Annotated in this window: 143 protein-coding genes, 7 tRNA genes, 1 other RNA gene and 3 riboswitches; of the genes, 132 read left to right on the forward strand and 19 right to left on the reverse strand. The window is 51.2% G+C overall.

Annotation, left to right across the window (positions count from 1 at the left end):
- Nucleotides 1–263: 263 nt before the first annotated feature.
- The gene (locus tag T320_RS13000) at nt 264–725 is read right to left on the reverse strand and encodes a nitrous oxide-stimulated promoter family protein (RefSeq protein ID WP_026760034.1); all 462 of its coding nucleotides are present in this window, start codon (nt 723–725) and stop codon (nt 264–266) included.
- Between the two features lie 193 nt (nt 726–918).
- On the opposite strand from T320_RS13000, the gene T320_RS14745 reads away from it, so the two are divergent.
- The 14 genes from T320_RS14745 to T320_RS13065 all read left to right on the forward strand — a co-directional run bounded on the left by T320_RS14745 (nt 919) and on the right by T320_RS13065 (nt 16743).
- Nucleotides 919–1083 (forward strand): hypothetical protein, encoded by a 165-nt coding sequence (locus T320_RS14745; protein ID WP_155266701.1) that lies wholly within the window; start codon nt 919–921, stop codon nt 1081–1083.
- 37 nt (nt 1084–1120) lie between these two features.
- Nucleotides 1121–2398 (forward strand): sensor histidine kinase, encoded by a 1278-nt coding sequence (locus tag T320_RS13005; protein WP_037356760.1) that lies wholly within the window; start codon nt 1121–1123, stop codon nt 2396–2398.
- Complete coding sequence (locus T320_RS13010) at nt 2395–3858, forward strand: aminotransferase class I/II-fold pyridoxal phosphate-dependent enzyme (RefSeq protein WP_037356763.1); 1464 nt, start codon at nt 2395–2397, stop codon at nt 3856–3858. The genes T320_RS13005 and T320_RS13010 overlap by 4 nt, the downstream gene beginning before the upstream one ends.
- Nucleotides 3855–4529, forward strand: coding sequence for a dTMP kinase (locus T320_RS13015; RefSeq protein WP_026760036.1), 675 nt, complete (start codon nt 3855–3857; stop codon nt 4527–4529). The genes T320_RS13010 and T320_RS13015 overlap by 4 nt, the downstream gene beginning before the upstream one ends.
- 10 nt (nt 4530–4539) lie before the next feature.
- Nucleotides 4540–5097: a ribonuclease M5 gene (gene rnmV, locus T320_RS13020; protein ID WP_026760037.1), complete on the forward strand. Its 558-nt coding sequence runs from the start codon at nt 4540–4542 to the stop codon at nt 5095–5097.
- Nucleotides 5094–5957, forward strand: coding sequence for a 16S rRNA (adenine(1518)-N(6)/adenine(1519)-N(6))-dimethyltransferase RsmA (gene rsmA, locus T320_RS13025; protein WP_037356766.1), 864 nt, complete (start codon nt 5094–5096; stop codon nt 5955–5957). The genes rnmV and rsmA overlap by 4 nt, the downstream gene beginning before the upstream one ends.
- Before the next feature lie 134 nt (nt 5958–6091).
- A complete protein-coding gene (locus tag T320_RS13030) occupies nt 6092–7594 on the forward strand; it encodes a Na+/H+ antiporter NhaC family protein (protein WP_037356769.1) in 1503 nt (500 codons plus the stop codon).
- A 119-nt stretch (nt 7595–7713) separates the two neighbouring features.
- Nucleotides 7714–7899, forward strand: a riboswitch (cobalamin riboswitch).
- 185 nt (nt 7900–8084) lie between these two features.
- The gene (locus T320_RS13035) at nt 8085–10259 is read left to right on the forward strand and encodes a methylmalonyl-CoA mutase family protein (protein ID WP_037356773.1); all 2175 of its coding nucleotides are present in this window, start codon (nt 8085–8087) and stop codon (nt 10257–10259) included.
- Complete coding sequence (scpA, locus tag T320_RS13040; RefSeq protein ID WP_026760041.1) at nt 10259–12460, forward strand: methylmalonyl-CoA mutase; 2202 nt, start codon at nt 10259–10261, stop codon at nt 12458–12460. Before T320_RS13035 ends, scpA begins: the two co-directional genes overlap by 1 nt.
- A 43-nt stretch (nt 12461–12503) precedes the next feature.
- Nucleotides 12504–13697 carry a methylmalonyl Co-A mutase-associated GTPase MeaB gene (gene meaB, locus T320_RS13045; protein ID WP_037357035.1) on the forward strand — a complete coding sequence of 398 codons (1194 nt, stop codon included), beginning with the start codon at nt 12504–12506 and terminating at the stop codon, nt 13695–13697.
- Nucleotides 13694–14266: a peptide-methionine (S)-S-oxide reductase gene (locus T320_RS13050; RefSeq protein ID WP_037356778.1), complete on the forward strand. Its 573-nt coding sequence runs from the start codon at nt 13694–13696 to the stop codon at nt 14264–14266. The genes meaB and T320_RS13050 overlap by 4 nt, the downstream gene beginning before the upstream one ends.
- Before the next feature lie 222 nt (nt 14267–14488).
- Nucleotides 14489–15748, forward strand: coding sequence for a [FeFe] hydrogenase, group A (locus T320_RS13055; protein ID WP_037356781.1), 1260 nt, complete (start codon nt 14489–14491; stop codon nt 15746–15748).
- Nucleotides 15749–15758: 10 nt separating this feature from the next.
- Nucleotides 15759–16067, forward strand: a complete 309-nt coding sequence (locus tag T320_RS13060) for an iron hydrogenase small subunit (RefSeq protein ID WP_026760046.1) — start codon at nt 15759–15761, stop codon at nt 16065–16067.
- 16 nt (nt 16068–16083) lie between these two features.
- A complete protein-coding gene (locus tag T320_RS13065; protein ID WP_037356784.1) occupies nt 16084–16743 on the forward strand; it encodes a cytochrome b/b6 domain-containing protein in 660 nt (219 codons plus the stop codon).
- 59 nt (nt 16744–16802) lie between these two features.
- Here T320_RS13065 and hydG read toward each other — a convergent pair whose 3' ends face one another.
- Entirely contained in the window at nt 16803–18218 is a 1416-nt protein-coding gene (gene hydG / locus T320_RS13070) for a [FeFe] hydrogenase H-cluster radical SAM maturase HydG (RefSeq protein ID WP_037356787.1), read from the reverse strand.
- Between the two features lie 383 nt (nt 18219–18601).
- Between hydG and T320_RS13075 the strand changes: the two genes are divergently transcribed.
- The 9 genes from T320_RS13075 (at nt 18602) to T320_RS13115 (ending at nt 30289) form a co-directional block, all read left to right on the forward strand.
- The gene (locus tag T320_RS13075) at nt 18602–19543 is read left to right on the forward strand and encodes an ABC transporter permease (RefSeq protein WP_026760049.1); all 942 of its coding nucleotides are present in this window, start codon (nt 18602–18604) and stop codon (nt 19541–19543) included.
- Nucleotides 19540–20397 carry a nickel transporter permease gene (gene nikC / locus T320_RS13080; RefSeq protein ID WP_037356790.1) on the forward strand — a complete coding sequence of 286 codons (858 nt, stop codon included), beginning with the start codon at nt 19540–19542 and terminating at the stop codon, nt 20395–20397. Before T320_RS13075 ends, nikC begins: the two co-directional genes overlap by 4 nt.
- 11 nt (nt 20398–20408) lie before the next feature.
- Nucleotides 20409–21227, forward strand: a complete 819-nt coding sequence (locus T320_RS13085; RefSeq protein ID WP_026760051.1) for an ABC transporter ATP-binding protein — start codon at nt 20409–20411, stop codon at nt 21225–21227.
- Nucleotides 21196–21954 carry an ABC transporter ATP-binding protein gene (locus T320_RS13090; RefSeq protein ID WP_026760052.1) on the forward strand — a complete coding sequence of 253 codons (759 nt, stop codon included), beginning with the start codon at nt 21196–21198 and terminating at the stop codon, nt 21952–21954. The genes T320_RS13085 and T320_RS13090 overlap by 32 nt, the downstream gene beginning before the upstream one ends.
- Before the next feature lie 46 nt (nt 21955–22000).
- A complete protein-coding gene (locus T320_RS13095) occupies nt 22001–23551 on the forward strand; it encodes an ABC transporter substrate-binding protein (protein ID WP_037356793.1) in 1551 nt (516 codons plus the stop codon).
- A 125-nt stretch (nt 23552–23676) separates the two neighbouring features.
- Nucleotides 23677–24996, forward strand: a complete 1320-nt coding sequence (locus tag T320_RS13100; protein WP_037356796.1) for an LCP family protein — start codon at nt 23677–23679, stop codon at nt 24994–24996.
- 157 nt (nt 24997–25153) lie between these two features.
- The gene (locus tag T320_RS13105; RefSeq protein ID WP_037357038.1) at nt 25154–27106 is read left to right on the forward strand and encodes an ABC-F family ATP-binding cassette domain-containing protein; all 1953 of its coding nucleotides are present in this window, start codon (nt 25154–25156) and stop codon (nt 27104–27106) included.
- A gap of 29 nt (nt 27107–27135) precedes the next feature.
- A complete protein-coding gene (locus T320_RS13110; protein WP_081824844.1) occupies nt 27136–29355 on the forward strand; it encodes an SF1B family DNA helicase RecD2 in 2220 nt (739 codons plus the stop codon).
- Nucleotides 29348–30289 carry a DMT family transporter gene (locus tag T320_RS13115; RefSeq protein ID WP_051598504.1) on the forward strand — a complete coding sequence of 314 codons (942 nt, stop codon included), beginning with the start codon at nt 29348–29350 and terminating at the stop codon, nt 30287–30289. The genes T320_RS13110 and T320_RS13115 overlap by 8 nt, the downstream gene beginning before the upstream one ends.
- 31 nt (nt 30290–30320) lie before the next feature.
- Here the strand turns inward: T320_RS13115 and T320_RS13120 are convergent, their stop codons facing one another.
- A complete protein-coding gene (locus T320_RS13120; RefSeq protein ID WP_026760058.1) occupies nt 30321–30665 on the reverse strand; it encodes a cupin domain-containing protein in 345 nt (114 codons plus the stop codon).
- Nucleotides 30666–30709: 44 nt separating this feature from the next.
- Nucleotides 30710–31969: a glucosaminidase domain-containing protein gene (locus T320_RS13125; protein ID WP_037356800.1), complete on the reverse strand. Its 1260-nt coding sequence runs from the start codon at nt 31967–31969 to the stop codon at nt 30710–30712.
- 254 nt (nt 31970–32223) lie between these two features.
- On the opposite strand from T320_RS13125, the gene T320_RS13130 reads away from it, so the two are divergent.
- The 6 genes from T320_RS13130 (at nt 32224) to T320_RS13155 (ending at nt 37492) form a co-directional block, all read left to right on the forward strand.
- On the forward strand, nt 32224–33999 hold the full coding sequence (locus T320_RS13130; protein WP_037356803.1) for a methyl-accepting chemotaxis protein: 1776 nt from the start codon (nt 32224–32226) through the stop codon (nt 33997–33999).
- Between the two features lie 116 nt (nt 34000–34115).
- Nucleotides 34116–35027 carry a serine O-acetyltransferase gene (locus T320_RS13135; RefSeq protein ID WP_037356806.1) on the forward strand — a complete coding sequence of 304 codons (912 nt, stop codon included), beginning with the start codon at nt 34116–34118 and terminating at the stop codon, nt 35025–35027.
- A 158-nt stretch (nt 35028–35185) separates the two neighbouring features.
- On the forward strand, nt 35186–35809 hold the full coding sequence (dhaL, locus tag T320_RS13140) for a dihydroxyacetone kinase subunit DhaL (RefSeq protein WP_026760061.1): 624 nt from the start codon (nt 35186–35188) through the stop codon (nt 35807–35809).
- A gap of 35 nt (nt 35810–35844) precedes the next feature.
- The gene (gene gltX / locus T320_RS13145; protein ID WP_026760062.1) at nt 35845–37299 is read left to right on the forward strand and encodes a glutamate--tRNA ligase; all 1455 of its coding nucleotides are present in this window, start codon (nt 35845–35847) and stop codon (nt 37297–37299) included.
- Nucleotides 37300–37339: 40 nt separating this feature from the next.
- Nucleotides 37340–37414, forward strand: a tRNA-Glu gene (locus tag T320_RS13150).
- A gap of 3 nt (nt 37415–37417) precedes the next feature.
- A tRNA-Glu gene (locus T320_RS13155) sits at nt 37418–37492 on the forward strand.
- A 686-nt stretch (nt 37493–38178) separates the two neighbouring features.
- Here the strand turns inward: T320_RS13155 and T320_RS13160 are convergent.
- Entirely contained in the window at nt 38179–39132 is a 954-nt protein-coding gene (locus T320_RS13160; protein WP_037356813.1) for an AEC family transporter, read from the reverse strand.
- Nucleotides 39133–39261: 129 nt separating this feature from the next.
- On the opposite strand from T320_RS13160, the gene T320_RS13165 reads away from it, so the two are divergent.
- From T320_RS13165 to T320_RS13215, 11 genes are all read left to right on the forward strand, one after another.
- The gene (locus tag T320_RS13165) at nt 39262–40206 is read left to right on the forward strand and encodes a class I SAM-dependent methyltransferase (protein ID WP_037356815.1); all 945 of its coding nucleotides are present in this window, start codon (nt 39262–39264) and stop codon (nt 40204–40206) included.
- The gene (locus tag T320_RS13170; protein ID WP_037356817.1) at nt 40199–40891 is read left to right on the forward strand and encodes a glycosyltransferase family protein; all 693 of its coding nucleotides are present in this window, start codon (nt 40199–40201) and stop codon (nt 40889–40891) included. Before T320_RS13165 ends, T320_RS13170 begins: the two co-directional genes overlap by 8 nt.
- Before the next feature lie 2 nt (nt 40892–40893).
- Nucleotides 40894–41985 (forward strand): flagellin lysine-N-methylase, encoded by a 1092-nt coding sequence (fliB, locus tag T320_RS13175; protein WP_037356819.1) that lies wholly within the window; start codon nt 40894–40896, stop codon nt 41983–41985.
- A gap of 76 nt (nt 41986–42061) precedes the next feature.
- Nucleotides 42062–43780, forward strand: coding sequence for an O-linked N-acetylglucosamine transferase, SPINDLY family protein (locus T320_RS13180; protein WP_037356821.1), 1719 nt, complete (start codon nt 42062–42064; stop codon nt 43778–43780).
- A gap of 144 nt (nt 43781–43924) precedes the next feature.
- Nucleotides 43925–44215: a zinc-ribbon domain containing protein gene (locus T320_RS13185; protein WP_026760067.1), complete on the forward strand. Its 291-nt coding sequence runs from the start codon at nt 43925–43927 to the stop codon at nt 44213–44215.
- Between the two features lie 130 nt (nt 44216–44345).
- Nucleotides 44346–45125, forward strand: coding sequence for a basic amino acid ABC transporter substrate-binding protein (locus T320_RS13190; RefSeq protein ID WP_037356825.1), 780 nt, complete (start codon nt 44346–44348; stop codon nt 45123–45125).
- A 114-nt stretch (nt 45126–45239) separates the two neighbouring features.
- Nucleotides 45240–45905 carry an amino acid ABC transporter permease gene (locus T320_RS13195; RefSeq protein ID WP_026760069.1) on the forward strand — a complete coding sequence of 222 codons (666 nt, stop codon included), beginning with the start codon at nt 45240–45242 and terminating at the stop codon, nt 45903–45905.
- Nucleotides 45892–46611 carry an amino acid ABC transporter ATP-binding protein gene (locus T320_RS13200; protein WP_026760070.1) on the forward strand — a complete coding sequence of 240 codons (720 nt, stop codon included), beginning with the start codon at nt 45892–45894 and terminating at the stop codon, nt 46609–46611. Before T320_RS13195 ends, T320_RS13200 begins: the two co-directional genes overlap by 14 nt.
- 129 nt (nt 46612–46740) lie before the next feature.
- Nucleotides 46741–46941, forward strand: coding sequence for a cold shock domain-containing protein (locus T320_RS13205; protein WP_026760071.1), 201 nt, complete (start codon nt 46741–46743; stop codon nt 46939–46941).
- 175 nt (nt 46942–47116) lie between these two features.
- Nucleotides 47117–47659: a ribosome hibernation-promoting factor, HPF/YfiA family gene (hpf, locus tag T320_RS13210; RefSeq protein WP_026760072.1), complete on the forward strand. Its 543-nt coding sequence runs from the start codon at nt 47117–47119 to the stop codon at nt 47657–47659.
- Nucleotides 47660–47852: 193 nt separating this feature from the next.
- Complete coding sequence (locus T320_RS13215) at nt 47853–49832, forward strand: methyl-accepting chemotaxis protein (RefSeq protein ID WP_037356829.1); 1980 nt, start codon at nt 47853–47855, stop codon at nt 49830–49832.
- Nucleotides 49833–49912: 80 nt separating this feature from the next.
- Here T320_RS13215 and T320_RS14310 read toward each other — a convergent pair whose 3' ends face one another.
- Nucleotides 49913–50989 carry a CheB methylesterase domain-containing protein gene (locus tag T320_RS14310; RefSeq protein WP_197019440.1) on the reverse strand — a complete coding sequence of 359 codons (1077 nt, stop codon included), beginning with the start codon at nt 50987–50989 and terminating at the stop codon, nt 49913–49915.
- Nucleotides 50990–51197: 208 nt separating this feature from the next.
- Nucleotides 51198–51300: riboswitch (purine riboswitch) on the forward strand.
- Nucleotides 51301–51372: 72 nt separating this feature from the next.
- Between T320_RS14310 and T320_RS13225 the strand changes: the two genes are divergently transcribed.
- The 10 genes from T320_RS13225 to T320_RS13270 all read left to right on the forward strand — a co-directional run bounded on the left by T320_RS13225 (nt 51373) and on the right by T320_RS13270 (nt 59621).
- A complete protein-coding gene (locus T320_RS13225) occupies nt 51373–52704 on the forward strand; it encodes an NCS2 family permease (protein WP_026760074.1) in 1332 nt (443 codons plus the stop codon).
- A 131-nt stretch (nt 52705–52835) separates the two neighbouring features.
- On the forward strand, nt 52836–53579 hold the full coding sequence (locus T320_RS13230; RefSeq protein ID WP_037356835.1) for a methylenetetrahydrofolate reductase: 744 nt from the start codon (nt 52836–52838) through the stop codon (nt 53577–53579).
- Nucleotides 53580–53609: 30 nt separating this feature from the next.
- Nucleotides 53610–54452: a sulfide/dihydroorotate dehydrogenase-like FAD/NAD-binding protein gene (locus tag T320_RS13235; RefSeq protein ID WP_026760076.1), complete on the forward strand. Its 843-nt coding sequence runs from the start codon at nt 53610–53612 to the stop codon at nt 54450–54452.
- Nucleotides 54453–54455: 3 nt separating this feature from the next.
- Nucleotides 54456–55856 (forward strand): NADPH-dependent glutamate synthase, encoded by a 1401-nt coding sequence (gltA, locus tag T320_RS13240; RefSeq protein WP_037356838.1) that lies wholly within the window; start codon nt 54456–54458, stop codon nt 55854–55856.
- A gap of 116 nt (nt 55857–55972) precedes the next feature.
- A complete protein-coding gene (locus T320_RS13245) occupies nt 55973–56548 on the forward strand; it encodes a 3'-5' exonuclease (protein WP_081824845.1) in 576 nt (191 codons plus the stop codon).
- Nucleotides 56545–57042, forward strand: a complete 498-nt coding sequence (locus T320_RS13250) for a 2-thiouracil desulfurase family protein (protein WP_037356842.1) — start codon at nt 56545–56547, stop codon at nt 57040–57042. Before T320_RS13245 ends, T320_RS13250 begins: the two co-directional genes overlap by 4 nt.
- 371 nt (nt 57043–57413) lie before the next feature.
- Nucleotides 57414–58652 carry a J domain-containing protein gene (locus tag T320_RS14125; protein ID WP_051608831.1) on the forward strand — a complete coding sequence of 413 codons (1239 nt, stop codon included), beginning with the start codon at nt 57414–57416 and terminating at the stop codon, nt 58650–58652.
- Nucleotides 58653–58688: 36 nt separating this feature from the next.
- Entirely contained in the window at nt 58689–59168 is a 480-nt protein-coding gene (locus T320_RS13260; RefSeq protein WP_037356845.1) for a DUF3990 domain-containing protein, read from the forward strand.
- On the forward strand, nt 59165–59410 hold the full coding sequence (locus T320_RS13265) for a hypothetical protein (protein ID WP_026760081.1): 246 nt from the start codon (nt 59165–59167) through the stop codon (nt 59408–59410). The genes T320_RS13260 and T320_RS13265 overlap by 4 nt, the downstream gene beginning before the upstream one ends.
- A gap of 1 nt (nt 59411) precedes the next feature.
- Nucleotides 59412–59621 carry a DUF3791 domain-containing protein gene (locus T320_RS13270; RefSeq protein WP_037356848.1) on the forward strand — a complete coding sequence of 70 codons (210 nt, stop codon included), beginning with the start codon at nt 59412–59414 and terminating at the stop codon, nt 59619–59621.
- 14 nt (nt 59622–59635) lie between these two features.
- On the opposite strand, the gene T320_RS13275 is transcribed toward T320_RS13270, so the two are convergent.
- Complete coding sequence (locus T320_RS13275) at nt 59636–60394, reverse strand: DeoR/GlpR family DNA-binding transcription regulator (protein WP_037356850.1); 759 nt, start codon at nt 60392–60394, stop codon at nt 59636–59638.
- Nucleotides 60395–60568: 174 nt separating this feature from the next.
- Between T320_RS13275 and T320_RS13280 the strand changes: the two genes are divergently transcribed.
- The 8 genes from T320_RS13280 (at nt 60569) to T320_RS13315 (ending at nt 66191) form a co-directional block, all read left to right on the forward strand.
- On the forward strand, nt 60569–61405 hold the full coding sequence (locus T320_RS13280; protein WP_231465907.1) for an HAD family hydrolase: 837 nt from the start codon (nt 60569–60571) through the stop codon (nt 61403–61405).
- Between the two features lie 99 nt (nt 61406–61504).
- Nucleotides 61505–61580 (forward strand) — tRNA-Asn (locus tag T320_RS13285).
- Between the two features lies 1 nt (nt 61581).
- Nucleotides 61582–61656, forward strand: a tRNA-Glu gene (locus tag T320_RS13290).
- Between the two features lie 4 nt (nt 61657–61660).
- Nucleotides 61661–61736 (forward strand) — tRNA-Val (locus tag T320_RS13295).
- Between the two features lie 60 nt (nt 61737–61796).
- The gene (locus T320_RS13300) at nt 61797–62315 is read left to right on the forward strand and encodes a transcription repressor NadR (protein ID WP_026760085.1); all 519 of its coding nucleotides are present in this window, start codon (nt 61797–61799) and stop codon (nt 62313–62315) included.
- Nucleotides 62316–62382: 67 nt separating this feature from the next.
- Nucleotides 62383–63201: an HD domain-containing protein gene (locus T320_RS13305; RefSeq protein WP_037356856.1), complete on the forward strand. Its 819-nt coding sequence runs from the start codon at nt 62383–62385 to the stop codon at nt 63199–63201.
- Entirely contained in the window at nt 63201–64877 is a 1677-nt protein-coding gene (locus tag T320_RS13310) for a glutamine--tRNA ligase/YqeY domain fusion protein (RefSeq protein WP_037356859.1), read from the forward strand. The genes T320_RS13305 and T320_RS13310 overlap by 1 nt, the downstream gene beginning before the upstream one ends.
- A 45-nt stretch (nt 64878–64922) precedes the next feature.
- The gene (locus T320_RS13315; RefSeq protein WP_037356862.1) at nt 64923–66191 is read left to right on the forward strand and encodes an ArsB/NhaD family transporter; all 1269 of its coding nucleotides are present in this window, start codon (nt 64923–64925) and stop codon (nt 66189–66191) included.
- A 93-nt stretch (nt 66192–66284) separates the two neighbouring features.
- Here T320_RS13315 and T320_RS14750 read toward each other — a convergent pair whose 3' ends face one another.
- A complete protein-coding gene (locus tag T320_RS14750) occupies nt 66285–66461 on the reverse strand; it encodes a hypothetical protein (RefSeq protein WP_156032859.1) in 177 nt (58 codons plus the stop codon).
- Between the two features lie 104 nt (nt 66462–66565).
- Here T320_RS14750 and T320_RS13320 point away from each other — a divergent pair, with 104 nt between their 5' ends.
- The 9 genes from T320_RS13320 (at nt 66566) to T320_RS14130 (ending at nt 80401) form a co-directional block, all read left to right on the forward strand.
- Entirely contained in the window at nt 66566–67750 is a 1185-nt protein-coding gene (locus tag T320_RS13320) for an efflux RND transporter periplasmic adaptor subunit (RefSeq protein WP_037356866.1), read from the forward strand.
- A 103-nt stretch (nt 67751–67853) separates the two neighbouring features.
- Complete coding sequence (locus T320_RS13325; RefSeq protein WP_026760090.1) at nt 67854–68813, forward strand: HlyD family efflux transporter periplasmic adaptor subunit; 960 nt, start codon at nt 67854–67856, stop codon at nt 68811–68813.
- Nucleotides 68795–71014 (forward strand): NHLP family bacteriocin export ABC transporter peptidase/permease/ATPase subunit, encoded by a 2220-nt coding sequence (locus tag T320_RS13330; protein ID WP_197019441.1) that lies wholly within the window; start codon nt 68795–68797, stop codon nt 71012–71014. The genes T320_RS13325 and T320_RS13330 overlap by 19 nt, the downstream gene beginning before the upstream one ends.
- 28 nt (nt 71015–71042) lie before the next feature.
- The gene (locus tag T320_RS13335; protein WP_051608835.1) at nt 71043–73757 is read left to right on the forward strand and encodes an NHLP bacteriocin export ABC transporter permease/ATPase subunit; all 2715 of its coding nucleotides are present in this window, start codon (nt 71043–71045) and stop codon (nt 73755–73757) included.
- A 9-nt stretch (nt 73758–73766) separates the two neighbouring features.
- Nucleotides 73767–74312, forward strand: a complete 546-nt coding sequence (locus tag T320_RS13340; RefSeq protein WP_051608837.1) for an RNA polymerase sigma factor — start codon at nt 73767–73769, stop codon at nt 74310–74312.
- A gap of 171 nt (nt 74313–74483) precedes the next feature.
- A complete protein-coding gene (locus tag T320_RS13345) occupies nt 74484–74903 on the forward strand; it encodes a hypothetical protein (RefSeq protein ID WP_156032861.1) in 420 nt (139 codons plus the stop codon).
- Nucleotides 74904–75342: 439 nt separating this feature from the next.
- Nucleotides 75343–75419: transfer RNA gene (locus tag T320_RS13350), tRNA-Pro, on the forward strand.
- A 72-nt stretch (nt 75420–75491) separates the two neighbouring features.
- On the forward strand, nt 75492–77048 hold the full coding sequence (locus T320_RS13355) for an ABC-F family ATP-binding cassette domain-containing protein (RefSeq protein WP_037356872.1): 1557 nt from the start codon (nt 75492–75494) through the stop codon (nt 77046–77048).
- A 173-nt stretch (nt 77049–77221) separates the two neighbouring features.
- Entirely contained in the window at nt 77222–80401 is a 3180-nt protein-coding gene (locus T320_RS14130; RefSeq protein WP_197019442.1) for an ATP-binding protein, read from the forward strand.
- Between the two features lie 60 nt (nt 80402–80461).
- Here T320_RS14130 and T320_RS13365 read toward each other — a convergent pair whose 3' ends face one another.
- On the reverse strand, nt 80462–81007 hold the full coding sequence (locus T320_RS13365; protein WP_026760095.1) for an NADH peroxidase: 546 nt from the start codon (nt 81005–81007) through the stop codon (nt 80462–80464).
- Nucleotides 81008–81312: 305 nt separating this feature from the next.
- On the opposite strand from T320_RS13365, the gene tsaE reads away from it, so the two are divergent.
- From tsaE to T320_RS13410, 9 genes are all read left to right on the forward strand, one after another.
- Complete coding sequence (tsaE, locus tag T320_RS13370; protein WP_026760096.1) at nt 81313–81795, forward strand: tRNA (adenosine(37)-N6)-threonylcarbamoyltransferase complex ATPase subunit type 1 TsaE; 483 nt, start codon at nt 81313–81315, stop codon at nt 81793–81795.
- Nucleotides 81776–82510, forward strand: coding sequence for a tRNA (adenosine(37)-N6)-threonylcarbamoyltransferase complex dimerization subunit type 1 TsaB (gene tsaB, locus T320_RS13375; protein WP_037356875.1), 735 nt, complete (start codon nt 81776–81778; stop codon nt 82508–82510). The genes tsaE and tsaB overlap by 20 nt, the downstream gene beginning before the upstream one ends.
- 21 nt (nt 82511–82531) lie before the next feature.
- Nucleotides 82532–83008 carry a ribosomal protein S18-alanine N-acetyltransferase gene (gene rimI / locus T320_RS13380; RefSeq protein ID WP_051608842.1) on the forward strand — a complete coding sequence of 159 codons (477 nt, stop codon included), beginning with the start codon at nt 82532–82534 and terminating at the stop codon, nt 83006–83008.
- A 28-nt stretch (nt 83009–83036) separates the two neighbouring features.
- The gene (gene tsaD, locus T320_RS13385) at nt 83037–84068 is read left to right on the forward strand and encodes a tRNA (adenosine(37)-N6)-threonylcarbamoyltransferase complex transferase subunit TsaD (RefSeq protein ID WP_026760099.1); all 1032 of its coding nucleotides are present in this window, start codon (nt 83037–83039) and stop codon (nt 84066–84068) included.
- Nucleotides 84069–84386: 318 nt separating this feature from the next.
- The gene (locus T320_RS13390) at nt 84387–85814 is read left to right on the forward strand and encodes a sensor histidine kinase (protein ID WP_037356878.1); all 1428 of its coding nucleotides are present in this window, start codon (nt 84387–84389) and stop codon (nt 85812–85814) included.
- Between the two features lie 3 nt (nt 85815–85817).
- On the forward strand, nt 85818–86411 hold the full coding sequence (locus tag T320_RS13395; RefSeq protein WP_037356881.1) for an ANTAR domain-containing response regulator: 594 nt from the start codon (nt 85818–85820) through the stop codon (nt 86409–86411).
- A 289-nt stretch (nt 86412–86700) separates the two neighbouring features.
- Complete coding sequence (locus T320_RS13400; protein WP_037356883.1) at nt 86701–88806, forward strand: BglG family transcription antiterminator; 2106 nt, start codon at nt 86701–86703, stop codon at nt 88804–88806.
- Between the two features lie 3 nt (nt 88807–88809).
- Complete coding sequence (locus T320_RS13405) at nt 88810–90708, forward strand: PTS mannitol transporter subunit IICBA (RefSeq protein WP_037356886.1); 1899 nt, start codon at nt 88810–88812, stop codon at nt 90706–90708.
- A gap of 92 nt (nt 90709–90800) precedes the next feature.
- A complete protein-coding gene (locus T320_RS13410; protein WP_037356889.1) occupies nt 90801–91946 on the forward strand; it encodes a mannitol-1-phosphate 5-dehydrogenase in 1146 nt (381 codons plus the stop codon).
- A 111-nt stretch (nt 91947–92057) separates the two neighbouring features.
- On the opposite strand, the gene T320_RS13415 is transcribed toward T320_RS13410, so the two are convergent.
- Nucleotides 92058–94178 carry a cyclic nucleotide-binding domain-containing protein gene (locus tag T320_RS13415; RefSeq protein ID WP_037356892.1) on the reverse strand — a complete coding sequence of 707 codons (2121 nt, stop codon included), beginning with the start codon at nt 94176–94178 and terminating at the stop codon, nt 92058–92060.
- A 385-nt stretch (nt 94179–94563) separates the two neighbouring features.
- On the opposite strand from T320_RS13415, the gene glyQ reads away from it, so the two are divergent.
- From glyQ to nagA, 27 genes are all read left to right on the forward strand, one after another.
- Nucleotides 94564–95445 (forward strand): glycine--tRNA ligase subunit alpha, encoded by an 882-nt coding sequence (glyQ, locus tag T320_RS13420; RefSeq protein ID WP_026760105.1) that lies wholly within the window; start codon nt 94564–94566, stop codon nt 95443–95445.
- Entirely contained in the window at nt 95445–97496 is a 2052-nt protein-coding gene (gene glyS / locus T320_RS13425; RefSeq protein ID WP_037356895.1) for a glycine--tRNA ligase subunit beta, read from the forward strand. Before glyQ ends, glyS begins: the two co-directional genes overlap by 1 nt.
- A 205-nt stretch (nt 97497–97701) precedes the next feature.
- Nucleotides 97702–98949 carry a serine/threonine transporter SstT gene (gene sstT, locus T320_RS13430; protein ID WP_037356898.1) on the forward strand — a complete coding sequence of 416 codons (1248 nt, stop codon included), beginning with the start codon at nt 97702–97704 and terminating at the stop codon, nt 98947–98949.
- Between the two features lie 259 nt (nt 98950–99208).
- Nucleotides 99209–99769 (forward strand): hypothetical protein, encoded by a 561-nt coding sequence (locus tag T320_RS13435; RefSeq protein ID WP_197019444.1) that lies wholly within the window; start codon nt 99209–99211, stop codon nt 99767–99769.
- Nucleotide 99770: 1 nt separating this feature from the next.
- Nucleotides 99771–101099 (forward strand): secretin N-terminal domain-containing protein, encoded by a 1329-nt coding sequence (locus T320_RS13440; RefSeq protein ID WP_037356904.1) that lies wholly within the window; start codon nt 99771–99773, stop codon nt 101097–101099.
- Between the two features lie 35 nt (nt 101100–101134).
- Nucleotides 101135–101806, forward strand: a complete 672-nt coding sequence (locus T320_RS13445) for a response regulator (protein WP_037356907.1) — start codon at nt 101135–101137, stop codon at nt 101804–101806.
- A 157-nt stretch (nt 101807–101963) separates the two neighbouring features.
- Nucleotides 101964–102626, forward strand: a complete 663-nt coding sequence (locus T320_RS13450) for a precorrin-2 dehydrogenase/sirohydrochlorin ferrochelatase family protein (protein WP_037356909.1) — start codon at nt 101964–101966, stop codon at nt 102624–102626.
- Complete coding sequence (gene hemA, locus T320_RS13455; protein WP_037356912.1) at nt 102580–103899, forward strand: glutamyl-tRNA reductase; 1320 nt, start codon at nt 102580–102582, stop codon at nt 103897–103899. The genes T320_RS13450 and hemA overlap by 47 nt, the downstream gene beginning before the upstream one ends.
- Complete coding sequence (hemC, locus tag T320_RS13460) at nt 103859–104800, forward strand: hydroxymethylbilane synthase (protein WP_037356915.1); 942 nt, start codon at nt 103859–103861, stop codon at nt 104798–104800. The genes hemA and hemC overlap by 41 nt, the downstream gene beginning before the upstream one ends.
- 21 nt (nt 104801–104821) lie before the next feature.
- Complete coding sequence (gene cobA, locus T320_RS13465) at nt 104822–106330, forward strand: uroporphyrinogen-III C-methyltransferase (protein WP_037356917.1); 1509 nt, start codon at nt 104822–104824, stop codon at nt 106328–106330.
- 17 nt (nt 106331–106347) lie between these two features.
- Nucleotides 106348–107334: a porphobilinogen synthase gene (gene hemB / locus T320_RS13470; RefSeq protein WP_026766797.1), complete on the forward strand. Its 987-nt coding sequence runs from the start codon at nt 106348–106350 to the stop codon at nt 107332–107334.
- A complete protein-coding gene (hemL, locus tag T320_RS13475; RefSeq protein ID WP_037356919.1) occupies nt 107327–108646 on the forward strand; it encodes a glutamate-1-semialdehyde 2,1-aminomutase in 1320 nt (439 codons plus the stop codon). Before hemB ends, hemL begins: the two co-directional genes overlap by 8 nt.
- Before the next feature lie 228 nt (nt 108647–108874).
- Complete coding sequence (locus T320_RS13480) at nt 108875–109279, forward strand: hypothetical protein (RefSeq protein WP_037356921.1); 405 nt, start codon at nt 108875–108877, stop codon at nt 109277–109279.
- A 22-nt stretch (nt 109280–109301) separates the two neighbouring features.
- Nucleotides 109302–110177: a hypothetical protein gene (locus T320_RS13485; protein ID WP_037356923.1), complete on the forward strand. Its 876-nt coding sequence runs from the start codon at nt 109302–109304 to the stop codon at nt 110175–110177.
- 304 nt (nt 110178–110481) lie between these two features.
- On the forward strand, nt 110482–111228 hold the full coding sequence (locus tag T320_RS13490) for a DUF6994 family protein (RefSeq protein ID WP_037356925.1): 747 nt from the start codon (nt 110482–110484) through the stop codon (nt 111226–111228).
- A gap of 33 nt (nt 111229–111261) precedes the next feature.
- Nucleotides 111262–112017: a hypothetical protein gene (locus T320_RS13495; protein WP_037356928.1), complete on the forward strand. Its 756-nt coding sequence runs from the start codon at nt 111262–111264 to the stop codon at nt 112015–112017.
- Nucleotides 112018–112191: 174 nt separating this feature from the next.
- Nucleotides 112192–113160, forward strand: coding sequence for an alpha/beta hydrolase (locus T320_RS13500; protein WP_037356930.1), 969 nt, complete (start codon nt 112192–112194; stop codon nt 113158–113160).
- A gap of 13 nt (nt 113161–113173) precedes the next feature.
- On the forward strand, nt 113174–113617 hold the full coding sequence (gene dtd, locus T320_RS13505) for a D-aminoacyl-tRNA deacylase (protein ID WP_026760127.1): 444 nt from the start codon (nt 113174–113176) through the stop codon (nt 113615–113617).
- Entirely contained in the window at nt 113617–114858 is a 1242-nt protein-coding gene (locus T320_RS13510) for an aminopeptidase (protein ID WP_037356932.1), read from the forward strand. Before dtd ends, T320_RS13510 begins: the two co-directional genes overlap by 1 nt.
- Nucleotides 114852–115490: a hypothetical protein gene (locus tag T320_RS13515; RefSeq protein WP_037356933.1), complete on the forward strand. Its 639-nt coding sequence runs from the start codon at nt 114852–114854 to the stop codon at nt 115488–115490. Before T320_RS13510 ends, T320_RS13515 begins: the two co-directional genes overlap by 7 nt.
- A complete protein-coding gene (locus tag T320_RS13520; protein WP_037356936.1) occupies nt 115487–116386 on the forward strand; it encodes a YitT family protein in 900 nt (299 codons plus the stop codon). Before T320_RS13515 ends, T320_RS13520 begins: the two co-directional genes overlap by 4 nt.
- A gap of 34 nt (nt 116387–116420) precedes the next feature.
- Nucleotides 116421–116987, forward strand: coding sequence for a peptidylprolyl isomerase (locus tag T320_RS13525; protein WP_037356939.1), 567 nt, complete (start codon nt 116421–116423; stop codon nt 116985–116987).
- Nucleotides 116977–117243 (forward strand): GIY-YIG nuclease family protein, encoded by a 267-nt coding sequence (locus tag T320_RS13530; protein WP_037356942.1) that lies wholly within the window; start codon nt 116977–116979, stop codon nt 117241–117243. The genes T320_RS13525 and T320_RS13530 overlap by 11 nt, the downstream gene beginning before the upstream one ends.
- Nucleotides 117244–117247: 4 nt before the next feature.
- A complete protein-coding gene (locus T320_RS13535; protein WP_197019445.1) occupies nt 117248–118099 on the forward strand; it encodes an undecaprenyl-diphosphate phosphatase in 852 nt (283 codons plus the stop codon).
- Nucleotides 118100–118812: 713 nt separating this feature from the next.
- The gene (gene pth, locus T320_RS13540; RefSeq protein WP_037356945.1) at nt 118813–119448 is read left to right on the forward strand and encodes an aminoacyl-tRNA hydrolase; all 636 of its coding nucleotides are present in this window, start codon (nt 118813–118815) and stop codon (nt 119446–119448) included.
- Nucleotides 119435–120682, forward strand: a complete 1248-nt coding sequence (locus T320_RS13545) for a radical SAM family protein (protein ID WP_037356948.1) — start codon at nt 119435–119437, stop codon at nt 120680–120682. Before pth ends, T320_RS13545 begins: the two co-directional genes overlap by 14 nt.
- A 27-nt stretch (nt 120683–120709) precedes the next feature.
- Nucleotides 120710–121864, forward strand: a complete 1155-nt coding sequence (nagA, locus tag T320_RS13550; RefSeq protein WP_037356951.1) for an N-acetylglucosamine-6-phosphate deacetylase — start codon at nt 120710–120712, stop codon at nt 121862–121864.
- Between the two features lie 239 nt (nt 121865–122103).
- On the opposite strand, the gene T320_RS13555 is transcribed toward nagA, so the two are convergent.
- The gene (locus T320_RS13555) at nt 122104–122847 is read right to left on the reverse strand and encodes a Fic family protein (RefSeq protein ID WP_037356954.1); all 744 of its coding nucleotides are present in this window, start codon (nt 122845–122847) and stop codon (nt 122104–122106) included.
- A 167-nt stretch (nt 122848–123014) separates the two neighbouring features.
- Between T320_RS13555 and T320_RS13560 the strand changes: the two genes are divergently transcribed.
- From T320_RS13560 to T320_RS13600, 9 genes are all read left to right on the forward strand, one after another.
- Nucleotides 123015–124235, forward strand: a complete 1221-nt coding sequence (locus T320_RS13560; RefSeq protein ID WP_037356957.1) for a PAS domain-containing protein — start codon at nt 123015–123017, stop codon at nt 124233–124235.
- 121 nt (nt 124236–124356) lie between these two features.
- Complete coding sequence (locus T320_RS13565; RefSeq protein ID WP_026760139.1) at nt 124357–124803, forward strand: Hsp20 family protein; 447 nt, start codon at nt 124357–124359, stop codon at nt 124801–124803.
- A 204-nt stretch (nt 124804–125007) separates the two neighbouring features.
- Nucleotides 125008–125796 carry a CheR family methyltransferase gene (locus T320_RS13570; protein WP_026760140.1) on the forward strand — a complete coding sequence of 263 codons (789 nt, stop codon included), beginning with the start codon at nt 125008–125010 and terminating at the stop codon, nt 125794–125796.
- A gap of 35 nt (nt 125797–125831) precedes the next feature.
- Complete coding sequence (locus T320_RS13575) at nt 125832–126809, forward strand: phenylacetate--CoA ligase family protein (RefSeq protein WP_037356962.1); 978 nt, start codon at nt 125832–125834, stop codon at nt 126807–126809.
- Nucleotides 126810–126863: 54 nt separating this feature from the next.
- Nucleotides 126864–130454: a helicase-exonuclease AddAB subunit AddB gene (addB, locus tag T320_RS13580; protein ID WP_037356965.1), complete on the forward strand. Its 3591-nt coding sequence runs from the start codon at nt 126864–126866 to the stop codon at nt 130452–130454.
- A complete protein-coding gene (gene addA / locus T320_RS13585; protein ID WP_037356968.1) occupies nt 130420–134343 on the forward strand; it encodes a helicase-exonuclease AddAB subunit AddA in 3924 nt (1307 codons plus the stop codon). The genes addB and addA overlap by 35 nt, the downstream gene beginning before the upstream one ends.
- 12 nt (nt 134344–134355) lie before the next feature.
- Entirely contained in the window at nt 134356–135141 is a 786-nt protein-coding gene (locus T320_RS13590) for a ZIP family metal transporter (RefSeq protein WP_081824848.1), read from the forward strand.
- Nucleotides 135142–135159: 18 nt separating this feature from the next.
- A complete protein-coding gene (locus tag T320_RS13595; protein ID WP_037356974.1) occupies nt 135160–136194 on the forward strand; it encodes a virulence RhuM family protein in 1035 nt (344 codons plus the stop codon).
- A 113-nt stretch (nt 136195–136307) separates the two neighbouring features.
- Nucleotides 136308–137336: a restriction endonuclease gene (locus tag T320_RS13600; RefSeq protein ID WP_231465908.1), complete on the forward strand. Its 1029-nt coding sequence runs from the start codon at nt 136308–136310 to the stop codon at nt 137334–137336.
- 68 nt (nt 137337–137404) lie between these two features.
- Here T320_RS13600 and T320_RS13605 read toward each other — a convergent pair whose 3' ends face one another.
- From T320_RS13605 to ssrA, 3 genes are all read right to left on the reverse strand, one after another.
- Nucleotides 137405–139054, reverse strand: coding sequence for an RNA-binding domain-containing protein (locus tag T320_RS13605; protein WP_037356977.1), 1650 nt, complete (start codon nt 139052–139054; stop codon nt 137405–137407).
- Nucleotides 139055–139187: 133 nt separating this feature from the next.
- Nucleotides 139188–139451 (reverse strand): hypothetical protein, encoded by a 264-nt coding sequence (locus tag T320_RS13610; protein WP_037356980.1) that lies wholly within the window; start codon nt 139449–139451, stop codon nt 139188–139190.
- Nucleotides 139452–139627: 176 nt separating this feature from the next.
- Nucleotides 139628–139967, reverse strand: a transfer-messenger RNA (tmRNA) gene (gene ssrA, locus T320_RS14315).
- A gap of 173 nt (nt 139968–140140) precedes the next feature.
- Here ssrA and T320_RS13615 point away from each other — a divergent pair.
- Both T320_RS13615 and T320_RS13620 read left to right on the forward strand, forming a co-directional pair.
- A complete protein-coding gene (locus tag T320_RS13615; RefSeq protein WP_037356984.1) occupies nt 140141–142126 on the forward strand; it encodes a methyl-accepting chemotaxis protein in 1986 nt (661 codons plus the stop codon).
- A 242-nt stretch (nt 142127–142368) separates the two neighbouring features.
- Entirely contained in the window at nt 142369–143322 is a 954-nt protein-coding gene (locus T320_RS13620; protein WP_026760149.1) for a magnesium transporter CorA family protein, read from the forward strand.
- A gap of 23 nt (nt 143323–143345) precedes the next feature.
- Here the strand turns inward: T320_RS13620 and T320_RS13625 are convergent, their stop codons facing one another.
- Nucleotides 143346–144413 (reverse strand): AbrB family transcriptional regulator, encoded by a 1068-nt coding sequence (locus tag T320_RS13625; protein ID WP_231465909.1) that lies wholly within the window; start codon nt 144411–144413, stop codon nt 143346–143348.
- 128 nt (nt 144414–144541) lie between these two features.
- On the opposite strand from T320_RS13625, the gene T320_RS13630 reads away from it, so the two are divergent.
- A complete protein-coding gene (locus T320_RS13630; RefSeq protein ID WP_037356990.1) occupies nt 144542–145159 on the forward strand; it encodes a DedA family protein in 618 nt (205 codons plus the stop codon).
- 72 nt (nt 145160–145231) lie between these two features.
- On the opposite strand, the gene T320_RS13635 is transcribed toward T320_RS13630, so the two are convergent.
- Nucleotides 145232–146182 (reverse strand): Rpn family recombination-promoting nuclease/putative transposase, encoded by a 951-nt coding sequence (locus T320_RS13635; RefSeq protein WP_072024024.1) that lies wholly within the window; start codon nt 146180–146182, stop codon nt 145232–145234.
- Nucleotides 146183–146453: 271 nt separating this feature from the next.
- Here T320_RS13635 and T320_RS13640 point away from each other — a divergent pair, with 271 nt between their 5' ends.
- From T320_RS13640 to T320_RS13655, 4 genes are read left to right on the forward strand one after another with little or no spacing between them, the layout of a single operon-like run.
- Nucleotides 146454–147611 carry a hypothetical protein gene (locus tag T320_RS13640; protein ID WP_037356993.1) on the forward strand — a complete coding sequence of 386 codons (1158 nt, stop codon included), beginning with the start codon at nt 146454–146456 and terminating at the stop codon, nt 147609–147611.
- A 30-nt stretch (nt 147612–147641) separates the two neighbouring features.
- The gene (locus T320_RS13645; protein WP_037356996.1) at nt 147642–148259 is read left to right on the forward strand and encodes a TerB family tellurite resistance protein; all 618 of its coding nucleotides are present in this window, start codon (nt 147642–147644) and stop codon (nt 148257–148259) included.
- A complete protein-coding gene (locus T320_RS13650; protein ID WP_037356999.1) occupies nt 148260–148868 on the forward strand; it encodes a hypothetical protein in 609 nt (202 codons plus the stop codon). It begins immediately after the preceding gene.
- The gene (locus T320_RS13655) at nt 148861–149085 is read left to right on the forward strand and encodes a type II toxin-antitoxin system HicB family antitoxin (RefSeq protein WP_197019446.1); all 225 of its coding nucleotides are present in this window, start codon (nt 148861–148863) and stop codon (nt 149083–149085) included. Before T320_RS13650 ends, T320_RS13655 begins: the two co-directional genes overlap by 8 nt.
- Nucleotides 149086–149140: 55 nt before the next feature.
- Here the strand turns inward: T320_RS13655 and thiW are convergent, their stop codons facing one another.
- The 3 genes from thiW to T320_RS13670 all read right to left on the reverse strand — a co-directional run bounded on the left by thiW (nt 149141) and on the right by T320_RS13670 (nt 151404).
- Complete coding sequence (gene thiW / locus T320_RS13660; protein WP_369793454.1) at nt 149141–149662, reverse strand: energy coupling factor transporter S component ThiW; 522 nt, start codon at nt 149660–149662, stop codon at nt 149141–149143.
- A 50-nt stretch (nt 149663–149712) separates the two neighbouring features.
- Nucleotides 149713–149820: riboswitch (TPP riboswitch) on the reverse strand.
- Nucleotides 149821–149854: 34 nt separating this feature from the next.
- A tRNA-Gln gene (locus tag T320_RS13665) sits at nt 149855–149930 on the reverse strand.
- A gap of 70 nt (nt 149931–150000) precedes the next feature.
- Nucleotides 150001–151404 carry an MATE family efflux transporter gene (locus T320_RS13670; protein ID WP_051608847.1) on the reverse strand — a complete coding sequence of 468 codons (1404 nt, stop codon included), beginning with the start codon at nt 151402–151404 and terminating at the stop codon, nt 150001–150003.
- A 105-nt stretch (nt 151405–151509) separates the two neighbouring features.
- Here T320_RS13670 and T320_RS13675 point away from each other — a divergent pair, with 105 nt between their 5' ends.
- The 13 genes from T320_RS13675 to T320_RS13735 all read left to right on the forward strand — a co-directional run.
- Entirely contained in the window at nt 151510–152361 is an 852-nt protein-coding gene (locus T320_RS13675) for a MerR family transcriptional regulator (protein ID WP_037357005.1), read from the forward strand.
- A gap of 121 nt (nt 152362–152482) precedes the next feature.
- A complete protein-coding gene (locus tag T320_RS13680; protein WP_037357008.1) occupies nt 152483–153178 on the forward strand; it encodes a DUF2225 domain-containing protein in 696 nt (231 codons plus the stop codon).
- Nucleotides 153175–153861: a hypothetical protein gene (locus tag T320_RS13685; RefSeq protein WP_026760158.1), complete on the forward strand. Its 687-nt coding sequence runs from the start codon at nt 153175–153177 to the stop codon at nt 153859–153861. Before T320_RS13680 ends, T320_RS13685 begins: the two co-directional genes overlap by 4 nt.
- A gap of 85 nt (nt 153862–153946) precedes the next feature.
- Nucleotides 153947–155524 (forward strand): DUF4127 family protein, encoded by a 1578-nt coding sequence (locus tag T320_RS13690; RefSeq protein ID WP_051608854.1) that lies wholly within the window; start codon nt 153947–153949, stop codon nt 155522–155524.
- A gap of 260 nt (nt 155525–155784) precedes the next feature.
- Complete coding sequence (locus T320_RS13695; protein WP_037357015.1) at nt 155785–157044, forward strand: NAD(P)/FAD-dependent oxidoreductase; 1260 nt, start codon at nt 155785–155787, stop codon at nt 157042–157044.
- A gap of 85 nt (nt 157045–157129) precedes the next feature.
- Entirely contained in the window at nt 157130–157504 is a 375-nt protein-coding gene (locus T320_RS13700; protein WP_037357017.1) for a RidA family protein, read from the forward strand.
- Between the two features lie 103 nt (nt 157505–157607).
- Nucleotides 157608–158990 carry a TrkH family potassium uptake protein gene (locus tag T320_RS13705; protein WP_037357020.1) on the forward strand — a complete coding sequence of 461 codons (1383 nt, stop codon included), beginning with the start codon at nt 157608–157610 and terminating at the stop codon, nt 158988–158990.
- A 13-nt stretch (nt 158991–159003) separates the two neighbouring features.
- Entirely contained in the window at nt 159004–159660 is a 657-nt protein-coding gene (locus T320_RS13710) for a potassium channel family protein (RefSeq protein WP_037357076.1), read from the forward strand.
- Nucleotides 159661–159774: 114 nt separating this feature from the next.
- Complete coding sequence (gene hrcA, locus T320_RS13715; RefSeq protein WP_037357023.1) at nt 159775–160818, forward strand: heat-inducible transcriptional repressor HrcA; 1044 nt, start codon at nt 159775–159777, stop codon at nt 160816–160818.
- Nucleotides 160819–160879: 61 nt separating this feature from the next.
- Complete coding sequence (gene grpE / locus T320_RS13720) at nt 160880–161485, forward strand: nucleotide exchange factor GrpE (protein ID WP_177166173.1); 606 nt, start codon at nt 160880–160882, stop codon at nt 161483–161485.
- Between the two features lie 31 nt (nt 161486–161516).
- Complete coding sequence (gene dnaK, locus T320_RS13725; protein ID WP_037357026.1) at nt 161517–163379, forward strand: molecular chaperone DnaK; 1863 nt, start codon at nt 161517–161519, stop codon at nt 163377–163379.
- Nucleotides 163380–163443: 64 nt separating this feature from the next.
- On the forward strand, nt 163444–164610 hold the full coding sequence (dnaJ, locus tag T320_RS13730) for a molecular chaperone DnaJ (RefSeq protein WP_026760167.1): 1167 nt from the start codon (nt 163444–163446) through the stop codon (nt 164608–164610).
- 140 nt (nt 164611–164750) lie between these two features.
- A partial coding sequence (locus T320_RS13735; RefSeq protein ID WP_037357029.1) for a transposase occupies nt 164751–165012 on the forward strand: 262 nt, incomplete at its 3' end.

Here is a 165012-nt window from a genome sequence, read left to right on the forward strand (position 1 = left end):
GACGGGAAAGCATTACCAGCCACCGGGCTTGTTTTGTACATTACATTTATATGCTAAGACGCAAGCGTCAAACGCTACGAAAAATCATTGCCAATCTCCTGCGCTTAGTGTGATTGATTTTGCGCAACTTTCAATTCGTGCCAAAAGAAAGGCGGGCGGGGAAGGCGGTTGCTTTCGGCAGTGTTAGACAAGCCTGTATAAGCAGCCGAAAGTAATTGCCTTCCCCGCCCGCCGGCGGATTGCATCGAACTCTAAGCGAAATCTTATTTCTTTTCCTTGCGTTCCTTGGCGCGTTTCTTAGCAGCCTCTGCCTTGGCCTTGACTTTATCGTCAATCTTCTTGGCCTGCTGGAACTTGGCGTAATCCACGCCCATGCTGGCCAGTTTGTGCTTGATGGTCATCATGGGGTGGGACAGGAACATGCGCTTCTGACTGCCGTTCATGATAGCCATGAATTCCTGCGACTGTTTGGCACCCAGGCATTCTGCAGCTCTATCGCAGCGGTCGCAAATGGGCTTGGTGATGCCGTAGGGGCAGCGGCTCATTTTGGTCAGTACCGTGGCCAAAAGTGCCGTGCACTTGGGGCAGAGTTTATCGCCCTTGGTATCGTGGTGGCTGTGGCAGTAAACGCCGAAGGTCTTTTTGATGTTGGCCTTTTCCTTCGGAATATTGTTTTTGATTTCTACCGGCTTGCGCTTGGGCAGAAAACGCGAAAAAATGCTCATTCTCGTATCACCTTTCGATTATGGATATATAATACACCCTTCTATTTTAATGGCATTTTAAGATAAAAGCAAGGGTATAGGACGAATGAACTCTTGACCTGTGGTTGTTTTTTAGTATAATTTAAGATGTAGGATTGTATATTACACAGAATTGAGGGTGGAGAAAATAGGATTCATAAAGACACATGGAAAATTGATTACCAATATATTAGTGGTACTTTTAGTGGTGGCAGCAGTATATACCAAGCTGCAGGAAAACGGTATGGATTCCCTGTTCAAACTGACGGATTTGTACATTCTGGCAGGGGGCATTTTAGGCTTATTGCTGCTTCGTTTTATCGGTCAGCGTCGGAAATAACAGCCGCTAGAGGTACGGCGGTGTCAAGGAGGCCAACATGGCAGACCAGCAGAGTGGGAGCCTCCCCCCGGATATGGGGGGGCTGCAGGCACAGTCCCTGAAGAAAATTTTAAGCAACACAATCAGTACCATTGAGGACAACAAGTCACAGATTTTTGAAATCTATGAGACTGCCCGCTCGGAAGTGGAAAGCAGCCGCAAGTTGCTGGAGGATTTGCGGGAGCAGACCCGGCAGACCATTGAGCGGGTGGACGGACTCTCCAAACAGGAACAGCAGGAAAAGCAGAAGCTGGTCAAGGTCAGCAGCAATTTCCAGGATTATTCCGAGGAGAAGGTGCGCGAATGCTATGAGTCTGTAAAGAATGTGCAGGTGTCTCTGGGCGTAGAGCGGGAGAAGGAAGCAAATCTCCGCGCTCAACGTGATAAATTGGAGCTGCGCTTGCGGAATCTGCAGACCATGCTGGCTCAGGCTGAGCATCTGGCATTGGCTGTGGGGTCGGTGTTGTCCTATCTAAGCACCCAGGTAAACGGCGTCATTTGGAAAATTGAGGCGGTACAGAAAGAAAAATTTGTGGGCGCACGTATCATCAAAGCCCAGGAAGAGGAGCGTTACCGCATCTCCCGGGAAATGCATGATGGTCCGGCACAGGATTTGGCCAATATCATTTTCCAGACCTCCATTGCCGAAAAATTGGTGGATTATGACCCGGATGAGGCCAAGCGTACCCTGCAGGAAATGCGTCAGCAGATGCGGGATTGCTTAGGCAGTGTGCGGGAAGTCATCTTTGATATGCGTCCCATGGCTTTGGATGATTTGGGACTGGTGGCGGCACTCAATCAACTGATTGGCCGTCTGGCTTCACGCGGAACTTTGGCCATTGATTTTTCCATGGATGGCAAGGTTTACGAACTGCCTAAACATGTGGAAATTGCCATCTTCCGCATTGTGCAGGAGGCCCTGAATAATATCTACCACCATGCAGATGTCAAACAGGCCAAAGTGCGCCTGCTCTATTCACCAGCGGCTGTTTCGGCGCTGATTGAAGACAACGGCAAGGGCTTTGACCCGGATGCCAAGGACGAAGTTCAGAATGCGGATGAGGACACGGAGGACGTGGTAGAGACCAACCACCATTTCGGTCTTATGGGCATGCAGGAGCGGGCCAAAATCATCGGGGCAGAACTCAACATTACCTCGGCGATAGGAGAAGGCACGCGGGTGCATCTGCGGGTGCCCTTGCATGAACCTGTGCAGGAAGCCAAGGATGTAAAGGTGGTCAAGACGCCAGCAAAGAAAAAAGGCAAAGGCAGATGACAGATACGAAGAACGAATTTCGAGCGCCGGTGGCGGAGGCTATGAAGGCCTACGCGGGAGACGGCGCTCTCGCATTTCATACACCGGGGCATAAGCAGGGGCTGGGAGCACATCCGCTCCTGCAGGAACTCATCACCCCGCAGGGGCTGCGTGAAGAAGTTTCTCTGATGGAGGAACTCGATGACCTTCACGAACCCACCATGTGCATAAAAGAAGCCCAGGAACTTGCGGCAGCGCTCTATGGAGCCGATGCCGCTTATTTCATGATTAACGGTACCAGCGGGGCCATTCATGCCATGATTATGGGCTGCTTAAAGCCCGGCGACAAGGTACTACTGCCGCGCAATGCGCACCGCTCCATGATTGGGGGGCTGATTCTGGCAGGAGTGAGCCCTGTCTTTATTCAGCCCCGCATTGACAAGAAGCTGGGCATTCCCATGGGCCTGCAGCTGGCAGATATCGTGGCGGCGGCAGACGAACATCCCGAGGCCAAGGCCCTGCTGCTGGTCTATCCCACTTATTATGGGGTGACTATTGACTTGTCAAAAGTGGCCGATTTCGTCCATAGCCGCAGGATGCTCCTGCTGGTGGACGAGGCCCATGGCCCCCATCTGAAGTTCAGCGACAGGTTGCCCCTGCAGGCTTTGGATGCCGGAGCGGATATGGCGGCCCAGAGCACCCATAAAATTTTGGGCTCCATGACACAGACTTCCATCCTGCTGGCCCGAAAAGACCGCATTGATTTGGAACGGGTGCGCTGTGCGGCAAGTCTGCTGCAGTCCACCAGCCCCAATCAGCTGCTGCTGGCCTCGCTGGACATTGCGCGGCTGCAGATGGCAGAGCAGGGCGAGGAATTGGTGAACCGAGCCGTAACGCTCGCGGAAAAACTGCGGCAGGCGGTCAATGCGATTCCGGGGCTCTGGAGCTTCGGTGCAGATTATCTGCCTGCTGGCGAATCGCTCGACCTGACCAAGGTCACCGTGAGCGTCCGCGGCTTGGGCATTACCGGCGTGCAGGCAGAGTCCATCCTGCGCCATACGTATAAGATACAGTGCGAGCTTTCCGATGCTTACAATCTGCTCTTTATCATTTCCTATGCGGATACGGAAGCGCAGGTGAAGATTTTGGTGGAAGCCCTGCAGGGATTGGCAGCGCAGTTCGCAGATGCTGATGAATTGACCCTGCCGGTGGAAATCCCACCGGTGCCTGCTGTGGGCATCCGTCCCCGCGAGGCCTTTTTCGGCGGGCGGGAGACGGTGGACTTTGAAGAGGCGGCGGGCTTAATTGCCGCCGAGCAGATTATGTTCTATCCGCCGGGGATTCCCATTCTGGCACCGGGGGATGAGATTGAGCCCGAGGCCCTTTACTATATTCGCACCATGCAGCGGCTGGGGTTGAAAGTTGTGGGCCCTGCAGACAGTACACTGCAAACCATTCAAGTTGTGAGGGATAACCGATGAAAGGTAAACTGATTATTATAGAAGCAGGGGACGGCAGCGGCAAGGCCACCCAGACCAAGGCGCTCTACGACCATTTGCAGGCAGACGGGCATAGGGTGCACCGCATTGAGTTCCCCGATTATAAAGATGATTCTTCGGCGCTCGTGCGCATGTACTTAGGTGGAGCATTTGGGGAAAAGGCGGCAGATGTAAATGCTTATGCCGCATCCACCTTCTTTGCGGTAGACCGGTTCGCTTCCTACCAGCGCAAATGGCGGGATTACTACGAAGCCGGGGACATCATTCTGGCTGACCGCTATACCACGAGCAACATGGTGCATCAGGCGGTCAAACTCACGGATAAGACCGAGCGGGAAAATTTTTTGGACTGGCTTTGGGATTTTGAGTTCACCAAGATGGGCCTGCCTGTGCCGGATAAGGTGATTTTCCTCGATATGGCTCCGGAAGTGGCGGATAAACTCATTGCTGCTCGAGCTGAGGAAACGGCAACCAAGAAGGATATTCACGAGCGGGATACGGATTATCTGCACCGCTGTCACAATGCTTATCTGGAACTGGCAGATAAGTATAAATGGGATAAGGTTATCTGTAACGAAGGAAATAATCCACGGAAAATCGAAGATATCCACAGAGATGTGTATAAACTTGTGGATAAGTTACTAAAAGAGTAAGGAGTTTTCAATGATAAAGGAAGTTTTGGTGGTGGAAGGCAAGATGGACGTGGTGGCCATCGACAAGGCTGTGGAAGCTGACTGCATCATCACCGAAGGATTCAATCTGAAAAAACAGGCCCTCAAGAATATTGAGCAGGCCTATAAGAAACGCGGCATCATCATTTTGACGGACCCGGATTCGGCTGGCGAGCGGATTCGCTCGTATCTGACCAAGCGGTTCCCAAATGCCAAGCACGCCTTTGTGCCTGTGGAGGATGCCACGGATAATGACGATATCGGCATTGAACAGGCCAAGCCCGATGCCATTCGCAAGGCGCTGGAAAAAGTTCGCACCATGGACTGGGAGCCTACCAACAATTTCAGCGGTGCGGATTTGATTGTCAATGACCTGTCCGGCGCCAATGCTGCCGCCAGCCGCCGGGCAAAACTCGGAGCCAAGTTAGGTTTGGGCTTTGCCAATGCCAAGACCTTTTTGAAGCGGCTCAATCATTACGGCGTGACCCGGGAAGAATTTGACAAAGCCGTAGCGGAACTGAATGCAGAAGAAGCGGAGGAAAATAAATGAGTGATAAAGCCATACAGCCGAAGATTGCCAGCCGGGAGGTAACCACCCATATCCTCAAGGCGTTCGGACTGCGCATGAGCAAGAAGCTGGGCCAGAACTTTTTGATTGACGGCAGCATCGTGCAGGGTATTGTGGATGCGGCGCAGATTGCAGAAGGCGACCGAGTGCTGGAAATCGGCCCCGGCATTGGCACGCTGACTCAGGGCCTGGCTGAAGCTGGTGCTGATGTCACGGCAGTGGAGCTCGATAAGAAACTGCCAGCTGTTCTTGCCGAAACTCTCAAGGGTTACGACAATGTACGCATTGTGCCGGGGGATATCCTAAAGGTCAACATTCCGGAAATCATGGGCGATAAGCCCTTCAAGGTAGCGGCCAACCTGCCCTATTACATCACGACGCCGATTCTGATGGCGCTGTTGGAACGCCATCTGCCCATCACCCATATGGTGACCATGGTGCAGAAGGAAGTGGCCTTGCGCATGGTGGCCAAACCCGGCGGCAAGGACTACGGCGCCTTGTCGGTAGCCGTGCAGTATTACACCGACCCGGAAATCGTATTGGACGTGCCGCCCCGTTCCTTCATCCCTGCTCCAGAAGTGGACAGCGTGGTTATCGCCTGCAAGGTGCGAGAAACGCCTGCGGTACAGGTGCAGGATGAAAAGATGTTCTTCCGCGTGGTGAAGGCCGCCTTCGGCCAGCGCCGCAAGACTCTGGCCAACGCGCTTAAAGGCGGCGGACTGCCCAAAGAACAGGTTCGCGACGCCATGGAACGCGCGGGTATTGACCCGACGCGGCGGGGAGAAACGCTTTCCCTGAATGAATTTGCACAGCTTGCTGATGCATTTAGTGATTTAGCTTAGCATAGCGATGTAAACGAATAAACTTGCAAAAAATGCCTATCTGCTCTTGCTACTATGCAAAAAATGTTATACAATTAGGTTCGTGTATTGTATTAGGAAAAAATAAGCTAATTATAGCAGAAAGCAGGTAGGTTATGGCTGAATCGATTTGGTCCATCCTGCCGCCAGTTATCACCATTTTACTGGCTTTGTGGACAAAGGAAGTCTACATGTCCCTGATTATCGGTATCTTCTCGGGTGCCATGCTCTTTACGGGGGGCAACTTCTTGGAATCCACGCTGACCATGTTTAAGGTTATGGCGGACAAGGTGGGCGGCAATGTCAACATCTTGGTATTTTTGGTAATCTTAGGTATTTTAGTGGCGGCAATTACCCGCAGCGGTGCTACCAGCGCCTATGGTGACTGGGCAGCCCGCACGATTAAGGGCAAGCGTCAGGCTTCTCTCATTACGGCGCTTTTGGGGTTGGTCATTTTTATTGATGATTACTTCAACTGCCTGACTGTAGGTACGGTTATGCGCCCGGTGACGGATAAATTTAAGATATCCCGCGCAAAGCTGGCCTACATCATCGATGCTATGGCAGCACCTATCTGCATTATTGCGCCGGTGTCGAGCTGGGCGGCGGCTGTTGGTTCTTCTCTGCCGGAAGGCTCGGAGATTGATGGGTTCTCCCTCTTTATCCAGACGATTCCCTTCAATCTCTATGCCTGGCTGACGCTTATCTTCCTGTTCTTCATCATTTGGACGGGCAAGGACTTCGGCGCGATGGCGCATGACGTTAAGCGCAGCAATGAAAATTTTGAGATTCCCAAGGAATATCAGGGAAATGGCGAAGTACACAAAGACCAGCAGGGCAATGGCCAGATTATTGACCTGATTCTGCCGCTTCTGGTGCTGATTGCGGCCTGCGTTTACGGCATGCTCTACACCGGCGGAATTCACGAGGGCAAGAGCATTGCCGAGGCGTTTGCGGACTGTGATTCTTCCAAGTCTTTGGTACTGGGTTCCTTTATTGCCTTTGTCTTTACGGGCCTTTTATACCTGCCTCGCAAGGTCATTTCCTTCAATGCCTTCTGTGACAGTTTCGGCTGGGGCTTCAAGGCAATGACGCCGGCTATCTTCATTCTGTGTCTGGCTTGGACGCTTTCGGGCATTTGCAGTGATAAGTATCTGAACCTGGGCGGCTTTGTCGGTGGCATCGTCAGCGCGAATGCGACGCTTATCATGCTGCTGCCGCCGATTTTCTTCCTCGTGGCCATTGGTCTGGCTTTTGCGACCGGCACGAGCTGGGGAACTTTTGGTATTTTGATTCCCATTGCGGTAGCTGTCGTAGGTGCTGACCCGCAGATGCTGACCATCTGTGTGGCCGCTATCCTCTCCGGTGCTGTGGGCGGTGACCATGCTTCGCCGATTTCCGATACCACGATATTGGCTTCGGCCGGTGCCCAGTGCGACCATTTAGACCATGTGAGCACCCAGCTGCCTTACGTGATGACGGTAGCCGCCTGCTCGCTTATCGGCTATGTGGTGGACGGCTTTACCGGCAATGGCTGGATGGGCTTAGGTGCGGCGCTGGCATGCCTGCTCGTAGCGATGACGGTTATTTCCAGTAAAGTAAAATCATTAGATAAATAATGTGTCAGATAGCAGTGAATCTTGTCGTTCACTGCTATTTTTTTGTGGGCAGAAAAATGGAGTCATTGACAGAGTTTCTTGACAAATTTAATAATTTGTATTAATATTGGCATTAGATTTGAATATATTTGGGAACAGGTGTCCTACGGACTTAATAGGGAATCCGGTATAAGCCGGAGCGGTCCCGCCACTGTAAGGTGGAGTCCTGCATCATTTTGTCACTGGGGTAGATAAGCGTACCTTGGGAAGGCGATGCAGGATGATGAAACCGAGCCAGGAGAACTGCCTGTTCTGACATCACCGTGACTCTGATTTCAGAGTTGTGCCTGCGAGCGATGGGTAGGGGATTGAATCTAGCGTGGGGTATTCAGATACCGGCGGTTTTTTACCGTGGGTCTGTTTGGCACGATTATTAGACGGCAATCTTTTTGCATTCGCGAAAAGGTTGCCGTTTTTTGTGTGTTTACCCCGAAAAAGAGGAGGCTGTGCTATGAGTAACGAAACCGGTGGCGAGCTGGACCTGCAGGCCATTTTGAAAAAGGCCGAACAGCAGACAGACTTTCCCGATGTTCCCTTGGACGAGTTTACCCCGCCCACTTATGAGGAGTGGAAGGAAGCCTGTATCGCCCTCTTGAAGGGAGCCCCCTTCGAGAAGAAAATGTACACCAAAACTTATGAGGGCATCACCTTCGACCCTATGTATTTCCGTAGGGACACAGAAGACATCCTGCCCAAGGATTCTTTCCCCGGCATGGATGATTTCCTGCGCGGGGCCCAGCCCAGCGGTTATTTGGGTAAGCCCTGGGGCATAGCGCAGGTTTGTGATGAAACCATGCCTGCTGAGAACAATGAACTCCTGCGCCATGAACAGGAGAAAGGTTCCACCATCTATCATATCAAGCTGGACAGCGCGAGTTTGAAGGCGCAGGATGTGCGCACGGCAGCAGCCCCTGGGGATGAGGGCGTGTCAGTGACCACGCTGGATGATATGCACACCCTGCTGAATGGCTTGAAGCTGGATAAATATCCGCTGTATCTCTATGCCGGTGAGTCGGCACTTCCCATGTTGTCGCTGTTTGCCGGTGCCCTCAAAGCCTCTGGCCAGGATTTGGCGAAGGTACGGGGCATCGTTGGCGCTGACCCCTTGGGGGAATTGACGGCTGTTGGCAAAAACAGCAAGGCCGTTTCGAGTCTCTATGATGAAATAGCCAAATGTGCGCAGTGGGCCGTGAAGAATGCACCGGGTCTGAAGACTGTCTTTGTGCGCAGTGATGTGTACAGCCGGGGCGGGGCCAATGATGTGCAGGAGTCGGCCTATACGCTGGCCACGGCGGTAGCCTATCTCAGGGCCATGCTGGAACGCGGCCTGACCATTGAGGAGGCTGCAGGTCAGATTATGTTCGGCTTCTCCATGGGCGCCAACTTCTTCCTGCAGATTGCCAAACTGCGTGCTCTGCGTCCGCTTTGGGCACAGATTGTCGAGGCCTTCGGCGGCAGCAAGGATGCCCAGCGCATGCATATCCATGCGAGACCGGCGCTGTTCTTCAAGACCGTCTATGACCCGTATGTCAATATGCTCCGCAATACCACGGAGATTTTTTCCGGTGTCGTGGGCGGTGTAGATTCCTTTGAAAGTTCGCCTTTTGATGAACCCATCCGCAAGGGGGATGAATTCTCCCGCCGTATTGCGCGGAACGTGCAGATTATTCTGCAGGAGGAATTCGGCCTGCTGCAGCCCATTGACCCTGCAGGCGGTTCCTGGGCAGTAGAAACGCTCACGAAGCAGATGAAGGAAAAAATCTGGGCAGAGTTCCAGGTTATCGAGGGCAAGGGCGGCATGCTCGCCGCTTTGCAGGAAGGTTATCCGCAGAGCGAGATTGCTGCCATCCTCGCCTCCCGCTTCAAGGCTTCGGAAACCCGCAAGGACCGCATTGTAGGCAACAATATGTATCCGAATATGACGGAAACTTTGCTCGACCCGCGGCCTGAGGATGTGGAAGAGAACAAGAAACAGCGCAGGGCACAGGTAGAGGAATACCTGGCGGATATGGATGAGGCCTTTAAGGCGGAAAAACTTACTGCGCTGAAAACTGCTATGAGTGTGGAAACAGCTATAGAAGCGGCACAGGCCGGGGCAACCACGGCAGAAATTGCTGCTGCCTTTGCCGCAGCGGCCAGTGAGGAAGTAACGGCCATTGCACCGCATCGCTGGAGTGAACGCTTTGAAGCCCTGCGCAAGACGACGGAGGATTACAAGGCTGAGCACAATGACAATGTTAAAATCTTCCTGGCCAATATGGGGCCCATTCCGCAGCATAAGGCCAGAGCGGATTTCACCACGGGATTCCTGCAGGTTGGCGCATTTGAAGTGCTGACCAATAACGGCTTCCCCACGGTGGATGAAGCCGCGAAAGCCGCCAAGGAATCCGGGGCGGATGCGGTGGTTATCTGCTCCACGGATGCAACTTATCCCGAAATCGTGCCGGAGCTGGCACCGAAACTTCATGAGGCACTGCCCAATGCTACGGTCTTCCTGGCTGGGGCAGCACCGAAAGAATTGCTGGATACTTACAATGAAGCAGGCATTGATGAATATATTTCCGTCAAGGCCAACTGCTATAAAATCCTGCAGCTCCTGCAGCAGAAGAAAGGGATGATTGCATAATGGGAACTTACCAGAATCCTGATTTTACCAATATGAGTCTGCGGGAACCAACGGGAGCCGATGTGAAGGAGTGGGAAAAACTCTTTTCCGCACAGGCTGGAGCAGACTTTGATGCCTATACCCGCCGCACGATGGAACATATTCCCGTAAAGCCGCTGTACAACCATGACGAATACGACCATATGAACCATCTGGACTTTGCCAGCGGGATTCCGCCGTGCCTGCGTGGGCCGTATTCCACCATGTACGTGTTCCGTCCTTGGACGGTGCGCCAGTACGCCGGTTTCTCCACGGCGGAAGAATCCAATGCGTTTTACCGCCGCAATTTGGCCGCTGGTCAGAAGGGCCTGTCCATCGCCTTTGACCTGCCGACGCACCGCGGCTATGATGCGGATAATCCCCGCGTGGTCGGTGACGTAGGTAAGGCCGGCGTGTCGGTCTGCTCCATGCTCGATATGAACATTCTGTTCTCGGGGATTCCCCTTGACCAGATGTCCGTATCCATGACCATGAACGGTGCAGTGCTGCCGATTCTCGCCTTCTTTATCCAGTCCGGTGTCGAACAGGGCGTGGATAAGAAAATCATGGCGGGCACGATTCAGAACGATATTCTGAAAGAGTTCATGGTGCGTAACACCTATATCTATCCGCCGGAAATGTCCATGCGTATCATCGGCGATATCTTCGAGTATACGACGAAGTACATGCCGAAGTTCAACAGCATTTCCATTTCCGGTTACCATATGCAGGAAGCCGGGGCACCTGCCGATATCGAATTGGGTTATACGCTGGCCGATGGTCTGGAGTATATCCGCACCGGTATCAATGCCGGCCTGCCGGTGGATGCTTTTGCCAAGCGTCTGTCCTTCTTCTGGGCGATTGGCAAGAACTACTTTATGGAAGTGGCCAAGATGCGGGCGGCCCGTGTGCTCTGGGCGAAAATCGTCAAGTCCTTTGGCGCCAAGGAACCCAAGTCCATGGCCCTCAGAACGCATTGCCAGACTTCGGGCTGGTCGCTTACGGCGCAGGACCCGTTCAACAACATTTCCCGTACGGCCATGGAAGCCATGGGCGCGGCACTCGGTCATACCCAGTCCCTGCATACCAACGCGCTGGATGAAGCCATTGCCCTGCCGACTGACTTCTCGGCCCGCATTGCGCGCAATACGCAGCTCTATATTCAGGATGAAACCAAGGTCTGCAAGATTATTGACCCCTGGGGTGGTTCCTACTATGTGGAAGCCCTCACCAACGAAATCATCCGTCGTGCCTGGGCGCATATTCAGGAAGTCGAGGCCTTGGGCGGCATGGCCAAGGCAATTTCCACCGGCCTGCCCAAGATGCGTATCGAGGAAGCGGCAGCCCGCCGTCAGGCACAAATCGACTCGGGCAACGAAACGATTGTGGGCCTGAACAAGTACCGCCTCGAAAAGGAAGACCCGCTGGAAATCCTCGCCATCGACAACACCGCTGTGCGCAATGCGCAGGTGGAACGCCTCGAAAAACTGCGGCGTGAACGCAATGAGGATGATGTGCGCCGGGCGCTTGAAGCGATTACGAAGGCTGCAGACAGCCGCGACAACGGCAACCTCTTGGAATGTGCCGTGGAGGCGGCAAGAGTACGCGCTTCTCTGGGCGAAATCTCCGACGCTGTGGAAAAGGTTTCTGGCCGCTATCAGGCGGTTATTCATACCATTTCGGGAGTTTACTCCTCCGAGTTTACCGACAAGACCGAGCTGGATAAGGCCCGGGCTATGGCTGATGAGTTCGAGGAACTCACGGGCCGCCGTCCCCGTATCTTCGTGGCGAAGATGGGACAGGATGGCCACGACCGCGGCCAGAAAGTTATTGCTTCGTCGTTTGCGGACATGGGCTGGGACGTTGATGTGGGCCCGCTCTTCCAGACGCCGGAGGAAACGGCGCAGGATGCTGTCGATAACGATGTGCACATGGTGGGCTTCAGTTCACTGGCGGCGGGGCATAACACCCTCCTGCCCCAGCTGGTGGACGAATTGAAGAAATTAGGCCGTGAGGATATCATGGTCTGCATCGGTGGCGTTATCCCTGTGCAGGACTATGACAACCTCTATCAGCATGGGGCAGTGGCTATCTTTGCTCCGGGCACCAATATCCCGGAGGCGGGCATTAAGCTCTTGACGCTGTTGATTGACCGGGCTAAGGAGGAACTGGCCGAAGAATAAAGATAAGCCTTCCCCTATGGGGAAGGCTTACAAGGAGGCAATGATGGAACAAAAGTATACGACATCAAAGCCAAGCTGGGTGCCGGAGGAAAAAAACGATAAATTTGCCTGCTCGGTCATGGGCGGCATTGAAGGCATCAAGGACACGACCGTGGGCAATATCAATCCCGCCCTGCAAAGCGGGAAGATGAAGCCCAAGAAGCGGCTCGTCATGTCCGAAGATGACTATGTGGACGGAGTCTTAAAAGGGGATAGAATGACTTTGTCCCGGGCCATTACCTTGATTGAAAGCAACAGTCCCCGCCACTTTGCCAAGGCCCAGCGGGTGCTGCAGCGGCTTTTGCCCCATACGGGGCATGCCTTGCGCATTGGCATTACCGGCGTACCGGGGGCAGGCAAAAGCACTATGATTGAGGCCTTCGGCAATATGCTCTGCGATGCCGGGCATAAAGTTGCGGTGCTGACCGTTGACCCGACAAGTTCTGTAACGAAAGGCTCCATACTGGGGGATAAGACCCGGATGGGGACATTGTCCCGGCGGCGGGAGGCCTTTATCCGGCCTTCCCCTGCGGGGGGAACGCTGGGGGGCGTTGCCCGCAAGAGCCGGGAAACCATGCTGATGTGCGAGGCGGCAGGTTATGATGTCATCATCATTGAGACCGTTGGGGTGGGCCAGTCAGAAACCACCGTGCGGTCGATGGTGGACTTCTTCCTGCTCGTGGTGCTCACCGGTGCCGGAGATGAATTACAGGGAATCAAAAAGGGAATCATGGAACTGGCCGATGCCATTGTGGTCAACAAGGCCGATGGGGATAATCTGGTCAAGGCCAAGGTGTCGCGGGGGCAGTATGAGCGGATGCTCGAATACATCCGCCCGGCAACCCCCGGCTGGCCCACCCATGCTTATATGTGTTCGGCGATGGAAAAGACAGGCCTTAAGGAACTCTGGGAAGTCATCAAGGGCTTTCGGGAGAACACGCAAAAGAGCGGTGTCTGGAATAAGCGCCGGGATAGCCAGCTGCTCGACTGGATGCACAGCATGATTGACGAGCATCTGCACAATCTCTTCTTTGAAGACCCGGTGATTACAGGCCGCATGCCTGAGGTCAGGGGCGCGGTGCTGGATGGCACTATTTCGCCGACGCAGGCCGTGGCCGAACTTGTGAAGCTCTTTGATGTGGAGCGGGCGGCCCATCGGCAGGTGGATATCTTCCATCCCGAACAGGAAAAGGGGTGAGTGTCGTATATACAAAGAAAATCTATTTTTCCGGCGGGGACTTCCATGAACTGCAGGAAGTATTTGCCCATGTACCGGGAGTGGTGTCAACCTGCACAGGTTATATCAATGGGGACAGGGATACAACCTACGCAGATGTTGCTGCGGGTGAAGTCAAAGCCTATATGGGCGTGGAAGTCACCTACAATCCCAAGAAGATGGATATTTCGCAGCTGCTGGATTTGCTCTTTGGCGTGGTGAATCCCTATGTGCCCGATGGTCAGGGAAAGGCCCGTGGGGAGATGTACCGGGGGGGAGTTTTCTACGCCTCAGCCGAAGATGAACCGCAGGTGCAGCTGCATCTGAACTTTATTGCGAATCGCGGTAAAGCGCCCGTTGTGGGCAATGCCGGACTGACGGTGAATGATCCCAACAGCAATCCCAAGCTGGCGCGAAAATTATGTGCCATAGCGGCACCCTTGGAAAACTTTCAGCCAGCAGAGGCTGAACATCAGGATTACCTTGCACGTCATCCTGAGGCAGAGACTTATATTGATTTTGACAAATTGCGGGCCTATGTGAAATTTTGACAGACAGACTGGTACAGATTGATTTGGTATTTTGCTGTTGAAATGAATTGGCAACAGCCTATGAAAATCGATGTATTTTCATAGGCTGTTTTTTGTTGAAAAAATATGTAGTTTATATCCCCCTGGGGAGCTTGTGAGAATATTCGATTTTTTTTAGAATAGACTAAAGGAAATGATGTGATTATGGGTTGATATTTTCAGAGACAGGGAGGTAAGGGAATTATGCCAAAATCCTATCAGGAGAATGAATTATCCAGCATTATCAGGATTGATGAGTCGAAATGCAAGGGCTGTGACACCTGCAAGTCGTTTTGTCCGACTGATGCTATTGATGGGCCTTATGGAGCGAATCACCGTATCAACAGCGAACGCTGCCTGCAATGCGGGCAGTGTCTGGTGAATTGTCCCTTTGGTGCCATTGAGGACACTGCAGATGTGGTCGATCAGGTGATTGAGAAACTGCAGGACGGCAGGACAACGGTGGTGGCAACGGTAGCACCAGCGGTGCGTGTGGCGTTGGGCGAAGAGTTTGGGATGGAACCGGGGAAATTGATAACCGAGCAGATGTATGGCGCGCTGAAACAGGCGGGCTTCAAAATAATGGACGTCAATTTTGCTGCGGATAACACCATCTTGGAGGAGGGTACGGAACTCATCCACAAAATACAGAAATATGTGCTGCAGAAACCGGTAACTGAGGAATTGGGGCCGCTGCCCCAGTTTACTTCCTGCTGTCCGGCTTGGGTGCGTTATATGGAGCTATACCATCCGGACTTGCGCCAGCATCTCTCGTCGGCTAAATCGCCGCAAGGGATGGCAGGGCCGGTGGCGAAAATCTACGGTGCCAAAGAAATCTGGAAGGTTGAGCCCGAACAGATTTTCTGTGTGGGTGTCTATCCGTGTACGGCAAAGAAATTGGAAGCTTCACGGCCTGAATTTACCGCGGCGGCTGATTATTGGAAGAAACAGGGGCATACAGCAACTTATCAGGATACAGATGTGGTGCTGACGACCAGAGATTTGGCGAGACTGCTTAAGAAGCTGGATATTGATGTCCGCAATGTACAGCCTGCCGAGGAAAAAGACAATCCCTTGGCAGAATATACCGGAGCCGGAACGATTTTTGGTGCTACGGGCGGTGTAATGGAGGCCGCGCTGCGAACGGCTTACTTTGTACTGACAGGGCAGGAACTGGCCGACCTTTCGTATAAGCCTGTGCGTGGTTTGGCTGAAGTGAAATCAGCGGAAATTCCGTTGAAGCTCAAGGACGGCGGACAAGAAATCACCTTGAAGATAGCGGTCGTTCATGGAACAAAAAATGTGGAACCCCTGCTAGCAGAAATCAAAGCTGGGAAATCACCATATCATTTCATCGAAGTCATGAACTGTCCGGGTGGCTGTGTGAATGGTGGAGGCCAGCCCATAAATCCGATGGGAACATCATGGACGGGCAAGTTTAAGGCAATTTTGCCGTGGTCGTAGGAGGTGCACCATGAAAAAATATTCCTATGAAGAAAAAGGTGTAAAGATCAGCCGCCGGGAATTTTTAGGCTTTGTGGGGATCGTGAGCGCTTTCCTTTGGACTGGTGTTTATACGATGACCGATTTAATCGTTGACCGGACGAAATACATCAAAATGCGTACGGCGGGCCTTTATCAGGATGATGAGAAGCAGGCGAAACGTCAGAGCCATAACAATCAAAGCCTGTTGAATATGTACAAGAGCCTTAACTTCCAGCCCATGAGCCCGCTGGCCGAAGAGTTGTTCCATACCCATTATATCGATCGCAGCATCTTGTAAGAAAGGCGGGAGAAAGATGAAAAAATTCAAAGGAAATGAGCGTATCCTGCATCATAAATTGCCGACACGATTATTTCACTGGTGTCTGGTGCTCAGCTTTTTGCCCGCAGGTTTTACCGGATTAATCCTTTTTTTCCGCCCCTTGGGGGATGCTGGCATGAATCTGGCGATGCAGGTACATATTGTCGGTGGTATGGTTTTATTTATCGCCTGTACGTTGTTCTTTTTGCTTTGCCCCGGGCGGGTGATTTCTTTTTGGCGGGAGATTACCACGTGGACGGATGATGATTATGCCTGGATGAAAATTTCCGGTGGCTATATTCATAAGTTCCTGCTATTGGAATATGAGGTTCCTCCCATGAATAAACTCAACTCCGGGCAAAAAATGATGGGGGTCATGGTGCTGGTAGGGACGATTTTGCTGATCTTGACGGGTTTGGTGCTCTATATCGCCCTGCCGTTGGTGCCCAAGGAAATTGCCTTTTATGCTGACCGTATCCATTTGGTGGTCGGTATCTTCTTGTTTATGTGCGTTGTGGGAGGACATATTCCGTTGGGAATTTATAACTGGCCGGAGTTCTGCAGTATGTTTGGCGATGGAACCATCAATGCCCAGCATGCTCAGGAACATCATCCACTCTGGACGAAGCATGAAATCAAGGAGACAAAAAAATAAATTCAGAATGACGAAAACAGGCATAGCGAAGAATTTGCTCTTCGCTATGCCTGTCTTTTTTAGAAACGGAAATCCCGTTCGCCCTGTTCGATTTGCTGTAAATGCTTTTGTAATGTTTTTTGGGCAGCAGGATTGCTTACCTGGGGAATGTTTTTGGTGATGAGTTTTTCGCCGGCAGCTTTTGTTTCCGGGGATGCGTAATCTTCAAGATATTCTTTCAGCGTCATCAGTGCATTGGGCAGACAGCAGTTTTGAATCTGCTTGGCCTTGCAAAGGGCCATGAACCGGTCACCGGTGCGGCCTTCCCGATAGCAGGCTGTACAGAAGGAGGGAATGTAGTCCATATCAATCAGCCACTTCATCACCTCATCCAGCGAACGGGTATCGGATACGTCAAATTGCACGGTGTCTTCGGGGCGTGTTTCCTGCGTGTAACCGCCTACAGAGGTACGGGAGCCGCCGGAAATTTGGGAAATACCCAGATGAAGAACCCGTTCACGGGATTTTTGTGACTCGCGGGTGGAAACAATCATGCCTGTATAGGGTACGGCAATCCGGATGCAGGCGACGATTTTGGCGAAGGTGTCATCGTCAATGGCATTGCTGAAGGTGTTTACATCAATATCTTCAGCGGGGCATATTCGCGGTACGGAAATCGTATGCGGCCCTATGCCGAATTTGGCTTCCAGATGCTCTGCGTGCATTAAGAGACCGGTGTATTCGTAGCGGTATTTATCCAAGCCAAAGAGAACGCCCAGCCCTACATCATCAATGCCGCCTTCCATGGCACGGTCCATAGCTTCCGTATGGTAGGCATAATCGTGTTTGGGGCCAGTGGGATGAAGTACCTCATAGGAGTCCTTATGATAGGTTTCCTGAAAGAGGATATAGGTGCCAATGCCAGCTTCGTGCAGGCGGCGGTAATTTTCTACGGTGGTTGCGGCAATGTTCACATTGACACGGCGGATGGCGCCGTTTTTATGTTTGACGGAATAAATGGTATGAATGCAGTCGAGGACGTATTCGATGGGGTTATTTACCGGGTCTTCACCGGCTTCGATAGCCAGCCGTTTGTGACCCATATCCTGTAAAGCAATGACTTCATCGCGGACCTGCTCCTGGGTAAGTTTTACCCGGGGAATATTTTTATTGATGCCATGATAGGGGCAGTAGATACAGCCGTTGATACAGTAGTTGGAGAGGTAAAGCGGGGCGAAAAGAACAATGCGGTTGCCGTAGAATTCTTTTTTTATTTCTTCCGCCAGGTGATAAATTTCCTCGTTTTTTTCGGGAATATCGCAGGCCAGAAGTACGGAGGCTTCCCGATGATTCAAGCCTTTGCATTCACGCGCTTTGGACAGAATGGCATCGATAAGTTCCACATCATTTTTATGCTGGTCGGCATAAGCAAGTGAGGCGAGAATTTCTTCGTGATTGATGAATTCATCTGCTTTACTGGACTTGGGATTATACATACTATCGATCTCCTTTATACCAATATGAAATAAGACGCCGGGCATAGCAAGGAGACTGCTGCGCGACGTCTTATTTTATTGCAGAGGACAAACGGGCTGTTGTTTTCTGCATAGGATGCTTTCCTCATTCAACCGAGCCACCGAAGGAAGAGGAAAAGCTATTTAATAATCTATTATAAAAATTTTATGGAAGGCTCACAAGCTCCCTGGGGGGATATAATTTCAAAAAAATGAAAATTATATTTTCTCTGATAAAAAGAAGGGGATATGATATACCTGGTATTCCGATAAAATGTTCTGCATATCCCCCTGGGGGGCTTATGTTTCCGAGAAAAATCTTGTATCATAAAATATTATAGAGAAGAGGGAGGTCTTAGCAAGGCATGAATTACGCGGTAAAACGCTTTATCCAGCTGATACCGATTTTGTTTGGCATTACGTTTTTATCGTTTTTGCTGATGTATCTGGCGGGCAGTGATGCGGTGACAGAGATGTATACTAACCGCGGCGTGGAAGTGGCGCAGGAAATCATTGACGAGAAGAAGGCGGCTTTGGGGCTGAACCTGCCATTTTTTCAGCAGTATATCAACTGGCTTTGGGGCATGCTGCATGGCAATATGGGCGTTAGCTATGTGACCGGTGAGGATGTGCTGCTGGCTTTTATGAAAAAACTGCCGGCAACCTTATTGTTGACGGCGCTTTCCATTGCCCTGACGGTCATGATTTCCCTGCCCTGTGGAATACTGGCGGCGGTTCGTCATGATAAAATCGCGGATATTGTGCTGCGTTTCGGCAGTTTCCTGGGTAATGCTATGCCGAACTTCTTTGTGGGGATGCTCTTGATGGAGTTTTTGGGCATTCAGCTGGGCGTGCTGCCGGTCATTTCCAGCGGTACGGATTTTCGGAGCGCCATTATGCCTACCCTGACTTTAGCGATTGCCATGTCGGCCAAATATCTGCGGCAGGTGCGCAGCGCGGTGCTGGATGAACTCAATAAGGATTACGTGCTTGGGGCGAAGGCTCGGGGCATAAGCAATCAGGTGATTCTCTGGAAAAACGTGATGAAGGCTTCGATGCTTACGATTATGACCTTGCTCGCGCTGTCTATCGGCAGTCTCCTGGGGGGCACGGCGATTATCGAAAGCATCTTTATGTGGGACGGGGTAGGCAAACTGGCCGTGGATGCCATCAACATGCGGGACTATCCCATCATTCAGGCCTATGTCATGTGGATGGCCATTATCTATGTTCTGGTGAATCTGGTGGCAGACATTATATACCACCATCTTGACCCGCGTATCCGTCTGGGGGTGAATGCCAAATGAGTCAGGCAATAGCCCCGACCATCCGGGTACAGAATGTACGTCAAAATCGCTTGCAGCGCAAGCTCTGGTTCTTTGGCGGGTTGGCCATTCTATTAATTCTTGCCTCCTTTTTCAGCGACTATCTCTGCCCTTATGACCCTTATCTGCAGGATATGTCAATGACTAAGGCAGCGCCTTCGGCAGAACACTTGCTTGGCACGGACCGTTATGGCCGGGATATGTTATCAAGGGTCATTGCCGGCAGCAAGACCAGTATCTTTTCCACCTTGCTGCTCGTGAGCTTTATTGCGGTCTTTGGCAGCATTATCGGCATTATCTGTGCCTGGGCGGGAAAATGGGTGGACACGCTGCTCATGCGCCTGTCCGATATGTTTTTGGCTTTCCCGGGGTTGGTATTTGCTTTGGCGGTGGCAGCTGTTTTAGGGGGCGGCGTTCATAATGCCATCTTTGCCCTGGCGGCCATCAGTTGGCCGAAATATGCACGCCTGGCCCGCAGCCAGACCTTGGCTTTGCAGTCATCGACCTTCATGCAGGCTGCAAAAATGGCGGGCAGCGGTACCTGCAAGATTATCCGCAAACATGTACTGCCCAATATCGCCGGGCCAATTCTGGTGACGGCCATGCTGGATATCGGTACGATGATGATGGAGCTGGCGGGACTCTCATTCCTTGGTTTGGGGGCTAAGCCGCCCATTCCGGAATGGGGCAGCATGATGAGCGATACCCGCAATCTTTTGCCCACGCAGCCTTGGGTGACGCTATCCCCGGGCTTTGCGATTTTCTTCTCGGTGATGATTTTCAATCTGCTGGGGGACACCGTGCGCGATTATCTTGATCCGAAAAATAGAAAGTAACAGGAGATAATATGTCAGAAATTATCCGTTATGAACATGTGGACATCAGCTACAATGGGGAACTGGCTGTCCACGATATCAGTTTTTCCCTCGGTGCAGGGGAGATTTTGGGCATCGTCGGGGAAAGTGGCAGCGGCAAGTCCACGCTGATTAAGGCTGCTTTGGGGATGCTTGGCCGGGATGGGCTGGTGACGCGTGGCGATATTTACTACAAGGGACTCGACCTGCCGGATATCAGCGACAAGGAAATGCAGAAAATCTGCGGTACGGAAATCGGCATGATTTTTCAGATGGCAGGCAATTCTTTCTGCCCCATCCGTACCGTAGGTGCGCAGATTAAGGAAATGATGGCGGCTCATGGAAATGAGAACGCTGCGGCCGTAAAGGCAGAAGCCTGTGCGCTCTTTACGAAGTTTGGCTTTAGTGAGCCGGAGCGCATCTGGGACAGCTATCCCTTTGAATTGTCCGGGGGGATGCAGCAGCGTGTCGGCGTGGCGGCCGCCATGCTCCTAAAGCCGAAGCTTCTCTTGGCCGACGAACCCACTTCGGCACTCGATGTTACCGTGCAGAAGCAGGTCATTGAGGAAATGCTTTTGGCGCGGAAACTCTTTGGTACGGCTATTATCCTTGTGACCCATAATATCGGTGTCGTTCGGGCTATGGCAGACAAGATGCTGGTGCTTCATCAAGGGGAAATGATGGAGTATGGCAAGGCGGGGGAGATATTGGCAAATCCCCAGTCGCCCTATACGCAAAAACTTTTGGCGGCGATGCCAAGGCTAAGGAGGCGGGCAGCGGATGGATACGATACTGCAAACTGCGCATCTTAAAAAAGTCTTTCCTCGCAAGGATGGGGAAGATATTGTGGCGGTGGATGATGTTACCTTCTCCCTGAAAAAAGGTGAGAAGCTGGCCATTATCGGGGAAAGCGGCAGCGGTAAGACCACCGTAGCCCGCATGATTGCCCATTTGCTGGAACCAACGGCAGGTCAGGTTATGCTGGCCGGAGAGGACATCACGAATGCCGGTGGCGCGAAGCTCAAAGAGGTCTATACCAGAATGCAGATGGTCTTTCAAAATCCCGTGGACAGTTTTGACCCGCGTTGCACATTAGGGGATGGCATCAGCGAGAGCCTGCTGAACCACGGCAAAAGCAAACGGCAGGCAGCAGAGATGACGAAAAATCTGCTGGCGCTCTGCGGTCTGGGAGAGGAATTTGCTCAGCGATATCCGCATGAAGTCAGCGGCGGCCAGTGCCAGCGGGCGGCTATTGCCCGGGCCTTGGCTATTGAGCCGGAACTGGTCATTCTCGACGAAGCGACCTCGGCGCTTGATGTGACGGTGCAGGCAGAGGTCTTGGATTTGCTGAACCGCCTGCAGGAAGACCGGGGCATTGCCTATCTCTTTATCTGTCACGATATTGCGCTCGTGCAGGATTTTTGCGACCGGGTAATCGTGATGCACGAAGGCAAAATTGTGGAGGAAGGCATCCCAGACGAGATTATCAACAATCCTCAGCAAGCATATACCAAAAAGCTGATTGACAGCGTTTTGTAACGGAGGCAGTAGAATTTTTTTACATAAAGGAAGGAGATTTTGACAAATGAAATGGAAAAAATTAATGGCATTGGCATTGGGGGCAGTCCTGAGTGCCGGCGTGCTTACAGGCTGCGGCACGGATACAGCCAGCAAGACTGGTGAAAAGGCGCTGACCATTGGTGATACGACCTTTAACAGTTCCAATGAGGAGCCGGATGTAAATCCGCATAACACCTATGCGGGCTGGGCCTGCATCCGTTATGGTATTGGTGAAACGCTGATTAAGTACAGCGATAATATGGAGATTCAGCCCTGGCTAGCGGTCAAATGGGAGAATGTGGACGAGCTTACCTGGAAGTTCACTTTGCGTGATGGTGTGAAATTCTCCAGCGGCCGTGTGCTGGATGCCGCAGCCGTCAAGCAATGCTTTGAGCATCTGATTGCCAATAATAAGCGGGCGGCACAGGATTTGAAGATTGCCTCCATGGAAGCCAATGGGCAGGAGCTTATCATCAAGACCACGGAACCGAAACCGGCGCTCCTCAACTACCTCGGCGACCCGTATGGCTGCATCATTGATGTGGATGCTGGCTTTGAAAAAGGCATTGTGGCCGGTACTGGCCCGTACATTGCCACGGATATCAAGACGGATGACCATCTGGTACTCAAGAAGAATGAAAACTATTGGGGCGGCACGCCGAAGCTCGACAAGATTACCATCCGCACGATTACGGACGGCAATACGCTCGCCAATGCCCTGCAGTCCGGTGAAGTGCAGGCCGCTTACGGCATGGCTTATGAAAGCTATCCGCTGTTCCGCAATGACAAGTATAATATCTCGCAGATTTCTACTTCCCGCTGCTTCTTTGGGAAGATGAACTTCGACCCGGATTCGGTGTGCGCTGACCCGGCTGTGCGTCAGGCTATTTCCATGGGCATTGACAAGGAAAACTTCGTGGCCAAACTTTTGGATGGCAACGGCTTCCCGGCTAACGGTGTGTTCCCCGCAGGCCCAGCTTTCGGCGGCGATAAGGTAAAAGCCGAAAAGTTTGACCCGGAAGGCGCCAAGAAGGTACTCGAAGCTGCTGGCTGGGTCGATACGGATGGTGATGGCATCCGCGAGAAGAACGGCAAAAAGCTCGTCCTCAAGTGGCTGACCTATCCGAGCCGTCAGGAACTGCCGCTGCTGGCAGAATCCGCCCAGGCAACTTTGAAGGACATCGGCATGCAGGTGGAAGTCAACTGCACCGCGGACAACAATCAGGCAGTCAAGGATGTGAAGGGCTGGGATATCTACGCCATGGCCAATGTGCAGGCGCCCACCGGTGACCCCGAATACTGGTTCACGGTGTTTGCCACCGGGAATGCCACCAAGAATCAGGGCAAGTACCAGAGCGCCAAACTGGATGCTTTGGAAGCACAGCTGAGCCGCGAATTTGACCCCGCTAAGCGTGCGCAGCTGGCCCTGCAGATGCAGCAGGTCGTACTCGATGACCATGCCTTTGTCTTCTGCTCCTTCCTCAAGATGAGCATGATTTCCAAGGCCAATGTGAAAAACTACACCTCCCATGCCTGCGATTACTATCAGGTAACGGCAGATTTGGATGTGGAATAAAAGATGGCACTTTGAGCAGGAAGCCCGCGCCTTTTGGCGCGGGCATTTTCTTTACATTAAAGGCCATCTTTGCTATACTTATGGGGTTGAATTTCGACCTATATATTAATGAGGAGCAAAGAATCATGCGGCAGAAGCGCAGACGTAAGCGCAGTTATAAAAGAGTCAAGTGGATATTGGGGATTATGCTGACCGTGCTGGTGGCAGTGGCTGGCATAATGGCGGCCAATCATTCCCGCAACGATGGCGGTCTGGTGAACAGCGATGGCGAACCGGTGAAAAGCGACCAGATTACCCATGTGATGCTGTTGGGCGTTGACCGCCGTGAGGGGGATGTGGGCCGCAGCGATACCATGATGGTGGCGGCCTTTGACCAGGAAAAGGAAAAAGCGTCCCTGCTCTCTGTGCCCCGTGATACGCGGGTGCAGATTGAGGGCAATGATTACGAGAAAATCAATCATGCCTATGCCTATGGCGGTCATAAGATGAGCCAGGAGGCCGTGGAAAAACTGCTGGGCACAAAGATTGACCATTATATCATCATCGATACCAAAGCCTTTGAACGGATTATTGATGCGCTTGACGGCGTGGACATCAACGTAGAAAAGCGCATGTACTACGAAGACCCTTGGGATGATGACGGCGGCCTCGTGATTGACCTCTATCCTGGCGAGCAACATATGAATGGCAAAAAGGCCATCCAGTATGTGCGCTATCGTGATGGCGAGGGAGATATCGGCCGCATTGGCCGCCAGCAGAAGTTTATGAAGGCGGTGCTGGCCAAGGTCATTTCGCCCTCGGTGCTGCCTAAGCTGCCGAAACTGGTGGAAGAAGTAAAGTCCGCCATTCAGACGGATATGAGTCTGACGGAGCTCGTGGAGTTTGCGGGCAAGCTGAAGTCTGTTCACGACAACGGCCTGTCGGCGCAGATGGTGCCGGGGCAGCCTGCTTACATCAAAGATGTGAGCTATTGGATTCCCGATATTACGGATTTACGCTCGTTGATGGCTGAGCAGCTGGGCCTCGAACTCAGCGAAGGGGAAAAGCAGAGAGCCCAGGCTGATGAAGACGCCTATATGAAGACTCTGCCCAGCGGTATGCAGCTGCTGGCTAAGTCTAAGACCTCTGGTCAGGTGGTGGAAGGAACGGCGGAGAAGCCGGAAGAAAAGAGCAAGCCCATGAAGCCGGAGGAAATTTCCGTGATGGTCATTAACGACAGCGGCATTAACGGTGCCGCTGCGGAAGTGGCACAGATTCTTCAGCGGAAGGGCTTTGTGATTTCCGGTGTGGAAACGGGCAAGACCAGCTCCCGTACCCAGACCACCATCACAACTTCCACCCGCAATACGGACGTGTTCTACGGCATGCCCTTTGCCTGCGTGATTATGGACGGCGGCAGTTCCAATCAGGCCGTGGTGCATATTGGATTGGATTATAAAAAATAGAAGTCCCTGGAGGATAGGAATGAAAGCCTTCCCCTCTGGGGAAGGTGGCAGCCGCAGGCTGACGGATGAGGTTGCAGGTATATTGCCTTTGAACCTCATCCGCCCCTGTGGGGCACCTTCCCCAGGGGGGAAGGCTAGTATAGAGGAGAATGTAAACTTGGGTATATTGAAAGTTAATGGCCTCAAGAAGGCCTTTGGCATAGATGAACTCTTCCATGATGTGAATTTTGAAGTGCGGGGCGGCGATAAGGTCGGTCTGGTCGGCGCCAACGGTGCCGGTAAGACCACCCTGATGAAGATTCTCATGGGGGAGGAAGAAGCTGACGGTGGCTCGGTGCAGCTTGACCCGGCCGAAACCATCGGCTATGTGCAGCAGCAGGCAGACTTTGGTGAAGGCACGCTCTATGATGAGTTCCGCCGTGCCTTTGACGATATCATTGAGCTCGGCGAGCGCAAGCGTTCGTTGGAAAAGCGCATTGCTGCAGGTGAAGAAGAACTTTTGGACACCTATGGCAAGGTCGTGGAGCGTTTTGAACAGTTAAACGGTTATGAGTTTGACAGCCGGATTAAGAAAGTGGCCTATGGGCTGGGCTTTACGGATGATGACTTCCAAAAGGATGTCGAACATTTCTCCGGCGGTCAGAAGACGCGTATCTGTCTGGCCAAGGCTTTGCTTCGCGAGCCAGACTTCCTCTTTTTGGACGAGCCGACCAACCATCTTGACATCGGGATGATTGAGTGGCTCGAAGGTTTTCTGCGCACCTACCGTGGCGGTGTGCTCATAATCTCCCATGACCGCTATTTCCTCGACAAGGTGGCTACGCGCATGGTGGAATTGGAGGCGAACACCGTCACCAGTTACGAGGGCAATTACACCTACTTTATGCGGGTCAAGACGGCCCGGCGCGAGGCGCTCAAATCTGCTTACGAAAAACAGCAGGAACATATCAAAAAGACGGAGGAATACATCCGTAAGTACAAGGCAGGCATCAAGTCCAAGCAGGCCAGGGGACGGCAGAGTCAGCTCAACCGCCTGGAGCGCATTGTACTGCCGCCGGAGGCTGCCAGCTTCAATTACTTTGCCTTCCATAAGCCGCCTGAATGTGCACAGCGTGTGGCAGAACTGGAAGAAGTCACCTTTGGCTATGGCAGTGAACCGGTATTTAAGGACTTGTCCCTCTTGATTCGCAATGGTGACGGCGTGGCGCTCGTTGGCCCGAACGGTGCGGGCAAGACCACCCTGCTCAAAGTCCTCGTAGGCGAGCTGGAAGCTGCCAAAGGCCGGATAAAAATTGGCAGCCGGGTAAAGATTGGCTATTTCTCCCAGCAGCATGAGACGCTTCACATGGATATGACGGTGCTCGACGAAATCATCTATACCTATGGTGTGGACGAAGAACAGGCCCGCCGTTATCTGGGCGCGTTCCTGTTTCACGGGGACGAAGTTTTGCGCAAGATTGGCGACCTCTCCGGCGGCGAGCAGTCCCGCGTGGCTTTTTTGAAGCTGATGCTTACGGGTGCCAACTTCCTTATTCTGGACGAACCGACCAACCATCTGGATATTCCCGCCAGAGAAGCGGTGGAAGAAGCCTTGATGGCTTATCCCGGCACGTTCCTCGCGGTTTCCCATGACCGTTACTTCCTCGACAAGGTGGCTAACTGCACCTTGGAACTCGATAAGGGCCAGCTTACGGAATACAGCGGCAATTACAGCTATTATCTGATGAAGAAGGAAGCTGAGCGGGAGGCCGAGGAAGAAGAACGGCTGGAAGCAGAAGCTGCTGCCCAAAAGGAAGCGGCTAAGAAGGCTGCCGTGAAACCTGCGGAAGCACAGAAGGCGGCTGAGGAAAAAGCTGCCGCTAAAGAGCGGGCAGAAGTTGGCAAGATTCAGAGCATGAGCGATGCCAAGCGCACGGAGATGATTCAGCGGGCTGAGGCGGAAATCGCCATGGCCGAAGCGGAGTTAAAGGGACTGGAGTTTCAGATGAATCAGCCGGATGTTCAGGCTGACCCTGCGGAAAGTCAGCGCATTGCCGAAGAATACGCCGCCAAAGAGCAGGAGATTGAAGAACGCTATGCCAAGTGGGAAAGGTTAGTGGCCAGCGAATAAATTGCTTTACAGAAGGAGGGAGTAAAGTTATGGCTAACAACAACGAACAGATGGCGCTGGGCTTTGCCCCGGGAACTGTACAGGAAGAACTCGAAGGTCTGGTGGACAGCATTATCTTTGCCAGCGAGGATGGCAAGTTTGCGGTGTTCCGTCTGCAGCCAACCGGACAGAACAGCCGGGTCAGCGTGACCGTCAGCAGTGAACCGCCCTTGGTGGGGCAGCAGGTCCATCTGACGGGGAGCTGGGTCACCCATCCCCGTTTCGGTCAGCAATTTAAGGCCGTAAGCATCCGTCTGGAAGCGCCTACCAGTGTGGAGGGCATTGAACGCTTCCTGGCTTCCGGTGTCATTGATGGCATTGGCCCTGCCATGGCCAAACGTCTGGTGGCTAAGTTCGGTGCGGACACCTTGGATGTGATTGAGCAGAAGCCCAAGTTGTTGGAAACGGTGGAGGGCATTGGCAAAAAGACCGCAGAAAAAATCGTAGCCTCCTATACTGCGCAATCGGAGCTGCGGGAAATCATGCTCTGGCTCGAAAGTCATAATGTTTCGGGTGCTCTTGCGGCGCGGATTTTCAAGAAGTACAGTTCCTTTGCCTTGGATGTATTGGAAAATCATCCCTATAAGCTGGCGCAGGAGGTGGAGGGCATTGGCTTTGCCACCGCGGATGCCATTGCCGCCAGCCTCGGCCTGGCAGGGGATGACGAAAACCGCGTGGCGGCCGGTATTGACTACGCCCTGCAGCAGATTTCCACCAATGGGCACTGCTGTATTCCCGAACAGCCCCTGATTGAACGTACTGCCAAACTCCTGCGGGTAGACCAATTGCGCGTGGGCGAGGTACTCAAAAAACAGCTCAAGCTCCAACGCTTAGCCGTGGAATCCGTCGGCGGAACGACGCTTATCTATTCGCCCTATCTCTATCGGGCCGAGAAAAAAGTTGCCCGCAAGCTCCTATATCTGCAGCGTTATGCCGATGTGCTCAACGTGGAAAATCCTGAGGGGCTGGTGGCGCACTGGGAGGAAATGACAGGGCTTGATTTGGCCAAGGCACAAAAAGAAGCCATGGTTGCGGCGCTGACGCATGGCATTCTGGTGCTCACGGGTGGCCCCGGTACAGGCAAGACCACCGTAGTGCGCGGCATGATTGATATGCTGGAAATGGCTGGCCTCGAAATCCTGTTGGGGGCGCCCACAGGACGCGCCGCTAAGCGTTTGGCGGAAGCCACGGGCCGCAAGACCATGACGGTGCACCGCATGCTCGAAGCACAGGGAGGACGGCAGGATGATGGCTCCTCCATGTTTGCCAAGGACGCAGACGAGCAGTTAGAGGCCGATGCCATCATCCTCGATGAGGTGTCCATGATGGATATCGTGCTTATGCAACATTTTTTGGACGCTGTGCCCGATGGCTGTCATGTAATTCTCGTGGGCGACGTGGACCAGCTGCCCGCCGTAGGTCCCGGCTCGGTGCTCAAGGACATTCTGCGCTCCGAGGCCATTCCTTCGGTACGCCTGACGGAAGTTTACCGTCAGGATGAAGAGAGCACCATCGTCCTCAATGCCCATGCCATTAATGCCGGCCGTCTGCCCATCTGCAAGCCGGCGGGAGATTTTCAGTTCTGGGAAATTGCTGACCCTGCTGAGGTGGCGAAAAATATCGTGCGCCTCTGCGTGGAAGTCCTGCCAAAGCAGGGATGGAATCCCCTGACGGATGTGCAGGTGCTCTCGCCTATGCACCGGCAGGAATGCGGCGTGGAAAATCTCAACAAGCTATTGCAGGCAGCGCTTAATCCGCCTGCCGCGTATAAGGCGGAGTACAAGAACAGCATCCGTACCTTCCGCCTGCATGACAAGGTCATGCAGACCAAGAACAACTACACGAAAATGGTCTTTAACGGAGATATCGGTTTTATCACCGCTGTGGAGGCCGACCACCTCACGGTAAAATTCAGCGAGGATTTAGAGGTGGATTACGAGAAGAATGAGCTGGTAGAACTGCAGCTGGCCTATGCCATGAGTGTGCATAAGAGTCAGGGCAGTGAGTATCCCGTCATTATCCTGCCCTTAACGGCTGGCCATTACATCATGCTGCAGAGAAATCTGCTCTATACTGCCGTAACCCGGGCCAGCAAGCAGGTGATTCTCCTGGGCACGAAGGCGGCTCTCAATACCGCCGTGGAGAATGACCGCACCCGCAAGCGTTATACTCTGCTTGCCGAACGGCTGGCTGGAGCGCTGAATGAATAAAGACAGCTCTAAGAAGAAAGCGGGAATAAGCTTGAAGGAACGGAATAAAGGACTCTTAATGGTGTGCCTGGGCGCTTCTATGTGGGGCGGCAGCGGCGTAGCCGGACAGTATCTGCTGCAGGATTGCGGCTTTTCTACGGAATGGCTGGTGGTGTCACGGATGCTGCTGGCCGGCGTGATTTTTTTGGCGGCAGATATCTGCCTTTATAAAGAAAACATTTTCTGCGTTTGGACAGACAGGAAAGATGCCAAGGAGATTCTGCTCTTTTCTATTTTGGGGATGCTGGCGGTGCAATATACTTATTTTGCCTGTATCAAAGAGGGAAATGCGGCGGCTGCGGCGGTGTTGCAGTACCTGATGCCCATCATCATCGTGGGATATACGGCCATTACTGTCCGCCGCTTTCCGCAGTATCTGGAAATTCTGTGCGCGGCCATGGCTGTGGGCGGGACGATTCTGCTGGTTACCCATGGCAGTCTGGACTCCCTGGCCATCAGTCCGTTGGCTCTGTTTTGGGGGCTGGCTTCGGCTGTGGCGGCGGCCTTTTATACCATGCAGCCCAAGCGGCTGATTCGCAAATGGCGTCCCACGCTGGTGGTGGGCTGGGGGATGCTCTTGGGAGGTCTAGCACTGTCGGGTATCTGTCCTCCTTGGCAGTTTTCCGGCAGCTGGAATGATATGGCTGCGCTTATCTATGCTTATATTATTGTATTTGGCACTGTGGTGGCCTTTGGCTGTTACTTAGGCAGTATAAAATACATTCAGCCAGCGGAAGCGGGAATGCTGGGCTCTCTGGAACCGCTGGCGGCCATAATCTTTTCCATGATGTTTCTGGGGGCCAGCTTTGGCTTGATGGATGTGCTCGGGACAGCGCTTATTCTGGGCACGGTGTTCCTGCTGGCTCGCCGAAAGGATGGAGAACAACAAAAATGAGGCCTCTTTCGAGGCCTCATTTTTGTTGTTATTATTTCTTGATAATCAAAGCCATAAACACCAAATCCTCGGTCTTGGAGGGGTTGGCGATGCCGTGTTTTTCGCCGTCGGGGCAGAAGGTGGTGCTACCTGCGCCGATGGTTACTTCTTTGCCATTGTCGTTGTAGAGGGCCGTGCCGGAGAGAATGTGGTAAGTCTCCGTGTTGCCGTGATGTTCATGCACGCCGATGGAGCAGAGGGGCGGGATGATAACCTTGGCGTACATATCGCACTTGCCGTCGAGTTCTTCCGGCGTCAAGAGTTTTACGATGGTGATGGTGCCATTGCCATCTGCCTTGTTGGTTGCCTGAATGGGATTCGGTTCAATAAAAGCCATGTTAAAGTCTCCTTTGATAGTTGTTTCTTTTCATTATACCTTTTTTATTTCAAACATGCCATGATAATAAACTGATTGGCCAGCACATTCATGTTGGCAGAGTTTATTTTACCGGCGGCGGCAAAGTCTTCCCAGGCTTTGTCGTATTTTTTTTGCCCGATATGGCAAAGGCCGATAAGATTCTGAGCGTCGGCAGAGCGTTCTTCGATTTTTAAGAGCTTCTGCAGGTCAGAGAGGGCGCCGTCATAGTCCTTGCTTTGGTAGCGGAGCAGGGCGCGGTTGTACCAGGCCCGATTATTGTTGGGCTGCAGGGTGAGCAGTTCATCATAGGCCTTGCGTGCAGCCTTTTTGTCGCCGAGCTTTTCGGCAGTGATGGCCAGATTGAAGAGAGCTTCATCGGATTGGGGCTTGAACTTATGGGCAGCGGCAAAATCGGCTTGGGCGTTCTTAAAATCATCCCGGTTGTAGTAGACAATACCACGGTAAATCAGGTTGGCAGCTTCATCCGGAGCCTTGCTGACTTTTTTCTGGGCGGCCTGTAAGGAGGCAGAGGAACCGTCAGGGACTTGGGCTTCGCGCCAGAGCATCAGGATTTCCTGACCGTAATTTTTTCCTGGAACAGCCCAGTTGCCGTTGAGTTTCGTCCAGGTCAGCACCTTGCCGTGAAGGTCGGGACGATTCTGTACCACATGCTGATAGCGAGGGTCAACCAGTGCCTGCACTGGCGGTTTGTACTTGGCGTAGGCCAGCAGGTGCTGGATATGGGCACGGACGCCAAGTTGGGGCGTGGCAAAGCTATGGCCGGGTTCATGGTTTCCTGTGGCACCTAAGCCGCAGAAATTATTTTGCTGGGGGGACACATCACCGCCATAGGCAAAAAAGCCGGTTTCCTTCAAAGCCTGACAAAGAGCCACATCAGGACGGACACCTTCGGCGCCGGCTTCCTGATAGTAGTAGTTTACGATTTCTTCCACGGAGCAGTTGAGCTTCGGTGTGGTATTGCGCTGTTTGATGAAGGCAATCATCTGCTCCTGGCTGGCTTCGGCAGTTCCCATAATGGTGATGGATTCGGGATTTTCGTCTACGGCCATCATGGGCTCATCAAAGGCCGGTGCACAGCGGAAATGCACGGAGGAAATAGCCCGTTTATTGATTTCGCCGGGCATTTTGTCGGGGAAGGAAGGACGCCCCGCGATGGTGCGCTGAGACACAGGCGTATCCTTTACCGCTGCGGCACAGCCGGTAATCGGCAGCAGCAGGCAGCCCATGGTTAGAACAGGAACGAACGCGCGAACAAAACGCATGATGAAAACCTCCTCAATTCAGTTAAGTCTAGCTATAGTATACCACAGGATTTTACCGAGAGGCAGGGATAAATCTGAAAGATGGCGGTTATAATTGACGGACAGCAAAATGTACATGCAGGATGTGGAGAATTTGTATCGGCAAATTATGTTGAAACGAGAATAATTTTTGCAGGAATGGATAAGAATGTGTCGAATATTCACACTAGAAATAGCGGATAAAATGATTGTGAGGAGGATTTGGAGGGATAGAAATGTCACTAAAGGGACGCATGGTGATTATGGTAATTGGCATCGCAGTATTGACTACGATTTGCGTAAGTGCGGCATTTATCATGAATCTCAAAGCTGAATCGGAGCGTCAGGTTGCTTCGGTGCGGCAGACGATGACGGCAGATGTGGAGCGGGAACTGAAAATCGAAACGGAGACCGCCATCTCCATTATCAAGCAGGTCTATGACCGTCAGCAAAAGGGTGAGCTCACCGAAGAACAGGCCCAAAAGCAGGCCGCAGATTTGGTGCGCAACCTGCGCTATGATGATGGCAAAGGCTACTTCTGGGTGGACACATTTGATGGGGTCAATGTGGTGCTTCTGGGCCGTGATACGGAAGGAAAATCCCGTATCAATTTGACTGACCCGTCCGGCAAGCAGTTCATCAAGGAAATGATTGAAAATGGCCGCAAGCAAGGCGGCGGCTATACGGATTTGATGTTCGCTAAACCAAATGAGACTACGCCGCTGCCCAAGCGGAATTACACCACAACCTTTGAGCCTTATAAATGGGTGCTGGGCACGGGCGTCTGGATTGACTATATCGACAGCCGCATTGCTGAAGAACAGGCAGCTGCTGACGAGGCATTCAAAGCCACGCTGATTAACACGGTCATCGTCAATATCGTTCTGCTGGCTATCTTCTCCGGTTTGGGGATGCTGGCAGCAAAATCAATTGTGGGTCCCCTGCATATTGTCACCGACCGTCTGGGCGTTATGGCGACGGGTGACTTGCGGGAAGATAATTCACTGGAAGAGGTTTTCCATCGTACCGATGAAATCGGTGAGATGAGCCGAGCCTTGCACAAGGTGCAGACGGAGGTCAGCACCATGATGCGGCAGATTATCGAGTCGAGCCAGCAGGTAGCAGCTTCCTGCCAGCAGCTCACCAACAGTTCCGAGCAGTCCGCTGAAGTCAGCGGCTCCGTGGCAGACAGTATCGTCAACGTGGCCGGTGCTTGCAGCGAGCAGTTCACGGAAGTGGAAAATGCCAGCACCAATATCGAAAGTCTCTCCCAGAGCATGGAGCGGTTCAAGGTAACCATTGAACATGCCGGTCAGGTGGTCGCTGATGCCAAGGGCCAGGCTGACAGCGGGGAAAAGGCAGTAACCGGTGCCGTGAAGCAGATGGAACTCATTGAGCAGTCCGTCAGCCAGTCCGCGCAGGTTATTGAAGAACTGGGCCGCGAATCCGATAAGATTGGCGCCATTGTAGATGCCATCTCGGAAATTGCTGAACAGACGAACCTCTTGGCACTGAATGCGGCGATTGAAGCTGCCCGTGCCGGTGAACATGGCCGGGGCTTCGCGGTAGTAGCCGATGAAGTAAGAAAGCTGGCCGAACAGTCCAGTTCCTCGGCAGGAGAAATCTCCAGCCTGATTGGTTCCATTCAGGATAAAGCCCGCAATGCCGTATCCGTTATGCAGGATGGCGTATCGCAGGTGCAGAATGGTGTGGGTGCCGTTAATGGAGCAGGCAGCAGCTTCAAGGATATTGCCGTCATGGTTGAGCAGGTAGTGGATGAAACCAACGAAATGGAACGCACGGTGGCAAGCCTGGCCAACAATACCAGCACCATTGCGGAAGCCATCAACAAGATTAGTGAAATGAGCCGCAATGTGGCATCCGAAGCAGAAACCGTATCGGCAGCTACTGAGGAGCAGACAGCTACCATGAATGAGATTGCCAGTGCCAGCCGCCGCCTTACGGAAATGGCGGAAGGCATGGAAACTTCTGTAGAGCGCTTCAAGATTTAACTGTCTTGACAGGAAAAAATTGCAATGCTAACATAATAGCAAGATAACAGTGATGGTTTCGGCAGAATTTATTCTGCCGAAACCATCTTCGTGTATTACGTTAGAAGGAGAACTCTATGCAGGACATAATTGGTCAGGATATCAAGAGCATTACGCAGGACATATTAGCCGATTACGATAAAAAACGTCATATCGACAAACTGGATGTATTCAATCAGCCGGATACCAAGGTCATCTATGAATTGATTGGGGAGCTCACGCGAGTGGCCTATCCCGGTTATGTCAAAGACCCGCATTACCGCATCTATGATATCCGTAACAATTTGTCGATGGTGATTGAGGATATCGCCTTTCGTCTCAACAAGCAGATTGCCATTGCCCTGCGTTATGGCATGAAGCTCGACGAGGAGACACTGGATGCAACCCGGACGGAAGCACAGCGTATTACGCTGGCTTTTCTGCGGCAGATTCCCCAGATTCGCGAATTTTTGGCTACGGATGTGGAGGCGCTCTTTGATGGTGACCCGGCGGCGGAAAGTGCCGATGAAATCATTTTTGCTTATCCCGGCCTCTATGCGGTGACGGTGTTCCGCTTTGCCCATGAGCTCTACAAACTCAACGTGCCAGTGATTCCCCGCATTATGACGGAACTGGCGCACAGCAAGACGGGCATTGACATCAATCCGGGCGCAACCATTGGTAAGTATTTTATGATTGACCATGGCACGGGCATCGTTATCGGCGAGACCACGGAAATCGGCGAGCATGTGAAAATTTATCAGGGCGTTACCTTGGGGGCCCTTTCGACCTCGGGGGGGCGGAAACTCTTCAACAAGAAGCGCCATCCGACCATTGAGGACAATGTGACCATTTACTCCGGGGCATCTATCTTAGGCGGCGATACGGTGATTGGCAAAGGCTCGGTCATCGGCGGCAATGTGTTCCTGACCCATTCGGTTCCGCCGGAAACGAAAGTCAGCGTCAAGAATCAGGAATTGCGCTACAATATGGGAAGCTGTGATTTATAACGTGTTTTTCCTTCATTCCTATATTTCTGTCAATTCACACTTGCGCTTTGAACTGTGCGTGTTATAATGGATAGGTATGTTTTTCCCCATAGACTCATTGTTTCCCCATCAATGAGTTTTTTCGTTTTTTACTTTACTGCAAAGCAAGGAGTTTTGAAATGTCGAGAATTAAAGACGCTTTTGATGCCGTAGCTGCGGCCATCATTGCCCAGAAGGATTATCTGTCGGATATTGATGCCAAGGCCGGTGACGGTGACCATGGCTTCAATATGGCCCGCGGTTTTCGGGCTGCCCAGGAAAAAGTGGACGAGATGGACGATACCAGCCTGCCAGGCCCGGTGCTGATTAAAATCGGCAAGGCGCTGATTCAGAATGTAGGCGGCGCTGCAGGCCCGCTTTATGGTGCAGCTTTCGTCAAGGCTGGTGAGGCATGTGATGAAGAAACCCGCATGAACATCAAGAGCTTTGAAAAACTTTTGGCAGCTGCCATTGAAGCGATTCAGTCCCGTGGCCGTGCCGAACAGGGCGACAAGACCATCTTGGATGCTCTGATTCCCATTCATGACTGCTTCCTGCCGGAAAATGTGGAAGACAAGAATCTCTTTGAGGTTCTGCAGGAAGCCTCCAAAGCCGCTGGTGACGGCGTAAATTACACCAAGGAAATCCCCGCGAAAAAAGGCCGCGCCAGCCTCGTAGGCGAGCGCAGCATCGGCGTGGAAGACCCCGGTGCTGTCAGCACGATGCTGATGTACCGTGCCTTGTATCAGTTCTTGAAACGCTAAGCGTTTTTATTGTAAGTTTTTAGGAGGAAATTTCATTGAGTCAGAAGGTTCGTACCCGTTTTGCTCCGAGCCCTACGGGTTATATGCATATTGGTAATCTGCGCACGGCGCTTTACGGTTATCTCTACGCCAAAGCACAGAAGGGTGATTTTATCCTGCGTATTGAGGATACCGACCGTACGCGTTATGTGGCCGATGCGGTGGATTTCATCAACCGCACGCTCGAAATGGCGCATATTGTGCCGGATGAAGGCCCCGATATCGGCGGTGACTGCGGCCCCTATGTGCAGAGTGAGCGCATGGACATCTACAAGAAGTACGCCGAAGAACTGGTAAAGACCGGTCATGCTTATTACTGTTTCTGCGACCCGGACGAAGACCATTCTGCCGGTGAGTTCGGCGGCTATGACCGCACCTGCCGCGATTTGAATGCTGCAGTAATCGAAGAACATCTGAAAAATGGCGACCCGTATGTCATCCGTCAGAAGATGCCGCTCGATGGTTCGACCACGTTCTTTGATGTGCTCCATGGCAATATCACCATTCCGAACTCCGAATTGGAAGACCAGGTGCTCTTAAAGCGTGATGGCATGCCGACTTATAACTTTGCCAACGTAATCGATGACCATCTGATGGGTATCAGCCATATCATGCGCGGTGCTGAGTTCATCACGTCCACGCCGAAGTACATCCTGCTCTATGAAGCATATGGCTGGGAAGTGCCGACCTTCATTCATCTGGCACCGGTTATGGGTAAGAATGAAGACGGTTCTGTATCCAAGCTGTCCAAGCGTCATGGAGCAACGAGTTTTGACGATTTGGTGAAGCTGGGCTATCTGCCGGAAGCCATCACGAACTATGTGGCACTTCTGGGCTGGAACCCCAAGACCACTAATCAGGAAATCTTCTCCATGGAAGAACTCATTGCGCACTTTGAACTGGATGGTCTGTCCAAGTCCCCGGCTGTGTTCGACTATGATAAGCTGGGCTGGATTAATGGCGAATACTTCAAGGCCATGAGCGACGAAGAATTTGCTAAGCGCGCCCATGACTTTGTGGAGGACCTGCCGGATTATCTCGAAAAGAACTGGCAGATGGTGGCCGCACTCCTGAAGACTCGCGTACAGCGCTTCAGCGATGTCAAAGACGAAATTGACTTCCTCGTGGAGATGCCGGCGTTTGATGCTGACCTCTACAACAACAAGCGCAACAAGGTAAATCCGGAAAAGGCCGCTGAACTCATGCCGAAACTCGTGGAACTCTTGGAAGGTGTAAGCGAAGCAGACTGGCACAACGACAGCCTTTACGCTAAACTCGAAGAATACATTGCTGCCCAGGAACTCAAGAAGGGCCTCGTGATGTGGGTACTGCGTATCGGTGTAGCCGGTAAGTCTGTAACGCCGGGCGGCGCTACGGAAATCCTGTCCGTGCTGGGCAAGGAAAATTCTCTGGCGCGTCTGCAAAAAAGCCTTGCCAACCTTACGGCGTAGTGCTATAATAATTTGAGTCAGCAACAATAGCGTTGCTTTTGGCGCCTTCGTCAAGCGGTTAAGACACTGGCCTCTCACGCCAGGTTCACGGGTTCGAATCCCGTAGGCGTCACCAATCGGCACCTTCGTCAAGCGGTTAAGACACCGGCCTCTCACGCCGGGTTCACGGGTTCGAATCCCGTAGGTGTCACCATATAAAAATACAGGAGCTATGAATTTTCATAGCTCCTTTTTTGTGTAAATGGCAGTTTGTTGGGGCGTTCGTGGTAAAGGTATCTTGTTCATACGTAGTTTGAGGCCGGACGGGGGAGTAATTTTTCTGTTTTCCGCTAAACGACCCCTTCGTAAAGTACAGCTGTCCAGTTATTCGCGCCGGGCAGGCCAACGGCGCTGCTTTCAGCGTATTTGCTTAGCTGGGGAATACATGGGGCCGGCCTTCACTTCGTTCAGGCAGTCGCTCCCTACAGAAAAATCACTCCCCCGTCCGACCCAAGCTACGGCCAATACAATTGTCACGAACTCGTTGCTCCCGTTACAAGAACATCGATGTGCTTGTTACTTGTTTCCACGAAAATTACGTTTTATAGGGACGTCGCTTAGGGCGGAGGTGGTGATGCTTTTCGCCGTGGAACGACTGTCCGAACGCAGTGAGGACTGGCCCACAAACGGCACAGTCTAAACATTGAGCTGAACATACGCGCCGCCGGTCTTGCCCGGCGCAGGTAACTAAAAAGTCCATACATTTGCTTGTGGGTCATTTAGTGCAACGGCGAAAAGTATTACCACCTCTGCCAAAACTAAGCTGTAACAAAAATATTTCAGCACGCACTAACATACTGCAACTTATATGTGTGGATGTTCCTTTTCAATAGTAGTTGCTTAGTGCAAACAGAGGAACAGCAGTGGGAAGATTAGCAGGAGGTAAGCGGCTGTGGTGATGACGAAGGAAGAAACGGTTATATCGTAATTGAGTTTGTAGATTTTGGCGGCCAGCACCGCGTTGATGGCGGTGGGACAGAAGGTCAGAATGATGAGGGTTCCCCGCAGGATGGGGTCGCTTACTACAAGATAGGTCAAGATGATAAAGAGGGCCGGGGTGATGACGAAGCGCAGCAATGTCAGGGTGCGTACTGTTCGGGCATATTCCCGGACTTTGCCGAAATCGATTAAGAACCCCACTGGCAGCATGGCAATCCAGGCGCCGATATGGACGAGGCTTTGGAAGATGGTGCCCAGTTCCTGGGGGCGTTCCACGCCGTTGGCATTGAGCAGCAGGCCGGTGGCCATACCCAAAAGGCTTAACTGGTTGATGGAAAAGAACATTTCCCGGAAGCTGTGGCCGGGGCTGGACTTGCGGACTGAGGAAGTATGCTTCAGATAATAGTACTGAGCCATGGGAAATACCACGACGCAGAGCAGAAAATTCTGGGTGGTGCCGATGAGTTGGGAATAGGCGTAGCCCTGCTCGTTGTAGAGGATAAAGGCACAGACCCCGCCCAGGGTGCCAAGATTGGCGAGCATGGCGCTGGCAATAAAGGCGCCTCTGTCCAACAGATTTTCAATGCGCCGGGCAAAGAGGACATAGCCGATAGCTCCTGGCAGCAGTACCAGCATCATGCCAAACAGGGGCACGAGCAGCAGGTTCCAAGACAGGGGGAGTACCCAGAAACTCAGCAAGGAGAGTGTGGTGTACACGCAGATAACGTTGAAGCGGATGACTTTGTTGATGGTATTATCGGAAATCCAATGGCGATGGTGCATAAAATACCCCACCACCAAGGGCATGATTAAATCCGTTACAACATAGAGAATTCGCAGGGAAGCGCCGTCCAAAAAATCACTCCTTAAATTTATAGCTGAAAATTATAAAGTTATCCTATCACCTTTTGTGCGGACTGTAAATGGCATGGGGGCAGGAAAATATGTTATAATTATAGAATGTAAATTGGGGAGGTGGATGATGTGTCGGAAAAAATCAAGCCGGAATTGTTGCAATTCTTACAACCGGGCGAATTATCCTTGAAGATTCTGGTGGTGGAAAGCCTCTGTTATCTGCCGGATTTACGCCGGATGTTTCCCTGCGCTAAGCTCTATGCGGTGACCGCTGATACGGATGCCATGCTGGACTATCAGGGTCTTTCCGTGGAATTTACGGAGGTTAATTATCTGGACGCACCACTGCCTTACCCTAAGGAATTTTTTGATTACATCATTTCGGATTTGACTTTGGAACAGGCCGGACATCCCCAGGACATTGCGGCAGGATTTTCCCGCTTTCTCAAGGAGACGGGGAGTTTTCTCACCAGTTTCCGCAATATCCGTCATTGGTCGCAGCTTACGGATTTGCTCGCAGGCCACTACTACAATGTGGTGGCGCGGCTCTTTGCCCGGCAGGAATTTGAGCGCTTGCTCTACGCTTCCTATTATAAGATGGTCTTTATGGAACCGCAGAAGCGTCCCGCGGATGAAAAGACCTTGCAGAAGCTTTTGGCAGCGGGCTTTGACAACGAAGGGGACGATATCAATACGGAATTCTATCTGGTGCGGGCAGACAGGTCCATGCCGGAAATGGCGCTCTTGAAGTCCATGTACAGTAAAGCGGAACGGCGGCAGCTGTCAACATATCTGCATCGTATTGAATACGGCGTGGAGCCGGAGCAAAACTGCCGGGAGTTTTGGCAGTTCTATCGTAAGACTGGTTTGTTTGCCGATTATACGGCGGCGTTTATCAAGCAGGCGGTATTCCATCCGAAAAAATTTTATCGTGAACTGCTGGCACATTCGCCAGCGGAGCGGTATGAAATTGGCCAGATGCTTCAAGGGGCAAGGAACAACGTGACCAGTGAGGAAGAAGCTGCTTATTTGCAGGAACTTTGGCAGGAATGGCAGGGGATGCAGAATGAATAATCAAGTGGATGAACAGAAGATTGCCTTTATCACCTGTGTCAACAGTGAGGACTGGTACAGTGAGTGCCGTCTTTATTTGGAGAGCCTGCAGATACCTGAGGGCATGACGGCAGAGTTTATTCCAGTCCGAGGAGCAGATTCCATGTGCGCGGGGTATAATGCGGGGATGGCCCGCACGGATGCCAAATACAAGGTCTATCTTCATCAGGATACGCTGGTGGTCAATAAACATCTCGTGGCGGATTTACTGCATATTTTTGCGGATAAAACGGTTGGGGCTGTGGGCGTTATCGGCTGCCGCAGTCTGCCGCTTAGCGGGGTATGGTGGGATGGCCTGCGCACCTATGGCCGGGTGCTCCATGCTTGTGAACCGGAAAGTGTGGTGGATTCCCACTGCCGGGAGCCGGAAGGGGCGTATCAGGAAGTGGAAGCCGTGGACGGCCTATTTATTGCGACCCAGTATGATGTAAAATGGCGGGAGGATATCTTCACCGGCTGGCATCTTTACGATACATCTCTGTGCAAGGAGATGCAGCGGGCTGGTTACAAAGTGGTGGTGCCTAATCAGGAGGCGGATTTCTGGTGCATCCACTGCCCCAAGGAGAAGCCTCTGGCCTATGAGTACAAGGGCTACCAAAAAGCATTTATCCGGGAGTACGGCAAAGAACTCAACCCCGAGGTGTGAGCATGATGAACGCGGCAGAATATACTTGTATTGAACCTGGTTATGTAGAAAAATTTTTTTGTGATGGCAGCAAGTGCGGTGGCTCTATTTGCTGTTATGGCTGGCAGCAGCTTTTGGATGAGGCGGCTTTGGCCCGCTATCGTTCCGTCAAAGGAACGGAAGGAGAGCGGATAAGAGCAGGGCTGGTCTATCTGGAAGAAGCCGATGGCTATGGCCTCCGCCATGAGGATAATCACTGCGTCTTTCTGCGGGATGACGGCCTTTGTGGTTTGCAGAAAAAATACGGGGCGGAGATGCTGACGGATGTCTGCGCAGAATATCCTCGCAAGACGCGCCTATTTCCTAACAACATTGTTGAGCGGGCACTTTGCGTGACCTGCCCTGTGGCGGCAGATTTGATTTTGCAGAATGAGGAACCTGTATCGCTTATACAGCGGCAGATAAAGTCCACCCGCGGCAACTACTTTCAGCCCGCAGGTGATACAGAGGTTTTGGAGCAGCTGCGCTTTTTTGATTGGCAGGCACGGGGAATTGAAATCCTGCTGAGCCGTAATCTTTCCCTGCCGCAGCGTTTGCACAAGCTGTTGATGGAGCTGGCTGCGGCTGATGCAAGTTTGCCTTGGGGACAGGATACGGATGGTGTTATCTGGGAATCATGGGCACCGGCACAGCAGGCGCGTTTTTTCCGTTTTTTTGTGGCAGGGATTGAGGACCATACGGAGGAGACGGCAGCATATCTGGCTGGAATTGCAGCGTGGGAACAGGCTGGTTTTATGACAGCAGCGGAAGCCCAAAAACTTTTGGCGGAAAAAGTCTGGCAGCCCTATGGCCTGATGCTGGAAAATTATCTGGTCAATGAGTGGTTCAAGGAGCTTTACCCCTGTGCTGTTTTGGGAACCTTTGCTTATAACGGCCTTTATTTTGTGGTACAATGGGAAATGTGGCAGTTTTTGCTCGTGCTTGTTTTGCGGGATGGACAAGCTGATATCCGCAGGACGATAAAGGAGACCGCCTGCTGGCTGGCCTCCCGGCTCAATCATTACACAGAGGCCCGCAATGTGCTGATGGAGCTTTTGCGGTCAAATAAAGGATAAGCGGGCAGTGACGTAGAATAAGTAGAAGCGACGGTTTTTAGGGATTTTCGATAAATTTTTGGGAGTTAGTCTGTTTATGGAGCATGAAACGTTAAATTGGCTGAATCTGGCCGATAAGTTTGCGAGTGATGGTGACCCGAAGGGCATGCGGGCCTGCGCACGGGAACTTTGGAATATTGATGCGGAGAGCATGGACGGGGCAGCGGTAATGGCTGAAGCGGCCCTTTATACCGGCGACCACGAGGAAGCCCATGCGCTCTTGGATGAAATCCTGCGCAAGAAGCCCCAGCATCTGCGGGGGCGTTTGGTGGCAGCAGGTCTTGCTGCCGTGGAATTCCGTCTCGACGAGGAAATTCCGGAACTGAATAAACTGGTCAATGAACTGGAACGGAAACTCTGGGCGCTGACTCCTGATGAACCCTATTACAAAATCGTCATTTACCTTTTACAAAAAGCCCGAGCCTGGCTAGCGGATGCTTATTATTTGGCTGCTGAGCCGGATAAAGCGGCGGCCTTGATGCTGGCCCATAGCAAAAATGGGGCTTCTGATGAAGAGAAGGCCTCATCTTACAGCAAGTTCCTCTTCATGCGCAATTATCGGGAACTGGGCGCATTGGAGGGCAAGGAACTGGCAGAAAAATACGGCCCCATGCTGAATGTCACGCCCTATCTTCATGATAATGCGCAGAAACTTCCCGGCAAGAAACTCCGTATCGGTTATCTTTCGCCGGATTTCCGTCAGCATGCGGTGGCTAATTTTGTAGCGCCGCTGCTCAAGAATTTCGATGGCAGTCGGTTCAGTGTCTATGCTTATTCCACGGGACAACGGGATGAGGTAACGAAGCGGCTGATGGCTTCGCCGGTGACCTGGCGGGATTTGCGCGGACGCAGCCCCAGGACGGCGGCGCGGCTCATTGCCGAAGACCAGATTGATATTCTGGTGGATTTATCCGGTCACAGCAACAACAACTGCCTGCCCATTATGGCCTTGCGCCCTGCACCGGTGCAGGTGGCAGGTATCGGCTATATGAATACCACGGGGCTTTCCACCATTGATTACTTCCTGTCGGATGAGGTCTGTCTGCCTGCCGGTGAACAGGCAGCTCAGGGCTTTACGGAAAAAATCCTGCGCCTGCCGCATTCCCATCTTTGCTATGTGCCGGGTGCGGTGCGGGAGATTCCGCCAGCGGGCACAGAAGCGCCCTGCCTCAAAAATGGTTTCGTGACCTTTGGTTCGTTTAATAATTTAGCGAAGGTCACGGATGAAACCTTACTCTTATGGCGGGGAATTCTGGACCAGGTGCATAGCTCCAAGCTGGTGCTGAAGGGCAAGATTTGCAGCATTGATTCCGGCCGGGCTATCCTGCGGGACAGATTGAAGCGGTTGAGTTTTGATTTGGCCCGGGTGGAAATGCGGCCTTACAGCCCTGACTATATGGAACAGTACCGGGATATTGATATCGCTCTGGATACCATGCCCTACAATGGTGGACTGACCACCTGCGAAGCTCTGTTCATGGGCGTGCCGGTCGTGAGCATCCGCGGGCGCCGCCATGGTTCTCGTTTTGGCGCATCCATTCTGGTGAATGCCGGGGTCAAAGAGCTCGTGGTAGAAAATGACATCAATTATGTGCGCCGAGCCGTGCAGCTGGGCAACAGTCCGGAACTTATCGGTGCATATCACTCGGGACTCAGGGCAAATCTCTTGAAATCTCCGCTGATGGATGTCAAAAATTATATGCGCGAGCTTGAAAGTGGATATTGTGCGATATGGCAAAATTTTTGCACAATATAAAAAACACTTGCATTTTTGAACTAAACAATATATAATAATAGGCATGGACGTTCTTTTTCTCGGCGTAATCTACGGAAAAACTAGGGGACTCAGGGATACAGGGACATCTAAATATTATTTCTTTTTAGGTAAGGGGATTATCGTATGGCTTTTGAAGACAAAACACTGGTATGCAAAGAATGTGGGAAGGAATTTACGTTCACCGCTGGTGAGCAGGAATTCTACGCTGAGAAGGGGTTTGAAAACGAACCGGCACGTTGCCGCGATTGCCGTGACAAACGTCGTCGTAGCCGTGATGGCGGTGAAGCCCGTCAGATGTTCAAGGTAGTTTGCGCTGAATGCGGCAAGGAAACGGAAGTTCCGTTCGAACCGAAGAACGATCGTCCGGTATACTGCCGTGACTGCTTTAACAAAAAAAGAGGCGAAGCAATGTAATCATTAACACTTGCAGTTTTTCTGTAGTGTGTTATACTTACATTGTGCGTGACGAGTGGAGTTTGAGCGAAACGCTCAAACTCCATTTTTGTTACATTGTAAAAAATTAATTTGAGAGTGGGGTTTTTCTATGAAGATGAAAAAAGTGTTATCCCTCCTGGCAGCAGGTGCATTTGCTGTCTTTGCTATGGCGGGCTGCGGCAATAGCGGTGCTCCTGCCGCTGATAAGCAGGCCAAGGTTCTGAAGGTTGGTTCTTCCATCGACTTCCCGCCGTTTGAATTCCAGGATGAAACCCAGAAGGAATATCAGGGCTTTGATATGGACCTCATCCGTGCCATCGGCAAGGAAATGGGCCGTGAAGTGGAAATCCAGAATTTGGGCTTTGATGGCCTGATTCCGGCGCTGCAGGGCAAGAGCATCGATGTGGCTATCTCCGGTATGACCATCAACGATGAACGCAAGGCAAATGTCCTGTTCTCTGACCCGTATTATCAGTCCGGTCTGACCATGGTGGTTCGTCAGGACGAAGAAGCCATCAAGAAGTTTGCTGACCTCAAGGGTAAGAAGGTAGCTGTACAGATTGGTACCACCAGTGCTGCAGAAGTTAAGAAGCTCGAAGGTGTGACGGTTACGGAACTCAACACCCCGGCTGACTGCTTCATGGAACTCAAGGCCAAAGGCGTGGATGCCGTCGTAAATGACCGTCCGGTAAATGATTACTTCATCACCAAGAATGCTGCACAGGGCGTCAAGGTGCTGGACGAAAAACTGACGGCTGAAGATTACGGCATTGCCATCAATAAGGACAATGCAGAACTGCAGAAGGAAATTAACGCTGCGTTCAAGAAGCTCAAAGAAAACGGCGAATACGACAAGATTTTCGCAAAATGGTTCGGCGAGAAAAAATAATAGTTTTTCCCATAGCCTTCCCTTTCGGGAAGGCTATTTTACAGGTTGACACTCTTAAAATATTGCTCTATAATTATACATGATTTATGAATAAATATAAGTAGGGTGAAAGATATGGATTTTAATTTTGACTTGGTTGTACAGTCCTTTCCCTTGCTCCTGTTGGGAGCGGGGATAACCATCAAGATAACGGCACTGTCTGTGGCCGTGGGTATTATTATCGGCCTCTTTATGGGCATTGCCCGCATTGGCCGTATCCGGATTTTCCGCTGGATTGCGGCGGTGTATGTGGATTTCTTCCGCGGGACGCCGCTGCTCGTACAGATTTTCCTCGTATACTTCGCTCTGCCCTTGATGACAGGACAGAGAAGTGACCCCTATGTGGCAGCCATCAGCGCCTGTGGTTTGAACTCTGGCGCCTATGTGGCGGAGATTTTCCGTTCGGGGATTCAGTCCATTGACAAGGGGCAGATGGAAGCGGGACGTTCGCTGGGTATGACCTGGGTGCAGACCATGCGTTACATTGTTGTGCCGCAGGCCTTTAAGCGGGTTATTCCTCAGCTGGGCAATGAATTTATCGCCCTCCTCAAAGATTCTTCGCTGGTATCGGTTATCGGCTTTGAGGAACTGACCCGCCGCGGCCAGCTCATCATTGCCAAGACCTATGCGTCGGTGGAAATCTGGACTTGCGTAGCCATCATTTACCTGATTATGACGCTGACTATTTCCCGCTTTGTGGCATTCTTGGAGTGGAGGTTTGCAAAAGATGATCGTCATTGAAAATTTACATAAGGCCTTTGGCAAGGTGGAAGTCCTCAAAGGTGTCAATCTCCATATCAAACCGAAGGAAGTCGTGGCGCTTATCGGCCCGTCCGGTTCCGGCAAGAGCACCTTGCTGCGCTGCATGAACTATCTGGAAGAGCCCACCAGCGGCAAGGTGACGGTGGACGGCACACCGCTCGACGGGGAAACCAATATCAATAAAGTACGGGAAGAAGTCGGCATGGTGTTCCAGCGCTTTAATCTGTTCCCGCATATGACGGCACTGGAAAATATTATGCTGGCGCCCATGAAGGTCAAAAAAATCAGCCAGGCTGAGGCGAAGAAGAAAGCCGAGGAACTATTGGCACGGGTTGGCTTGGCAGATAAAGCCAATAATTATCCCAGTCAGCTTTCCGGCGGTCAGCAGCAGCGTGTGGCCATTGCCCGTGCGCTGGCTATGGAGCCCAAGGTCATGCTCTTTGATGAGCCGACTTCAGCTCTTGACCCGGAAATGGTCGGCGAAGTTCTGGATGTTATGCGCTCCCTGGCTAAGGAAGGCATGACCATGGCCATTGTGACGCACGAAATGGGCTTTGCCCGGGAAGTGGCCGACCGGGTTCTCTTCATTGACGGTGGCGGCATCTTAGAACAGGGTACACCGGAAGAACTCTTTGCACATCCTCAGCAGGAACGTACCAAGAGCTTCCTCTCCAAAGTGTTGTAAAAGTGTAAAAGGGTAAAACTGTATACACATATAAGAAAAGATTGACAATTCAATAACTAACAATTATAATTGTTATTGGGTCGTCAAAGAATTGTAGGCGACAGGTTTTAAGCAACAGGAGGAATCTCAATGGTTGGTAAAGTTAAATGGTTCAGCGCTGAAAAAGGTTATGGCTTCATTGCCCGCGAGGATGGGGACGATGTATTCGTACATTTTTCCGCTATCAATGACGAAGGCTTCAAGACTCTGAACGAAGGTCAGGAAGTTGAATTTGACATCGTGGAAGGTGCCCGCGGTCCGCAGGCTTCCAATGTCAGCAAAACGGCATAATTAATTTTATAGCGAATTAAGCCTTCCCAAACGGGAGGGCTTTTTTATATTTTCTTTACAATAAAAGAAGGGTTTTGCATACAAGCGGCGAATACTGTATATAAAACCAAATAAGTTGTTGCTAGTTAATCCGCAGGCAACGTCCTGTGGCAGTATAAGAAAGGGGATGTGTCATATGGCAACATTCACTGTAAGAGGCAAGAACATCGAGATCACTCCTTCCCTGCGCGAGTATGTGGAAAAACGCGTAGGCAAAGTCACCAAGTATTTCGAAAACGTTGGTGATATTTCGGTTCTCTTAACCGTATCGAAGGGGCGTCACATCGTCGAGGTTACGGTGCCCGTACAGAATGGCATTTTGCTTCGCGGCGAAGAGGCCACGATGGATATGTACACGTCAATTGACTTAGTGGTGGAAAAACTGGAGCGCCAGATTCATAAACAGAAAACGAAACTGGCTCGCCGTTTCCGTGGCGGTGGCTTCAAGGCCGAAGCCCTCAAGACGCCTCCTGTTGAAGGGCCGGCAGATGATGAGGAATATCAGGTAGTGAAGACCAAACGCTTCGTGGTAAAACCCATGGACGTACAGGAAGCCATCATGCAGATGAATCTCCTGAACCACAACTTCTTCGTCTTCCGCAACTCCCAGACGGAAGATGTGCAGGTGGTCTACAAGCGCACCGATGGAAATTACGGGCTGATTGAGTCCGGGAACTGAGCATTTACAGGGCTGTGAGCAAAATGAGCAATCGTTTTGCTCACAGTTTTTTTTATTTTTGTGCGTTCTGCATCGCTTATTTTTAGAAAATTTTTAGTCTTTGAAAGGATTTGCGAATTGAGCGTAGAAGTATTAAGGCACGGGAAATTGTGATTTGAGAAAATCCAATATAAGGAAGAGAGGATGGTCATGTATGGGGATTAAACAAAAATTCGCGGTACTAGCCGGAATTATCGGTGTGTTATTGGCGGTGGTTTCCATTATTGGCTTTTACACAGCGGATAGCAATCTGGAGAAGGCTGTGGAGCAGGAATTAACCGCTACCATGGGAGATGCAGCTTCCCAGATGGATGGCTGGCTGCAGGCAAAAGGGACATCCGCCCAGTATGCGGCAGATTTGCTGACGGAGTTCAATGGGGACGAAACCCGAACCAAGAGCATTGCTTCTTTGGCTATCGGTGCTTCGGATAAAGAAATCCTCGACCTCAATGTGGGCATGGAGGATGGCTATTTTGCTTCCTACCGTACACAGAACAAGAGCACAGGGACGCTTGATCCGCGTACTCGTCCTTGGTATAACGATGCGAAGAAGGCTGGCAAGATGGTCTTTACCGATCCCTATGTAGACAAGAATACGGGGAAACTGGTGGTTTCAGCGGTGGCGCCTTTCAAGGCTAACGGCCAGTTTGCAGGAGCCATCTGTACGGATATTGACCTGGCTGTAGTGGATGCGCAAGTGGATAAGCTGAAATACCATGGCGAAGCCGGTATGGCAGCTGTTGCGGATAAGACGGGTATGATTCTGGGAATTGGTACAGATGAGGCTATTGGCTCCAAGTTCCAGGATTTGCCAGGAATTGGCAGTCATTTTGAAGAAATGCTGAAAGCTGGCAAGGGTGTATTTGTCTTTGACAGTCCTCGGGATGGCAAAATGATTTGTGGCTATACCGTGGTACCTAGCACGGGCTGGCTCTTTGCCATGAGCGTCCCCTATGATTATGTATTTGCCGCTGTCAGCAGCTTGAAGATTGTCTATGCCGTGTTGACCTTGGTAGGTTTGGCGTTGGTACTGGTGGTTTGCTTTGCCTTTGCGGGCCGCATTACCAATCCGATTGTGGCGCTGGAAGCTAATGCCCGGGAACTGGCCAATGGCAATCTGTCCCAGAAGAATCTGGAGGTTACTTCCCGCGATGAAATCGGCTCTTTGACGCAGGCCTTTAATACCATGAGTGACAATCTGCGTAACCTTATCCGGCAGATGGCCACGACTTCTGAACAGGTGGCTGCATCTTCTGAAGAACTTACGGCCAATGCCCAGCAGTCGGCGGATGCATCCGTGCATGTAGCCGAAACGGTTGGGGATGTTGTGGGCAATGTGGCCCAGCAGCTCAGTGATATCGGCAGTGCCAAGGAAAGCGTGGATGGCGTTTATCATGATATTGCGGAAATGTCCGCCAAGGCTAAGCATGTAACGACCGCTTCCAACCAGACGGCAGAAGCTGCCAAGAAGGGCGCCGATTTGATGGAAGAAGCCATCAAGAAGATGGGCGCTATCGAGCAGAGTGTACTTTCTTCCTCGGAAGTTGTCAGGACGCTGGGCGAAAGCTCGCAGCAGATTGGCCAGATTGTGGAGGCTATTTCCTCCATTGCTCAGCAGACGAACCTCCTCTCCCTCAATGCAGCCATTGAAGCAGCCCGTGCCGGTGAGCAGGGGCGCGGCTTTGCAGTAGTAGCAGAAGAAGTCCGCAAGTTGGCGGCTGAATCGCAGGAGTCGGCAGAACAGATTAAAGAACGCATTGCTTCCATTCAGAATGAAACGGCTCGGGCTGTGGAATCCATGCAGAGCGGTACCGAAGAAGTGACTTTGGGAACCAAGGCCATCCGGGATGTAGGCGAGCAGTTCGAAGACATTATGAGTAAGGTGGATTCCATCAATGTGCAGATGGAAGAAATCAATGGTGCAGTATCGCAGGTTTCCACTGGTGCCGAGCAGATTGTGACGGCAGTGGATGCCATTGACAGCGTGAGCAACAAGACTTCCGACAGCATGCAGACCATTTCCTCGGCAACAGAAGAACAGTCTGCATCGAACGAAGAGATTGCAGCCGCTTCACAGGCGTTGGCTAATCTGGCGAACAAGATGCAGGAGGCTGTCGGCAAGTTCCGGCTTTAAGAAATTCATAGGCACAATAAAGGAAGGCGGTGACCATGCGGTCACCGCCTTTAGTGTACGTTTTATTGATTTTTGACAAGTCAACGGACGAGTTTATAAATGGCCTGCGGGATGCTGGCAAGGGGCAGCTGCTGCTGTACGGCGCCCAGTTCAAAAGCGGATTTTGGCATGCCGTAGACAACGGAACTGGCGGCATCCTGTCCGATGGTGGGCGAACCCAGCTGGCGCATTTTGAGCAGGCCGGCAGCACCGTCTTTGCCGATGCCGGTAAGGATGATGCCCATGGCATGGTTCCCTGCCACATCTGCCACGCTGTCGAAGAGCACATCTACCGATGGGCAGACGCTGTGTACCGGCGGCCCAGGCTTGCATTCGAGCATATAGCGGGTGCCCATGCGGGAGATGGTCATATGCTTGGCTCCTGGCGCAATGTAGACATGATTGGGCAGTACCACATCCCCGCTGACCGCTTCCTTTACGGAGAGTTCACATTCCGTGTTCAGACGCTCGGCAAAGAGGCGGGAGAACATGGGTGGAATGTGCTGAACGATGACGATGCCCGGCAGAGGCGGCTGCAGCTGGGTGAGAATTGACGATAAGGCTTCTGTTCCGCCAGTAGAGGCGCCGATGGCAATGAGGTCAATCTGCGCCGCGTTGGGAGGTGGTGTTATGCTGCTGGTAATGGGGCAGGGCATTGGTTTCGGTGGTGCTGGCGGCTGTGCAGGCTTGGAGGCCTGCCAGATTTCCTTGGTCACTACAGCACCGCTGCCTATGTCAGACGGCCGGTTATTGGAACGGTCTGCTTTCCCTTGAGAAACCAGCAGGGCACTGACCAGCTGCTCAAAGAAGGGCTCCATGGGCTGGCCCGTGGAAGGTTTTTTTAGGTACTGGACAGCTCCCAGAAATTGGGCTGCCCTTTGGCCGCTTTCCAAGATTCCATAAGTCACAACGGGGGCCGCGGGAAAGGTTTTAATCAGCAGAGGCAGAAACTTTTCCTGTTTTACCAATAAGGAAGATAAGGCAAAGTTCAGCACAATGATGGTGGGTTTGAAAACAGCCAGTTTGCTCAGTGCCTCAGCAGGCTGGCCGGCACGTTCCACCAGACTTCCGGCGGGCAGCCTTTTGGTCAGCTCCTGCAATAAGGTATTCTGAAACATTATGGAGTTGTCAATGACGAATACCCTCAAATTATGCATAAGCTCCTCCAAGTCAGGCTTACGTACTTACAGCTATTACTTTATTATATCATTGTAACATAAAATCCTGCTCGCAGGTAGCAGAATCTGGATGTGAAGCGATTTTTTGCTGGCAACTTTCTATGGTTGCCAATTTTCTAACAAATTGACATATGTCCTGAACTTTGCTATGCTAGTACCGTTAATTTCTTGTATAAGCCCGCTGATAGGGTGCGGGCGTTTCTACAGGCAGCCGTAAACTGTCACAGTCTACAAGAAGAAGCAGGGAGTTTTTGGCTTCTTTTTTCTTGACTGGTGCAGAGTTTTTGTTTGACCTGTGGAGAAAGAGGAGGCTATTATTTTTTATGCAAGCACAAGCAAGTCAGTCTTTCCTGGAGCGCTTCTTTAAGCTCTCGGAAAAGGGAACCACGGTACGCACGGAAGTCATCGCTGGTTTCACCACCTTTATCGCCTTGGCCTACATCATGTTCGTCAATCCGAACATTCTGGCCGATGCCGGTGTGCCCAAGGAAGCGGCCATTGCTTCCACCATTTGGATTGCAGCGCTGTCCACACTTATGATGGGCGTATTCGCCAACTATCCGGTAGCCTTGGCACCGGGCATGGGCTTAAATGCGTTTTTTGCTTATTATGTCTGCGGCGTTTTAGGCCTGCATTGGACGGTTGCTCTGGGCGCCGTTTTCTTCTCTGGTTTGCTGTTTTTAATCCTGACCATCAGCCATGTGCGTCAGGCCATCATCAACGCTGTGCCGCAGAATCTGCGCGTGGCTATCGGCGTGGGTATCGGCCTGTTTATCGCCTTTATCGGTCTTAAGGGCACGGGACTCATCGTCAGTGACCCGGCCACGTTCATCACGCTGGGCAGTGTAACGAAGCCGGAAACGGCCATGTCTCTGTTCGGCCTCGTACTCACCGGCGTATTGATGGCCCGTGATGTGCAGGGCTCCATTCTTATCGGTATCATTGCCACCACGGTTCTTTCTATGGTGCTGGGCTACTCCCCGGTACCGGCAAGTTTTGCTGATGTAGTCAGCACCAGCCTGCCCCATATGGGGGAAACCTTCGGCAAGCTCGACATCATGGGGGCTTGGAACTACGGTATCCTGTCCATTATCTTCACCTTTACGGTAGTGGAACTCTTCGATAACATGGGTACGCTGATTGGCCTGACCGCCAAAGCCAAGCTCGTGAAAGAAAATGGCGAGATTGAAAACCTCGACCGCGCGCTGAACACCGATGCTGTGGGTACGATTTTCTCCGCAGTATTCGGTACTTCCACGGTAACTTCCTACATTGAAAGTGCCGCTGGTATCGCTGCTGGCGGTAAGACGGGCCTGACGGCTGTAACGGTAGCTGTGCTGTTTTTGGTATCGCTGCTGTTTGCCCCGCTGATTGGTCTGGTGCCGGGTTACGCAACGGCTCCGCCGCTTATCCTCGTTGGTGCGCTGATGATGTCTGAAGTGGGCAAGGTAAACTTCGCCGACTTCACCGACGGCCTGCCCGCCTTCCTGACCATCATCATGATGCCCATGACTTCTTCCATCGCTAACGGTTTTGCCTTCGGTTTCATCAGCTATGCTTTCATGAAATCCCTGTCCGGCAAGGCCAAGGAAGTCAGCCCCATCATGTGGCTGGTAAGCATTGCCTTTATGGTGAATCTCTTTATGCGTTCTTAATGGCAGTAACAGAGCCCTCCCGGGAAAGGGGAGGGCTTTTTCTTTGCCCTTGCAATTTCATAAAAAAGACATTACAATAGTATTCATGCAGCTTATGCTTTACAAATTAACAGATAGTCTGGAGGCAGCCTATGAAACGAGTATCCGTGGAGCTGATTCCCCGTGACGAGGAGACTTTGCGCGGCGAGTTACAGCTTTTGAAGCAGTATGAGGGCAAGATTGATGTCATCAATATCCCCGATTTACTGCGGTTTGACACCCGCAGCTGGGAAGGTTCGGCAATTGCCCAGGAGTATTTTGCCATGTCCATGCCTCATATCCGCGCCATGGATATCGACTTGGACAAGGAACTGCCCATGAAGGATTATCTGCGGGAAAAGGGCATCAAGGAAGTGCTGGTGGTGCAGGGCGACCCGCCGCAGCGCATGACCCATGAGGTTTATCCGACGGAATCCACGGACGTCATCCGCAAGTTCCGCGAGGAAATGCCGGAAGTGAAGGTCTATGCGGGCATTGACCAGTACAGAAGTTCCATGCGCCATGAGCTTTACCGTACCCGCCGCAAGGTGCAGGCCGGGGCCGCAGGTTTCTTCACGCAGCCGTTCTTCGACATGCGGCTGCTTTCCATCTACATGGATATGCTCGATGGCCTTGATGTGTACTGGGGCGTATCGCCGGTGGTTACGGCGGCTTCGCAGAGCTATTGGGAGCGCAAGAACAACGTCATTTTCCCGAAGCACTTTGCGCCGACCTTGGAGTGGAGTGTGGATTTCTCCCGTCAGGTCATGGAAATGGCGGACAAGAAGGATGCCAATGTGTATCTGATGCCCATTAAGACCAATCTGGAAGAGTATTTAGCAGGTGTATTAGCCTGATTTTATTGTGTGTATTTAGGAGAGTGAATCATGTTTAAGATTCTGAAAAAGGAAGAGCTGTCTCCCAGCGTCTTCTCCATGGATATCGAAGCCCCGCGTGTGGCCAAGAAATGTCTGGCTGGCCAGTTCATCATTCTGCGGGTGGACGAGGAAGGTGAGAGAATTCCTCTGACCATTGCGAACTTTGACCGCGAAAAAGGCATCATCAACATCGTATTCCAGGTAATCGGTGCCTCCACGATGGCGCTGGCTGCAAAAGAAGCCGGTGACAGCATTGTGGATTTTGCCGGTCCTTTGGGACAGCCGTCCGAAATCAAGAAGTTTGATGGCACGGTTGTTGTCGTAGGCGGTGGTATCGGTGTGGCACCGACGTTCCCGATTGCCCGTGCGATGAAGGAAGCAGGCAACAAGGTTATCGCCATCATGGGGGCCAAGACCAAGGACATCCTGATTATGGAAAAGGAAATGTCCGAGGTAACGGATGAAATCCTGATTACGACTGACGATGGTTCCCGTGGCATCAAGGGCTTTGTCACCTATGCCGTGCAGGAACTTGTGAACCGCGGCGAAAAGATTGCCCAGATTACGGCTATCGGCCCGGTCATCATGATGAAGAGCGTGGCCGATGCTACGCGTGAGCTTGGCATTCCGACGGTGGTCAGCCTGAACCCCATCATGGTAGACGGCACGGGTATGTGCGGCGGCTGCCGTGTAACCGTAGGCGACGAAACGAAGTTTGCCTGCGTAGATGGCCCGGAATTTGATGCACACAAGGTAGATTTCCCCGAACTCATGAGCCGCCAGCGCATGTACCGCGATATGGAGGCTGAGGAAAAGGACCATATTTGCCGCATTGGTTTGGGGAGGAAATAAACGATGGCTTTGTCTTTGAAGAAACATGAAATGCCGGTGCAGGACCCCAAGGTTCGCGCCCATAACTTTGATGAAGTAGCTTTGGGCTACGATGAGGAAACGGCAGTAGCCGAAGCGGAACGCTGCCTGCACTGCAAAGTGCCCCAGTGCCGCAAGGGATGCCCGGTGTCCGTAGATATTCCGGAATTTATCGGCAAGATTAAAGAGCGCGATTTTGACGGCGCCATTGAAAAAATCAAGGAAGCCAACGCGCTGCCCGCTGTCTGTGGCCGTGTTTGCCCGCAGGAAAACCAGTGCGAAAAATACTGCGTATTGGCCAAGAAGGGCGAATCCGTCGGCATTGGCCGTTTGGAGCGCTATGTAGCAGACCGCTATATGGCCAAGAATGAAGAAGTAAAGCCCATTGAATACGCCGAAGATGCACAGAAGGTAGCCGTGATCGGCTCCGGCCCCTCCGGCTTGTCCTGTGCCGGCGATTTGGCCAAGAAGGGTTACAAGGTAACGGTATTTGAGGCCCTGCACAAGGCGGGCGGCGTGCTGTCCTACGGCATTCCTGAATTCCGTCTGCCGAAAGATGATGTCGTGAAGAAGGAAATCGACAACATCGCCAAACTCGGCGTGAAGTTTGAACTCAACTCCGTAGCCGGCCGCCTGTTCACGGTGGACGAGCTCATGGAAGAAGAAGGCTTTGATGCGGTATTCATCGGCACGGGTGCTGGTCTGCCGCGTTTCCAGGGCATTCCGGGCGAAAGCCTCAGCGGCGTTTATTCTGCCAATGAATTCCTGACGCGCTGCAACCTCATGAAGGCGTACAAGTTCCCGGAATACGCTACGCCGATTAAGATTGGCAAGAAGGTCGCCGTTATCGGCGGCGGCAACGTGGCTATGGATGCTGCCCGCACGGCGCTGCGTCTGGGCGCGGAAAAGGTCTATATCGTCTATCGCCGCAGCGAGGCAGAACTGCCTGCCCGTAAGGAAGAAGTGGAACATGCCAAAGAGGAAGGCATTGAATTTAAGCTCCTCAACAACCCGGTGGAAATTCTTGGGGATGAAAACGGCTGGGTGAGTGGCATGCGCTGCATCAAGATGGAACTCGGTGAGCCTGATGAATCCGGCCGCCGCCGCCCGGTAGCTGTGGCTGGTTCTGAGTTTGATTTGGATGTGGAAACGGTTATCGTATCCATCGGTACCGGCCCCAATCCGATTATTTCCCAGACCACGCCGGGCCTTGACACGACGAAGCGCGGCAATATCGCTGCTGACGAGGAAACTGGGGCAACGTCCAAACCGGGCGTATTTGCCGGCGGCGATATCGTAACGGGTGCCGCTACGGTAATTCTCGCCATGGGCGCAGGCCGCAAGGCAGCTGCTGCTATTGACGAATATCTGAAAAGCAAGCGCTAAGCGGTAATTGAATAAATAATGGGGAATCCACCTGGGCCTACGCTCAGGTGGATTTGTCCGTTTGTAATTCGATTGATGAAAGTTATATAAGCAAGAAAAGAAGGAACGATTGATTTATGATGAACTTTGCGGCCATTGACTTTGAAACGGCCACGGGCTGCCGTAACTCAGCCTGCAGTGTGGCGGTGACGGCGGTGGAAGATGGCAGAATGAAGGATGTATACTACTCGCTGATTCAGCCGCCCATGAATAAGTACAATTACTTCAATATACAGATTCATGGCATTACGCCGAACGACACAAAAAATGCGCCGACCTTTGCCGAAATCTGGCCGGAACTTAAAAGCCATCTCGAAGGGAAAATCGTGGTGGCGCATAATGCAAAATTTGATATGGGTGTTTTAAGTGCGTGTCTTGCAGATGAAGGCCTGCCGACACCGGATTTTGCCTACTGCGATACGGTGGCTATCGCCCGCAAGGCATGGCCGTTTTTGGAGAATCACAAGCTGGATACCGTGGGCACGCATCTGCATATTGATTTCCATCATCATAATGCCATGGATGATGCCCGCACCTGTGCCGCAATTCCTTTGGCTGCCGGACAGGAATTAAAAGAGGATTCTTTGGAGTCCTTGGCGAAGAAATTGGGTATAAATATGTGTGTGTTTGGGAGAAAGGGGTATCGAAGATGATTTTGGTCAGTGCCTGCTTGCTGGGTCATAAGGTTAAATTCAGCGGGGGTGCCAACACCCATGAGCTGTTGTTAAAATACAATGAACGGGGTCGCTTTATCGCCGTATGTCCCGAATGTTTCGCCATGCTGCCCTGCCCAAGGCCCGCCATGGAGATTCAGGGCGGTACGGGCAAGAAAGTCCTCGCGGGCAAAGCGCGGGCTATGGACGAAAACGGCATGGATACCACCCAGTACCTGCTGACGGGTGCCGACAAGGTGCTCAAAATCGCCGAAGCCTATAATGCGAAAGTCGCCATTCTCAAAGAAGGCAGCCCCTCCTGCGGCGTCAAGAAAATCCATAGCGGCAACTTCGACGGCAAAAAAGTCAAAGGCCAGGGAGTAACCACGGCGCTCCTGCAGAAACACGGTATTACGGTTTATTCTGAAAAAGATATGACCGTAGGACGGCTCGAAGAACTCATCGCTGAAGATGTCAAGCGGGATAGAATATAATTACCATGACTGGGGGGCGTGACAAAAGGCGCAGGGCAGGCGGGGATACCTGTCTTTCGCAATGCCGGGGAGCTGAACAGATTTTTTGCCCTTAATTAAGTATCGTTGAAAGTCAAAACTCGCTACGCTCAAACAGTAGACTTTCAACGATAGAACAGCGGTATGGCAAAAAATCCGTTCTTAACGCTCTCCGCCAACGCTTCAGCCAGCTATCCCCGCCTGCCCTGCTTGGTTTTCCACACATAAAATATCTTTAATACTCTGAGCGGAATAACTATAGGGAATGAAAATTGTTCATTGGTAAGACGCAAAGTGGTGGATGATGTTGTTAAGTCTATGTAACAGTAATGTGAAAGGCGAGGTGTGGGGGAATGATAAAGGATTATTATGAGATATTGGAAGTTCACCCAAAGGCATCACAGGAAGTAATTAAGCGAGCTTATCAAACTTTAGCGAAAAAATATCATCCAGACACAACCGTATTAGATTATCATACGGCAAATGCAAAGATGCAGGAGTTAAATGAAGCGTATCAAGTTTTGTCAAATGTAGATAAACGTAAGAAGTATGATGTGGAACTAGAGGTTGTTAGAAGACAAAACGGCAAAGACAGTGTAAAGTCTTACGAGCAGGATAGTGGGAAAGAAAATATAAAGCAAACGGTATATGAGATTTGTACCAATACAATAGAACGTATAGAGAAGAGTATTAATTATTTAGATGGATATGGAAAAACAAACAAGGCTGTAAGCGATGGTATTGCAAGACAATTTGAAAGTACAATAGCAAAATATTTGACGCATATAAAAGATAACAAGGGGGATACACAAATCCTAGCAACGAATGTGGGGATAGCTTATTGGAAGATAGCTATTGCGTATTCGTGGAGTGATGATTGGGAAAATGCATATAATTATGTGTGTAAGGCTGCTAAATATATACCAGAATCAGCAGCAGTATATATAGATTTTGTTAAATCTTTTGAGCGAATAAAAGAATCTCGCCGAAAGGCTCAGAAAAGAGAGTTTTTTAGTTTTATCAAAAGAGGGTTGGCGGTATTAGGATGCATTTTCATTTTGTTTTATATATTTAGAGATAGTAATCCACCAACAAATCCACAGCCAGTGGCGGAAACAGAGAAAACAAAAGAGACAACAAGTGAAGAAAAAGCAAAGAAGAAACCTGTTCCTCCACCGAGCTACACTCCGAAACCAAAACAAAATGTTATAACAGGCTATGTACAAGAAGAAAAACAGTTAAATTATGATGGTATATGTAGACTGACAATAGATAATACAAGAAATGATTATCCGGTTTATGTTCGCGTATGGTATTTAGATGTTAAGGAACCTTATCCTGTTAGAGCATTTAATATAGGTAAGGGAAGTAAATTTACAGCGGAAGAATTGACACCGGGGAACTATGAAGTTAGGTATAGGACGCTTTATGAAGATGATTCTATTCCGAAGGATGGCTCGAAGTCACAACCTTTTGAATTGGTACAGATAGAAGATGACGATGGTATTAGGTATAGTGATGTGAAATTGACATTGTATAAAGTTAGCAATGGCAATACCAAAACAACACCGATACCAGGAGATGAAGTATAACCGTTATGCAGTAAAGTTTAAGGATGTGCGTAAGAAGTGTTATTATATCATGGAAGCAATATTGTAGTTCGTGAACCTAAGATATTGAAATCGCAAAGATATTTAGATTTTGGCGCAGGCTTTTATATGACCAGTGACTTTGAGCAGGCACGGAAGTGGGCGGTTAGGACGAGTGCTCGTCGTGAGGAAGGCGTAGCAACGATATCTGTTTTTGAAATTAGCGATGATTATGTGGATAGAGTGAAGGTACTGGCTTTTGTCAGACCGGATAGAGATTGGCTGCGGTATATAACGGCTCACCGCACTGGAAATCCACCTGCGGATGATTATGATATGGTGGTTGGGCCTGTGGCCAATGACCAAGCTATCCGCACGGTCAACAATTATTTGAAGGGTTATTTTCCTGAAGATGTGGCGATTAAACTGTTATTGCCACAGAAGTTAAAAGACCAATATCTGTTTCGTACAGAGAAAGCGTTGGATTTATTGGTCTTTAAGGAGGCGAAGCAGTTATGAAGCGGCTCGACCCCGATATTTTGGATTATTACAATGAAGCTGTGGTCAATATGCTGGTGGAGAAGTATGGCTATAGCTATATGGAGGCATTGCAGAAGTTTGTGCAATCCAAGACCCATGAAATGTTGGAAAATGAGGCTTGCGGCATGACGGATTTTGGTGCCGGAGCAATTTTGGAAATCTGGGAAGCAGAGCAGATTACTGGTGACCCACGCAAGTCTGTATATATTCGAGGTGAGTGATATGCCGGAGGAAATGAAATTTTTCATGTACCTGCTGGAATTCTATGCGGCCTATAAGAATCGCAAGACTGGTGAAGTTTTGGCTGAATGGGACAGCAAAGGACTGACCAAGAAGATATATGACAATTATTGGGTGTATCATACAGAAGCTATTGAGAATGCCTATGCTGATATTGATAACCTGTTGAATACTGGCAAACATGCCTGGTGATTTCAAAGGTTCCGTTACACCTGCACGATTTCTACGCCCTGCTTTTGGGCGGCGGTTAGGAAGTCTTTATCGGCCTGCTTATCGGTGACCAGCATGTCGATGTCTTTGAGGGCGCAGACCTGTATGAAGGACAGGTGATGGATTTTCGTATGGTCAAAGACTACGACTTTTTTGTTGGCGCGTTCTAACAGGGCGAGCTTTACGGCTTGATCGTCGAAGTCCGGGGACATGATGCCGCTGGCGTCGATGGAGCAGATGCCCAGGAAGGCGATGTCGATGCGGAAGTTTTTTATCATGCGGCAGGTCAGGTCACCAAAAAATCCATGCGGGGAACTGCGGTAGAAACCGGGCATGGCGATGAGCTGCAGTTTGTCATTGACAGAGAGAATATTGTGAATCGGCAATGAGTGGGAGAGTACCGCGATATTTTGCCGATTTTTTAATTCCTCGGCGATTTCGATATTGGTCGAGCCAGTGTCGAGGTAAATGGCGTTGCCTTCCTTAATGAGTCCAGCGCAGAATTCGGCAATGGCATTCTTCTCCTTGGTCATGCGCAATGAACGGGCGCTGACGTTAGCCAGGGCGGCGGTGCCTTCATTGAGGACAGCACCGCCATGAACGAGTGTGACGATATTCATATCGGCCAGCCGGTGTAAATCCCGGCGGATGGTCATATCGGAAACTGCGAGCCGTTGGGCCAGTTCGCGGACATAGACGGCTTTAGCCTCCTGCAATTCCTGCAGGAGAAAGTTACGGCGTTCACGGGAATTCATAATTACCTCCATATTTGACATGTCAAAATGTTTGTTTTCTGTTATGTTAACGATTATAACATGATAATCGCACAAAAGATGCGAAAAACTGTGAAAAACACACAGAAAACGAACAGAAATATCTTGTAGTGCTTTGGAGCACTGGCTATAATGAAAGCAACAACAGGGACTGACATGGGGAAAGAGGTAATGATGATGACGGATTGCAGAACGAAAATCGTTTTTTCGGATATTGATGGCACTTTATTGACAAGTCAACATAAGGTGACATGTCAAAGCAAGGTGGCTGTGCAGAAACTGGCGCAGAAGGATATTCCTTTCGTGCTGGTGTCGGCGCGGATGCCGGCGGCCATTTATCCCATTACGGATGAGCTGGACGTGAAGATGCCCATAATCAGTTATAGCGGAGCTTTGGTCTTAGACAGGGAAGGCAAGACATTGGCCAGCACCAAGATGGAGAAAATGCTCACGCGGCAGCTGCTGCAGGAACTGGCGGAGAAATTTCCCCAGATTACGGCCAACTTCTATACGGATAATAAGTGGTATGTAAAAGACAGGACGGACAAGCGGGTGCAGCGGGAAATGGATATTACCTCGGCCACAGCCGAGAATGCAGATTTTGCGAAGCTGCTGGACGAGGGTATTTATCCCCACAAGATTCTCCTGATGGCTGAACCGGAGGACTGCGTGGCGGCAGAAAATTATTTCCGGGAAAATTATCCTGCGTTTCAGGTCGTGCGTTCCTCATCCATTTTGCTCGAAATCATGTCCGGCTGCGTCTCCAAAGCGGGGGGAATTGCCGTGCTGTTAAAGCATTACGGCCTGACGGTGGAGGAGGCCCTTTCCTTTGGCGACAGCTACAACGACATTCCCATGCTGGAATACACGGGGCAAAGCGTGGCCATGGGCAATGCTCCGGATGTGGTGAAAGAAGCGGCCAAAGATGTGACGCTGACGAGTGACGAAGATGGCATCAGCGCCTATCTGAATGGCTATTTTGAGAGGTTCTAAAAAAATCCTAAAAAAAAATAAATTTTTTTCAAAAAAGGGGTTGCAATCTCTGAAAAGATGTCGTATAATAATTTTCGTTGGTGAGACACACCACGGCATTCCCCGATAGTTCAGCCGGTAGAACGGTGGACTGTTAATCCATATGTCGCAGGTTCGAATCCTGCTCGGGGAGCCATGGCGCGTTGGTCAAGTGGTTAAGACACCGCCCTTTCACGGCGGCTTCATGGGTTCGAATCCCATACGCGTCACCATTTCGGGCGATTAGCTCAGCTGGGAGAGCGCCTGCCTTACAAGCAGGATGTCAGCAGTTCGATCCTGTTATCGCCCACCATTTGAAATTTAAGCTGCCGCAAGGCAGCTTTTTTTGTTATCCAAAAAGGAGGGGATTTCTATGACCACAGAGGAACGGCGGGCGGAAGTCCTGCGCCGTTTGCAGGCAGCCACTTCGCCCCTGACCGGTACGCGCCTTTCCCGGGAACTCGGCGTCAGCCGTCAGATTATCGTCGGAGATGTAAGCATTCTGCGGGCGGAGGGCGCAAAGATTTTTGCGACTCCCCGGGGGTATATCCTGCCCGAGGATGAACCAAGTCAGAAAAAGATTACACTCGTCTGTCAGCATTCTGCAGAGGATATGGAAGCGGAGCTCAATGCCATCGTGGATAATGGCGGTGCTGTGTTGGATGTAATTGTGGAGCATCCGGTCTATGGCCCGATTAAGAGCGATTTGTTTCTGGAGAGCCGCCGGGATGTCAAGAATTTCCTCACCAAGATGAAAAAGTGCCAGGCCAATCCGCTGCTCGTCGTGACTGGAGGGATTCACATTCATACGGTGCGGGTGCCGGATGAGGAAGCGCTGGCCGATATCCGGCGGGAATTGCAGGCTTTGGGGATTTTGGTAAATATTGCGTGAGAAGTGCCTTCGTAGTATAATAAACTGTACTTTGTTATGAAGCAGAATTGTAAAGAAGGCTGTAATATTGAAAGAATTACTGAAGAAAATGCACGCCTGGATGGATGGCTACATGAATCAATTCGTCACCGATGACGAAGAGGTCATGCAGGGCATCCGCATCAAGATGAATCATACAGGCTACGTCACGGCCATTGCCCGCGAATTGGCACAGCATTTAGCGCTCAGTGAGCACGATGTGCAGCTGGCGGAAATCATGGGCCTGTTCCATGATGTGGGCCGTTTCCGGCAGTACAGCATCTACAAGACCTTTAACGATGCCCAGTCGGAAGACCACGCGGATTTGGGACTCAAGGTATTGGCCGAGGAAATGCCCTATATGGCGGATTTATCGGCGGAAGATGCCGAACTGGTTCGCTATGCCATAAAGTATCATAATAAGAAGGAAATTCCTGCCGAGGCGGCAGGACGGAAGCTTCTGTTTGCCAAGCTGCTGCGGGATGCGGATAAATTGGATATCTATCGGGTGCTGCTGCCTTATCTGGACCCCGAGAAGGCAGACGATGCGCCTAAATTTATTCGTTCCGATGCCGGTCAGTTCATCAGCCCGGATTTTATCGAGGCTTTTAAGAACGGCGAGCAGGCGGATTACCGTCAGCTGCGGACGCATGGCGACCGCAAGCTGGTGCGCCTGCTTTGGGTTTATGATGTAAACTTTGCCTGGACGCTTCAAAAGATGGTGGAACGTGGTTATATCCAGACGGTTATCGACCATCTGCCGGAGCAGGAAGGTGTCGATATCGGCGTGAAGCGCCTGTGGAAATATATAGAAGAGAAATGTGCAGCACCGGATGATGTGTCTGCGTATATAAAGGAGAGAATGTAATGGCAGAAAACACGACAATCGCCACGAACTTTGTGCAGAATGCGATTGAGGAAGACCAGAAGAACGGTAAGTACACCGAGGGAATCCATACCCGTTTTCCACCGGAACCAAATGGTTATCTGCATATCGGCCACGCCAAGTCCATTTGCCTGAACTTTGGTCTGGCTGAGTACAACCATGGTCTGTGCAATCTGCGTTTTGATGATACCAATCCCACCAAGGAAGACACGGAATATGTGGACTCCATTCAGGAGGATATCCGCTGGCTGGGCTTTTCCTGGCAGAACCGCATGTACTATGCTTCTGACTACTTCGATAAGCTTTACGATTATGCCGTGGAGCTCATCAAGAAGGGCCTGGCTTACGTTGACGATTTGACGGCTGAGGAAATCAAGGAATACCGCGGCACGCTGACGGAACCGGGCAAGGAAAGCCCGTACCGCAACCGCAGTGTGGAGGAAAACCTCGACCTGTTCGCCCGCATGAAGGCCGGCGAATTTGCCGATGGGGAAAAGGTACTCCGTGCCAAAATCGACATGGCTTCGCCGAACATGGTTATGCGCGACACGGTTATCTACCGCATTGCCCATGCCCATCATCACCGCACGGGCGACAAGTGGTGCATCTATCCGATGTACGACTTTGCCCATCCGCTGTCCGATGCCATTGAGGGCATTACGCACTCCGTCTGCACGCTTGAATTTGAGGAACATCGTCCGTTCTATGACTGGCTGCTCGAAAATCTCGGCTTTGACGCCAACACCCGTCCGCGCCAGATTGAGTTTGCCCGCCTGAACCTCACGAATACCGTGACCAGCAAGCGCAAGCTGCGCCAGCTCGTGGAAGAAGGCCATGTGCGCGGTTGGGATGACCCGCGTATGCCGACCATTTCCGGCCTGCGCCGCCGTGGTTTTACGCCGGCTGCCCTGCGCAAGTTCTGCGAGGAAATCGGCGTGGCCAAGGGCAACAGCCTCGTCGATGTGGCGATGCTCGAATCCTGTGTGCGCTCGGACCTAAACGAAAACGCTGACCGCATTATGGCAGTGCTACGTCCGCTGAAGGTCATTATCACCAATTACCCCGAGGATAAGGAAGAATGGCTGCTGGGGGACAATAACCCCATGCATGGCGGTCATCGCTTTATTCCGTTCTCCCGTGAACTTTACATCGAACAGGAAGACTTTATGGAAGAAGCGCCCAAGAAGTTCTTCCGTCTGAAACCGGGCGGAGAAGTCCGCTTGAAGCACGCCTATATCATCAAATGCGATGAGGTCATCAAGGATGAGGCTGGCAATGTGGTGGAACTGCACTGCACGGCAGACCTCGAATCCAAGACCGGTGGTGCTACGGCCAGCCGCAAGATTAAGGGCACCATCCATTGGGTAGCTGCCAAGACGGCTGTGCCTGCCGAAGTACGGCTCTATGATTATTTGCTGGAAACCGATGAAAACGGGAACCTGCCCGCTGACTTTATCGGTGCACTCAATAAAAATTCCTTGGAAGTTATCGATAACGCCTGGGTAGAACCCAGCGTGAAGCTCCAGGCCGCAGGCAAGCATTATCAGTTCCTGCGCACGGGTTACTTCGTAATCGATACGGATACCACGCCGGATAAGCTGGTGTTCAACCGGGTGGTTGGACTCCGTGACAGCTGGGCCAAGGAAAAGAACAAATAATCTACTCGTCAAGAAAGAAGTGAACGTACTTTGGAAAGCAGCACAATGATTGCTATTGTTATCTTTGTGGCGGCCTATGCCTTGATTATTTCCGAGAAGGTACACCGCACCATCGTGGGTATCTTCGGTGCCATGCTGATGATTCTCTTTGGCATCATCAACCAGGAAACCGCCATTCACCACATTGACTTTAATACATTGGGCCTTCTCATGGGCATGATGATTATCGTCAATATTACCAGTGAGACAGGACTTTTTAACTTCCTGGCTATCTGGGCTGCAAAAAAGGTCAAGGCAAGGCCTGTGGCCCTGCTCGTAGCACTCTCGGCCATTACGGCTGTGTGCTCGGCCCTGCTCGATAATGTGACCACGGTGCTTTTGACAGTGCCCATCACCTTCAGCATTACTTCCCAGCTCAAAGTGGATGTAAAGCCTTACCTGATGGCACAGATTATCTCCTCCAATATCGGCGGCACGGCCACCCTTATCGGTGACCCGCCAAACATCATGATTGGCAGCGCCGTGGGCTTGAGCTTTATGGACTTCATTCAGAACATGACGCTGGTATCGGTTGCTATCTTCATCGTCGTGCAGGGCGTGCTTGTAGCACTCTACGGCAGCAAGCTCAAGACCACGCCGGAATTGCAGGACAAGGTAATGCGCCTCAACGCCAAGAGTCAGATTGCCGACAAGGCGCTGCTGAAAAAATGTCTGGCGGTTATCTTCATTACCATTACGCTGTTTACCCTGCATGGTGCTCTGGGACTGGAAACGGCAACGGCGGCTCTGACTGGTGCAGGCCTCCTGTTGCTCATCACCTATACCCGCAATGAAGCCATGATTGCCAAGGTCCTTTCCAAGGTGGAATGGCTGGCTATCTTCTTCTTTGCCGGTCTGTTCGTTCTGGTCGGTGCGCTGGTGGAAACGGGCGTTATCAAGGCCATGGCAGCTGAAGCTCTGACGATTACCAACGGCAATGTGCCCATGACGGCCATGCTGATTCTCTGGATGAGTGCCTTTGCTTCTGCCTTTATCGATAACATTCCCTTTGTGGCTACGTTGATTCCTCTGATTCAGGATATGGGCCAGATGGGCCTTTCAAATCTGGAACCCATGTGGTGGAGCCTGGCCTTGGGGGCCTGCCTGGGAGGAAATGGTACCCTTATCGGTGCTTCTGCCAACGTGGTTGTGGCCTCTTTGGCTGCTCAGCACGGCAAGCAGATTTCCTTCATTGGCTTTATGAAGGTGGCCTTCCCCGTGATGCTTCTCACCATTATCATAGCCAACATCTATATCTGGATTTGGCACCTTTAATCTTATAACTACAAAAGCTGACAGGTCAATTTGACTTGTCAGCTTTTTGCAGGTATTAGGGTGTTTGCTGTTGAATTAGTATATTTGTATGGTTTACTTATTAATGGGCTTATGGGGATTAGGTCCGCCTGCAGCGGCGAGATTATCCAGTTCATCCCAGGACAGTTCCCGCTTTTGAGCCCGTATCTCATGGAGGTGTTCCTTGAGATTGCCTTTGACTTTGCTGAAACGGGAAAAATCCGTTTCTTGAAGTTCGCGTTCAATACCCATATGTATCACTCCTATCTATATCTTAGTTCTATTATAACATACGAGTGAGCAGGCTGGAAATTACAAGGATTTACAAATTTTTTTGGGGAGTTTGGGGTTTTTATATGAAAATTTATTTTTATTTGGGTGTGGGCATTATCATCACGCTGATTGTGGGGCTATTAGGTTACGGCGTGTATCTGAATCAGCGTGGGGAAAGCGAGATTGAGCAGCGTATGGAAAGCCTGCGCCTGCCGCTGAATGGTGCAGTCGTCACGGAAAGGGAGATACAGCCTTACGTGGAACTGGAACTGGTGAATCTCTACTGTGATGATATGACCGACGTGATAGCCAGGGAAAATGGCCGGGTCAATCAGGTGTTGGTGGAGAAACACGATATGGTGACGGCAGGCAAGCCCATCATGCAGTTGGTGGATGAGGACATTCCACTCAAAATCAAGCAGGCCGACAGCGATATACTGGAAGCGGAAGCCCAACTCGTTAAGACGCGCAACTCCTATAACCGTTACAGTCAGCTCGTGGAATCCAATGCGATTTCTCTGGAAAAGTTTGATGAAGCGGCGGCGGCTTACAAGGCTGCCCAGGCAAGACTTGCCAACAACGAAGCCAAGCGGGAGCAGCTTTTGATGCGCCAGTCCCGGCAGATGGTGCTTTCTTCGATTGATGGGGAAGTCTTGCGTCTCTATCAGAGCGAAGGGGCTTATGTGACGGCGGGGACTCCCGTGGCTTTGGTGGGAGATTTCAGCAAACTTTATTTTTCGGCTCCTGTCGTGGATGAGGAGGCCAGACGCATGGAGCTGGGGAAGACCATCAATATGACCATCGCCGGTGGCGCTACCGCTGTGCTGGGGGGCGAAGCTCTGCCCAAGTCCTATGGAGCGAATTATTCCACGGGCAATCTGGGGGAAGACCAGGTTTTCTCCGCCATGGTAACGAGGATAACTCCGGGCCTTGGCGAACCGGCAACGGTGCGGCAGGTAATCTGGAAGGTGGATAACCGCGTGGGCCTGTTGGAGCCGGGGGCCTATCGGAAACTGCGGTTGTATGCCGGGACGACCCGCAAGTGTCTGGCTGTGCCCGTAGCGGCTTTTACCGATGAGAGCCATGACCGAGTGGCTGTGATGGAAGCAGATGGGCGCCTCGGATTCCGGGATGTGAAGACGGGCGTAACCGATGGTCACTATATTGAAATCATTTCCGGACTGCAGACGGGCGATATCGTCATTACTTCGGATACCGCAGGGGTGACAGCCGGTACGGAAATCGAACTCACGCTCGAAGAAAACTGAGTTTACTAAGGATAGTACCTGCTGCTTGCTGGCAGGTATTTTCTTTTATTCGTCGAATATTATAAATTGTATTGTGTTGGCTTATTGGGGAGGATAATTGGTTATGGCAGATGGTAGCAATATTTTTAGCAGGGCGGCACTGGATAAGCTGCGCTCTCCTGACAGGCTGGATATGCTTCTGCCCATAACCACTCCTATTGGCTGGATGTCATTGGTAGCGGTGGGGCTGCTGCTCATTTCGGTGATTCTGTGGTCAATTTTTGGCTCCTTCACCGTGCGGGCTGATGGCAAGGGAATGATACTGGATGCCGGCGGGGTGGCCAGCGTTACCCACGTGGCTGGGGGAAAAATTGCCCATGTTTATGTGCGTCAGGGCTCTGTGGTGCAAAAGGGCGATTTAATCGCCGAGCTGGAACAACCGACACAGTCTGCCGATACCAATATGGCCCAGTATGGGCCGCAGCTGGCCAACAGTATGAAGGATACGGCGGACAGGGTTTACCAGTACCGGGCCAAACTCTATCAGCAGGTGGTATCCCGGGATGTGGTCAGTGATTATGATGGCATCGTGGAAGATGTCATGGTGCGCAAGGGCAGTGTCATCAACAGCGGCAGTCCGCTGTGTACGGTGCGCCTGACCCAGAAGCGCAGCGATTTGATGGGCGTCATGTATGTTCCCGTGGACAAGGGCAAGCGCATTGAGCCGGGGCAGACTATTCAGCTCGTGCCCAACGGCGTAGATGTGCAGGAGTCCGGCAGTCTTATCGGCGTAGTGCGGGCGGTGTCCAATTATCCCGTGGCCTTGAAATCCATTGAACGCCATGTCGGCAATCCGGAACTGGCGCAGTGGCTTATGGCCAGCGGACAGGGCGCAGTGGTGGAAGTCAGCTTTGTGCTGGTGAAGGATGAGAACAATCCTTCGGGCTACCTTTGGACTTCCTTTGTGGGAGAGCATAAGCCCATTACGGCCGGGAGCTTCTGCACGGGTTCGGTGATTATCGAACGGCGCCCGCCGATTGAAAAGGTATTTTATAAACTCAGCCAGTGGCTGCGGAACAGGTGAGTCATATGGCGATGGATTTTTGGGAAAAGTTTTGGCATAAGTCCGGGGCAAGAGTCAAGGTGCCCACGGTGCTGCAGATGGAGGCCACCGAATGTGGTGCGGCCTCTTTAGCCATGGTGCTGGCGCATTATGGTCTTTGGGTTCCGCTGGAAAAATTGCGCTCCGAGTGCGGGGTCAACCGTGACGGCAGCAAGGCCAGCAATGTGATGCGGGCGGCCAAGGCACGGGGCTGTGAAGTGCACGGCTATCGCTGGGAGGCAGAGAGCCTGCGAGAGGAACAGGATTATCCCCTGATTATTCACTGGGAATTCAATCACTTTCTGGTGCTCGAAGGAATTCGCGGCGATAAAGTGTATTTGAACGATCCAGCCATGGGGCGGCGGACGGTGTACTGGGACGAATTTGTTACCTCTTATACGGGCATTGCCCTGACTATCCGCCCCTGGGCAGGCTTTCAGCCTGCCGGTCACCGCTATAACGTCTTTAAGGCAGTGGCGCAAAAACTTTGGCAGGATAAATGGGGCATGACTTTCCTGATTCTGCTGGGGCTCTGCATGATTGTGCCGGGGCTGGCGTCACCGATATTCAGTCAGGTTTTTCTGGATGATATTCTGACGGGCAAGCACCGGGACTGGATGGGCAATCTCTGCATTGCCATGACTGTGTCCTTTTTGGTATCGGCAGTTTTGACCTGGCTGCGGGCGGTGCTTCTGACCCGCTGGCAGCGGAAGCTGACACTTGCCGATTCCTCCACGTTCTTCTGGCATTTGCTGCGCCTGCCCATGCACTTCTTCCATCAGCGTTATGCGGCAGAAGTGGCAGGACGCATCTCCATGAATGAGTCTGTGGCCGGAGTCCTTTCGGGCAGTGCGGCTACGGCGGTTTTGGATGCGTTTATCGCATTGTTCTTCCTGCTGCTGCTCTTGCAGTACAATGTACTTTTGACCTTTATCGGCATTGTCTTTATGATACTGAATATCGCGGTACTGGTGCTGACCCGCCGCCATCTGACGGACCTGGCCATGCGGATTCAGCAGGATGCGGGCAAGGAATACGGGGCCTCCATCAATGGCCTCACCATGATTGACAGCATCAAGGCCAACGGCAACGAAGGAGATTTCTTCATGAAATGGGCCGGTTACCGGTCCAAGGTCTTAAACGGCATGCAGGAAACCCAGCTTTGGATGCTGTCGGTAACCATGCTGCCCACGTTGCTGACGGGGCTTAACGGGGCCTTGATTATGACCTTCGGCGGCTTCTCCATTATGGATGGGGCCATGACAGCCGGTATGTTTGTGGCCTTTCAGCACCTCATGGGCAGCTTCCAGGCACCAGTGGCCAATCTCACGGGGCTTTATACCAGCCTGCAGACCACGGAAATGCAGATGCAGCGTCTCAATGATGTGCAGCGTTATGAAGTGGATGATTTGAATTATCCCGAGAAGGAAAACCAGAACTTCGGCAAGCAGCGCCTGTCCGGAGAAATGGAATTAAAGTCGGTCAGCTTTGGCTACAGTCCGTTGGAACCGCCTTTGCTGACGGATTTCAACCTGCATTTGAAGCCGGGGCATTGGGTGGCTATCGTAGGCCCATCCGGCAGCGGCAAGTCCACGGTGGCAAAAGTCATCACGGGCCTCTACGAGGAATGGGGCGGGCAGGTGCTCTTTGATGGCACGCCCCGGCGGCAGGTGCCGCGCAGTGTCATCACCACTTCGCTGACGTCCGTGGACCAGGATGTGTTCCAGATTACCGGCACCGTTGGCGAAAATATTGCCCTCTTTGACCATTCTCTGCGGCAGAGCGATATCATGCGGGCGGCTAAGGATGCCTGCATCCACGAAGATATCCTGCAGCTCGAAGGCGGCTATGATGCCAAAGTTTCCGAAGGCGGCCTGAATTTTTCCGGCGGCCAGCGGCAGCGCATGGAAATCGCTCGGGCGTTGGCGGTAAATCCCTCCATTCTCGTATTGGATGAAGCCACCAGTGCGCTTGACCCCATTACGGAGGAAAAGGTGCTGGAAAACATCCGCCACCGCGGCTGTGCCTGCGTGATTATCGCCCATCGCCTGTCCACTATCCGGGATGCTGATGAGATAATCGTGTTAGAGCACGGACAAGTGGTGGAGCGGGGACGTCATCGCGATATGATGAAGCATGATGGCCCCTACAAGCGGTTGATTGATGAATATAGCAGTAAGTGATTTGCGATAGATTGTGAGTTGTGATGGTATGGAATTACAGGCAGGCAAGCGCTGGCAACTGACAAAAGAAGATAGTTTCCTGATGCTGGCTTCCGGTCAGGTGGAAGTTTATGCAGTAACGCAGGATAAGGATGAATTCCGCCAGTCCTATCTGTTGACACTGGAAGCCGGGAAAGCCATTTTTCCGGCCATGGATGAATTCGAGGAAATCGATGTTCTTATCTATGCGGTAAAAGACAGTGTGCTGGAAGAAAAGTCCTTCCTGGATATGGACCCGCATGAGCTGCAGCCCCTGATGCAGGATTGGTTCAAAGCGCTCGGGGAACTTCCTTGGCTCAAGCGGCTGGCCGCCTTGGGGGACGATATGCTTTCCCTCTGGGGAAGCCGGAAGTTATTTGCAGACAGCTTGGGCAGCAGCCATGAGCTGTTAGAGGCCTTCCGCAAGCATCAGCGCATCTTTTCGATGCTGCGGGGCATGCGCTTCCTGTCTGCCGACAGGCGGCTGGCCAGACGGCAGAAAATCATTGCCCGCCAGAAGAAATGGCTGATTAATGATGCCATTGGCAACCTGCTGGGAGAAGATGAAATCCTCTACGAGGAAAGCAGCACGGAACAGGCCGGCAAGGCGGTGGATGAGACAAGTTTTATCCTCAAGCTGGCCATGAAAGCTCTGTCCATGCCGGAGGCGGATATCAATATCTCGGCGGAGATTGCCAAGAAGCTCGATTCGCTGGCCTTACTCCGGCGGCTGGCCCAAAAGGCCAACATTCAGCTGCGGCTCGTGAAGCTGGAAGGGAAAAAATGGTTTACCAAGGACAGCGGTGTGCTGATTGGCTGGTATGGGGAGAATAAGGAAATTGCGGCCATTATTCCCGAGAGCCCCGGCCGTTATAAAATCATCACCCGCAGAAATCCGGCGGGGCTGCCCCTGACACCGGAGGTTCTGGACAAGATTGATAAAGATGCTTTTGTCTGCTATGCGGGATTCCCGCGGCGCAAGCTCAAAATCATGGACCTCCTGCGTTTCATGTTCCATCAGTGCTGGAAGGCAGATTACCGGACCATTATTTTGGTGAGTTTCTTTGCGGGACTTATTCCATTGGTCAGCCCGATTATCACGGAGACCATCTTCCAGGATATCCTGCCCATCATGGACAGGGAAGGGCTGGTGACGGTTACGCAGGTTGTCATGGTCACGAGCTTTACCATGGCGGCCCTGTCCATGATTCGGACGGTAGCGGTTGTGCGCATCAGTACCCGGCTGGACATGGCGGTGGAAGCAGCCCTTTGGGGCAGGCTTCTGTCCCTGCCACAAAAATTCTTCAGCCGCTTTACCACCGGTGAGCTGGCCAGCCGTATGCAGGGCATGGAGGCGGTCAAGGAAGTCGTCAGCGGCAATTTCGTGACGGCCATCTTCAATACGGTGTTTTCCTTTTGGAGCCTCATCCTCATGTGCTGGTACAGCCTCAAGCTCACGGCTGCAGCCATGGTGGTCTGGGGCATCTGGTGCCTGATTACGGCCTTTATCTATCGGCGGGTTCTGAGCTTCCAGCGCAAACTCATTACGGCCAAGAATGAGGAAGCGGGTCTTGTGCAACAGGTGTTCACAGGACTTTCCAAGTTCCGGGTGCATGGCGCCGAAGAACAGGCCTACCATCTTTGGAGCAAGGTTTTCGGCGTAACCTGGAAATGGAATCTTGCTTTGCGCTGGCAGGGGAACTATAATACTATTATCGCGGCGGTACAGCCCTTTGTCCTGAATATGCTGCTCTACTATATTGTTGTGTACGGCATGCAGGAAACCGTGCAGACGGGCAATGGCGGCAGCATGGTGCAGACAGGCATTGGCTATGCCCAGTTCCTGGCCTTTGAAGCGGCCTTCAGTTCCTTTAATGGCACCTTGAATGCGGTGATTCCGCTCGTGGGTACGTTCTTCACCATCCAGCCGCATATTGAAAACCTGCGGCCTATTTTGGAAGAGGTGCCGGAAACTACGGACGATAAATTGGAAGCTGACCCGCTGTCCGGGGCCATTGAGGTGAGTCATCTGACCTTTGCCTATGGGGAAGGGAAAAAAGATGTGATTCGTGATGTGAGCTTTCAGGTCGCGGCGGGCGAAAATGTGGCCATTGTGGGCCATTCCGGCTGCGGCAAGTCCACTCTGGTGCGGCTGCTTTTGGGGTTTGAACAGCCCAAAAGCGGGGCTGTCTATTATGACGGCCAGTCCTTGGCAGAACTTTCCCCGCCGTCGGTGCGCTCCCAGATGGGAGTGGTGCTGCAGAACGGTCAGCTCATGAGCGGCGACATCTTTACCAATATCGTGGGACAGTCGGCGCTTACCCAGGATGATGCCTGGGCAGCGGCAGAAGCTGCGGGCATTGCCGATGATATCCGTGAAATGCCCATGGGCATGCAGACTGTTATCAGTGAAGGCTCCAACAATATTTCCGGTGGTCAGCGCCAGCGGATTATGATTGCCCGTGCACTCGCGGCGAAACCGGCTATTCTGATTTTTGACGAAGCCACCAGTGCTTTAGACAACCGCACGCAGGCCATTGTGACGGAAAGCCTCAATAAGCTCAACACCACAAGGCTCGTGATTGCCCACCGTCTGTCCACCATCAAGGAGTGCGACAGGATTCTGGTTATGGATAAAGGCAGTATTGTGGAAAGCGGTTCCTATGAGGAACTCCTTTCTCAAAATGGCGTTTTTGCCCAGTTGGTGAAACGACAGGTTGCATAGGAGAAAGATATGGAAGAGAAGGATTGGAACCTTATTGCCCAGCAGGCCGTGCTGGAGGATGAGGCGTTTGATGAATTATATGAGCATTTTTTCCCGCGGGTCTATAATCTGATTTATGCCCGGGTGAAGAATGTGGCCACGGCGGATGATATTGTCAGTGATGTGTTCGAGAAGATGGTGCAGCATCTGGCAGAATTTGACTGTCAGAAGGCATCTTTTGCCACCTGGCTTACCCGCATTGCTACCCGTACCCTGACGGATTACTATCGCTGGCAGAGCTACCGCCAAAACGTGGAGTGGGATGATGTGTTCTCGCCCGCCATAGATGAAAAGGAACGCCCCGAAGGTCAGCTGCTGATTAAAGAAGGCAAGCGTGAACTGCTGCTTGCACTCGGAAAGCTGGGGGAGCGGGAACAGCGCATTATCGAGCTGAAATACTGGGGCGATATGAACAACAAGGAAATCGCGGAAGTTCTGGGTATCTCTCCGGCCAATGTAGGTGTCATACTCTTCCGGGCTATGGGCAGCCTGCGTAAGTTGATGGGCCAGGAATAATTTCATATTTTTGTGCAGGATGTAATGCTAAAATCCCCTGTTCGTATGTTTAGCTGGAAAGACCCGGCAGGCTTGCAAAATTTTTTTGTAAAAAGTTTGTAATAGAATGCAAGCTCATTCGTATGTAAGAATGTAGGTCAAAAGGCAAACATGGGAAAGGGGATTTTTCTTGTGACGGAAGTGATGAAGAACATCATCGAAGCGCTGAATCAGCTGGGAACGGAAAAAATCCAGGAAGCCGGCAGCGTGGATGCTTTGACTGCAGCGATTAAGGGATACGGCGTAGAGGCCAGTCCGCAACAGGTACAGGCTGCTTTGGAAGCTGTGATGAATGCAGCTGATGGCAGACAGGAATTGGACGAGAAGGCCTTGGCAAAAGTCGCAGGCGGTATTTCACCGGCAATGGTAGTACCTAGGATTCCAGGTGTTTTGGATGGTGTGAAATGGGTAACCGACAAGATTAAGGGGAATCTCCAGAAACAGGAAAACAAAACGGAAGCGCCTGTTGCAGCGATGGATCATCAGGGAAAATCCATCACGCAGACAGGCAATAACAAAACCGACAGCGTCGGCGTTTCCAAGGCAAGCTGACAGTAAAGCGATAACAGCGAAGGGATTTTAATGGGGATAGCAGGAAGCAGCCTGACTCAATACCGTTAAGGGGAATAATGGTGTGGGCGAATCGGGCTGACGGTGGTTATCAATATGTAACGACATAAAGCGCAAGGGGAAAACATGAGTGACAGGAAAACGTCAGAAAAGGGGACATTCATGTTGACGCTTAGTGTCGCAGATAGGCTGCTGACAGGGATTGCGCAGCCAGACCTATGAGGGTAAGGAAAGGAATCATCAGAGAGACCGATAGCAATATAAAGGGAAAAGCCTTAATACCTATGCCGAAGGCCTGCAAGTTGGGGAACTTGCAGGCCTTTCTATTTACAGCAAAGCAAGCATGGCCTTCTTGAAAGAGCAAAAAAAATTAAAAAAAGCCTTTACAAGGTAAGGCTGTTGTAGTATTATATTACTTGTTCGGGACGTAGCGCAGTTTGGTAGCGCGCTTCCTTGGGGTGGAAGAGGTCGTGGGTTCAAATCCCGTCGTTCCGACCATTTAGTAAATTCAAGAGCTGTTCTTCGGAACGGCTCTTTTTTCGTAAAAACGTAGTAAGGAGAATGTCAAAGATGAGTATTTTGAACGTTTCCCATTTATCCCACAGCTATGGCGGCCGGGAGATTTTTGAGGACGTTAGTTTCCGTCTGCTGAAAGGTGAGCACGTGGCGCTTGTCGGAGCCAATGGTGAGGGCAAGTCCACGTTCCTTTCCATCATCACCGGGCAGCTTACGCCCGATGCAGGCACTGTGGAATGGGCACGGCGCGTGAAGGTAGGTTACCTTGACCAGCATGCGGTGTTAAAGCCCGGCATGACCATCCGCGACACTTTGCGCACGGCCTTTGATGATATGGTGAAGGCGGAGCAGGAAATGCTTGCCGCCTATGACAAGATGGGCGATGCCAGCCCGGAGGAAATGGATGCGCTGATGCGGGATGTGGGCGATATTCAGGATATGCTCGAAGCGGGCAGCTATTACACCATTGATGCCCGCATCGAGGAAGTGGCTGGCGGTCTTGGCCTTAGGGATATCGGCCTTGACAAGAAGGTCGATGAACTCTCCGGCGGTCAGCGCACGAAAGTGCTGCTGACGAAACTTCTCTTGCAGAATCCCGAAATCCTTATCTTAGACGAGCCGACCAACTACCTCGATGTGGAGCACATCAACTGGCTCAAAAATTATCTGACGAACTACGAGAACGCTTTTATCCTCGTATCCCATGATGTGCCGTTCCTCAATGCTGTAACCAACGTGATTTATCATGTGGACAATCTCCACCTCGACCGCTATACGGGCAGCTATGAGAAGTTTGAGGAAATGGCGGCCTTAAAGCGCAAGCAGGAAGAAGCGGCTTATGAACGCCAGCAGGCGGAAATAAAGAAGGAGCAGGACTTTATCCAGCGCAACAAGGCCCGTGTGGCCACCCGCGGCATGGCCAACAGCCGTCAGAAGAAGCTCGACAAGATGGAAGTCTTAACCAAGCGGCAGGAAAAGCCGAAACCGCATTTTAACTTCCAGTCTGACCGCACGCCCTCCCGCTTTGTGATTGAGGCTAAGCGCCTCGTGCTCGGCTACGATACGGCCCTGACGAGCCCCGTGGATATTCAGGTAGAGCGCGGCAAGAAGATTGCCATCCGCGGTACGAATGGTCTGGGTAAGTCTACGCTCTTAAAGACGCTTTTGGGAATGATTAAGCCCATCAGCGGTAATATCGAGCATGGCGAGTTTGTCAGTGTGGGCTACTTCGAGCAGGAGAGTGCTGCAGGCAATCAGAACACGGCGCTCGAAGAAGTCTGGCAGGAATACCCCGGCATGACCAATTTCGAGGTGCGGGCGGCTTTGGCTTCCTGCGGCCTCACCAATGACCACATCACCACCAAGATGCTGGCCCTCTCCGGTGGCGAGGCGGCTAAGGTGCGCCTCTGCAAAATCATGCAGAAGCCGGTAAATCTTCTGGTGCTCGACGAGCCGACCAACCATTTGGATGTTGAAGCCAAGAAAGAACTCAAGCGAGCCATCAAGGAATACAAGGGCACAGTGCTCTTAGTTTCCCATGAGCCGGAATTCTATGAGGACTTTGTGGATTCTGTCTGGAACATCGAACGCTGGACCACAAAAATCATTTAAGAAAATCGAATTTGACCTGCTCCAGGGCAGGAAATAAACCGCCGATAGAGAATTTACACAGTAGAGATTCCTGTCAGCGGTTTTTTATGCCCAAAACAAGGATGGTGAAAAAGATGCATCAGGAGAGAAGGGAAAGTTTCACTATATTTTTCAGATTATGGCTGCTATTCTTAGTGGCTTTTTTCTTCTGCTTTGTACCGGCAGAAGCCGGTGATAATACGCTGCATCTCTATCCGCAGAGACAGACGGTACGGGTGGGCTTCTATCAGATGTCCGGCTATCATATGATGGGCCGCGACGGGCACCGTTATGGCTATGGCTATGATTATCTGCACCTGATTTCCCGCTATACCGATTGGAATTATGACTATATAGGCTATAATATGGGCTGGATGGATATGTTCGGCATGCTGGAGCGGGGCGAAATTGACCTGATGACCGGTGTGCAGAAAACTCCGGAGCGTGAGGCCAAGTTTGTTTATACGGAAAAGCCCATGGCCTACAGTTCCATGATGATGGCTGCGCTGAAAGAGAATGACAAATTCGAGCCCCGCAATCCTGCCACTTATAATGGTATGCGGGTTGGTCTTTTAGAAGGTAATATGCGCAGCTTGGAATTTGCGGATTTTGCGGTCAAAAATAATTTTACCTATACGCCGGTCTTTTATCGCAGCGTGACTATGGCGGAAGATGGGCTGAGAAGTGGCGAGGTGGATGCCATTGTCACCAGCAGCAAGCGGGTCCTGAATGGTGAGAAGATTCTGGAACTGCGCAATCCCATGCCGCTTTATGCCATCACCACACCGGATAAAAAGGACATCATCACGTCAATCAATGTTGCTCAGTACAAGCTGTCCAGTCTTGACCCGGGCTGGGAAGTGGCGCTTTCCAGCCGCTATTATGCGGAAGTAAACGGCCGCATGATGGCCCTGTCGCCGGAAAGTCAGGCTTTTTTGCAGGAACTGCGGGCTTCGGATAAAGTCTTTCGCGTGGTGATGATGCCCAATGCCAACCCCTATGCTTACTTTGACAAGGAGGGCAAGGCCCAGGGCATTCTGCCAGATATTTTTAGACTTATCGCGGCCAATGCAGGCATTCGTTATGAAATTATGCCAGTGGCCAATCAGGCTGAATACGAGCAGGTGCTGACGGATGAGAATACGGACATCGTGCTTGGCATGAGCTCCAATTTCTACGAAGCGGAAAAGGTAGGGTGTGAGCTTACGCAGGCCATTTTACGTTCCTCTATTGTACAGCTTTCCCTGAAAAATGAAAGCCCCGAAGGTGCCGTGGCCATGACTGCTAATCTGAAACGCAAGCTGGCCATGGTGGGACGTTTGCCGGATAATGTGGTGAAACAGAATTACGATACCCCGGAGGAGGCTGTGGCAGCCTTGAAGGCCGGCAAATGCTCCAGCATTTACATGCAGGGGCTTATTGGGCAGAAATACGTGGATATGGACCCCCATAATGATTTGCGCATTACCATCGTGCCCAATCAGAGTCTTGATTTGCGGCTGGGCATCCGCAGTACGCTGGACCATCGGCTCTTTGAAGTGCTGAGCGCAGCGATTATGCCGCAGACAGCACCGGAAGTACAGGAAATCATCCAGCGCCATACGCAGGTGAAGAACCGGGAAATGAGCTGGGAGGAAATGCTTTACACCTATCCCTTGCAGTTTATTTTGCTGGCGGTTTTGATGATGATGCTGGTGGGCGTGGCGCTTGTTACCGTAGTCCGCAATAATGCGGCCCGTCAGGATGAAAAGCGCCGTCAGGAAGTTGACGCGGTGATGAGTTATATCTGCCGCCTCAATGAAATCGTGGTGAAGGTGGATTTACGCAAGCAAACTGCGACGGAATACCATATCGATGAAAACAATCATGTCTTTGTGGAAACTTTGCCGCATAGCATTGAACGCTATACAAACTATCTTCATGCGGAAGAAAAAGAAAAATTCCAGCCCGGCGGGCAGTATTGGGATGAAATGCATGAGGCGTTTGCGCAAAAGCGCAGTTATTACTGCGAAGTGCGCAAGCAGTCCGAAGGAAATGCCTATCGCTTTTTTGCATGTCAGTTCCAGCCATTCTTTCAGGATGGAGAACTGGCCGGGTTCTATTTCTACCGGCAGGATATTGATGATGTGCGCCGCAAGGAAATCCGTCAGCGGGAAGCCTTGACGGACGCACTGGAAACGGCGCAGCACGCTAGCAAGGCCAAGGGAAATTTCCTGTCGAGCATGAGTCATGAGATTCGCACGCCGCTCAATGCCATTATCGGCTATCTGACCATTGGTGCCCAGCCTGGCAATCAGGAAGACGATTTGCGTCAGGCCATTGATAAGAGTCAGATTGCGGCACATCATCTGTTGGGGCTCATTAACAACATTTTAGACTTGTCCTCGATTGAACAGGGCAAATTGCAACTGGCTCTGGAAGATTTTTCCTTAAGTGAGTTGGTAGCAGAGATTCAGACCATCTTCAACGGCCAGATTCAGCAGAAAAATATCGACCTGCGAATCGACATGGATGGGGTACAGCATACTGCCCTGAAGGGAGATGCCATGCGCATCAAGCAGGTGCTCATGAACATCTTCTCCAATGCGGTGAAATTCACGCCGGAAAAGGGAAAAATTTCTGTAGTGGTCCGGCAGGTCGCCCATCCCAACAATATTTACATCACCACTTTTGAGATTACCGATTCCGGCATCGGCATGGGCAAGGAGTATCTGGAAAAAATCTTCAAGCCCTTTGAACAGGAAAGTGCGCAGGTGGCACAGAAATATGGCGGCAGCGGGCTGGGCATGGCCATCAGTCAAAATCTCGTGCATATGATGCAGGGTTCAATTGAAGTGCGCAGCAGCTTAGGGCAAGGTACCAGCTTTTATGTTTCCCTTCCGTTGCAGGGGGCCGATAATGTTGGCGGGGAAGAGGCTGAGTCTAAAGAAACAGCGGAGATTTCCTTTACTGGTATACGGCTCTTGCTGGTGGAAGACAACGAAATGAACCGCGAGATTGCCGAGACGCTATTGGAACAACAGGGGTTCGTTATCGATACTGCCGTAGATGGACAGGAGGCTGTCGATATATTCACTGCGGCTGAACCAGGCACCTACAAGGCCATTCTCATGGATGTGCAAATGCCGAGATTGGATGGTTATGGTGCAACGCAAGCCATTCGCCGCAGCAGCCACCCCGAGGCAGCCACCATTCCCATCATCGCCGCTACGGCGGATGTGTTTACGGATGATGTGGCACGCGCCATGGCCTGCGGGATGAATGATTACATGAGCAAGCCCATTGACTTTGAAAAGCTCCTGGAAAAGTTGCGGAAATATGTGGGAAAGAGATAAATAAAAAAGTTGACCGGTCAATTTTGACCGGTCAACTTATAAAGTCAATTGTTTATTTGCTTATTTGCCGAAATATCTGTCCAGGAGACCCTTGAAGCCGCGGCCGTGGCGGGCTTCATCCTTGCACATTTCATGTACGGTATCATGAACGGCATCCAGATTGAGCTGTTTAGCCAGGGTTGCCAGTTCTTTCTTGCCAGCGCAGGCGCCATGTTCAGCATCTACACGCATGGTCAGGTTCTTCTTGGTGTCGTTCGTGAGGACTTCGCCCAAGAGTTCTGCGAACTTAGCAGCATGTTCTGCTTCTTCCCAAGCGTAACGCTTGAAGGCTTCGGCAATTTCCGGATAACCTTCACGGTCTGCCTGACGGCTCATGGCCAGGTACATGCCGACTTCGGAGCATTCGCCCGTGAAGTTCTGGCGCAGACCTTCGATAATGCGGGGGTCAACATCCTTGGCCGTACCTACATGATGTTCATCGGCGTAATTCATCTCGCCGCTCTGCTCAACGAATTTGGAGGCCGGTGCCTTACAGATGGGGCATACGTCCGGAGCTGCTTCGCCTTCATGTACATAACCGCAAACCGTGCAAACAAATTTCTTCATAATCTTACTACCTCCTAAAATATATTACACATTCATAAAATTCAACGTTATGGTGTGCTCAACACCATGGCTTAATTATAAGGGGCACAGAATAAAAGATAAATAGCTAAAAATAACGATTATATGAAAATAAATTACAAATACGCTAGTTTTCTCTACGAAACTCAAAATTTCATAATTTATCAATATAATTATTAATGGATAATAATTATTATTTAGTGCGGGCAAAATAAGGTGGCAAAATGGAATCAATGGTGTTACAATAAGAAAGATAATGTTTAATTGTTTATAGGAGAAAGGACACTATGTTTACCTGTATGACAAGTTCTCCCGAGGAAACTGGTCACCTAGCCGAGCTGGTGGGGCAAAAGATTCGGGAAGGAACCGTGCTTTGCCTGGAGGGCGACCTGGGGGCTGGCAAGACTTTGTTTGTGCAAAGCCTTGCGCATACGCTGGGCGTCGAGGGAGATGTGACCAGTCCAACATTCAATCTGATGAATGTTTATGAAGGGATTTGCCGCATTTACCATTTTGACCTCTACCGGCTGGAAACAGAAGAAGAACTGGAAGATATCGGCTTTTATGAGTACACGGAGGAGCCGGAGGGAATCGTGGTCATTGAGTGGCCAAACAAATTCCCAGAGTCACTGCCCGAGGATTATATTGAAGTGCGCATTCGCAAATTGGGCGAAAACAGCAATGAACGGCAGATTGATTTTTCCAGTATAGGTGCCAAGAATCAGGAGTTTATAAAGGAGTTGGAGGAATTTGTCAATACTGGCCATTGATACGGCAACCCAGGTTTCCAGCGTGGCGGTGTTAAAGGAAGGCCGGCTTTTGGCCGAGCTCACCATGCAGGGAAAGCTGACTCATTCGGAAACCCTGCTGCCGCATATTGAGCAGGTGTTGAAGATGGCGGCTGTGGCGAAGGAGGAACTGACGGGAATTGCCGTCAGCAACGGCCCGGGTTCCTTTACGGGATTGCGTATTGGACTGGCGGCAGCCAAGGCCATGAGTTATGTGCTGGGGCTTCCTTTGGTGGGGGTTTCCACTTTGCAGGCGCTGGCTTATCAGCTGCCGGCACCGGGCGTGCGCGTAATGTGTCTGCTCGATGCGCAAAAAGGCAATGCCTATGTGGAAAGTTACCGCTGGGAAAATAATTCCCTGCAGGTAGTGGATTCCGTGCAGGTGGCAAAGATTACGGATATTGTGGCAGCCTGTGCCAATATGAATGAGCAGGTTATCCTGCTGGGCGATGCGGTGCAGAAGAAAGTGGCAGGCAAGCTTGAACTGCCCGCTAATGTCAGCGTTGCGCCGCCGCATATCGTTATGCCGCGGGCGGCCTGTGTAGCCATGCTAGGTCAGGCGAAACTGATGGCTGGCGAGACGGATAACGTGATGGATTTGGAACCGGTGTACATTCGCCGCAGCGAAGCGGAAGTGCTCTGGGAGAAACGTCATCCCGAAGAAGCCAAAGCTACGAAGCCGACTGAGGAAATGTAACTGCAAGAAAGAGGAGATGTAATGGACGCTGTTCCTTTAGATAGTATAGATGTAAACAATCTGGAATTTCGGGAGATGGCTCCCGAGGATGCGGACGCGGTAGAAATCGTGGAAAAGGCCTGCTTTGCCATTCCCTGGTCGCGGGAGTCCTTCTGGAAGGAAGCGCAGAACGAAAACACCTTGTATCTGCTGGCTCTCGATGGCGAGCGCGTGATTGGTTATGTGGGCTGCTGGATTTCCTACGAGGAAGCGCAGATTACCAATGTGGCGATTCTGCCTGAGTATCGGGGAAAACGCATTGGCACGCGGATGTTTGGCGAGATTATCGACCGGGTGAAGGAAAAGGGCGTAACGGCCATGACCCTGGAGGTACGGCCCACTAATGCTCCGGCGCTGGCGCTTTATAAGGGCTATGGCTTCAAGGAAGCCGGCCGCCGTCCGAAATACTATCAGGATAACGGTGAAGATGCCATTATCATGTGGAATACGAAACTCTGATTGTATAGATAAGGTGACGGAAGTTTTTATGGAAAAGAAAAAGGAAGAACTGCTGACGCTGGCAATAGAGTCCAGCTGTGATGAGACTTCGGCGGCAGTTTTGCGGGGCGGACGGGAGATTCTTGCCAATATCATCTCCACGCAGATTCCCATTCATCAGAAATTTGGCGGGGTGGTGCCGGAAATCGCCTCCCGCAAACATATCGTAAATATCATGCCGGTAATTGATGAGTGCCTGCGCACAGCTGGCGTGGAACTTAAGGATATCGACCAGGTGGCCGTAACGTATGGCCCGGGGCTCGTGGGTGCGCTTTTGGTCGGTGTGTCGGCGGCAAAGTCTTTGGCGTTTTCGTTGGGGAAACCCTTAATCGGCGTCAATCATCTGGAAGGACATATCTTTGCCAATTTCCTCGCGGCACCGGATTTGGAACCGCCGTTTATGGCGCTCGTGGTGTCCGGCGGTCATACGGCGCTTGTCGATGTGCAGGGCTATAACCGCTTCCGCATGATGGGACAGACCCGTGATGATGCGGCTGGTGAAGCCTTTGATAAGATTGCCCGCGTGATGGGCCTGCCTTATCCCGGCGGTCCGCGCATTGATGCACTGGCCAAAGAGGGCGACCCCATGGCGATTGATTTTCCGCAGGCGCTTACGGAAAAGGGAAATTACGAGTTCAGCTTCAGCGGTCTGAAGTCGGCGGTGCTCAACTACATCAACAGTGAGAAGATGAAGGGGCACGAGCTCAACAAGGCCGATATTGCCGCATCCTTCCAGCGTTCGGTTATCGAGGTGCTGGTGGGCAAGGCGTTCCAGGCAGTTAAGGAAGCCGGGCGTGATACACTGGTATTGGCCGGCGGTGTGGCGGCTAACAGCGGTTTGGAAGCCCGCCTGCGCGAAGAAGCGGAGAAACGGGGCGTAAGGTTCCTCTATCCGAGCAAGATTTTGTGTACCGATAATGCGGCTATGATTGGGTGCCGTGGGTACTATCAGGCGCTCGAGGGCGGGTATAGTGATTTGTACCTGAATGCGGTGCCGGGGCTTAGTCTCACAGATAAATAAGTTTATAAGATACGTTCCAATGGCGGAACAGAGATATTTTTCACGCTACGCTAAGAGGCGGGGCTAAAAATATTTTTGCTTTTCAATTAAGTATCGGGAAAAGTCAAAACTCGCTGCGCTCAAACAGTAGACTTTTCCCGATAGGGCAGAGGTAAGCAAAAATATTTTCTTCACGCCCCGCCCCTTACGCACCGCTTAGAAAAACATCTCTGTTCCGCCAAGTTACGTTTTTAGGCTATTTTTTACAGGGAGGATGGCATGAAAAGCCTTCCCCTCTGGGGAAGGTGCCCCCGCAGGGGGCGGATGAGGTATGGAAAAATGCGCAATACCAACAATAACTTGACAACCAAACAATTAAATATCTTAGACCGCCTAAAGCAAATTCTCCCCTTCGTGGCTGACCTCGCTCATGGCCATGCCGCTATCTACATTCAGGCAGAAGCCGCAGGCAAGCTGCGCATAACCGCCACGGCCATGCCGCATACGGTTTATATGCAGGACGCTGCGGAAGCGGCGGCAGGCTTGGTTGATACGTTATCGGAACCGCTGGTTACGGAAGTTTTCCAATCCGCGCAGTTTGTGCATGGCAAGCGGGAGCAGGATTATGGGCATTTTGTGGATATGTATGTGTTTCCTATTATTGATAATGCGCATGTGATTGCGGTTATCAGCATTGAGGTGGATAAGGAGCATTTAAATATTGATGATTTCTCCTATCTCATCAAGACCACGCAGGATGTGTTGAATTTTGCGGCCCGTGATGTGGATTTGGCGCCGTTTACGCCGCTTTCGGCTAGTGACGGGTTGTTGATTACCGACCAGTTCAGCCGGATTGTGTTTGCCAATGCGGCGGCGCAGCGCATTTATCGGGTTTTGGGCGTGGGGAGTCTCAAGGGCTGTCATTTGTTCGACCGGCAGCTGACGCGTCATGTCACGCGGGAATCTTTTGAGCGGGAGCGGCCTTGGCAGAAGGAGCTCTTGGCGGGCGGTTTGCAGCTTATCCGCCGTCAGATTGACTTGCAGGCGGGGGGGACGCTCCTGCGGCGGCTGGTCGTGCTCTCGGATGTGACGGAAATCCGGGCCAAGGAGCAGGAAATCCGCATTAAGTCGGCGGTGATTCAGGAGATTCATCATCGGGTTAAGAACAACTTGCAGACGGTGGCCAGTCTTTTGCGGCTGCAGGCGCGGCGCAGCGGCTCGGAGAAAGTCAAGTCGGCACTTTCCGAAAGCGTCAATCGGGTGCTGTCCATTGCGGCGGTGCATGATTTTCTCTCGCGGCAGGGGCGGGAGAGTATGGAACTGGGGCAGATTATGGCGGAGATTTTTGCTCAGGTCAAGGCCAGTATGGTCGCGGCTGATTTTGATTTGCGGCAGGAGTATATGGGCGAGGCAGTAAGTTTGCCACCGAAATACGCCAGCTCGCTGGCACTGGTGCTTAATGAGCTGATTATCAATGCCGTGGAACATGCCTTTGCCGGACGGCAGGCGGGGCTGGTCGGCTTAAAGGTGGAATTTGGTGACGAATTAAAGCTAGATTTCTATGATGATGGCTGCGGCCTGCGTGCAGATTTTCAGCCGAACAAATCACGGTCGCTGGGATTATCCATAATCCGCACTTTGATTGAGGGCGATTTGGAGGGTAGCTTCCGGTTGGAAAATGACAGCAGCGGTCGCGGAACGCATGCGTATATTGTCCTGCCCAAGCCGCAGGCGCAGGGGCAGGTTGTGGCGAGTTTGGAGGAATGAGTTATGCAGGAAAACAAGAAAACACTACGGATTGTCATTGCCGATAACGAATCCCTTATCCGTCTGGATATCCGGGAAATGCTCGAAGATGCAGGCCACGAAGTCGTGGGCGAAGCGGTAAATGGACGGCGGGCGGTGGAACTTACCCGCCAGCATCGCCCGGATTTGGTGCTGATGGATATTAAGATGCCGGAAATGGATGGCATTACCGCGGCAGGAAAAATCTATGCGGATAAAATTGCGCCGGTTATTCTGCTGACGGCTTTCAGCCAGCCTGATATTGTGGATAAGGCCAAGGACTCCGGCGTGCTGGGGTATCTCGTAAAGCCGGTACAGGAAAGCCAGCTTTTTCCTGCGATTGAAATCGCGCTCTCCCGCTGGCAGGAAATGCAGGGGCTGGAGGATGAACTAGAAAAGCTCAAAGACTCTTTGGAAACGCGCAAAATGGTCGATAGGGCCAAGGGTATTATCATGGCGGCGCATAAACTGGGGGAACAGGAAGCGTATCGCCGGATGCAGCAGTATGCCATGCAGAAGCGCGTGCCGCTTAAAGATGTGGCACAGAGCATTATCCGTGCGGCGGGAGGGAAGGCGTAAAAGCCTATACATACTTCTATATGGAAAGACGCCCGTGGGGGCTGGTCATATTTTTTCTTCGCTGAGACAAGCTTGTCAAGCGCTAGGAAAAACACGGCTAGCCTCCACGGGCTTATTGCGTTATAATTACTTCGCAGTTATTAATTTTTGTCCTATTGTGTTCGGGACAAGATTGAATGTCTTTAACTTGTATAAAATCGGAATAACCCGTATAATAAAACCATCGAAACACGAATTACTTAAATCGGTTTTGATACGCTTCTGAGTGATCATAGGAGGCAAAGTGAAAATGAATCTGCGTGAGCGAACCACAGCAATCTTAAAAATTTTGACGGAAGGGGACAATCCTTTCCAGAGTGCAGGCGAGCTAGCCGAAAGGTTAGGCGTCAGCACGAAAACCGTATCAAGAGAACTGCCAGCCGTGGCAGAGGCGCTAAAGCCTTATGGTCTTGACCTTTCCCGCCAAAAAGGGGCGGGCTTCTCCATAGACGGCGGTGTCGAAGCGATGGCTTCGCTCAAGGAATTTTTAGGGCAGGTGAATGACAAGGTTTTTACTCCGGAGGAGCGGCGGTCGATTATCGTCAGTCAGCTGCTTCCCAATCAAGAGCCGGTAAAACTCTTTACCCTCGCATCGCTCTTAGGCGTAACCGATGGCACCATCAGCAAGGATTTGGACAGGCTGGAAAGCTGGTTTAAGGGACATGGGCTGAAACTTGTCCGAAAACCCGGTCTGGGTGTCTATATCGAAGGTAAGGAAGCAAGTATCCGGCAGGCAATCGTAGCGTATATTTATGAAAATGTGGGTGAGCAGGAGCTGTTATCGCTTGTGCAGGCCAATTTGGCTGAGGATGGACAGGCGGTGAGCATGGCTTCCTCCCACCTGCTGGATTTAGTCGATAAAGAAATCATTCAGCGTTTGGAACGCTTAATCCGGCAAACGGAAAAATCTTTGGATGGGCGGCTGTCCGACCAGGCCTTTGTGGGGCTGCTGGTGCATCTGGCACTGGCGGTACAGAGGATTCGGCGCCACGAACCCATCAAACTGGCACCTGAGGTGTTGGCGGATTTACAGTCGAAACCTGAGTTTAAGCTGGCGGCAGATTTGGGCGCGAAAATCGCTAACGAATTTGCCATCACAATAAACGAGGCGGAGACCGGCTATATCGCCATGCATATCTTAGGCGCCCGCAGCCGCTATCAGCCACAGGGCATGCCCGCGTCACTGGATAACTTCCATCTGGTGCGCATGGCCAAGAGCCTGATGGGGGCGGCGGAAAAAATCAGTGGTCAGAAATTATATCGCAATTCGGCACTGCTGACGGGGCTGGTCAATCATTTGGGGCCGTCCATCAGCAGGTTAAAAATGGGGATGCCGATACGCAATCCGCTGCTGGGCGAGATGAACAGCAATTATCCGGAGCTTATGCAGCTGGCGGCAGCCAGTGTCAAGGATATCGAAGGGGAACTGGAAATCGTTTTTCCCGAGGAGGAAATCGCCTATATTGCCATGCATCTGGGCGCGGCGCTCAATGACAATCAGACGCTCAAGAAATTGCAGCGTCGTGTGATTGTGGCGTGTCCCACGGGGATGGGCACGAGCCGTTTGCTCGCAAGCCGCCTGCGCCAGCAGTATGACAATCTCATCGTACACGATATGGTTTCCACCATGCAGCTTACCCCCGCTTATTTCCGTGAGCACGAGGCTGATTTTATCATCGCGACGGTGCCGATACCGCATGTACCGCTGCCGGTGGTGGTCGTAAGTGCCCTGCTCACACCTGCCGACCAGGAAAAAATTGACGGCCTGCTCGACAAGCAGCTGCCCGCCGAGCGGCTAGAGGCTCCAACAGCCGCCGCCAAGCCGGATTTTGTCAGCGCACTTAAAATCATGGGCGCTTACGAACAGGCAATCCTGACACTTATCGAGGGCTTTTTCTTCGCGGAGGATGCAAAGTCCATGACGGTGCAGGAGATATCCCGGCTGGCTGGCAGGCTCATAAGCGCGGATAAGCAGGTAGCGGAGAACGTGGCCAAGGAACTTTTGGCCCGGGAAGACAAGGGCAGCACAGCGGTCAGCGGCAATCATATGATTCTGCTGCACTGCCGCAGCAGCCATGTACAGGAAATTCATTTTGGCATTGTCCATGTCGGTGACTTTTTCTTCTATCCTGCCGAACCTACGGAGAAAATCCGCACGGCGGCGGTGATGGTGGCACCGAAGGAATGCAGTCAGTATGAACTGGAAACAATAGGTTATATATCCGCCATTCTACTCGAACGGTGGGGCTTTATCGAAGTGTTGCATGAAGGGGATAAGCGGCTTATCCATGACGAGTTAATCCGCATTTTCCGCCAGTTTCATGCCAAGAAATACAAGGAATTGATGGAGGGATAATCCATGAGTACAGCGACGAGTTCTGCACAGAGCTTGGGTTTTCAGGAAGCAATGCAGAAATTTGGCCGGTTTTTGTCCGGTATGGTTTTGCCGAACATTGGTGCATTTATCGCCTGGGGCTTTTTGACGGCGCTCTTTATTCCCACGGGCTGGCTGCCCAATGAATACTTGGCGCAGGTGGGCGGCCCCATGAGCAAATGGCTCATTCCCCTGCTCTTAGGCTATAGCGGTGGTGCAGCTGTTTACAAACATCGCGGCGGCGTGGTTGGTACGATTGCCACGGCCGGTGTTATCGCCGGTGCCGACATTCCCATGTTCCTGGGTGCTATGATTATGGGCCCGCTGGCTGGCTACATGATGAAGAAATTTGATGCCGCCATCGAGGACAAGATTCCCACGGGCTTTGAAATGCTCGTCAACAACTTCTCGGCAGGTATCTTAGGCGGTGTCTTGGCTGTCCTCGCCTTTGTCGGTGTCGGCCCCGTGGTGCTGGCTGCTAATGGCGTGCTGCGCTCTGGCGTGGAAGGCATTGTAGCAGCAGGTCTTTTGCCGCTGGCATCCGTTATCATTGAACCCGCGAAGATACTCTTCCTCAACAACGCCATCAATCATGGAGTGCTCTCGCCGCTGGGCATTCAGCAGGCCGAAGAATTTGGTAAGTCCATGTTCTTCCTGCTCGAAGCAAATCCCGGCCCCGGCCTTGGCGTACTGCTGGCTTACTGGTTCTTCGGCAAAGGCATGGCGAAAGATTCCACCCCTGGTGCGATGATTATTCACCTCCTGGGCGGTATCCATGAAATTTACTTCCCCTATGTTCTCATGAAGCCGGTACTGCTGATTGCCGTTATCGCCGGTGGTATGGCTGGCGTAGCAACGCTGCAGCTCTTAGGCGGCGGTCTTATCGCACCGTCCTCTCCGGGTTCCATTATCGCCGTTCTCGCCATGACGCCGAAAGGCGCTTTTATCGCCAACATGGCAGACTTCCTCGTGGCCACGGTGGTTTCCTGTGTCGTAGCTTCAGTGTTCATTAAGGTTTCCGCTAGCGAAGAAAGCGGCGAATCCCTCGAAGAAGCAAAAGCTGCTATGCAGGAACGCAAACAGCGCGGTCAGGTAGCCGTAAGTGCTGTACGTATCAGCGGCAGCGAACTTACGAATATCGTTTATGCCTGTGATGCCGGCATGGGCTCCAGCGCTCTCGGTGCCGCCAGCCTGCGCAAGAAACTGCGCAATGCAGGTTACACGCATATCTCCGTAACCAACGCCGCCATCGGCAATATCCCCAAGGATGCGCAGATTGTCGTCACCCATGAAAAACTGGCACAGCGTGCTATGGAAGATTCCCCGCAGGCTGAACATATCCTCGTGCGCAACTTCACGCAGAATGATGTGTTTGAACAGATTATCGCCCGGCTTTCCGAAAACAAGATGGATGGCGTAATGGCTGCCGGTCAGTCCGGTTCCCGCGAAAAACACGTTTTGGACCTTACGAATATCCAGCTCGGCCTTAAAAGCGTGAGCAAGGAAGAAGCCATCACCGCCGCCGGTAAAGCTCTGGTTAAAGCAGGTTTTGTGGATGAAGGTTACATCGAAGGCATGCTCAAACGCGAAGCCGATATCAGCACCTATGTGGGCAAAGGCATTGCCATTCCACATGGCGAAGCCGCCGTCAAAGATACCATCCGTCAGTCCGGTATCGTGGTGCTCCAGTATCCCGAAGGCATTAAGTTCGGCAACGACACCGCCCATATCCTCGTGGGCATTGCCGGCAAAGACAACGACCATCTTTCCATCCTCGCCAACATCGCCGCAACGATGGATGAATGCAGTGATGAAGAGTTGGAAAAACTCTACAACACCAAGGACGCCAACGTGCTCTATGAGCGTTTCGCATTGGCAAACTAATTAAATCTGAATAGTACATGTCCCTTTTCCGCGCAGGCGTATACCCTGCGGAAAAGGGACTATTTTATTGATAATTTTTGGAGGTAATGAAAATGAAAAAGGCAATCCATTTCGGTGCTGGTAATATCGGCAGAGGTTTTATCGGAGAACTCCTCGTTCGTTCCGGCTATGAAGTGACGTTTGTGGACGTCAATGCAGAACTCGTGGATTTAATCAATGAGCGCCGCGCTTACGATATCAAAATCGTGGGGGATAAGCCCGAAATCATCCATGTGGAACATGTGCGCGCCATCAATAGCGCTACCCATCCCGAAGAACTCACGAAGGCCATCTGCGAAGCCGATATCATCACGACGGCTATCGGCCCGAATATCCTCAAATTCATTGCGCCGAATCTGGCGGCAGGCCTTGCAGAACGCGTGAAGGTAAATCAGCAGCCCTTGAATGTTATCGCCTGTGAAAATATGGTGGGCGGTTCGAGCGTGCTCAAAGGCTTTGTCGAAGACAACCTGCCGGAAGAAGCCAAAGAAGCCGTGGCTGAATATATCGGCTTCCCCGATGCCGCTGTGGACAGAATCGTACCTCTGCAGAAAAATGACGACCCCCTGCTCGTGCAGGTTGAACCCTACGCCGAATGGGATGCCAATGTGACCCAGGTAAAAGGCGAACCGCCGCAGATTGAGGGGCTGACCTGGGTGGAAAACCTCGAAGCCTATATCGAGCGCAAACTCTTTACCGTAAATACCGGTCATGCCTCCATTGCGTACCTGGCTTACCGCAAAGGCATCAAGGACATTTACAGCGCCATGCAGGATAAAAACATCGTGGATATGGCCCGTAAAGTTTGGCAGGAAACCGGTGACTTGCTCGTGAAGAAATTTGGTTTTGACCCGGCTAAGCATGAAGAGTACGTTAAGACCACTGAAAAACGATTCCGCAACCCGCACCTTAGCGACGAGGTAACCCGCGTGGCTCGCGGCCCCAAACGCAAACTCGGTGCCAAAGACCGTCTCGTAAGCCCCGCAACCCAGCTTTTGGCACAGGGCCAGAAACCCTCGGCACTTGCTACCGTAATCGGTGCGGCCTTCCACTTCGACTATGACGGCGATAAAGAAGCGCAGGAAGTGCAGGGCGCGATTCAGGAAAAAGGCCTGCATAAGGCAATCCTGAACTATACCCAAATCCCCGAAGAATCTGAACTCTTCCGTATGGTGGAGAATAAGACGGCGGGATTCTGATAATTTCAGACCCAAATAATCGGCTTGACATGTCAATTTTGACAAGTCAAAAGAAAGCGTGTATCTGACAAGTCAATTTGACATGTCGGATACACGCTTTCTTTGGTTAATTTACAGCTTCAAATATTCGGCCTCAATCTGTACTTCCTCGGGAAGTTCCTTTGTCTGGGTCAGAATTCTGCGGGAGAATAGTTCGAGGGTGCGGGCCCGGTCATCTCTGCCGACAAGCCAGCGTTCAATGAGTGGTTTGTACTGGGGATTAATCAGTAGTTTGTCCCGGTACGTTTGCGAGAAGGTGCAGTATTTGAACAGGATTTCCCGGGATACTTTGTTGAGGCGGGGCAGGCCTTCGGATTCCGCCTTGAGGAACATTTCGTATTCGGAGGCAAAGACGTTGCTGTAGCTGTTGCTGTTGCGCTTGAGGGCGGTTTTGACCTTTTCCTTCATATCGGCGGATAGGCTGGAATTTTTCTTGTAGAACTGCAGGTAGTTGCAGTATTCGGAGGTCAGGGACGGCTCGGAGATATCGCTGTAGTGCACGCCCTGAATGCGCTTGCACATTTCCCAACGGAATTGGGCGCACATTTTGATAAAGGTATCAAAGAGGTCTTCGGAATGAAGGATGGACACGACCATATGGGCGGGCGTGGTGCGTTTGCGCCCTTCGATTTCCTGCCACATGACGCCGCGGCTGCCGTAGTTGGGCATCAAGACGATGTAGGGCAGAATTTCCTGATTGTAGTCGAAGCGATTGATTTTGAGCTGCGGATAGGTGGCGTAAGCCGGACGGTAGAAGCAGCCAAAGTCAATGCTGCGTACATGGTTGAGTTCATCAGTGGCCCGCTGGGCGGTGACGAGACAGTTTTCTAGCGGGCGGCTGACCGACTGGGCATAGAAGGCCGGGATAAAGGAGAAGATACTGCCGTAGGTCATCTTGTTGGCGCCGGTGACCATGTTGTGCAGTTCAAAGGAAGCCATGGCTTTGGTATCGTCCAGCATGGCATCGGCCTGGGCCTGTGTCAGGTTGCCCTGACGCACTTCCTCCTTAAGATGGTCGGGCCAATCATTGTCAAATTCGTCCTTGGAGGGCGGTACTTCGCCGCGATAGATTTTCTTGAGCCATTCATAAGCAGGCAGAACACGTCCGTTGGGGTCATCTTCCCAGAGAACGGCATACTTATAGAGTTCGGCGGTGTTTTCTTCTCCGGCCAGTTCTTCATCAACGAAGCCAAAGAGCAGGAACATCTTGACCTCGGCGGGAATGTCATCGGTGGTCAGGCTTTTGAAGAACGCCGCTTCATATATGGTATAGAAGTTCGTGGTGATGTCACCGCGCAGACGGCGCATTTCGGCCGATTTTTCTGCTTTGTCTGGGGCTTTCATAAAGGCGCGGATATCCCGGCCAAAGGCATCCCCGATATCCCGGCTGGTTTCGGCAAAGGCCAGGATGGTGGTCAGAGCGTTCTTGATTTGGGGCAGGCTGCCGCTGCCGGATTCCATGGCTTCCTGGCGCGCGGCATCGTCAAATTTTGATTTTTGCGAGTGGTATTCCCGCATGAAATCGTCGGTATCGTTCTTTATCTGTTGAATAAACGTCTGGGATTTATCAATTTCCAGCTGTAAAATCCGCGCCATCTGGGCAGAGAGCATAATGACGCCTACACAGAAATGGATGTCGGCAGGGTAGCATTCCTTGCGCAGTAAGTCATTTTTATCCAAAGCGGCACGGCACAGAGCCATTTGCCAGCTGTCCAGAATATCCGGCTTTTCGGGCGGTACGAGCACGTTGATGCCCTCGAACAGTTTGGGGGCGACCATCAGCCGGGCACAGATATTCTTGTAATCGCTGTAGTTGGCTTTGGCGTCCTTGCATAGTTTGCAGCCTGCTTCGTAGAGTTCGGAGAGGGTATCGGCCAGCTGATTTAAGAAATTTACACTAGCGGATACCATCACAGGAGCAATCGTAGGCGTAGCGGTGATGGCGGCTGCTAAATCGTCCTCATCCGTGTAATCGTAGACAAAGAGGGTGCTGTCCTCGGCGGCTTGGAAGTTGTAACGATACGTTCCGCCGGCGGGATGGAAGGCGCCTAAAATCGTACCGTTGCCAACAGGCAGATTGATATCTGCGCCGTCACTGATGGTAAAACTGCCTTTGAGGATAATGGCTATATCATTTACGGTATCACCTTTGCGGTGGAGAAACTGACCTTTGGCAATATCGAGTTTTCCCATGATGCTTCTTGCCTCCTTGAAAATTCGGAAAATAATCTTGCTACCCTATAATTCGCTTTTGGTGAGTTTTTTCCTTCAAGGAAGTGCTGAGGATTGACAGCTTTTCCTAAGTTTGCTAAAATTGACCTCAGCGATGAAAAAGAGGAGTAGCGCGCACTTAGCGAGGCCGGGACGGTGTAAGCCGGTCAGAGCGTGAAGGGCACTTTGGAGCAAAAGACAAGAGAAAACTTTGAGGTGGGCTTCTATTATATAGTAGAAACCAATCAGGGTGGAACCGCGGGAATATAGAAATATAGTCTCGTCCCTGTAACGAGTGCGTTACGGGGGCGGGGCTTTTTTAGTATAAGCACGGTCAGCCGTAACAGGAGAAAAAGGAGTTGTACCTATGAAATTTCAGGAAATCATCCTGGCTCTGCAGAAATTCTGGTCAGAGCAGGGCTGTATCTTAGCACAGCCTTATGATGTCGAAAAAGGTGCGGGCACGATGAACCCCTCGACCTTTTTGCGTGTACTTGGCCCGGAGCCGTGGAACGTGGCTTATGTAGAGCCGTCCCGCCGTCCTGCCGATGGCCGTTATGGCGATAACCCGAACCGTCTGTATCAGCATCATCAGTTCCAGGTTATCATGAAGCCGTCCCCGGACAACATTCAGGAACTCTATCTCGAGAGCTTGGAACGTCTGGGCATTGACCCGAAACAGCACGATATCCGCTTCGTAGAGGATAACTGGGAATCCCCGACGCTCGGCGCTTGGGGCCTGGGCTGGGAAGTATGGCTCGATGGCATGGAAATCACGCAGTTCACCTACTTCCAGCAGGTGGGCAGCCAGGACGTTAAGCCTGTCGCTTCGGAAATCACATATGGTCTGGAACGTCTTGCTATGTACATTCAGGGGGTCGAAAATGTTTACGACATTCAGTGGACGGACGATTACACCTATGGCGATGTGTTCCATCAGAACGAGTATGAGCAGTCCGCTTATGCCTTCGACCTCTCCGACGAAAAACTGCTGTTCGAGATGTTTGACAAGTACGAAGCCGAAGCTGTCCGCGTAATCGCTGAAGGTTATGTACATCCGGCTTATGACTATGTGCTCAAGTGCTCCCATACCTTCAACCTGCTGGATGCGCGCGGTGCTATCTCCGTGTCCCAGCGTACGGCGTTTATCGGCCGCGTGCGTAAATTGGCACGTCTCTGCGCTGAATGTTATCTGAAACAGCGTGAGGAATTAGGATACCCAATGCTGCATAGAGGGGAGAAGAAATAATGAGCAAGGATTTACTGTTAGAAATCGGCACGGAAGAAGTACCGGCACATGTCATGCCGGGCATCCTTGCCCAGTTAAAGGAAAATGCCGCTAAGGCTTTTGCTGACAGCCGCATTGCCTGCGGGGAAATCCGCACCATCGGTACGCCGCGCCGCACGGCTCTCTTGGTCAAAGACCTCGCGGAAAAGCAGGAAGATGTGGAAAGCGAAAACCGTGGCCCGTCCGCAGCTATCGCTTTTGATGCTGACGGCAACCCGACCAAGGCTGCTCAGGGCTTTGCCCGTGGTCAGGGCATTGACCCGAAAGACCTTGTGGAAAAAGACGGCTATGTTTATGCCATGGTACATGAAAAGGGCAAGGAAACGGCGGAGCTTCTGCAGACCATTCTGCCGGAACTCATCTGCGGCCTGAACTTCCCGAACAATATGCGCTGGCGCGATTTGGACTTCAAGTTCATCCGTCCGCTGCGCTGGATTGTGGCCCTCTATGATGCAGAAGTTGTGCCTTTTGAAGTTGCCGAGGTTAAATCCGGCAAGGTTTCCCGTGGCCACCGTTTCCTGTCCCAGGGCGATTTCACCATCAACAGCGCTGCTGAATACGAAAAGGCCTGCGAAGAAAACTTTGTCATCGTTGACCAGGAAAAGCGCAAGGCTATGATTCGTGAGCAGATTGCCGAGGTTGCCGAAAAGAACGGCGGCAAGGCTGAAATCACTGAAGACCTGCTCGAAGAAGTGCTCTACCTCGTTGAGTATCCGACGGCCCTGTGCGGCAAGTTCGAAGAAAAATATCTGGAACTTCCGCCGGAAACGGTTATTACGCCGATGCGCGACCATCAGCGTTACTTCCCGGTTAAGACCGCCGACGGCAAACTTCTGCCGCTCTTTATCACGGTGCGCAATGGCGGCAGCGAACACCTCGAAACCGTACAGCACGGCAACGAGCGCGTACTGCGTGCCCGTCTGGCTGACGCACAGTTCTTCTTTGACGAAGACCGCAAGAAGAGCCTTGAAGAACACCGCGAAAAACTCAAGACCGTTGTCTTCCAGCAGGGCCTTGGCACGATGTACGAAAAATCCGAACGCCTTGTGGAACTGGCTGGCTTTATCGCGGATGAAATCGGCGCTGATGAAAAGGCTCACAAACATGCACAGCGTGCAGCCCTTCTGTCCAAGGCTGACCTCGTAACCGGTATGGTAACTGAGTTCACGGAACTGCAGGGCATTATGGGCCGTGAATATGCTAAGCTTGATGGCGAATGCGAAAATGTAGCCATTGCCATTGACGAGCACTATATGCCGCGCTTTGCCGGCGACAACCAGCCGCAGACGGAGGCCGGCCGCATCGTGAGCATGGCTGATAAGATTGATACCATCGTAGGTACCTTCTCCCGCGGCAAGATTCCGACGGGTTCCCAGGACCCGTTTGCTCTGCGCCGTCAGGCTCTCGGTCTTGTGAATATGCTGATTGAAGCCAAGTGGAACGTAAGCCTGTCCAAGGTTGTAGCAAAATCCATGGACCTCTACGGTTTGACGGATGAGGCTGTTCGCACGAAGATGCAGTCTGATGTAGCCGACTTCATGCGCCTGCGCCTCAAGAACGTGCTCGAAGCTGTCCGCTATGATGTGGTGGATGCGGTGCTCGAAAACGTAGACGATATCTACGCTGTCAGCCTGCGCGCTGCTGCTGTGGCTAAGTTCGTGGAAACGGCTGATGCCGCCGCTAACATTCAGGCCTTTGTCCGTGCGTCCAATCTGGCGAAAAAAGCCGAAGCAACGGAAATCAAGGAAAACGTCTTTGTGGCTGATGAAGAAAAAGCCCTCTACGATGTTTACAAATCCACCAACAGTGCTGTTGCCAGCCTCGTAGATGGTGAGGATTACGTCGGTGCCATTGACGCCTTGAAGGAACTGGCGAAACCCATCGATGCCTTCTTCGATGCGGTTATGGTTATGGATAAGGACGAAGCGGTTAAGAATAATCGTCTGGCCCTGCTCCATGCCATCGATGCTCTGGTTAACAAAGTGGCTGATTTTAGCAAAATCGTGCTGTAATTCCATAATATGTCTTTTCACCGCGTACACATTAAAGAAATGTGTACGCGGTGATTTTTTATTATTGGTAATCGTTCACTGTATAAAAACATTTTTACATTTTACCCTTGCAAAAGTGTAAAGTATAGTATATACTAACAGATGTATCATAAGGGTGAACGCACTTATCGTAATACAAGATATTTAATGAAGGAGGATGATTAGCATGTTTCGTAAAGTCGGCAGAAAATATATGGAAACTGCCCTCATCAAGCTAATCGCAGTCGGTTTAGTAGTTGGTATTATCATCGCTTTGACGGCGCCGGGGATGGTGCCCCTGGTGTCCATCTTTGGTGATTTGTTTGTCCGGGCCTTGAAAGGTGTGGCACCGGTGCTGGTGTTCGTATTGGTTATGAACGCCATGGCACAGAAAAATGCGGATGCCAGTGCATCCATGCGGCCCATTGTAAGACTTTATGTCTTTGCCACCTTCTTTGCTTCGTTGGTGGCGGTGGCTTATTCTTTTGCTTTCCCCACGACACTGCACTTGCAGCTGGCGGATGCAAAGCTCACGCCGCCCAGCGGTATTCTGGAAGTTCTGCACAACCTTGTGCTGAATGTGGTGGATAACCCCATTCATGCCATTGCCAATGCCAATTACATCGGCATCCTGGCCTGGGGGGTGCTGACGGGCGTGGCTTTGCATAGCGCATCGGATACGACCAAGGCAGCGCTGAATGATTTTGCCAAGGCTGTGACCAAACTCGTGCAGTGGGTTATTCGCCTGGCACCCTTCGGCATCATGGGCCTCGTGGCAGATGCTATCGGCACGAATGGCGCAGATGCCATTTTGGGTTACTTCCATCTGCTGGCCGTTCTTCTGGGCGCATTCTTCTCCGTAGCGCTCATCATGAACCCGCTGATTGTGTATATGCACATTCATCGCAATCCCTATCCGCTGGTACTCACGACTTTGCGGGAAAGCGGTATTTATGCTTTCTTTACGAGAAGCTCGGCAGCCAACATTCCGGTAAATATGGACTTGTGCGAGCGCCTGGGCCTCAATAAGGATACCTATTCGATTTCCATTCCGCTGGGTGCTACCATCAACATGAGTGGTGCAGCCATCACCATTGCGGTGCTGTCCCTGGCTTGTGCTCATACGCTGGGCATTGATGTGGACCTGCCCACGGCACTTCTGCTCTGCATTATCGCGACGGTTGGTGCCTGCGGTGCTTCTGGTGTGGCAGGCGGTTCTCTGCTGCTGATTCCCGTGGCCTGCTCGTCCTTTGGTATCAGCAATGATATTGCTATGCAGGTCGTTGGTGTTGGCTTCATCATCGGCGTACTGCAGGATTCCTGCGAAACAGCGCTCAACAGCTCCAGTGATGTGCTCTTTACGGCTACGGCGGAACTGACGCAGAAGGCCAAAGAAGGGACGCTGACGGAAGCGGATTTGGTCGCTAAGAACTAAAGTTTCGGTTACATTGATATGCTAAGACGCCCGGCGGCTGATAATACTTTCCCTCTGCTTATGCAGGCTTGCCTAACGCGACGGGAATGTATCATCAGCCGCCGGGCTTAGTGCGTACATTACATCTGCTTATTAAGGCACCGTGGGGACAGATAATATTTTTCCTCCGACCTTGTGCCACGAACAGGGCTCAAATCTGAATTAAAAGCTGGCAAAAACTTCCTGCAGGATGTATAATAAAATAAAACTTCCACGATATATGGACAGAGAAGGCGAAAGTATGGAGCTTGAGCGAAAAATGAAGCGTAAGCTGCTTGCTGGAGTGGGGATTTTTATTTTATTGGCGTTAGCAGGGGCTTGGTATGCCGATGAGGCAGAGAAGTCTCCTCTTGTGTTGCAGGCGAAGCAGGAATCTGCGGAGAAGCAGACAGGGACGACGGAGGTTATCGGTCTGCAGCAGGCGATAGCCGGCAGCGAATTGCGCAATCCTTTTTCATTTGTCCATGAGCGGGAAGGAGAGCCAGTTCAAGGGATGCTACCGGCCTCTAAAAATGAATTGCCGTCTGCAGCCCCGCCTGCTGCAGTTGCAGCGGAAAAGCAGAGCAATATTCCCGCGGCTCCGGCGATTTTCCTTTGTGGCATTGTGGAAGGCAATGGCCAGCGGCTGGCGCTGCTGCGTGTGGGCAGCAATACGGTGACAGCAGCTGTTGGGGAATGGGCAGATGGCTGGCAGGTGACGGGCATAGGCACGGCTACGGTTACGGTGGAGCGTTCCGGGCAAGTGCTTAGCCTGAATATGTCAGAGACGGGGGCGAAGTGATATGGGTGGAAAGAAGTTTTGCCTGTTTGGTTTGCTTTTGTTGTTGTGGCTGAATCCGATAAAGGCGCTGGCTTCTCCAGTGCATTTACAGGTGCAGAATGCGCCCACGGGGACGGTGCTCATGTCCGTGGCCCGGTTGGGTGGCTTCAATATTTTGCTGGCGGATAACATCGGAGGAACGGTGACTGTCAATGTGGAAGAAGAGCCGGCAAATATTTTGGAACTTATAGCGGCTTCCCAAGGACTACTATTGGAAAAATATGGCAACATCTATGTACTGACCCCACCGGACAAGAGCAATGCTCTGCGGCGGGTACACAGCTATCAGGCAAAGTATGCCCGGCCTGCTGATTTGGCGAAAGTTGCAAAATTATCTTTGGGAGAAGCAGGAAAAAAGTCCCAAATGACGAAAGATAATAACATAGCGGGTAACTCTGCAAAAGGTCAGTCCACTGAAAAGGCAGGTGTGGCGGAAAATTCTTCTCGTGTGCTCGTGGATGAATCTGCCGGGAAGGTGGTTTTTTATGGCACCGACGCTGAAGCACAGCGGTTGCAGGAGGCGCTGCAGCAGGTGGATATTCCCGCTAAACAAGTGAGCATTGAAGCCAAAGTAGTGGCCCTGTCCAAGAATGCGGCGAAGAATTTAGGTGTGGAATGGGAATGGTCAAAATTACCCAAATATCCTGAAGCCCGCAAGACTTACCGCCATGAAGGCAGGGAAAATGAACGGGTGGAGTACGAAATGCGCCGTTATTACAATGGCAAAAACGAGGACATTCCGGGAATCATCCAGTTCGGTCATGGCCCCGAGGGGCAGCCCTTTGAGTTTTATTTCAGTGCCAAGTTAAATGCCATGGTGACAGATGGCAAGGCCAAGATTCTGGCACGGCCTAATATCACCACCATTCAGGGGCATGAGGCGGTCATCAATATCGGTGGGGAGGTGCCGGTGCCCACGCAGACGGTGACGGAAACATCCACAACCAATACGGTGACCTATCGGCAGGCTGGCATCATTCTGCGCTGCACGCCCCGGGTAAATGCCGAGGGGCAGATTACAGCGGAAGTGCATACGGAGGTCAGCACTCCGGAATTTGTGACGGATATGAAGGCCTATCGCTTCCAGCGCCGCAGTGCGGATACCATGGTGCGCCTGCAGGACGGGGAAACCATGGTGATTGGCGGGCTTATCGGCAGTGAGGAATCCCGCAGTATGAGTAAGATTCCCTTTTTAGGGGATATTCCCATCTTGGGAAATTTTTTCAAAAGTGTACGGCATAGTCATACGGAGTCGGAGGTCATGATTTTCCTCAAGGCGCATGTGCTATGAAGTGACGGATTAACAGTGATAAAGGAGAAACGATTATGGCGATAAAAATTTTGATAGCAGACGACCATGCGCTTCTACGACAGGGGATAAAGAGAGTACTCAATTTTGAGGATGGGTTTGAGGTTATCGGTGAGGCTGAGGATGGCCAGGAAGCCGTGGCCCGGACTTTGATGCTGCAGCCGGATGTCCTGCTGCTCGACATCAATATGCCCGGACTCAGTGGTCTGGAAGTGGTGAAGCAGCTGAAGCAGGCGGACTGCGAAACCCGCGTTATCGCGCTGACCATTCACGACAGCGACAATTACATTTTGGAAATGCTCAAAAATGGCGCCCTGGGTTATCTGCTGAAAGATGTGGAACCGGCAGTGCTCATCAAGGCTATCCATGTAGTGAACGGCGGCGATGCTTTCGTTTATCCGGAATTGGCGGAGCGCCTCTTTGGCAGTGCCACCGTATCGGATGATGTGGAAATCAAGGCCCGGGAGATGCTCGACGAAAGCCGTGGTGAACGGCTGACAGCCCGGGAAATGGATGTGCTGGAATGTGTAGCCAAGGGCTTTTCCAATCAGGATATCGCCAAAGCTCTGGGACTCAGTGAAAAGACCGTCAAAAATCATATGACCCGTGTTCTGCGCAAGCTGAAAGTTGAGGATAGAACACAGGCTTTGGTCTATGTGCTGAAAAATAAAATTATCTCCCTGGATTGAGATATTTCTTGTGTAAACATCCAAAAGCAGAAGTCGAAAATTTATCGATTTCTGCTTTTTTTTCGCGTCCGTATAAGGTATAATAAGAACAGTAGAAAAATATGAATCCGATTCGTAATTGAGAGGTATTCACAAACGTAAAGTAGAAGGTGATCAGGTGCTTTATCCGCTGAATTTGGAACTGGCGGGCAGAAGCTGTGCTATCATTGGCGGTGGTCAGGTGGCTTGCCGGAAGGCCAAGGGCCTGTTGGCGGCCGGAGCCAAAGTCACGGTGATAGCACCGGAGCTGACGGGCTCCCTGCAGGAATTAGCCAGACAAGACAGAATTTCCTGGCGTCCGGAGGGATATCAGCGGGGCATGCTGCAGGCAATTAGGCCATTGCTGGTCTTTGCCACAGCAGACGATAAAGCGGCCAATGATGCGGCTATTGCCGAGGCGAAGGAACTCGGGGCATTGGTCAATGCAGCGGCAGATCTTGAGCAGACGGATTTTCATGTGCCTTCCCGTATTGAGCGGGGTGATTTACTGCTGACGGTTTCCACTGGCGGCGGCAGTCCCGCCTTTTCGAGGCTCCTGCGTGAGCGGCTGGAGCAGGAATACCCCAATGGTTTCGGAGATTTTTTGGTACGGTTAAGCAGATTGCGTCAGACAGTAAAGGGGATGCCGGGGGGCAGCCAGGAGCATGAGAGGCTCTGGCGGCAGGCGCTGACGCAGCATGTGATTGATTTAGTGAGAGCAGGTCAGTTAGACCAGGCGGAGGAAGAGATAAAAAATGGAATTATTAATGCTGGGGCTCAACCACAAGACGGCACCTGTTGATGTACGTGAGCGGTTTTCCATCCCCAAGGCAGCAGTAAAGAGCGGCCTGGCCAACTTAGGGGAGTATGAAGGTATATTGGAAGCGGTGGTACTCTCCACCTGCAACCGCAGCGAAATGTATGCGGTGGTGGATGATGCAGAACGAGATTTAGCAACCCTCAAGCAGTTTCTCTTCGATTTGACGGGCAATGAGGAGAATATTGACGAATATCTCTATCATTATGCCGATGAAGAATGTATCGAACATCTGTTCCGGGTAGCGTCCAGTCTGGATTCCTTGGTACTGGGGGAAGGCCAGATTCTTTCCCAGGTCAAGGAAGCCTATGCCATGGGGCGGGAGGCCGGTACTACGAGTACGGTGCTCAACACGCTTTTCCATCGGGCAATTGCTACGGGCAAGCGGGTGCGTACGGAAACACGCATTCAGTTTAACTCGGTGTCCGTGAGCTATGCGGCGGTGGAACTGGCTAAGGAAGCCTTTGGTGCGCTGACGGAAGCCAGTGCCCTGATTTTCGGCGCCGGGAAGATGGCGGAACTTACCGCCCAGCATCTGATTTCCCAGGGCGTGAAGAAAATCTATGTGACCAACCGTCATCTGGACCGGGCAGAACTTCTGGCCAGCCAGTTTAACGGCGAGGCTGTGCCCTTTGATGAAGCCATGAAGCGGGCGGTGGATGTTGATGTGATTGTGACTTCCACCGGGGCGCCGCATTATGTGATTAAACCTTGGGAAACCCGGCAGCTTATGACCAAGCGCAAGGGCCGCCAGCTGTTCCTGATTGATATTGCCGTTCCGCGTGATGTTGACCCCGAAGTGGGTGATATCAAGGGTGTAACGCTCTACAATATCGACGCTTTGGAAGAAGTGGTCGATGAACATATCGAGGAACGCCGTCAGGAAGCCAAACAGGCGGAAAAAATCGTGGCCGAAGAAGTGGCCTCCATTGAGGAAAAGTTCCAGTACCTCTCGTTCCGTCCCTTGATGGCGCTGCTCTCTGACCGCTGCGAGCGCATCCGTCAGCGGGAAGTCAAGCGGGCCAGCTCCAAACTGCCGGAGCTTACGGAGGAAGAATGGCGGCAGGTAGAACACATGAGCCGCATGATTGTGCGCAAGATTTTGCGCATGCCCATGATGAAACTTAACTCTGCCGCTGGCACGGAAAATGAGCAGTTTTATATCGACGCCATGCGGGCGCTATTCAAACTTGATACGATAGGAGAGACAGCAACCAGTGAAGAAAGACACAATCGTTATCGGTACGCGCAGCAGTAAGCTTGCTCTCTGGCAGGCAGAATATGTAAAAGGCCGTTTGGAAGAAGAATATCCCGGCCTTAAAGTCGAACTCAAATTAATGACCACCAAGGGGGATAAGATTCTCGATGCCCCCTTGGCCAAAATCGGTGGCAAGGGCCTCTTTACCAAAGAACTCGAAATGGATATGCTCTCGGGCGGCATTGACCTTGCGGTGCACAGCCTCAAGGATATGCCGACAGAGCTGCCCGAAGGGCTGACGCTTGCCGCCATTACCAAGCGGTTTGACCCCGGTGATGCCGTGGTCAGTCCAAAATTTAAGACATTTGCAGCGTTGCCTTGTGGCGCAAAAGTAGGTACATCGAGCCTGCGCCGCAAGGCACAGCTTTTGCATGCCCGTCCGGACCTTAATATCTGTGACCTGCGGGGCAATGTGAATACGCGGCTGGCCAAACTGGAAAGTGAAAACTTCGATGCCATTATTTTGGCGGTGGCCGGACTCAAACGCCTGGGCTTTGGTGAGCGCATCACAGAAGTCCTGCCCCGCGATATGGTACTGCCTGCCGTAGGGCAGGGGGCACTGGCCATTGAAACCCGCGAGGATGATGCGGAGATGCGCGAAATGCTCGCGTTCCTCAATGACGAAGCCACGGTACATTGTGCCAAGGCAGAACGTGCCTTTTTGGGCAGGGTAGAGGGTGGCTGTCAGGTGCCGGTTGGCGTTTACGCCGTGCCTGCTGACAACGACGAAATACAGGTAGAAGCCGTAATCGCTTCCTTGGACGGTCAGCGCCTCTACCGCGATAAACTCAGCGGCAAGGCTTGTGAGGCTGAAAAATTGGGCGTAACGTTGGCCGAAAAACTTCTCGCTGCCGGCGGACAGGAAATCTTGCAGGAACTTGGTTTGTTGCAGAATAAATAAGACAGAAAAGGGATGACATATATGGCAGGAATGGTTTATTTAGTAGGTGCAGGCCCCGGAGATTACCGGCTTATCAGCATGAAGGCAGTGGATTGCCTAAAAATGGCCGATGTGGTGGTCTATGACCGTCTGGCCGATGACCGCATCTTGCGCTGGGCGCCGGAAGATGCCGAATACATCTATGTGGGCAAGGCATCGAGCAACCACACCATGAAACAGGAAGATATCAACCAACTGTTGGTGGATAAGGCCAAAGAAGGCAAATGCGTCGTGCGCCTTAAAGGCGGCGACCCCTTTGTATTCGGCCGAGGCGGCGAAGAAGGGCTGCTGCTACGGGAAAACAATCTGCCCTTTGAAATCGTGCCGGGCATCACGTCGGCGATTTCCGTGCCGGCCTATGCGGGCATTCCCGTGACCCATCGCGCGGTAGCGACTTCCTTTGCCGTGGTGACGGGGCATGAAGACCCGACTAAGGGCAAGAGCAATATGCGCTGGGAGCACCTCGCTACGGGCGTGGATACACTCGTGTTCCTGATGGGCGTAGCCAACCTGCCGCATATCACGAGCAAGTTGATTGAAAACGGCCGCAGTGCCGATACGCCGGCTGCTGTTATCCGTTGGGGCACTAAGCCGGAACAGCGCACGCTGATTACCACGGTGGGCAAGGCCGCCGAAGATGTGGCGAAAAACGGCATTAAGCCGCCCGCTATCTTTATCGTGGGCGAAGTTGTGAAACTGCGGGACAGCTTGCAGTGGTTCGATAACCTCTCACAGCGGCCCTTGTTTGGCAAGCGGATTCTCGTGACCAGAGCACGCAGTCAGGCATCTAAACTGACGGCAAAATTGGAAAACCTCGGTGCAGAGGTTATGGAAACACCGGCTATCGCTTTGGCTGACCCTGTAGATAACTATGCCGCTTTGGATAAGGCCATTGACCATGTAGCGGATTATCACTGGCTGATTTTTACGAGTGCCAATGGTGTAGGCCGATTCTTTGCCCGCTTGTTCAAAGCAGGTAAGGATGCCCGCGCATTAGGTTATGCCAAGATTGCCGCTATCGGTTCGGCTACGGCTGAGAAACTCAAACAGTACGGCCTTGTGGCTGATGTAATCCCGCAGGAATATCGCGCCGAAGGCGTGGTAGAAGCGCTGAAGGGTAAACTGCCGCCGCATGCCAAAATCCTGATTCCGCGTGCCGAAGAAGCACGGGAAGTCCTGCCGGATACCTTGCGTGAGATGGGCGCGGAAGTCGAAGTCGCACCTGCTTATCGTACGGTCTGCGGTCAGGTGGACGGCGAGGCTTTGGCGGCAGAACTCAAAGAAGGCCGCATTGACCTGGTGACCTTCACCAGCTCGTCCACGGTCAAGAATCTCATCAACATTATCGGCTCGGCAGAGGTGCTGAAGGGCGTAAAGACGGCCTGCATTGGCCCCGTTACGGCGGACACCGCCAAATCATTAGGCATTGAGCCGGATATTATTGCCAAAGAATATACCATTGATGGTCTGGTAGAGGCCATCTGCAAATAACTAGGAGATGTTATATCATGTATGAACAGAAACTCCGTCCGCGCCGTATGCGCATCAGCCCCGCTATGCGGGCTATGGTTCGTGAAACCAGCCTGTCGGTGAAGGACTTTGTCTATCCGCTGTTTGTCGTGCCGGGCGAAAACGTCCGCGAGGAAATCCCCTCCATGCCGGGCTGCTACCATCTGTCGGTAGATGAAGCCGTCAAGACGGCGAAAGAATGCTGGGAACTGGGCATTCCTTCTGTGGAAGTATTCGGCATTCCCGAATATAAAGATGCCGATGGTTCCAGTGCCTGGGATATGACGAGTCCTGTACAGCGTGCCATCAAGGCGATTAAGGCAGAAATTCCCGAACTTATGATTGTCGGCGACGTCTGCATGTGCGAGTATACCGACCACGGCCACTGCGGTCATCTCGAAGGCCATTACGTGGATAACGACAAGACCTTGAAACTCCTGCAGAAAGTTGCTGTTTCGCAGGCGCAGTGCGGTGTGGATATCATTGCGCCGTCTGACATGATGGACGGCCGTGTAGCCGCTATCCGCGAAGCTTTGGATGAAAATGGTTTCCAGAATGTCTCGATCATGAGCTATGCGGTCAAATATGCTTCGGGGTACTACGGCCCGTTCCGTGATGCTGCTGACAGCGCACCGGCTTTCGGTGACCGCCGTCAGTATCAGATGGACCCGGCTAATGCCCATGAAGCCATCAAGGAAGTTGACCTCGATATTGCCGAAGGCGCTGACATCATCATGGTAAAACCGGCGCTGGCTTACCTCGATATCGTGCGTCAGGTGCGCGACCATATCCATCATCCGGTGGCTGTTTACAACGTCAGCGGCGAATATGCCATGGTCAAGGCTGCTGCCAAGAACGGCTGGATTGATGAAAAGCGCATTGTCATGGAAACCCTGCTTTCCATGAAACGCGCCGGTGCCGATATCATCATCACCTATCATGCGATGGATGTGGCCCGTTGGCTGAAGGAGGATGCAAATGCTTAATCTCACTAAATCTGCCGCTGCTTTTGCTGAGGCCAAAGAACTCATGCCCGGCGGCGTTAACAGTCCTGTGCGTTCCTACAAGAGCGTGGACTGCAATCCTCCCTTCATCGACCATGCTCTGGGGGATAAGATTTACGATATTGACGGCAATGAATACATCGACTATGTAGGCTCCTGGGGTCCTATGGTGGTGGGCCATGCCCATCCCAAGGTCGTAAAGGCCCTTCAGGAAGCTGCTACCCGCGGTACCAGCTACGGTGCTCCCACCTGCATTGAGTCGGAGCTGGCCAAACTGGTGATGGAAGTTTATCCCTCCATTGAAACCATCCGCATGGTAAACAGCGGCACCGAAGCCACTATGAGCGCTCTGCGCCTTGCTCGTGGCTATACGGGCCGGGAAAAGATTGTGAAGTTCATCGGCTGCTATCACGGCCATAGCGACAGCCTGTTGGTTAACGCCGGTTCCGGCATGGCCACCTTCGGCGTGCCCAGCTCTCCGGGCGTGACGAAAGGCACGGCTCAGGACACCATTTCCGTTTCCTACAATGACGTGGACGCCATTACGAAGGTTATGGAAGAAGTGGGCGACCAGGTAGCTGCTGTTATCGTGGAGCCGGTGGCTGGCAACATGGGCCTCGTTCTGCCCCAGCAGGGCTATCTTAAAAAGCTCCGCGACTTGACGGAAAAACACGGCGCTCTGCTGATTTTTGACGAAGTGATGTGCGGCTTCCGTGCTTCCTTGGGCGGCGCGCAGGCAGCTTACGGCATTACTCCGGACTTGACCTGCCTGGGCAAGATTATCGGCGGCGGCCTGCCCGTGGCAGCTTACGGCGGCCGCAAGGACATCATGGCCAAGGTTTCGCCGTCTGGCCCGGTTTATCAGGCAGGTACGCTCTCCGGCAATCCGCTGGCCATGACTGCAGGTCTGGCCACGCTGCAGATTATCACCGCAGAACCGGAATACGGCAAAGCCGATTACAGCCGTGAACTGACCTTAAAGACGAAGAAACTGCTCCTCGGCTGGCAGGAAAAAGCCAAAGCCGCAGGTGTTGCCATTCAGGCTCATCAGGCAGGCTCCATGTTCGGCATCTTCTTCAGCGAGCAGGACGTGCTGAACTACGAAGATTCCTGCAACGCCGACCAGGAAAAATTCAAAGTTTGGTTCAAGGCCATGCTCGAACAGGGCATCTACCTTGCCCCGTCCCAGTTTGAAACCCTCTTTATGAGCGGTGCGCATACGGACGAAGATATTGATAGAACCATTGCAGCGGCAGAAAAAGCATTTGCAGCTGTGGCGGCTATGGGAAAATAAAATAACGATAGTTGTAGGGCTTGACATGTCAAAATTTGACATGTCAAGCCTGTTTTTGTTTCGTGCGCATGTAACAGTCGTTCTTTTTATCCTATGAGAAGAACAAACAAAATAATTTGAATTTTACTAATAGTATTATATAATTAAAGTGGACGGGATGTGAGGCAGCGGGGAAAGTCTGAACAGCGTATGTAATGAGCGGCACAAGAAGAAAAAGGAGGAAAAATCATGCGGTCGTATGTATCAAAGTTGTTTGCGTGCTTAGTTCTTGCCTTGCTTTGCACGGCAATTTTGCCGTCGGCAGTACAGGCGAGGCCGGTCATCAAGTTTCAGATTGAGCATGTCTATCTGCATCATGCAGGCGAGGTAGAAATTGTCGGTTACTTTGAAAACACCGGCGACCGTGGGGCTTATGTCAAGTGGACGGACATTGACCTTACGTTGATTGCGGACAACGGTCAGCAGATGTGGTCAGATAAAGGCATTCGCCATTACGTGAACGATGTCTATGTGCCAGCCAATCAGTATGTGGCTTATACCTGCTACATTCAAAATCCGGATATCCCCGAATATCACGGTAAATATCGTCACCGTTGGCATTCCAAGACGCATTGGGAAAAGGCGGCAGGCTAAGTGATGCAGGAGGCGATTGCAAATGAATATGCAGGAAACTTTGCATAAAATACTGCGTTCCGTGTTGCTAATTGGGACAATGGCCTGTTTTATCAGCGGTATCGCTGTAGGAGAACCTGTTGTGGCAGCAGCAAACAGTGTCGGGACAGCAGTGCAGAAAGCAGCGGCGGTTATTGACAGCATTCAGCCCATAGTGGGAACTTGGCGTGAAACAGGTGCAACTGATGCGCGAAGTCTGGTCATCTACGCAGATGGCAAGTATGAAATGACCTACAAAGACGGCAAGTCCTTTGGCATGGTTAAGGTAACGACAGAAGAACATCCGGATGGTTCAAAATCATATTGGTATTCGTTTTTGGAAGGCGGCGGCGTAGTTCTTGAGGATAAGAACACAGTCTCGCCTTGGTATTCGGCGTACACAAGTGCTAACAAATTATGGGCTGCTTTTGCCAAGGACGAAAAGAAGGCAACGCAGAAAGACCTTTATTCAGGACAGGATGGAGCCATGCATTTTGTGCGCTATGCCGAAAATGGCTACGAAAAAAAACGTGCGGGCATTAAGGCCGAAGATTATCTGGGTGTCTGGGGAAGTGGTCGCTGTTCTGCCGTAGTCAGCCGGGAGGGCAATGGTTTCCTGATAGAAATTCAATGGGCAAGCAATGCCGCTGAAGGCAGCCGCTGGGTCTATCATTGCAGCTATGACAATTTTGCGGCTATCCTTTTCAGCAATGGTGATGGAACGCGCATCGACTATGTTTATGCGGAAGATGGCACAGGCAAAGACAAGATGGTCTATAATGATGGCCGTGCCCTCTTTGTTCTGCGTGATGGCATAATGCGTTGGCAGGACAAAAAGGAAAACATGGATAATGGTGTGGAGTTCACAATACTTCCTTGATAAATAGCATTATGCCTGTGTGACTGATGAAAAGCACTTCGTGGAAGTGCTCAAACAGCGTGGAGCAGACAGCCAAAATCAAAAAGTAGAGTGAAAATCCCATATGTAAGAATGTAAGCCCATAGCAGGATGATATCTTGTTATGGGCTTTTTGGATACGGTGAAATCGATGATACTATCAGTCATAAAGGCAGGAAGAAAACTTTCTGTGGCGAAGTTTTATTAATGAGAAAGAATAATAGGTGAAATGGATATGAGACTACAAAATGTTTTGCGGTGGAAGTGGGAATAGGGGGGGACTGGAATGATAATTGATGTGGGATTTGACTTCACTATGGATTCACCAGGATATTGGGATGGCTTTTGGGAACGGAATGGTGGCCTTGGTGCAGGTGCCTGCGACCCGGATGCTTGCAGTCCCACTTTGCAAAGATATCATCAATTAATATGGAGTAAGTCCCTGCCTAATGGTGAATTTCTTGAACTCACACAGAGAAAGGGAATGGCATATCTGAGTTGGCGCGATATGTACTTCGGTAGCGATTCTATATTGGCTAGTTTTCGTTATCGGGATTACAGACGTATGATTGATGATGTTGTACGTTGTGTGCCTGATTATAAAGCATTTATGGAGGATTTTCTACATAGGGCATATACTATTGGTGGAACAATAATATTCCCTAAGCATTCTGGTAGTATGAATCAGCGCAGGGGGACAAATAGGCAGATTCGTGACAGGTGGGATTTGACGATGGAGTGCATCCGAAGATTCTATAATGATGAAGATAGTCCATTGTCAGATGTGATGGAGCAAGACCGTGAATTCTATGCCTTGTTCAGTGATTTCAAAGGATATGTAGATTTCTTTTATTTGCAGGACTGTGTGACCGAAGATTATAAGCAGGTGCGGTTTTGGCTGGGAGATGGCAATTTTACTGATTATCCGCTACCCAGAACGGTTGATGAATATCTGGCATATATTGCGGCAGAATTGGATTTTTTGGATAAGCGTAATGCTAGAATAAAGGCTGCGGTATCAGAAGTGAAATGAGATATAGAGAAGTTGGGTTATGAGGAACAAAGTATGTCAATTCTAATACATAACATAAGAAAAAGAACTTCTGTTGATAATAAAAATAGTTTTAGCTTGCAGCACTCGATATTAGAGTGTGAAGAATGCGATAAATATTATAGAGTAGTGAAAATAATTAACGGTGGTAATTTTAAGAAAATCTATAAGGATAAGGTGGGGATATTTACAATTAATGATGGTGCGTTTGGATTTTCATTTGAGGAAACTATTGGTGTTTTATTGCGGGGGTTAGATGATGATATAAAGAGCAGGAAAAGGTTTATTAAAGAATGTAAAGCTTACAAAGATGTAGCGATATCGATTACAAAGCACAGGCTTGATAAATTGAAATTATTTTTTAATCAGCTCCCAAAAGAAGTAGTAAAATTTATAAGAAGAAGTAACAATACGGTTAAAGTGCATAATTTGAAACAAGCAGTATTTGATGTAAAGGGACAGAAAATTCTTGGCTTGCAACATTCCTTGTACGAGTGTGAGGAATATGAAAGCTACTACAGAATAATAGATGTAATAGTAGGTGTTGATTGGTTTGGAAATATAGGTAAGAATCAGATAGGAGTTTTCACATTTGGAGATGGTACATTCGCTTTTTCGTTAGAAGAAGCAATTAGGGCGATGGTAATAGCGATGGATAATGATATTGAACGACATCTGCGGTATATTGATGAGTGTATGGCATATAAAGACGCAGTTTGGGCTTTGGCAATAGATGAGAGCAATTTTAGCAAGACTGTTGAATCAAAATAATGACAGAAAGATTTGAAGTTTTAGATTGAGTAGGTCTATCTGCATCATGCAGGTTAGGTGGAAATAGTTGGGGAAAGTAAGTTTTAATGGAAAAATAATAGAAAAAATCCGCTATCAGTGATAAAATGGAAACATCTTTGCTATATGGATTGAGAATGCTAGAAAGGTGATTCCATGCACAAATTGGTCTTATCCTGTCTCTTGACGGCAGTCCTGACTACGGCTGCGGTCGTTACGGCATTCGTCGTGGGGACGGGATATTTTGTTGGCAATTATGCGGTACACTTCGGGCTCGAACGGGGCACCGTGGAAAATCCCCAGGAACCGCCCCGCGCTTTTGCTCTTTTGATGCCGCCGGAAGCACGGCATTATGATAAACCGGATTTTACAAATGAAGAGTGGACGCTGACTTCCCGCGATAAGCTGATATTAAAGGCTACGCATTTTTATCCGGATGAGGATAGTGGGGCCGATAAATGGGTTATCGTGGTTCATGGGTACGGTGGCACGCAGGAAAATTCCTATTACATTGCCACGCATTATCTGAAGATGGGTTATCATGTGTTGACGCCGGATTTGCGGGCGGCAGGCAAGAGCGAGGGTCGTTATCTGACCATGGGCTATCGCGAGAGTGTGGATATTGTGGACTGGGCCAGACGGATTGCCCTTTACTATCCGCAGGCCAAGATTATTCTGCATGGCGTGTCCATGGGCGCGGCCACGGTGATGATGGCTTGTGATGAGGAAGATTTGCCGAAGAATGTAGCAGCTTGCGTGGAAGAAAGCGGCTACACCAGCGCTTTTGATTTGCTCGTGCATCAGATACACGAGTCTTTGGGGCTGCCGGCATTCCCGGCCATGAATCTTTTGGACTGGCGGTGTCAGCAGGTGGCAGGGTTCAGCCTCAATCAGGCGGTGCCGGAAGTTGCGGTTATGCACTCGAAAGTGCCTATCCTGTTTATTCATGGCACGAAGGATGCCTTGGTGCCGCCCGCTATGGCCGAGCAGCTTTACCGGGATGCAAAAGCCCCGGACAAGAGTCTGCTCTTAATCCATGATGCGGTTCATGGGGTAGCCTGTCAGAAGGACGAAAAATTGTATTTTAAGACGGTGCAGGAGTTTGCGGCGCCGTATATGCAGTAAGAGGAGTGAAATTGTGCGGGCAGTGGTAACGCGGGTAAAATCCGCCAGTGTAGAAATTGAAGGAAAAGTAAATGGCGCGATTGAACAGGGCTTTTTGGTGCTCTTAGGTGTTGGGCCAGAGGATAATGCGGAGTCGGCACAGAAACTGGCCGAGAAGATTTATAATGTCCGGGTGTTCTCCGATGATGCCGGCAAGATGAACTTGAACCTCGAACAGGTGGGCGGCTCCATGCTGGTGATTTCCCAGTTCACGCTCTATGCGGACTTGAAGAAACGCCGTCCCGGGTTCAGTCATGCGGCGCCGCCGGCCATGGCCAATGAACTCTATGAAGTCTTTATGCAGGATTTGCGGGATTTAGGCGTGACGGTGGAGCATGGTGAATTCGGTGCAGATATGCAGGTGGAATCGGTGAACGATGGCCCTGTGACCTTATGTTTCGATACGGAGGCTTTGTGATGCAGGCAGAACTGTTGCAGAAATATGCAGAATTAGTGGTAAATGTCGGGGTAAATATTCAGAAGGACCAGATTCTGGTCATCAATTCCCCGATTGAATGTGCGGACTTTGCCCGCAAGATTTCCGAGGCGGCCTTTCGGGCTGGTGCCCATGATGTGGTCATGAGCTGGGGGGATGAACTCTCTGCCCATATCCGCTATGAACATGGCAAGAAGGAACTCTTTACCGAGTTCCCCGAATGGCGGGTGAAATTCTATCAGGATTATGCCAAGCAGGGCGCGGCGTTTGTGTCCATTGCGGCCCGTGACCCGCAGATTTTCAGCGATATTGAGCCGGAGAAATTGAAGCTTGCCAATCAGGCAGCAGGTGCGGCGCTCTTAGAGTACCGTGAACGTCTCATGAGCAATAAGAATACCTGGTGCGTGGTGTCTGTACCGACCAAGGGCTGGGCCACGAAGGTATTCCCGGAAGATACCGCCGAAAAAGCTGTGGAAAAACTTTGGCAGGCCATCTTTAAGACGGTGCGCATTGGCGAAGGAATCGACACGGTGGCCGAGTGGCGCAGGCATATTGACTTCCTGCAGCAGGCGGCCAAGTTCCTCAATGAGCAGAAGTTTGTCAAGCTTCATTATAAGAATGCCAGCGGCACCGATTTGGAAATCGAACTGCCGGAAGGCCATATTTGGGCTGGCGGTGCGGAAACGTCGGAGCTGGGCATAGAGTTTGCCGCCAATATGCCGACGGAAGAAGTCTACAGTATGCCCAAGCGTGATGGCGTAAATGGCACCGTTGTAGCCTCCAAGCCGTTAAACTACAACGGCAATCTGATTGAAAACTTCAAGCTGGTTTTTAAGGACGGCAAGGTTGTCGATTATACGGCGGAAAAAGGCGCGGAAATCCTCAAGGGGCTGTTGGAAACGGATGAGGGAGCAAGCTACTTAGGTGAAGTGGCTCTCGTACCCTTTGATTCGCCGATTTCCCAGAGTGGCATCTTGTTCTACAATACCCTGTTTGATGAAAATGCCTCCTGCCATCTGGCTTTGGGCAAGGCATATCCGACCTGTATTGCAGGCGGCGAGAAGATGGACAGCGTGACCCTTCTGCAGCATGGCGTCAATGACTCGCTGGTGCATGAGGACTTTATGATTGGCACCCGGGATTTGGAAATCATCGGCACGACTGCTGATGGCCGGGAGATTAAGATTTTTGAACAGGGCAATTTCGGGAGGAACTTATGGTAAAGAATATGCGCCGCGTGCTTTCTTTTAGCCTGCTGCTGCTTTGCTTGTGGAGTACAGTATGCTTGGCGGCGGGGAAAGTCGTGGACGAGGATTTTTCCTGCAAGGGCGTAATGCTTGGTGACAGTGAAAGCGTTCTGCAGGCGAAGTGGGGCGAAGCGCTCTATGATAAAACCGTTATCAAGCAGGGCGTAAAGGTCAAGACTTATGTTTATAAAGACCGCAGCGAGGCCAGCGTTGCGGTGCGCACGGGGAAAGTCGTGGACTTTACCGTGGATATGGAAACTTATGTTGCCCGCCGCAATGTACGGCAGGGCGCCACGAAGTTCTGGCTGGAAAAAGTCTATGGCAAGACCCCGCGGAAGTTTGTGGATGGGGATTATTATTTGATTTATAGCCGGGAAAAACATCCTCATCAGCATCTGCTGTTAAAGGTGGATTCTGAGGACGGCCATCTGCTGGATTTGCACATCACCAATCTGCCGTTGGATGAGGCCGAGCAGACGGCTATGACCGAAGAAGGGGACCCGATGATGACGCCGGGGGATATTGATGATGATAATGTCCATATGGAAATTGACCTTTCCAACTTGCCGCAGGATAAAGAAGTGCGTGTGGGAGGCTTAGGCAGATGATTCAGCTCAGGCTGTTGGAGCACCGCTTATTGCGTTATGTGGGCATTACGGTGGGCTGTCTGATTGCCAGCTGCTCCATCAATCTCTTTCTGGTGCCTTCCCACCTGCTGACGGGCGGTGCTACGGGCATTGCCATGATTGTCTATTACCTCACGCATCTGCCCATTGGTGTGCAGACTTTTGCCTATAATATTCCGCTATTGATGGCGGCCTGGCGGCTGCTCGGCAAGGGCTATACCTGTGATGTGGTCATCGGTACGGCGATTTTTTCTTTTTGTCTGGACTTTACCAAGCCATTAAACGCCTATGCGCCGGTCAATGATTACATGCTGGCGGCTATCTTTGGCGGTGTGTTCAATGGTATTGGTTATGGTATTGTGTTCCGCATGAACGGCAGTACCGGCGGCTTTGATATTGTCGGTGCCATTGCCAAGAAGTTTTATTCCTTTAATATGGGCGGCGTGATTTTTGGCTTTAACTGTCTGGTGATGCTGGCGGCGGCGTTTATGTTCGGTGTGGCACCGGCTATGCTTACGCTTATTTGCATGTTCATGAATGCCATGGTGACGGATAAGGTGATTGCGGGCTTTAACAGCCGCAAGGCGCTTTTAATCGTGTCCAATCAGGCAGAATCCATTGCCGAGGGCATTATGGAAGTGGGCCGCGGCGTAACCTTCCTGCATGGGCAGGGCGCGTTTACCCGCCGGGAACGCAATGTGGTGTTCGTGGTGGTGACCTTAACGCAGGTGGCCAAGATGAAGATGATTATAAACGCCATTGACCCGGATGCCTTTGTGATTATCATGTCGGCAAGCGAAGTCATGGGGCATGGCTTTAGTTCGCCGGGCGTCAAGACTGGCGCGGTGATTCATCGTTACAGCAGTAACGGGCGGTAATTTATGGTTGCATTAGAGAGGGGAATTTTGTACAATGAAAAAGATATTGATTATGATGCTGGTATTGATGACGGCTCTTTCAGCGGGCTGCATCGCTGGCGGTAAAGATAATGGAGGCAAAAAAGTGGCTAATCGCATTGCAGTTTTTGAAACCAACAAAGGTACCTTTGAAATTGAACTCTTCGAGGATAAGACCCCGATTACGACGAAGAACTTTATCGACCTGACGGAAAAAGGCTTCTACAATGGCGTGATTTTCCATCGTGTCATTGATGGCTTTATGATTCAGGGCGGCGACCCGCAGGGTACGGGCATGGGCGGCCCGGGTTACACCATCGAGGATGAATTCCTGGATGACCTGCGTTTTGATGGCGAGGGTATTCTTGCTATGGCCAACACGGGTATGCCCCACACGGGCGGCAGCCAGTTCTTCATCACGCTCGATAAGACTCCTTGGCTCAACGGCAAGCACACCATCTTTGGTAAAGTGGTAAAGGGTATGGATGTTGTCCGCACCATCGGCCACAGCGAGACGGATTTTGCTGACCGTCCGCTGGAAAAAGTCGTGATGGAAAAAGTTACCATTAAAGATGCCAAATAAGGACGAGAACTACACCTATATTTTAGAGTGCAGTGACGGCAGTTTTTATACAGGCTGGACAAATGACCTCGAAAAGCGGGTCAGGACGCACAACGCAGGCCGGGGCGGGAAATACACCCGCGCCCGCCTGCCTGTGCGTCTTGTCTATTTTGAAGCCTTTGCCGATAAGCGGGAGGCGCAGAGCCGTGAGTGGCATATCAAACAGCTGACTCACGAGCAGAAGCGGAAGTTAATAGAGAGTAGCGAGAGGAAGTAATACGGTGGATTTAAGCATAGTGGAACTGCTGAAAGTAGTAGTTCTCGGTATTGTAGAAGGTCTGACGGAATGGCTGCCGGTATCGAGTACCGGTCATATGATTCTGGTGGACGAGTTTATCAAGCTGGATGTCAGCAAGGACTTTATGGATATGTTCCTGGTGGTAATTCAGCTGGGCGCCATTCTGGCCGTTGTGGCATTGAATTTTGAAAAGCTCAATCCCTGGTCGGATTGGAAGACGAAGAAGGAAAAGCGGGATACGGTGAGCCTGTGGATGAAGGTTATCGTGGCCTGCATTCCCGCAGCCGTGATTGGCCTGATGTTCAACAAGTACATGGAAGAGCATTTCATGACGGCGCCGGTGGTGGCCACGACGCTTATCTTCTACGGCCTGCTCTTTATTTGGATTGAGAATTACAACAAGCACCGCCGTCCGCGGATTAACGACTTGGCAAACTTGGATTACCGTACGGCGTTCATTATCGGCCTGTTCCAGGTGCTTTCTTTGGTGCCGGGTACCAGCCGTTCCGGTGCGACCATTATCGGCGGTATCCTCTTTGGTGCCAGCCGTATCGTCGCTGCGGAATTTACGTTCTTCCTGGCTATTCCGGTCATGTTCGGCGCGAGCCTCCTCAAGATGGTCAAGTTCGGCCTGCATTACACGGGCGCGGAAATCGTCATCATGGTGGTGGGCATGGTTACGGCCTTTATCGTTTCCATCCTGTCCATCAAGTTCCTCTTGAGCTATATCAAGACTAATGACTTCAAGGCCTTTGGCTGGTATCGTATCGTACTGGGCATAATCGTAATCGCCTATCTGTTCTTAGTGGGCGACCCGACGGCAGATAATATGTAAGTAAAAGGGGCTGTGAAATATCCCTTTATAAACAGAAAGTGCGTTGACATACAATTCAACGCACTTTTTGCAAATTGCAGTTTGTCGGGGAGTTCGTGATAAAGGTATCCTGTTCATGCGCAGTTAGGGGCAAACGAGGGAGTAATTTTTCTGTTTTCCGCTAAACGACCCTCCCTGAAAGAAATCGCTGTTTAGCTATATGCGCCGGGCAGGCCGGCGGCGCGTCTCTCAACGTGTTTTCTAGTAGCTGCCTACGTCGGGCCGGGCTTTACTGCGTTCAGGCAGTCGCTCCCTACAGAAAAATCACTCCCTCGTTCGCCCCAAGATACGGCCTATGCTATTGCCACGAACTCGTTGCTCCTGTTACAAAAACATCGATGTACTTGTTGCTTGTCACCGCGAAAATATCGTTTTATACGAACATCGCTTAGGATGGAGGTGGTGATGCTTTTCGCCGTGGAACGACTGTCCGAACGCAGTGAGGACTGGCCCACAAACGTCATCAGCTAGGCATTGAGATGAACATACGCGCCGCCGGTCTTGCCCGGCGCAGGCAGCTAAAAGCCCATAAATTTACTTGTGGGTCATTTAGTGCAACGGCGAAAAGTATTACCATCTCCGCCCCACTGAGCTGTAACAACTAAAAGAAATCTCGCAATGACATCGATAAACTGTAAGTTCACAGCACCTTATTAAACAGAAAGGAAATGGATATGAAAATAATTGCAGGCCTGGGCAATCCCGGCAGCGAATATGCCGCGACCAAGCATAATGTCGGCTTTATGCTGGTGGATGCGCTGGCAGACAAATTGGGCATTGATAACTGGCAGGATAAATTCGATGCCAAAGTCGCGCAAGGCTTTTTGGGCACGGAAAAGATTCTGCTCGTCAAGCCCCTGACCTATATGAACGAAAGCGGGCGGGCAATCGGACCGTTGATGAATTTTTACAAGCTGGAGCCGGAGGATTTAATCGTTGTCCATGACGATATGGATATTCCGGCGGGCATGGTACGCATCCGCAAAAAGGGCAGTGCGGGCGGCCATAATGGCATTAAATCCGTACTGGCGCATTTGGGGGATGAACACTTTGCCCGCGTGCGGATTGGCATTGGCCGTCCCCTGCCGGGCTGGACGGTGGTCAACCATGTGCTGGCACCGTTTACGGATGAGGACAAGCCGAAAATTAAAGAGGCGATAAACTATCTATTGCCCGCAGTGGAGTGCATCGTGACGGAAGATGTGGATATGGCGATGAATAAGTATAATCCCAAGAAGCAGAAGAAAAAGAAGGCTGTTGAAGCAGCGGTGGAAACGCAGGAAGGAGGCACAGAAAATGCCGCAGAATGAGTTGATTACGGCTGTCTATGCCGATGAGGATGGCAATATCTTAGATGCTCCGGGCATGCAGGGGATGGGCCGTACAGGACGGGAGAATATCCTGCTTAAGCCGGAGGACTTGATTCCTCTGCCGGAAAGTGCAGATTTAATGCTCTTGCCCGACCATCTGGCAGTGGGCATGGCCAGCGACGGTGAGATTATGCCCATCAGCGGGCTGGCTGTGGCCGCGATTCTGCCGGCCGGTTATACGCGACTCTATATGCCGGCCTATGAACGTGCCGAAGAAGCGGAGCGCCTGCCGTTATATGGCTATACGGCAGTGGTTGTCTACAAGGATGAGCTTTACTGCGCCGCCGTTTATACGGACGAAAACGAGAAATGGGACCCCGTGCATTACAATACCAAGGACCTCAAAAACCTCGTCAAGCGCACGAAGAAGGATTTGCCGGGCAATCGCATTGTGGAGCAGGTCGCAGGCTGTTCCTTAAAATGGCACTGCTGTACGGCGCAGAACCTTTTCTATCGCCGCTGGGAATGCGGGATTCCAACTTCGCCGGTCTGCAATGCCAATTGCTTTGGCTGTATCTCTCTGCAGCCCGCTGAGTGCTGTCCGTCCCCGCAGCAGCGCATTAACTTCCGTCCAACGCCGGAGGAAATTGCCGAAGTCGGCGTGTACCATCTGCAGGTGGCCCCCGATGGTATCATCAGTTTCGGTCAGGGCTGCGAAGGCGAGCCGAGTCTGGCGGCGGATAATATCGCCGCGGGCATTAAGCTGATTCGCCAGCAGACCGATAAGGGCCAGATTAACATGAATTCCAACGTGGGCTGGACGGAAGGCGTCAAGAAAATTGTGGACGCTGGTCTGGACTCTTTGCGCGTGTCGATTATCAGCGCCCGCGAGGAAGGCTATGATGCCTATTACCGCGCGAGCTATCATCTAGAAAACGTCAAGGAATCCATTCGCTATGCCTTGGATAAGGGCGTTTATGTGTCCTTGAACCTGCTGTATTTCCCCGGTTTCAATGACCGCGAGGAAGAACTGGCGGCTTGGCAGGAATTTTTCCGCGAACTGCCGGTGCAGATGATTCAGGTGCGCAACCTTAATATCGACCCCGATGCGTTCCTCGACATCATGCCGGAACCGCAGGGCAAGGCTGTGGGCACGCGGAAGTTTATCGAAACCCTCCATGCGGAATTCCCACAGCTCGTTATCGGCAGTTTCAGCCATTATGTAGAAGACTAAACAACTGGAGAAAAGAGGCGCAGTTTCGTGTTAGCAATTCAGAACGGCAAGTTTATTGTCCCCAATGAAGCAGGCGATTTCATCATTCGTCAAGAGGGCGTCCTGCTCTGTGATGGGGAGAACATCCAAGGCTTTGTGGCAGAAGGGGAAATTCCCAAGAATGCAGAGGTGATTGACGCCCAAGGAAATTATGTGGCGCCGGGATTCCTCAATGTCCATATTCATGGCTGTGCCGGAGCGGACACCATGGATGGTACGGAGGAAGCCTTGGCCCGCATGGCCAGACTGCAGGCGCAGACCGGCGTAACGGGCTTTTTGCCCACGACTATGACTTGCAGATGGCATGAGGTTGAGGACGCTCTGGCTACTGTCATGGAGGCCATGGAAAGCCAGCCTATGGGCGCGCGTGTACTTGGTGCTCATATGGAAGGCCCATTTATCAGTCCCGCAAAGAAGGGCGCACAGGCGGAGAAAAATATCCGTCAGGCAGATTACAAAATGGTGAAGCCTTGGGAAAAGGTAGTAAAAATCATTACGCTGGCTCCCGAAGAATTGCCGGATTACGATTTCGTGGATAAATGCCATGCTGCCGGCATCACCGTGTCCATCGGTCATACCGCGGCAGATTACGATACGGCAGTCAGCGCAGTTAAGGAACATGGCATTCATCACTTCACTCATGTTTATAATGCTATGACTGGCTTTAGTCACCGTGCACCCGGCGTGGTAGGTGCGGCTTTTGATACCGATGCCAACTGTGAAATCATTGCCGATAATGTGCATAGTCATCCTGCGGCGCAGCGGCTCTTATACCATGCCAAGGGCGGGAAGAACATCGTGCTGATTACCGACAGCCTGCGTGCCTGCGGCTTGGGCGATGGCCCCTCGGAATTGGGCGGGCAGGAAGTCTTTGTCAAGGGGGAACTCGCCACGCTAAAAGACGGCACCATTGCCGGCAGTGTGGCGACGATGAACCGCTGCGTTAAGATTTTCTGGGAAAATACGGGAGCGGAGCTGCCGCAGATTATCGAGATGGTGACGAAGACACCGGCGCAGGAATTGGCGCTGTATGAGGAAGTTGGCTCGCTGGAAAGTGGGAAGCGGGCGGATATTGTTATCTTTGATGAAGAGGTGCAGATTCACAAGACCGTTATCGGCGGCAAGGTTTATTACCACGATTGAGTTCGTGGCACAAGGCGCGACAGGCGGAGACTGACTGCCAGCTGCTTCGGCGCGGAACTAAAAATATTTTTTATCTTTAATTTAAGGGCTGGAAAAGTCAAAACTCGCTGTGCTCAGACAGTTGACTTTTCCAGCCCTTTTTGTCGTATGATAAAAAATATTTTCTTTACGTTCCGTGCCTGACGCTGCTGTCAGCTAGTCCCCGCCTGCCGCTTATTGTTAGGTTATTAGTTAAAACCTTAGCTGAAATCTTTTACAAAGTGTTTGCAGTAAGCTGTGTACTTATCCTGCGCGGAGAGGCAGGTGTCAGTCAGATACCCCGGCTCACGGTAGAATTCCCGCAAGCCGCGGTAGTAAAATTGTTTGTGGTCATTGTCGATGATGAAGGGGATGATACCGAAGGCCAGGCAGTCTTTGAAGAGCAACAGGCGTCCTACTCGTCCATTTCCATCCTGGAAGGGATGAATGGCTTCAAAGTCTACATGAAATTTGAGCAGGTCATGGAAATCATGGCTGCTTATGTTTTGATAATGCGTCAGCAGTTTCTGGATTTCTTCTGCTACATTATCGGGAGCGCAGGTTTCTTTATCGCCAATGGTATTGGGCAAAGCTTTGTATTCGCCTACATTGAACCAGTCAAGGTCGGCATCGGTCGTATTGGCTTTGAGAATTTTGTGCAGGTGCTTGATATAATTTTCATCTGTGGGCTGGTCATAGTTTTTCAGGATATAGTCAAAGGCCCGGAAGTGGTTCATAGTTTCGATGATGTCATTGCTGTCGATGACTTCGTCGCCGTTGCTGAGAATCGTATGGGTGTTGAACAGGTTTATGGTATGTTCATGACTGAGCTTGCTGCCTTCAATGCGGTTGCTGTTGTAGGCAAGACTGGTCTGCGTATAATGATAAATGCCATTTTTATATTTGGCAGCTTGTTCTGTTTTTAGCTGGTGAATTAAGCGTTGGACATTTTCTTTTTGACTCATTGCAGGCTCCTTTCAAAAAATTTATCTCCTTTATTATATCACAGTATGGGGCGGGGGATGGGAGATTATCCGGATAGTTTTGTAACGATTGAAACAGAAAGTATTGTGCAAGTCATTTATAATGGAGACAATGGGCAATACGGTTTAGTTTAGCATAAGGAGAAATTCTGATGAAGACGATAGATTTTAGCCTGATGGTGGCGGAGCTGGTGAAAGATGAACCGCAGGTGGCGGAGATTTTGAGCGGGCTGGGGCTGGGAAATTTGGTCAGCCCGGAGGCGCTAAAGGTCATGGGCAATATTATGACGATTCCTCGGGCGGCGGCGATGAAGGGCTTGGATTTAACGCAGGTAATGGCAGCTTTTGAAGCGCAGGGCTTTCAAGTGCTAAATGGGGCGCCGGTGCCGCAGGAGAATTTGACATGTCAAATGACCGGTCATTTTGACATGTCAGTTGAACTGCCCGCAGGGCATCCGATAAGCCTGTTGCGGTTGGAAAATGCTGGTTTGGAGAAGGTATTGGATATTCTGCTGGGCGAGTGTGGCGGAGATAAGGAAGTGGATGCGCCGCGGGTCATTAAGGCCATGCAGGAGGTCAATGCGCTGCGCTCGCATTATGCCAAGAAGGAAGAACTCTTGATGGCACAGCTCTATAAATACGGCGTAACGGGGCCATCGCAGGTCATGTGGAATGAGGATGATGAAATCAAGAAGGAATTGGGCGTCCTCACCCGCGCGGTCATGGAAGATGCCGATAATGTTTTGCTTTACAGAGGGCGCATTGCCGCCGTGGCCAGCCGGGCACGGGGCATGATTGCCAAGGAGGAAAAGATTCTCTTTCCATTGTGCCTGCGCTTTTATACGGCAGAGGAATGGCTGCTGATTTACCGGGATTTTGGTGAAATGGGCATGGCCTTTGTGGAAAATCCTCCGAAGTGGCAGGAAGGGGAAGAATGGGCGGCAAAAGAGTTGGCAAAGGTGCGAGAACAGGACATTCTGGCGGGCAAGATTCAGCTGTCTACAGGGGAGTTGACCGTCAAGCAGCTCAGCGCCATCTTTTCACTGCTGCCCTTGGACCTCACCTTTATCGATGCGGAGGAAAAGCTGCGCTTCTTCATCAATGAAGGCCGGGTGTTCCCGCGCCCCTTGGCTGCTCTGGGGCGTGATGTGGCCGAGTGCCACCCGCCGCATATTGTGCCCGTGGTCAGAAATCTTGTGGCAGATTTCAAGGCGAAAAAGCGCACATCCTTGGAGGTGGCCCGCTATATCATGGGCAAGCCGATTCTCGTAAAGTATATGGCTGTGTATGATGAGGCCGGCGAATATATGGGAACCTTGGAGGCGGTGCAGGACTGCAGTCATATTTTGGAAAAATTTGCCCAGCGGTAAGTGACGAATTGGGGCGCTGCTGCTGACGTCTTTTTCCTGCTTGCAATTTTCAGAATATTATAGTACAATATGACATATCGAAGCAAGGAATTATCGTTCATAATCAATAGGAGGGGTATCTATGTTTAGAGCAGTGCCATTTCATCTGAAAGAAAATGCTGAGCGCGGTTATGATGTTTTGGAAAAGGTTTTAAGCTACGCAGCGGAGCAGTCCCTGAATCCTCTGGGCAAAGTCAGCGGTGCCCTGTCCTCCTTCAAGGTGGATGTGGTCGAGACAGAGGCCGCCTATGAACTCTTTGCAGAGCTGCCGGGCTTCTATAAAGAGCAGATTACCGTGTCTTATGATGATGACAATTATCTGCGCATCAAGGCTCAGCGGGCGGAAGCGGCAGATGCCAGCATCAAGTATCTGTGCCGGGAGCGCAAGAGCGGTGACTTCGAGCGCACTTTTTACATTGATTCCATTGACAAAAAGGCGGTAAACGTGGCCTTTGAGAACGGCATCCTGCATATCGTTCTGCCCAAGCAGAAGGAAGAGGATGGCCGCACGGTGTTTGATATCGAGTGATAATTTAGCGGGAGAGTCTGCCAGTACCAGAAAAAGGGTGCCAGCAGGCTCTCTTTATGGTAGAATAAAAAGGAAATGTGAAAATATTTTTACTGTCTGCGGGAACAGGCAGGATTTTTTTAGATGGAAAGGGAATAGTACATAGAGTAAGTAGAAAAGGAATCGTCTGCGAGCAGACCAGAGGAGAGTTGGGAGGGACTAACGATGATGGATGAAAAGGATTGGGCGGAGTTTAAGAGAAAACTGAAATCCAAGACCGAAATCGATCTGGACTTATACAAAGAACCCCAGATGAAACGGCGTATTGGCAATCTGGTTACCAGAGCCAGCATGAACTCCTATGTGGAGTATTTTGATAATGCGGCCAAGAACAAAGATGATTTTGCGGCCTTCATAGAGTATCTGACCATCAACGTGTCCGAGTTCTTCCGTACTCCGGAGAAATTTGGCAAGCTGGAGACGGATGTTATTCCCGACCTCCTAAAGCGTTCGTCGAAACTCAATATCTGGAGTGCAGGCTGCTCCATCGGGGCAGAGCCGTACTCGCTGGCCATCATCATGAAGGAAATGACCCCCAATGTGAAGCATCGCATCTTAGCTTCGGATTTGGATATTGAAATCCTGGCCAAGGCTAAACGTGGGGTTTATACCAAAGATGAAATCAAGGCTATGAAGCCGGAACGACTCAATAAGTATTTCAAGCCCGTTGAAGGTGAGAAGTACGCAGTGAACCAGGAGATTAAGAACTGCATTGAATTCAAGCGCCACAATCTTCTCAAAGACCCCTTCGAAAACGGTTTTGATTTGATTCTGTGCCGCAATGTGGTTATCTATTTCACCGAAGAAGCCAAAGACCAGCTTTACGCCAACTTCTTCAAGGCGCTCAAGCCCGGCGGCATCCTCTTTGTAGGAGCAACAGAGGCTATCTTAAACTTCCGCAAATTAGGTTATACCAGTTTCCAGCCATTCTTCTATCAGAAACCATTGACTTAATGTCAACAATACCAATAAAGGATCGGAGCTAAATCATGTACGCGAATCAACAGATAGAACAATTGGATAGGGAAGGCATGCAGGCCTTGCAGCTGGAGCGCTTGCAAAAGCAGCTCAAATGGGCAGAGGAGAAGAGTTTCTTCTACCAACAGAAATTTGCCAAGGCCGGTGTGACCGCAAAGGATATTCAAAGCCTTGAGGATGTCAAGAGGCTTCCTTTCCTGACCTCGAATGAGCTTTATCAGATTGATTCGCTGGATATTCTCACCATGCCTCTGTCCGGCATCCTGCGCTTCAGCGTGGTGCAGCAGGAAAATGGTGAGGTGACGAAACTCTACACTAACGGTGATATAGCCCATAATGTGGAGATGATGACCCGCAGTCTGGTGGCGGCGGGAATTAATCAGACTTCCGTGGTGGCCCTGCAGGGCGATATGTCCGACAGTCGCAGCATGGATATCCAGTATGCGCTGGAAATGCTCGGTGCTACTGTGGTGGCCATGGGCACGGACTACCGGCAGTGGCTCCGCTTTATGGAACTTGTGAGCATGGACACCATCATCAGCACGCCCCAGCTCATCATGCAGCTGATTATCCAGCTGCAGGCTACGGGCAAAAATATAGCGGACTATCCCATCACCCGGGTTATCTGTCGCAATCAGCAGGGCCTGCAGAATGCTATGCAGAGGCATATTGCAGACAGAACCCATGCCACCGTGTACAATTTCTATGAACCGGCGGAACTCGGAACGGCCAGCATGTTGTTCCAATGTGAAGCCCATAAGGGCTATCATATTCAGGAAGACTATTTCTATCCGGAAATCGTGGCCTTCCATAGTGACCAGGTGGTGACGGAGCCTCATCAGATGGGCGAGCTTGTGGTGACGACCTTAATGGCAGAGGCCATGCCGCTCATTCGTTACCGGACAGGACAGGCCGTAATGATGGAAACGGATACATGCGACTGCGGGCGCACGCTGCATCGGGTGACCACACCATTTACCTTTATGTGAGACCTTGGAGCCTTCCCCAGCGGGGAAGGCTTTTTTATTTTGTGAGGAATGACAATGACTGCAACTTTGGATTTTATTATCGGCCGGGCGGGCACGGGCAAGACGCATGCCTGCCTTACGGCCATGCAACAGGAAATGGCAAAGCGGCCTTTAGGCCCCGCGCTTATTCTGCTGTTGCCGGAGCACATGACTTATAAGGCAGAGCGGGAACTTGCCACCATGATGAAGGAACATGGGCAGGGCTTTTTCCGCGCCTATGTTTTTGGCTTCCGCCGCTTTGCCCGGCAGATTCTTTTGGAAACCGGCGGGGATTTGCCCCGCATCAGTGATGTGGGTCGGCGCCTGCTGCTGCAAAAACTGCTGCTGCAGCATCAGAAGGACAAGGATTTGACGGTCTTTGCCCGGGCGGCACGGCAGCGGGGCTTTACGGAAACCCTGTCCGATGCCATCAAGGAGATAAAAAGCTACCGGCTGACTACGGATAAGCTGCGGCAGGCGGCGGAAATGGTGGGCACAGGGCAGGAGCGCCTTTCCGGCAAGGTGCGGGAACTCAGCACGCTTGCGGATGAATTTGCTGCCGCCATGGACGGGCGCAAAAGTGATGCGGAAGACTTGATGAACATCTTGGCGGATAAGATTCCGGAAGCGGAACTCATGCAGGGCGCGGAAGTCTGGATGGACGGCTTTGTATTCTTCAACCCGCAGGAGATGAATGTGCTCGCAGCGATTCTCGCCAGCGCTGCCAAGGTGCATATCACGCTGCCCATGATGGGAGAACAACTGACTGATGGGCAGGTGAATTTCCAGCTTACGGAAAACACCAGTGAAACGGGACTCTTTAACCGGCCTTATCGCACGATGGAAAATATCTGCCGGTTAATGCAGGAATTGGAACCGCAAAAAGCAGGCTTTTGGCAGCCCGTCACCCTGCTGACGCATAATTACCGTGCGCAAAATCCTGCGCTTGGCTGGCTGGAGGAAAAGTTATTTGGTCAGGTGGACGCCGCAAAAGACGAACCGGAAAATCTGCGGCTGGTGGAAGCGGCCAACCGCCGTATTGAACTGGAGACGGCGGCAGCCGATATTCTGCGGCTCGTGCGGGAGGAAGGTTACCGCTATCGGGAAATCGGTGTTCTTATCCGCAATGCCGAAGATTATGATGGAATCCTGCCCTTGGTCTTTCAGGATTATGGTATTCCCTTTTTTGCGGACGGCAAGCGGCAGAGCATCCATCATCCGCTGGCGGAACTTCTGCGCTCGGGGCTGGAAGTCGTGCAGAAGGGCTGGAATTATGAAAACATCTTCCGCTGTCTGCGCACGGGCTTTTTCCCCTTGGTGCGGGATGATGTGGACAAGCTCGAAAACTATGTGCTGGAATTCGGCCTGCGAGGCCGCAAGCGCTGGCTGCAGGAGGCGGATTGGAACTGGCATCGGCGGTACTCGTTGGATGGGGAGGAGGAAGATACTGACGAGGAAACCAAGGCACATCTGGCGCAGATTGACGGCCTGCGGCGGCAGGCGGTGGAGGCCTTGGCCGGGTTTGACCAGTCAATTCGGCAGTCCGAAGATGTGACCGGTCAGGTTACGGCACTCTATGACTTTTTGCTTGCTCTGGAGGTGCCGGCCCATCTGGCGAAGTGGCAGGAAATGGCCGAAGCCGAAGGCCGTTTGGCCGATGCCGCTGAGCATAAGCAGATTTGGGCGGACATCATGGAATTTTTCGACCAGCTTGTGGAAATCAGCGGCGGAGAAAAGATGGGCCTGAGCGATTTTGCCGCAGTGCTCGGAGACGGTCTCGATGCCGTGAGCCTGTCGCTGATTCCGCCCGGCCTTGACTATGTGACGGTGGCTTCCTTTGACCAGAACAGTTTGGCAGGAACAAGGGCCATCTATATTCTTGGAGCCAACGCCGGCACCATGCCACGGCGCATTGGTGAGACGGGGATGTTTACGGATGCGGACAGACTCCATCTGGCAGAAGCACTGGAAGAGATGAAGACAGAGGGCGGTGAAGCCCTGAGCATTTCCCGTGGCGGCCAGGAGCGCAGCTTCGGTGAGCGCTTCCTGCTCTATCGCGGTTTCAATGAATCGCGCGAATATCTTTGGGTATCCTATGCGCTGGCGGATGCGGAAGGAAGTGGCCTGCAGCCTGCTCCGCTGGTGGGGAAATTGAAGCAGTGTTTTCCAAAACTTAAATTGCTTTCCATTCCCTTGGAGACTTTAGGCCGCCATGATATGCTGCAGCTCTCGGCCGCAGGACCTGCGGTGTCGGGGCTTAGCAATGCCCTGCGGGGGCAGCGGGACGAGGGGAAGATGGATGCTTTCTGGCAGGATGTCTACAATTGGGCGCTAAAAGAGCCAGGATTGCAGCGGCCGATGAAACTGGCCCTGGCCGGCTTGTCACCCAAAGCTCCCGTAGGGGAGATTCCAGCCGAACTTGCGCAGGCAATCTTTCTGCGGGGCAAATTCCTGCGGGGCAGTGTCACCCAGTTCGAGCAGTTCCGCCGCTGTCCCTTTGCCCACTTTGCGAGCTATGGCTTGAAGCTGCAGGAACGCCATACCTACGAATTTCGGCAGATGGATTTGGGCCAGCTCCTGCATGAGGTCATCCGTGAGTACGGGGAAATGGTGGCCAAGGATTATAACCGTCGCTGGCAGGATGTGCCCGAGGAAGCGCGGGGGCAGATTTGCCATGATTTGGTGGAGGAGATTGCGCCCCGCCTGCAAAGTGAAATTTTGCTCAGCCGTCCCGATTACCGCCATTACAAGCGGCGCATGGAGGCTACGGCCCTGCAGGCAGTGAATCATCTCTCCGCCTGGGCGGCCATGTCCGAGTTCCAGCCCGCCTACTTTGAGGAAGGTTTTGGTCATGCCTTTGACCGGGTACAGTTGACGCCACTGCCCTTGGGCAATGGTTTTTCCCTGTCATTAAAGGGGCAGATTGACCGTCTGGACGTACATCAGGAAAATCCCTACTTCCTGATTCTCGACTATAAGACGGGGCAGGCGGCCATCAATCTCTTTGAGGTCTACTATGGACTCAAACTGCAGCTGCTGGTCTATGTGCTGGTGGGGCAGGAGCTTCTGAAACAGCAGGACAAGGAACGGCTGCCCGCCGGGATTCTCTACGCCCTGCTCCATAATCCCACCATTGCCACGGACAAGCGGATGAGCACCGAGGAAATGCAGGCGGCGATTAAGAAGAAGCTCACCATGCCGGGCTGGGTACTGGCGGATATGGATGTGCTGCGCAGCATTGACGCACAGCTGGAACACATCAAGCCCCAGACGAAAAAGGATGGGGAGCTGGATGCCAAGACCATCAGCGGTCATTATGTCCGCACCCAGCAGGAATTTGAACTGCTGTTAGGTTATGTGGACTACATCCTGAAGGATACGGGCCGCGAGATTTTATCCGGCAATATCCGCATCAGTCCCTGCCGTTACGACAAAAAAGCGGAACGGACGGCCTGCACCTATTGCAACTATCGAATGCTCTGCGGCTTCGATACGGATATCGAGGGCTTTGCCTACAATGAGGTGGGCAATTTTGACGAGGAAGAAATGGAACGCCGGATGGCGGAAAAGATTGGAAGAGAGGATTTAGCCCATGCCATATACCAAGGACCAACAGAAAGCCATTGATACCCGGGATAAAAATATCCTGGTGGCCGCTGCCGCCGGCTCCGGCAAGACGCGGGTGCTGGTAGAGCGCATTATCCGTCAGCTCATTGGCGGGGAGCTGGATGTGGATGAACTGCTGGTGGTGACCTTTACCAATGCGGCGGCGGCAGAAATGCGCGAGCGTATCGAGGCCGCGCTAGAAAAGGAACGGACAAAGGTTACCGACAAGCAGATGGCCGCCCGCCTTGAACGGCAGATGGTGCTTCTGACCGGGGCGGATATCTGCACTTTCCATTCCTTCTGCCAGCGTCTTATCCGTCAGCATATCGAAGCGATTGACGTGGACCCCAAGTTCCGTCTGGCCAGCGAGCAGGAACTGGTGCTGCTCAAAAACGACACCTTGGAAGCCCTGCTGGAAGAAAAATACGAGCGCCCCTTAGAAGCGGATAAAATGCCGCAATGGGAGAATTTCATTTCCTTTATGGACGATTACGGCGACGAAAAGGGCGATGAAGAAGTCAAAGAAGCCGTGCTGAAGCTGCATAATTTTGCCCAGAGCCAGCCCTTCCCCGAAAAATGGCTGACCAGCCAGCAGGAAAACAAGGGAACTGACCTTTCCCATTCACCCTGGCTTACGGCGGCTGTGCCGGAAATGCGGGCGGGCCTAATGGCGGTTATCAGCCAATACGAGGAGGCGGCCGCTTTGGGTAAGTCAGCTGATGACCCTGCGCTGACTGCCGCCTGGCTGCCTTATGGCGAATTGATGCAGCAGGATTTGGCAGGCCTTGACGCCATCCGTGAGGCCTTTAACGTGCTCGAAGCAAATCCTGACGGGCAAAAGTGGGATGAACTGGCCCGGCAGGTCAGCAAGTTTTCCTGGATTGCCATGCGGGGGAAAGTCTATAACGACCTCAAGACGCTCTATCCCGATATCCGCGAGCAGTTTAACAGCCGGCGGGATGCAGTGAAAAAGGCGTTGAAGAAATTTGCCGACAATTACCTGAGTCAGGAGGCGGCGCAGATTGAGGAAGACATTGCAGCCAATCAGCGGACGGCTGCAATTTATGCCCAGCTGGCGCTGGATTTTGGGCGGGCGCTGCAGGCAGCCAAGAAGGAGCGTAACATTCTGGACTTCAACGATTTGGAGCATTTTGCATTGGAAATTCTCTGCGTTGATGATGAGGACGGTTCGGTGGTGGCAAGTCCGGTGGCCCTCTCCCTGCAGGAAAAGTACAAATCCATCATGGTGGACGAGTATCAGGACACCAACGGTGTACAGGAAGCCATCTTGAATTTGATTGCTCGGGAGGACAACCGCTTTACCGTTGGGGATGTGAAGCAGAGCATTTACCGCTTCCGTCTGGCCGACCCGTATCTCTTTCAGGCCAAATACGACAGCTTCCCCGAAGAACCCGCGGCAGACGATAAGAATCAGCTTATCAACATGAAGCAGAACTTCCGCAGCCGCAGCGAGGTGCTGGCGCCTATAAACTTTATCTTTGACCAGATTATGACCAGAGGCGCGGCGGATATTGAATACGATGCAAACAGCAAGCTCTATCCCGGCAAGGAGTATCCTGCCCATGAGCACAGCTTTGCCGGTGCAAGCGGGGCGATGGAATTGGATTTAGTCCTGCGTGGCGGCAAGGAGGAAAAGGCCGCGCCTGCGGGAAGTGACAACGAGGATGAGGCGGAGGATTTATCCGGCTTCCATCTGGAAGCGGCCTATATCGCCAAGCGCATCGGTCAGCTGATGGAGCAGGGGGATATGGTGCTCGACAAGGACAGCGACAGCTACCGTCCGCTGGAGTTTCGTGATATTGCGGTATTGATGCGTGCGGTGAGTGGCAAGGCCAACATCCTGTTGGAAGCCATGCGGAAAAGGAGTGTGCCTGCCTATGCTGATGTGGATGGCGGGTATTTCGAGGCGGCAGAAGTGCGGCTGGTACTGGCCCTGCTCACGGTTATCGACAATGTGCGGCAGGATATTCCCTTGGCTGCGGTGCTGGCTTCGCCGATTGGCGGCTTTTCCATGGAAGAACTGGCCAAAATCCGTCTGGCTTCGGCTACGGGCGATTTATATGACGGCCTGCTGGCCAGCTTTTCTCTGGACAGCAAATTGCCGCAGGACCTTGCGGCCCGCACGGCAAAGTTTCAGGAAGAATTGGCTAAATGGCGCAGTTATGCCGTGAGTCACAGTGTGCCGGAACTTATCTGGCTGCTCTATCGGGAGACCGGCTACTACGATTATGTCGGTGGCCTCAAAGGCGGCCTCCTGCGTCAGGCCAATCTGCGCATGCTGGCAGACCGCGCGGCTGAATACGAGCGCAGCAATTATCGCGGACTCTTCCGCTTCCTGCGCTTTATCGAAAATCTCAAAAAGCGAGATACGGATTTATCTGTGGCTCGTACCTTGGGGGCCAGTGAAAATGTCGTGCGCATCATGAGTATTCACCGCAGCAAGGGGCTGGAATTTCCCGTGGTCATCGTGGCGGATATGGCCAAGCAGTTCAATCTTCGTGATGCCATGGGCACCTTCCTGCTGCACAAGGAACTCGGCATTGGCGTGCGCATTGCAGAGCGCTCCAAGGTCGGACGGCAAATCTACAAATCTCTGCCCTGGCAGGCAGTGGCGGCTAAAATCCGCGCCGAGTCCAAAGCGGAGGAAATGCGCATCCTCTATGTGGCCATGACGCGCGCACGGGAAAAACTCATTCTGACGGGCGTAATCGCTGAGGACAGCGCCGAGAAAAAAGCCCAGGGCTACTGCCGTTATGTGGAAAGCGAGGTGCCCCAGCTGCCGGACTTTGCCATCAGCGGTAGCTCAAGTTACTTGGATTGGGTGGCAGCCGCCCTTTGCCGTCATAGCGGGGCAGCTCCTCTGCGGAAGCTGGCCGGGATAACAGCAGACGGTGGATTGGAACAGCAGTTAGAGCCGGATGCGCAGGTGAAAATAAATATTTATCCGGAAGCGGAGGTGGCCGAAATTGCTGCTTCTGAAGAAGGCTCGGATGAACTCTTGCAGGCGGCCATGAACTTTTCACCGATGCCCGCGTCTGCGGACAAGGAAAAGGTCGAGGCCATGCTGGACTGGCAGTATCCGGACTGGGGACTGGAACGTGTTCCGGCCAAACTTACGGTGACGGAGATAAAGCGCCGCTTTGCCGCAAGCAGCGAATGGGATGAAGAAATGCCTGCCGCCCGCCAGCTGATTGTGCTGAATGAAGCCGCAGAACTGGAAGCGGCAGAGTCTGACCCGTCAGAAGTTGACAAGTCAGAAATTGACCAGTCAAAAAATGACCGGTCAAATATTGACTTGTCAAAAGCGGAGGATGCCGATTGGCCTCGTCCCCGCTTTATGCAGGAGCAGGAGAAAAAACTTTCGCCCATGGAACGGGGCACCATCATGCACACGGTGATGCAGCGGCTGGACTTCCACGGTGATATAAGCTATCAGGGCATCAAAAAGCAGGTGGCGGCCATGGAAGCCAAGGGCATTTTGCCGGAGGGTGCCGGAAAAATCGTCTACATCAAGGGGATACAGAGCTTTTTCACCTCCAAAATCGGTCAGCTCGTGCAAAATGCCCGGGCGCTTTACCGGGAACTGCCCTTTAGCCGTATGCTGAAAGCCAAGGATTTTTACCCGGAAGTCAAAGAGGAGGATGAGCGGGTCTTTACGCAGGGCGTCATTGACCTGCTGCTCGAAACGGCGGCAGGGGAGCTAATCCTCATCGACTACAAGACCGACAGGCTGACCGATGCAGCCCGCATCCGGCGGCGCTATCAGATTCAGCTGGATTTGTACCGTCAGGCCGTCGAGGCCATCTTAGGCCGCAAAGTGGACAAAACCTATCTCTACCTGCTGCAAAATGGCAGTTTCGTGCCCATGGATGCAGAACAGGCAGGATAAAGGAGGAAATATATGCTATCAATGGAAGTGGCACAGGGGCTGTTGATTCCCTTTTTGGGAACTACTTTGGGCGCGGCCTGTGTCTATATCCTCAAAAAAGAATTAAAGACCGGTGTGCAAAAAGGCCTGACCGGTTTTGCCGCCGGGGTCATGGTGGCAGCCTCCGTCTGGAGCCTGCTGATTCCTGCCATGGATGCCAGCGTCGATATGGGCAAGCTGGCCTTCCTGCCTGCGGTGGTTGGCTTTTGGGCAGGGACGCTTTTCCTGCTGCTCCTAGACCATATCATTCCGCATCTGCACATGGACGCACAGGAGGCAGAGGGCATAAAATGCAAACTGCCCAAAAACATCATGCTTTTGCTGGCGGTGACGCTGCATAATATCCCGGAAGGAATGGCGGTAGGTGTCGTCTTTGCCGGCTGGCTGGCCGGCAATGCCGACATTACCTTGAGCGGGGCATTGGCGCTGTCCATCGGTATCGCCATCCAGAACTTTCCCGAAGGTGCGATTATTTCCCTGCCGCTGCGGGCAGAAGGCATGAGCAGACACAAAGCCTTTGTTAGCGGCATGCTCTCAGGTATCGTGGAACCAATCGGCGCCCTGCTCACCATCGTGGCCGCCAGCTTCGTCCTGCCGGTTCTACCCTACCTATTAGCCTTCGCCGCCGGCGCCATGATTTACGTGGTGGTAGAAGAACTCATCCCCGAAATGTCCGCAGGCGAACACAGCAATATCGGCGTTATTACCTTTGCTGTAGGATTCACGTTGATGATGACATTGGATGTGGCGCTGGGGTAAAGGAAGGAAAAGTGGCAAATGGAAAAAGCGAAAACGAATAAGGCAAATATCCGCAACAGCACAGTTGATTTTTTGGTATTTACCAAAGATGCCGGGGCTGACTCCATCGAAGTCCGCGTGCAAAACCATGATGTGTGGCTGACGCAGAAGGCTATGGGAGAGCTGTTTGATGTTGACCGTAGTGTTATTGGTAAGCATCTGAAAAAAGTTTTTGAAGATGGGGAATTGGATGAGGGTTCAACTTGTGCAAAAATTGCACAAGTTGCAGATAACGGTAAAACATATCAATACAAGTTCTACTCATTGTCAGCAATTATTGCTGTTGGGTATAAGGTGAATTCTCAGCGTGCTATTCAGTTCCGTCAATGGGCTACAAAAGTTTTGGACACCTTTGCCAAGCAAGGCTATGTGCTGGATAAGAATCGCTTGGTTAATGGACAGATTTTTGACGAAGATTACTTCGACCATCTGATTTCCGAGATTCAGGAGATTCGCGCCAGTGAGCGGCGTTTCTATCAGAAAATCACGGATATCTATGCTACAGCGGTTGATTACACGCTGGATAGCAAGACAACGCGAGAGTTCTTTGCCACGGTGCAGAATAAAATGCACTATGCTGTCCATGGCAGTACCGCCGCAGAACTTATCATGCAGAGGGCTGACCATAAAAAGGAACATATGGGACTGACATCATGGAAAAATGCCCCTGACGGCAAAATCGTAAAGGCTGATGTGTCGATTGCCAAAAACTATTTGGCTAAAGAAGAAATGCAGGAACTTAACGAGATTGTCACAATGTATCTGGACTATGCCACCCGCCAGGCTCGCCGTCATATTCCCATGACCATGGCTGATTGGGCAAGCAAACTGGACGCTTTCCTGCAGTTTAATGATGCGGAAATCCTACATGATAAAGGCAAAGTATCAGCGGCTATAGCAAAAGCCTTCGCTGAAAGTGAATTTGAACAGTACAGGGTGTTGCAGGATAAAGCCTATGTCAGCGATTTTGACAGGCTGATGATGGAAGCCGATAATACATTGCAGGACAAATAATCAGCAAATGATATATTAAGACGAACAGGCTGTGAAGCTGCGGTTTGAATATCCGTAACTTTACAGCCTGTTTTGTAGAGGAAAGGCAGGAAAAAAGAGGATGACAGAGAATTATGCTTAAGAAGATTATTGGAGGAGGGAAGGATATAATTATGGAAAATGAAGAAAGCAGATTTTGGGGAATACATACTTTGAATGATAATCTGTTTCTTAAAGATAATATCATTGCAGTAGGCTGGCCGAAGATGGGGGATCTTGCCTTAGTGGAAGCGAACAGAGAGGCATTTAAGGAAAAATATGTGCAGGTTTATCCTGAAGCTAAGAAGGGGAACATCGCGACTAGTGCGGGGATGCTTTATCGATTTTGCCATGAAGTGCAAATAGGGGATTATGTTGTATTTCCATCCAAGATTAATCGCGAGGTAAATATTGGTGTGATAGAAGGTGAGTATAGTTATGATTCCACACAGGAAGAATATGTACAGACTAGAAAAGTTAAGTGGCTGAAACATATGCCGCGTATGGCATTTTCGCAAGGAGCACTTTATGAAATTGGTTCGGCTATGACGTTTTTTAGTGTGAAAAACTATGCAGAAGAGTTTTTGGGGGCACTCAATAACGAATTCAAGAAGTCTTTATCTTCAGATGCCGAAGATGAGAGTGTCGGGGCAACCGCTGATGATATAATTGAAAATACGAAAGACTTCATCCTTAAAGAGCTTAGCCGTCAATTAAAAGGATATGATTTAGAGGAGTTTGTGGCTGACCTCTTAGGTGCGATGGGATATCGAACGATAGTTTCTCCACATGGAGGAGATAGCGGTATAGATATTACTGCGTATAAGGATGAATTGCCACCACGAATTTTGGTGCAGGTTAAGAGTCAGGATAGCGATATTAAGGAAGCAACGATTCAGTCCCTAAAAGGTGCTATGCGTGAGGGGGATTATGGGTTGTTTGTTACGCTGTCTAATTATACGAAAAATGCTCAGAAGTATCTTGAAACCACGCCGATAATTAGGGGGATAAATGGTACAGAGCTTGTCGAGTTGATATTGAAATACTATGATAATTTGAGTGTCAAATATAAAAAGATGATTCCGTTGAAGATGGTTTATATTCCGATATCGAAGTCAGAGTAAAATGTAAATAGTAAACAGAGGAAGCGAGTATGTGTGTTTATAGGCACATGCTCGCTTCCTCATTGAAGTTAGCAAACAGGTTTGTAGTGGGAAAATTTCCCTTTCCCTTCCAAAACAAGCAAGCCGTTTTCTTTCAACCGATTTAACAGCCGATAGGCCTGTGCAGGGGAAACGTGTAAAAGGGAGGTGATATCTGCCCGGGTCACGTTTCCTTTTTTATTGGCTAGTTTCATAATTTGCTGGTTGTAATCGGCGTAGTCCGTGATGGGTTCTTTGACTAAGTGGTTTTCGCAGGTGGGCACTTTATAGGATTGACCGCTGAAGGTATAATAGATATCTTTCCTCCGTTGGCTGGTTTTTATCATTTTTTCCGCAGTCAGGGTTTCCAAGGTGTTTTCTAATTTGTAAGTGGGGATGCCTGTGTGAGCAGAGATTTCCTGACATGTCAGAAGTTGATTTCCTTTTAGCTGGCTGAGCACCATCAATTCATAAATGGTGAAGTCACGGTGGAGTTGTTCCTGCTTCTTGGTCAGCAGGCGGATAAAATTCTTATCTGGGCGGCTGGCCGGAATGTAGAGGCGTACGTTATCCGTATTGGAATTGCTGTAATCCGGAAGCATTTTTCCGTAGCGCAGGCTGCCGGCATAGATGCGGTCAATGCCGCGGCCAGAGCGCTCGGCAAGGCCGATGCGTTTCAGACAGTCAGCCAGCACAGGATTACGCCCGTGCGGTTCGGCGTCAAGGAGTTTGTCATAAGTGACACCCTGAATGAAACCGCCTGGGTTGCTGATGGTGATGCCCTCACGTTCAATGAGCACACGAACTCGGCCAAGCAAGGAATAATCCCGGTGACTGTAGGCGTTAATCAATGCTTCGCGAAAAGCTTGGGGAGCATAATGGGGAATGGGCACGCGGAACATGCCTACGTCCATTTCATCTTCCTGATTGATGGTGGTGAAGTAATTGTTGATTTTTTCAATACTGGCCAGCAAGGGCAGTGTGTAGGTTTCGTTGATGCGAAGCTGGCCGTTATCCATAATTTGTAGGGAAGATTCAGCGGTGGGGATAAGTTCCTGCAAGCGTTCCTGACGGCCGATAAGGAGCATACCGGTAACGGTGGGCACGTAATCTTCGCCGACTTTGGCGACAAGCCGCAGGGCTTTGTCCAGTTCCAAATCATCCAGTTCCAATAGTGTGGGTTCGCCATGATAGGTGCGGATGATGTTGCGCAGGCGTTCACGTTCTGTAGCATCAAGGTCATGGCGTGTAGTATCAGGCAAAGTTTGGGCAGAGAAATCGAGCAGAGAAAGGCTGGACAGACGGTGGGGAATTTCGTAAGGATAGAGAGGCACATTTTCCGGCGTGTGGTCAGCCTTCAGCCTGCGGCGCTGAATTTTTCCTGTAGAGCTGGCAACGATGGATGTATATTTCGGTACGCTGATTTTCAGCACTTGCAGGTTCTTGTCGGTGAGAATGGTTGCCCGCGTGCTGACCGGGGGGACGGTTTTGTTAGCAATAAAAGCGGTCAGCCGTGTGATATCCTGATGGCTGGGATGCAGCCCAGTCACGGTACCGTCATCTTCTATGCCCAAGTATAAATCACCGCCTTCGGTGTTGGCGAAAGCGACCACTGCATCAATAATGTCATTGTCCGGCAGGGGCTTTTTATCGCTCTTAAATTCAATGGTCAAAGTTTCTGTATTGGGAAAAGTACACATGCTAATCGCCTCCTTTACGCATATTCTAACACACGCGTGCGTTAAAATCAATTCAATAAACGCACGCGTGTGTTTAGCGTGTAAAAGAAAACGGGGATATGACCATGGATTTCATAGTCACATCCCCGCTTTCTTAGCGAGCCTGCGGCGGCAGCTGCTTTTTATCCTGCTGCGGTTTTACCGGCTTTTCGTTAGCCGTTTTCTTATCATGTTTTTTGAAGTCCTTTTTCTGCGGTTCAGCTTTGTGGGGCTTCACATCTTTTTTGCTATGCTGCTGTTCTGCGGCGATAGGAGCCTTGGGAGCCGGTGCCTGGCTGGCGTTGGCAACACTACCTGCGAGGCCGGCGGAGAATGTCGTTACGGCTAAAGCGGCGGCTAACATAAATTTCTTATTCATAGAGGGAATCTCCTTTCAAGATAGATACGGTCATCCATGTCTTTCTGTTCCATGGCTACTATCTTACAGGCGGATTCTTGGAATAGTGTAAGATTTTGATTATATTTTGGTTAAAAATGCAAATCAAAAAGGCGCTGACATGTCAATTTGACATGTCAGCGCCTGTATCTCCATCTTGGTGGAGGTGAGGAGAATCGAACTCCTGTCCGAAATACATCCACATCACAAGGCATTATCGCAATAGCTGGAGGATGCCAGCATCATAGGCGCGTTACTCTGGGAATCAGAGTTCTCCACCACCGTGTTTTGCGAAAACACGGAAAACTGCTGCGCTTATTTGAAACCCTCAGCCCTGCCCGCAGCTAGTGATACCGAGGGGGCTACTAAGCACAAGGCTTAGGCAGCGTATGCGTAATCGAATTCGTCAATTACATTTAGCGGTTAAGAGTTAGGCTTCATAACCATTGGCCTGCGAACCTCGTGGCTTCAATACCCCGTCGAGACCATTACACCCCCGAATGAGGTTTAATGTTTTATAAGTATATCATTTTTAATGTAAGAAGACAAGAAAAATATATTTTTGACACGATAAGATTTAGCAGGAGATTTTTGGTCGTGTGTAGAAATAATTGACTCAAATGGTTGTTTCCTCATGGCAGATGTGCGGAAATTTTTAAAGGAGTGAAAACATGGGAATTAAGCAGAAGTTCATCCTGCTGGCAGGTATTGTAGGCGTAATCCTGATTGTGGTTTCGGCTACGGGTTACTTTACCGCTTATGATAACCTGTCGGATGCGGTGAACGGTGAGATTACGGCGAACGTCAGTACCGAGCGGGAAAGCGTGGATGGCTGGCTCAAGGATAAGGCCCGGTCCGTTACCGCGCAGGCGAATTTGATGACGGATATGGAAAAGAGCGGGCTCGAATTTGACAACGAGGACATGCAATACTTTTTGAGTGTGGCAGCTTCGGATAAGGATATTCAGGAAATGACCCGTGGTGACGAGGATGGCATGTTCCTGCCGTATTACAGCCCGGATGAAACGGGCAAGACTGACCCGCGCAAGCGCCCTTGGTATTCGCAGGCACGGGATGCCGGCAAGACCGTTTACACGGAGGTTTATACCAGCAAGAGCACCGGTGACCTCGTGGTGTCGGCAGTGGCACCATTCTATGGCGAGAATAAACAGTTCCGCGGTGCTATCTGCGGCGATATTACGTTGACGGTGCTCAAAGACCAGGTGCAGCGCATTAAATACCATGACCAGGGTATCGGCTATATTATTGAAAAGACCGGCAAACTGCTGGCTACCTCCGGCAAGGAACAGCCGATGTCCGAAGCCAAGGACATCAAGGGGGTAGGTGAAAAGCTCGATTCCATGTTCCAGAGCGGCAGCGGCTATTTCACCTATGATGATGCCGATGGCGTAAGTCAGCTTTGCGCTTATACTACGGTGCCCACCACAGGCTGGCTTATTGCTATGGCTGTGCCGACGGATTTTGTCTTTGCACCGATTCATCGTATGCGGATGATTTATGGCGTACTGATTGTAATTGGTTTCTTGCTTGTAGCAGGTATCTGCCTCACCTTTGCTACCCGTATCACCAAACCCATCGTGGCGCTGGAAGGTCAGGCTGCACAGCTCGCCGAGGGCAATCTGCGGGTGGATAAACTGCCGATTACCACGAGTGATGAAATCGGCTCCATGACCAATGCCTTCAATAAGATGCAGCAAAATCTCCATGACCTTATCGGGAAGATGGCGGCAACCTCTGAACAGGTGGCAGCCGCTTCCGAAGAACTTACCGCCAATGCCCAGCAGTCGGCAGATGCCGCCGTGCATGTGGCAGAAACCATTGGGGAAGTATCGGCAGGTATGGAGAAGCAGTTGGTGGATATTGACGGTGCCAAGAAAAATGTGGACCTCGTCTTCAACGACATCACGGCGATGACGGAAAAGACCAAGAAGGTTTCGGAGGCTTCGATTAATACTTCTGATGCGGCCAAGCAGGGCGAACTCCTCATGAAGGATGCGACCACGAAGATGGCCCATATCGAAACCAGCGTGATGAATTCTGCAGATGTGGTGCGTACGCTGGGCGAAAGCTCGCAGCAAATCGGCCAGATTGTAGAGGCCATTTCCTCCATTGCCGACCAGACCAATCTGCTGGCCCTCAACGCGGCTATCGAAGCTGCCCGGGCCGGTGAACATGGCCGGGGCTTTGCGGTAGTAGCGGACGAAGTGCGTAAACTTGCCGCTGAATCGCAGGAATCGGCCGAACAGATTAAGGCACGTATTCAGACTATCCAGCAGGATACGGCCCATGCCGTGGCGGCCATGGAAGAGGGCAAGACGGAAGTTCAGCTCGGGGCCAAGGCCATCAAAGATGTGGGCGAGCAGTTCCAGGATATCATGGGACAGGTTAACGGCATCAAGACGCAGATTGATGAAATCACTTCTTCGGTTAACTCGGTATCTTCCGGTGCCGGCAATATCGTAGAAGCGGTGGATTCCATCGACAGTGTCAGCCGCAAGACTGCTGACCACACTTCCTCCATTTCGGCGGCCACGGAAGAACAGTCGGCTTCCAACGAGGAAATCGCGGCAGCTTCTCAGTCTTTGGCGCATCTTGCTTCGGATATGCAGGCAGCCATTAATAAGTTCAAATTATAATGCTGACAGCAGATTTGACAGGTCAACTTTGACCTGTCAAATTTTTGTGGCAAAAATTGACAAATAGATGTATAATCAAACGTGGTAAATTTTTCGACAGAAAGGCTGGTGAGGATAATGGACGATCACCCTGATACGGCAAACCCAAAACGATGCACTTTTACAAAAGGGAGAGCGCGTGCCATTATCCTTACGGCTTAAGATAAGCGGCATGGTGCTCTCCATATAGAGAGGAGATATCCATGTTAAAGATTTACAAATCCATGGAGAGCGGTCCACTGCAGGAGCTGACCTTAAAGACGCTGGAAAAGGGAGCTTGGATTAACATTGTTGACCCTACACCTTATGAGCTGAAAGTCGTCAGTAACCTTACAGAGGTTGACCCGGACTTCCTGCGCTCCGCACTGGATGATGAGGAACGCTCCCATACGGATATCGAAGACGATTCCGTCATGGTCCTGACCAATGTGGCGGTGTACCGGGGCGGGGACAGCTATGATGCTTTGCCTTTGGCTATTATTGTCAGCGAGGATTACATCATCACCGTTTGCTTGGAAGAAACGCCGGTGATGTCGGAGTTCAACGAACGCACGGCCAAACTCTTCCGTACCTACAAGAAGACCCGCTTTTTGTTCCAGATTCTCTACAAATCCGCTACGTTCTATCTGCGCTATCTGCGCCAGATAAGCAAGCTCTCGGACGACATCGAGAATCAGCTGCGCCATGATATGAAGAACAGCGAAATCATGCGTCTGTTGGAATTGCAGAAGGGCCTGACCTATTTCAATGCCGCCATCCGTTCGAATGGTGCAGTGCTGGATAAACTTCTGCGCATGCGGAAAAGTCCTGCCTTGACGCCTATCCTCAAGGCCTACGAGGAAGATGAGGATTTGCTGGAAGACGTCATCATCGAAAACAAGCAGGCCAAAGAGATGGTGGATATGTACAGCAAGATTTTGGCCCGCATGGCAGATACCTTTGCTTCGGTTATCGCCAACAACCAGAACCGTGTGATGAAATTCCTGGCGGCAGTGACCATTATCTTGGCCATTCCGACTATGGTCTCAGGGTTCTTTGGCATGAACGTGCCGGTTCCCTTTGAGGACAAGGCGGAAGGCTTCCTGTATGCGTCCTTGATTGCCTTGAGCATCAGTACCGCAGGAGCGATTGCGCTATGGAAAAAAGATATGTTTTGAAAAAAGACCAGTTGTCCTGAAGTTCAGGATAACTGGTCTTTTTGATGCGACAATTTTCGGTGATGGGAGAGAATCAGCCGCACGATGGCGGGATAGCAGAGCATGATGAAGAGGAGGCGGGTGAGCTGATAGGCGGTCATGGTGGAACTGTCGGCACCGACCACCAGAGCGGTAATGCCCATTTCGGCAAGTCCTCCGGGAGCGGTGGAGAGGAAGGTGGTGGCAATATCTGACGGAGTGAGCATGGAGAGCAGCAGTCCCATGCTCATGGATACGGCCAGCACCAGCATTACGCTGCCTATGAGAACCGGCCCCATGCCGTGGTATTCCTTGATTTTTCGCAGGTCAATGCTGCTGCCGATATAACTGCCCACACAAATCTGCGCCATGTTGAGATAATGCAGGGGAATAACTGGTGCATTATCACCGGATGCTACAATAAAAATCGCCGTGAATAGCAGCGGCCCTAAAAGCGTGGCCGTGGGCAGTTTGATGCGTTTGCCAATCAGAGCACCGGCTATAGCCACCAATGCAAAGGCCGGTATACTTCCCGTCGGTTCCGTCGTAACGGCATGCGCAGCGGAATTTGCCGCAGGCAGCACATGAATGGCCAGAAAGGGAATCACGAACACCACGGACAACATCCGCATGGTCTGCATGATGGTGACGGCGGTGAGGTCTGCTTCCTTCATTTCCGCTGCTAGAATAACCATCTGGGATAACCCGCCGGGCACGCAGCCCAAAAGACAGCTGGTAAAATTGATTTTCGTATGGCGGAACATCAGCCAAGCCGAAAAAATTCCCGCGCTGATGGTGACGCAGGTGGCCAGCAGCATAAAGGGCAGCTGGTTCAGGATAGCCTGCCCTGTTTCCACGGTGAAGGGCCGTCCCATGGAGTAGCCTAGAGGTATCAGCGCGATATTGCGGATGAGAAGCGGCCAGCCAAGGCGGCGCTTCAGGATTAGTGAGGTGAGGGAGACTGCCAGAATAGGCCCCAAAGTCCAGGGCAGGGGCGCATTTATCAGGGACAGCACAAAGCCGCCGCAGGCAGCAACCAAAAGGGTAAAGAGGAAATCTTTCAAACTATGCACGTTCTTTCTATAAATATGTACTTGTTATCCTAGCATCTTTTATTCGCGCTGTAAATGGCACAAATTTTTATTGCTTATTGCTTCCTTCTAATGTTATAATAGCGCAAGATACGAGAAAGGAGATTGTAATGGAACAGTTTTCAACGATTTTTCTGGAGTTCATCGCTTCTTGGGGATATGTGGCGGTGGCTATTCTTATGGCAGCCGAAAATGCCTGCATTCCCATTCCGAGTGAACTCATTTTGGGCTTTGCCGGATATTTGATTTTTGCCGACCAGATGACCTTCACCGGGGCACTGATTGCTGGTATGGTGGGCGGTATGGCCGGTTCCATCTTTGCTTATGCTGTGGGGCACTACGGCGGCCGTACCTTCGTGGACAAGTACGGACATTATTTCTTTGTCAAAAAATCCCATGTGGATATTGCGCAGAACTGGTTTGATAAATACGGCCTCAAGGCGGTATTCTTCAGCCGTATGCTGCCGGTAGTCAGAACCTTCATTTCCCTGCCCGCGGGCTTTGCCCATGTGGATATGAAAAAGTTCCTGACGCTGACTTTCCTGGGCTCGCTCCCGTGGACGGCACTGATTCTCTTTGCTGGCATGATGCTTGGTAAGAGCTGGGAGATTATGCTTAAGGTCGGCCATCAGGCCAGCCTGATTTTCGTCGGTGTCTGCGCCTTGATTATCGTTGTGATGTACCTGCGCTATCGTAAACGCAAGAAGCAGAAACAGGTTTTTGAATAAAGGACTATAGCGAAAAAATAATAAGCCATCTTCAAGGCGCCTTGAAGATGGCTTATTATTTTTCGCTTAGAGTTAGTTCTCATTTTGACAGAGCTGTTCGACTTCATCCCGGGTTAAATCAACCAATTCCAGAATTTCATCAATAGATTTGTTCTTTGCCAGCATACGCATAGCTGTGCGGCGGTCAGCATTTTTTTCTCCTTCCGCAATTCCTTTAGCCCGGCCTTCTTCCATGCCTTCTGCACGGCCTTCCGCTTTGCCTTCTTCAATCCAGGCATCTTTATCGGATTCATAGTCCATGATGGCCATTTCGCGATTCAGGTAGTCGAGGCGTTCCTGCCGGTTCTGCATAAATATAGCGGCTGCGTCCAACGCAGTCTGAATAGCAGCTTCATTCATAGCCAGTTCCTCCATTTCTTTGGCATCCAGTTTGTTGGAGAAGTAAGCCAGCCAGCGCTCCACACTGGTCATTTCGCTGATGGGCTTTTTCTGGAACTTGGGGACTTCGAGGAAATGCAGTTCCATGTCTTCGTTCAAGCGGCGGCCGGTTTCCTGGTTGTAAATGCTGTACATGGAGTGTGCCGGCTCACCAGGGAAAATCGTGTAGCGCAGGATGTTGATGGTGATGGACGGTTTCAGATTCTGATACTTTCCGCCCTTGGCCAGGTTCATCAGGTACATCTGCGACCAATAGTAAAGGGTGCGGCGTTCCATGTTTTTCTTGTCTACAATCTGGACTTCCACATCAATCTGCGTGCCGTTCTCGGTGACGCAGAAAATGTCCAAACGAGTGAGTTTGTCGTCATCATAGAGGGGGACAATTTCGCTGTTTTGGAATTGAATGTCCTTTATGGCCTTGGCCTCATGCCGGTCAAGGACAGCGTTGAGAAAGTCGATGGTGACCTGCTTCCGCTCATCCTTGCCAAAGATGAACTTGAACAGGACATCGTTCATGGGATTGTATTTCTTGTTGGCGATATCGTTTTCAATAGCCTGTTTGATCAGGTCTTTGGGGTAGGTCATGGTAAACGCGCTCCTTTGGGTTTCTAATTGGATTATACCATGAAATGGAAGAATTTTCAGCAACAAATCGAAGGCCTTTGACAACATAAGAATATAGGGGGACCTGTATCTATCTTAGCATGTGCAGTAGGTCGTTGATGGAGCGTTACAGAAATTTGTGATGCTAGGCAGGAATTGCATAATCAACAACGAATATAACAACACAAAGTTATGCGGAGGATTTAGCTTGTAAGAGGATATAGGGAGAACTTGACGGAAGGGAGGGCAAGTTATGAATCTCGACCGTTTTCATAAAAAAGGAAAATATAGGAGTGACTGGTTGCAAGGATTTGATGCACCTGAAGTGGAAAAGCCAGATTATGCGGCAGAGCTACGTCTGTCTGATGCAGAAATTCAATACAAAACACAAAAATACGTGGAGCATTGTGATGAGCTTGAGAAAATATTTCAAGAAAAGACTTCTTTGACGGCTGTTGACCTTGGTTTTCTAATGGTTGCGGCATGTTTACAGACACTTCGGTGGGCAATGGTAAACAATGCTGTTGGCCGAGTCGATAATGCAAAACAAGGTGAAAAGTTCGTAGAAGGTATGAAAGACTATTTTCCGGCCTCTGTGGAACAGTTGATTATGGACCATCAAGTACCTTATGATATGGTGAAAAGGTCTGACCGCTTTATAAAGATATATGATGGAGAATCTACGGGACTTTCAGGAGCTAATCATCGTGTTAAAGCACTTGGACATGACCCTTTGGCTGGTTTGCTGTTTGGAACGGCAAATATTGCAACGAATACTCTTTCCGTAAATGATTGGTCACAGCTGTTTCCGTCATATCATGTTAGAAATGGCGAAATAGATGGTAAGACGGATATTTATCATATTTTGGAGTGGTCAGGAAATCTATTGGCGGATAAACCTGAAGTTGTTGGTGCTTCATTTATAAAGCAAATAATTCATTGTGGGACAGATGTGTTTACTAAGCAGGGATTGCCTGTACCTATAATTAATACAATTTCACCAGAAATATCTCGTTTCCTTGTGGGGAATCAAATTGATTTTTATAGTGTAACACGTGGCGCTATGTTGGCTATATTGATAAACAAAATTATTGAAATGTGTCATCGTTTGTTCTTTAATCCGAATGAGGATAAAAGACTTTATGAAGTAAGGACAAGAAAAATTATTTTGTATTCGAATACTTTATCATCAGTATTGAATATTGGCGTTGTAGGCTTGACAAAGAATATAAAGTATCTTGATGTTGGAGGATTGATGGTGACTTTATGGCTATTCTTGAATGATAGAAAGAAAATACAAGAAATACGTAGGCAGTTTATTCGTAAAACAATCGAGGGCGAATTAGCCAAGAAGGAAGAGAAGGCTCGTGAGAGGCTGGCTAGATTAGGAGTAGATGTAGAATCATTATGAGGTAGGATGCTTAAAGAGAGGAGAATTGTTATGGGGCTTTTTCGCTTTGTGGGTGGCGCTTTAATTGGTATTGCATTGGCACCTGTAACTGGAGGAGCATCATTATTAGCAGTGGGGGCTGCTTCTGGTACGGTTGCTCACGTTGTTGGTGGCTGGAGCGATGAGAATGAAAAAAATGAAGCAAGGAGAGAAGGCCGTTTGGAAGGATATAATCAAGGATATGTTCATGGGCGTACAGAACGTGGGAGTGATGCGGAAGAAAAATTGGCTCGAATCTTGGAAAATGACTATAATCTTCAAATAGGAGCTTTTGCTTTGGGCCTTTATATAAGCAATGTGGATGGCATAGATGATGGTGAGATTGCTGTTATTACGGAACAACTTGGCGCACCTGATTCAACATTTCATAGTGAGTACGTTCGGTCTGAATTAAATAAATGTATAAAAAATATTGATGGCTATGATTTTGATTGGATATGCACAAATTATTTAGATAATGTTGCTGACAAGAAATTTGATTTATTAAAAGGATTGGTAAATGATGTTATTAGGGCGGATAATAACACTTCTCCCGAGGAACAGAGTTTCCTTGATAATCAATGGTATCCGTATCTTCGAGGCCGAGGCATAAATGTAGAAATGCGATAAATGTTTGTCTGGGATAGATTGGAAAAATCTATGTTTGCTGAATTGTATAGAGCTGTTGCCTCAAGGGTGTATTCTTATAAAGCAAGCAAGAATAATTATGATGCAGCATATCTAAAGAAAGTAATACAAAACATATTCCTTAATTGCGATATTCCTAATAATACGATTTTATGCCTTGAATCAGAAGAAAAGGTAGCTAAAGAGACTAGCAGTATCAATTTAGATAATCCAAATAGTGATACCGAATTCCTGGAAAAAGATGGGAATAAGATAGTAAGCTGCTATACTACTATAGATGATTATGGAAAAGTGATGATAGTAATATCGTTAGAATTACTCCGTAGAGAACTAGTAGAAATAGTAAACAGAGAGAAAGAAGTATCATCTTCCCAGATATTTGATATTCTGGATGGATTAATCATGCATGAAATATGGCATGCGCATCAGTTTCGCTATATTTATGATACGCATGGTAATCAAGAGGTTATAAACGTATGTAGAAGGGAAAAGGAATATCCGTATGGAGAAGGTCCCTTAGAGAGTGGGGCTAATGCATATAGGTGGTCATATGGAACAGATAAACAGGATTTGAAAGATGTGTTTGGATAATTTAGGAGAGAAGATGAATTATAAGGGCTATATTGGTAAAGTGGAATATGATAAAGAAAGTCACATCTATGCTGGTGAAGTTATCAATACCAGAACTGTGATAACATTTCAAGGCAAATCAGCAAAGGAAAGTGAAGATGCGTTTATGGCATCCGTGGATGATTACATTGAATGGTGTATGGTAGATGGCGTTAAGCCAGAGATAAATAATTTGTAGCATTTTAGGACCAAGAAAACCACCCTTTTGGTCGAGGGTGGTTTTTTCTATTATATTACTGTCCGTTTGTTGGGATTATATGGGTTACTTTCTGCAAATTGTAAAGGATAACGGCGGAAATCAAGGCGCCGGCGGCGGTGGAGATGAAGAAGGGCATGATGTAGACGTAGAAAGCTGCATTGCCTGCGCTTTGCCCTAAGAACAGGATGGCCAGCGGGTAAGCGCTAAGGCCGCCCAAGATGGCGGTGCCGAAGACTTCGCCGAGCAGGGCGGCGGTGATTTTATGGGTGTGGCGGTAAGCCAGCCCGCAGAGTAGGGCGCCGAACATGCTGCCGGGGAAGGCAAGTACGCTGCCGAGGCCTAACAGGTTTCGCAGCAGCGAGGCGGTGAAGGCCGCACCCACAGCGTACCAGGGACCGAGTAGAACGCCGCAGAGGATATTGACCATGTGCTGGATGGGGGCGCATTTACTGCCCAACACCGGAATGGAAAACAGGCTGCCAGCCACGGCAACGCCTGCCAGTACACCGGCCATTACAATTTTTTGTGTCTTGCTGTTCATCATTTTTGACTCCACCTTTCCAGATAAGACAAAAGCAGGAGACGCCGCCGGGCATCTCCTGCAATGAATCTCTCAGTATGACTTCCTACGGCGGCATTACCCGCATCAGGTAAAGGGTCGAAGTTGGATTACTTCCTCTCAGCCTGCTGACACAAGCTCCCCTGTTTGTAAAAAAAGAGCCGCACTTGCGACTCTTGATTGTTTAATTGGCAGGGGTAGCTGGACTCGAACCAACGCATGCGGGATTCAGAGACCCGTGCCTTACCAACTTGGCGATACCCCTGTGTGACGTCTGTCAACAGAAATAAATTATACGGATGTTTTACCAACTTGTCAACACTTTTTTGAAAAAATTATTTCAAGTTGGCAGTTTGGGGAATATGGCGGTATTTGCTGCGCTGTATGCGGCGCTCCTGGTAGCGTTCCAAAAAACTCTGCCGCTGCTCGTAGAGCAGGAAGAAAGAAAGCAGGACAGCAGCTAGGTCTGCTGCGGGAACGGCCAGCCATACGCCGTTGAAACCGATAAGGTTTGGCAAGAGCAGCAGGAAAATGACAATTCCTGCCAGATTCCGGGCAAAGGAGGCAATCGCCGAGGTCTTGCCGTCGGATATGGCGGTGAAGAATCCGGAGGTAAAGAGGTTAAAGCCCGAAAGCAGGAAGCTGAAGCCAAAGAGCAGGAAGCCGTTCACCGTAATGCTGTAGGCAGAACCGCCGTCCGGCAGGAACAGGTGAATAAGCGGCTCGGCAAGCACGCGGGAACCGATGAACGCCGTAAGGGAGAACAGTGCAATGCCCAGAAGCGCCAACTTCATCAGTCGCAGCAGTTCGCGGTAATTTTTGGCCCCAAACTGATAGGAGAAGATAGGGGCAATGCCGTTGCTGAATCCAACGAGCACGGAGGTTAAAAGCATTTCGGCATAGAGAATGACGGAAATTGCGGCCACGCCGTCTTCGCCTGCCCAGGCAAAGGTAATCACGTTAAAGAGAAACGTGGTCACGCCGATGGAAAGTTCCGTGACGAGTTCCGAGGAGCCATTGTACATGGCCTGTCCCAAGGCCCGCCATTCCATAACGGGAGCCATGAAGTGAATGAGGCGGCTGCGGCAGGCAAAATAATGCAGGCCGATAAGGGCGGCGGCGGTTTCGCCAAGGCCGGTGCCTAACGCTGCACCGGCAATGCCCAGTCCCATTTTTGCCATGAAGAGGTAGTCAAGGACAGCGTTTAAGATTCCCGATACCAGCGAAACCAGAAAGCCCTGAATGGGACGGCCGTCCGCGATAAAGAAGGCGTTAAAAATCAGCATCAGGGCTGCTGCCGGGAAAAAGGGCAGCAGGGTGACGATGTAGTTTACGCATTCGTCATAGAGCGCAGGGCTGGCACCTAAGAAGGCGAGCAGCGGCTCCATAAAGAGCCAGAGCATAAAGGCTAGGAAGGTGCTCAGCAACACGCCGCTGATGGTAATCAGGGTGAACCGTCTATTGGCAAGCTCGCGATTGTCCTCGCCCAAGGTTTTGGCAACCAGTGCCGAACCGCCGGAGGCGAGCATAATGGCCAGCCCCAATACGAGATTGAACGCCGGATAGACGATGTTGGATGCGGCCAGTGCGTCACTGCCGACGTAGCGCCCGATAAAGATGCCATCGGTTACGGTGTAGAGTGAAATCACAATCATCATTCCGATGGACGGGGTCGCAAACATCAGCAGTGACCACATACTGTGATGATAGGATAGGGGATTATGTGTGTTCTTAACCATTAAATAAAATCCTTTCTTTTCAACATAATTTCTTGAAGACTTGATTTTTATACTGTATATTAAGCATAAAGGATACAGTAACTGTAATGTCAAGGGGGATTTTTTATGGCACGTCACATGACCTTCCACGTGGGAGAGTTCGCCCAGATGACCGGAGTAAACAAGCGCACCCTTCATTATTATGACAGTGAGGGCATCTTCAGTCCGGACAGTGTGGAGTCCAATGGCTATCGGGCGTATTCTTCCCGTCAGTTCTATCCCTTCTATATGATTCGGATGTTTCGGGATATGGGCCTTGACCTTTCGGAAATCAAGGAGTATATGCAGGGGCGCACCCCCGAAAAGTTCGCGCAGCTTCTTTCCGAGCAGGAAGCGTGGCTCAATCAGGAAATGGCCAAGCTCAGGCGCATGAAACAGATTGTGGCCAATCAGCGGCATATTTTGGCCAAGGCGCGGGAAGTGAAAATGGATGAAGTAGAGGAACAGGAATTTGCCGACAGCAGGCTCGTGGTTTCGGAGAATTTGCGCCAGCTTTGCCTGCGGGAAGATTGGGAAGCTGTGGAACGGCAGTTCGCCACCCACCTGCGGGATGTGATGGAAGGAGAAGTATTGACCGGCTATACCTTCGGTGCTATGGTGTCACCGGAAGATTTCATGCGGCCAGGCCATGAGCAGATGGTCAGTTACTATTATGTGCTGACGGATAAACCATGGCGTCAGCTGTCGAAAAATTACCGCCGCTTGCGTAAGGGTGGAACTTATCTGGTGACTTACTTTGCCGGGGATTATATGAATATAGCAGCTTCCTATGAGCGTCTTAGAAATTATATGAAGAAGCACGATTGGAAGCCTGCGGGCTTTGCCTACGAGGAGAGTCTGATTGAAGATATGAGCACGGCGAATGCGCAGGAATTCATCACGCGCATTGCGGTGCCGGTTATTGAGCGAGGACGGTAATTTTCATTTATTTTTGCCGGGGAAAATGATATAATGGTAACAAGTATTGACATTTTAGCGGGAATTTTTCAGCAAACTCTAAGAATAGGATGCTAATATGGGTCCAAGGGAGGAATCAGCGATGGGAGAATTTACGTTTACCGTTGAGAAGAAGTGCCCGGTTTGTGGCGAATCTACCCGAGTCGTGAAAACAAAGGCCAAGATTACTGTGGAGCGCACAGATGAGGACTTTTGTGTTCATTACAAAGATTTCAACCCGTATCTGTATAAAATATGGTTCTGTGAAAAATGCGGCTATGCAGCGGACGAAAAGACTTTTCTGGCTCCCATGCCTGCGGTTCACAAGAAAAAAATCAAGGAATTCCTCGATAACCGCAAGCTGGGGATGCAGTTCGTTGAAGAACGCGGTGTTCCTGATGCAGTAGCAGCTTACAAGTTGGCTATTTTCTATGCGGAAATGACGGACCAGCCACTAGCAAAGCGTGCCGGTATGTACCTGGGGCTGGGCTGGATTTTCCGTTACTCCGGCGAACAGGACAAGGAATTTGAAATGATGCAGAAGGCTGCAGACCTCTATGACCATTCCATTATGACGGAGCGTTATCCTCAGAACGGAATGAGCGATGACACGGCAGTTTATTTGGTGGGGGCTATTTATTACCGCATGCATGAGCTTGAGAAAGCCACCCAGTATCTGTCCCGCCTGATTGGTGACCAGAGTCTGCGTGACCGCGATATTCAGCTCTATAAGAGAGCCCGCGATTTGTGGCAGAGCGTTCGCGAGGAGCAGGGCGAAACTAAGGAGGAAAACAAGTGATTGATTTGCCAGCAAATTGGCAGGAGCAGTTACAGAACATCGACTGGGGCAAAGTGCAGGAGAAAGTTGCTGACTATGGCCCGGCGTTGAAGGTCATTAAAGATACATGGGATAGAGAAACCCTGGCCGAAATCAGCCAGGGTAATCTCTTTGTGTCGGACAAAATGCTCAATGAAGTTATTGCCAAGAATATCAAAGAAGATAGTCCCGCCAAGTCCGTAGTGCTTGAATCCAAGGCAAACGGACGGTTGAATGTTACCGTGGATACGGCTAAAATTGGCAAGGTGGAACTTTCCGGTGAAGTGAAGGAATTTGTCCATGATGGGGACAAATCCTATATGGTCTATCGGGTGCGGGAACGCAATATTCCCAATCACGGACTGATGTCCTGGGTGTTTTCCCGGATATCGCTGGCCATGGCGCAGCGTATGGTAGGCAAATTGGAGATTTCCGAGGATTTGCCGGTAGAGATTAAGAGTAATTCCGTGCGGATTGATTACAGCAAGGTACTGGCAGAGTCGGACTTTGGCAAGACCATGTTCCATGGCCACCGCCTGCTCGACATGATTGAGATAGAGAAGGCCACCCCGAAAGAGGGCGGCATCATGTTCCAGACCAAACTCCATGTACCCGATGATGTGAAAGATGATTTGAAGGCACTTTTGCCACAGAAGAATAAATGACGGCAGTTGAACCTGCTGTGAAGGGAGCGATTTTTTGTCCAGTTGGTATAAGCGGGGTACTGCCTTTTTAGCCCTGCTACTGGCTATGGTGATGTTTATGCCTGCCGGTTTTGCCCGGCATAAGGAAGTAAAGCCAGATAAGATTCTGTTTATCCCCCATGACAATCGGCCCATTTCGGACAAACAGACCGCGGAGGTCGTGCAAAAACTGGGGTATGAGGTGGTCGTGCCGCCGGATAATCTGCTGGGAAACCGGGAGAATTTGGGCAATCCGGATGCTCTTTGGACATGGATACATGCCAATGCCAAGGATGCCAAGGCAGCGGTGATTTCTTCGGACTCGCTGGTATATGGCAGTCTGGTGGGATCCCGCAAGCATAATTACAACAAGGGGGAAGTGCTCGAACGGGCTTCCCGCTTCCGTCAGTTCCGTAAGGAAAATCCCAAACTGCCGCTCTATGTCTTTGGATCCATCATGCGCACGCCTCGCAGCGGTGAGGCTTCGGGCCATGAGGAACCCAAGTACTACCGCAGCTATGGCGGTGATATCTTCCGTTACACGGTGCTCAGCGACAAGGAAGAAGTGGAGGGCCTGAGCCGCCGCGAGACGAAGGAAAAGGCCTTTTTGCAGGAACTTATTCCCAAAAAGGATTTGGCAGACTGGTTGGGACGAAGGGGCAAGAATTATTCGGTCAATGAGGAACTTATCAAGCTCACCCGTGGCAATGTCTTTGACTATCTGGTGCTGGGCCGGGATGATAATGCGCCTTATTGCCAGACCCATATGGAGAGCCGTCATCTGTCGGAATCCGGCAAGGATTTGGGCAAGGCACGCTTCCAGACCATGGCAGGCATTGACGAAATGGCCATGCTGCTGATGGCCAGAGCTGTAAATAACCTGCGCCGGGACGTGCCCTTTGTCTATACCCGCTACAACTGGGGACGCGGGCCGAATACCGTGCCTGCCTATTCCGATGAAAAAATCAACATTTCCATTCAGGATGCCATTATCGCGGCTGGCGGCATGCCGGTTACCAGCCCTGCGCGGGCGGATTTGGTGCTGATGGTCAATACCAATCCCAATGGCAAGACTTACGAAGCCAATGCGCGCAGCAATGATGGTTCGGAGCGGGAAGGCACCAAGTACTTTGCGGATTTGGTCAGCGATTACGTGGGCAAAGGCTATCCCGTAGGCATTGCGGATATTGCCTATGCCAATGGCGCCGACAACGCTTTGATGGAACAGCTGAAAAAACGCAAGCTGCTCTTTAAGATTCGTGCGTATTCCGGCTGGAACACGCCCACCAACAGCTCCGGCTTTGTCATTGGTGAGGGCATGCTGGTGCGCAACATGAAGAAAGATGATGTGGATGCCCTGTTGTTGACCCGTTATCTGGATGACTGGGGGTATCAGGCTAATGTGCGCAATACCATTGCCCGCCAGCTTACCTGGCTGCGGGGCGAAGGTGTATACGGCAGTCTGGATGCCAAGCGCGAGGCTGTGTCCCTGCGCACGCAGACCATGATGAAACGCTTCGCGACGGAAAATCTGCCGCCGTTCCCCAGTCTGGAAGAAATCTATGTTTACTTCCCTTGGAACCGCTTGTTTGAATCCGATGTTCAGCATCAGGTTTACAAGGAAATTCACTTCTTCAAAAAATAAATCGTTACCCGTTGGAGGCCGTTGCACAAATGTGACGGTCTCCATTTTTACGCCTAAAAAAGGGGAAGTCGGAGAGAATAATGGCGTATTTCCTGTCGCTAAGAATAGACAATAATAAATTGACTGAAAAATGTAAATTTCCTCTTGCAATTATCGCTGAACGTGTTATTATGTTATCCATGAGAGAAAAGTGCTTTTTTTCACAAGTTAAAGTTAAATTTTTCACGAATTATAATGAGCAGTGACTGGGAGGGCTTTTAATGGCAGATAAGAAACCGCGTATCGTTATAGTAGGCGCAGGCTTTGGCGGCGTCAAACTGGCAAAACTGTTTGCGAAAGATGATGTGGAGATCACTTTGGTAGACCGTCATAACTATCACCTGTTTCAGCCGCTGTTGTACCAGGTATCCACGGCGGTATTGTCTACAGATGAAATCGCTTATCCTATCCGCACTTTCTTCCGGAAGAACCCCAACGTGGAATTCTTCATGGCGAAAGCCCAGGGCGTTGACCAGTCCCGCAATGTACTTCTGACCAACCACGGGGAAATCGAGTATGATTATCTGGTGCTGGCTGCTGGTGCGACTACGAACTTCTTCGGCATGAAGGAAGTGGAGGAACACTCCTTCGGCATGAAGTCCCTGCAGGAAGCGCTGCATATCCGCAACCATGTGCTCCATATGTTCGAGCGTGCCAACAAGAGCAAGGACCCGGAAGAACGCAAAAAGATGCTGAGCTTCGTCATCGTCGGCGGCGGCCCCACGGGTATCGAAGAAGCCGGTGCTATCTCGGAGCTGGTGGGCATCCAGAAAAAGGAATTCCACAATCTCGACTTCAGCGAAGTTTCCATTAAGCTTATCGAAGCAACTCCTAACGTACTGCCCATGATGCCGCAGAATCTTCGTGACCATACGGTGGAAGTTCTGCGGGGCAAAGGTGTGGAAGTCCTGCTCAATACGCAGGTAGTCGGCTATGACGGGCACATCATCAAGCTCAAGAGCGGCGAAGAAATCCCTACGGGTACTCTTATCTGGGCTGCTGGTGTCAAGGCGGTTCCCTTTATCGCAGATTGCGGTGGCGAAGTGGATAGAGCAGGCCGCGTAATCGTGGATGAAAACCTGCGCGTCAACGGCAGCAAGAATGTTTTCGCCATTGGCGACTGCGCTAACTTCTGTCACGGCACGGAGCGCCCGCTGCCGACAGTGGCGCCGGTGGCCACGCAGGAAGCCAAGGTCGCACATGAAAACATCCTGCGCCTGATTCGCGGTGAGGAAAATCTGCAGACCTTCGTCTACAAGGATTTGGGGGCTATGGCAACGATTGGCCGTGGTCAGGCTGTCGTGGCCAAGACCAGCATGAATCCGGAAATGACCGGCTTTATCGCCTGGTGCGCCTGGATGTTCATTCACCTCATCCGTCTGGCCGGTACCCATACCAACATCACAGTGGCCATCAAGTGGACCTGGAACCTCCTGTCCGGTACGCGTCTCGGACGCATTATCACGAATATCAAAATCTGACTGTTAACTTGTAACAACATATAGATTGCGGTAAAATGGATACGGTACGTTTGTGCCGTATCCATTTTTTTAGGGAGGAATCATCATGCAAGTTATTCATACCGACAAGGCTCCGGCGGCCGTAGGCCCCTATAGCCAGGCTATCAAGGCAGGCAATACGCTCTATCTGTCCGGGCAGATTGCCATCAACCCTGCTGAAGGCAAGATTGTGGCCACGACCATTGAAGAACAGGCCGAACAGTGCTGCTGCAATATCGAAGCGGTGCTCAAAGAAGCCGGTACCGATATGAGCAAAGTGGTAAAGACCACCTGTTTTTTGGCAGAGATTGCAGACTTCAAGGCTTTTAATGAAGTCTATGCCAAGCATTTTATCAGCAAGCCGGCCCGCAGCTGTGTGGCAGTGAAGGACTTGCCGGCTGGGGCACTTTGCGAAATCGAAGCGATTGTAGTAATGGAATAATAGATTGTCATGACGGTAGGAAGCGGCTGGTGTAAGTTCTGGCAGCGCTTCCTGCCGTCAGCTGTTATGATGGATTTTCGCTCACAAGGGAGTGAGGATATTGATGATAAAAGATGAGGAAGAAGATTTCCTGCATAAGGTCACAAATGTAAAAGCCCAGCAGAAATTCCGCTTAAAGCCGACCCAGACCATTTTGCTGAGTTTTGTGCTGATGATCAGCTTAGGGACGATGCTGCTTATGCTGCCGGTCAGCACCACAAGCGACAAGGGCCTGCCGTTCATGGATGCGCTTTTCGTATCCACATCGGCTTCCTGCGTTACCGGGCTTACAGTAGTGGACGTGAAGAACGATTTGAGCTTCTTTGGCAAATGCGTTATGCTCATGCTGATTCAGGTGGGAGGCCTCGGGATTATGACCTTGGCCACCATGGCGGCGCATGCCATGGGCTATCGCTTCCGCCTGAAGCAGAGCCTTGTCCTGCAGGAATCCTTAAATCAAAGCGGGCGTGCTGGACTCTTTGGCCTGATTCGGCGCATGATTATCTATACGCTGGTGGTGGAGGGCTTTTTTGCGTTGCTGCTCACATGGCATCTTTACCCTGAAATTGGTTTTGATGCGGTGGGGTATGGAATTTTCCATGCGGTGTCGGCTTTTTGCAATGCGGGCTTTGATCTGTTTGGCAATTATGACAGTCTTTGTAAACGGCCGGATGATATATTCCTCATGGCAGGGATTGGCCTGCCCATTATTTTGGGCGGGATAGGGTTTACCGTGATGTATGATGTGCTGCATGCAGGCGGCTGGCGGAAGTATTCCCTGCATACGAAGATTGTTCTGGTCAGCACGTTGATTTTGATTATAGGCGGTACGCTCCTGATTTGGGGCATTGAAACAGGGAATAGTCATACCATCGGGGAAATGCCACTGGGGCAGCAAATAGCGCACGCCGCGTTTATGTCGGTTTCCTGCCGGACGGCGGGCTTTAACTCCTTTGATTTGGCGCAATGCACACAGATTACCAAGTTGGTGATGATTATTCTGATGTTTATCGGTGCATCGCCGCTATCCACTGGCGGCGGCATCAAGGGAACGACTTTTTTCGTCATCATGCGGTCGGTGTGGGCTGTTTTCCGCGGGGAGAGTGAACTTACCGTCTTTGGCCGGGCCATCAGCAAGGAGTTGCGGGATCAGGCCTTTGCCATCTTTACCATTGGTACACTTTGGGTGGTGTCCATGGGAATATTACTTTCCATTATCGATGGTGAGGTACATGACCTCGAAGATGTGGTTTTTGAAACGGTGTCGGCTTTTGGCACGGTCGGCATGGGCATTGGCATAACTCTTAGCTGGAATGACTGGGGCAAGGGGCTGCTGTCTTTGACGATGCTGTTGGGCAGGGTGGGGATTATGACCTTCCTGCTGTCCTTTATCTGGCAGAAGCAATCCACCATTAAACATCCGGAAGAAGATATTATGATTGGATAAGGAAGGGGTTATTATGGCAAGCAAACGGCAATTTGCGGTTTTGGGACTTGGGCGCTTTGGCATCAGCGCAGCCCAGACGCTGGAAGAAATGGGATATGAAGTATTGGGCGTGGATATGGATGAAAATCTGGTATCCTCGCTGGCAGAATCCCTGTCGCAGGTGGTGAGCTTTGATATGCGCGATGCCCGGGCGATGGACCAGGTGGGCATCGACCATTTCGACACGGTGATTATCGCCTCGAAGAATCTCGAAGCCAGCCTGATGGCGACCATGCTCTGCAAGGAGCGCAATGTGCCGGAAATTCTGGTCAAAGCCATCGATGACCGTCATGCGGACATGGCCCGCAGGCTCGGCGCGACGAAGGTAGTCTTTTCTGAACGGGATATGGCCCGCCGCACCGTGATGCATCTGGTGTCGGACAATGCGGTGGATTATATTGATTTGGCTGGCAGTCTCAAGATTATCAATGTCAAAACACCGAAAGGGCTTTTGGGAAAGACTTTGCTGGAGGCCAACTTGCGGGGACGCTATAATGTCAACGTGGTGGCCATCCGTCATGGCCATGAAACCATGGTTACGCCGCCGCCGACTTACCGCTTTGCGGAGGGGGATAACATCTTCATTATCGGTAAGGAATCGTCCCTGGCAGAATTGGAAAAGGATTTTTGATTTTTTGACTTTTTATCACTTGACTTTTTGTTTTATTCGCGGTATCATTCTTATAGACTTAAATTTAGCACTCATCATTTCAGAGTGCTAACAGAAGTCAGGAGGAGGGAGCACATGACCGGTAAGCTGTATGAGCTGGATGAGCGCAAGCAGCGGGTGTTAAAGGCCGTTATTGACGATTACATCGAATCGGCAGAGCCGGTAGGCTCCCGTGCACTGGCCCGCAAACATGATTTGGGGGTGAGTCCGGCTACCATCCGCAATGAGATGGCGGATTTGGAAATGCTGGGGTATCTTCAGCATCTGCACACCTCATCGGGACGGGTGCCATCCTCCAAGGGCTATCGCTTTTATGTGGACGGTCTGATTCCGCCCAAGCCTGTAAGCGATGAAGAAAAAGCACTGATTGACCGCTGGTATAAGACCAGGGTGCAGCGAATTGACCAGGTCTTTGAGGAAACGGCCAAGCTGATATCGGCGGTGACCAAGAATGTTTCGTTGGTACTGGCGCCGCAGATGACACAGGCCCAGTTCCGCTGCCTGCAGTTCCTGCCGCTGGACAGCCGCAGGGTTATCACGGTGCTGATGACGGATGCAGGCTTTATCGAAAACAAGATTATGGAGATGCCGGAAGGAGCAGAGTTCGAGGACTTCCAGCGCATGGCGGCGGTTATCAACAAGAATCTGGCCGGCCATACACTGCAGACAATCGAGCATCACTCGCTGGCAGAAATTCGGGATGAAATCCGCGACGAAGGCCTTTATGAATCGGCCTTGTCCATTATCCAGCGGGCACTTGACACCGGCAAGCAGGAACGCCTCTACTTAGGCGGTACGACTAAGATGCTGGAACAGCCCGAATACCATGATGTGGAAAAGGTCAAGCATATGCTCATGACCCTTGAAGAAGAAGAACTCATGAAGGATATCCTCAGAGCTCATATCGGTGATGGCTTGGAAGTCACCATCGGTCAGGAGAACGAGGACAGCCACTTCAAGGACAGCAGCATCATCACAGCGACCTATCATTTGGATGGTGAGCTCTTAGGAACCATTGCAGTGCTGGGGCCGACCCGCATGGAGTACGCCAAGGCCATGAGCCTCTTGGAGTACATGAACAGTAATCTGACACAGGTTATTAAACGCTTTCACTGGTAGCTGCCAGTATTGGAGCGAAATATAAATACCTTGGAAAGAGGTGAAGGAATTGCCATCATTCATGAAAGATGAATTAAAGAAGAAGGATGAGCAAAAGCTGGAGGAAATGCAGCAGGAAATCAATGCTGTCGATGCTGATGAAGCCGATGAGGCGGAAGAAGCAGCCAGCGAAAGCGCAGAAAGTGAAAATGAAGAAACTCAGGAACCTCAGGACGAAGCTGCTGCCCAGATTGAAAAATTGACGGCAGAGCTCAAGGAGAAGGAAGACCGTGTCCTGCGCCTGCAGGCGGATTTTGAAAATTTCCGCCGCCGCACGAGCAAGGAAAAGGAAGAACTCTCCGCTGTGGTTACCCAGGGAATGCTCAAAGATATGCTGCCGCTTTTGGATAACTTCGAGCGCGCTATGGCCGCCGAAGCCAAAGACGGCGAGGCTTTCCAGAAGGGCGTGGAAATGATTTTCACGCAGTTCACGGAAATCCTCAAGAAGAACGGCCTCGAACATATTGAAGTGGAAGGTCAGAAATTTGACCCGAACTTCCATCAGGCCGTGATGCGCGTGCAGAATGCAGATATGGAAGATGATGACATCGCCCAGGAACTGCAGAAGGGCTACATGGTCAAAGGCCGTGTAATCCGTCCGAGCATGGTGCAGGTAGTTGCTAATTAATTCGTTTATAAAGTTTTTAGGAGGATAAATCATGTCAAAGGTTATTGGTATTGACTTAGGTACGACGAACTCTGTTGTATCCGTTATGGAAGGCGGCGAACCGACCGTTATCACGAACCCGGAAGGCAGCCGTATCACCCCGTCTGTTGTTGGTTTCACGAAGGACGGCCAGCGCCTCGTTGGTCAGCTAGCTAAGCGTCAGGCTGTGTCCAACCCGGACCGCACGATTGCTTCCATCAAACGCCACATGGGCGAAAATGACTACAAGGTCAGCATTGATGGCAAGGATTACACCCCGCAGGAAATCTCCGCTATGGTTCTGCAGAAGCTCAAAGCTGATGCAGAGGCATATCTGGGCGAAACCGTAAGCCAGGCTGTAATCACGGTTCCGGCTTACTTCAACGACAGCCAGCGTCAGGCTACCAAAGATGCTGGTAAGATTGCCGGCCTCGAAGTTCTGCGTATCATCAACGAACCGACGGCTGCTGCTCTGGCTTACGGCCTTGACAAGGATGAAGACGAAACGGTTCTCGTATTCGACCTCGGCGGTGGTACGTTCGACGTGTCCATCCTCGAACTCTCCAGCGGTACGTTCGAAGTTCTCGCAACCAACGGCGATACGTTCCTCGGCGGTGATGACTTCGACCAGAAGGTTATGGACTGGATGGTAGAAGAATTCAAGAAGGAAAACAACATCGACCTGTCTCAGGACAAGATGGCTGCTCAGCGCCTCAAGGAAGCTGCCGAAAAAGCTAAGATTGAGCTTTCCAGCATGACCCAGACGAACATCAACCTGCCGTTCATCACGGCTGATGCTACGGGCCCGAAACATCTCGACCTCACGCTGTCCCGTGCGAAGTTCGATGAACTGACCCGTGACCTCGTAGAACGCACGATGGAACCGACCCGTAAGGCTATGGCTGACGCTGACCTCTCCGGCAGTGACATCAGCAAGGTTATCCTCGTTGGTGGTTCTTCCCGTATCCCGGCTGTGCAGGAAGCTATTCGTCAGTTCCTCGCTAAAGAACCGTCTAAGGGCGTTAACCCGGATGAATGCGTATCCGTTGGTGCTGCTATTCAGGGCGGTGTACTGGTCGGCGAAGTTAAGGACGTACTGCTCCTCGACGTTACGCCGCTGTCCCTCGGTATCGAAACCCTCGGCGGTGTCTGCACGAAGATTATCGAGCGCAACACGACGATTCCGACCCACAAGAGCCAGGTATTCTCCACGGCTGCGGATAACCAGCCGTCCGTTGATATCCATGTTCTGCAGGGCGAACGCGAAATGGCTGCCGGCAACAAGACGCTGGGCCGCTTCGAACTCTCCGATATTCCTCCTGCACCGCGTGGTGTTCCTAAGATTGAAGTTTCCTTCGATATCGATGCCAACGGTATCGTGCATGTATCTGCAAAAGACCTCGGCACGGGCAAGGAACAGAAGATTACGATTCAGTCCGATGGCGGCATGACGAAGGAAGACATTGACCGTATGGTTAAGGAAGCTGAAGCGCATGCAGCTGAAGATAAGAAGCAGAAAGAAGCCGTTGAGGTTAAGAACCAGGGCGAAAGCCTTGCATATCAGGCCGAAAAGACCCTGAAAGACCTCGGCGACAAGGCAGATAAGACGCAGGCTGCTAATGTTCAGGCTGGCATTGATAAGCTCAAAGAAGCCCTCAAGGGTGGCGACACGGATGCCATCAAGAAGGCTACGGAAGAACTGCAGAAGCCGCTCTATGAAATGAGTGCCGCAGCATATCAGCAGGCTCAGGCCGCTGGCGCACAGGGGGCACCGGGCGCAGATGCAGGTGCTAATGCTGGTGCTCAGCAGCAGGCTAAGGCTGATGATGATGTAGTTGATGCCGAATATACGGAAGTCAAAGACGATAAGAAATAATCATTTGCTTTGATGGATTGTTGGGAGCCGTATGGCTCCCAATCGTTTTTAAGGATGGTGCAACGTGAGCGAAAAACGCGATTATTATGAGGTGCTGGGCGTTAGTAAAGGTGCCTCGGAAGCCGAAATCAAAAAGGCTTATAAAAAAATGGCCCGCAAATATCATCCCGACCTGAACCGTGACGACCCCAAAACTGCTGAAGAAAAGTTCAAAGAGGTCAATGAAGCCTATGATGTCTTAAAGGACCCGCAAAAGAAAGCAGCCTATGACCAGTTCGGCCATGATGCCTTCGCAAATGGCATGGGCGGTGGCGGAGCCGGTGGCTTTGGCGGTTTCGGTGGCGGCGGCTTTGGTGGTTTTGGCGGCGGCGAAGGCTTCGGGGATATCTTCGATATGTTCTTCGGTGGCGGCGGCCGCCGTTCCAGCGGCCGTCCCGGTCCGGAACGCGGCAGCGACCTGCGCTACGATTTGGAGATTTCCTTTGAAGAAGCAGCCTTTGGCAAGGAAGCGGAACTTTCTGTTCCGCGCACGGAACAGTGCGACCACTGCCATGGTACGGGCGCAGCTCCGGGGACCAGCCCGGAAACCTGCCCGGATTGTAATGGTACGGGTACTCGCCAGACTGTGGCCAATACGCCCTTTGGCCGCATGGTCAATCAAACGACCTGCGGACGCTGCCATGGTACAGGCAAGATTGTCAAGAATCCCTGCTCGAACTGTAACGGCACGGGCCGCAAGAAGGTTACGCGGAAAATCAAGGTCAACATCCCGAAAGGCGTGGACAATGGTTCCCGCGTGCGCGTGAGCGGCGGCGGTGAAGCTGGCGTTCGTGGCGGCGGCAATGGTGACCTTTACGTTTACATCTTTATCCGTCCGCATAAGATTTTCCAGCGTGAGGGCTATGATGTAATCGTGGAAGTGCCCATTTCCTTTGTACAGGCTGCACTCGGCGACAAGGTTCAGGTGCCGACCATTGATGGTACGGTGGAAGTCAAGGTACCTGCCGGCACGCAGTCGGGCAAAATCCTGCGCTTGCGTGAGCGCGGTATTCCGCACCTGCGCGGCAATGGACGCGGTGACGAGCATGTGGTCATCAAGGTGCTCACGCCGCAGAACCTCAACCAGCGCCAGAAGGAACTCCTTAAAGAGTTCGGCGAAATCAGCGGGGATAAGGTGAATCCGGAGCAGAAGAGCTTCCTGGATAACATCAAAAATCTCTTCAAAAAGTAAGACAAGATAGGTCGATGCGTGACGGCAGGGCAGGTGACTGCCTGCGCGAGAGTATGAAAAAATCTCTGTAAATTAACTTTCCCCGAAAATATAAGGTCTTCTATGATAAACTATAATCAAATCATAGGAGGCCTTTTATCATGGCAAGACAGAAAAAAGAGATTCACAAAGTAGAAATGACCGATGGCAAGCGAGCCATCATCCAGCAACTGTTCCAAGAGTACAACATCGAGAGCGCTACTGATATCCAAGATGCCTTGAAAGACTTGCTGGGCGGCACCATCAAGCAAATGATGGAAACGGAAATGGATGAGCATCTGGGCTACAGTAAGTCTGAACGCTCCGATAGTGAGAATTCCCGCAACGGATACAAAACCAAGCGTGTCAACAGCAGTTATGGCA

It is taken from the genome of Selenomonas sp. FC4001 (genome assembly GCF_000701565.1).
Lineage (GTDB): Bacteria > Bacillota > Negativicutes > Selenomonadales > Selenomonadaceae > Selenomonas_A > Selenomonas_A ruminantium_B.

Excerpts from the sequence above, each read along its gene's own strand:
- T320_RS13445 (WP_037356907.1), top strand. The coding sequence starts at position 101,135 with ATGGCGATAAAAATTTTGATAGCAGACGACCATGCGCTTCTACGACAG.
- T320_RS13310 (WP_037356859.1), top strand. The coding sequence starts at position 63,201 with ATGGCAGAAAACACGACAATCGCCACGAACTTTGTGCAGAATGCGATT.
- T320_RS14125 (WP_051608831.1), top strand. The coding sequence starts at position 57,414 with ATGATAAAGGATTATTATGAGATATTGGAAGTTCACCCAAAGGCATCA.
- T320_RS13115 (WP_051598504.1), top strand. The coding sequence starts at position 29,348 with ATGAATAAAGACAGCTCTAAGAAGAAAGCGGGAATAAGCTTGAAGGAA.
- dhaL (WP_026760061.1), top strand. The coding sequence starts at position 35,186 with ATGTCGAGAATTAAAGACGCTTTTGATGCCGTAGCTGCGGCCATCATT.
- T320_RS13275 (WP_037356850.1), bottom strand. The coding sequence starts at position 60,394 with ATGAATTCCCGTGAACGCCGTAACTTTCTCCTGCAGGAATTGCAGGAG.
- T320_RS13595 (WP_037356974.1), top strand. The coding sequence starts at position 135,160 with ATGGAAAAAGCGAAAACGAATAAGGCAAATATCCGCAACAGCACAGTT.
- T320_RS13610 (WP_037356980.1), bottom strand. The coding sequence starts at position 139,451 with ATGAATAAGAAATTTATGTTAGCCGCCGCTTTAGCCGTAACGACATTC.
- T320_RS13185 (WP_026760067.1), top strand. The coding sequence starts at position 43,925 with ATGGCTTTTGAAGACAAAACACTGGTATGCAAAGAATGTGGGAAGGAA.
- T320_RS13265 (WP_026760081.1), top strand. The coding sequence starts at position 59,165 with ATGAAGCGGCTCGACCCCGATATTTTGGATTATTACAATGAAGCTGTG.
- T320_RS13340 (WP_051608837.1), top strand. The coding sequence starts at position 73,767 with ATGGAAGAGAAGGATTGGAACCTTATTGCCCAGCAGGCCGTGCTGGAG.
- T320_RS13705 (WP_037357020.1), top strand. The coding sequence starts at position 157,608 with ATGATAAAAGATGAGGAAGAAGATTTCCTGCATAAGGTCACAAATGTA.
- T320_RS13635 (WP_072024024.1), bottom strand. The coding sequence starts at position 146,182 with ATGACCTACCCCAAAGACCTGATCAAACAGGCTATTGAAAACGATATC.
- fliB (WP_037356819.1), top strand. The coding sequence starts at position 40,894 with ATGATGAACGCGGCAGAATATACTTGTATTGAACCTGGTTATGTAGAA.
- T320_RS13170 (WP_037356817.1), top strand. The coding sequence starts at position 40,199 with ATGAATAATCAAGTGGATGAACAGAAGATTGCCTTTATCACCTGTGTC.
- T320_RS13325 (WP_026760090.1), top strand. The coding sequence starts at position 67,854 with ATGGCAGATGGTAGCAATATTTTTAGCAGGGCGGCACTGGATAAGCTG.
- T320_RS13320 (WP_037356866.1), top strand. The coding sequence starts at position 66,566 with ATGAAAATTTATTTTTATTTGGGTGTGGGCATTATCATCACGCTGATT.
- T320_RS13435 (WP_197019444.1), top strand. The coding sequence starts at position 99,209 with ATGGACAGAGAAGGCGAAAGTATGGAGCTTGAGCGAAAAATGAAGCGT.
- T320_RS13515 (WP_037356933.1), top strand. The coding sequence starts at position 114,852 with ATGGTAAAGAATATGCGCCGCGTGCTTTCTTTTAGCCTGCTGCTGCTT.
- T320_RS13245 (WP_081824845.1), top strand. The coding sequence starts at position 55,973 with ATGATGAACTTTGCGGCCATTGACTTTGAAACGGCCACGGGCTGCCGT.
- T320_RS13395 (WP_037356881.1), top strand. The coding sequence starts at position 85,818 with ATGCAGGAAAACAAGAAAACACTACGGATTGTCATTGCCGATAACGAA.
- T320_RS13695 (WP_037357015.1), top strand. The coding sequence starts at position 155,785 with ATGGCAGATAAGAAACCGCGTATCGTTATAGTAGGCGCAGGCTTTGGC.
- T320_RS13300 (WP_026760085.1), top strand. The coding sequence starts at position 61,797 with ATGACCACAGAGGAACGGCGGGCGGAAGTCCTGCGCCGTTTGCAGGCA.
- T320_RS13055 (WP_037356781.1), top strand. The coding sequence starts at position 14,489 with ATGCCAAAATCCTATCAGGAGAATGAATTATCCAGCATTATCAGGATT.
- T320_RS13205 (WP_026760071.1), top strand. The coding sequence starts at position 46,741 with ATGGTTGGTAAAGTTAAATGGTTCAGCGCTGAAAAAGGTTATGGCTTC.
- T320_RS13335 (WP_051608835.1), top strand. The coding sequence starts at position 71,043 with ATGGAATTACAGGCAGGCAAGCGCTGGCAACTGACAAAAGAAGATAGT.
- T320_RS13410 (WP_037356889.1), top strand. The coding sequence starts at position 90,801 with ATGAAAAAGGCAATCCATTTCGGTGCTGGTAATATCGGCAGAGGTTTT.
- T320_RS13520 (WP_037356936.1), top strand. The coding sequence starts at position 115,487 with ATGATTCAGCTCAGGCTGTTGGAGCACCGCTTATTGCGTTATGTGGGC.
- T320_RS13120 (WP_026760058.1), bottom strand. The coding sequence starts at position 30,665 with ATGGCTTTTATTGAACCGAATCCCATTCAGGCAACCAACAAGGCAGAT.
- T320_RS13250 (WP_037356842.1), top strand. The coding sequence starts at position 56,545 with ATGATTTTGGTCAGTGCCTGCTTGCTGGGTCATAAGGTTAAATTCAGC.
- T320_RS13575 (WP_037356962.1), top strand. The coding sequence starts at position 125,832 with ATGTACGCGAATCAACAGATAGAACAATTGGATAGGGAAGGCATGCAG.
- T320_RS13090 (WP_026760052.1), top strand. The coding sequence starts at position 21,196 with ATGGATACGATACTGCAAACTGCGCATCTTAAAAAAGTCTTTCCTCGC.
- T320_RS13510 (WP_037356932.1), top strand. The coding sequence starts at position 113,617 with ATGCAGGCAGAACTGTTGCAGAAATATGCAGAATTAGTGGTAAATGTC.
- T320_RS14750 (WP_156032859.1), bottom strand. The coding sequence starts at position 66,461 with ATGGGTATTGAACGCGAACTTCAAGAAACGGATTTTTCCCGTTTCAGC.
- T320_RS13555 (WP_037356954.1), bottom strand. The coding sequence starts at position 122,847 with ATGAGTCAAAAAGAAAATGTCCAACGCTTAATTCACCAGCTAAAAACA.
- T320_RS13030 (WP_037356769.1), top strand. The coding sequence starts at position 6,092 with ATGGCTGAATCGATTTGGTCCATCCTGCCGCCAGTTATCACCATTTTA.
- T320_RS13130 (WP_037356803.1), top strand. The coding sequence starts at position 32,224 with ATGTCACTAAAGGGACGCATGGTGATTATGGTAATTGGCATCGCAGTA.
- T320_RS13015 (WP_026760036.1), top strand. The coding sequence starts at position 3,855 with ATGAAAGGTAAACTGATTATTATAGAAGCAGGGGACGGCAGCGGCAAG.
- T320_RS13700 (WP_037357017.1), top strand. The coding sequence starts at position 157,130 with ATGCAAGTTATTCATACCGACAAGGCTCCGGCGGCCGTAGGCCCCTAT.
- hemA (WP_037356912.1), top strand. The coding sequence starts at position 102,580 with ATGGAATTATTAATGCTGGGGCTCAACCACAAGACGGCACCTGTTGAT.
- T320_RS13230 (WP_037356835.1), top strand. The coding sequence starts at position 52,836 with ATGAAACGAGTATCCGTGGAGCTGATTCCCCGTGACGAGGAGACTTTG.
- T320_RS13390 (WP_037356878.1), top strand. The coding sequence starts at position 84,387 with ATGCGCAATACCAACAATAACTTGACAACCAAACAATTAAATATCTTA.
- T320_RS13570 (WP_026760140.1), top strand. The coding sequence starts at position 125,008 with ATGATGGATGAAAAGGATTGGGCGGAGTTTAAGAGAAAACTGAAATCC.
- T320_RS13490 (WP_037356925.1), top strand. The coding sequence starts at position 110,482 with ATGATAATTGATGTGGGATTTGACTTCACTATGGATTCACCAGGATAT.
- hydG (WP_037356787.1), bottom strand. The coding sequence starts at position 18,218 with ATGTATAATCCCAAGTCCAGTAAAGCAGATGAATTCATCAATCACGAA.
- rnmV (WP_026760037.1), top strand. The coding sequence starts at position 4,540 with ATGATAAAGGAAGTTTTGGTGGTGGAAGGCAAGATGGACGTGGTGGCC.
- T320_RS13060 (WP_026760046.1), top strand. The coding sequence starts at position 15,759 with ATGAAAAAATATTCCTATGAAGAAAAAGGTGTAAAGATCAGCCGCCGG.
- nikC (WP_037356790.1), top strand. The coding sequence starts at position 19,540 with ATGAGTCAGGCAATAGCCCCGACCATCCGGGTACAGAATGTACGTCAA.
- T320_RS13065 (WP_037356784.1), top strand. The coding sequence starts at position 16,084 with ATGAAAAAATTCAAAGGAAATGAGCGTATCCTGCATCATAAATTGCCG.
- rimI (WP_051608842.1), top strand. The coding sequence starts at position 82,532 with ATGGACGCTGTTCCTTTAGATAGTATAGATGTAAACAATCTGGAATTT.
- T320_RS13525 (WP_037356939.1), top strand. The coding sequence starts at position 116,421 with ATGAAAAAGATATTGATTATGATGCTGGTATTGATGACGGCTCTTTCA.
- T320_RS13365 (WP_026760095.1), bottom strand. The coding sequence starts at position 81,007 with ATGAAGAAATTTGTTTGCACGGTTTGCGGTTATGTACATGAAGGCGAA.
- T320_RS13100 (WP_037356796.1), top strand. The coding sequence starts at position 23,677 with ATGCGGCAGAAGCGCAGACGTAAGCGCAGTTATAAAAGAGTCAAGTGG.
- rsmA (WP_037356766.1), top strand. The coding sequence starts at position 5,094 with ATGAGTGATAAAGCCATACAGCCGAAGATTGCCAGCCGGGAGGTAACC.
- T320_RS13005 (WP_037356760.1), top strand. The coding sequence starts at position 1,121 with ATGGCAGACCAGCAGAGTGGGAGCCTCCCCCCGGATATGGGGGGGCTG.
- glyS (WP_037356895.1), top strand. The coding sequence starts at position 95,445 with ATGAGCAAGGATTTACTGTTAGAAATCGGCACGGAAGAAGTACCGGCA.
- T320_RS13110 (WP_081824844.1), top strand. The coding sequence starts at position 27,136 with ATGGCTAACAACAACGAACAGATGGCGCTGGGCTTTGCCCCGGGAACT.
- T320_RS13035 (WP_037356773.1), top strand. The coding sequence starts at position 8,085 with ATGAGTAACGAAACCGGTGGCGAGCTGGACCTGCAGGCCATTTTGAAA.
- T320_RS13545 (WP_037356948.1), top strand. The coding sequence starts at position 119,435 with ATGCCGCAGAATGAGTTGATTACGGCTGTCTATGCCGATGAGGATGGC.
- T320_RS13680 (WP_037357008.1), top strand. The coding sequence starts at position 152,483 with ATGGGAGAATTTACGTTTACCGTTGAGAAGAAGTGCCCGGTTTGTGGC.
- glyQ (WP_026760105.1), top strand. The coding sequence starts at position 94,564 with ATGAAATTTCAGGAAATCATCCTGGCTCTGCAGAAATTCTGGTCAGAG.
- sstT (WP_037356898.1), top strand. The coding sequence starts at position 97,702 with ATGTTTCGTAAAGTCGGCAGAAAATATATGGAAACTGCCCTCATCAAG.
- T320_RS13085 (WP_026760051.1), top strand. The coding sequence starts at position 20,409 with ATGTCAGAAATTATCCGTTATGAACATGTGGACATCAGCTACAATGGG.
- T320_RS13195 (WP_026760069.1), top strand. The coding sequence starts at position 45,240 with ATGGATTTTAATTTTGACTTGGTTGTACAGTCCTTTCCCTTGCTCCTG.
- T320_RS13075 (WP_026760049.1), top strand. The coding sequence starts at position 18,602 with ATGAATTACGCGGTAAAACGCTTTATCCAGCTGATACCGATTTTGTTT.
- addA (WP_037356968.1), top strand. The coding sequence starts at position 130,420 with ATGCCATATACCAAGGACCAACAGAAAGCCATTGATACCCGGGATAAA.
- T320_RS13180 (WP_037356821.1), top strand. The coding sequence starts at position 42,062 with ATGGAGCATGAAACGTTAAATTGGCTGAATCTGGCCGATAAGTTTGCG.
- tsaD (WP_026760099.1), top strand. The coding sequence starts at position 83,037 with ATGGAAAAGAAAAAGGAAGAACTGCTGACGCTGGCAATAGAGTCCAGC.
- T320_RS13590 (WP_081824848.1), top strand. The coding sequence starts at position 134,356 with ATGCTATCAATGGAAGTGGCACAGGGGCTGTTGATTCCCTTTTTGGGA.
- hemB (WP_026766797.1), top strand. The coding sequence starts at position 106,348 with ATGTATGAACAGAAACTCCGTCCGCGCCGTATGCGCATCAGCCCCGCT.
- T320_RS13355 (WP_037356872.1), top strand. The coding sequence starts at position 75,492 with ATGAGTATTTTGAACGTTTCCCATTTATCCCACAGCTATGGCGGCCGG.
- T320_RS13280 (WP_231465907.1), top strand. The coding sequence starts at position 60,569 with ATGGGGAAAGAGGTAATGATGATGACGGATTGCAGAACGAAAATCGTT.
- T320_RS13710 (WP_037357076.1), top strand. The coding sequence starts at position 159,004 with ATGGCAAGCAAACGGCAATTTGCGGTTTTGGGACTTGGGCGCTTTGGC.
- T320_RS13495 (WP_037356928.1), top strand. The coding sequence starts at position 111,262 with ATGTCAATTCTAATACATAACATAAGAAAAAGAACTTCTGTTGATAAT.
- T320_RS13315 (WP_037356862.1), top strand. The coding sequence starts at position 64,923 with ATGATTGCTATTGTTATCTTTGTGGCGGCCTATGCCTTGATTATTTCC.
- T320_RS13270 (WP_037356848.1), top strand. The coding sequence starts at position 59,412 with ATGCCGGAGGAAATGAAATTTTTCATGTACCTGCTGGAATTCTATGCG.
- T320_RS13095 (WP_037356793.1), top strand. The coding sequence starts at position 22,001 with ATGAAATGGAAAAAATTAATGGCATTGGCATTGGGGGCAGTCCTGAGT.
- T320_RS13405 (WP_037356886.1), top strand. The coding sequence starts at position 88,810 with ATGAGTACAGCGACGAGTTCTGCACAGAGCTTGGGTTTTCAGGAAGCA.
- T320_RS13630 (WP_037356990.1), top strand. The coding sequence starts at position 144,542 with ATGGAACAGTTTTCAACGATTTTTCTGGAGTTCATCGCTTCTTGGGGA.
- T320_RS13480 (WP_037356921.1), top strand. The coding sequence starts at position 108,875 with ATGCGGTCGTATGTATCAAAGTTGTTTGCGTGCTTAGTTCTTGCCTTG.
- cobA (WP_037356917.1), top strand. The coding sequence starts at position 104,822 with ATGGCAGGAATGGTTTATTTAGTAGGTGCAGGCCCCGGAGATTACCGG.
- T320_RS13615 (WP_037356984.1), top strand. The coding sequence starts at position 140,141 with ATGGGAATTAAGCAGAAGTTCATCCTGCTGGCAGGTATTGTAGGCGTA.
- hpf (WP_026760072.1), top strand. The coding sequence starts at position 47,117 with ATGGCAACATTCACTGTAAGAGGCAAGAACATCGAGATCACTCCTTCC.
- dnaK (WP_037357026.1), top strand. The coding sequence starts at position 161,517 with ATGTCAAAGGTTATTGGTATTGACTTAGGTACGACGAACTCTGTTGTA.
- T320_RS13500 (WP_037356930.1), top strand. The coding sequence starts at position 112,192 with ATGCACAAATTGGTCTTATCCTGTCTCTTGACGGCAGTCCTGACTACG.
- T320_RS13565 (WP_026760139.1), top strand. The coding sequence starts at position 124,357 with ATGTTTAGAGCAGTGCCATTTCATCTGAAAGAAAATGCTGAGCGCGGT.
- T320_RS13605 (WP_037356977.1), bottom strand. The coding sequence starts at position 139,054 with ATGTGTACTTTTCCCAATACAGAAACTTTGACCATTGAATTTAAGAGC.
- T320_RS13400 (WP_037356883.1), top strand. The coding sequence starts at position 86,701 with ATGAATCTGCGTGAGCGAACCACAGCAATCTTAAAAATTTTGACGGAA.
- T320_RS13530 (WP_037356942.1), top strand. The coding sequence starts at position 116,977 with ATGCCAAATAAGGACGAGAACTACACCTATATTTTAGAGTGCAGTGAC.
- T320_RS13200 (WP_026760070.1), top strand. The coding sequence starts at position 45,892 with ATGATCGTCATTGAAAATTTACATAAGGCCTTTGGCAAGGTGGAAGTC.
- T320_RS13670 (WP_051608847.1), bottom strand. The coding sequence starts at position 151,404 with ATGGTTAAGAACACACATAATCCCCTATCCTATCATCACAGTATGTGG.
- tsaE (WP_026760096.1), top strand. The coding sequence starts at position 81,313 with ATGTTTACCTGTATGACAAGTTCTCCCGAGGAAACTGGTCACCTAGCC.
- T320_RS13010 (WP_037356763.1), top strand. The coding sequence starts at position 2,395 with ATGACAGATACGAAGAACGAATTTCGAGCGCCGGTGGCGGAGGCTATG.
- grpE (WP_177166173.1), top strand. The coding sequence starts at position 160,880 with ATGAAAGATGAATTAAAGAAGAAGGATGAGCAAAAGCTGGAGGAAATG.
- T320_RS13190 (WP_037356825.1), top strand. The coding sequence starts at position 44,346 with ATGAAGATGAAAAAAGTGTTATCCCTCCTGGCAGCAGGTGCATTTGCT.
- T320_RS13645 (WP_037356996.1), top strand. The coding sequence starts at position 147,642 with ATGGGGCTTTTTCGCTTTGTGGGTGGCGCTTTAATTGGTATTGCATTG.
- T320_RS13640 (WP_037356993.1), top strand. The coding sequence starts at position 146,454 with ATGAATCTCGACCGTTTTCATAAAAAAGGAAAATATAGGAGTGACTGG.
- T320_RS13235 (WP_026760076.1), top strand. The coding sequence starts at position 53,610 with ATGTTTAAGATTCTGAAAAAGGAAGAGCTGTCTCCCAGCGTCTTCTCC.
- T320_RS13620 (WP_026760149.1), top strand. The coding sequence starts at position 142,369 with ATGTTAAAGATTTACAAATCCATGGAGAGCGGTCCACTGCAGGAGCTG.
- hrcA (WP_037357023.1), top strand. The coding sequence starts at position 159,775 with ATGACCGGTAAGCTGTATGAGCTGGATGAGCGCAAGCAGCGGGTGTTA.
- gltA (WP_037356838.1), top strand. The coding sequence starts at position 54,456 with ATGGCTTTGTCTTTGAAGAAACATGAAATGCCGGTGCAGGACCCCAAG.
- pth (WP_037356945.1), top strand. The coding sequence starts at position 118,813 with ATGAAAATAATTGCAGGCCTGGGCAATCCCGGCAGCGAATATGCCGCG.
- T320_RS13690 (WP_051608854.1), top strand. The coding sequence starts at position 153,947 with ATGGTGATGTTTATGCCTGCCGGTTTTGCCCGGCATAAGGAAGTAAAG.
- scpA (WP_026760041.1), top strand. The coding sequence starts at position 10,259 with ATGGGAACTTACCAGAATCCTGATTTTACCAATATGAGTCTGCGGGAA.
- meaB (WP_037357035.1), top strand. The coding sequence starts at position 12,504 with ATGGAACAAAAGTATACGACATCAAAGCCAAGCTGGGTGCCGGAGGAA.
- T320_RS13440 (WP_037356904.1), top strand. The coding sequence starts at position 99,771 with ATGGGTGGAAAGAAGTTTTGCCTGTTTGGTTTGCTTTTGTTGTTGTGG.
- T320_RS13485 (WP_037356923.1), top strand. The coding sequence starts at position 109,302 with ATGAATATGCAGGAAACTTTGCATAAAATACTGCGTTCCGTGTTGCTA.
- T320_RS13415 (WP_037356892.1), bottom strand. The coding sequence starts at position 94,178 with ATGGGAAAACTCGATATTGCCAAAGGTCAGTTTCTCCACCGCAAAGGT.
- hemL (WP_037356919.1), top strand. The coding sequence starts at position 107,327 with ATGCTTAATCTCACTAAATCTGCCGCTGCTTTTGCTGAGGCCAAAGAA.
- T320_RS13000 (WP_026760034.1), bottom strand. The coding sequence starts at position 725 with ATGAGCATTTTTTCGCGTTTTCTGCCCAAGCGCAAGCCGGTAGAAATC.
- T320_RS13135 (WP_037356806.1), top strand. The coding sequence starts at position 34,116 with ATGCAGGACATAATTGGTCAGGATATCAAGAGCATTACGCAGGACATA.
- T320_RS13650 (WP_037356999.1), top strand. The coding sequence starts at position 148,260 with ATGTTTGTCTGGGATAGATTGGAAAAATCTATGTTTGCTGAATTGTAT.
- T320_RS13600 (WP_231465908.1), top strand. The coding sequence starts at position 136,308 with ATGCTTAAGAAGATTATTGGAGGAGGGAAGGATATAATTATGGAAAAT.
- T320_RS13215 (WP_037356829.1), top strand. The coding sequence starts at position 47,853 with ATGGGGATTAAACAAAAATTCGCGGTACTAGCCGGAATTATCGGTGTG.
- T320_RS13125 (WP_037356800.1), bottom strand. The coding sequence starts at position 31,969 with ATGCGTTTTGTTCGCGCGTTCGTTCCTGTTCTAACCATGGGCTGCCTG.
- T320_RS13675 (WP_037357005.1), top strand. The coding sequence starts at position 151,510 with ATGGCACGTCACATGACCTTCCACGTGGGAGAGTTCGCCCAGATGACC.
- addB (WP_037356965.1), top strand. The coding sequence starts at position 126,864 with ATGACTGCAACTTTGGATTTTATTATCGGCCGGGCGGGCACGGGCAAG.
- T320_RS13225 (WP_026760074.1), top strand. The coding sequence starts at position 51,373 with ATGCAAGCACAAGCAAGTCAGTCTTTCCTGGAGCGCTTCTTTAAGCTC.
- T320_RS14310 (WP_197019440.1), bottom strand. The coding sequence starts at position 50,989 with ATGTTTCAGAATACCTTATTGCAGGAGCTGACCAAAAGGCTGCCCGCC.